A 230,686-nucleotide genomic window follows, 5' to 3' on the forward strand; every position below is an offset into this window, starting at 1 on the left:
AGGCGTTACTTAACGATTTCCATTTCTGCTAATAGATTATCGGCGTGATCAACATGCTCCATAATCCATAACATGTAGCGGCTATCAACCTGGATTGAACGGTTTTTATTGGCATCGTAGCCCCAATCACCAATAATACTTTCATACACACCATCAAATAGTAAACCGACTAATTCAGCGCGGCCATTTAGTGTTGGTGAGCCAGAGTTACCGCCAGTCGTATCTAAGGTTGATAAAAAGTTAACTGGAACAGAATCAATGGCTTTGACATAGTAATCACCATATTGTTTTTGTTTGATTAACTCGAGCTGCTTAGCGGGCGCATCAAATGGGTCCATGCCTGTATCTTTAGCTAAGATGCCTTCTAAGCGTGTAAATGGTACTGCCACCAAACCATCTTGTGGTGAATAGCCTTTCACATTACCTACGGAAACTCGTAAGCTTGAGTTGGCGTCAGCATAAACGGGTTTACCAAGCTCACGATTATAAGCAATGATAGCGTCCATAAACTGTGGACGTACTTTCATTAGGTCACCCGATAATTGCTTCTGTGCCTGCTCTAGCTTCATGCTTTCATCATAGGTACTGACGGCAAACTGAATGAAGGGGTCGTTAGACTTTTTAAAATCTGCAACCGACTTATCCATCCATGCTAAACGGGTAGCTTGATCAGCTAATTTTGTTTTAGCAAACATCTTATCTACGGTTTTATTCAGCTTCTTAGCGTCGAACTTGTTGCCAATATTGAAGGCTTTATCAAATGCTGGTAAGCGCTGTTCTACTGGTAGGTTGGCGTAACGCGTTAACATTTCTATTAACAATGCCTTGTCGACACTAGCTGCATAGCGACGATCAATACGTTCCATACTTGAGGTGAAATTGGCTATATCACGCTCTTGATAACCTGGTTCACGCTCCATGTCAGGTAGTGTTTTTTCGTTAGCTAAACGATATAAATCACGCGCTGTTGTCAGCATGGTTGTGTAGGTAATGTAGCCTAATAAGGTATCACGCTGCTGGTTTTGTTGGCTTTTAGTGACTAATTTATCTAATTCAACTAAGGTTTTACCATATTTTTCCTGGCGCGCCGAGTCAGTATTAATCCATGATGCTAGGTCGCTTTCTACCTTTTTGCGATCATCTAACATAGGCATTTTGCCGTAGAACTCAATCATGGAGGCAAAGTTTTTAGCATAGTTTGCTAGTCCAGCAATTAAGCTTTCATACTTAATGCGATCATCTGTGCCTTCTGCTGCAGTGTCTTTGATGATTTCAATCATGCGTTCACGCAGAATCTTACCTTCTGGATAAGCCCATTCGAATTGATTTTCAACCTCGTTTGCAGTGCGGTAACGATTAGTGCTACCCGGATAGCCTGCGACCATCACAAAGTCGCCATCACTAACGCCTTTAGCTGACACTTTTAAGAAACTTTTTGGCTCATACGGGACGTTGTCTGCATGGAAGTCCGCAGGCTTGCCATCTTTGCCTACATAAGCGCGATAAAATGAGAAGTCACCAGTATGACGAGGCCACATCCAGTTATCGATATCGCCACCATATTTACCGACACTACCAGCTGGGTTATAGGTTAAACGAACATCACGTATTTCGAGTTGTTTAACAAGGTAATATTCTAAGCCACCATGGAAGCTATATACCTGGCAGTGATAGCCATCTTCTTTTTCACATTCAGCCACTAAGGCCTTTTCTTGTTGTTCGATACCGGTGTAAAAGTCGTTGCCTACTTTATCCATTTGGCCTTTTTTAACTTTATCGGTTACATCGGTTACCGCTTCGGTAACATAAACGCGCGACCCTGGTGTTGCCGGTAACTCTTCTTTATATGTTTTGGCTAAGAAGCCATCTTTTAATAGATTTTTTTCTGGGGTTGAGTTGTACTGAATTGCACCATAAGCACAGTGATGGTTAGTAACAACTAAGCCTTTTGGTGACACAAAGGATGCAGTACAACCTCCTAAACTAATGACCGCATTCATAGGGAATTCAGTGAGTTTAGAAATTGATTTCGCATCTATTTCTAAGCCTTTTTCTTTGAGCATGTCAGCCATGGCGGGTAACTGGTGTGGCTGCCACATGCCTTCATCGGCTTGGGCAGTAAAACTGGCAGCAATCGCCGCCGTAAGTAACCATGTTTTCATTGTTATAAGTCCATTTTGATAAAGTAATCACATGCTCAAGTGGTTTGGCAGTATGTGAAATAAACCGAATATACATTAGTGTATTTATTATTTTAGATATTTAGCGTGATGTTTAAACGACTATATTGACCCACAAAAAAGTCAGGCCTAGGCCTGACTTTAACAAAACTTGTAACAGGTTAACAGCGTCAGAAAAAACCAGTTACAAACTAAATTTAATTCTGTTAGCTATCCATTAACCCAATGCGACCATTAACTGTGCAATCACAATTAAGACCCCAATAATACCTGCTATTATCAGTGCCGGCATGCCACCCATCACTTGATAACCACCTAAGTTCTGAGGCCGCTGCTTTAGTGCCATCACGATCGGTAAAAATATGATCATCACAACTAAAGGAATAGCCGCAAAACCTAATACTTGAAAGAAGCCATCTGGATAGAATAAAGCACATAATAATGGCGGAATAAAGGTAATTAACCAGGTTTGAATACGGCCAGCGACATCACTTCGAGCACGAGTCAGTTCAGCCACATAATCAAACAGACTCATGGTGACGCCTAAAAATGAAGTGATGAGTGCGAGGTTGGCAAAAATATCAATAAATTGGCTGACAATTTGTGACTCAACTAACCCTTGTAGTGCCATTACCAGTTTAGGCAATGAGCCCCCAAGTTGATGAACTGTGGAGCCACCTAGCGTTCCTAATGTGACCAATAACCATAAAATGTAGCAAACTAATGGAATTGTAGAGCCAATTAACAGTACTTTACGCAGTGATATTGCATCACCATCAAGATAGCGCACAATCGTGGCAATACACACATGGAAACCAAATGAGGTAAACACCACAGGAATAGCAGCTAGCCATAAGTGAGTTAACTCATTGCCTTGAGCGACTTCACTCATTGTGTTAGTCAATGCAACAGCTAAATTAACATCTGGCAGTAAAAAGGCGACCACTAATACCAATAATACCACCATGGCGGTAAACAGCACTCGAGAGACTTTATCTATCCAGCTAACACCTACAGCAATAATGCCACCAAAAATGACGGTGAATAATAGCACTGCTGCTTGATTACTTAAGTTAAGACCTAATGGGGCTAAGCGGGTTTCCAGTAGGGAGGAGCCACCCATTAAATACACCATGGTTAAGGCGAATAATAAACTTAAAAACGATCCACCTTGAATTAATTGCCCTACCTTACCTAATGTTTTACCGGTAATGGCATGGACATTATCGCCTATACCGGTACGTAAATTGATTTCTAACATGAGTAAAGAGGTGTATGCAGAGATGCCCCAAATGACAATGAGCAGCAAGATAGCTGGGACGATCCCCAGTGCCGCAGTGGCTAAAGGTAATGCAAGCATGCCACCACCAATAGCAGTACCAGCGACTATCGAAATAGATCCAAGTGTTTTAAAATTCACGAACGCGTCCATATAGTTATTGTTTTATTGCAAGCGACATTAGCAGAAGGCAAACAGCTCAAGCAAGAAACTTAGTCGTTTAAAGAATTTTTGCACTGTGTAGAAACAATTACATAACATTTAGCCCGCCAACATCAAAGCCAATATTTGTATTGTGCATTCATTAGCTGGCTTGGGAATTAGGAAATGAGAAGAAGGGCATTATGATGTTGTATGCCTTTTAAGTTTGGGTTATATTGCAGCCCTCGTTTTAGGGGAGTAGCTAGCTTTAAGTTGTTGCCATCAATAACTTTTGGCGTTTATATCAACATAATTGGCCATATTGCCATGGTATAAACAACAAAGAAGCCCTTTGTTAAGCAAGACCTAGTACGGTAACAGTAGCTTAGAGGGCTTGCTGTTGCTTGTGCTTGGTTTATATGCCCTCTAATAACGCTAGGATTTTCCCTTGGAAGCACTTCTTACTTCAACCTTTACCGTGGCTATTGCTGAAATTGGCGATAAAACTCAACTGTTAGCATTATTGTTAGCGGCGCGTTTTCGCAATAAATCAGCCATTGTTCTAGGTATTTTGTTGGCAACACTACTCAATCATTTTGTCGCGGCTTGGGTCGGACAGTTTGCTATTAGCTGGCTTGATCCTCAATGGGCTAGCTATGCCGTTGCATTGTCATTTTTTGCTATTGCCCTATGGGTTCTGATACCCGATAAAATGGATGAGGATGATAATAGCTTTTATAAACTAGGCGCGTTTATGGCTACCTTCATTTTGTTCTTTATTGCCGAGATGGGTGATAAAACTCAAATTGCCACAGTCGTATTAGCGGCTAAATATGATGCACTTGCCATGGTGGTAATAGGCACTACATTAGGGATGTTAATAGCCAATGTGCCAGTGGTATTACTGGGTCATTTTAGTGCTGATAAATTACCGATGAAAATGATCCACAGAACTTGTGCAGCTTTATTTGTGGTGCTCGGCGTAGTCACTCTATTGTATGGCGTGTGATCGCTACAAAAGCCGATTCTATTAAGTGTGCGCTAATCGGCGTTATCTATTGCTTAAAAGTGCTTAAATTATAGTCAGTCGATAATCGGGTTGGGGATTAGATTTACTTCAACCTAGATTAACCATTGAAAATAAATGTAGAGGTTGAGTTATGCAAAGACATGGGATCACAATAGGAATTGAGCGTCATCAACAACACTTTTTTATCATTATGAAGGTGGTGGGTAAGCTCACCCATGAAGACTATCAAATTATTACTCCGATACTGGATGATGCATTAGCGCAAGTTGCTAAGCCTAAGATGAACATGTTTGTGGATATAAGCGAACTTGAGGGCTGGGAGTTACAGGCCGCTTGGGATGACTTAAAGCTTGGAGTTAAACACCGTACCAGTTTTAATAAAGTGGCTATTTTTGGTGACCAAAATTGGCAAGATTTAGCTGTAAAAGTGGGGGGATGGTTTATTAACGGCGAGATGATGTCTTTCAACGACAAACCTCAAGCTTTTGAGTGGTTGCAAGATTAACCACCCTTATTTGATTACTTTAGACTGCCATGTTATCTATTTACTCGACTATTAACTTACAACTTATTGGCAGCTGATTAACTTGTTCAATCGTCGCCTGTTGTTGATGAGTCCATAGGCTAGTATTCTGCGCCTGGTATTTAGCGCCAGAAGCCGTACGGGTTAATAGTCCTAATTGGGATAAATTTGCTGGAGGCACGCTAGATGTTTTTTTCGCCTGACTGTAGCTGAATACTGCGGCTGGGATGACGGTATTATTATAAAAATAGGCTGTTAATTTGTTCTGTGGATCATGGCCACATTGATAATAAGTTGCACTTGGCACCTCTACAGCGCCTGCTAGAATTTGTAGCTCAGTTATACGAGATTGGTAATTAAGCTTAGTACATTCTTTAGGGTTATTGGCTTTCCAGCAATCATTACGGCCTTTAATCCAGCCTCTTTGCTCAGCTTTAATCTGGTTAACTTGCTGCCCATCGACTTGTGAAACTAATTGGCTGAAAAGGGGCTGTAACTGAATATCCAGTAGAGCCAACTCTTCAGATTGGCAAATAAGCTTCTCAATAGACCCGCGTGCTTTATTGCACTCAAAGCTAGGCGCTTGAGCCACAGACGTAGCGGCGTAGCTCTGCGCAATTGGAGTTAAACCAATCACAGTTAAACCAACCGCAGTTAACCCAACAGCAGCCAAAGCCGATAAATTTTTCATCAATGTATTTCTCTATCCATTATTCATGACAGACCATAATGACGTAATCACTAAGGTGTCGCAATTTAAGATAGCTAATTACACAGTAAAAATTTAGGCAGTCGTATTAATATTGTGACCTGCATTGCCAACAGGTGCTGGAGGCGCTGCTGCTTCAATAAGTTGCAGTGCCATTTGACCTTCCACTTTTTGTTGATCCTTCGCCATAACAGCGGCTTTCAAGCTATGGCCTGAATCAATATTTGCTGGCATGTTGCTTGGAGCGTTTACCGAAATTGTCATATAAACCTCACTTTTATTAAATAATGGTTTTTGTATTCTGTCTATTTGTATATCGGCAGGCGTATTGAATACTGTAGCAAAGATATCGGATTAATATGCTTCCCTAACAAAATATAATAAATTCTTGGCAAAGTATTCTCTGTTGTTGGCAAATATTATAGATTGTGCACAACTAGAATATGTTATACTTGAGCAAATTTTAAAGGGAATATTTATGCCATCAGCCAACCCATTAGCACTTGAAAATCAGGTGTGTTTTTCATTATATAGCGTCACTAATGCGATGATCCGTGCTTATCGCCCTTTGCTTGATGAGTTATCACTGACATATCCGCAGTATTTAGTCATGTTAGTGTTGTGGAAAGAGGCGGGCATAAGCGTTAAAACCTTGGGCGAGCGATTGCATTTAGACTCAGGTACGTTAACCCCCTTACTTAAGCGCTTAGAAGTAAAAAAGTTAGTAATACGAGGCCGTAGTGAAGAAGATGAGCGAGTTAGAGTATTACACCTTACCGAACAAGGCCAAATGCTACGCCAACAAGCTGAATCAGTCCCTGAAATGATGCGTTGTAAAGTGGGTGGCGATCTGGCACAACTTCAGCAGCTTAAAAGTTTATGTGATAACGCGTTAAAAGTACTTAATTCTGATAAGGCATCAAGTTGTGAAGTGTGAGTTTTTTGAAAAAGGTCATTGTTTATCCTGTCGTGATATTCAAATCCCTATGTCAGAACAGTTACAGCATAAAATGACCAAACTACAGCAGTTTTTTGGCCAATTGCCTGTTGAGCAATGGCTTGAGCCTATTGCAAGCCAAGAAAATCGTTTTCGCAATAAAGCTAAAATGGTGGTGTTAGGTGCAGCACATCAACCTATTTTAGGTATTGTCGATCCCCAGGGGCAGCCCATTAGTTTATGCGATTGCCAACTCTATCCTGAAGATATGCGGCAGCTATTACATAGATTGCAATTGTTTGTGCAACAAGCGGGAATTCCGCCGTATCGAGTCGATAAAAGTAAAGGTGAGCTTAAATTTATTCTGCTCACCAGAAGTTATATCTCTGGTGAATTTATGCTGCGCTTTGTGCTGAACAGTGAACAGGCAATTTCACGAATTAAGCGAGAACTACCTCAGTTACAGGCTGAATTTCCTAAAATCAGTTTAGTGTCGGTTAATATTCAACCTGTTCATATGGCGATTTTAGAGGGCGATCAAGAAATATTTTTAACCGATCAAACCCGTCTTGCTGATCGCTTTAATGATGTGCCTTTATATATTCGTCCTAAAAGTTTTTTTCAAACCAATCCACAGGTAGCTGAGCAACTTTATCAAACTGCTCGAGAGTGGGTCGCTGCATTTAATCCACAACATATTTGGGATTTATTTTGTGGGGTGGGTGGATTCGGACTGCATTGTGCAAGTGGCAAAATTCGGTTAACTGGGATTGAAATTGAGGCCGAAGCGATCGAGTGTGCCAAGATGTCTGCCGCAGAAATGGGTCTAGAGGACATCAGCTTTAGGGCGTTGGATTCAACCGACTTTGCTAATGGGATCGCAGCAAATGATAAACCTGATTTGATTATTGTTAATCCGCCAAGGCGCGGAATAGGCGAGTCGCTTTGTCAGTCATTAAGCGCATTTTCACCTAAAGCGATAGTTTATTCGAGTTGTAACCCAATCAGTTTAGTGAAAGATTTGGCTATGATATCAGGATATAAAATTACCAAGGTGCAGTTGTTTGATATGTTTCCACATACCGACCACTATGAAGTGCTGGTGATGTTAGAAAAGAACTCTCTTTGTCATTAAGTATTCATAATAGTGTCATAAACTAAATCGATATAAGAATATTAGGGACTCAGCATGTGGCAAATTTTTAGTCGTTTTTTAGCATTAGGATTAATTAGTTTCGGTGGCCCAGCTGCACATATTGGTTATTTTAGAAAAACCTTTGTACAAGATTTAAATTGGCTGGATGATAAGCAATACGCCAGTTTTGTCGCATTGAGCCAGTTTATGCCAGGGCCTGGTTCAAGCCAAGTTGGCTTTGCGATTGGTTATCATAAAGGTGGATTGCCCGGGGCATTTGCAGCATTTTTAGGTTTTACACTTCCTTCATTTTTACTGCTATTTCTATTTGCTATATCCACTGCCAGTTGGTTGCAATTGGACATGGTTGCAGGTGCTATTCACGGTTTAAAATTACTTGCTGTTGTTGTAGTCGCTGATGCTACTCTGGGTATGTTTAAGCAATTTTGCCAACGTAAAACGGCGCAATGTTTAATGGTAGCCACTGTCGCGTGTATTTTATTATTTCCGGCATTATTAACACAAATCGTGGTATTAATTGTTGCGGCTATTATTGGTGCCTTAGTTCTGACTCGCGGTGAAAATACCTCCCCTGATACACCTGAAATAAAGTTGAATTTACTGTGGTTAGCTATTTTTGTTTTAGGGTTAATTGCTTCTTACTTTTTAGCATCTCAGCCCGATAGTCTTGGGCAAATTTTTGGACAGTTTTATCAAGTTGGCAGTTTAGTGTTTGGTGGCGGCCATGTTGTACTGCCGCTACTTGAGGCTAATGTTGGCGATCTTGTTACCCAAGATAGGTTTTTAACCGGCTATGCGCTAGCACAGGCTGTACCTGGGCCTATGTTTACTCTGGCGACGTTTCTTGGGGCTGATATTTGGCAAGAATCACCCATTTTAGGTGCACTTTTCGCCACCATCGCTATTTTCATCCCCGGATTTTTATTGATGTTAGTGGCATTAAATAGCTGGGGAGCCATTAGTCAACGTCCGGTTATCGCTGGTGGACTAGCTGGAGTGAATGCCGCAGTGGTAGGGTTACTGTTTGCCGCCTTGTATCAGCCTGTTTTTAGTAGTGGTGTGGCGAGTTCACTCGATATGGCATTGGTGGTAATTGGCTTTGGAGTATTAAAAATATTTAAGCCTAATATCGTGTTGCTTGTTGCCGGCTTTGCAGCTTTTGGCGCACTGTTAAGCTTGTTGTGAGCTAGCATTAATATCCGTTGTATCACGCTTTTATTACCACAGTAGAACCTGGTTCAGTGTTTGTCATGGCAAGCGTGTTGGGAAAGTTAGCCTTAAGCCTGCCAATGATTAACGATTCATTTTTTTTACAAATACCACGACGAATAATGCAATCGTAAAGCTACCCGTAAAGGCCTCGATTGCCGCAACCAATTTGGAGTAGCCAATGGGTGTAAAGTCGCCATAACCTAAGGTGGTAAAGGTAACAACTGAATAGTAAATGCAGTTTAGAAGCAGCTTAATGTTTTGGCTAATGCTATTGTCGAAGTTGAATTGATGGATTTGTTCACCATAGCTAAGACCGGTGAAAAAGAAACAGATTGCAATCAGTGCCATAGAAAACCCTATCACTCGAAGAGGGGCTTCACCATAACCACACAATAGATCAATTGACTTAGATATCATGCGTTTTGATGACCACTTAGGCATCTGATGTCGTCGCATTATGAGCTCGTTACGCATAAAATGTCCGGCCATGGCAAATAAGCCTTCACGATCGGCAGCTTTACGTAAGTCACGATATATCTCTTCAGACTGTTGGTAATAATCCAAGGCAATTTCTATTTCTCCCAACCTATCTGCTTTACGAGCCATACGTTCTTGCTTGATTTTCGTTCCCGTATAAATGTTTTCAATTTTGGCACCTTTCCATTTTACGCCTAATAGATTGGTGTTGGTTAGGTTGGCGCAATGCATATTGGCATCACGTAAATCGGCCTTCATTAAGCTAGCTTGTTCAAGGTTGACATTGAACATATGTGCGCCTTGAAGGTTAGCTCGATATAGCTCTGCATGACTCATATCAAAACCTGTTTTTGCATGATGTTTAACTAAGTCAACACCCGTTAAATTTGCCCGCTTTAAACTAATGCCGCGAAGCATTCCTCCGCTACGAGCAAAAGCTTCAAGCCTAGCTTTGTCGTCAGGCTTGTTTTTAATACTGCGTGGGTCATGCCAGTAACAAAGACCTGAAGGCTCTGCAGCTTCATGGCAGGAAAATCCTTCATCTTCGTGGTAGCAACAAGTTGGGTTATCTGAGTTCATTATTACAGTATAGCTAAGCTATAAAATCTTGATAAATTCAGTTGAAATATATTCGACTTAATTAACCCCACTTCGGTCTAGGTTTAGTGCCGCGCATGGGGTAAAATACGCCGTTAAACCTTTTGTTAACCGCTATTTTTTAAGTTGAAAATTCATGTTTGAAGTTAATCCGGTAAAATTCAAAATTAAGGAGCTGGCCGAGCGCACAGAACTTCTTAGGGGGTACCTTTGACTACGCTGCTAAAAGTGAGCGTTTAGAAGAGGTTAGCCAAGAGCTTGCAAGTTCAGAAGTATGGAGTGAACCTGAGCGTGCCCAGGCGTTAGGGAAAGAGCGTTCAGCCCTTGAAGCGGTTGTAAAAACCATTGATGATATGGATTCTGGCCTTGAAGATGTCGCTGGGTTATTGGAATTAGCCATTGAAGAAGACGATGAAGAAACCTTTAATGATGCCAGTAACGAAATTGCCGAACTTGAAAAGCGTCTAGCAGATCTAGAGTTTCGCCGTATGTTTGCTGGCAAAAATGATGCTGCAAGCTGTTATCTTGATATTCAATCAGGTTCAGGTGGAACAGAAGCACAAGATTGGGCCAATATGGTACTGCGTATGTATTTACGCTGGGGCGAAGCGCATAACTTTAGCCCAGAATTGATTGAAGTTACCGCTGGGGATGTGGCCGGTATTAAAGGCGCTACCATTAAGTTTACCGGGGAATATGCGTTTGGCTGGATGCGAACTGAAACGGGTGTACACCGTTTGGTGCGTAAGTCGCCTTTTGATTCATCAGGTAAGCGTCATACTTCTTTTTGCTCGGTATTTGTGTACCCTGAAATTGAAGATGATATTGAAATTGATATTAATCCTTCTGATTTACGTATTGATACTTACCGCGCATCAGGTGCGGGTGGTCAGCACGTTAACAAAACGGATTCTGCAGTACGTATTACCCATATTCCAACCAATACTGTGGTGCAGTGTCAAAATGACCGCTCACAGCATAAAAACCGTGATTCCGCTTTTAAACAATTAAAAGCTAAGTTGTACGAGTTGGAAATGTATAAGCAAAATGCTGATAAGCAAGCCGCTGAAGACGCTAAGTCTGATATTGGTTGGGGCAGTCAAATTCGTTCATACGTTTTAGATGACTCCCGCATTAAAGATTTACGTACCGGTGTTGAAAACCGAAATACCCAAACCGTTTTAGATGGCGATTTGGACAAGTTTATTGAAGCTAGCCTTAAATCTGGCCTTTAACGAGAGAAGAAGATGACTGAACACACTCAAGATGAAAATAAGTTAATTGCAGAACGTCGTGCAAAATTGGATCACATCCGCACGAATTGCCCAGCAAATGGTCACCCAAACAACTTCGATCGAAAACATAAGGCTGCCGATATTGAAGCTGAGTTCGGTCACCACACCAAAGAAGAACTAGAAGGCATGGGCATTCAACGCTCTATCGCTGGTCGTGTTATGGCTAAGCGCGGTCCTTTTTTAGTGATTCAAGATGTGAGCGGTCGTATCCAGGCTTATGCGGGTAAAGATGTTCAAAAAGATTTGAAAGAGACGTTTCAGGGGTTAGATATTGGTGACATTATTGGTGTTACCGGTCAACTTCACCTGTCAGGTAAAGGCGACTTATATGTCAACATGGAACAGTATCAGTTACTGACTAAAGCATTGCGTCCATTACCTGAAAAATTCCACGGTTTAACGGATCAAGAAACACGTTATCGTCAACGTTACGTTGATTTGATTGTCAATGAAGATTCACGTAATGCTTTTATTATGCGTTCTAAAGTGGTTTCAGCTATTCGTAACTTCATGATCAAAAAAGAGTTCATGGAAGTTGAAACACCAATGATGCATAGCATTCCAGGCGGTGCTTCAGCACGTCCTTTTGCCACGCACCATAATGCATTAGATATGGCGATGTACTTGCGTATCGCGCCTGAGCTTTACCTTAAGCGTTTAGTCGTAGGTGGTTTTGAGCGAGTATTCGAAATTAACCGCAACTTCCGTAACGAAGGTTTATCACCACGTCATAACCCAGAATTCACTATGATGGAATTCTATATGGCATACGCTGATTTTAATGACCTTATGGACTTAACCGAAGAAATGCTAAGCTCTATCGCGACTGAACTTTGTGGTTCTCCACAACTTCCATACGGCGAGCATACTGTTGATTTTGGTGGCCCTTACGCACGTTTAAGCATGTTAGATGCGATTAAGAAATACAATCCAGACAATGCTACCATTCAGTCAATGACCTATGAAGAAGTTAAAGACGTTGAATTTATGCGTACCCTTGCCAAAAGCATTGGAATGAAAATTGAGAAGTTCTGGACTTGTGGTCAATTGTTAGAAGAAATCTTTGGCGAAACCGCCGAAACTCAGCTAATGCAACCTACGTTCATTACTGGTTATCCAGCGGACATTTCACCGTTAGCGCGTCGTAATGATGACAATCATTTTATTACTGACCGTTTCGAGTTCTTTATTGGCGGTCGTGAAGTCGCTAACGGTTTCTCTGAGCTTAACGATGCAGAAGACCAGGACAGTCGCTTTAAAGCGCAGGTTGATGCTAAAGATGCCGGTGATGATGAAGCAATGTTTTATGATGCAGATTACATTACAGCACTAGAGCACGGCTTACCGCCTACAGCGGGTCAGGGTATTGGTATCGACCGTTTGGTGATGTTATTTACTAACACCCATACCATTCGTGATGTGATTTTATTCCCAGCGATGCGCCCACAGGGCTAATCTCTGTAATAAGTGTTCAAAGCTTACATAGAAAAACCAGCCAATAGGCTGGTTTTTTATGTTTAGTAAGATCACCTAATCAAATTATGAATAATAAAAATGGCCCTTGATGGGCCATTTTTATTAAGCGAACGATATTACGATTATTGGCTAATTAAGCCGTTGTTAATCGCAATAACATCATCTTCATTCAATGTGCCTGCAGCTTGCTTTAGTGCTACGATTGAATTGATGTAACCATAGCGTGCATCAGACAATTTACGCTTTGAATCGTACAAGTCACGGGTACGATTTAATACATCAACAATAGTACGGGTACCGACTTCAAAACCGGCTTGAGTTGCTTTTAGTGCACTTTCAGACGAGACCACTGATTGCTCATATGCTCTGATCGAACTAATAGAAGCATTGACGTTGTTAAAGTTGTTACGCACATCTTTAACGACACCACGATGAGTTTGTTCTAGTTTTTCACTGGCTTCAACATATTGATATTGTGCTTTCTTAACCTGTGAAGAAACTTTGAAGCCTTCGAAGATAGGTACACGTAAAGTAATACCAATATTAGCGTTGTCATAGTCAGGTGTAGGTTGTTGATCAAGTCCTTTGGTGTAACCCGCATCAAAATTTAGGGTCGGCATATGGCCAGCTTGATAAAGCTTAATTGTCTCACTAGCAATGTCTTTACCAATACGCTGTGCAAGTAATGATAAGCTGCTTGTTTCTGCCATTTTTAACCAGTCGCTAGAGCTAGCAGGTGCTGGAGTGCCCGCTGAAAAGCGGTTGGTGTCGAGAATGTTAATTGATTTATGGTCGATACCAGTGATTTCACGCAGAGCTTCATAACTATTGGCTAACGTGTTCTCAGCTAAAATCTCTTGTGCAGAAGCTAAATCGTATTGTGCCTGAGCTTCGTGTACGTCAGTAATCGCAGTTAACCCCACAGCAAAGCGCTGCTTAGTCTGTTCAAGTTGGCGTTCGATAGCCGCTTTTTCAGCGCCTTGGAATTCAAAGTTATCTTTAGCTGTTAATACGTTGAAATAAGCATTAGTCACGCGAATGATAAGCGACTGAAGAGCAGATGCATAAGACGCATCGGCTTGCGATGCAGCCATTTCAGCAAGGTCTAAACCAACCCATGCACTGTGATCGTATATTAACTGGCTTAGTTTTACACCACCGGTAAGTCCAGCCGGTTCAACTCTTGGTTCACCTTCATACTTATTCCATGCTTTGGAATAACCGACAGTTGCGCTGATTGTTGGCAGTAAAGGAGCGCGGTTTTCTTCAATGCTCTCGTATAATGCATCACGCTGAGCTTGTGCTTGCAATACAACTGGATCGCTGGTGAGAGCCTGTTGATAAATTTGCATTAAATCGTCAGCTTGTACAGTTGGCGCGAACACTGCAAACGATAACGCTGCGTATAGAGTACCCATTTTGAATTTCATTTTCTGCCCTTTTAGACAATGCTTAAATATTGTAGTTAAAGATATAACGAACTAATTATTAAACCTATCTATTATTGATGGCATTAGCCTGGATAGGTCGATTTCAGTACACTTAATCAAATGATTAAAGTGGCAAATACTGGCAGCCTTATCGCCATTTTAAACGCGATTGCGATAAAGCTTAAATTTTGTAAACACTATTAGTTTAGAAAAAGCATAACAAATGACGGTATCTTAACGTATTTGCATTTGTGCAATATCACTTACAAAAAGTGATTTTTTTCTAAGCTTAAGTATCTTATAGTTGGCCAAAGTGAGCTTTTATTCAATAGACGTAAAATGCTACTTATTCGACTATTAAAAACTTATCGATTTAAGTCAACTTTGAAGTGTAACAGATTTTATTTCACACTAGGCAACCTCAACAATAATTCAATTCATTTCATCTTATTATGCGGTGAATACTTTCTTAACCATATATCCATTTAACATTGGGTTTTTTATGAAAAATACAATACCGACAGTAAATTTTGATGCCGACAATGACTTTGAACTCTTGTCTAAGCGAGTGCTCTACCAAGGTTTTTTTCGGTTAGACGAATATCGCTTTAAACATAAGTTGTTTGCAGGTGGCTGGAGTGGTGAAGTCACTCGAGAAGTATTTGAGCGCGGCAATGCCGTTGTGGTATTGCCATATGATCCAATTCGAGATCAAGTCGTATTAATCGAACAGTTACGCGTGCCTGCATTAGCAACGACTAAATCAATCTGGCTTCTTGAGCTTGTGGCAGGTATGATCGAGCCCGGCGAAAAACCAGAGCAAGTTGCGACAAGAGAGTTATTTGAAGAGTCAGGCTTGGTCGCTAGTCATATTGATTATATCAATAGTTATCTTGTTAGCCCCGGCGGTACAAGCGAGCGTTTTTACATGTACCTTGGGCGAGTCGATGCTAGCCAAGCAAATGGCATTCATGGACTTGATAGCGAAAATGAAGACATTAAAGTTCATGTGGTTAGCCGTGAGCAAGCTTATGATTGGGTGAAGTCCGGTCGAATAGATAATGCATCAACGGTTCTGGGTATACAGTGGTTAATGTTGAATTATCAGCAATATCTGAATCAAGTGGATTAGGTTAAAACAACTGGTTACATATTTGAGGTGAAGTGAATCAATTGGCACAGCTAAGTTCGCAAGATAAGAGTAGATATCAACCCAATGTCAGTGCTTTTTTAGCATTGTGCGGGCGAAATTATGCGCTGATTTTAAAATGGTTGCCAGACGTGATTGAAACCGATACATCTTGGGTAGTTGAAGGTGAGTTTGGTTCACTGGCTATTACATTGATTGAAAACACTCGATATACCCAATTAGTTGAGATCTCGCGAAGTTTACCCCATAGCTTATTTGTATCATCCCCGAAAGTGGTGGTGAGAATATATCATGATGCTCAATTAGCAGAAGTGTTAACTAGCCAACAGATTTTTAGTTTTAAACCGGTATATGATTATCCTAATATACACATGCATCAGGCAGATGAAAAATTTCAAGTGAATGCATTTTTAGAAGAACTACTTAAGATAGGTTGTCACAGCATTACTTTTTAGTGACTTGCTTGAAAACTATATATTTGGGAATTGTACGTGCTGAAACCAGCTGTTAAATACACTTTTGAGGAAAATCAATCGGTGCGATTGGTCCAGGTTACGGATCCGCATCTTTTTGCCGATCCTGAATCTCAGCTTTTAGGTGTAAACACAGCTAATAGCCTGCAAGCGGTTATTGATACTTTCATGGCTTCTTCTGCAACAGCTGACTTAGTGATCGCCTCTGGTGATATTAGCCAGGATTACTCAGCCACTTCTTATCATAATTTTGTTCGCCAAATATCATCCACCAAATTACCATGCCACTACTTACCTGGTAATCATGACGATCCTCGTATGATGGCGTTACATATGCAGGGGGACAATATTTTTGGTCAGCAACGGATTATTGCTGGCAAATGGCAAATCCTCATGTTGGATTCCACGGTGCGTGGTAAGCCTGGCGGATTTATGGGGGAAGAGCAGTTTTCGATCATTGATGCCGCAATTAATGCTGAGCCAGATAAACACGTATTACTGGCCATGCATCATAATCCTATTTTGATGCAATGCGGCTGGTTAGATCAACACTGTATGGCGAATGGCAGCGACTTTATCCAAAGAGTCAGTCAATATCCACAAGTCAAAGGTTTACTCTGGGGGCATGTTCATCAGCAAGTAAACCAGCACCACCAAGGCCCACATGGGGCAATCGCATTAATGGCGACCCCTTCTACCTGTATACAATTTAAGCCTTTATCCGATCATTTTGCTTTAGATGGCGTTCAACCGGGTTATCGTTTGCTGGAGCTGCTTTGCGATGGTAGCATTCACACTGAGGTTCATCGTGTTGCGGGCGATCATTTCACACCAGACAATGAAGCCAGCGGTTATTAACTTCTTTCGACACACTATTCAATAAGTTTTGTGAATGCGCGTTAATGTTAATTAACCGTTGCGTGAGGATATATGCTGCTTTATATACATGGTTTCAATAGTTCAAATCAGTCAGATAAAGCGCTGAAAACAGCAAAGTATATCAAGCAATATTATCCCGATTTAGTATTTTTTCAGCCACAAGTGCCAACATCAATCCATGAAGCGATGGCATTATTAACTAAGATAACCGAACAAGCATTTGCCAATGGCCAGCCACTTCGATTTATCGGCTCATCCCTTGGTGGCTATTTCGCCAGTTTTTTAGCCGAAAAGTATGGTGGGAAAGCGGTATTAGTAAACCCTGCAGTAAAACCGTATGATTTATTTGAAGAGTTTTTAGGACCCCAATATAATCCCTATATTGACGAGCATTATCAGGTACTACCTGAAGATCGTATAGCCGTAGCGCAATATGATACAAATGTCATTAACCACCCCGATAGATTCTTGGTTTTGTTGCAAACTGGTGACGAAGTGTTAGATTATCGTCAGGCTGTGCACAAGTATCATTGCTGTGAATTACATCTAGAACCTAATGGCGACCACAGTTTTGTGGGATACGAGCAACAGCTTGATAAAATTTGTCGATTTCTTCAGCTGCCTTAATAATCAACACTCTGCTTTATAGCTGAGTGAATAACAACAATGTGTGGAATATGACTAATCAATATACATCAGATGCAATTGAAGTCCTTAATGGACTTGATCCGGTTAAACGCCGCCCAGGCATGTATACCGATACAACTCGTCCTAATCATTTAGGTCAAGAAGTCATCGATAACAGTGTCGATGAAGCACTTGCTGGACATGCATCAAAAATTGAAGTGACATTACACACTGATAACTCATTAGAAGTGACCGATGATGGCCGCGGTATGCCAGTCGATATTCACCCTGAAGAGGGTATTCCCGGGGTTGAGCTTATTCTCACCAAGCTGCATGCGGGTGGTAAATTTTCCAATAAGAACTATCAATTCTCGGGCGGTTTACACGGAGTGGGTATTTCTGTTGTTAATGCTCTTTCTACGCGGGTTCAGATAACCGTTCGTCGTGACGCTCAAATCTATGAAATGGCCTTTGAAAATGGCTTCAAAGTCGAAGAGTTAACGGTAACAGGGACTTGTGGTCGTCGTAATACTGGCACCAGCGTTCATTTCTGGCCAGATAGTAGCTATTTTGATTCTGCCAACTTTTCAACCACTAAGCTTATTTATATTCTACGAGCCAAAGCAGTATTGTGCCCAGGGCTTAGAATTAAATTCACTAATAAACACAACGGTGAAGTCCACGAATGGTTTTATGAAAGTGGCTTAACAGATTATTTAAAAGAAGCCGTTAAAGATTCGGTTTTATTGCCAGAAGAGCCTTTTGTCGGCAGTTTTAAGGGCGATTTAGAAGCCGCAGAATGGGCTATTACCTGGCTACCTGAAGGTGGCGAAAGCTTAACAGAAAGTTATGTAAACTTAATTCCTACCCCATTAGGGGGCACCCATGTTAACGGCTTTAGACAAGGTCTATTAGAGTCGATGCGTGAGTTCTGTGAGTTTCGCAATTTAGTTCCCCGTGGTATTAAGCTGTCACCTGAAGATATTTGGGATAAAGCTGCGTTTATTGTATCAATCAAAATGCAAGACCCTCAGTTTGCCGGGCAAACGAAAGAGAAACTTTCTAGCCGTCAAAGTTCAGCATTTGTATCGGGCATTGTGCGTGATGCATTTTCATTATGGCTGAATTCTAATACCGATCTTGCTGAACAATTAGCTGAATTATGTATTAGCAACGCCCAGCGTCGCCTTAAAGCCGCTAAAAAAGTGGCCCGTAAAAAAGTCACTTCAGGGCCGGCGTTACCGGGCAAGTTAACCGACTGTTCGGGTCAAGACCCTATGCGCGGCGAGCTATTTTTAGTGGAAGGTGATTCTGCTGGTGGCAGTGCCAAACAGGCGCGAGACCGTGAGTTTCAAGCGATTATGCCGCTGCGGGGTAAAATTTTAAATACCTGGGAAGTGGATTCAGCTCAAGTATTGGCTTCTCAAGAAGTACATGATATTTCTGTCGCGATAGGTTGCGATCCTGATAGCGCTAATATCGATGAATTGCGCTATGGTAAAATTTGTATTCTAGCCGATGCTGACTCGGATGGTTTACATATTGCCACCTTACTTTGCGCATTATTTTTAAAGCATTACCGAGTATTAGTCGAAAAAGGCCACGTGTATATTGCCATGCCGCCTCTATTTCGTATCGATTTAGGTAAAGAAGTTTTTTATGCCTTAGATGAAGCAGAAAAAACCGGTATTTTAGATCGTATTATCGCTGAAAAGAAAAAAGGTAAAGTTCAAGTCACTCGATTTAAAGGTCTAGGTGAAATGAACCCATTACAATTACGCGAAACAACCATGGACCCTAATACCCGTCGCTTAGTGCAGCTCACCATAGGTGATGATGATGGCACTGATGCATTAATGGATATGCTGCTTGCCAAAAAACGTTCATCTGATAGAAAGAGTTGGTTAGAAACCAAAGGTGACTTAGCTCAGGTTTAAGCTGATGCTTTATTGAGAAAGTTTACTGAGACCATTGATTAAATGGGTTTTTGACCGCCAATAATAAAAATTTGAGGCAAATGAATAATTACATGTTGTATATCAAATCGAAATCATTCGAGCTCAATTGGCAATGGGCGGCAAAAGCTTGTGCATTATTTGGTTTTAGCACAATGCTTGTTAGCCAAGTTCATGCCGCTCAATCTGTAATGATTACTGTGACTAAAGGTTTCGGCCTTTCCTTGTATGCCTCTGATTTAGGCGATATTAAACAAATGGCATTAGGTGAACATGGCACCTTATTTGTTGGTTCGCAAAAAAATGGCACCATTTACGCGTTAGTTGATAATGATCAGGATGGTCAGGTAGATAAACGTTATGTTATCGCCAGAGGGCTTGAAAACCCTGACGCTCTAGCATTTTATAAAGGCGATCTCTATGTTAGTGAAGAAGACAGAATTATCAAATATGAAGAGATTGAAGATCGTTTACGTCGCCCATCACGTGCTAAAGAAGTCTACTCAAATCTGCCTGACCTAGAGAAGCGCTATAGCCGCGCGATGCGTTTTGGCCCAGATGGACGATTATATGTTGCCTTGGGCATGCCCTGTAATGTGTGTGAAGCACCGGCTCCTTATGGCAGTGTGCTAGCCATTAATGTGCAAACCGGTGCTAGTGAGCAAGTTGCCTTAGGTATTCGCAGTGTAACGGGTTTTGATTGGGAACCTGGCACTAACCAAATGTGGTTTGCGGATTTAGGCCGCAACTGGATGGGCGACAATTTACCCGCCGATGAGATTAATCGACTGGACATAAAAGGCACTCATTTTGGCTTTCCCTACATACATGCAAGTGATATCAAAGAACCCGCATATGATAAGCCAACCAATTTAAAAATTACTCCACCTGTTTTTGAATTACCGGCTCATGTAGCCCCAACCGGATTACATTTTTATACCGGCACTCAGTTTCCAGAGCGTTATCAACAGCAGTTATTTGTGGCTGAAAATGGTTCATGGAACCGTTCAAGTAAAGTGGGCTATCAAATAGTGATGCTGGCACTAGATAACAGCCAGCCGAAAACAACTATTGCACACCGGGAAACCGTAGTGAGCTTTTTAGACGGAGAGTTTCCCGTCGCCCGACCATTTGATTTGCTAACCGCACCAGATGGCGCAATTTATATTTCAGATGACTTAAAGGGCAATATATACCGTTTGTTCTATAAAGCTACTGATCCAATACAGGAAAGCACAGATGAGTGATGCGATTGAATTAAGCCTAGATGGCGTTGAGCAAATGCCATTACGCCGATTCACCGAAGAGGCTTATTTAAATTATTCAATGTACGTGATCATGGATCGTGCATTGCCGCATATTGGTGATGGTTTAAAGCCAGTACAGCGTCGTATCATCTATGCCATGAGCGAACTTGGCCTTAATGCGCAATCTAAGCCTAAAAAGTCAGCTCGTACTGTCGGTGATGTGTTAGGTAAATATCATCCCCATGGTGACAGCGCGTGTTATGAAGCTATGGTATTAATGGCACAGCCTTTCTCATATCGTTATCCGCTAGTAAAAGGTCAAGGTAACTGGGGGGCCCCAGATGATCCCAAATCGTTTGCGGCGATGCGTTATACCGAAGCGACTCTGTCTAAGTTTTCAGAAGTATTATTGTCAGAGTTAGCCCAAGGCACGGTAGAGTGGGGCGTTAACTTTGACGGCACCATGAAAGAGCCTAAAACATTACCTGCTCGACTACCGCATATTTTATTAAACGGCATCACCGGTATTGCAGTCGGTATGGCAACCGATATTCCGCCGCATAATGTGCGTGAATTAGTCTCTGCCTGTGTCGAGTTATTAGACAACCCTAAAACCGATTTAGCACGTTTAATGGAACTGGTCCCTGGGCCAGATTATCCAACCGAAGCAGAAATTATTACCCCAAGTGCTGATATTGCCAAAATTTACGAAACCGGTCGTGGCTCAATTAAAATGCGCGCGGTATACAGTATTGATAATCATGAAATTATCATCACATCACTGCCACATCAGGCGGGTAGTGGCAAAATTCTAGAGCAAATTGCCTTGCAAATGCAGGCCAAAAAGCTGCCAATGGTAAGTGATTTACGTGATGAATCTGATCATGAAAATCCTGTGAGGTTAGTCGTTGTTCCGCGCTCAAATCGAGTTGATTGCGACCAATTAATGACCCATTTATTTGCTACAACGGATTTAGAGAAAAGCTTTCGCATCAACTTAAACGTGCTTGGACTTGATGGTCGCCCGCAGGTGAAAGGCCTGCTGACCATGTTAACTGAATGGCTAGAGTACCGCGTGTCTACGGTGACCCGTCGTTTACAATTCCGTTTAGACAAAGTGATTGCACGTCTGCATATTCTTGAAGCCTTAATGGTCGCGTTTTTAAACATCGATGAAGTGATTGAAATTATTCGCTTTCATGATGACCCTAAAGCGGAGTTAATGGCTCGTTTTAACTTAAGTGACAAACAAGCTGAATCCATTTTAGAGCTAAAACTACGTCACCTTGGCAAGCTAGAAGAATTTAAAATCAAAGCTGAGCAAGATGAGCTAATGGCCGAGCGTGACAAGCTAGAACTGATTTTAAGTTCAGATCGCCGCTTAAAAACCTTAGTGAAAAAAGAGCTAATTCAAGATGGTGAAACATTTGGTGACGATCGTCGCTCGCCAATTATTCAACGCAAAGAATCAAAGGCATTAACCGAACAAGAACTTATTCCTACAGAAGCTGTTACGGTTGTATTATCTGATAAAGGTTGGGTACGTTGTGCTAAAGGCCATGATGTTGACCCACAAAGCTTAAGCTATAAAGCGGGTGACAGTTATTTGTGCAGCGCCATAGGCAAAAGTAATCAAGCGGCAGTATTTGTCGACTCATCAGGTCGTGCATTTGCCACCGACAGCCATACTTTACCATCGGCTAGAAGCCAGGGTGAACCGATCACGACTCGCTTTAATATGGCGCCTGGCGCTGTGATGCGACATGTCATTATGGGTGAGGACGAACAATGTTACCTATTAGCCAGTGACGCAGGTTATGGCTTTATTGGTGCTTACTCAGACATGGTCAGCCGTAATAAAGCGGGTAAAGCTTTGTTATCTTTACCAGCTAATGCGCAGGTGCTAACACCTAAGCTTATTACTAAAGGTGCTGATGATGCTTTATTAGCCATCACCAGTGAAGGACGCATGCTAATGTTCAGTTTAGATGCCTTGCCACAATTATCTAAAGGTAAGGGCAATAAAATTATTGGTATTCCAACCGAGCGTGCCAAAAATCGTGAAGAATTATTGATGCACTTAAACGTAGTACCAAGTGGGGCAGCGGTGACCCTGTGGGCCGGTAAGCGTAAACTCACCCTTAAAGCCAGTGATTTAGAGCATTATCGCGGCGAGCGTGGCCGACGTGGCGCTAAACTGCCAAGAGGCTTGCAGCGAGTAGACAGCGTTGAAATTGAAGCTATGGGTACTGCCAGTGATAATAACGTAATTGATAAGCTGGACAGTGAAGAGTAATTGATCAAATCAAAGTCAGCAGTTAAATACTGACTCGCTATACAATGCTTAATGCAAAAAAAGCTCACGTTGTTAACGTGAGCTTTTTTGTTAATTTATAATGATGATTTTCAGTGAGAGGGAGTAAAAATTCAGCCAAAATGCTTGTTATAGATAAGTATAGATATCAGGCGATTTTAACTATTTTTTCCGCACTACCGTGGTGGCCATCACGCTTCCAATCTACATCTAATAGCTCTGCGCCTGACAAACTAAATGCCTGACCAAACCCTTTAACATATAAACCCTGATGTGGATTGAGCTTAAATAGATTGAAGTCGGTTAGCACTGCTAAATTATCAACCATCTCGCCAAAACGTGCCTCAGTGACGTTTTCTTTCAAGGTATTTGAAGTGGTACAAATGGGGCTATATCCACTAACATTGAGCCTGCAGTAAGGTAATCTTCTAGTCGTTCAACAATTAGATAAAGTGGCGTTATCAGCACTTAAATGAGTGATTTTGAATCAAGGGATTGTTGTTGGAGATGGCAGCCCTAGTGAAGTATTAACGGCAGATATAATTAATCAGGTCTGGCAGTATGAGCCGTTAATGATAAAAGTGTCTGAAGATTCAACATCGCCGTTTTTTTTAATAGTATTAAAATATTGCGCTGATAAATTATAAGTAACCTCAGCTCGGGATAATAAATGCTACTCAAACCCATAAACAAAAATGCAGCCATCTGGCTGCATTTTTATTGAATTAGGGGCTTTAAATAATCTTGTGGTTTAGGCTACTTCGTAGAAGTTTGGCTCGAACTCTAATTGAGTGCTAATAATCTGGCTTGCCATTCTGGCACATTTGCCACATTGATCGGCTACACCTAAACGCTTTCTGACATCAGCTAACGAGCAATCGCCTTGGCGAACTGCTTCTTTAATTTGCTTATCTGTAATTGCATGACAAAGACAAACGTACATATTAGCCTCTAGAACTCAGATGAAAAAGGGATATCAATATAGTCATTCCCTTGGATGAATCTAATTCTAAATGAAAACGGTTATCATTGGCAATAACTTTTTGGATAAAAATACGACATTTATTGTTTTTATACTGTCTGCAATATAAGGAGTTAAATTAAGCTACTGATCTTTAATAGCCTTTATCAAAATCGACAATAAAATTTAATGGTTGTTGATTTTGCCATAACTGATAATTGCTGCTAAATAGCGCAACAATTTGCTCGGGGAAACTCGGTGCAGCGATATGAGGAGTAATAATAGCATTAGCACATGACCAAATTGGATGCGTTTTAGGCAAGGGTTCTTGACTAAATACGTCCAAAATAGCCTGTTGATTTGGTGTTTGATTTAATTGACCTGTGAGTGCATCTAAATCGAGCACATTGCCACGTCCTAAATTGCAAATGATGGCTTCTGGTTTTAGTAAGCTTAAGTTTTGCTGGTTGAGAATATTATCGGTGTCGGGGGTATTAGGTAAAATACTGGCCACTACATCGGCTTGACTGAGGTGTTGAGCTAAGTTATCAATACTATCGACCCGATCAAATCCATAGGTTGCAGTACCTAATCGATTTATCCCTGTTACTGTCATCCCAAAATGCTTCGCTGTTGCTGCAATATGTTGTGCTATTGAGCCTGTGCCAAGTAGCAGTATATTTTGACCCTGCAGCGTTCTATAACCTCCTGGTAACCAATTTTTTTGCTGCTGTTGCTGTTTATACTTAAGGTGCTCACGCTGGTGAGCAAGTAAATAACCAAATAGATACTCACTCATTAATGGGCCAAAAATACCTTTAATATTAGTCAGTAGATAATCACGTCTCAGTGTTGGCATGACGAGTTTATCTACGCCAGCGAAGGTTGATTGCAGCCAACGTAAATTTTTAGCCTGACTAATTAATGGTGCAGCAAGAGCGGGTTCGGCAAACCAAATATCGGCTTCAATAATACTGTCTGACTCGTTATTTAAGATGACTAAATTGGGTAAGTTAGATTGGGTTATTAACTCTCGATAAATTTCATTTTTACGCGTCAGTAACAGTAACTTATTGGCCATGATGGATTAATCCATTTAATGTTCGTTAACGGTAGATAGCAGTATATTAGGCATGGGGCATAACGGAATCAAATTATATAAACTTTAAATCATCAGAATAGGAGGATAAATCAACCCGTTTAATTCATACCATAAAAATAACCTCAGACATAAAAAAACCGAGTATAGGCTCGGTTTTATTTTATCGTACCCATATGTGATGGTCGATAATTAATCTTCTAAGTGACCACAAAAACGATAGCCTTCACCGTGGATGGTCGCGATGATTTCAGGCGTATCAGCTAAGCTTTCAAAGTGCTTACGAATACGACGAATGGTGACATCAACAGTACGATCATGTGGCTTAAGCTCACGGCCAGTCATTTTCATTAGTAGATCTGCACGGGTTAGTATTTTGCCCGGGTTTTCTACAAAGTGAAGCATGGCACGGAATTCACTGCGTGGTAACTTGTAAGATTCACCCTGTGGATTTACTAATGAGCGGCTATTAATCTCTAAGCTCCAGTCATTGAAACGGTAGTATTCAACAGACCCTTTCTCTTCGCTCTCAGTGACGGCACTGTTTACACGAGTTAATAAGTTACGCGCACGAATGGTTAATTCGCGTGGGTTAAATGGCTTAGTGATGTAATCATCAGCACCAATTTCTAGTCCTAAAATTTTATCAACTTCGTTATCACGACCGGTTAGGAAAATTAAGCCGATATTGTTGATTTCACGAAGTTCGCGCGCTAATAACAAACCATTTTTACCTGGTAGGTTGATGTCCATCACCACGAGGTTAATTTTATTTTCAAGCATGGCTTTGTGCATTTCAGCGCCATCATTAGCTTCAGTAACAACATAACCTTCAGCTTCAAATATGCTACGTAGGGTATTACGGGTTACAGCTTCGTCTTCAACAATTAAAATATGTGGATTTTGCATAATAAAATTACCTAAAAATTAATAAAATTTGTTATCTAGCATTGGGCTAGTGTTTACGTACGCTTAACTGCATACGTTAGAAATTCTGGATTATTGGTGTTTAACATTGTCTGCCTTGAATTTAAACACTCTCTTATTCTCTAATGTTTTTAATTGCTATTTTAAGCAATAGCTTAGAGTGAGTTTTACTAAGACTTAAAAAACCTTTCATCATGGCAACAATACGTACCGCTGTAGACTGTGAACCTAAAGATAGTTAAAAGTTCCTATTTAGACATAACTAAAATGAAATTTTTAAACAGACACCTAACAATATGACAGTAATTTTACGGCGGTAAAGTCTTAGCTTAATAGTATTAATCGTAAAAATTTGCCTTAAAAGCTGCTTTTTGTGACGATCAATCAGTAACTGGTGGCTATTGTACCCTTTATCTGCATTTGTTAACAAATAAAATGTTAAAAAAAATAATTTATTGAGTATAAAAAATGAGTGTGATTATGTTTAGTTAATTGATTTAAAACGGTTAAGTGTATATTTTTTTGCTGTGAAATTTACATTTCTTTCGCTATTAAATTCTTTCTGCTACACTCTTTTGGGCTTATTTAGTGGGATTTATTATGCAAAATGTTATCGATACTGTGTGGCAGGACTATCAAAAAACGTATTTTTTGCTAACCCAGTCATTATCACCTGATTTTTCGTTCGCTATTATTACTGCTTATAACCCATTAGGGTGCTTACTAACCCCAAGTCAAAACCGCCTGCTAGATCGTGAACTGCAACTAAAAATCCTTCAATATCAAAGCCCTTACCGTTGCTTAATGGGGGTAGCACCTGATTTGTCACATGTTGAAAAAAGTTGGGCTGTATTTATTGATAAAAATCAAGCTGTTGAGTTAGGTCGAGAGTTTAAGCAACATGCAATTTACTATGTTAATCAAGGCTTATTATCGCTTGTAGCCTGCTTTGATCAGCACAAAAGTGAGGTGCAAATGGGGGCCTTTAATCAACGTTTACGTTTAGTCAGTGATTTCCCTGAATGTTGTTAAATCGCTTTATTTTCATTTGTTAATTTTTAATTGGGACAATAAATTTAACAAATGAGTGTGATGAGCTAATACCAACGACTGATTTTATATTAAAGCTCTGTTTACCTCACTATTTGCATTCTGCATTTACAATGTCATCTTTATCCTGACCATAATTTACCCCAAACCACATCTAATCGCTTTTTTACTGCCAAATCCTCATTGTACGTTACTGCAAATAATGCATTTGTTTATTTTTACTCAACTTGCAATCTTGCGCATTGACTTAACCCTAGGTTTATTGTTATTTTGCTGGTCCCTCCTTAGGGAGGCACAGAAGAGGAGCGTTAACTAGGTAGTAAGCTTGAGGAAGACCAATTCCCATGACAGCTTACGAGGGAGATTAACGCCGAGATACAATAAGATTTGGTTAACTTATTTATCGGTCGATTAGGTTGAATCCTAGCGATTGTCACCTGTTATTTGGTGGAGAGCTTCTGGTGGTGATTGCTGTTTCCCTTCTTTAAGGGTGCGTTATCTTTGCACCAGGCTCTTCGAACGAAGTTTAGTTCGGAGTGTATTATATGTCGTTAAATCAATTAGTTGTGGCCAAGTTTGGCGGAACCTCTGTTGCTGATTTCTCAGCGATGAGCCGTTGTGCTGATATCGTTTTATCCAATCCTAATACCCGTTTAGTGGTGGTCAGTGCATCTAGCGGTGTAACCAACTTATTAGTTGAACTTACCAGTGCTAATGTCAACGACGAACGTCGTCTAAGCTTGCTTAAACAAGTTGCCCAAATTCAATATCGTATTATTGATGAATTGAGCCAGCCACAGGACATAGCTGCGCAAATTGATAAGCTTTTAAGCCGTATGTCTGTGTTAAGTGAATCATTAATTCTTGATCGCAGTAAAGCAGCGATGGATGAGCTGCTGTCTATGGGAGAGCATTGTTCGTCGGTATTGTTCTCAGCTGTTATCCGTGAAAAAGGCACATCTTCCCAGGCTTTTGATGTACGCCAAGTGCTGCGAACCGATAGTCATTTTGGTCGTGCCGAACCTCAAATTGAACAAATTGCTCATTTATCGGGTGATTTTTTACAACCACTATTAAGCACCAGTATTATTGTTACTCAGGGATTTATTGGGGCCGATGAGCAGGGGCGCACTACAACATTAGGTCGTGGTGGCAGTGATTATTCAGCCGCTTTATTAGCTGAAGCTTTATCTGCCCATGCGGTTGAAATTTGGACCGATGTTGCTGGCATTTACACCACAGACCCACGTTTAGCCCCAAATGCCCGCCCGATTGCTGAAATCAGTTTTAATGAAGCCGCTGAAATGGCCACTTTTGGTGCAAAAGTATTGCATCCAGCAACGATACTTCCAGCTGTTCGCCAGAAAATTCAGGTGTTTGTCGGTTCAAGTAAAGACCCTGAAGCGGGTGGAACCTGGATCCGCCATCAAGTAGAAGATACGCCAGTTTACCGCGCGGTGGCATTACGCCGTGACCAAACCTTATTAAATCTGCATAGCTTACAAATGCTTCACGCCCAGGGGTTTTTAGCTGAAACCTTTGCTACATTAGCGCGCCATAAAATTTCTGTAGATTTGATCACCACCTCAGAGGTGAACGTGGCGCTAACATTAGATAAAACAGGCTCAGACTCAAGCGGTCAGGGCTTATTAAGTGAATCGTTATTGCAAGAGTTATCACAACATTGTCGGGTAAGAGTGGAAGATAACTTAGCCTTAGTGGCGATTATTGGTAACAGAATTGCTTCTACAGCCGGTATTTGTAGCCGAGTATTTCAAGTATTAGAAAAATACAATGTCCGTATGATATGCCAGGGTGCTAGCCCGCATAACTTATGTGTATTAATTGATGAAACTCAAGCGGCAGACGTTGTTAAAGCATTACATCAAAATCTTTTCGAGTAACCTATGACAAAGCAAATGATGACTAAAGCATTGCGTACATCACTGAATGTAGGTGAACTCGCTGCAGGGCAATCCCTTGATGTGCCTTTATTTACTTTTAAAGGCACCGACAGCAACGCACCGACCGTATACGTTCAAGCCAACGTGCACGGTGCTGAAGTACAAGGTAATGCGGTAATTTATCAACTAATGACCTTGTTAGAAGAGCTTGAGGTTTTAGGGGATATTGTGCTTGCCCCTTTAGCCAACCCGCTTGGTATTAATCAAAAAAGTGGTGAGTTTACCCTAGGCCGATTTGACCCAATAACCGGTGTTAATTGGAACCGTGAGTACTTAGATCATAAAATCGACATAGCTGCCTGGTATGAACAGCATCAAGATTTACCTAATGATGAGCTGATTAAATCGTTTAAGGCAACACTAATAGAGGCTTGTTACACCAAGCTACAACAGCCTTGGGGCATCACTACAGGTCATAGATTAGCGGTGAGTTTGCAGTCATTTGCTCATCAAGCCGATATCGTGCTTGATTTACATACAGGGCCAAAATCTTGTAAGCATCTGTATTGTCCTGAATATGATCTCAACTCAGCTAAGTTTTTCTCTATTCCCTACAGTTTGATCATTCCGAATAGTTTTGGCGGCGCCATGGATGAGGCTGCATTTTGTCCCTGGTGGCAACTAACCGATTATGCCGCGAGTAAAGGCCGTCATTTTGATGTGCCAGTGGCAGCGTTTACCCTTGAGCTTGCTAGCCAAGAGCGGATTGATATGGCAGATGCTTTAATCGATGCCAATGGTATTTTGGCTTATTTAAGCCATCGAGGAGTGATTAAACAAGCTATTGAACCTGCAAAACTGCCGCGTTATGGCTGTTACCTAAAAGATTATAAAAAATTTCATGCACCGCAATCTGGCATGGTTGAGTATTGCGCAACAGTAGGTCAACCTTTGGTTGCGGGGCAAACCTTAGTCAATATGCTGAGGTTGGATTTATACGGTTCAGACAAAGCGGTTACACCGCTGAGTTTAGATAAAGACTGCGTGCCTATTTTGCACTTTGCTTCGGCGTCTGTGCATCAAGGGACTGAGTTGTATAAAGTGATGACTAATGTATTCGAGCTTTAAGTTTGGTTTTGTTTTGCGGCCTAAACGGCTGAGGTAAGTCGTGGTATTTGATTTGATTCTATAAAAAGAGAGAAGCAACATCGCAGGATTCCATCCTGCACCGTTCAAAAGGAAATCAACAGCAATCCCCTCTTGGATCACCCAGCGCCCCAAACGAAAAATGCTGAAAAGCGCATATTCTCAATGGGGACCGATCCAGCTTTGAACCGCGTTTTTAGTCTGCTTCGGCCATTATCAAAAATCTCTATCGCTTCCGATTGGCTATCCTTGGCCAAACGAAAGCTAGCGTGGCATCAATGCCAAGCTCACGGGTTCTCGGAGTAAAGAGTCTCGATGTCCTCAATTCAAATGAATCATTCAAAGATTCACTAAATTTATCTTCATATTTTGCTTTTGGTAGTCGTTGCGAGTGAAGCTAAATCGAAGAGATGAAATTTCAGGTGCAGATGAGCCAGCGAGTATCCAAAACAGGGATGTTTTGGTTAAGCCCACAGGGACGCTGATTTTAAAATCAAGAACTGGCGTCTCGCTGGATTATCTGCACTAAGGCCTGCGGCAGGCAATTAGTAAACATGAGACATTAGTCTGAATTAACCGACTAAGTAATACCCCAATTAACTCTTAAGTATCTCTAGTGGCATCCGCAACATATCATCACCTGTAGCCGCAATAACCCAAATAATGCCGATTAGCGCGCTAACGGTTAGCAAATACCAAATAGCTGAAAAGATCTGTCCATAACTGTCTAGCGGTAACAAATGGCTTTGATGACGACCGCGCCATTCAAAAACAATCTCTAAACTACCAATTAATAATAAAAAACCTAACAAGGCTAAGCCTAAGCTGTAACTGATAAAGACCCCAATAGCGGCTCCGGCAACACAGGCGATTAACCCTGTGACGCTATTCATCGAAAAGCTGATACTTTTTAAAATATGGCCACCATCTAATGGCAGAATAGGCAATAGATTAAACAGGTTGAGTAACGCGTTAAAGGCGGCTAAGCCGGCAAAAAAAACATTGCCCGTGACCCAGTAAGCTACCAAGCAAGCGATAGACAAAAACAAGCCAAATGTGGGCCCCATGATGGAGATGACCACATCTTGCCAGCGAGTGTTAATGCGCTCATCGCTTAAGGCTAGACCGCCCATAAAGGGGATTAAATAGATGCCCTTGGTTTTCATGCCAAAGTGCTTCATAGCTCTAATGTGGCCATATTCATGGAATACTAGACAGGCAATTAAGGCGAGGGCGAATTCAATAGAGAATAACCAAGAATAGGCTGCGACACTGGCTCCTGCTAACAAGGCTTTGACCACTTTAGCGCTTTTTAAAAGCTTAAACCCTAGTGACGCTAAACCGACCATACTGATTTTATTAGCTTTAGGTACGGCTATTTCGGGGACTTGTTGTTCAATGTCTTTAGTTGTTCGTTGGCCTTGGCTGATTTGCTCTTCGTCAACTAACACGCAGTATTCAAGATAAAAAGGCTGCCATTTAACATCGACTTCAAGCCTTACTGGAATCGCATTGGTCTGAATGTTATCAATTATGACATCATCTAGCGCACTATTTTCTAAACTGTCGGAGTTTTGCTTAGCCGATGGAGTTGAGAGTGGGCGGGTTGATTGTGAGGTCAATTCAAACTGATGAATGTGAAACGCTTGGTTATTGGGGGAAGCTGATTTTTGTGACACCAACTGGTTGTCCCAATATAGCTGTTGCCAACCGGCCATTGAGCCTTCTAAACGTAGCCGTTTACCAAGACACTCAATATTTAATAACTCCATGCACACTCTCAAACTTACTCAGTAAAATTGTCACTATTTTGCCAGAGGCCTGACAATAGCTCAATCAATTGCTCAATCAATCTAGCTTAATCAATCTAATTGCTCAATGATTGCAAAGCCCTGTTGAAAGTTTGAGAAGATTAATTTACTGCTGCAACACTGTCCTTGTAATTGTGCGAATCGCTGCACTATGGTAATAAATTGCTCAAGGCTGATTGGCGTGCTGGATGTTAATGTGTGCTGCTTAATAGATTCAGTCATTAGCCAGCATTGTCCTGTGCTATCAATGAGTTTATCTTCAGCAACTAGATTAGCTGCCTCATGATCAAGATATTCTTGCCAGGCAGATTGATCGGCAATATAGGCGAGGTCATCGTGTTGATGCAGCAACACGATGGCAGGCCAATTTATAATGGTGCTGATAGGCTTATCAGTTGGTTGCATTAGCGACTGTAATCAAAGCTGATTTCTGCATTAATATTTTTGACCGTGCTCGGTCCATGTTCACGCTGGGTGCGGTTTTGAGCATTACCAATATGCAATTCAACATTGGCAAATATGTGTTTCTCGGCGCGAATAAAATATCTGTCGTAATAACCATCTACTTCATTCTTAACTTGTTCAAATTCAATTTCTTCTTTCAAACGTTCTGCAGCAATAAGATTTTTTTGATCTAGCATCATTTTGACTTGTTCAATCATGCCTGCATCGTTTTGCCAGTCTTTCTTTGGCGGAAGCTTGCGTAGTCTTGCTTCAATATCAAGACCTGCTACCACAAGCTGCTTGACACTTTCATCAAATACTTTTAACTCTTGCTTCAACTCTTGTTGCTGCATGGCGCAGAATAGTTCAGTTTTCGTCCCGGCGGTAGCCCCAAAAGCCACCGCACGTATCCCTTTCGATGCTGTGGCTTTGCCGCCAACAAGATCTCCACGTCGACCTTGGGCATCACTTACTGTAATAGTACTACCTGAGTGAGAATGACTATGTAAAAGTTGCTTGGTCACCAGGATTTCGCCTTCGGCGATGAGATTTGAATATTGAACGAATTGGGCACAAATTTGCCCTTGGGCATGAATTTTAGTACTGAACTCGTGCTCTTTAATTAAGCGACCAATAACCCCTTTGCTGACGATAACATCACCCTCAGCCTCAAGGCTGGCGGAGTCAACAAAACCCATTACAGTAATGTCGCCACTGGATTTTACCTGCATACCTTCATGTACATCACCGGTAATTAATATGCTGCCTTTAAAGTTTACATGGCCGTATTTTACATCGACATTTGTGATCTGTAATACGTCATCAACCTGCATGCCTTTTTTATTTTCGACCGGTTGACCAGATACCGTTGCTATTAGTTTATTGGAGTCACTAGGATGTAGGGCCGTACCATTACCAGGCATCATTAACTTATCTTTACCCGGTGTTTGGTTTAATGTATCACCATGCACATTATAGCCAGCCGTACCAGAGGTTGCCGGTTGCTTTACCATCAATACGTCATTGGGTTTTACAGTAACTAATGCACCTAAGTTGCGCATGTCTACGGTCCCATCTTCGCGTTCTTGCGGCTGTAATAAGCGTTCCCTAGCGAGCGGTACTTTACGGGTTAAAATGGCATGTTCGCCGTTTATTGGGGCTTTACCGATGGCAATTTCGCCTTCGCAAAATTCACCCGGTGGTAAAATATCTAATCTTTGTAGTAATGCCATAATTTTAGGCTTACTTAAGCCCATCTTTATTTTATGGTTTTTAAGATTATTGAGTACATCGGCTAATACAATATCTTTACCACCCCATGCGGAAGTGATTTTCATTGTTGCCTGCATTTTATCGTCACTAATGCTGATGCTAATACTGCCATCTTTACGCTCAGCAATAGTGAAAAATAGCTCGTGATTCCCCGGTTTTTGGCCACATAGGGCATTCACTTCTTTAACCGCTTTATCTATCGCAGGCGTGACAGGAAACAGCATGGCAAAATCAGGCTGTTTAAGAAGCTGATTAACATCATCGGTAGAAATAGGGCCGTGAGTATTGGGGATAAGCCGTAATTCTACTTTAGATTTTTCAGCATTAAATGCTGCAACAGAAGGCTCTAACATAATGTCCTTTATTTATTATTTTTATTGGAGTGTTAAAACGAGTTTATATAAAAATCACTATACCTCGAATTTAGCGGAATTTAGCTAAATTATCCAGCATCAAAGTCACAGCTTAATAGTCATTGACTTGCTAATGTTGATTTAATGACATGTTATTAAACATCTGTTCGGTAGATTATCGTTTACCGAGCAGATGCTTACTTTGTTAACTGGGTTACATTAACGTGCAATAGACCGACTATTGAGCGAATATTTTAATCCGAGTTGAGGCTATTTACTTTTATTACAGTACAGTTTGTACTTATTGTTTTCGGCTGGGACGTTAACTGAGCCAAATGTGTTGGCTATGTTGTCGGCATAGGGTAAATGTCGATTAGCCACAATTTGCCACACTCCTTTAGCACTCAATCGTGTGGCACTTTGGGTGACAAAAGCATGTGCTATGGCAAATGTTCTATCTAAGCCATCGTGGAACGGGGGTTAGAAATAATCCCGTCGAACTTACCTTCAATTTGGTTAAAACCATCGGAAGGGTAAACCTTAGCTTGCATGTGGTTTGCCGCTAAGGTGAGCTCACATGATGCTAAAGCCATTGCATTGATATCGATACATTCAATATTAAGTTCAGGATATTGCTTGAGTAGCCCGACCGATATTACCCCTGCACCACAACCAAAATCTAATACTCGACCACTCAGTTTAGGTAAGTTAGACAGTAATAATTCAGTACCTAGGTCCAGTTTTTTCTCGCTAAAAACACCGACTAAATTACAAATGGTAATTTCACCCTGGGGGGTGTCGACTGTGTATTGTGTCATCCAGTCAGTTAATTTTAAAGCTGCTACGTCTTGTGTTAGATATGCACGGTATAGCAAGCTGTGACGGGCATTGTCTATTTTAATTGCTGAACTAAAAGCGTCGGGTAATAGTTTATCTACCGATTTTATGCCGCCCTTGTTTTCACCCACAACCAGCAGCAATCCTTCTTCGACAAGATGGCTGGCTGCTAAGGCAAATAAGTATTCCGCTAATGGCTTAGCTTTAGGGAAATAGACAATCACACAATCAAACTTTTCCAACTGCTGCGCGTCTGGCAACTTAGGGGCAAAGTAACAGCGTAAACGGTCATTTTCATAAGGTGATAGGGTTAAGTGGTGATTATAATCCAAGGCCAATGCAGTCACGTTTTTGGCGTTCTCAATACATTGATGCGCTAAGGTATCGGACTCATAATTGAGGATAAGAATATTAAGGCCTGCAAATTCGTGATGGTTTCTTAATAATAATTGAGATGGATTAGTTAACACATTGACCTACTATCATTTGTATAATTAAAAAATTAAAGCGACTAATGTCGCTTTAATATATTGAGCTAGCCAAGGTTGAAATATCGGCTTAGCTAATCGTTAATAGTGCTTTACTGAGCTGAGCTTGGTAATAAGCTGAATATTTTATTGGCTATATCAGTATTGTCCTGATGGCCTGAAAAGAGCTTAGCACCAGGGCCTGAAGCAAAAACTTGCACGTCATCACCAGTGTGGCCCAGAGTTGTCCAACCGGTATTTGAATAAACATCAATTAACTTACGCAGTGATATTGCCATGGCTTCATTGCCTTGCATGCGTGCGTTGTTGAGTAATGTAAATTCTTGACTATTTGGCTCAAAACCTAATTGCTTAGTGACAATCGCTTGCCATGCTTGTGCTGCAATAGCCTTTGCAGCAATTACATCAGGGCTGGCTTTTACTTTATGTAGCACCGCCGGTTTCCAAACATATTCATCATTAGCGCCAACTGACAGTCCGCCGGTATTATGATCGGCGGTGATTATCATTAAGGTATCTTTTTGCTGACGAACAAACTGTTCAACAATTTCAATGCTGTGGGCAAAACCATCCATTTCGGCCATCGCGGTTGCGATATCGTTGCTGTGTCCAGCCCAATCAATCAAACTGCCTTCGATTAACAGCACAAAACCATTTGGGTTTTGCGACAGTAATTCAAGTGACTTTTGGGTTAGCGCGCCTAAATGGTGTGCTTGCTTAGTATCAATAACCCAAGGTAATTGAACATCTGCAAATAAGCCTAATACTTTAGGTGAGCTGAGTGTATCTAACTGACTAAAATCAGTAATATGCTGATAACCTTTGGCCGTAAACTGGCTAAGTAGCTCGGCTGAAAAGTAGCGTTGTCCGCCACCCAAAATGACATCCGCGTCAGTATCAAGGTAGCTTTGTGCTATTTCAATATAGTTTTTACGGTTTTCATTATGGGTTAAAAACGCCGCGGGAGTCGCGTGGTTAACTTGTGAGCTAACGGCTATACCAGTAGATAAGCCCAGTGTTTTAGCTTTCTCAAGCAAGGTGGTTAAGGGTCTTTTCTCGACATCAACACTAATAGCACCGTTATAGCTTTTTATGCCGGTTGATAAGGCGGTTGCTGACGCTGCTGAATCAGTGACATAGCCACTTACGGTAGCGGGGTAAGTACTTGCCATACCCACTAATAGTCTATCGAATACCGTTTGCTCAACTTCTTCTGTTTCAGGGTTATCTTTATAATAGCGGTAGGCTGATGTGTAAGCAGGTCCCATGCCATCACCAATCATCACAATAATATTTTTAGGACGTGATTGTGAAATGTTTTGGCTGCTATTTGCCATCGCTATCGCTGCTGGCGTGCTCACTTGAGCTTGGGGATCGCTAACGATATTGGCTTCATTGGCTAATGCGCTTGTGGCGACAAGGTTAGTCAAAGCAAACAAAAATACGCTAGCAAATCCACGATAAGTGTTTAAAAACAGCATGAAATTTCCTGATTATTGAGCTGGGTTAACACGTGCCTCGATGGCATCCATCAACATACCTGTAATATCAACGTCAAATGCCGCTTCAATTTCACGGATACACGTTGGGCTAGTGACATTAATTTCGGTGAGTTTATCACCAATTACATCTAAACCGACAAAAATTAAGCCACGTTTTTTTAACTCAGGGCCGATAGAACGGGCAATTTTCCAATCACTTTCAGATAAAGGTTGAGCCACACCGCGTCCACCTGCCGCTAAATTGCCACGGGTTTCGCCTTTCATCGGAATGCGGGCTAATGAATAGGGTACTGGCTCGCCATCGACAACTAAAATACGTTTGTCGCCTAAGGTGATCTCTGGAATAAACGCCTGTGCCATCGCATATTGCTGACCGTAGTTGGTTAAGGTTTCAATAATTACGCCTACGTTAGGGTCATCTTTTTTGATCCTAAAAATAGAGCTGCCACCCATACCGTCTAACGGTTTGATAATGATATCTGACTTTTGCTGGTGGAACGCACGAATACGTTGCGCGTCACGGGTAACTACCGTTTCAGGGGTAAATTCAGAAAACCAGGCGGTAAATAGCTTTTCATTAGCATCACGTAAACTTTGCGGCTTATTGACGATTAATGTGCCTTCTTCTTCAGCACGTTCAAGCATATAAGTGGCGTAAATAAACTCGGTATCAAATGGCGGGTCCTTACGCATTAAAATGACGTCTAAATCAGCTAACGGTGTATCAATCGCCTCACCTAGCTCAAACCATTTAGCGGCATCATTGATCACGGTTAGTGATCGCATATTGCCCATAGCTCGACCATTTACCATAGCGAGATCTTTCATTTCTAAATAAAACAGCTGATAGCCACGAGCTTGCGCCGCAAGTAGCATAGCAAAGCTTGAGTCTTTTTTGATATTAATGTCGCTAATGGGGTCCATCACGATGCCGAGTTTAATCATGTTGATATCCTTAAAGTGTCAATATGTGATAGCCGTTTGCAGTATATTGCATTAACCGATATCACCAAATTTGAGTTGTAATGCTGTTATCGCCGTCAGTGCAGCCGTTTCAGTGCGGAGCACGCGTGGGCCTAGCAATACGTCGGTAAAAGTAAATTGTTCAGTCATGGTGATTTCTTGATCTGACAAGCCACCTTCAGGGCCAATTAGCAAGCGTACTTTATTCTTTTGGCCTAATTGAGTTAAGCCATTAATGCCGTGAGCCGCCCGCGGATGTAAATTCAGTTTTAATGCTTGGGTTTGCTCCTGGCACCAATCCATTAATTCCATAGCAGGCCTAATTTTAGGTACCACACTGCGGCCTGATTGCTCGCACGCACTGATGACAATTTTTTGCCATTGTTGAATTTTTTTATCTAATCTTTCGCCATTAAGCTTAACACCACAACGCTCAGAAAATAGCGGTGTAATGGTAGTGACACCCAGTTCTACTGATTTCTGAATGGTAAACTCCATGCGATCGCCGCGCGATATCACCTGGCCTAAATGCAAATCCAAAGGTGATTCAGATTGATTCTCTGTAGCAGATAAGACCTTAACAGAGACGTTTTTCTTACTCGATTGAGTTATTTCGGCTAAATAGTCATTGCCATCACCACAAAAAAGACTGATTTGATCGCCTTCACCCATGCGCAATACTTTGCCAATGTGGGCTGCACCATCTTCATCTAAAGCAACGATTTGATCGACATTAAGTGAATCAATCGCTTGGTAAATCCTTGGGATTCTCATGGGTAGTAATATCCGAGCTTGTATTATTGGCTTAACCCTAGATTCTGACATTGTTTGTGTACAAAATCATTATGATTACCTTGGGAACGGGCAATTAACTTATCACGTTTGCATTCTGTTTTATCTACCGGATAACTTTTATCCCAAGCTTGAAATAATTGCCGCTGACTAGATGATATTTGTAATGCATAGGTTTGCTGCATATAAAAGTAAGTTCTGGCTATGGCGCCACGGCTGCGGGCAGGCGGTTGAGCTTTGCGACCTTTAAAATCGACAATCATTTCACATTGACCGTATTGATCCGCTTTGCCATTCCACTGGCTAAAACGGAAGTTACTGCGATCGCCATTCACCTCGCCAATTGCTGGGGTGAGGTTATGTAAGTCTGATTCCATTTTTTTAAACTGTGGGCTAGTTTTACCGCAGTTTTTACGGCCACCTTGCTGCCAACATTGTAGCTGGTGACCAAACTCCCAAGCCGGAACTACATGCTCCCACTCAATCCGGTTGGCGCGAATTTGCTGTTTACGGACTTGATAACCACAACTTTGATGTTCAGGCTGCCAAACTTTACCTGCGATGGCGATGTCACAACCACAATAAAAGCTCTTAAGCGGCAAGTTGTCCTGATAAATAGTGCGAATAATACGTTTAGCTTGACTGAAGTTAGTCGGGTGCTCCGCCGCAGTAGCCGTTAAAGGCAGTAAAGATGAACACAACAAAGTGCAAAGTGCGAATAATCGCATTCTGAGGGGGGTATAAAACATGATAGCGCGGACCTTAATATGTCAATATTGCAGACTAAAGCTGTTATGAAAACTGGCCTTGCCTGTCATTTTGGCGAAATGGTAAGGGATACTTTCGACTGATGCAATGATAGGGGGATGAAATCTGTTTGATGCTGTGGTTCTTGTTTACTACCTTGGCGCTTGTTAGTTATAGGTGAGGTAAGCAGTAAGTTTGCATTACGCTTGTGAGAGCGGTGCATTTTGCAAGGTATGCTGACAGGATTTACAGCGGTACTGCGTTTTGCCCTTTACCACATTGTTATGGCGTCTCACACTCAGTTGCACGCTGCCACAACCGCAAAAATACTCGAATTGTTTGCCTCGTACTGACTGTGTATCAAGCTGGTGAGTGGTTTTTGGGACGCGGTTAAAAACCTTTCGCATAATAGTTTGCCATTCAGCCCCGTGGGGTTTAACTCGGCCAAATAGTTGAAAACTGAGTAAGTGGCTGATTTCATGGGGTACCACATCGTCAATAAATATAGCTGTGTTCTCATCAAGTAATATTGGATTAAAGCGCAGTTTATTGAGTTGCAAGTGAGCTGTACCAGCGCTTTTACCCCTTAAGGTAAATTGAACCAATGGACGCGGAAACGTTTGCTTAAAATAGTGCTCAGCCAATTGATAATCAATTTCAATTTTATCGATAACACTTTGCTGAATCTGGCTAATATTCTTAGGATGAACAATGTGGGTGTGAGTGAAAGCTTGCTGGTTTGAACAAGCTAAGCTCACTTTGGGTTTTGCAGTAAGCGAATTAACGCTAAGGCCCAGTTTTTGAGCCATAGTGTGTAAATGCTGGTACAAACGTTGTGACAAGGTAATACCTTTAAATAAGTGGGCTGAACAAGCTGAGTTAAATTATATTCGTTTTAACGTTAAGTAAAAAAGTTATAGGCTTGCTGCCGCAGCCGTAATCATCACTTTAATTTGCTCGACAATGTCATGCTCAGCCTGTGAATCATAACCTTTTACCTTAGGTGTGTGTATATGACCAACAGGAATGTTACGACCAAATTGTTGCATCAATAAGATGCTACGATAAGAGATTTCATTAGAAAGGTAGCCACCACCAGATCCTTCTACAGACGTTTCATTTTGTAGTTCATTAAGCGACTTTGCTTCAAACTGGCCACGGTCAATGGTGCTAACCTGGTGATTGTCATTCACTTGCCAATGACCTTTTTCTTTTTGCATCGCCGCTATCGGCAGTGAAAACTCGACAAACTCAGGGCCAGTTAAAGGTTGGTTATTTAGCATTGGTGGCAATGGGTTAGTTTTAGAGGCGCCAGTTAAGACATTAAGGTTATCAGGTGCGTCGGCGCTGCGATTTCGAGCCGGAAAACGTTCGATATCAAATTGTTCACGGCCCATGCTAACAGTGAAAATCATATCAACACTGTTATCGCGATAAATAGGTGTGAGTAAAGATTCAATTATCCCCTTGTCAAAATCAGCAAAACGTACCGGGATCATGACTGTTTCTATTTGAGCTATTTTACCGTCGATATTGAATTGATAACCATCTAAGGCTAACGCGGTGACTCCTGAAGGATTACTTTGACCAATATCTTTATCGAGGAAGAAAGGGTCGAAGCCTGTCAGTAAAATTTTAATACGTGTATCAGTTTTAAAATGAATATCACTAAAACCACGTGACGTTTTTTCAATCGCGCTGACCAAAATTTCACGCTGCCAAGGCGCAATGTTATAACCGACTCTTTGTGTTTTAAGGCTTTCACGCATCATCAGTCGGCTCCAATATAAAGCGCGATCATCCGTATGGCCTGATTGTAAGTCTTTTACAGCCTGCAGCCATAAACGATGCCCTTCGTTAGCGACCATTTGAGTAATAGCTAGTTCATCGGTTGCACTGGACAGTTTATTGTTAAGGCCTTCGGTGACGTCCTGATAGCGGTCGACAATACGTGGCATGGTTTTACTGGCCAAAGGTAAGCGCAGCTCTTCTACATCTTTAGTTAACGTGTTTGCTTGAGCCATAGTAGCAGCGGCCATTAAAGCCAAACTAGAAAGCATAAGTAGGCGTGTTGATAGCATCTTGGCAGTCCTCGAGAAGCTGATAGCGACGAATATTATTGATAATCTCGTCATTAATGACTTGGTTATACCATAAAAACTGCCCTTATTGGCAAAGGGGTTTATGGATTAACTCCAGCTTATATAACTTATGCTTTATTTCATTATTGCGCTTAATGATTCTTGATTGCTGTAACGCTTAGCAATAAAGTCCAAAAAGGCACTGATATTTGAGGCTAATTGTCGCCTGCTTGAATATACGCCATACACTTTAATAGAATCCATTGGCCATTCTTGCAATATAGGCACTAAATTGCCTGAGGCGATTTCTTGCTTGCAACTGGTATTGGATAATAAGGCAATGCCAAAATCATCTAAGGCAAAGCGTTTAACCATTTTTGCACTGTTAACCCGTACTTTACGTTGAAAGGTGGCCATAAACTTACGGTTGCCTTTGCCTACCGACCAAATCGGCGCTGATAAACTCGTGCCTAATAATATGCCCTGGTGCTGATTGAGTTCTTGCGGTGAAGCGGGGACGCCATGTTTTTTAATATAATTTGGGCTGGCGACTAAAATCGGTTGTCTTTCAAATAATAATCTGGCAACTAAATCAGAAGACTGTAAAGGACCGTACTTAATGGCAATATCATAACCTTCACCCACTAGGCCAATGTCGCTGTCGGTAAACTGAATATCTAACTCTATATTGGGGTAAAGTCGCATAAAACTAGAGCATAAGTGACCAATTACTTCTTGTGAGAAAGACACTGGAATGGCAATTCTTAATGAACCAGAAATATCATTATGGGTGTTTTCTATGATGGCATTGGCGGCTTCAATTTCTTGGCTAATGGTTTCACAATGCTGAAAATATAGCGCGCCAACTTGGGTTAAGCTGATATTTCGGGTGTTACGTTGCAGTAAACGCACCCCTAATTCTTCCTCAAGTTGAGCAACTTTACGGCTAATTGTTGATTTAGCTTGTCCGATGTCTCGTGCAGCTTGAGAGAATCCGTTAGCCCTTACTACCGCTGCAAACAGCATCATACCGTTCAAATCCGGCATATTACCCTCACTGTCTCATTTATGGAACAAAGCGTCCAAGGTAGTTTATATGGTAATTAGCCTATTAACAAAGTTATATTTACGGGCTAAAAATTTCAGAGGCTAACGACGCAGAGGATCTAAGGATGACCAGCAAAAAGCAGCCCGCTAACAAGACTAAAGTACTATCAGCGGATCCATTATTTTTACAAGCTGAACACCTGGCTAAAGATTTTTCGTTATTTCCTGCCCATAGTAAGCAGAGTTTATCGGAAGAAGTTAAAGGGTTATTAACTGAAGATGCGATTCAAGCAAACTTAAAAGGTTTGGCGTCTTTGGATGTTGACGGCTACGTCAATAAAGTTATTTTACCGTCGCAAGACAAAAATCGCCCTGGCGCGAAACGCATGATTGCCGATTTAAAAGGTAAAATCATAGCAGAAAGCCATCTAGGATCATTCTACCGTGCTGAAGTTGAGTTAAACTTCGGCACTCGAACTCGCCGAATTGGTTTTGTTGCCCAAGAGCGCAGCACTGCTAACGGTGCTTGGATGCCTGAGCACCATTTAGCAGCCTGCAAAGCGATCCGTCACTTTGCTGAATTATCAATGCCTATTATTTACCTTATCGACACACCAGGTGCCGATGCGGGTGAAATCGCCAATAGTCAAAACCAGGCACATACTATTTCTAAAGCCATTGCAGAAAGCGCCAACGTTGACGTACCTACAGTGGGTATTGTGATTGGTGCAGGTTACTCTGGTGGTGCTATTCCACTGGCTGCAGCTAACATTTTGTTGTCTATCCGTGATGGTATTTTTAATACTATCCAACCGCAAGGTTTACAAAGCATTGCACGTAAGTACAACTTGTCTTGGCAGGAATGTGCTAAGTCTGTGGGGGTATCGCCTGAAGAGCTTTATACCGCAGGTTGTATCGACGGTATTATCGATTTCACCCCAAGCGATAAAGATGAGCGCCAACATAACTTACGTCGTGCCATTATTAGTTCAATTGAAGCGGTTGAGCGTGCGGCAGTGAACTTTGTGCGTGAGTCTGACGATTTAAAAGAACATTATGATCGCAGTTTACAGCGTTTCTTAGCACCGTCTAAGAATCTCGTTACCCTTGAAAATAATACCGGTTTGGCTGTGGCAAGCAACCCGACCATGCACCACAATATTTTTGGTAGTGCATACCGATATTTACGTTACCTGACCTTGCGCAGCCGTATCCATTCTATCTCGCTTGAGCAGTATGGTCGTTTATCAAAAGTGAGCGTACCAGAAGGTGATTTGCTTGAACGTATCAAGCAAGAGCAAGAGCGTGTGTTCCAAGCTTGGTTAACAAACCCTGATAAGCTGGTTTACGATGAAGACCTTAATAAGTTATGGGGCAATTTCTCGACTAAACGCAGTGAGGTGTCTACTGAGCGTAACGTCATTACTCGCTTTATTTTGGGTGAGCCGAAAGAGAACTATAAAAAAGCACGTAAGGCATTAATTTTTAACCTCGCATGGTCTTTATTCCACCGTTGGAAAGGTAACGCAGCTAACAACTTTAAAGGCTTAATTCAGCATTTAGAGTCATTACCAAAATCAGCAACGCAAGCCGCATGGCCTGAGCTAAATCAACTGACCGTATTAGATGTAGTGGTTAATGATGAACTTCGTGAAGATTTTATTTGGCACTGTCACAATATTCTGATCTTTAACGCTTTGTATGACAATGTTGTAGGCAGCTTAGCGTCTATTTCGAAAGAAGCGATGATGTCGAAAAGCTTGGCGCGTGCATCAGTTGATAAATTACTGCATAAATCAATTGATAATGCACTTTCAACTAATGATGAAGCCAATGACAAAGCCAAGTTCTACAAATGGCTTAAATACTTTATGGCACAATCAAACCGTGCTGAATTGTTAACCCGTGTAGAACAATGGAAAAGTGTCGGTTTCCCACAACTTAACGATTCATTATTCGTTATCTTGACTTATTTCTTTGAGCGTTTATTACCAGAATACTTCGATAGTGAAGATGAGCACGATAAATACACAGGGACAATCAACCCTGTACGTATTGGTCGTCGTAAAGATTTCTGGAACCGTTTGACCATGGGTTATCAAGATTTGTTAATCCAGAAGGTCCTTCGTGAAGAGAAGCAAAAAGGCAAAATGGGTTGGGAGAATGTGGTTGCCAAATTCTTTACTCAGTTTGACGAAATTAATGCAGACAAAATGTCGGCTAACTTGCTTAACTTCCCTGGGTTCCGTTTATCTATTGAAGATGCCATTGATAAGAAAATTCGCCCATGTGGTTTGATAACAGGTCTTGCTGATTTTAAGCACGAAGGTAAAAAATTACGCGTGGGTGTGGCAGTATCAAATATCGCCTTCCAAGCGGGTGCATTTGATATGGCCAGCGCTGAGAAGTTCAGTGCGCTATTAATTGAATGTGCTAAGCGTAAACTTCCGGTTATCTGTTTTATTAGCTCTGGTGGTATGCAAACCAAAGAAGGCGCAGCGGCGCTATTCTCAATGGCTGTAGTAAACGACCGTATCACTCGTTTTATTCGTGATAACGAATTACCGGTACTGATGTTTGGTTTTGGTGACTGTACCGGTGGCGCACAGGCGAGTTTTGTAACGCATCCTTTAGTGCAAACTTACTATTTGTCTGGCACAAATATGCCATTTGCAGGCCAAATGGTGGTACCAGCATATTTGCCGTCTACCGCGACACTGTCGAATTACTTGTCGAAAGTGCCAGGTGCAATGACGGGCTTAGTGTACAACCCATTTAGCGACACATTAGACGGTTTGTTGACGGGTATTGATCCATTAATGCCACTGCCAACAGCACGTATTGAAGACGTTATTGGTCAAGCCTTATCAACATTAGTGCCTGAGGTGGTTGAGGTTGAAGAAGTTATTCTTCAAAATGATCCCCGTGCATTAATGAAGCCTATCAACACAGTGCTTATTCATGCCCGTGGTTGTACAGCGGTTAAGTTAATTCGCAAAGCCCATGATAATAATATCAACGTCGTATTAGTTGCATCCGATCCAGATATGACTTCTGTACCAGCGGATATGCTAAAAGAGACCGATAAACTGGTTTGTATTGGTGGTAATACCTCTGATGAAAGTTACTTAAACGCTTATTCAGTGTTAAGAGTGGCTGACTACGAAGATGTTGATGCGCTTCACCCAGGTATTGGTTTCTTATCAGAAAGCCCGCAATTTGCTGCATTGTGTGTGAATAATGGTGTCAACTTTGTTGGCCCAAGTGTGCATTCCATGACCACTATGGGTAATAAGTCTAACGCGATTCATACCTCTCAAGCACAAAATGTCCCAGTTGTTCCTGGTAGCCACGGTATTTTGACTAATGCTGAGCAAGCCGTAAATGTGGCAATTGAAATTGGTTATCCTGTACTACTTAAAGCAGTACAAGGTGGTGGTGGTAAAGGTATTCAGGTGGTTAAACGCGCCGAGGATATGATTGGTTTATTCCAAAAAACGGCTACAGAAGCCGCAGCTGCATTTGGTAATGGCGACTTGTATTTAGAGAAGTATGTCACCTCGTTACGTCATATCGAAGTCCAATTGCTACGTGATAAATTCGGTAATACCAAGGTATTAGGTATTCGCGATTGTTCTGTGCAACGTAATAACCAGAAAGTGATTGAAGAATCTGGTTCAACTATGTTGCCAGAAGAGCTTAAGCAACGCGTGATGGAATATACTCGTGCATTGGGTGTCGCAACTGATTATATGGGCGCCGGTACTGTTGAGTTTATTTATAACTTAGATGCCAATGAAGTGTACTTCATGGAAATGAATACACGTCTGCAAGTTGAACATCCTGTTACTGAAGCCACTTCAGGTATTGATATCGTTAGTGCACAGTTTGATATCGCCGCAGGTCGTTCAATTGAAAACCTTCAGCCTGTTGATCAAGGCTATGCGATGGAAGTACGTGTGACGGCCGAGAAAGCCGCCTTAGACAGTCATGGTATTCTGCAGCTATTGCCTAACCCAGGTATGATCACTGAATGTATGATGCCAAAGCGTGATGATGTGGAGCTGATTTCGATTGCTGAAGCCGGTAAAGAAATATCACCATACTATGACAGTTTAATCGCGCAGATCATTATTCGTGGTATCGATCGTGAAGATGTTATCAAGAAAATGTATGAGTATTTAGATACAGTAGTGATTAAAGGTATTGCGACCAACATTCCGTTGTTGAAGCGTATTCTTAAAGATCGCACTTTCAATGAAGGCGTATACGACACTAACTACTTACCACGCTTAATGGCTGAGCTAGATATTCCAGAGCTTATTGCGGAAATGGAAGCTGCGGCAGAAAACATTAAAGTAGATACTGAGTCGTTACGTGTTGGTGAAAGTAATGAGCTGAAAGTATTGGCACAGGGCGCAGGTATTTTCTACACTTCACCAGCACCGGGTGAAGCTGATTTTGTTAAAGAAGGCGACATAGTGACTGTGGATCAAACATTAGCATTAACAGAAGCTATGAAGATGTTCTCGCAAGTGACATTAGCAGGCTTTAACCGTCAAGATGCAGTTTTATATCCTGAAGATCAGACATACCGTATAGAGCGTATTTTAAACAGTAACGGTCAACAAGTTTCACAAAATGACCTATTGTTTGTTATCTCACCGGTTGACGCATAACGGCTTAGCTAACTGATATAAGTTAATCTTGTAAGCCAGATAAAAATACCCGCCAAGTGCGGGTATTTTTTTGTTTAAATCAACTCTATTTTTCAATAAAAAATATCTTAATTGAGTTTAAGGTAGGTGAATTGCAATATTTTGACCAAATGGTAGTTTTTTTCTTGTTTGGTTAAAAAATATTCAATTATTTTTATTTTGCTGTTTTGTATAGATTAATTGCCTTTTTTTGCATTTTTTTTGATGAAAAGTCATAAATATTGCAACTCCTATTTGCGCCCAGCATGGTTCCAATTTACAATATGCGCCTAAAATAACCTGATGTGCGGTGTGTCGGTACTTTTCGCATGCTCCGTCTACTTCTTAAACTAATCATTAAAGTTGAATCATGACCGAATTATCCAAATACAGAAACATTGGTATCTTCGCTCACGTTGACGCGGGTAAAACCACGACCACCGAGCGTATCCTTAAGCTAACCGGTAAGATCCACAAAATCGGCGAAGTACATGACGGCGAATCTACAACTGACTTCATGGAACAGGAAGCTGAGCGCGGTATTACCATTCAGTCAGCAGCAGTAAGCTGTTTCTGGAATGATCACCGTTTCAACGTTATTGATACTCCAGGCCACGTTGACTTCACTGTTGAAGTATATCGTTCGCTTAAAGTACTTGACGGCGGTATCGGCGTATTCTGTGGTTCAGGCGGTGTTGAGCCTCAATCAGAAACCAACTGGCGTTATGCTAACGATTCAGAAGTTGCGCGTATCATCTTCGTAAACAAGTTAGACCGTATGGGTGCTGACTTCTTACGTGTTGTTAAGCAAACTAAAGACGTTTTAGCGGCTAACCCATTAGTGATGGTTTTACCAATCGGTATTGAAGACGAGTTCACAGGTGTTGTTGATCTATTGACTCGTAAAGCACACATTTGGGATGATTCTGGTCTACCAGAAAACTTCGTAATTACTGATGTGCCAGCTGACATGGTTGACTTAGTTGAAGAATACCGTGAAATGCTAATCGAAACTGCTCTTGAGCAAGACGATGACCTATTAGAAGCTTATATGGAAGGTGTTCAACCATCTATAGAAGACGTTAAGCGTTGTATCCGTGCGGGTACTCGTACAATGGCTGTGTTCCCAACATACTGTGGTTCAGCATTCAAAAACAAAGGTATGCAGTTATTGCTTGATGCCGTTGTTGACTACCTTCCAGATCCAGTTGAAGTTGATCCACAACCGCTAACTGACGAAGAAGGTAACGAAAATGGCGAATTCGCAATCGTTGACGTTGATGCTCCGTTTAAAGCATTAGCATTCAAGATTATGGATGACCGTTTTGGTGCATTAACATTCGTACGTGTTTATTCTGGTCGTTTGAAGAAGGGTGACACCATCCTTAACTCATTCACTGGCAAATCTGAGCGTGTTGGCCGTATGGTTGAAATGTATGCTAACGAACGTATAGAAATTGATTCAGCGCAAGCTGGTGACATTATTGCGATCGTTGGTATGAAGAACGTGCAAACTGGTCACACTCTATGTGATCCTAAGCACCCTTGTACACTAGAAGCTATGGTATTCCCAGAGCCAGTTATCTCTATCTCTGTAACGCCAAAAGATAAAGGCGGCAGTGAGAAAATGGGTATCGCTATCGGTAAAATGATTGCAGAAGATCCATCTTTCCGTGTTGAAACTGACATAGATTCTGGTGAAACCATCCTTAAAGGTATGGGCGAGCTTCACTTAGACATTAAAGTAGACATCCTTAAGCGTACTTACGGTGTTGAACTAATTGTTGGTGAGCCACAGGTTGCTTACCGTGAAACTATCACAGCAGAAGTTGAAGATAGCTACACGCACAAGAAACAGTCTGGTGGTTCTGGTCAGTTTGGTAAAATTGACTATAAAATCCGTCCAGGTGCTGCAAACACAGGTTTTGTGTTTAAGTCTTCTGTTGTTGGTGGTAACGTTCCAAAAGAATTCTGGCCTGCGGTTCAGAAAGGTTTTGGTAGCATGATGAACACAGGTACTATCGCTGGCTTCCCAGTGTTAGACGTTGAATTTGAATTAACTGATGGTGCATTCCACGCAGTTGACTCTTCAGCTATCGCGTTCGAAATCGCTGCTAAAGGCGCGTTCCGTCAGTCTATCGCTAAAGCTAAGCCACAACTTCTTGAGCCTATCATGAACGTTGACGTGTTCAGCCCAGATGACAACGTGGGTGACGTAATTGGTGACCTTAACCGTCGTCGCGGTATGATCAAAGATCAAAACGCTGGTATGACTGGTGTTCGTATTAAAGCTGAAGTACCGTTATCAGAAATGTTCGGTTATATCGGTTCTTTACGTACTATGACTTCAGGTCGTGGCCAATTCTCTATGGAATTCGCTCACTACTCACAATGTCCTAACAGCGTTTCTGAGAAAGTTGTTGCTCAAGTTAAAGAGCGTAAAGCTGCAGAAGCTAAGAAGTAATTCTTAACTTATCGCTGAAAAAAACCGTTGCCTAGGCAGCGGTTTTTTTATGCTTTAAATTTGGCTTGGTATGATGAAAATAAGATAAAAGTGCATCAGAAGAATATTATTATTAATATTTTCTTGGCACTTAAGTTAAAGACTTATGCGAGCTTACATAGCAAGCCATTGACAAGCTAATCTCAATAACCTCTTTCAGTTGGGCTTTATTAGGTTCATACTGTTTGCTCTACTGATTGACATCACAAACTTACATTGATGCCAAAAGCTAGGAACTGTCCTCAAGTTGACTCAAGCTGACTTTAGGTAATGCATTTGTTATTAAAGGAAAATATTATGAGCAAAGGACAAGACAGTAAAAAAGATGTGAAAAAGCAACCACTGCTAACCGCAAAGGAAAAGAAGGCTGCGAAAAAATCAAAGAAAGATGTATTAGGTAGATAGTCCGCGAGTGTTACCCATTCTACGGGGGCAGTCAAAAGGACATTGCTTGCGCGTTTTGATTTCACCCTGAAGATTAGCCTCTATGACTTCATCACCAAGATTTAACCCAGATGTTGTCGCATTTGGTTAGGCTTAATTAAATCAACGTACTCATCAAGGAGTGTTTGTGCTGTTGGTCTAACAATATGAGCTTCGGTATTAATACCCGGTTAATTCCATATAGCCCACACCTGAGTGCGTGCCTTCGATTTGTATAGGGCCTTCCCAATACGTTGTCGACAACAACATTTCACTATTGGGATTAAGTGCTTGGGTGGTGATATGAATGTTTTCGCTTTCAATATCAATTTTCCAGCCCGTGGGGTAGCGCGTATTTTTGCTGGTATGCCAAGTGATAGGTTGCATACTGATGTCATTGGGATGACTTGCACTGGTAATGTTACGGCCACTGCCATCAGCCAGCATAAGTCTAGCGCTGTAAAAACTATCCTGTGGTTGTTCACCTCTTAATCTAAACATCATTAAAGTCTGTTTTTTATCAAGTCGAATAGAAAACCAGTCCCAACCTTGCTGACTATCTGTTAATAGCTGTGAGCTCCACTCTCTGTCTAACCAGGCTTGGCCGCTGACCATGTCAGTTTTACCGTTACGGTTAATTGTGCCTGATACGTTTATATAAGGTTGGCTGTAATAGTGGGAGGCGACTTTACCGTCAGCACTTTTAATGCTCAACCCTTGTTCACCCTGTAATTGCCATGGGCTTTGACTGTCTAAACTCAATTGGTAACTAAACTGCTCACTTTCAACATTTAAGCTGGCGGGAAATGGGCTGTTGTTATGACTTTGCCAACGCCAATTATCTAAGTAAATTGCAAACGGATTGGCGGATACCTGTGCAAATTGTGGATGACTGCGGGAGAACTTCTCTGCGCTGTAATGCTCACTTTTACTGGTTAGCGCAGCATGGGCCATAAACATTTGATTGGTCGCCCAAGGAGACTGTTTAGGTGATATATTGTTATGTAGATCAGTAGATTGAGCCTTAGGTGGAGTCGGTGGGCTTAATGCGCTGCGAAATTGAGTCCATTGAATACCAATGGCTTCGCCATTTTGAGTGGTTAAGTTGGCCGTAATATACCACCACTCAATCCTGTAACCTTCATGGGGTTGATGATCCTGTGGAAATTCAAGTGTATTGGCGGGACTCACCTGGCTGTATTGCAGTAAGGTTTCATCGGCGGCCAAAAGCTTACCCATCGATATCCCCGTAGCGGGTTTACTGGTACCTTCTGATGATTCAGTACTAGGCTGACATCCCAGTAACATAAGCGTAAAAGTGGTTAGCAGCATTTTTGTTAACTTGCTATTTGAGCAACGCATTATAATGTCTCCTGCTGCAAGCTGCTGATCAGCGGTTTACGGGTTTGCCAATATAGCGGCAATGCTACTGAAACTAAGCAGCTTAGCATCGCAATCATCACCACTCTGCCGTAAGCTTGCCAATCCCATATCATGGCAATCGTCCAACCAAAAGCTTGCAAGGTGACTTTATTAATCAATAAGTAGCCTAATATTGCCCCCATTGGCAGGGCGAGTAAGCAGGTTAGTAATACAATTAACATCATTTGTGATGTCACCATGATTCTGAGCTGTTTGCGACTCACCCCCAAAGCATACAAACGCGCTAATGGCGCTAGCCTTGCCTGAGTTAGCATCATGCAAGCACTGAACAATCCAATGGCTGCGACCAGCAATGTCAGACTATTAAGCACTACTGTGATTGAGAAGGTTTTGGTGAACATTTTAATCGCTTCATCTTTGATACGTTGTTGACTATACATACTGGCCGATGAAAGTCCTTGTTGACTGATCAATGCTTGCTGAAGTAGCTCATTATCGGCTTGGTAATCCACAGCCAAACTTATGGGGTTGGGCGGTAAATGATAGTGTTGCCATAAATAGGGTGAAATGATCAGCTCGCCCATGGGGTTGCCATAATCAAAATAAATGCCGCCAATAGTGAACATCTCGCTATTGGTCTGTGCAACGGGTGTTGATAATAAGTTATTAGTAGTCTTGCTCAGTTTATCAATATTGATTTTATCACCGATATTAAGTTGATATTTTATCGATAATGGCTCGCTGATGAAGACGTTTTTACCCTGCTCAAATTCGCTCCAAAATGACTCATCTAAATTGTCTGGCGATTTAAATACAGTGGTGTTTTTAATCGAGTAAAAATCGCGACTGACCAGATTAATTGGAATTATGTTGCTAAGGTTAGATTGATTGCGTTGCAATTTAGCTTCTGTCTGCCATTGTTTATAAACAGCAGTCACCTTGGGCTCGGCATCCAGAAAAGCATTAACATCCAGTAGCGCATTCGGATTAGGCCGGATATATAAATCGGCATGAAGTCGGGCATCTAGCCATTGTTTTAAGGTGACTTCAAAACTGCCGACTAAGGTGTTCATTGAAATATTGGCGCAAAGGGCCAGCAATATAGCCATCATCGCCAATGATAATGGCGCGATAATCTCTTTTGTTTCTGCTACCACATATTGCCATATACCTTTTGGCATTAAAGGTAATAGTAATCTCACGCCAATGCTGATTGTCATGGGTAACAATAACGGAATGGCAATGGTAACAATACCGAGCAATATCAAACTGTGCTTATATTGAGAGGTAAAATTAAACAGTATCGCGCTACTTGCTAATAATATACAGGCGGTTAACGCCTGTTGTTTAAACAGTTTTTCATAAGGTATTAACTGTGCTTGGCGTAGTGCACCCTGCGCCAAGGACATACGTGACAATTGTAATAACAATGGCCAACATGCTCCAAGCGAGGCAACTAAAGTTAACCCTAATCCTTGTGCAAACCATTGCCATTGCCATAAACCGGGCAGTAATTTTGCGCCATATATTTGTTCTAATGTCATCGCGACCATAGGTTGTAACCACTGGGATAATTGCAGTCCAATGATAAAACCGATAATACTGCCGACAATCACCAAACAGATAATTTCAATAATCAGCGCGATGAGTAAGTTATGACGACCTACACCCATTTGCAGTAACTGAATAAACAGCCTTTGCCGTTTCATTAGGCTGTAGCGCACGCCGTTGTAAGCAATAAATAACCCGACAACAAATGCCAACATACTCATAGCGTCTAAATTTAAATGAAAGCTTGCTGTGAGTGCACTAAGAGACTCTCCATCATCTTGATTGTCTATGAGTACCTGGCGACTATCAAATCCAGCCTGTTCTAAAGCGGCAATGATTTGAGTTCGCTGCGAGTCGATAACCGATGGTGATTTATCAAGCGGAAAAAAGATGGCGATATAACTTAACTTACCGGGCATATCTAATAATTGTTGCGCAAAAGAAATATCCGCCAACATGCTATTACCCAAACCGAGACTGGCTTCTATTGGAATAATCTCTACTGGAATATCATTTAAAATGAGCTGCTCTTGGGTCAGTGCATTTATTCTTTCGATAAGATTGTCAGATATTACTACGCTAGGATTACCGGCTAATAAGCGCTGTAATGGAATTGCGGGTGTTGTTTGCTTGGCCTTTGATGACTGGTCATCTTGGTGAGGTTGCATTGACACAGCCGCCATAATGTCACTGCCATTGACCTTCCATGATCGCCCTTGTGGATCACTTGCTATGCCTTCAATGACCGCTAGTGCCGGAATGCCAGCTTGGCGTAAGGCAAAGTAAGCGGCTTCATCGATCCCAGTTTGATCTTTATCGGTAAGGTAAAAACTGGCCCGTTGGCTCAATAATTCGGTTGTTTCACCATAGCTTTGTTTAGCATTCTCATTAGTGGCTTTAACGCCTATCAGTAAGGTTACCGCCAGCATAATACCGAGTAAAATAGCGCTGGCTTGAATAGGGGTCTGGCGATAATGGCGGCTGAAAACCACTAGGCAGCGCTTAATAAGGGACAATGAAAGTGTCATAAGCAATTATACCGTGAGGCTTTGAGTTGCATGGGTTTCAACAATATGGCCTTGCTGTAAATGCCAACGGGTTTGCATAAATTGAGCGCATTGTTCGCTGTGGGTCACCATTAATATACAAGTATTAGCTTGCTTTGCCAGTTCAGTTAATAATGACATGACCTGCATGCCAGCCTGTTCATCAAGGTTTCCGGTGGGTTCGTCAGCGAGCAAAAGTGGTGGTTTATGTGCCAATGCCCTAGCTATAGCGACACGTTGTTGTTGACCGCCGGATAAGGTTTCAACCGGTCTGGAGAGTAATTCAGTGAGCCCAAGCTGCTGGCATAATTCATCACACCAATCATTCCAAGATTGATTATTTAACGCTAATGCAAAACTAATATTATCTTTGACATTCAAGGGTGTGAGTAAATTAAATTGCTGAAATACCACACCTAAACATTGTCTACGGTATAGGCTCCAGTGTGCATCTTGCCAGTTTGTCGTGTCATTAAGATTTTGTGCGCTAAGGATATCCGGTGATGATGCTAATGATAAATGACCTGAGTCTAGGGTTTCAAAACCGGCAATAATGTTTAGCAGAGTGCTTTTACCACTGCCACTAGGGCCGGTTAATGCCACTGTTTGCCCTTGGCTTAACGTCAGGCTGACGTCATCAAGTACTTGATGAAATGTGCCGCCGTCTTTAAAACCTTTGTTGATATTTTTAAGTGCAACAATAATGCTCATTTTTATCCCTGTGCTGTAGCGCTTTAGGTGCGATATCAGTCTAAAGCAATACGTCCTTTTTGGTGCTGACGATCAGCGTATCAATTTAGTCTTGATGGCCTTTTTCATTAGCAGTTGTTATTTTTATAAAGAACACTATTCAAACCAACCTGCATAATTGCCATTGGGTTCAGCCAGTGCGGCTTTGGCCTTGTCTGGGTAATTACTGAATACTCCGTCAACGCCAATCGATTTTAAGGCACGAATGTCATCAGGGTTATCCACCGTATAAACATACACTTTAGCGCCACGCTGGTGGGCGTCATCGATTAATGCTTGGCTGATAAAACTCAAATCTATATGCGCAGAGTATGCTTGTAAATCTGTGACGATTTTGGCTAAATCGAGCGGGATCCCACCCAATAGCGGTGCCACGTAAGCCGTGGGTAATGCTTGTTTGATTTGGGCAAGGTAGGGATGATTGAATGAGCTCATTAATAGCTGTTCGGGTTTGAAGCCTAATAGTGAAATAGCCTGAGGGTATAAAGCCAGCAGTGGCGGTACAGTATTATCGCCTTTTAGCTCAATATTGACGATGCAGCGGCCTTTAATCAGTTCAAGCACCTGCCATAAAGTGGGTATAGGTTGGTGTTTAACATTAAGCTTAGCTAATTGATTTAATGACGATTGGCGGATAAGACCGTGACCGTTAGACTTACCTTCTAAGCGACGATCATGAAACACCACCAATTGCCCTTCAACATTATGGACATCGAGTTCTATCGCTTCTGCACCTAAATCCAATGCTGCTTGCATTGCAACCAAAGTGTTTTCGGGATGATAACCACTGGCCCCACGGTGGGCAAATATAAGCATGGTACGTTCTCTGGTTGGTGGTAAGCACAATACAATGGTGTTAATTTGCCCCAATTACAAAGATATGGCTAGTATTGAAAGGTTAAAGTTTGTTTTTCTTATGGCTTTGTTGAGTTTCAAATAATGCCGTTGCCACAATAATAGCCCCGCCGATTAAGGTTTGAGTGCTTAACTGCTCACCCAAAACGATTAATGCCAATATCGCGCCATAAAATGGTTGTAAACAGGATACTAATCCGACCGTTTTAGCACTTAAATACCGCAGCGCAGTAGTGAATAAAGCATGCGGCGCAGCGGTAAATACCACTCCTAACAGAATAACCAATCCTACAGTGTGCTGATTAAGATCTGCCATACTGACATCTTGCCATGGGCTTAAAAACATCACTGCAACTAAAGTTTGATAAAACATCGCATGCGGGCCACTGTAGCCTGTGAGGTAACGTTTATGTAGCAGGTTACGGGCGGTGAATAACGCCGCAGACAACACGCCGACTAAAATGCCTAAGGTTATGTCATTATCAAGATTAGGTTCGGGGATTAATAAAATGACCCCAATCAATACGGCTAGGCCGGAAACTACATCGACCCATTTAAGTTGGGTACGGTTGATTAAAGGTTCGACTAACACTGTCATCACAGGATAAGTGAAGAAGGCAATCATACCAATGGCAACAGATGATAATTGCATCGCGGCAAAATACGTTACCCAATGACAACTCACGAGAACACCGAGTAAAATGGCAATAAGGTAATCTTTGCTATGACGTAATTTGAGGGTTTGCTTGCTGGCCTTTACTAGTAAAGCCAGAACAAAGGCTGCGACGATACAGCGTAAAAAGGTAATGTTAAGCGCACTTAGCGGAATAAGCTTAGAAAAAAGCGCCGTACCACCAAACAGTAATACGGCTAGATGTACTTCAACTAACCCCGAGCGAGGTTGAGTGGTAGGCACTTTTAATCGCTATTTAAGGTTAATGTTTGCAAACGCTTGACCTAAACGAGTCACTTCGCCAGGTTCTACGCCATCAGCGAAGGTATCAATGGCATCTTGGGCAAATAACATCACCACAGTACTGCCTAACTTAAAGCGGCCCATTTCAGCGCCTTTCTCTAATGTTAATGCTTTAGGGCCTGTGGTTGGATAATCCCAACTAAAGACCTGCTTGCCACCGGGCGGTGTTACTGTGCCAGCCCAAATGGTTTCAATGCTAGCTACAATCGTTGCGCCAACTAATACCATGGCTAATGGGCCTATTTCAGTTTCAAAAATAGCGACTACACGTTCATTGCGGGCAAAAAGCCCTGGCACATTTTGCGCGGTGAGTGGGTTAACTGAAAACAAGTCGCCTGGTACATAAGTCATTTTAGACAAGGTGCCGGTAATCGGCATATGAATACGGTGATAGTCTTTTGGTGCAAGGTAAATAGTGGCAAAATCACCGCCGTCAAAACGGTCGGCATCGGCTTTATCACCACCGAGTAAAGCTTGCGAAGTGTAACTATGCCCCTTGGCCTGGAATATGTTGCCAGATTCAATTGGGCCACATTGGCTAACCGCACCATCAACTGGGTGCGCCATGATGGTTGCGTCTTGGTTTATTGGGCGTAAACCTTGTTTTAATTCACGGGTAAAAAAGGCATTAAAGGTGTTGTAAGCTTCAGGCTCACTTTTAGCTGCTTCTGACATGTCAATTTTGTATTGATTAATGAACCACTTAATAAATACGGTAGTCAGTACCCCAGCTTCTGCTGCGGCAAACTTACCGACTAAGCGTGATAAAAAATGTTTTGGCATGATGTATTGCAAAGCAATTTTTAATGAGTCCAATTTTATTTCCTTACTTTTTTATTAGTTTTGTACGATGAATATGTGTTGGTAAATTAAGTGACTTAAACATGTTTCGCTAAATTAACGTCGACATTCATTATTTCGAAATATCATCAATGGCACGAAAGTGTCGTGCATGTCGCTGTTCATCAAGGCTAGCAATAATACGGTTATAGTTATAAAACCTGTCTTGGGTAATTTTGCCTTCTTTTAAAGCCGTTTGTAGCGCACATCCGGGGTCATCCCCATGTTTGCAGTCTCTAAACTTACAAGTGCCTAAAAACTCTCTAAATTCAATAAAACACCATCCCACTCGTTGAGCATCTAAATGCCACAGAGCAAACTCACGCACACCCGGAGAGTCAATTAAATCGCCGCCACTGGCAAAGTGTAATAGTTTTGCGGTTGTAGTGGTGTGTTGACCTAAACCAGAATTACCAGACACATCGCCGATAAGTAAGTCAGCTTCAGGCATTAATGCATTAATGACCGATGATTTACCGACGCCAGATTGTCCTGCAAACACACTGACTTTATCTTTTAGTAAGTCTTTAAGATCTGCAATGCCTTCACCTGTATGGCTACTCAGTTGGTAAACTTGATAACCAATGTCGCGATAGCGGGCTAAGGCTTGTTCAATTTCAGGGCGGTTTTCATCGTTCAATAAATCGATTTTGTTTAACACAATAACCGGTGCAATGTCAGTGTCTTCACAGGCCACCAGGTAACGGTCAATAATTTGGGTCGTAAAGCTAGGCAATACCGATGACACGATAAGAATTTGATCAATATTGGCGGCAATAATTTTCACGCCATCATATAAATCAGGGCGAGTGAGGGACGATTTTCGCGGATGAACAGCCTCAACAATACCGCCAATGTTGGCGTTTGATTGCACTTCAGTGGCTAAACGTACAATAACCTTGTCACCTGTAACTAAACTGGTGACCGCGCGGCGAATATTGCAGCGGGTGATAATGCCGTCTTGGGTTTCAATATCAGCATGTTGACCAAAACGAGATATCACCACACCGGCTTGTTCAGGTGTTAATAAATGATCTTGAATATCAGCACTGTCGCTGGCTGAATCGGTGCGATTTAATCGTTTTGATTGATTTGCACGCATGCGCCTTAATTGGCCTTGGCTTAGGGGTTTCTTTTTACTCACAGAGAGATCTTCATCAATTAAAGGTATTTTTTTGTGTCTTAAAAGGATTATGATACACGCAATGAAATAAAAATGCCTGAAATTAGGGCAATAGATAGAATAAGGCGAACGATATGGCTGCAGATGCGAAAAATTTGATTTGGGTTGATCTTGAAATGACAGGGCTTGAGCCTGAAGTCGATAGAATTATTGAAATTGCCACTTTAGTGACGGATCAAGATTTAAATATCATTGCCCAAGGACCTGTTTTAGCCATATATCAAACCGATGAAGTGCTAGCGGGAATGGATGATTGGAATCAAAAACATCATGGTGAGTCAGGTCTAATTGATCGGGTTAAAGCCAGTAAACACAGTGAGCAAGATGCGATTGATCAAACGATTGAGTTTTTATCACACTATGTTCCTAAGGGCGCATCACCTATGTGTGGTAATAGCATTGGCCAAGATCGCCGTTTTTTGAACAAGTATATGTTAGAGCTTGAAGATTATTTCCATTACCGCAATGTCGATGTCAGCACCATTAAAGAATTAGTCCGTCGTTGGAGCCCTGAAACTATGAATGGCTTTACAAAAAAGAATACCCATCAAGCATTAGAAGACATCAAAGAATCTATTGCTGAATTGCAGTATTATCGTGGTCAGGTATTTAAAATTTAACCAAACGATTCAGTTTTTGCAAAAAGAGTGCAAAAAGGGGTTGCAGCATATTAAATATTACCTATAATGCGGCCTCAACTTTCTACAGAGTGTTAAGCTTTGGATTATAGAAAGTAGGAATTTGAAATTAAGCGACATTAGCTCAGTTGGTTCAGGTAGAAAGACGATACCTTGCTGATTGTTACAAATGAAGCAAATAGTAAGCGACATTAGCTCAGTTGGTAGAGCGATACCTTGCCAAGGTATAGGTCATCAGTTCGAACCTGATATGTCGCTCCAAATTCCAAGATGATTTTGAAATGCGACATTAGCTCAGTTGGTAGAGCGATACCTTGCCAAGGTATAGGTCATCAGTTCGAACCTGATATGTCGCTCCAAAATCTAAATTTACAAAATGATTTTTGATATGCGACATTAGCTCAGTTGGTAGAGCGATACCTTGCCAAGGTATAGGTCATCAGTTCGAACCTGATATGTCGCTCCAAAATCACATACCTCCATAAAAACTTTCCCACTTTACATCATCAAAATAGCAATAAAAATTAGCTCAGTTGCGATTTTAAAAATTGCGATACCTTTTTGTTTGCCAAGTTATAGGTCATCAGTTCGAACCACTCCTTATGAAGAGAGAGTCGCGCCAAAATCACATACCTCCTTAAAAAATTTCCCACTTTACATCATCAAAATAGCAATAAAGATTAGCTCAGTTGCGATTTATAAAATTACGATACCTTTTCGTTTGCCAAGGTATAGGTCATCAGTTCGAACCACTCCTTATGAAGAGAGGGTCGCTCCAAAATCACTTACCTCCTTAAAAAATTTCCCACTTTACATCATCAAAATAGCAATAAAGATTAGCTCAGTTGCGATTTATAAAATTACGATACCTTTTCGTTTGCCAAGGTATAGGTCATCAGTTCGAACCACTCCTTATGAAGAGAGGGTCGCTCCAAAATCACTTACCTCCTTAAAAACTTTCCCACTTTACATCATCAAAATAGCTAATAAAAATTAGCTCAGTTGCGATTTTAAAAATTGCGATACCTTTTTGTTTGCCAAGGTATAGGTTATCAGTTCGAAGCACTCCTTATGAAGAGAGGGTCGCTCCAAAATCACATACCTCCTTAAAAACTTTCCCACTTTACATCATCAAAATAGCAATAAAAATTAGCTCAGTTGCGATTTTAAAAATTGCGATATCTTTTTGTTTGCCAAGGTATAGGTCATCAGTTCGACCCATTCCTTATGAAGAGAGGGTCGCTGCAAAATCACTTTCTCAGTTTGAATATCTAATTTGAAATGCGATATTAGCTCAGTTGACTGAGTGAAAGGGCAAGTATCTTTTCACATCACTCGGGCTAAAAAAGTAGTCGTTTATACGAATAACTTCCAATAAATACAAGAAGGGGCCAACTCTTCTATCCAACTCCTGTTAAAGGCCTAGTCAAATAAATATAATAATGCTACTCATAGAAGTATGGGTGTTGTTCGATTGAATGTGTGTATTCTATTTATGCAAATATTGCGTATGTTTTCATGGCATACTAATCTTAAACTAATTAAAAAAATAAAAAGGTTGTCTAATGAATATAGAGTCGATCAACACTGAGCGATCGCTATGTACTAATTGTGCGAAGGAAAATAATTTAGACTTTGATTTTACTATGGCCTTTCAACCAATTATTGACTGTAGCACTCAAAGCATTTATGGCTATGAAGCATTAGTTAGAGGGATTAATAATGAGTCAGCATATGCCATTTTGTCTCAGGTTACTGCTGACAACCGGTATGTTTTCGATCAGCTTTGTCGTATTAAAGCGATCGCTTTAGCGTCGGAGTTAAACATAAGCTCGATGCTAAGCATCAATTTTTTACCTAATGCGATTTATAACCCAGAGCGCTGCATTCGAACGACCTTAGACGCCGCTAAAAAGTATAATTTTCCAACAGAAAACATTATGTTTGAATTCACAGAAGTTGAAAAAGTTGAAGATAGCAAACATTTAAAGGAAATTGTTGAATACTACCAAAAGCTTGGTTTTAAAACCGCCACAGACGATTTTGGCTCTGGCTACTCAGGTCTTAATTTATTGGCAGATTTTCAGACTGATATTGTAAAACTAGATATGGCATTAATTCGAAATATAGACAAAGATAAAGTGCGTCAGTCAATTGTGATAAATACTTTAAATTTACTTACTGAACTAAACATTACGCCTTTAGCTGAAGGTATTGAAACGAAGGAAGAATATCTGTTTCTTAAAGAGGCGGGTGTTAAACTAATGCAAGGCTACCTGTTTGCGCAACCTGGATTCAAGTGTTTACCTGAAGTGAACTTCGACATGCTTTGAAGGTTGAATATAGACATTTTCAACGGTTAATATAAGCGCTTTTTTTATAGCGCTGAGTTCCAAATATACACTAGCCCTATTATAAATTATGCCTTATTTTTGATATCGCTAAATTTTGATATCGCCAAAAACAGTATCCACGATCGATGGGGCCCATAGATATCCCAATCACTCCATGTTGAGTAAGGCATCAATACTCCTAAAATCTTCCTCAATTCCGTTAAGTGATCCAGCACGCATTTCTTCATTAATCCCTAATATAAAAACATCAAACAATCAAAAATATGACTTTGCTCAAATACTTGTTAAGTGAAATTTCTAATAATGAAGTTAATTAAGTTATCCCTGATAATCTCAGGCTGTAAAGTGAGGTAGTGATATATGCGTATTCAACAATTAAGTGAATTACTTGAGTATGTTGCCAAATGTCGATTAAACATGGGCAAGTTGTACAAACGATTACACCGTAACGCAGACTCTTCTCGCGTGAAGTTAATGTTGGAATACTTTCAGCAGCATGAGAAGCATATCCACGATACGCTAGAAAGCTATATTGAAGATGCGCCAGCTAAAATTCTTGATACCTGGTATCAAGATGTTGTTTTTGAGGATTTTATTAAGCGTTGTGATGAAGCTGTTTTACCAGCTAATATGGATGAAGAGCAAGTGTTAGAGTTACATCTTGATCTTGAAAATCGTTTAATTGAGTTTCTCGAAAAAACTGCAGAATTAACCTCTTGTAATGATGCGAAAAGTGCACTGCTTGATGTGATCCATGTTGCGAAAACACAACAGAAGCGTTTAGTACACAGTGTACTTCGTATGGATGATATTTAGGCTTTAGCCAGCATTTAACTTTTGATTGACTCAAAAATGCCAGCAATGATATTGCTGGCATTTTTATTTGTTGAAAAAAGCCACATGCAGCTGTAGGAGATAAATATAGAACTCTGGTATATTGTGGCTTTGAACCTCTTTTATAATGCTTTTGGCTGTTTGATATGACTTCTATTGTTAAAAATCTTGAAAATGAACAAGCTACAGTGGCAATTGGACAATTTATTGCTCAAGGACTAATGCCGCCATTAACGATTTTTTTAACTGGAGACTTAGGCGCAGGTAAAACTACCTTGAGCCGCGGAATTATTCAATCTTTAGGTCATAAAGGTGCGGTTAAAAGTCCAACGTATACCTTAGTTGAGCCCTATGAGTTTGATGGCTTTGATGTATTTCATTTTGACTTATATCGTGTCGCTGACCCAGAAGAGCTCGAATTTATGGGAATTCGTGATTATTTTAATAAAACCAGTATTTGTTTGGTTGAGTGGCCTGAGCATGGGCAGGGTATGTTGCCTGATGCCGATCTTCATTTGCATTTACGCTATAAAAATAATCAACGAGAAATTGAAATTAACGCTTTGTCTGCTTCTGGGCAAACAATTTTGAAAAAATTAAAATAATAATGACTCTACATAAAGCCATTCTTCATCTTACCTGCTGGGTAATAATAAGTACCTCGTTTACAGCACACAGTGCTAACGAGCTCGATAGTGTGCGCATTTGGGCTGCACCAGAATCAACTCGTGTGGTATTTGACTTATCGCAAGCGCCTCAGTATGAATCGTTTACGCTAACCAATCCTGAACGACTCGTTGTGGATATTAAAAATGCCAGCAATAAAGTCCAATTAGACAGATTAAGCAATAATAGTAAATTAATTAAACGTATTAGGGTGAGTCAATCGCCTGGAAAAGGTATTTTACGGCTAGTTTTGGACCTCAATAAACCAATAAAATCTAACTTGTTTACGCTATCTCCAACAGCTCCATACGGTAATCGTTTGGTGGTGGATTTAGATGATTCCTTTAGCGCAGAAACAAAAGCTAAAGTCACTACCCACTCTTCGGGTACGAACCGTAATATCGTTATTGCCATTGATGCTGGGCACGGTGGCGAAGATCCAGGCTCTATTGGTCCTACAGGTATTTATGAAAAGCGCGTTGTACTCGATATTTCAAAACGCCTTGCGGATAAAATTAATGCGACTCCTGGTATGCAAGCTGTGATGACGCGTACCGGAGATTACTTCGTTGACTTAAACCGTCGCTCAGAGTTAGCCCGCCGCAGTAAAGCGGATTTATTATTATCTATTCATGCTGACGCATTTACATCGCCTCAGCCTAGAGGAGCATCGGCGTGGGTGTTATCAATGCGCCGAGCTGACAGTGAATTAGGTCGATTACTTGAGCAAACAGAAAAGCATTCAGAGTTGCTAGGGGGTGTGGGTGATATTATTCAAAATTCTGATGTTGAAAAATATTTAGTGCAAACGCTTATCGACATGCAGAAAAATAATTCGATGGTAATGGGTAATGATATTGCCAAAGATATTTTGCGTGATCTTGGTAGCGTTACCCACCTTCATAAAAAAGAGCCAGAAGCGGCGAGTTTGGCGGTATTAAAAGCGGCGGATATTCCGTCTATTTTGATTGAGACGGGGTTTATCTCAAACCCAGGTGAAGAGAAACTACTCGTTAATTATAATCACCAACAAAAGCTGGCTAATGCTATTCATAAAGGTGTCGTGCGATATTTTGAAACCAATCCACCTTCAGGCACATTACTGTCTCAGAGTGCCAATACTAAGCATAAAGTTCAATCCGGTGAGTCTTTGTCGGTTATCGCGAAACGCTATGGTGTGAGTGTTAATAATCTTAAAAAGGCAAATAATTTAAGTTCAGATGTTGTGCGTATCGGCCAACACTTGGTGATCCCAAGGGCATAATGATGGCTATCCAACTCCTTCCCCCTCAACTTGCAAACCAAATCGCCGCTGGCGAAGTGGTTGAGCGCCCAGCTTCGGTAGTAAAAGAACTGGTCGAGAATAGTCTAGATGCAGGGGCTACAAGGGTTGATATCGAAATCGATAAAGGCGGCAGTAAGCTGATTCGCATCCGTGATAATGGGTGCGGTATTCCCCAGGCTGAACTTGCATTAGCCTTGTCGCGTCATGCCACTTCTAAAGTGCACACATTAGATGATTTAGAAGCCATCATGAGTTTTGGTTTTCGCGGTGAAGCACTGGCGAGTATTAGCTCAGTTGCACGCTTGACGTTAACCTCAAAAACCGCAGAACAAACTGAAGCTTGGCAGGCCTTTGCTGAAGGTTCACAAATGGATGTTAAAGTGACGCCGGCGGCGCACCCTCAAGGTTCGACGATTGATGTTGTCGACTTGTTTTTTAACACTCCAGCAAGAAGACGTTTTTTAAAAAGTGATAAAACAGAGTTTACCCATATTGATGAATGGTTAAAACGTATTGCTATCGCGAGATGTGATATTCATTTCACCTTGACCCATAATGGCAAATTAGTCCGTCAATATCGTCCTGCTAACACCGAAATTCAGCACCAACAACGCTTGGGTCAGATATGTGGCCGTCAATTTGCTGAAAACGCGCTAACTGTGTCATGTGAGCATGCAGGCCTATCATTACAAGGTTATTTACAGTCGCCGTTTGATAATGTCATCAGTGATAGTAGCTATTTTTATGTTAATGGCCGTTTAGTGCGCGATCGTCTAGTGAATCATGCAGTAAAACAAGCATTTGCAGAGCAAGGAGTTGAGCATCAACCTGGTTATGTGTTGATGTTAGATTTAGACCCACATCAAGTAGATGTCAATGTGCATCCTGCAAAACATGAAGTACGGTTTCATCAATCACGTTACGTACATGATTTTATATTACAAGCTTTGCAGTCTGCTTTAGTGCAAGCGCTCGATTTTATTTCTGTATCTGACTCAGTAAACTCAGCAACCCTGATCAATAGTGATGAGGCTGTTACGGCGAATACTTATCCGCAAACGCAGTTTACTGCTGGTCACTTTTCACTTTCAGAGTCGGTAGAATCTGAATTATCTCATAATCATGCTTCAAGTGATGTCGCAGGCCGTCCTAATAGCATTAGTCAATTCGGTAGTATGCATATTCCGGGGCAAGCAAGTCGCTCATTTGGCGGATATTCATCTGACCTTAAACCTCGTTATGATGTGAATTCTAACGAGAAAGCTCCAGCATCTAAGCCCTATACACAAGTCCCTAATAAACATATCAGTCAAACAACGATTGAGAGTTATGGACAACTTCTACAAGTATCCGATGACGTTAGCCAAAATACAGATACTAGTCACTATTCTGCCGGTATGCTGCCAAATACTTCAATAGTAAAACCTATGCCGAATGTGTTAAATAACCAATTTTGGGTCATAGTGTCTGAAAGTGAATTAAAATTAATGCCAATTATTGAAGTGCAAAAAACAGTTGTTCAACAGGAAATTTTGCACAAATTAGCGATAGGGTTAATCGGCCAGCCTCTATTAATGCCTGTATCGATAAAAGCCGATCCTGACTGGCAATTAATACTTGAACAGGGTGAACCTTTTTTGCGTCAACTCGGTATTGAGTTAACAATTCGCTACGGGCAGTTGATTATCAAAAAAGTGCCCCCATATTTGAGAGATAGCCAGTTGGCCACCGTGATACCAGAGCTATTACAATGGATGGCAGCAGTAAAGCCAAATAATGAAGCATTAGCACTTTGGATTGCACAGCAATCAAACGATAAGTTTGTTGCCCCGCAAACGATTTGGCAAAAGTTTTGTCTACTTACAGAGGCAACTCAGCAAACAATATTAGCCAATGCCAAAGCATTACCTTGGCAAGCATGGATTAAAGAAAACGCGTGAATAAAGTCGAACGGCCAAAAATCATCTTTTTGATGGGGCCCACAGCTTCAGGAAAGACTGCATTGGCCATACAAATGGCTCAGCAGCATAACTGTGAGTTAATTTCAGTCGATTCTGCGTTGATTTACCGTCAAATGGATATTGGTACCGCAAAGCCAACAGCAGAAGAGTTGGCGCAGGCACCACATCGTTTGATTGATATTTTAGACCCTAGTGAGAGTTATTCCGCGGCTGACTTTCGTCGTGATGCACTAGAACAGATTGAGCAAATTGTTGCCCATGGTAAAACGCCTTTGTTAGTTGGCGGTACTATGATGTATTTCAAAGCATTGTTAGACGGTTTATCGCCTTTGCCCGCAGCAGATGAGACGATACGAGCACAAATTTTAACTGAGGCAGAAAGCCTAGGTTGGGAGACATTACATCGACAACTGTGTGAAGTTGACCCAGTTGCGGGTGAGCGAATTCATCAAAATGATCCACAAAGATTGTCGCGTGCATTAGAAGTTTTTCGTATCACAGGTAAGACGATAACAGAGTTAACTCAGATTAAGTCTGCCGAACTACCGTATGATGTAATACAATTTGCGATAGCACCTAGCGATAGAAAGGTATTACATGGGTTGATTGCAAAACGCTTTCTGCTTATGTTAGACCAAGGTTTTATCAATGAAGTGGCTCAATTAAAGGCCCGTGGCGACTTGCATTTAGATATGCCATCTATGCGTTGTGTCGGTTATAGGCAGTGTTGGGAGTACCTTGATAATGAGGTTGATCATGCGACTATGGTCGAAAAAGCTACCGCTGCCACTAGGCAATTAGCCAAACGTCAATTAACATGGTTGAGAAGTTGGCCTGATTTGCAATGGCTAGAAAGTGGCGATGAAATGAATTTAGTTACACTTATGCGACAATGCTGCTAGCTAATTAGCTGTTACTGTATAATACTCAAACTAAAGAATAAAACTTGAATTACATATTTTAAAAAGAAAAAGGAAATTACAAAATGGCTAAGGGGCAATCTTTACAAGACCCATTTTTAAACGCTCTGCGTCGTGAGCGTGTACCCGTTTCGATCTACTTAGTAAACGGTATTAAGCTTCAGGGACAGGTTGAGTCTTTCGACCAATTCGTGATCTTGTTGAAAAACACAGTGAGTCAAATGGTGTACAAACATGCCATTTCGACAGTCGTTCCAGCCCGTCCATTTAATGTGACAAGTCATCAAGGCACAAATGCTTCTGATGAGGATGATACGGAATAAATAACTTAAAAAGGATACTGCTTCTTGTTTGATCGTTATGAAGCTGGAGAAACAGCCGTACTTGTTCATATCGAATTTTCTGACGAAGAACGTCGTGAAGATTTATTGGAGTTACAACTATTAGTTGAGTCTGCAGGTGCACGCTCGGTAGGAGTAATAACAGGCAATCGTCGTTCGCCAGACCGAAAGTTTTTCATCGGTTCAGGTAAGGCAGAAGAGTTAGCAGCCATGGTAGCTGCAACAGAAGCTAATGTAGTGATTTTCAATCATGCATTGAGCCCAGCTCAAGAGCGTAACCTCGAAGTGGTTTGCCAATGTCGAGTGTTAGATCGCACTACATTAATATTAGATATTTTTGCTCAACGTGCTCGAACTCACGAAGGTAAGATGCAGGTGGAGCTAGCGCAACTGCGCCACATGTCAACGCGCCTGATCCGAGGTTGGACTCACCTTGAGCGACAAAAAGGCGGTATCGGTATGCGCGGGCCTGGGGAAACTCAGCTTGAAACCGATAGACGTTTACTGCGAGGCCGCATTAAGAATATTAATAAACGCCTAGATAAAGTAGATAAACAACGTGAGCAAAGTCGCCGAGCTCGCAAACGTAGTGATATGGCTACCGTTGCATTAGTAGGTTATACCAATGCGGGTAAGTCGACATTGTTTAATTCGTTAACATTATCTGATGTTTATGCAGCAGATCAATTGTTTGCGACACTTGATCCAACACTACGTAAATTAGATTTACCAGATGGTTCAGTGATATTAGCTGATACCGTTGGATTTATTCGTCATTTACCCCATGACCTAGTGGCGGCTTTTAAAGCCACGCTACAGGAAACACGCCAGGCAGATTTACTATTACATATAGTGGATTGTGCTGATGAAAATATGACCGAAAATTTCGACCAGGTACAAAGCGTACTTGAGGAAATTGAAGCTGATGAAATCACACAATTAGTCGTATGCAATAAGATCGATTTACTTGAAGACTTTGCTCCTCGTATAGATTATGACGATGAAGGCAAACCTGAGCGCGTTTGGGTATCTGCACAAAAACAGATTGGATTTGATCTGCTTTTACAGGCTATTACCGAGTTGATCGGGACAGTGATTTATGAGCAGACTTTGAAAATACCAGCTTCTGCTGGACATTATCTTGGCCAGTTTTATCGACTGGATGCAATACAGCAGAAAGAGTATGACGATCTGGGGAACTGTATTTTATCTGTTCGCGTGTCGGAAGCCGATTGGCGCCGATTACTGAAACAGAGTCAGGGGGAATTAGAGACATTTATTTTTGAAGCTTCAGAAGTAGACGTTTCTTGTTAATCTCATTTATTTCATCCAATTATGGAGTGCTAAATGGCTTGGAATGAGCCCGGTAACAAGGGAAGTAAAGACCCTTGGGGAAATAAGGGTGGTAACGATAAAGGACCACCAGATCTAGACGAAGTATTTCGTAACTTATCAAAACGTTTTGGTGGCAAGGGCGGTAATAGCGCTCCAGGTCAGCCATTTAACTCATCTATATTGATTGTGTTTGCCTTGATTGCCCTGATTATTTGGGCATTGTCTGGTCTATACACAGTTAAAGAAGCTGAGCGTGGTGTATTACTCCGTTTTGGTCAACACATTGGTGAAGTGAGCTCAGGTTTACACTGGAAGGCAACCTTTATTGATGAAGTGACAACCGTTGATGTGGAAACGTTCCGTTCGGTTCCTGCATCGGGCAGTATGCTGACATCCGATGAAAACGTCGTGAAAGTTGAGCTTGTGGTTCAATATAGCGTGTCAGATGCATATGAATATTTGTTCAGTGCTGTTGATGCCAACGCAAGTTTGCGTGAAGCCACCGACAGCGCGCTGCGTTATGTCATTGGTCACAACCGAATGGATGACATTTTAACCACTGGGCGTGACGCAATTCGTCGTGATACCTGGAAAGAGTTAGAGCGCATTATTGAACCTTATAAAATAGGCTTACAAATTCGTGACGTTAACTTTTTACCAGCACGTCCTCCTGAAGAAGTGAAAGATGCATTTGATGATGCCATTTCTGCGCAGGAAGATGAGCAACGCTTTATTCGTGAAGCAGAAGCTTATTCGCGTGAAATTGAGCCAAAAGCTCGTGGCCAAGTTGAACGTATGTCACAGCAAGCCAATGCTTACAAACAACGTGTTGTACTTGAAGCTGAAGGTAAAGTCGCTCGATTTGAGAAGTTATTACCTGAATATAAAGCTGCACCAAGTGTAACTCGTACGCGTTTGTATTTAGACGCAATGCAAGAAGTGATGTCTGGTACCAACAAAGTATTAATTGATGCTAAAAACAACGGTAATCTAATGTATTTACCATTAGATAAGCTGATGAACAACAATAAAGCTGACGGTAAAGCCGCTGAGCCAGAAGTTGAGCGTCATATTAATTCAGTATCAGGTAGTGCCAATATCCCGATGACAAGTGTTCCTACGGATGGACGCTTATCTCGTGAAGAACGCACTCGTCAAGGGAGGGGATAACTCATGGGTAGATTAGGTTTAATTCTTCTTGTTGTTATCTTAGGTCTTGGTTTTTCATCTGTCATGGTTGTCAATGAAGGCGAGCGTGCGATAGTTTCTCGTTTTGGTAAAGTTGTTAAAGACAATATCGATGGCGAGGACGTTACGCGTGTCTTCATTCCAGGATTACACTTTAAGTGGCCTGTTATTGATAAACCTAGATACATGGATGCTCGCATTCAAACTCTAGATGGCGCTGCAGATCGTTTTGTGACTTCTGAAAAGAAAGATCTAATGGTTGATTCATACGTTAAATGGCGTATTAGTGATTTTGAAAAGTATTATCTTTCAACAAACGCAGGTATTAAAGCCAACGCGGAAAAGCTATTACAAGCAAAAATCAGTAACGACTTACGTACTGAGTTTGGTCGCCGTACAATTAAAGAAATTGTCTCTGGAAAGCGCGATGAACTGCAAATTGATGCGTTAACTAATGCTTCTGAAAGTGCTGCAAATTTGGGTATTGAAGTGGTTGATGTACGTGTTAAGCAAATCAACTTACCTGCAAACGTGAGTAATAGTATTTACCAACGTATGCGTGCTGAGCGTCAAGCTGTGGCAAAAGAGCATCGTGCTCAAGGTAAAGAGCAAGCTGAAATCATCCGTGCAACGACCGATGCCGGTGTGACAGTTAAGGTCGCAGGCGCAGAACGTAATGCATTAACCATTCGTGGTGAAGGTGATGCGCTAGCGGCTAAGATTTACGCTGATGCTTATAACAAAGATGCTGAGTTTTACGGCTTTTTACGTAGTTTAGAAGCTTACAAAGAAAGTTTTTCCGGTAATTCAGATATTATGGTGTTAGAACCTGAAAGTGATTTTTTCAAGTACATGAAGTCAATGGACGGAAAATAAAGCTAACTTGTTAGTTTGCGTGTAAAAGCCCGATGAATATCGGGCTTTTTTGTGTCCGCAGTGCGGTAGGGTTATTGATCGTTTTATATAAAAATAATTATTTTTTTCATCCTACTACCTTTAACTGAATTAGTTAAACTTTGTTAACTATATAGTGATTTAAACCAATATGTTAGCTAGTTTTTACCTTGTCTTTTTGACACAAAAAAAACATCTTCAAAGCAAAAAAAATAACATTTTTAAGCCAAAGAGGCTTAATCCGCAATTTAGTTGTGTGTTTTCTCTATGATCTGCTTCTAATTTTTCGCTATAATGAGCCCTGCCTCAAACTATGATAGTTTAACACTACCTTTTTTAGAGGTTAAACTATTGAAATATAAAAATTCCAACACCCTCTGGGAGATAAGTGGATGAGCAATGCGCCAGTCGATACCGGACGTCGCAGATTCCTGACAGCCGCAACCGCCGTAGTTGGTGGTGCAGGAGCCGTTGCTGTAGCGGTTCCTTTCATAAAGTCATGGAATCCGAGTGCCAAAGCGAAAGCTGCAGGTGCGCCGGTCGAAGTAAATATTAGTAAAGTAGAGCCAGGTCAGTTAATTCGTGTTGAATGGCGCGGAAAACCGGTTTGGGTAGTTCGTCGTACAGAAGCTGTACTAAATACTCTTCAAACTTTAGACAGCCAACTACGTGACCCAGCATCTGAAGAAATGCAGCAGCCAGAATATGCAACTAACCCTGCACGTTCTATCAAGCCTGAATTTTTTATTGCTGTTGGTATTTGTACCCATTTAGGATGTTCTCCAACTTATTTGCCTGATTCATTTGGTGAGCAGGTTGAGGGTGTTACATCTGGTTTCTTTTGTCCATGTCATGGTTCTAAGTTTGACATGGCTGGTCGCGTGTTTTCGGGTGTTCCTGCTCCATTGAACCTCGTAGTCCCGCCGCATAAATATATCGATGATGCCAACGTAATTATCGGTGAAGATACGGGAGCTGCGTAATGGTTAAGAACATTATTGATTGGATCGATGCCCGCATTCCAATGACGGCTACCTATAACCGTCATATAGGGCAGTATGCGACACCAAAGAACTTTAACTTTTGGTACTTTTTTGGTTCATTAGCATTATTAGTTCTAGTTAACCAGTTGCTTACGGGTATTTGGTTAACGATGAATTACGTACCAACAGCTGAAGGTGCTTTTGCTTCAGTTGAATACATCATGCGTGATGTTGAGTACGGTTGGTTGTTACGTTATATGCACTCTACGGGTGCATCGGCGTTCTTCTTTGTTATCTATATGCACATGTTCCGCGGATTAATCTACGGTTCATATCAAAAACCAAGAGAGCTATTATGGCTGTTTGGTATGTTGATTTTCCTTGTGCTGATGGCTGAAGCTTTCATGGGTTACTTATTACCTTGGGGACAAATGTCTTACTGGGGTGCGCAGGTAATTATTTCATTGTTTGGTGCTATTCCCTTTATTGGTGATGACCTGACACTTTGGATCCGTGGTGATTATGTTATTTCGGGTGCAACACTAAACCGTTTCTTCGCGTTACACGTTATTGCGCTTCCACTTGTATTGGTTGTATTAGTGTTCTTACACTTAATAGCCTTGCATGAGGTCGGCTCAAATAACCCTGATGGCGTTGAAATTAAAAAGAACAAAGATGAGAACGGATGGCCTATTGATGGTATTCCATTCCACCCTTACTACACTGTAAAAGATATTATGGGTGTAGCAGGTTTCTTAATCGTGTTCTGTTATGTGTTGTTCTTCATGCCTGAAGGCGGCGGATACTTCCTTGAAAAGCCAAACTTTGAAGCGGCTAACCCAATGAAAACTCCTGCTCATATAGCACCTGTTTGGTACTTCACACCATTCTATGCAATTTTACGTGCAGTTCCTGATAAGTTATTGGGTGTTGTCGCTATGGGACTGTCTATTGCAGTATTATTTATTCTGCCTTGGATTGACCGTTGTAGAGTGAAGTCTATTCGCTATCGCAGCATGATCCACAAGATTAACATTGCTCAGTTTACTGTGTCGTTCATCATATTAGGTTATTTAGGTGTGGTTCCTGCAACTCCTGAGCTAACTATTGCGGCACGTATATTCACTTTCACTTACTTTGGTTTCTTCGTAGCCCTATGGGTCTACAGTAAGAATGAGAAAACAAAGCCAGTACCTACGAGGGTGACTCACTAATGAAAAAGTTATTAATAGCATTAGTTACATTGTTGCCATCGCTCGCAATGGCAGCAGGTGGACATGAAGTTGATTTAGAAAGTGCTAACGTTGACCTGCATGACAAAGCATCATTAGAGCGTGGTTTGGATTTATTCCAACATTATTGCTCTGGTTGTCACAGTACTCAGTACCAACGTTATGACCGTGTTGCTACCGATTTAGGTATTTCAACAGACGATATGCGTAACAAGTACATGTTCACCGATGCTAAAACGGGTGAATTAATGGAAAACGCCATTCCTACGGTTGATGCGGCTAAATGGTTTGGTGCAGCGCCACCAGACTTGACCTTAGTTGCTCGCGTACGTGGTGCCGATTGGGTTTATACTTACCTAAAAGGTTTCTACGCTGATGAAAGCCGTCCATTTGGTGTTAATAACACAGTATTTCCACTAGTCGGTATGCCGCATGTTTTACAAGAACTTCAAGGTCTTAGTGTAAAAGATGAACATGGTAATCTAGTGACTACAGGTGGTTCAATGTCTGCTGAAGAGTACGACCAAGCTGTACGTGACTTAACCGGTTTCCTCGTTTATTCAGGCGACCCTGTTAAGTTAGAGCGTGAAGCATTAGGTTGGTGGGTACTCGGATTCCTGTTTATTTTCTTCATCATTGCTTACTTGTTGAAGAAAGAATACTGGAAAGATGTGCACTAGCATCAAATAACGGGTAAAATGTATTATCCGCGTAATGTAAACGAGGGGCTTAGCCCCTCGTTTGTTTTGTTTTTTTAGATTTCTGGAGAGTATAAATGGCTGTAGCTGCCAACAAACGCTCTATCATGACACTGTTTTCAGGTGCCGATGATTTATATAGCCATCAAGTGCGTATCGTATTGGCTGAGAAAGGGGTTACCGTTGATGTTTTACAGGTAGACCCAAGTGAAATGCCAGAAGATTTACTTGAAGTAAATCCATATAACTCTGTGCCAACGTTAGTTGACCGCGAATTAGTGTTATATGAATCTCGTATCATCATGGAATATTTGGACGAGCGTTTCCCGCATCCACCACTTATGCCTGTTTACCCTGTATCACGTGGTCAAAGCCGCTTGATGATGCATCGCATCGATACCGATTGGTATGTACTTGTTGATCGTATTCGCAATGGTGATAAAGCTGATGCTGCTCGTAAAGAGTTAACTGAAAGTTTAGTTGCTTTGGCACCAGTATTTGCTGAAATGCCTTACTTCATGAACGAAGACTTTGGTTTAGCTGACTGTTATTTAGGCCCACTATTGTGGCGTCTGCCTGTATTAGGTATCAATTTAGATCCTCGTACTGCCAAAGAAATTAATGCTTATATGACCCGTATTTTTGAGCGTGAATCATTTAAAGCATCATTAACAGAGGCTGAGCGCGAAATGCGCATGGGTATGTAATGAAAAGCATTACTCCAAATCGTCCTTATTTATTGCGGGCTTATTATGAGTGGTTGATGGATAACCACTTTACGCCGCATGTTGTGGTTGATGCATTTGTAAAAGATACTCAAGTACCTCAGCAATTTGTTAAAGATGGGCAAATTGTATTAAATATCGCCACAGGTGCTGTGGTTAATTTACAAATGAATAATGACGCAGTTGAATTCAGTGCCCGTTTTGGCGGCGTACCTCAGCAAGTTTACTTGCCTATGGCATCTATTATTGCTATCTACGCGCGTGAAAATGGTTCTGGTACCGTATTTGATATAGAAGATGCTTATATTATTGATGATGAGACTAAAGTGACATCACCAGGTTTAACTTCTGTTGATACTACGATAGATAAATCAGTACCAGAAAAAACTGATGAAAAACCTAAGCGTAAAAGCCACCTCACTGTTGTAAAATAACAACATAAGGTCTACTAAAAACCAGCCCTTTGGCTGGTTTTTTTAATGGTGTTATATCCACTCAGTTGGACAGTTACATGTTGCTAATGATAGATAATTACGATTCTTTTACCTTTAATTTAGTGCAATACTTTCAAGCACTAGGTGAAGATATTGTGGTTAAGCGAAATGACGAAATTACACTTGCTGATATAGAGAGTATATCACCGACGCACATTGTGATATCACCCGGCCCTTGTTCCCCTAATGAGGCTGGAGTTTCACTCGATGTTGTTCGCCATTTTGCCGGCAAGTTACCTATTCTTGGTGTGTGTTTAGGCCATCAAGTTATTGCGCAGGTTTTCGGTGCTAATGTGGTACGCGCAAAACGGGTTATGCATGGAAAAACTAGTGCAATAAAGCATACGGGAAAAGGTTTATTTCAAGGGTTAAATCAGCCGTTAACCGTTGCTCGTTATCATTCATTACTTGTTGATGCATTGCCTGAAGGTTTTGTCCTTGATGCTTGGTTTGATGACCCCATTCATGGCTGTGAAATAATGGGCATGAGTCATCTTAATATGCCGCTTTACAGTGTTCAATTTCATCCAGAGGCAATATTGACCGAACAGGGTCATGAATTGTTGGCTAATTTTCTGCGTCAATGATGTAAAAGTAGCTTTATAATGTGATTTATAAAGTCATTCTGTTACAACTTTCCCCATAAATCTGCGCGAAATATCGTATACACTTGTGCTATAAAGTATCCCTAAAATAATAACATCATCATTATAGGGATAATTATGTCTGGTTTTGCGATCACTTCGCCTTTCATTCGTCGTTTTGCTTTTAGTGCGTTAACACTGGCACTTGTGAGTGGATGCAGTACTACAGCACAAGCTCCTGCTCAAATTAATACCCTGAACAATAACGTATCTGTTCAAGTAGCCTTAGAGCAGCCTCCAAAAGCCGAACAGCCATTAACGTTAAACCAAATCATGGCTAACCCAGATTGGATGGGCATTTTTGCCCAAGATGCTTATTGGTCAGACGATAGCCAGTCCGTTTATTATAAACGCCAAGCCCACCAAGCGCCTGTAGCAGATTATTACCTACAAGGTGTAGCTCAAAAAACGGCTAGTAAACTAAATTTAGATCAACTGCATTTAGCCGATCAAAAAAACGCGGTACTTAATTTAGCTGGCACTAAAAAAGCCTACCTTTACCAAGGCAACCTTTTTGTTAAAGATTTAACTGATGGTGAAATTAAGCAAGTGACTAAACAAAATGCTGCCATCAGCGGTGTGCGTTTTCTTTCTAATGGTGATTTAGCTTATTGGCAGGGAAATAATATTTTTCGTTTACATCAGTCATCAGGATTGATTGAACAGATCGCTAATATCCAAATGGCAAATGAGCCTAAACTAATCCAGGATCCAAGCTCTTATATTGCTAAGCAGCAACATCGTTTAATCGAATACGTTGCACTGCAGCATGATAACGCCAAAGCACAACAACAATACCAACAACAGTTAGCGGATGCCGATCCTAGCTTTGCTGCCAAGACCTGGTATTTAGGTGATTCTGAAGTGGTTTCTGATATCAGTTTGTCGGCTGATGGACGCTATGCCATTTTGGCCTTAACTGACAAAAATTATTCCTGGCGAGCCGAGCACGACATTATGCCCAATTATCTTGGGCAAGATGGCTATGTTGATCCTGTGCCAGCGAGATCTAGGGTTGCCGAAGATAAATTCCCTGGTCAACGTTTAGTATTATTAGATTTAAATGAGCATGTTAAAAAAGATATTACCATCGAAGGGCTAACGGGTTTTGATGAAGATGTGCTTGCTGACGTTAAACAAGAAAATGCAGTGGCTAAGGGTGAGAAATATGAAAGCAAAAAGTCACCACGTTTAATTCAATTAATGCAAGATTGGGAGTGGAGCCAAAGCGCGATCCAATGGCACCCAACAAAAAATAAACTGCTTGTTATGATTGAAGCCGTAGACAATAAAGATCGCTGGATAGCTTCAGTTGATTTAGATAAAGGATCCTTAACAACTGAGCATCGTTTACATGACGATGCATGGGTTAACTATAATTTTAATCAATATGGTTGGTTGTCTAACTCTGATAACTTTTACTTTTTATCAGAAGAAACGGGTTATTCACATTTATATGTAAAAACAGTAGGCCAAAAAGCACGAGCACTGACTCAAGGTAAGTTTGTGGTTGATGATGTGACATTATCGCCAGACGCTAAGCATATTGTTTATCGGGCTAATGCCGATCATCCTGGTAGTTATAACGTTTACCGTGTAGAAATTGAATCGGGAAAAATTGAACAGCTGACTAACTGGTTTGGTACTTTATCGTATGTATTAAGTCCGGATGGACAATCGTTATTGCTCGATGCTTCGTCACTCATTAAACCTAACGAGTTGTACCTTCAGCCTATTGGTGGAAAACTTTCTCAATTAACCGATTACACAAGTGATGCGTTCAAAGCATATGCTTGGCAAGCCCCTAAAGTGGTTGCTGTGCCTTCTAATCATGGTGCGGGTGAAGTTTATGCCAGAGTGTATTTGCCTCAAGGGTTCGAGGCTCAGGGCGCAGACAAATACCCCGCCGTAATTTTTAATCATGGTGCGGGTTACCTTCAAAATGCCCATTATGGCTTTTCAGGATACTTCCGTGAATTTATGTTCCACAATATGTTAGCGCAACAGGGCTATGTTGTGATGGACATGGATTTTCGTGGTTCGAAAGGTTATGGCCGCGACTGGCGCACAGCTGTTTACCGTAATATGGGTACCCCTGAAGTTGAAGACTTAAAAGATGGTGTATCTTGGATGACAAATAACGCCAATGTTAATGCGGCTAAAGTCGGTACTTATGGCGGTTCATACGGTGGCTTCTTAACCTTTATGGCACTATTTAATGAACCAGAGTTATTTCAGGCAGGGGCTGCATTACGTCCTGTAACGGATTGGGCACATTACAATGCGCCGTATACCTCTAATATCCTCAATACACCGGATATCGACCCTATTGCCTATGAGCGTAGTTCGCCAATAGAACATGCTGATGGATTGCAAAAACCGTTATTGATTATGACAGGTGTATTGGATGATAACGTTTTCTTCCAAGATAGCGTGCGCTTGGTGCAACGTTTAATTGAACTTGAAAAACCGATGTTTGAAACGGCAATTTATCCTGTCGAACCCCATGGTTTTAAACAGCCATCAAGCTGGTTAGATGAATATCGTCGAATTTATAAACTATTTGAACAAGAGTTAAAGAAATAACCTTGGTTAATCAAATTAAGGCTTCCTTTAGGAAGCCTTAATTTTTATTATGTTACCTATGATTAATTACAGGATTTATTTGAGTGACAGTATCGACAGCAGGTGGCGTTCGTCCTGGTAAATTGATTGAAATTGAACGACGTCTATATCAACACCTTATTGTTGGCAAGCATACAGCGGCCGCCATGGAGGATGATGCTAATGAAAAACTGGAACAAGATGCCAATAAATTGGAAATCGAGCGTAAAGCTATTCAGCTTAGGTTAGATAAGCAGGCAGAAGCTAAAGCTATTTATAAGGCTATTTCTGCTCAACTTGTCGATACAGTGAATAATGCCGTCGAACATAAGCTAACCAACCTTGACAGCTTGTTAGCCAGCTCAGGTATACAAGATAGTCAAATTTTATTGCTCGATTTACTGCTAGAAAAAGATCCTAATATTAATCGTATCCGGCCTATTATAGCTAGCCTTCCTTGGTTAACGAGGGATCTTGTTACCTTAATAAATAGTCCTGCATCCACACATAGACGTCCTAAAAACTCAGATGTACAGGTCACGGATATTAAATTGATATTGAATTATATCGGTTTAGAAAACTTACGTTTATTGATCCCCTATTTTTGTATCAGAAATTGGCTACCAAGTGGCCATGCCAATCTACTTTGGACAACCCGAAAGTTATGGCGATACAGCATGATTACTGCTATTGCTGCGCAAGCGTTAGCGATATTGCATAACCGTCCAACACATATCAGCTACACCTGTGCACTTTTGTATCAATTAGGCACCTCAGTTATTTTATCTAATAGCGCGCGTTTATTTGAAAAGTATTGGGGTACCTGGCTGAGAGAGGCTAGTGGTAGTCGCGATAAAGAAGTTTATGATGCTGTGATGGCGACAGAGTTTCCTGCGCAGCAAGTTTTTAACCAAGTTATTGATCATGGGCATCACTTAAACTGGCAATTACTTGAACAGCTAGATTTTGAACAAAGCTCGATTACCAAGGTCTTAAAAGAATTAGATCAAGATTATCATTTTAATGAGTTATCGATTGATGCATCTATCGTAGCCAAAGCAAGTTGCTTTGCTAAAATAATATTATTAGAAGAACATCAATTACTCGCACCACAAGAGCGAAAAGTGATGCTTGATTATTATGAATTTAGTCAACAAGAAGTGATCCGTCTAAAAGCGCAAAACTACCGTAAGTTAGATCTAACTTAATTCGCTTCGTCTACCCAAGCGCAATGCATATAACAATGTTAATAGTGTGTAATTATGCACAATTGACCAATTGTGCAGTTAAAAACAGTCAAATAACTTTTTTTATGACTACTTATGCTGTAAAGCCCCTATTAAAGCGCTTCGTTTAGTCATTTTTATCAATCTTTATTCAGTTTTAGACGCGTCTTAACAGAAGTTAATTGTTGATAACTGGTATTTTGATCACATTTTCGTTAATAATAACTAATACTGTATACAAGCAGTCGTCGTTTCAAGACTATATAACAAAGAAAACGACGATATATAGCGGCTTTGCGGCCGTTTACACAAAATGAAGGATGAAATGGAATGACTGTTGAAATGAATCTTAACCGCGCCCAATTTGATGAAGTCATGGTGCCTAATTATGCGCCTGCAGCGGTAATTCCCGTTAAAGGTGAAGGTAGCCGTGTTTGGGATCAAAACGGTAATGAATTTATCGATTTTGCTGGTGGTATAGCCGTTAACTGTTTAGGACATTGTCATCCTGCATTAGTGTCAGCGTTAAAAGAGCAGGGCGAGAAACTGTGGCATTTATCGAACGTGATGACGAACGAACCAGCTTTAGCGTTAGCTACAAAATTAGTTAACGCTACGTTTGCTGAACGTGTTTATTTTGCAAACTCTGGTGCAGAAGCAAACGAAGCGGCTTTAAAATTAGCACGTCGTTATGCTTTAGATAACCACGGGCCACAAAAAGATCAAATTATTGCCTTTGATAAAGCTTTCCATGGTCGTACTTTTTTCACCGTCACTGTCGGTGGTCAAGCGGCTTATTCAGATGGTTTTGGTCCTAAGCCACAAAGTATCACTCATGTACCATTCAATGATATCGCAGCATTAGAAGCCGTTGTTTCTGACAATACCTGCGCCATCATGCTTGAACCTTTACAAGGCGAGGGCGGTATTATCAATGGCGATCCTGAATTCTTAAAAGCGGTTCGCGCACTAGCTGACAAGCACGATGCATTGGTCATTTTTGATGAAGTGCAAACAGGTGTAGGTCGTACTGGTGAATTATTTGCTTATATGGGTACTGATATAGTGCCTGATATTTTAACCAGTGCTAAAGCATTAGGTGGCGGGTTCCCAATCGCAGCTATGCTAACAACAGCTAAAATTGCCGCACACCTTAAAATAGGTACCCACGGTTCAACATACGGTGGTAATCCATTGGCTTGTGCTATAGGTAATGCGGTAATGGATGTCGTTAATACCAAAGAAGTCTTAGACGGTGTAAAACATCGTGAACAGTTATTCCGTGATGGTTTAGCGGTAATTAATGAAAAGTATCAAGTATTTAGTGAAGTCCGTGGTAAAGGTATGTTGTTAGGTGCTGTGCTAAACGAAAAATATGAAGGTCGTAGCCGTGATTTCTTAGTCGCGTCAGTTGCAGAGGGGGTTATGACCCTTATGGCTGGTGCCAATGTGGTTCGTTTTGCTCCATCACTGGTTATCCCAGAAGCTGATATCGCTGAAGGTTTAGCGCGTTTTGAACGTGCTGTAGCCAAAGTGGTTGCAGGTTAATACAAAAGGAGTGCAGCTTGCTGCGCTCCTTTTGTTTGGGTAAGTGTTAGATAGAGGCGTTTACTTTAGTTGTTAACGCCTTATCCATCTTGCACCATGAGGAGATTTAGATGTTAATCATACGTCCGATCCGTGCCAACGATTATCAAGCGCTCTACGATATTGCTGTAGAGTCTGGACACGGATTTACTTCTTTACCAGTAAATGAAGAATTACTGCGTTCGAAGATTGCAAGGGCTGAATCATCTTTTTCCAAAGACGTTAATAAGCCTTTTGATGAAAGCTATTTAATGGTTCTTGAGGACACAAGCACACAACAAGTTGTAGGTACTTGCGGTATTGAAGCCGCAGTGGGTATGGAAGATGCATTCTATCATTACCGACTAGGTACAGAGGTCTATCATTCACAACAAATTGCTGTGCGTAACGAAGTTGAAACCCTGACGTTATGCCACGATTACACTGGTGCGGCAGAATTATGTACTTTGTTTTTAAAGGATGCATACCGCAAAGGCAATAATGGTCGCATGCTATCGCGTTCACGATTTTTACTGTTGGCGCAGCATAAACACCGCTTCGGTGAGACTGTGATTGCTGAAATGCGTGGGGTCAGCGATGACAAAGGTGACTCGCCTTTTTATCAGTGGCTACAGAAGCATTTTCTTGGCATTGATTTTGTTGAAGCTGATTACTTATCAGGTTTAGGTAAAAAAGCCTTTATGGCCGAAATGATGCCGCGCAACCCAGTTTATGTGTGCTTACTGCCTAAAAAAGCCCAGAAAGTGATTGGTGAAGTACATCACAACACCAAGCCAGCTTTGCGTTTACTGCAAGCTGAAGGCTTTAAGTTTAGGAACTATGTCGATATTTTTGATGGTGGCCCAACGGTTGAATGTGGATTAAACGATATTAAGTCGGTTAAACGCAGTCGTTTATTAACTGTTGAAATTGGCAAAGCGCATCATACCGACACCCAATTCATAATTTCAAATACTAAACTAGCAGATTATCGCGCAACTGCGGCAAAGCTAAAAGTATCTGATGAGCACGATAATGTTGTTCTATCACCAGAACTTGCCCAAGGGCTAATGGTGGAAGACGGTCAACAAATTCGCGTGCTTTCATTATAGGAATATACGATGACTCAATTTATTCAAGGTAAATGGTTAGCTGGCGAAGGCCATGATGTGCAATCAATTAACCCAGCCAACGGCGAGGTTATTTGGCACGGCAAAACAGCCACTGCAGCTCAAGTAGACAGCGCGGTTGACGCCGCACGTGCTGCACAGTTTGATTGGTTTATGCTAGGCTATCAAGGCCGTTTAGCGATTGTTGAAGCTTACCGTGATCAGTTAGAAGCCCATAAAGCTGAAATGGCTGAAACTATTGCCCAAGAAACGGGTAAACCACAGTGGGAAACCGCGACAGAAGCAGCCGCTATGATTGGCAAAATTGGTTTGTCAGCTAAAGCCCATGACAAGCGCACTGGCACTGAGACCAATGATTTACCCGCAGGTCGTGCAGTATTACGTCATAAGCCTCACGGTGTTGTTGCTGTGTTTGGCCCGTATAATTTTCCTGGGCACTTACCTAATGGTCATATCGTACCGGCCTTATTAGCGGGTAATACTGTTGTATTTAAGCCATCTGAATTAACGCCTAAAGTCGCTGAGTTAATGCTAAAGTGCTGGGAAAAAGCAGGCTTACCAAAAGGGATTATTAACCTGGTTCAAGGTGAAGTTGATACCGGTAAAGCACTTGCTTCTCACCCTCAAATTGATGGTTTATTCTTTACAGGTAGTTCACGAACTGGTCATATATTGCATCAACAATATGCCGGTCATCCAGGTAAAATATTAGCCTTAGAAATGGGCGGTAATAATCCGTTAATCATTAAAGGCGTTAGCGACACTAAAGCGGCAGTTCACGATATTATTCAGTCAGCCTATATTTCATCAGGCCAGCGTTGTACTTGTGCTCGTCGTTTATATGTTGAAACAGGTGCTCAAGGCGATGCGTTAATTGCTGCACTTATCGCTGCTGTGAAACAAATTAAAGTCGGTGCCTGGAATGCTCAGCCACAGCCATTTATGGGATCAATGATCTCTGAAACGGCAGCGCGTGGCATGGTTGCTGCGCAAGCGACATTGCAATCTTTAGGTGGCGTGTCCTTGATTGAACTGAAACAAGTTGAAGCAGGTACGGGCATTGTCTCTCCTGGTTTGATTGACGTATCGGCGATAGCCAAACTGCCAGATGATGAGTATTTTGGACCTTTACTGCAGTTAGTTCGCTACAGTGATTTTGATGAAGCAATTCGTCTTGCAAATGATACTCGTTATGGTTTGTCAGCTGGTTTATTAGCTGACAGCAGAGAAGATTACGATTACTTCTTAGCGCGTATTCGTGCAGGCATTGTTAACTGGAACAAACAAATTACTGGTGCTTCTGGTGCTGCACCGTTTGGTGGCGTAGGTGCTTCAGGTAATCACCGAGCTAGCGCATTCTATGCTGCTGATTACTGTGCTTACCCTGTGGCTTCGATGGAAGCTGATAGTGTCAGTTTTCCAGCGAGTTTAAGCCCTGGTTTATCGATTTAACTTTAGTCAGATTTTTAGACAAAGTTCCAGCGCGCTTTAAGCAAATACTTGAAGCGCAATTAGCGTGATTTAACAGATTCTTATTGCCCGACCTCAATTAAGATCTGCTTTTTAGAAGGATTTTACCATGCATACTGACGTCAATTCGTTATTTGCGGCTATCTGGCAAGACTATATAAAAATGACCCCATCAGCAGCCAAAATTCACCAATTGCTGAGTAAAGGTGCGCCGATCATTAATGATCATATCGCTCTGCGTACGTTTAACATTGATAAAGTGAATCTTAGTGTACTGGCCAAGCATTTTACCTCTATTGGTTATGTTGATTGCGGTGACTACAAGTTTGAGCAGAAAAAGCTGATAGCGAAGCATTTTGAACATCCAGATCCAAGCCAACCTAAAGTGTTTATTTCTGAATTGTTAGTGGAAGAGTTTAGCCCTGCGCTGCAACAAACCATTAAAGGCTTTATTAAGCAGATTGATGTTGCTGCAACCGTTGCAGATAACTTCATCTATTCAGGCCGTCACTGGCAGCTTGATAAAGCCACTTATCAAGCATTACTGGCTGAAAGTGAATATGCTGCCTGGGTTGCTGCTATTGGTTATAGAGCAAACCATTTCACAGTATCAATAAATGATTTACCAGAGTTTGAGCGCATCGAAGATGTGAACCAAGCTTTGAAAGACGCAGGCTTTTTACTTAATGCTTCTGGTGGTGAAATCAAAGGCACACCTGAAGTGTTATTAGAGCAATCTTCTACCATGGCAGATAAAGTGGTTGTTAGCTTTACCGATGGTGATGCAGAAATTCCAAGTTGTTTTTATGAATTTGCCCGCCGTTATCCAATGGACAATGGTAAGCTATATACTGGATTTGTTGCGGCGTCTGCTGATAAGATTTTTGAAAGTACTAATGCGATGATGTAATCGATATTCGGTTTACTAAAAGCCTCACTTTGTGAGGCTTTTTTATGTCCAGCGTTTGTGCGCTTATTGGGTTTTAGATTGCAGGCTTATTGAGTGGAATAACAATGGATACCGCCAAGCCGCTTAAATGTTCACTGGCGTTAAATTGCAGCTGAAAGCCATACTGCTCGCAAATTTCCTTCACTATAGATAAACCTAAGCCATGGCCCATAACATCCTCGTCTAAGCGTTTTCCTCTGGCGGTTAACAAAGCTAATTGATCTTGTTGTACGCCTGAACCGTCGTCTTCTACTGTGATAGTAATTGAATGATTGTGCTGTTTTTTTAATGATAATCGCACACAGGAATCTGTCCATTTAAACGCATTATCAAGTAAATTACCAAACAGCTCCATCCCATCTTCGCGGTGAATAGGAATACGTGATAACTGTTGTGGGTTGTGGATATGCTCGGTCACAGCTTTATGTCGATAAACTTTTTTAAGGGTATTTAATAAACTGGTAAAATCCTTTTCGACAGTCATTTGAGCGGCAGGAAGCATATCACCGGTTACTCTAGCAGCAGCGAGCTTTCTTTCAATCATTTTTCTGATTTGATCTAGCTGCTGTTGCATTGCTATTGCCGCATCTGGATCTGTTAATCCTAAGGCTTCTACTTGCTGCTGCATAATAGCTAAGGGGGTCTTTAACCCGTGGCTTAAGTTACCTAGATTGTTACGGCTACGTTCAATCTGTTTGGCGGTATAGTCGAGTAGCTGGTTATAGGTTTCTGCTAAGGGTTTTATTTCTGAAGGTATATGTTGAGTCTCTAGGGCGCTGATTTCCCCTTGGCGTAATTTGGCTAACGACTGCTGTATCTTTTTTAGCGGTTTAAAAGACTGACGTAGAATAATAAAAATACCCGCTATCATTGCCAATAGCATACCAATATTAATTGCCAGTTTAGTGCCAAAAACCTCACTAAATACCCGCCTACCTATGCTTAAATCCTGGGCCACGGTTAATGTGGCCGTATTAGGGGTGTCATCAGATCCAATGCCAATAGATAGCAACTGCATATCGTTATTTTTCGGGCCTTTTGCCTGCCAGACACGTTTTTGTGAATCGGCTAATGGTTCTATTTCTAACTCAACGTCCCACAGTGAGCGAGACCTAATCACCTGGTTTGGTAAATTAAGTTGGAAATAACGGCCTGAATAGGCTGGTTTGTAAAAACTGAGACAGTTGTTGATGATCGATCTCTATTTGACCATCTTGTAATCGAGTGGCCAGAATGACATGTTCAAGATCTTCTTCTAAGCGGTTAATAATAGAATCGTGAAATGCTTCTCTAAGCATAGATTCAAACAATATTAATCCAATAATCGTGCTTAATATGATTAACCCGGTTAACCATAGGCTGAGCTTAGAGCGAATCGAGATCATTGTTCGATTATGCCATGGAAGATATATCCCTGTCCTCGGCGTGTTTCAATCGCTGTTTTACCCAGTTTTTTGCGCAAGTGAGTCACATAGACTTCTACCACATTACTTTCTTTTTCATCGTCAAATTGATACAACTTATCGGTTAGCTGTGTTTTTGATAGTAATTTTTTGGGTGACATCAGAAATATTTTAAGCAGCCTGAATTCCATTGCTGTTAGTTCAAACTCTTGATCCGCGACAATCACTTTTTGCTCGTTTTCATCTAATGTAACACCTGCGTAGCAAAGCTGTTTTGAGGCAGTATTTGCTCGGCCATGGGCACGGTTTATCAGTGCTTGTATGCGAGCAAGTAATTCTTGAGTATGGAATGGCTTGCCAAGGTAATCGTCAGCACCAGCATTAAACCCTTCTACTTTCTCGTGCCACTGTGAGCGTGCTGTGAGCATTATCACAGGGGTGACTATGCCTTTTTCACGCCAACTAGTGATAAGGTTTAACCCATTTCCATCGGGTAAACCAATATCGAGTATCACACAATCATATTGAGTTTCTTTGATAAGATAGTCAGCTTCAACCGCTTTATCTGTTACATCGGTAACATAGCCGGCTTGTTTAAGTTGCTTTTCTAATTCAGCCACTAAAAGTGGATTATCTTCAACGAGTAGCAGTTTCATGTTGCGTGCATTCACTAGGTAATTGAGTTAACGAATTTAGAGTACCACTTTGTGCATCAAATTGCAGATTTACAGTGTGGCCTTGTTTTAATTTTAGCTGTAAATTATACCGCCACTTATCTTTTTCTTGAAATAATTGTGCATCTACTAGCTGAACATCACAATATTGAGCTAGCCAGTTAAGGCATTCATCTAAAGAACGTATATGGCCTGCACTCACCAGTTTTTGAACATGATTATGGTCTGCCTCATACAAGGTTTGAGTATTATTGAAGTTAGCGTTTAATGTGCTAAGGCTGAATAAGCCAATAGTGATAAACATGGACATACTCTCTCCAAGGCATAAAAAAAGTGGTGTGCAGATAATCTGACACCACTTTAATAATCTTGGCTTAAATCAAGCTGAAGCTTATCTTAACGCGTACCGTAAACCACTATCGTTTTACCGTGTGCTTGAATTAGATTTTGCTCTTCAAGCATTTTCAAAATACGCCCAACGGTTTCACGTGAACAACCTACAATTTGACCAATCTCTTGACGAGTAATCTTAATTTGCATGCCATCAGGGTGAGTCATTGCATCTGGCAGTTTGGCAAGATGTAATAATGTTTGCGCAATACGACCAGCCACATCCAAGAAGGCTAGATCACCTACTTTTTGGCTAGTACTTTGTAAGCGCAACGCCATTTGTGCTGATAGTTTCATCAGAATTTCAGGGTTTACTTGAATCAATTGCTTGAATTTCTTGTAAGAGATTTCGGCAATTTCACATGCTTGTTTAGCACGGACCCATGCGGTACGTTCGGCTTGTTCCTCAAACAGACCTAGCTCGCCGATAAAGTCACCTTGGTTAAGATAAGAAAGGATCATTTCTTTGCCTTCTTCATCTTTAATCAATACGGCAACCGCACCTTTAACGATATAGTATAAAGTATCAGAATCTTCGCCAGCATGAATTAGCGTGCTTTTAGCTGGATATTTATGAATGTGACAATGTGACAGAAACCATTCCAAAGTTGGATCCGGTTTTGGCTTACCAATCAGAGCCATATTGATGTTCCTCGATTGATTGAAAAATAAGTAATCTCTAATTAAGTACTTTACGCTATTTAAATAGATAAAACTTTGATGGAGATCTAGTTTAACGACTCGGCATTTTATATTAACTTTTTACAATGTAGGTTTATTTGATCAAATTTGGGAGTTAAGTCAATAAAACTGCCAGATTCTAACCTAAGTCACAATTGTTTTTTAGCGCCGCTAAACTATTTCGTATGATTAACGTTTATTCATGAGTTGGAGTATCGTTAGTTGTGGTGAATATTCTATTATGGTTTATTGTAATGCCAACTTAAGTTGGTTTATGTTTATGATGTTATTGCTGTGGTTTATGAGGTGGATGTGAAGAAGTTATTCCAGATTAGTGTGGGCTGTATTATTTTTTGCTGTTTATTATTGTCTAAGGTACAGGCATTTTCACAGCCGCAAACTATGCAGTCGAACGAGCAATCAAGAGTGGTGCATATTCAATTAAAAGCCGCTCAAGGTGATGCAGATGCCCAATTTTTACTAGGACTGATGTATTTATCTGGACGATTTGTTGATAAAAATATTACAGAAGGTTTTATGTGGGTTGAGCTAGCGGCAAATCAACAGCATATTAAGGCGCAACAGACTATTGCTGATTTAGCGTTTGAAGGTAAATTAATTCCCCGTAATTTACTTAAAGCTGAAAAATGGTACTTAGACATGAGCCAGCAAGGTGATAAGTGGGCGCATTTTCGTTTAGGTTTTATTTATTCTGCCGGTGGTGATGGCGTAGAGCGCAATTGTGGTAAAGCGCTAACTCAGTTTGGTGCAGCCGGTGATGATGTCTCTTTAGGCAATATCGCCTGGATTTTGGCAACATGTCCTGAGCCTGAATATCGTGATGGCTCAAAAGCGGTGAGTTTGTCACTTAAGCTGCTTGAAACTAATCAAGGCGACCCGACTATTTTGGATAACTTAGCGGCAGGTTATGCTGAATTAGGTGATTTTACTCAGGCCATTAGTGTGCAGAAAAAAGCCATTGATGCATTAAAGTTGTACCCTGAAATAGCTAAAAGTGATGAGTTTTTACAGCGTTTAAAAAGCTATCAAAATAATCAAGCCTACAGAGAAATTATCCCACTTATGGATTAATGTATATCCATAAGTTTGTAGATGCTAATGCTGGAAAAGATATGAATAAGAGGGGATATAATTAAGTTGAGTGTCACATTATAAAGTTTTGAATGATAAACAGGCTTTGAGCGCTGACATACTCAAGATGCTAACAGATCGAGATGGGGGGAATTAACATCTGAGCATATCAACTATCGTTCTTTCGCCTGAAGTCCCGATAGTTGTAGCCTAATATATCTAGCTTAATGCAAACTTAAGTATCTATTAATTCAGTATGTTTTGAGTTATTTGCAGGAATGAGATGCTAAATTAATCTAACTTTTGTAACTCTAAGCGTTTATCCATCAAATCACGAATTAACGGTGTTAAAATTAGCTCCATCGCTAGAGACATTTTGCCACCAGGTACCACTAAAGTGTTGACCCTAGACATAAATGCACCCTGTATCATGTTCAAGAAATAGGGGAAGTCGACATTATTCATACCGCGAAAGCGAATAACCACAAAGCTTTCATCTAAACTTGGAATATCTTTTGCGCTGAATGGATTAGAGGTATCAACCGTAGGTACACGTTGAAAGTTAATATGAGTACGAGAAAACTGTGGCGTCATGTGGTTGATGTAATCATCCATACTGCGCACGATTGACCCCATGACTTTTTCACGACTATGGCCACGGTCATTGGTATCGCGAATAATTTTTTGAATCCACTCTAGGTTAACAATAGGTACCATTCCGATCAGTAAGTCGACATGTTTAGCCACATCGGCATCATCAGTGACCACTCCGCCATGTAAACCTTCGTAATACAACATATCAGTTTTAGGGGGTAAGTCTCGCCACTGAGTAAACGTACCGGGCATTTGGTTAAAGGGCACTGCCTCATCAAATGTATGCAAATAGCTGCGGGTTTTACCCATACCTTTAGTGCCATAACTTTCGAAGCATTCTTCGAGTTTGATGAAGTTATTGGCTTCTGGGCCAAAATAACTGATGTTACGATTTTCAGCTTGAGATTTACGGATTAACACTTCCATCTCAGCACGGGTAAAATTATGAAAGCTGTCACCCTCTACAAAGGCGGCATTAATTCCCAATTGACGAAAAATATGGGTAAAAGCCGTTGTAGTCGTTGTTGTTCCGGCACCAGATGAGCCCGTCACAGCAATAATAGGATGTTTAGCTGACATTGTTCCTGCCTAGAAATTATCACGTTGAACATGGGGTAACAAAGCGAAATGCTTAGGCTTTGTAATCGTTGGAATAACATTTATACGGTAGTTAAGACCTTCTGGTCAATGCTCACAGGCTTTATTATTTTGAGAGAATAATATTTTTGATATGACGAATGGCTACTGACTCATCCTCTTCACTGTATTCAACCACCAACTCACCTTGCTTTAAAGCCTGCTTACATTGCTTAATCATATTTAAAAGTTGTTGGCTATCGAGTTCACTAAAACTGCCATCTTCTACCTGAGTGAACAAGTACTCTTTGATTAAATTGTTTAGAGTATCACCTTCTAAACCGTGTAATGCGCTGTAGGGAATAATCATGCAGTATTACCTTTGCTACTGGATATTTGTGGATCTGCAAGCAAAAAGTCAATGATGCGTTTTTCAAGATAAAACTTAGGCTTCCAAGGCCAACCGCCATCGATAAAGCCGACATGACCACCGGATAAATGCAGCTCGTAGTGTATCGCTGCTGACAGCTCATCTTGTGTGGGAATAACCGCTTCAGTCATAAAGGGATCATCTTTAGCGTGAATGATAAGTGTGGGGTTACTAATGTGTTTTAGTAAGTTCAGCGCACTTGAACGGGAATAATAATCATCAACACCGGCAAAACCATGCAAAGGTGCGGTAACTTTGTCATCAAATTGATAAAATGTACTCAGCTGCTGTAGTTCAGCCTTATTCAAAGGCATTTGTGCGACTAAGTTATGATTATCGAGTTTCTCGAGCATTTTTTTCTGTAAACGCTTAATCAAATGTGATTGATAAACTTTTGAAAAGCCACTCTCTAATTTTTTAGCGCAAGCACTGAGGGTTAGCGGTGCTGAAACGATAACCGCCCGATCGAGTAAACTTTGATTTCGCTTACTGCCTTGGTATTTGGCTAACACATTGCCACCCAGGCTATAACCTACGGCATATAAAGCTGAATCAGGGTAATAGATTTTAAGTTGTTTCAGAGTGAAAGCTAGGTCATCAAAGTCACCACTGTGATAACTTCTTGCCAAGCGATTCGGTTCGCCAGAACAGCCGCGATGATGGTGGACTACTGAGCATAATTTAGCTTTATTTGCTTCTACTAGCATTCTACGAACATAGTGTGACTCTGTGCTACCTTCTAATCCATGGGCAATCACGAGAATAGGGTCACCATTTTGTGGCTGACCTAACCAGTCTAAATCAATAAAATCGCCATCAGGAAGCTCTTGTCTTTGGCGAAAGGTGTCTGGTTTGGCCACTTTGAACATGAAGGGCAAAATAGTCTGTATATGTGGGTTAGCGGCCCACCAGGGTGGAGTAAAAGGGTTTTTTATCGACATGAGTCATTCAACGAGTGTTTGTGAAAGTTTAAACGTGTGTTTAAATATGATTAGTGTCACTGTAACACAGATAAAATTATCACAACAAAAATAATAGGGGGAAGAAAATGAAACGTCGTACCTTTCTTACCGGTGCTTTTGCTGGTACTGCTGTACTCGCTTTAGGCATTAATTTATACCCATCAGACCCTATTGCTATTGGTGGTGATACTCAGTATCGGGTGTTATTCAGTGTGCTTATTCCTGTGTTGTTAGATGGTGCTTTACCGGAAGTCGCCAGCCAAAGAAAATTGGCTATTGATACGACTATTGATGCTATTCAGGCTTCTATTGAGGTGCTGCCGACAGAGCAGCAAGCTGAGTTAAGAGAGCTGTTAGCGTTGCTTGAAAGCCGTTTAGGCCTGTTAATATTGACTGGCAGCATGACGCCATTAATGATGCGTTCGCCAGTCGACTTAACCAATATGCTTGAAGCATGGCGCTTCCATTACTTAGACATGGTACAGACAGCCTATCTTGGATTACGCGAATTAATTTTAGCCAGTTACTATGCTACCCCAGCTCATTGGGGAAAACTAGGTTATGCAAAGCCCACTTTTTTGCTTAATGCCTAATTAACCTAGCTTTTTTCCAAAGGAGATACTTGAATTGGCTATTATTGATCCTATTACCACAGGTTTAGATTCAGGTTGGCAGCACATTGATGCCAGCACCTTGCAGCACAATCGTCATTTTGAAGCCGATGTTATTATTGTCGGAACCGGCGCTGGTGGTGGAACTGCCGCTGAAGTACTCACTGAGGCAGGCTTAACGGTTATAATGATTGAAGGTGGTCCGCTTAAATCTTCTAAAGACTTTGATATGGAAGAGCGCCACGCATATCCTAACTTATATCAACAAGCCGCTGCGTTGAAAACAGCGGATAAAGGCATCGGCATATTTCAAGGCCGAGCAGTCGGTGGCTCAACAACTATTAACTGGACAACTTCAATTCGTACACCGAAACAAACACTCGATTTTTGGGCATCGGAGCGTTCAGTTATCAACACCTCAGCAGAAGAGATGCTACCGTGGTTTGAGAAAATGGAACAACGGCTGAATATTACCGAGTGGCAGCATGAACCTAATCGTAATAATGGGGTGCTGCGCGAAGGCTGCGAGAAACTTGGCTGGGAACATACGGTTATTAAACGAAATGTAACTGGGTGTTGGAATACGGGGTATTGCGGCATGGGCTGCCCGGTTAACGCCAAGCAATCTATGTTAGTGACAACCATTCCTGCGGCATTAAATAAAGGTGCGACCTTAATTTCACGCGCTAAAGTGACTAAACTTGAGCACAGTGGCGATAAAGTTAATGGGTTAACGGCAACGGCATTAAACGAAGGCTTAAAGCCCAGCGGTGTTGAGTTAACATTTAGTGCTAAGCACTATATTTTAAGTGCTGGCGCTATTCATACCCCGACCATTTTAATGCGCTCTAATGTGCCTGACCCACATAAGTTATTGGGCAAAACCTTCCTTCACCCTTCATTACTTTCTGGCGGCTTGTTTGATGAGCAAATTAATGGCCATAGCGGTGCACCCCAGTCTATCTATTCAGATCAGTTTGTTTGGCGAGATGGTGCTGCGGGAGACTTAGGTTATAAGCTAGAAGTTGCACCTATTCACCCTGTGTTGATCGCCTCTAAAACCATTGGTTTTGGTCAAAGTCATGCGCAATTGATGGCTAACTTCAACAAAATGCAGGTGATGATTGCTTTGATTCGCGATGGATTCAATGAGCAGTGTATGGGAGGGCAGGTGCGTTTGACCGATAATGGTTTTGCATTAGATTACCCGTTATCAAATGATTTTTGGGCTGCTGCTAGAAAGGCTTTTTTATCCATGGCGGAGCTCCAATTTGCCGCAGGGGCAAAAAAAGTATTGCCGATGAATGATGGATTAGACTTCTTAACCTCCTGGAAGCAAGCGCAGGAAGTGATTGGTTCAATGGACTTACGTTTGCTAAAAACTATTGTGGCCTCTGCGCACGTGATGGGCGGCTGCCCAATGGGAGAGGACACCACAAAAGCGATGGTGGATAGTTTTGGTCAATCGCATTATTTTACTAATTTGTCTGTGTTTGATGGCTCAATGTTCCAAACCAGTTTAGGGGCCAATCCGCAGTTATCTATTTATGGCATGGTGGCTAGAAATGCTACTATGTTGGCTGAAAAGTTGAAAGCCAGTTAACCGTTATTGCTAGTATATAAACCAACATAAGTTAGTAGTTTTGTTGCTAAAATTTTGTTGAGAATGTTTTACTGCTAACTCGGAAGATGTGACAGTGTTAGACCAAATAGGCTTAAATAGTGATAGCTGTTTTGGCTAGCTGTATTAAGTGCGCCATTGATAGTGGTATTGATCGGAGCGTCTTTACCCGTTTTGTTAGATGCTATTGAATCAGCATGAATGAGATTGATATGTTGTAGCAACATTTTTTGTGATTTACGCTCTAACATCAATTCAACCTGTAACATTTTTTGATATTCATCTTTGGTCAAATGCGCTTTAGCCAACCGCCGCAACTGGCGGTAAGATTTTAATACGCCAGCTTCCCATGGCTCTATTACACGGGATAATTGTTGCCAATCATTAATACCAAGCGGATAAGATTGCTGATCTAGCTGCTGTGCTAGTAGTAGCAGATTGACATTCACCTGGTAATTGTCTTGTAGCGCAATATAAGCCTGTGGGTCACACAGGTACTTTTGCTCGCATTGTTGCCAGATGTCATTATGAAATGTTGTCATCGAAGGTTGCCTGTCAGCCATATATCAATCTCTGAATATTCTGTTAACAATTAGCATAGCGCATTGAATACTGTGAAATGGTACACAATGCGCATAAGCTGTTGAGATTATTTAACCCATTAATCAGCTTTGAATGACAGCTCTATTGCTTCAATTTGCTCTTGTATTTCTAACCAAGCCATTTCACTTTCATCCATCGCCTGAGTCAATTTAGTGCGATCATTGAGCACCTGCGTCATTTTGGCTTTGTTTTCAGCTTCATACAGGCTTCCATCGGCTAATGCGACTTCAAGCTCTGCTAAACGGTCAGTGAATTTTTGCTGTTCAGTTTCTAGTTTTGTTTGCTGTTTTCTTAACGGTGATACCTTTTGACGTAATTCTGCTTCAATTCTTTTTAGCTGTTTTTTGTCAATCTGTGGTGTATCAGTATTGGTGTTTTCTGACTTTTGATTTGCTTGGGCTGCTTTTGCTGCATCTAATAACCATTGATGATAATCATCTAGATCACCATCGAAAGGCTTTACCACACCCTGGTCAACAAGGTAGTAATCACTGCAGCTGAGGCGTAATAAGTGACGGTCGTGCGACACGATAACCATTGCCCCTTCAAAGGTTTGCAGTGCCATGGTTAAGGCATGGCGCATTTCTAAGTCAAGGTGGTTAGTGGGTTCATCTAATAGCAGCAGGTTAGGACGCTGCCATACTAGTAATGCCAGTACTAAGCGGGCCTTTTCACCACCGGAAAAAGGTCTTACAGGTGATAAAGCCATATCACCATTAAACCCAAATCCACCTAAAAAGTTACGTAATTCTTGTTCGCGAACACTGGGCGCAGCTAAGCGAGAAAGATGTTGCAGCGGTGTATCATCTAATTGTAAAAATTCAATTTGGTGTTGAGCAAAGTAGCCAATGTTAAGGCCTGGATTGGGTTCATACTTGCCTGATAACGCTTGAAGCTGACCAGAAAGTAACTTAATTAGGGTTGATTTACCGGCACCATTACGGCCCAACAAACCAATTCGAGCACCAGGCACCAAGTTGAGTTGTACCTTACTTAAAATCGTTTTATCACCATAACCCACAGCAACCTGTTCCATTTTTATCAATGGGTTCGGCAGGGCTTCTGGTTCACGGAACGCCATTTGAAATGGATTGTCAGCTTGGGATGGCAGAAGCTCAGCCATGCGCTCTAACGCTTTGAGGCGGCTTTGAGCTTGCTTGGCTTTACTGGCTTTATAGCGAAAACGGTCAACAAAAGACTGCATATGTGCACGTTCTTTTTGCTGACGTTCAAAGGCTACTTGCTGCTGTGATAAACGTTCAGCTCGTACATGCTCAAATGCGCTGTAGCCGCCTTTATAGAAGTTGAGTTTGTGATGTTCAACATGAATAATTTCATCCACGATGGCATCAATAAAGTCGCGGTCATGGGAAATCAAAATCAAGGTGCCTTGATAAGACTTAATCCAACCTTCTAACCAATACATGGTATCTAAATCTAAGTGGTTGGTAGGTTCATCGAGTAATAATAAGTCTGAGCGGCATAATAGCGCTTGCGCAAGGTTTAAACGCATCCGCCAGCCACCTGAGAAGCTTTTAACTGGGTTGGTTTGTTCAGCATCGCCAAAACCTAAACCGGCTAATAGTGCACCTGCTCGGGCGCGGATAGCGTAGCCTCCAATTGCATCAATTTTACCATGAATAAGGGCGATGGCATTGCCATCATTTTCATCTTGCGCGGTGATGAGTTGAGCTTCAAGCTGGCGGAACTCAGTATCGCCATCTAAAACATATTCTAATGCAGATACATCAAGCGCCGGGGTTTCTTGGGCTACAGAGGATATTTGCCAATTTGCGGGTAGTGAGAACTCGCCTTTATCTAGGTGTAAATGACCTAAAATCAATGCCAATAATGACGTTTTTCCGGTACCATTTGCGCCGACTAAACCCACTTTGTGACCAGGGTAAATCGTCACAGAGGTTTCGTCGAGTAAGGTTTTACTGCCTCGAATTAATTGTGCTTGGCTAATACTGATCATGAACGCAACTTGAAGCTGTAAAATAAAGTGGGTGGATAATACCGTATTCGCGATTTATTTCCCACAATGACAGGACGTATACGACGCTTCCATGGCAAAATAGCCACTGTGATCTAATTAACCCGAATTGAGAGTGTCTAATGACAAAAATAAAAAAACGTTTTGTAGCGGGTGCTAAATGCCCTAAATGTGGCGCGAAAGACAGTATTTTATTATTTAAAGAAAATAACATTGAAACGATTGAGTGCACCGATTGTGATTATCGTGAGCAGCAAACTGATATCGAAGTGCCTAAAAAATCAACCGGTAATATGATCGGAGTATTTAAGCCTGAGTAAGGGGGAAGAGTGTTTTATTATGTTGTGAGGATGGGGCTAATACGTTTTTGCCCCCTAATGCCAGTCATACATTAGGGGAGGTAAACGCATCGTTTATGTTAGGCTTATTAGCAATAAACGCCTTGCGACAAACATAAAGAGTGTTGCCTGAATACCGCAAGGTCATTATTAATGAACTAACGGATGGAACGAAAATCCATAGATTTGATTTATGTTTAACAGGCAGATGACAATACAGATCTTACTGGCTCATTAACTCATCTGGTGACGCTTCAGCTTCAATTTTTGATTTATGCTGATTTAATACTTTAATCACATTGTTATTACTGAGTATGAGTTCGTCGAAGCGTTGGTTAATCTCTTGTAATTCTACCCCATAGCTAGGGTCATCTTTGGCTTTAGTTTGCCAAAAACGTTTACGATCCAATTTTTGCACTTCACTTGCTCGCAGAATTTCAAAGTAGCTATTTTCCTGCTTAAGACGATAGATCTCTCCCTCAAGTAATTGGAGTAATTTTTCTTTTGAAATGGTTTGCTTGTTCAGTAGTGCTTTGAGGGGATCAATTTTGATTTCACGTTTATCTGAGTCGATTTCAGTAGTGATACCGTTTTCGTATTCAATTTTATGTTGGCGGAATGCTTCCGGACAAACGCTATGGCTGAATTCGACTTTGTCATCTTTCATACATTTATAGATGGCATTAGTGTTCCCCTGCACCATAAAAGGACTGAGTAAAAGCACCAATAAATATATAGTTCTTGCCATGCGGCCACATATCCTTCTGTAAATCCATCATATACCGGTAGTGAGTATAGAACCATCGCAGCTTTATCACATAAATATGTTAGATAAATTTATGTTAAATAAACATCGCAAGTGTAACGATAAAACCAGTTTATTGACAATTGATTTTTTTTTGACGCATGTAATATCTACTACAGAAGTGTTTTTTACTATTTATGCCGCTCAAAATCACTCCTTTCTTAGCGAAAAATGGCCAAGAAAGGTGTGATAGTGTTTTTCTAGGGCTTAATATGAGCTTGCTAGCGGGTGTTCGGTTTGAGTCAGAAGTACTAATTTTTATTCAGTATCAAGAATACGAGTAATCGTCGTTATCGATCAAATGTTAAATTATCGATAAGACGCGCTTTGCCTAAATATGCTGCCGCGACAATGACTAAACTTTTATCTTCAGCGTTAACGGGTTGCAAATTGCTGCTGTTGCGGACTTCAAGATAATCTGGCGTAAAGCCCGCTTCAATAAGTGATGCCGTGGCGTGTTGGCTGGCCTCGATAATACTTTCACCTTGTTGAATACTTAGTGCCATTTGATCTAATGCTTGTTTAAGTGCAGCGGCATTAATTTTTTCTTCAGCGGTTAAATAACCATTACGTGAGCTCATCGCTAAACCTGATGGCTCACGAATCGTTTCCACACCAATAATATTAATGGGGAGTGACAGGTCAGCGACCATGGTTTTAATGACTAACAATTGTTGAAAGTCTTTATTACCAAAAAAGGCCATGTCTGGCTGAACTATGTTAAATAACTTATTCACGACAGTGGCAACGCCACGGAAATGGCCTGGACGACTTGCGCCGCAAAGCTCATCACCGATTTCTGGTACTTCTATAAAAGTTTGTTTATCTAAGCCTTTAGGATAAATAGTCTCTGGTGTTGGAGTAAATAATAACGCAGCACCAGCGTCAACTAAGGCTTGTTTATCTGCCGCTAAGGTGCGTGGATAAGCGCCTAAGTCTTCATTTTTACCAAATTGAAGTGGGTTAACAAAAATAGACACAACAACATGGTCAGCTTGTTTCAGTGCTCGATTAACAAGGGTAATATGACCCTGGTGTAAATTACCCATGGTTGGGACAAATGCAACTGTTTCGCCTTTAATGCGCCAAGCATTAACTTGATCGCGAATGTCAGAGATGGCGGCAGTGGTGATCATGATGAATTAAACCTGCGAAATAATTAGTTAAAGATGTGTTCTTCAGCTGGGAATGAACCGTCAGCCACTTCGTCAATATAAGCGCGAATTGCGCTGCGGATTTCACCCGTTTGTTTAAGATAGTTTTTGGAAAAGCGAGGAATGTAACCACTCGATATGCCTAAAACATCATGCATAACTAAGATTTGACCGTCAGTATCTGCTCCAGCGCCAATACCAATAACTGGAATTGAAAGTGCCTCAGTGATTGTTTTAGCTAAAGTTGCCGGAATACATTCAAGGACTAATAATTGAGCACCAGCTGCCTGTAAAGCTTTGGCTTCATCTAAAATACGTTGGGCATTATCTGCATCGCGTCCTTGTACTTTGAAACCACCAAATACATGAACCGATTGAGGTGTTAATCCTAAATGAGCACAAACAGGAATGCCGCGTTCAGTGAGCATTTTAACACTTTCAAGTAACCAGTGACCGCCTTCAACTTTGACCATGTTAGCGCCGGCCTGCATTAAGATGGCAGCATTTTGCATGGTTTGTTCTGCGGTTGAATAGCTCATAAAAGGCATGTCAGCGATCAGTAAAGCACGGTTTATGCCGCGACGTACGCAGGCTGTGTGATAGGCAATATCAGCAACGGTAACAGGTAAGGTGTCATCATGACCCTGTAACACCATTCCCATAGAGTCACCAACTAATAAAACATCAATCCCTTCGCTGTCAAAGGCACCTGCAAAACTGGCATCATATGCGGTTAGTGCAGTGAATTTTTTACCTTCTTTTTTGAACTTCAATAGGGTAGAACTAGTGACTTTTGACATAGTGGACTCTTAATACAATTCAAATTTATACGCTGTGGAGCATATACTCTAAAGTGGTGAAATCAACTTTTATTCGGTATTTTGTGCAAAGACTGCTGCATTTCTGGTGTCAGTAACGATTTAAGTGCCTGATGACAGGGCAAGATTAAGTCTTCAGCAATTTCAGCCAGCGGGATTAACACAAAGCTGCGCTCTTTCATACCGTAATGCGGGACCTGTAATCTTGGTATATCAATGATGTGTAATCCATATAATAATAGGTCAAGATCTAAGGTTCTTGGCCCCCAACGTTCATTACGCACCCGGCCTTGTTGTTGTTCAATATCTTGCAGGCTATTGAGTAATGCAATCGGTTCAAGGTGAGTATTAAAGCAGGCTACCGCATTAACATAATCAGGCTGAACAACATCACCCATGGGCGTTGAGCGATAATAACTCGACACTGTAACATCACCATTGACAGCAATCTTTTTTAACGCGGCAACAGCTTGGTTTAGCTGTTGCTCTGGCTCTGCAAGATTAGCTCCTAATGCGACATAAACTAAAGTCATTATTCTGCTGCTGAGTCCGATTTAACAGCAGGTTTGCGCTTTCTTTTACGCTGTGCTGTATTGCGATTACGGTTTGAGCTTGTTTTGCCTGAGCCTTTAGCAATATCACTACGTTGTGTTTCATCAGCTTCAACAAATGATTTCCACCAGGTAGCTTGCTTGGCCACACTGCCACCTTCAGCTTCACCGCGAAGTAATAATAAATCATATGCTGCACGGAATTTAGGGTGCTCTAATAATTTAAATGCCCGTGAACCTTGGCTACGCTCAAATCTAAGTTGTAGTTGCCAAATATCTTTTGCAGGCGTACTGAAACGGCGTGGAATGCTAATCGTGCGGCATTGTTCTTCCATCACATCACCCATAGCTGCCACTTGCGCATCATACAATGTCAAACCACTTTCAAGGGCGATATCATCAGCTCGTTGCTTTAGCGGATACCAGAGTATTGCCGCATAAAAGAATGCTGGCGTAACCGGTTTATCTTGGTTAACTCGATCGTCAGTGCTGCGCATAACAGTATTGAGCATTTTAGCCGCATAGCCCTTAGGGTCATCAGTGATAATGCCTTGTATTTGTGGGAATAGCGGGCCAAATAAATCGAAATCTTGCATCATTTGATAATTAGCTTGAGCTTTACCTGCAAAGAAAAGCTTTAACACTTCTTCGTACATACGGGCAGCTGGAATATCGGCCAATAGTGGCGCTAATAATTTAATCGGGGCGGCAGAAATAGGATCGATTTCCATCGATAATTTTGTGGCAAATCTTACCGCGCGTAACATCCGAACAGGGTCTTCACGATAACGGGTTTCAGGATCACCTATTAGCTTGATTTTACGGGCGTGTAAGTCTTCAATGCCACCGCCATAACTGCGGATAGAAAAGTCACTAATATCATAATATAAGGCGTTAACCGTAAAGTCGCGACGCTCAGCATCCTCATCAATTTCACCGTATACGTTGTCACGTAACAGACGACCTTCGGCATTTGATTTTGAAATGGTGTCGCTGTTTTCGCCATGATGTCCACGAAATGTTGCTACTTCAATGACATCACGTCCAAAAACAATATGTGCTAAGCGAAAACGACGTCCGACTAAGCGGCAATTACGGAATAATTTTTTGATTTCATCTGGAGTGGCATTAGTCACAACGTCAAAGTCTTTAGGCTCAAGCCCTAATAGAATATCGCGCACTCCGCCACCGACTAAATAGGCTTTAAAACCTGATTTGTGCAGTCGATAAAGCACTTTTAATGCATTTTCGCTGATCTGGCGGCGCGAAATATCGTGGCTATCACGTGAAATGATATCCAAACGTAGGCCGTTTTGTTCTTCTAACGGCTGGTCGAGCTCGGGCGCTGCTTTATTATCAAATAAATTCTTGCAGAACTGACTAATACGGCGAAAAATAATACACCTCGTTGACACTAAATTAATTGATTAAAAATCTGGCGGGTATGATATACCAATTGTGCGCGAATGAGTAGATAACTGTGTGATAAGTGATGTTGACAAATTTCCAACAGTTGTTTAGTGCTAATCTACCGCGCCAGTTGGTTTTGCTAAGATAATTTCACTGTGTTTTGGCACATTGGCTAAGGAAAACTGCGCTACTGCTTGAGCGAGCATTTTATCTACATGGTCGATATCAACTTTAGGTTGACCTAAAAATTCTAGGGCGGCATTCAGGCTTTGTTGTGGAGCTTGTATATTGATTGCTGGAGCATGGTTTTGCTTGGAAAGTTTAAATCCTGGTTTTGCACAAGCGAGTGGTAGGTGCAACCAATTAGGTGTTGGTAAATCTAATAGGTGAAATAAACTGATTTGTCGACAACTGGCTTCTAATAAATCGCTGCCTCTGACGACTTCAGTTATTCCCTGAAAAGCATCATCAATGACGACGGCAAGTTGATATGCAAAAAGGCCATCACTGCGTTTGATAATGAAGTCTTCACCCGCAAAACCACTTTCAACATTAATGTGGCCGCGATTGATATCATCAAAAAAACTGACTTTAGCGCTATTACGAATACGGATAGCACCGGTAGTGCGTGCATTGACGATATTGACTAAACCACAGCGGCTATCGTAAACGCCTCCCATAGTTTGAATCATTTTACGGGAGCATTGGCAATAATATGCTTGGTTTTGAGCAACAAGTTTCTCTATGGTGTTTTGATAGACTTGAGTTCGCTGACTTTGATATAACACAGTGCCATGCCAATGTAGGCCATAGGCATCAAGCGTTCGCAGTATGCTATCACTGGCACCGCTAACTTCCCGCGGAGGATCGATATCTTCCATTCTGACTAACCATTGGCCATTTAAACTGTGGGCACGTAAATAGCTACCGAGTGCGGCAATTAATGATCCAAAATGAAGGGAGCCTGATGGCGATGGCGCAAAGCGTCCGATATATGACATATCTTAAGCCGTTTTGAAGTCAGGACAAATTAAATAGAAAGGGCGAGAGTGATCTCGCCCTAAACGTATTTAACCAGCCATTTGCTTTTCTTTGATTTCTGCTAACGTTTTGCAGTCAATACATTGATCAGCGGTAGGTCTTGCTTCAAGTCTGCGGATACCAATTTCGATACCACATGAGAAACAATAACCAAAATCGTCTTCTTCGATTAATTGTAGTGTTTTCTCAATTTTCTTGATCAACTTACGTTCTCTATCACGAGCACGAAGCTCTAAACTGAACTCTTCTTCTTGAGCTGCGCGGTCAACAGGATCTGGAAAATTTGCAGCTTCATCTTGCATATGAGTCAGTGTACGGTCAACTTCTTCACGCAATTGGTTACGCCATGCTTCGAGTATCACTTTAAAGTGACGACGTTGCGTGGGATTCATATATTCTTCACCAGCTTTTTCCTGGTAAGGATCTACACCTGCGATAGCGAGTACGCCAAGTTTCTTAGTGCCTTCAGGCATAACGCATCTCCTGTAATCGTTTGCGTTTAATTGCGGCTTATTTTTTACGGCGCTATCTATACCAGAATCTGTATAGCGTGGCAAATTTTTTACGGTATAAATCTTTTTTATTTAATTCATACCATCACTTTGCATGGACCGATAATTCTATTGGCTTGGGGTGACAATAGGGTTTGATATGCCAGTACTTCAACGCCTTGGTTAATCGCTTTGTTGAGTAAGTCTGCGTACTGAGGATCGATATGTGCGGCGGGTTTCACTGTTGATATTCCACTGTGCTGCACCACAAACAATAATACGGCACGATGACCCTGTTGTACCATTTCGATTAATTCTCTTAGATGCTTTTGTCCCCGCGTAGTAACGGCATCAGGAAAATAACCTTCACCTTGCTCTAACAAGGTACAACTCTTGATTTCAATATAGCACTTAGGCCGGTCTTTGCGCGTTAAAAGAATGTCGATGCGGCTATTTTCTTCACCGTATTTCACTTCACGCTGTAAAGTGGAGTAACCAGTTAGTTCGGTAATAACGCCACTATTGATAGCTTCCTCGGCAAGGGCATTGGCTCTAGCACTGTTTACGCCGATTAAATGATCTTGATCCGATTGCATTATTTCAAATGTGTGGCGATATTTTCGTTTCGGGTTATCTGATTCAGAGAACCAGACACTTTGACCAGGATATAAGCAGTTTTTCATTGAACCGGTATTAGGGCAATGAATGGTCATTTCGCTGCCATCATCTAAAATGATATCGGTCAGAAAACGCTTATAACGTTTAATGAGTCGGCCATATTGTAGCGGGGGAGTGAAGTCCATATAAATTGATTTCGTGGCAAATAATAGTAACCATACATCATTAGATAAAAGAATGTGACAGCTGATATACTATTGTCAATTTCGTTATTCGGCTGAATACATTATTATTCTATGGTGACGTACCGCGAAAATGCTGCAAACAAGGAATTTATCATGCAATTTATGACTGTCATTTTAACTCAAGAAGCTCCCGCAACTCATTGGGGTAAGTCCGATGTCACTTTTGAAGGCCAAAATAGCTTCATTCATTTAAGTGGGAATGCACCGCTTCGCCAAGTGCAAATGGCTGCCCGTAAAATTCGCAATCAAGGCATTAACCAAGTTCAGCTTCAAGGTGAACTATGGACTGTTGATTTACAGTGGGTGTTCGCCCAAGGCTTTGCCACCGCCAAACCTGGCTATGAAGTGGTTTGGTGTGGTGATGACCAACAACAGCAAATACTAACAGATCGTGCGCAGTCCGCTGCGTTTGCCCGTAAGTTAATTAACGATACCCCTGAAGACCTTTCGCCAGTGTCACTGGCTACCCAAGCGGCAAATTGGCTAAAAGGCATTGGCGGCGATAAAGTGACCTTTAATATTGTTGAAGGTCAAGACTTATTAGCTAAAAAATGGGTTGGTATTCATGCCGTTGGTCGTGGCAGTGAGCGTCCACCGGCATTATTAGAATTAGATTTTAATCCGCTTGCGGCTGATGCTCCCGTTGATGTTGCGCTTGTGGGTAAAGGCATCACATTTGACTCTGGCGGTTATAGCTTAAAGTCGTCGGTAGGTATGTTGGCGATGAAGTGCGATATGGGCGGCGCTGCAACTGTGACTGCTGCTTTAGGTTTAGCCATCAAGTCTGGTTTGAACAAACGAGTCAAACTGTATTTATGTTGCGCGGAAAACCTAGTCAGTGGCCGTGCATTTAAATTAGGCGATATTTTAACCTATAAAAATGGCACCACAGTAGAAATTGTTAATACCGATGCAGAAGGCCGTTTGGTATTAGCTGATGGTTTACAGGCTGCTTCAGAGTCAGGCGCTAAATTAATTATCGATGCCGCGACCTTAACCGGCGCTGCAGTTATGGCGGTCAGTAACGAATATAACGCAATATTTTCACCACAAACCGAAACGATAAAAATGGCGCAACAATGTGCAGCCGCAGTGGGTGAAAATGTGTGGCCATTACCGTTAGATCCTTGGCACCGCGACACTTGCCCATCTGCTTACGCTGATACGGCCAATAGTCGTCCAGTTAAAGGTGGCGGCGCAGGCGGAGCATCAAATGCAGCAGGTTTCCTATGGCGCTTTGTAACACCTGAGGCAAACTGGCTGCATATTGATTTAGCGGCGGCATTTGAGTCCTCTGCTACAGGGTTATTTAGCGCAGGCGCAACAACCCATGGTGTACTGACAGTGGCTGAAATTCTGAAGCGATAACAGCTGACCTTAATACCTTAAGCTAAACGGTATTTAAGTTATCAGATAAATGTTTGAACTCAAGCCATCGAAAGATGGCTTTTTTTATCGCTGACAATCAATCGTTTTGTAATGGCCAACTGTGCAATATGTTATATTGCTCGCCTTGTTTGGTTCTAACTGAACGATACAAGTGTAAATGTGTTGGAGAGACTGTGATGGGTAACTTATGATCCAGATTAATTAATCTTTGTTGCGCATAATCTAGTCTGTCAGCTTTTTTAAACAAGGTGATATGTGGTCGATAGTGCCATTGGCTTTGTTGAAGATCTAAGTGCAAGCAAACTTGTTGAGCGGCATCAGCCATGTTAAGCAGTATGTCGTCGGCAATGCCCTGGGCACATATTATGCCTGGCTGAATCCATAGGCAAAGTGTGTCTAACGTTAAATGAAATACAGGTTTTATTAGCTTATCTAAAGCATCCAATAGTCTTGGTGTGGATGAATGACTCACTTGGCCAAGAAAAGCTAAAGTAATATGCATATTTGATTGTGTTACGGGCAAAGCTTCTGTATTAATACATGTTGTAAGCTTTTGCTGTATATCAAAAAATTGACACTTATCTGTTTTGTTGACGCTAAATCCAATAAATAATCTTTGTGCAGCTATTGGGTGACTTGATTTCATTATTTATCCCACTATCTTTAGAAATAGATTAATTAGCATAACGTGGTACTGACGAAAACAAGGTTTTCGACTATTGTTAATCTTGACCGTGTTAATCATGGTGAAGCTATACGGAAAGTATGTAACATGTGTAAATAGAACAAAATACTTTGGGCAGTCAAGGAAGATGGCATTATGTCTATATGAACAATATATCGGCTATACCCTCTGACCAATGGCTGTAAAGAATATATCTCGCGAACTTTATTATTGAGTTAATTAATGGCTGAAAGCACCCAGAATTTATTGAAACAGGCTTTGACCTATGAGTCTTTAGAAATGGATAGCCCGATGTCAATGTTAATGATTGATAGTGTGCTAGCGCTAATATGCAAACAACTTAGTTGCGATATCGTGTTCGCGATTAAAAGTAGTCATAGCAATAACACATTTTCACCCAGTCTTGATATCGTCGATACTTCAACATATAAGGTTGCTAGTCATTCTACCAAACACTTCCCACAGCAAAACTTATTAACTCAAGCGATTGAACAAAACAAAGACTTGATTGATCTGGTACTCAATTTATCAAAGCCATTACATATTGATCAGCAACATTCTTCAGCTACAACAGAACAAGAACAATTCATTTGTCAATTTTTTGCACAGTCAATTGATAAAAATTTAGCAATATCACATTTAGAAATAACTCCAGCGGCCAATGTGGGTAATGTCGGTGTGGTGCTTATTGCAATGTCATTACAACAAACCACGGTAACAATTGATTCTAAACCGCAAAGCTGTGAAAGTTTTTGGCAATCTGTGTTAGATGAACACTGCTTTCATTTAGCAGCCGCTTTTGAGCTAAAACGATTATCCGTTTTATTGGTTAATAAAGAAAAACAATACCAAGAGCTATTCAGCCATTTGCCGATGGCGTGTGCATTAATTGATGTTAAAAATTTAGTAGTACTACAAAACCAAGTGTCGCAAAACATGCTGAAGTTTGAAGTTGGCCAGAGTTTGTTTGATTGTCTTCGACATGATGATCACGCGCTATTACAAGATACATTACATATTGTTAGGCAAGGTGTGCTTCGACAAGCTTGGTGTGAGGTGCCGCTAAAATTAGGTATATCAACCCATTGGTATAAAATGAGTTTTTGCCACGCATTAAATTCACAGCAACAACTATTATTAATGGTTGAAGATGTCACTGAACGTTATCGTTTAGCTGACGAACTGACATTTCACTCAAATCATGATGCGTTAACCGGGTTACCTAATCGGGTGCAATTTGAAGGTATGTTAGATGAGTTACTTGCCAGCGATGAAGCTATTCCTGCTTGCGTAGCCTTTCTTGATTTAGACCAGTTTCAAGTTGTTAATGATTTAAGTGGTCACCAGGCTGGCGATGAATTATTGCAGCAAGTCTCTAAACGCCTTAAGCAGTTAGTGCGCAAAGGAGATGTGGTTGCTAGATTAGGTGGTGATGAGTTCGGTATTTTAATGTATCACTCAGATGAAGTGTCTTCTCAACAAGTTGCTAAGCGAATATGCCAACAGCTTTGTGAACATGAGTTTAAATGGAAAAAGGTGAAACATAATGTCAGCATGAGCATTGGAATTGCGACATTTGATCCTAAAGCTAAAGATATTTATGAAGTCATGAGTCAGGCCGACGCAGCATGTCGGCTTGCTAAACAAGAAGGTCGGAATCGTTGGCATTATTTTAGTTCAGACGATCCGCAAGTCCATATTCTTTATACTCAAATGGTTGCTTCTGTCGACATTACCGGTGCTCTAGCACTTAACCAGTTTGAGTTGTTTTACCAGTTAATCGAGCCCCTTAATCATAATGAAGTGGGTTTGCATATGGAAATTTTGCTGCGCATGGTGCTAGAGGATGGCAGCTTTGTTTCTCCAGCGATTTTCTTACCTGCGGCAGAACGATATAACTTAGCATCAAGAGTCGATCGTTGGGTAATTGATAATTTGCTTAAATGGGGAAGCGAAAACCTCAATATTTGGCGAGAATTATCCATGGTCTCAGTTAACTTGTCAGCCATGTCGCTGGCGGACCAAAAGTTTATGAGCTGGCTTGAAATGCGTTTAATGGTTGAGCCTGAGTTGGTTGATAAACTGTGTTTCGAAATTACAGAAACCGCAGCGGTTAGCCAGTTAGAACAAGCAACTGCATTAATTGATTTGTTGCGTCCGTTAGGCTGTAAATTGGCATTAGATGATTTTGGATCAGGTTTTTCAAGTTTTGCTTACTTAAAAACCTTGGATGTAGACTTTGTTAAAATTGATGGACAGTTTGTGGTAAACGTGTGTACCGATCGCAGAGATAAAGCCATTGTTTCAGCGATTTGCCAACTCGGTAAAGATATGGATTTCGAAGTGATTGGTGAGTTTGTCGAAACCGCTGAAATCGGCGTAAAACTAAAAAAATTGGGTGTTGATTATGCCCAGGGATATGCAATTAATAAACCTTGCCCATTATCCAGCCTTAAGTCCGGTATTCGTTCACCTTGGCTGGCGGTTCGTGGACTTGATAATATGATTTACGATATTTAATCCTTTGCGAGTTTGCAATAGTGCACAGGGACAGTAAAATGACGCAATATAAAATATTGATGGCAATATGAATCATGGCTTTAAATTGACTAATGGATTTGACCGTACCCCATTATTGTGAACATATATGTTCGATGTAAGCATAAATAAAAGCACGCATTAAAACATTAACTCTAGCTCCTTAGGCCCCCTTAAATCATTTACACTTTGTTAAATAATTTGACTTCAACTAGCCCTATGGCTGATGTAACCAACATGACTCCTGCTGTTTTAAATGTGCCTATTACCGCTGTATTGCCTGATATTTTGCATGCGGTTTCATCTCATAATCAAATTATTTTACAAGCTCCCACAGGTGCAGGTAAATCAACTGCACTGCCTTTAGCTCTACTTCAATCGGGTAAAATTAAGGGCAAAATATTAATGCTGGAACCTCGTCGAGTAGCAACGCGTAATGTGGCGCGCTTTATTGCACAGCAACTCAATCAACCCCTTGGTCAGCAAGTGGGTTATCGAGTGCGGGGTGATAGCCAGGTTACCGCTAAGACTCAACTTGAGGTGGTCACCGAAGGTATTTTAACGCGGATGATCCAAGATGATCCTGAGTTAAATGGCATTGAGATGATTATTTTCGATGAAATTCATGAACGCCATTTACCCACTGATATTGGTTTAGCGTTAGCGTTAGAAGTGCAATCATCATTGCGTGAAGATCTGATTATTCTGGCAATGTCAGCAACCCTAGAAGCGCTGCCACTGCAAACTTTAATGCCTGAGGCGCAGGTTATATACAGCGAAGGAAGAAGCTTTCCTGTTGATGTGAAATACTCCCCTATAGGGTCTTCACCAGATTGGCTTAGCCATATGGCTAAAATTATTGCCGAGTTAATGCTTGAGTCAAAAAGTGATAGTGCACAGCAAAATGGTTCTTTGCTGGCTTTTTTGCCTGGCAGAGGCGAAATAAATCGCTTAGCGAGTTTATTGCAGCCAAAGTTAAGCCAAGATATTTTATTGTGTCCTTTATACGGTGACTTAACCGCAGCTGAGCAAGATAAAGCGATTCAAATAGCCCCTAAAGGTTTTCGTAAAATAGTGCTTGCCACTAACGTTGCCGAGTCCAGTTTAACGATTGAAGGTATTACTATGGTGGTCGACAGTGGCTATCAGCGCAGTGCTAACTTTAACCCTAAAACCGGTGTGTCACGTCTGAGTTTAACCCGTATCAGTCAAGCGTCTGCTGTGCAGCGCAGTGGCCGAGCAGGGCGCTTATCAGCCGGAACAGCGGTTAGACTGTGGAGCCAGGAAGAACAAGGGCGTTTATTAAAGGCAACATCACCTGAAATCGTGTTGTCTGAGCTGACCAGCGTAGCATTAGATTGTGCCTGTTGGGGCGCTAAGCAATTTAGCGATTTAGCGCTATTAACTCCAGCCCCTAAAGTGAACGAGCAATTAGCTTGGCAATTATTACATCAGCTTGAGCTGGTGGATAGCGAGCATAAAATTACCGCATTAGGCCGAGAGGCGCACCAATTAGGGTGTCATCCACGTCTGGCGCATATGTTACTTAGCGCCAAAGCATTAGCACAACTTAATGGTACACCTGAGTTTGCATTATTAGCCTGCTTAATTGCAGGCATAATAGAAGCCAGAGGTTTACCCGCAAAAGGCGCTGATATTAGTGGCTATTTGTCGATGGCTTGTCAGGGGCAAATAGGCCAACAAGCCAAGCAGTGGCAAAAGAAATTGTCACTACAGGGAGATATTAAGCAGTCTGTTCACCTAGCGAGTGATTATGATATTGCCCATCTTTTGGGGTTAGCGTATCCAGACCGCATAGCCAAAGCACGAGGCCAGTTAGGTTTTGTGTTAAGTAATGGTACCGGCGTTACCCTTGACCCCCAAGATCCACTCGTTCATGCACAATGGTTAGTGGTGGCTGATTTTCAAGAAACCCAAGGTAGAAATGCAGGCAGAGTGTATCTAGCTTGTGCGTTAGATGAGCGTTTATTAAATGATGAACTTGCGCATTTAGTGACCCAGCAAAGGGTGAGCGGCTGGGATGAAGCTAAAGGACGTTTCTTTGCGCAAACCCAAACACAGTTGGGCAGTATTGTGCTTAAATCTGTGGCTGACACCAGTATCAGTTCAACCGATATTCGAGCTGCATTAATGGCATTGGTGCAACAAAAAGGCCTAGCCATTTTAAATATAGATGAAAGTGTTAAGCAGTTGCAATTAAGGGTGATAACGGCCGCGCATTTATTGCCAGATTTGTCAGCCAAACACCCTTGGCCCGATTATACCGATGCCGGTTTAATGGCCAGTACAACTCAGTGGTTGATGCCTTACTTAACCGATGTACGCAGCTTAGCGCAACTGACTAAGCTAGATTGCGGCAAACTGTTAATTAATCACCTTACCTGGGAGCAACAGCAAACTTTAAACAGTTTAGCTCCTACGAGCTGGCTGATGTCTACCGGAACGCATGCGCCTATTCGATATCAGCTGCCTGTGGATGAATATGGCCAGGCGTATTTTGAGCATGAACAATTAAGGGCTTTACTGAGTGTTAGGCTACAAGAAGTGTTCGGCATGGGTCAAAGCCCGGTATTATTTAATGGTAAACTTGCCGTAACCATGGAATTATTGTCACCCGCGCGGCGACCGCTTGCGACAACGGCCGATTTAGCCAGCTTTTGGCAAGGGCCTTATGTCGAGGTGAAAAAAGAAATGCGCGGCAGATACCCTAAGCATTTGTGGCCAGATGACCCTGCCAATACAAAGGCAACCAAATTTACCAAAAAGAAAACTCCAGGCTTATAAGCCATTGAAGCAATTTTTATCTTATTAATAACCTTGTAGAGCAACATGGCAAAAAATAAAGCAACAAAGACATCAACAACAAAATCCTCAAAGCACAAAAAAGGCTGGTTGCTAAGTCTATTTTCATTGGCGTGGAAACTGTCACTTGTCGGTCTTGCATTGGTGACCTTTTACGCTATTTATCTTGATCAAATTATTGGCCAAAAATTTGAAGGTCAAAAATGGCATTTACCTGCACAAGTCTTCAGTCGTTCTATGGCACTTTATCCTGGGGCTGCTATTAATCATCCACAACTTATGGCTGAGCTTAAATTACTGGGTTATCGCAAAGTGGCCAATCCCCGCCAAGTAGGTGAATTTTCTGCATCGAGCACGCGTATAGAGTTGTGGCGTAGGCCGTTTTTACACCCTGAGGGAAATCAAGCTGAACAGCGCGTGATGATAAGTTTTGATAGCTTAGGAGTTAATTCTGTTGAGCGGATGAGTGACAAGCGTGAATTAGCAGTATTCCACTTAGAACCTGTTTTATTAGACCGTATTATTGCCAGCGATGGCGAAGACCGTTTATTTGTGCCAACACCAGAAATGCCTAAATTAGTGGTAGATTCATTATTGCTAGTGGAAGACCGCAGTTTTTATGATCACCATGGTGTTAACCCCTTGGCCATTGCTCGTGCTGTGGTGGTTAACATTACCGCAGGCCGCACCGTACAAGGTGGCTCGACGTTAACTCAGCAATTGGCTAAAAACTTTTTTCTAAGCAGTGAACGCTCAATTATTCGTAAAGCTCGTGAAGCATTAATGGCAATTATTATTGATTTTCGTTACAGCAAAGATGAAATCCTTGAAGCCTATTTAAATGAAGTTTACATGGGGCAAGATAAAGCCCGTGGTGTACATGGAATAGGTTTGGCATCACAGTTCTATTTTGGTCGCCCAGTGGCTGAGCTAACCGTGGCGCAGCAAGCATTTTTAGTGGCGGTGATTAAAGGGCCATCTTATTACAACCCTTGGCGATATCCAGCACGTGCACAAGAAAGACGTGATTTAGTGTTACGTATTTTAATGGAGCATAACAAGCTAACCGTCGCGCAGTACAAAGCCGCGGCAGAATCTCCTTTAGGTTTAAGGGATGGGAAAAAATCTGTCCACCAAAAACTGCCCGCATTCTTTGCAGTGGTAAAAAATGAATTAAGTCAGCGCTATGGCGATAGCTTATTAAGCCAGTCAGGCATAAAGGTCTACACTACACTTGATCCTATGGCTCAAGATGCGGCTGAAAAAGCTGTTGTGTCGACGTTAAAGTCATTAGATAAGCGAGCTAAAAACGTCCAAGTTGGCATGGTAGTGACAGACAAATACACCGGTGGTATTGCTGCAATGGTTGGGGACAAACAGCCTAGCTATGACGGTTTTAACCGTGCGGTTGAAATTCGCCGACCTATTGGCTCGCTCATTAAGCCGTTCGTATATGCTGCAGCGTTAGCTCAAGCGGATAAGTTTACTTTAGCCAGCCCATTAGCCGACAAACCACTCACCTTGAAAAATGAACAAGGTAAAACCTGGTCACCCAATAATGTGGATAAAAAATTCAGTGGTGAAGTGTCTTTATTAGAGGCATTCACCCACTCAATGAACGTACCAACAGTTAACGCGGGTTTAGCTGTTGGGGTTGATAACGTCGCAACAACCATTCAAAAAGCTGGTTGGAATGAGGCTATACCGCATTATCCTTCTATGTTATTGGGCGCGGTGAACGGTTCGCCGTTAATGGTCGCACAGGTTTATCAAACCATTGCTGATGAAGGGCGCTATCGCAAACTGACTTCGATCACTGCGGTGTTAGACAGTCAAAATGCGCCGCTTGAGGTCAACCGTTTAGCAAATGAAATAGCCATCGATCCCGCAACTGACTATTTAGTGCAGTATGCGATGCATAATGTTGTACAAAAGGGCACAGCTAAACGCTTAGGTGCAGCATTTCCAGGTGTTAGATTGGCCGGAAAAACGGGCACCAGTAACGACAGCCGAGACTCATGGTTTGCGGGTTTTGACGAGCGAAATGTCGCCGCTATTTGGGTAGGACAGGACGATAACAGTAAAACGGGTTTATATGGCAGCAGTGGTGCTATGGCGGTTTACCAGGCATTTTTACACCAACGTCCGCCGTTAAGTTTACGTATGCCACCGGTGAACGGCATTGTGAATGGTTATTTTGACCAGACTAATGGTGCAGCTATGCAACCTAAGTGTCATAACGTGGTTAACTTACCCGCCCATCAGGTCAGTTACAAACCCGCAGCAAATTGTGGTGAATCATTATCTTGGTGGCAAAAGTTGCTTGGCGAGTAACGACTACTTTTGTTAAGGCATTCATGCTGCAAGTTGCAGCGTGAGTGCAACATGAGTGAAGCATAAACATCACGGCATTAACGTATGGCTTATTTTAGCTGCTTGCTTATATGCTCATCGTTTCGTGACGCTGGTATAAAACAATCAATAATATGCTTAATAAAATGAAGACGGGTCAATATCTAAACTACTCGGAGAGACTCCTCGCTCTATATAAACCTCAGATTTTAATAAATCAATCATAGTGACTTCGCTGTAGCGTTTATTTTTTTGCGAATAAAAACATTTCACTATTGGGTGTAATGCATCGCGTCCTTTAGCTTGCCAAACTATCCCGACTTGCTCATTAGACAGCAGTACTAGTGAGCCTACCGGGTATATTCCAATGCAGCGGATAAACTCATAAACTAATTTTTGGTCTAAATGAAATGGGGTTAAACTGATCAAAATTTTGAATGCTGCAGCCGGGCTCATGGCCTCTTTATAGCAACGTGTTGCAGTAAGGGCATCAAAAATGTCAACAATGCAACTCATGCGTCCATGCAGAGGAATATCATCTCCCTCTAAACCCTTAGGATAACCACGACCATCAATTTTCTCATGGTGCATGAGGCAAACATCTTTACTTATTTGTGACAAGCCTTGGGTATCATCCATGATGGCCATCGCATAGACTTGATGCAACTTCATATGCTCAAATTCATCCGGAGTAAGTTTGCCGGGTTTGTGTAAAATGTTATTATCGAGTTGAATTTTGCCTACGTCGTGGACAATACCTCCGACAGCCATTTGCCTAAGTAAGTCGGTATCAAGGTTTAAATGATGGCCAAAAGTCACCAGTAAAAACGCAACATTAATAGAATGTTCCATCAAATAAGCATCTTTAGTGCGCAGTGCTGAGATACATTTAAAGGCGTCGGCATCATCTAATATCAACTCAATCATCTGGTCGGCAACAGCCTCGAATGGACCGACTTCAATCGCTTTGCCTTCATAGGTTTCAGATAGCACCTTTTGAATTAAGCTTTTTGCTTCAGTGAGGAGTTTTTTTGCATAGATTCGCTTATCTTCTCGTGAGGAAATGGCTTTTCGTACTAGAGGGTTTAGGCCAGTTGATTTTGTTGCTTTTAGCCCACAAGAGTCCGATGAGCGTTCGATATCGACCCATACTGTGGTGATATTATTTTTTATCAGTTTGACGATGGCATCACTGTGTTTTATTTGGCCTGGATTAAGCACGTCTACTTTGTCTTGTTGGCGATCAATTGCCACAATGAACATCCCTAGTACAAGCTTATCAATTGGGATTTTAATGACATTGTTTGATCCAACAGAATCGTTCATGCACATATTACTCCAAAAAAGGGGACTGAAAACGAGTAGAGTCAAGATAACATTTGATTAACATTGTTAATCAATTTAGCATATTCAGCGAGAGATTACCTATTTAAGCATGAGGTTATGACGATATTTATTAACCTTCATAATAGTCATTTTACCCAAGGGGTTAGCTCAGTTACTATTTTGATCCTGCAGGCTTGATTCGTTTATAAGCTGACTTATATGGATTAATAGTATGAAGTAAGTCGATTTTGAAACTCGAGTTAATTTGTTTAATACTGATCTACCCAGTGATTATTACCTGTCGTTTAGTGATTACTTATTGCTTAAATCAGTTTTTAATTTAGCGATTTCATTTAGCATGGTTATTTGGTTTTGTTCCATCTTAGCTTGATTTGCTTCCATACGTAATAATGCATTTTCTAACTCATTTTTAATCGCTTCTTGATGTGCTTCATTGCGCTCAGACGATTCATCGGGGGAGACAAAAACTGAAGCCATATAACCTGAAATTACCCCAAAAAAGCTTACGCCACTGATAATTACAATACCGCCAATGACGTGCCCTAAAGTACTCACTGGATAAAAATCACCATAGCCTACGGTTGAAATGGTGACTAATGCCCACCAAATAGCTTGTTCTGCGGTATGAATGTTTGCGCCATCAACACCCGACTCAACGATAAGTATCAGTACTGAAGCGTTGGCTAAAATCAGAACCATCGCTAGCAGCAAACTTGCCAATGTGGCTTGCTTTTTTTGCTTCAACAAAGGTAAAAAAATCGAGCGGCTGGTGCGGATCAGTCGAATAACGCGCAGTATTTGAAATACGCGAGCAATTCTTAATGCTTCTATAGCGGGAATGCTGGCAACAAAATCTATCCAATGATGGCGCCAGTAGTAAGCTTTATTGCGTGCTTTAAACAAGCCCCAAAAAAAACGACTCATAAAAACAAAACAAATACCGCCGTCGATATACAATAAAATACGATAGGTCTCGGGTTCGAGCTTGCCAAAGGTCAATGCTAAAACAATGATCACCGAGAAAAATGATAAAATCATCATCGCAAAATCAAAAGGATTGAGCGAGTTAATATTTTTAGTAGCCCATCGCTTAGATTTGATCATCAAAAAAGTCCGTTTAGTAAAAGTAGATCTTGGATTCGTTAAGTGGCATTTTTGACATAAAAAAACGCGCTAGGCAAAAGTCTAACGCGTTTTAAGTATTTATTCATTATCGGTAAAACAATGAGTCATTATTTCTTATCGATAAAATGAACCAGATCATCCAAGACTCGCTTTTTGATTTCAAGCTGAGCATCTGATGGTAAGGCATATTTTTCTGCTAACAATACATAATCATCAGCGCTTAGCGATACCGTCAGTCTAGGTCGCTTAGGGCGTTTAGATACCGACAAACCCAGAATGGTGCGAATTTGATCAGAAGGACTAACACCGCGATCTAGCGCGGCCTTACGGATAGAATATTGAAATTGCTCATCAATATCAAAAGCCACTTGAGTGGCTTTGGCTGCTTTTTGATTATTTAACCATTTCTCTGGTAATGGTTTACCTTTGCTCATAGCGTCGACTCTCCTAGATTAGCTTGCAGGCCAGTATTCGCGGATATCCGTTAACGGGCGATATAAGGTCAACATGACCTCAGTGTCGCCACCTTCATAAACTTCAATATCAAGCGCGTGAGTGTCTTGGTTATTAATGAGTGAGTAACTTTCAAATGCTTCGCCGCGGGCACCATTTTCATCCTGTGGAGGCTTTTGACCACGGTAATCTTCACGGTGAAAATAACCAAAACCGGCAAATTCCACTTGATGATAATCGTCGGACAGCCACTGACCAAACTCTTCAGCTGTGTCAGCTGATAGCGTTTGTAAGGTTAGAGTCGCTTTGCCTGGTTCTTCAAAAATTTCAGCAAAAGCATCTAAGTCAAAAAGCTTATCAACTGTGTCGCGATTCACTTTAATAGAAAAACTTAAATAGGCTTCGTCTTCCACCACGTATGACATAAAAATTGGGCTGCCACTGTGACCACGTAATAAGTATTCACATTGCTGCGATCGTTCATATTCGTAAGTGTGGATAGCTTCAACCTTTAGCTGCTGTCCGCGCAATTGCGCGGGCAACGCAAAGCTGTCATCAAGGGTTAACATATCACCCTTGAGCAGCTTATTGGGATGGTCAAGCTGGCGCTTAGGGGCTTCTTTTTTGCCGAATAGGCCGCTTAAAAATCCCATAATCAATTAGCCTTTACGTGCTTTAATACGATCAAGTACTGCATTAGCACTCGACTTTTGCTCACCAATGCCAGCTTCTGCTAGTTTGGCGTGTAATGACTTGTCGCTGTTTTCTTCCGCTAATGTTTCAGACGCTTTTAGGCGGTCATCAAACTGTTGTTGACGAGCTTTGATGCGCTCTAAAGAATCTTTAGCGTTAAGCAGTTTTGAATTGCTTGAGGCGAATGAGTCAGTAATGGTCGCAGTGGCTTTTTGCACGCTTTCAGTGGTCTTTACCATGCTTAATTGACGTTGGTAATCAGATAACTGGCGTTCAGTTTTCTTAACCAAATCTTTAAGGCGAACAGCATGCGAGCTAAAGCTATCATTGGCAGTCTGTTGCTCAGATAACTCTTGGTCAAGTTGAGCAATTTTTTCTGCAATTTCAATTGCTAAAGCTTCATTACCTTTCTCAAGCGCTTGAGTCACATAACCTTCATGCTCAGCAACACTGCGCTTCAAACGATCAACCTCACGATTGGCTTGCATTTCTTTCGCCATCACGTCAGTTAATTCACGCTTGGCGTTAGTTAAATGTTTTTCTGCATCACGAATTTCTTGTTCAAAAATACGTGTTGAGTTAGCGTCAACAATGCTTTGACCAACTTCTGTCGCGCCGCCACGAAATGCGGTTAGGATTTTATTTAAAATGCCCATAATTGACTCCTTAATTCAAAAACTCTGAGAGTTCATCGATCACTTCCAAACAGTTGTCTGAAAGTACTGCTAATTCTTGCTCAATCTCTTCCATACTGGACTCGACTGATAATGCACCGTAAACCACATATTTATCATCGATTTTTGCGAATGAAGATAGTGGCATTGGAATGTTGAGCTCTAACATGGTCTCAAACATTTCTGCGCGGCGTGATTGATTGACTTCATCTTCGCCCCATAAGTAACTGATGCACAATATTTGGTTGTCAGTCACTGAGACAAAAACCGGAATTTCTTCTCGGCCAACAACGTTGACTTGAAGCACTTCTACTTCCCCGTCAATTGGGTAACAATCAAATTGAAAACCGGTACGGCTTTTGTCACAAAGACCATTTAAGTGGTTAGCAATAGTGTGGATGTTCATAGTTGTCCTTATATGACATATTATGTCTGTGTTAAAGATAGCATCAAGACATAATATGTCAAGTGCTATCGTGTCCATTAAAAAAGATTCATCACTTCATTTTCAGACCATGCTGCTAAATGATAATGGTAAAGCTGTAATGAGCCAATGTGGTTGATTTTGACATCTTGTTGTTCAGCATAGTAATTGCCAGGAAATTCGAATGCTCCGTTGACTAAGCCTAAGGTGAGCCAGTCGCTTTGAATAGGCAGTTGAGGAAGTGCCGCCAACCTATGTTTAGGTGATAAACCTTGTTTACTGCCAATGCTCCAGCCCCATTCGCCAAAGCTGGGGACATTATGGTGGAACTGGTCGACCTTAAAGCCAGCAGACGCTAGGGTTTTGCCAATAGAGATAAAGGCTTTAGGGGCATGATAAGGTGAGGTTGATTGTACGGTGATAATACCATCGGCACTGAGTAGCTCATTTAGCTTACGATAGAATAAATCGGAATAAAGTTTATTTAAATCAGGGTGACTAGGGTCTGGTAAGTCTACAATGATGGCATCAAAGTGTTGACCTTGCGCAATTAAGCTATCTACCCCATTAAAGGCATCATCATTGATAAGTGTCAATCTGGGGTCATTTAAACTATTGCCGTTCAATTCCAGCATTGCTTTGCTTAAAAAAGCTGGCATGTCATCGGGAGGTGACTTAAATAAGCTGACTAAGTCTTTATCTAAATCTATTAGGGTGACTGTTTTAGGTTCCCAAGCAAGTACTTGCTTTAAACCTAGGCCATCGCCGCCACCAATAATTAACACATTGTCATGGCGAGCACTGGCTGCCAAGGTCGGGTGAACCAAGAAGTTATGGTAAATATGCTCATCACTACTGGAAAACTGTAATCGGCCGTTGATATACAAATTATAAACTGGGGCTAATCCATTACCTCGTAACCGCTCGGTAAAAGTGAGCTGTTGAAAACGGGTTGATTTTGCATATACGACTTTATCTTTGTATAACAAATTATTGAAGTGTTGTTCCCACTGTGGCCCTTTGGTTGCCAATAGTCCAATGCAGACGCTAGCAATGATATGCCCGACAAGTAGCCATTTTGCATGGTTGATATTATGCCAGAAGCGCCAAATGAAAATAGCACCAGCAATCAGGTTTACACTGGCGGTGAGTGCGGCTGCAAGTTGGATATCTATCGATAACATAAAGAATACCCAAATAGCAGCACCAATCCCTGCACCTACGTAATCCGCACCGTAAATCGTCCCCGCGTTATGGAGTAAATGCGCTTCCGAAAGCGACTGCCTGACTCTGGCGATCAGCGGAATTTCCATACCAATCATCAGGCCTAATATTACTCCCCAAACATAGGGAAGGTATTCACTTAGCGACTGTAATGTGGCAATAAAGCCACCGTTAGGCAGTTGATCTGGTGGCAAACCTAAGTTACTGGCAATAGCCAATGGCAGTTGTTGCCCAAAGCCAATAACTGCCGCGGTAATGATGATGGCGAACGAGCCACACAAGGCGACACTTAATTCTAAGATGGCAAAACCGGTGAAAGCACATTTGATTTTACGTGCGGCAAATGCGCCAACTCCCATAGAGACAATCATTAAGCCGATCATGGTGTAAATAGCGGCTTCTAACGCACCTAATATTCTTCCAGCATAGTGTGAAAGTAGGTACTCATAGATTAAACCACAACCGGCAAGCAGTGCCATAATGCCCAGCAGTAAGGCATCATCAAACCAGGTGATACGTTTATTTATAGGTAAAGCTGGAGAGGCAGCATCACTTTGCTTGAAATCCTCCGCTGTTGATTGAGGTGTTTGTGTTTCAAGCAAAGTGTTAGACATAGTTGTTAAGCCATTAATGCCGTTAAGATTAGGGCAACAGCAATGCTGATTGCCATTTCAACCGCGGCAATACCGATGTTGTGTTGTTTTTCGACTTCTTCGGCTAAGTTAATACCAGCAAGGACTAACTTTTTGACTAGCATGATGACCAAACTCATCAGCACTAGCATCACAAAAGAGAAAATTAACCAGCCGATAAGATTACCCACATAGGCGGTTGGAATGTATAGAATAAAGTGGCTGGCGGCATTAAAGCTAAGTGCCATCGCAATCATATAACCGCTGTGACGTATGGAGAGAGCTGTTTGTCCTTGTTTTAACGCTTGTTGCATTGAGGCATCTTGATTACGTTTGGCATAACGGCTTTCACGCAAGCGAGTTAAAATAACTAAGATTAATTGTGACACTAAAAATGCACTGAAAATGGCAATAAAAGTGTCGATAGTGATGTCTTCTACCCACATTAATACGGCGCGAATTATAATCGCCGTTGCGATAGCTGCTGCAGCATCTACTATAGCAACTGATACATTACCCTTAAGTATTTCATCACTTTTATTAAATTCATTTAAGGCAATTTTGTCATGTAGATAACGCCCTAGCTTAATCAGTACTAGCCCGAAAAAACCGTAGGCGGTCATGCCGATGGCTTCTGTGGTATATGATATTGCCGCTTCTCCGGTTATTGCGCCTGTTAGCACAATACCTAAAGCAGCGACTGCGCCAGCAGTGCTAATACCAAAGGCAAAATTATCGCGTACTGCCAGTTCTTGGGTGCTATTGACCTTAATGGACCAGCCCTGCAAATAACGCATTAAGGCTAATAAGATAACTGCGATAGTTAAATCAATCGCAAGAATAATGAGTAGTGGCTCTGTGATGCCATATTGTTGAAGAAATGTCATTGTCAGTCCTACCTATTTGCCACGACTAATGCCGCGAGTGGTGCGGCTACTTGAATTACGGAAACTACTCGTTTTTGAATAGTTTGAACGAAACTTATTGCTTGCTGTACGGGTTGTACTACTGGCTTTAGGGGCACTAGTACTTTGACGAGATAAGCTGGTTGATCCTGTACGAGGTTTAGCGTACGGGCTATCAAACTTTTTACCTTGGCTGGCGAAGCTTTTTTTGGTTTGCTCATAGGTTTTAGCCTGCGAGGTTGCTTGCTGAGGTGAGGTGTAGCGATAGCGGCCGACATCATTGTAGTAGCTATAGCCACGGCGGCTTGACCAATTGTCATAACGAATAGGGCGTTGGAAGACATTAGAGAACATCGCATACATGCCATACCAAGCCCAAAACGATGTACCGCTTGAGTTCGATTGCCAACTGCCATAAGAGGGATTACCTACCAATTGACTGCCTGGACCAAAATCTTCACTGCCATTGGCTAACGCTGCCGCTTCACGGCTAATAGAATTTACTCGAGCTAATTTACCTTGAGATAAATCGGCAACCACGTTAACCGGGTCTGACAACATATCGTTATACAAGCTGGTGTCAGTGGCTTGGTAGACGTTTTCCGCTTCAGCCAGTTGCTGGTCTAAGTCAATAAAATTAGCCGCATTCGCCAAGTCAGCATTGCGACGCAGCAAAGATTGGTACATAGGCCCAAGGGTGGTGGCATCTAATGCCAGCTCACTGATTAATGGCGCAAGATCAGGACTTTGTCTAGTGAGCAATTCACTGTATTGCTTTAACAAGGTTGCATTGCGTAATTGACCACTTTCAAGACCGCTTTTTAGTTGCGCTAAACGCTGTGTGGTTAATTGTTGATATTTTGCGATTTGCTCAGGTCGATCATCACCGCAGCCCGTAAGATTTAGGCCGATAAAAAGCATGATAAAAAACGTGAATACACGGGGAAACTTGCCAGCCATGTTTTCTCCAAGTGTTATAAAATTCATGTGCATAGGGCACAATTTTTAATGTGCGTATAGTACAGGGTATAGTATCTTGAGTATATTAACCTTAACTCCAAATACTAAAAGCACTTAAAGCGTTATTTGTTCTGCTCACAGTACAGAATTCAGTCGTAATTGGCTCGTTGTTGGTGCCCAAATTACCTTTGAAAACAAAATTACGTAAATGCTTAAGATGACAGTTTATATTCTAAGTCATATTAACTCGGTCACTCATCGCTTGTTTTTGAGTTAAAAATAAAAAAACTTCAGGTTCAAGATATAACATTCTTGACATATTATGTCTAACAGAGAATTTGAACAAAGGATAATTATCGCCATGCCATCTCAAAGTAACAAGGTATTATCTGCACAAATACAGCAAGTAGCAGAAAGTTACTGGTTAAGATTAGTCGACCTCTGGCCTGAGGCTAATGCGCTGACTAATGTTCAGCAAACCGAGCTGCGCACTGTATTAGGACTAAGTGATTATATTGCTGATCAGTTATGCCGTAATCCTCAATGGATACCTCAGCTTTTTAACGGTTTGCTCGATGAAGTGGTGCGGGCTGACTTTGGTAAAGAACTGGATCAAATCCTGACAGCGCTCACTACTGAAGAGCAAGTTAAGTCGGCGTTGCGTCTATTTCGTAATAAGCAAATGGTACGACTGGCATGGCGAGATTTTGCTAATTACGCAAAACTAGAAGACTCTTTAGTTGATTTGTCTGCGTTAGCCGAAGCATTAGTGATTGCGGCAAGAGACTGGCTTTATAGAGATACTTGCCAACAACTGGGCACACCTACCGATGCTGAGGGTAAACCGCAGCCTTTATTGATTCTCGGTATGGGTAAATTAGGTGGCCGAGAGCTTAATTTCTCTTCTGATATCGATTTAATATTCACCTTTCCTGAACATGGCGAAACAGTGGGCGGCCGCCGTGCGATAGCTAATCAGCAGTTTTTTATTCGTATGGGACAGAAGCTAGTTAACCTGCTTGATCAAGTCACCGCCGATGGTTTTGTGTTCCGAGTTGATATGCGTCTGCGTCCCTATGGCGAAAGCGGGCCTTTAGTGGTCAGCTTTGCCGGCCTTGAAGATTATTACCAGGAACAAGGACGCGACTGGGAACGTTACGCCATGGTAAAAGCCAGAGTACTTGGCCCCTGGACCGCTTACTGTGACGAGTTACATGGCTTATTACGTCCGTTTGTATATCGCCGTTATATTGATTTTTCTGCGATTGAGTCATTGCGAAAAATGAAGCAAATGATTGCCCAGGAAGTGCGTCGCCGCCAATTAACCGACAACATTAAGCTCGGCGCTGGTGGCATTCGTGAAGTGGAGTTCGTGGTGCAAAGTTTTCAGTTAATTCGGGGAGGACGTGAACCTGCACTGCGTCAGCAAAGCTTATTTGGCGCGATTGATATTTTATACAGTTTAGGGCAACTGGAATACTTAGCTGTTGATGAGTTAAAACATGCTTATATTTTATTGCGCAGAGTTGAAAACTTGCTGCAAGCCATTGATGACAAACAAACCCAGACATTACCGAATAATTCATTGGACTGGGAACGTTTATGTTACAGCATGGGGTTAACCAACGAAACGGATTTACGTACTCATATTGAAGCGGCTATGGCAAAAATTCATGGTCATTTTAATGCCACAGTAGGTGGCAGTGATTCACATGAACATAGCGATCATTGGACAAGTTTGTTTTGGAATATTCAGCAAGATGATCATGCTGACAATTTATTGCAAGAACAACAAATTGAAGACCCTGAATTATGGCCACTTCTGAGTGACTGGCGTAATACCGTTTCTAAGCGATCAATTGGCCCCCGAGGTCGAGAAACCCTAGACCGGTTAATGCCAAAACTGCTAGAAGAGTTAACGGTTCAAACTAAACCCAGTTTGGCATTTAAGCCAGTATCTAAGGTGTTGGATAAAATATTAACCCGCACCACTTATCTTGAATTGTTATGTGAAAATCCAGGCGCCCGTCAACAATTGGTCAGTTTATGTTGTGCCAGTCCGTGGATTGCTAAAGAGTTAGCCAACTTTCCAATGCTGTTAGATGAGCTAATCGATCCCGCTCAACTATATGATATCACCTCGATTGATGACTATCCAAGCGAGCTGCGACAATATCTGCTGCGTGTGCCAGAAGATGATATGGAGCAGCAAATGGAAGCTTTGCGCCAGTTTAAGTTATCGCAACAGCTAAAGATTGCCGCGGCAGATGTCACCGGAGTATTACCTGTTATGCAAGTGAGCGACCACCTCACTTATTTGGCTGAAGCTATTATTGAGCAAGTTGTATTGCATGCTTGGCATCAAATTGCTGCACGTCACGGTGTGCCTCAAGGAACCTCTCCAAATGAGATGGGTTTTGCGGTTATTGGATACGGTAAATTAGGCGGCATTGAGCTGGGCTATGGTTCAGATTTAGATTTAGTCTTCTTACACGGTAATAACATAGCGGGGACGACTGATGGCGAACGGCCAATAGACAACAGTCATTTTTATTTAAAATTAGCTCAACGCATAGTACATTTATTTGCGACCCGTACCACCTCAGGTGAATTGTATGAAGTTGACATGCGCCTACGTCCATCGGGATCCTCAGGATTGTTAGTGAGTGAAATTGAACGCTTTGGTGAGTATCAAATGCAAGATGCATGGACTTGGGAGCATCAAGCCTTAGTGCGTTCGAGATTTGTATTTGGCGACCATGAGTTAGCCCATCGTTTTAGCTTACTAAGGGCGCAAGTATTACAAATTCAGCGCGATAAAAATGAACTGGCCACCGCTGTAAGGGATATGCGTATCAAAATGCGAGATCACTTGTTGCAGGCAAGCGCTGGCATGTTTAACTTAAAACAAAGTGAGGGTGGAATTGCTGATATCGAATTTATCGCCCAGTTTATGGTGTTGGCTTATGCACATCAATACCAAGAGCTAACCATATGGTCAGACAATGTGCGTATCTTTGAAGTGTTGGCCGATTTAGAACTGATGCCAGTAATGCAAGCGCAGCATTTAACTCAAACCTATTGCTGGCTAAGAGATCACAATCATGAGCTCACGTTACAACAAATGGGTAGCCAAATTGATAACGATTTAGTTAAAAATAGAACGGAAACAGTGATTGAAATTTATCGTCATATTCTTGAAATGAAATATTAGTTAGGCCACATTCATAGGGAAGAATACTCCTTAATTAATGTGTTTATACTGTATTGGTTATGGCTAAAACTAAAACAGGTTAACTTTAGATAAAGTTAACCTGTTTTGTTATATAGCTTTTAACTGTTGTTGACAGTAATTAACTCACGACTAATTTTTCAATCCAAATTTGATACAAAGGTAAGCCGATAAGCACGTTAACAGGGAAGGTTATTCCCAATGATGCCAGCATAGCTAAACCAATATTGGCATCGGGTATTGCCGCTTTAATTGCAGCAGGTGCGGCTATATATGAAGCACTGGCGCTTAACCCTGCCAACACTAGAATACTGCCTGAAGGTAAATCTAGCATCAAGCCTAAGCCAATGCCTACCCAGGCTAAAACAAAAGGAGCTATTGCTGCAAAAGCCAGTAAGCGCCATTGTTTATAAGGCAGTGGAAAGCACACTTTTGCTGTGCTAATCCCCATTTCTAATAAGAACAATGCTAAAAGTGTTTTAAAACCACCCATTAAAATGGGGGTTAATGGCGCCATACCTTCAGTGCCATAAAGCCAGCCGATAACCACACCACCACACAGTAACACCACTCCGCGACTAGTCAGCGCTTCATGCAGAACACTGCCATGGGAAGCGGTTGTTATTTGAGGGTTATTTTTAGCCTCTAAATGACGGTGCAGCCATAACATAATAATAATGGCGGGTAATTCTAATAGCACTAAGTAAAGTGTGGTTTCAGGGCGTAAAGGTAAATCAGAATAATCTACCATAGCTAATACCACCGCAAATGTACCAGCGCTAACCGAGCCGTAGTGAGCAGCAATACTGATGGCTTCTTTTTGTTCGAGTTGTATCGCTTTACGTAAAATGGGGTATAGAGTGAGAGGGATAATAAAACCCAGCGCAATAATGGCAACCAGTTCACTTATTTGTAGGTTATGCGTCTCACCATGTAATGCCATGCCGCCTTTTAAGCCAAGGGTTAACATCAGTAAAATGGTCAGGGTTTCGTAGGTGGCTTTAGGGACTTTAAGATCGGATTTAATTAATCCTGCAAGCAGACCTAAGGCAAAAAAAGCAATGACAATATCAGGCATAGTAACTTATGTTCTCGTTATGGATGAAATTTCATTCGATAATTTTATGGGCTGATTGTGCCTTGTATTCGTATTTGATAGCAATGTTTTATCAATGAAATTGCGATATGGTGTTTACGATCAATGAAGTGCTATATTCAATGGCTAAACTGACTTAGATAACGTGAAGAGAGTGCTATGAAAAACGAAATTGATATCCATAGGGCTTTACGGGTCTTTAATAAAGTGACCCAATATGGTGAGAAAACATCAGATACTGCAGAATCGGTCTATCACTTATGCGGCATTAACGCATTAACAGGTTTTGATGGTTACACCATTACCTTAAGCGATGTGCAGGTCAAGTTAGATATTTTCTTTCATAATAAATATCAGTTTGATTACCCTAATAACGAAGCGTTAGATAATTTTTTAAAGCGCTTTAGTGATGTAGAAAAATTTACCCGCGATTAGTTTACAACCAGCGGCGCATTTCAATTAATCTGCTATAGGTACGTTTAAACTCAAATGATAATGCACCGCCTTGGTATAGATTTTCAAGCGGGATATGTGAATGTATTATAAGGCAGACTTTTTGATCATATAGTTCATCCACCAGGCTGATAAAGCGGCGAGTCGGATCATCTTGTATTGAATAGGCGAGTTGTCTTTCTCCGGTGCTGGTGGCGATAACACCATCTTCAGTGCCTCGTGCTTTAATCCAGCTTCGAATTTCACCGCCTAATGCTGGCACCTCACTGAGTAAAATTGCCTTAAATTGTCCTGCTAACTCGATATAGTCCAGCGCACTTCTAGGGCCATTGCATAGTGCATCAAATTCAAACCAAGCAAGAGTGTCTATGGCATTTTTGATCGGAATAGGTCGCTGGCAAATAGAGATAATGTTTGCCTTAAATGGCTTGTTTTTATCAATTGCTAAAGCGGCATTGTGCTTTAATAGGTGAAAAACACTGAGTGCATCGAGCTTGGACGGCAAAGTAAATAAAGGATTATGTAATGCAGTACCTGACTGTAGATGATGTTGCTGGTCGCAAGCTGAATAGGCACTCAAGCGATGATCGACGCTACCGTTAAGGTGGATCTCTTGGGTATGGTGTTTCAGTAACTCAATAGTGGGTAAAAAGCGATCCAGTTGTAAGCCGCCTTTATACAACTCACTAATGGTAATGTTAGAGGTGGCGACTAATATTACCCCCTCGGCAAATAATGTCTCAAATAGGCGTGCTAGTAAAATCGCATCGCCAATATCGGCAACAAAAAACTCATCGAAGCAAATCAAACGATATTGTTGTGCAATATCTTTGGCGATGTGGGTGAGCGGATCTCTAATGCCAGTGGTTTGATTTAGACGCTGGTGCAGCATGGCCATAAATCGATGAAAATGCAGACGTAACTTGGGTGTATTAGTGATGCTTTGATAAAATAAATCCATCAAAAACGTTTTTCCGCGGCCGACATCCCCCCACAAATAAATCCCTTTTATATCATGGTCATTACCTGAAGATCGTAATTGGTAGTACAGCGAGTCTAATGCTTGCAAGGCCACAGATTGCGCGGCATCAGGCTGTAAGCTTATTTGGCTTAGGGCCTGGTACTGTGAAAGGGGCGATAATGTCATAATGGGATTCAAAGGAATAAACGGCATTAGTATAACTCAGTTCAATTTTATCATGGGTCGCGTTTATGCTCAGTTTGATGTAAATTTGCAACACCCCTAATCTGTAAAGGATAAAATAATGAACAATAAAAGCAAGGGTGTAACTTACATTGGGGCGGATATGTCGCTCAAGGGTGAGATCGACATTCAAGGTCCTGCATTGATAGCGGGCAAAATTACCGGCGTAGTTCGTTCTAGTGATGAAGTTAAAATAGAGCCCTGTGGGGTAATAGATGGCGAGGTATATTGCCAAGAGTTACGTGTAAGCGGCACGCTAAAAGGCAAATTGTTTTGTAATAAACTGGTGATTATTAGCACAGGTGTTGTTGAGGCCGATGTGTCGAGTCACGATATGGAAATATATGATGGTGGCCAATTTATTGGTATGCGGACAAAAGGTCCTGATGCCGGTGTGTTACCTGTATCAAGTGATAGTGACACTAGTCAGATTTCTCAGCCAGCAAACTCTAGCGATAATTGTCAAACTGAAATAGTGGCCCCCAACTCACTCAAAACAACAACTAGCGCGTCCTTAAATAAAGATCAAAAAACCAAGGCATCTTCCAATAAAGTCTTACTCGGTTTTGGTGCTGTTGCTGTCGCAGCTTTGTTAGGCTGGCAATCTGGCGCATTAACTCAGTTTGCACAAACGCCAAAGGTAAGTTCTGAACCTGCACTTTTTACCCCATCATCTGAACCGGCACAATCAATAACCGAGCGTAATGCCGTTAAGTTATTGAATGATGTTCAAACTGAACAATTTTTTGTTGAACAGAAGGAAGAACTTATCAATGCTGGGTTAGCGGATCCTAATGTGGCAATGGAGGATTTACAGGCAATGGAAACATCCAATGCACTAATGTCAGGCAATATAGATACATTATCTAAAGAGTCAATGGCGGCAAGCGAGCAAGTAGCCGATAACATAAAAAGCTCAGATGTAGTGAAAGCCGTTGCAGATTCAAAAAGCACTGAAGACAAAGAAGACAAGATAGCCGCTAAGGTTAGCGCGATTACTGATGCGGTGAATAAGACACAAGCAGATGACTAATTGACTAGCGGCAAAGTGGCTGGGTGCAATTATGTTGTAGCGAAAATCTCATTAAAGTAAAAAAAGACCCATATAATATGGGTCTTTTTTATACAAACTTTCTATGATTAAGCACAAGCTTTGCTATATAACGCAGTTTAGTCGCACAGATATTTAAGGATTGATACGTGTTGGAATACCAGTACGTTGCTCTAATAAGCGTTTTAGTACAAAAGAATCTGTTTCAGCGTGTGCAATAAAGCGAGTCGTTTCTTTATTGAAAGTTAATGCCACAGGCTCGTTAGATTCAAATTCATTTTGTGTTTTAGACAGTGGTTGATGTACTTCTAAATAACGATTGCCATCAGGTTCAGCTGTGTATTTAACCGGTTGATTAACAAACTCGACTCGGGTGCCCACAGGAACTGTGTTAAATAAATGCTCTATATCATCATGACGTAAGCGGATACAGCCTTGGCTTATCCGTAAGCCGATACCAAAAGTAGCATTGGTGCCATGAATAGCGAAAAGGTTACCGATATAAAGGGCGTATAAACCCATAGGATTATCAGGGCCTGCTGGCCATACAGCCGGTAAGGTTATACCTTTGGCTTCATAGATTTTACGGGTTGTAGCGGTAGGCGTCCAGGTTGGATTTGCGCGCTTACGTTGTACCGTTGTTACCCAGCTTTCTGGCGTGTCTCTACCAATTTGGCCAATACCAATAGGTAATACTTCAACGGTATTAGTCCCTTTAGGATAGTAATACAAACGCATTTCAGCCACGTTGATGACTATGCCTTCCTGCTTGGTATTAGGTAAAATCAATTGATGTGGGATCACCAAAGTGCTACCTGGAGTTGGTAGAAATGGGTCAACACCAGGGTTTGCTTCTAACACATTGGTTAACCCTAATTGAAATTGTGATGCAATATCTTCCAGTGTCAGTTTACCTTCGGGCACCACATAATGTTGATTTTCACCTACTAATAAACTGCCTTTGGCAGGTAAACGATATTCTAATGCAATACTATTGAAGCTAACTATTGCCATAGTTGCAGTAAAAACGGCATATTTTACAAGGTTTAACATAATGCTGTGGTATTCCTATTTAATAGGGTTATTTTATGTGGCAGCTGATACGCTGTAACAGGGCGCATCGTCACTTATTCAGGTTAAAATATCAACCCATTTTTAGGTTCATATATTATATTTAACCGATAGAAATCTGATTTCTAAATATACTGGATTAGCTAGCAGACGACTTAGTGGATCTTTATTAGTCGTAAAGCGATGGACTATTTTCATCTGGGCGTGTTTTAAAGCGTCGATGAAGCCACATATACTGGACACGTCTTCTATTAATTATTTGTTCAATCATTTTATTACCGCGTATCGCATCATCAAGTTCATTGTCGCCAGGAAAGTTATCTAGAGGTGGCAATATCTCAATTTTATAGCCTTTATCGTCACTTGTGCGTTCAACAACAAAAGGTAATACGTTTGCCTTACCTAATTTAGCCAACGAGGTTGCCCCAGTTATTGTAGCTGCATCAGGTACTGCAAAAAATGGAATAAACACCGCACTTGAACGGCCAAAATCTTGATCCGCCGTGTACCAAATAACATCCGGTGCGCGTAAGCTGCGGATCATCTGACGTACATCACGTTTAGGCACTAGTCCTTTGTTAGAGCGTAGTCGGCCTTTTACCTGTAAATATTCCATCACTGGATTGTTATGCGGGCGATATACTCCAATACCAGGTTGGAATTGACCAAAAACACGAGCGCCCATTTCTAACGGTAAGCAATGAACCGCAAATAAAATAACGCCTTTACCATTTTGCAAACTGTTTTCAACATGCTCCTGGCCTGTCATAGTCATGTGAGCTTGTACTTTTTCATCCGACCACCACCAAGCATTAATGGTATCAAATAGTGCTTTACCCGTTTCTTCAAAGTTACTTTTTAGCAATGCCTGTTGCTCATTTTCAGGCATGTCGGGGAAACACAGCTTAATATTACGTTTAGCGGTGTGAGTTCTACTTCCCGCCACAATCATTACTAAACGGCCTAATCCGGCGCCTATTTTCATTTGCATTGAAATAGGTATAAGTTGGGTTATGCGCATGATTGCTACGCCTAACCAGAGTAACCAATACTTAGGGTGATAGAGTTTTGAGGTGAATTGGGCTTTTTCGATCACAAATGACTCGTTTATCGATGAATTTTTTTAATATTCTAACTCATTTCTCTGTGAAAATTAGGTACAATCAAGGGAATTTTTTACAACAAACAGTGATTACACTATGAAGGTTTCTCTTCCTGCTTTTGAAAATGCCCGTGTTTTAGTGATTGGCGATGTGATGCTTGACCGTTATTGGGTTGGCCCAACGGCACGTATTTCGCCAGAAGCCCCTGTTCCTGTTGTGAAAATAAATCAAATTGAAGATCGTCCGGGCGGAGCGGCTAACGTGGCATTAAACGTTGCTGCTTTAGGTGGCAAAGTGCAACTAGCCGGATTAGTTGGTAAAGATGAAACTGCTGAAGCGCTGACTTTAGGGGTAAGAACCCTTGGGGTTGAACCACAATGGCTGGCAGTTGAAGGCAAACCGACTATTACTAAGTTACGCGTATTATCGCGTAACCAGCAGTTAATTCGTCTTGATTTTGAAGAGCCCTTTGAACTTAGCCACAGTGAACAGCTATTTCAGCAAGCTGAAGCCTTGTTAGATGATATCGATGTATTAGTGTTATCTGACTATGCTAAAGGCGCCATTATCGAACCTAAGGCGTTTATTGCCAAAGCCCGTGCTAAAGGGGTAAGTGTATTGGTTGATCCAAAGGGAAGTGATTTTGGTCGCTACCATGGTGCTTCATTAATTACCCCTAACATGAGTGAATTTGAAGCTGTTGTAGGTACTGTTACCTGTGAAGATGATCTTATTGCAAAAGCAAAAAATTTATTAACTCAACATGATTTTAAAGCCATTTTAGTGACTCGCTCTGAAAAAGGCATGACGTTAATTACCCAGGATGAACCTGAATTACATATTCCTACCGTTGCGCGCGAAGTACACGATGTTACTGGAGCCGGTGATACGGTTATTTCTGCATTGGCGACTTCTATTGCCGCAGGTGCGACGCTTGCACAAGCCTGTGCCATTGCCAATACCGCAGCGGGTATTGTTGTCGGTAAATTAGGTACCTCTACAGTAAGCCGTATTGAACTGATTAGCGCTCTAAAAATTAATCAAGGTGAGTCGGGCTTTGGTGTCATGAGTGAAGACCAGTTAGCCTATGCTATGGATCAAGCGCGTTTACGTGGCGAAAAAATTGTCATGACCAATGGCTGTTTTGATATTTTACATGCGGGACATGTCAGCTATTTACAACAGGCTCGTGCCCTTGGTGACAGATTAATTATTGCCGTGAATGATGATGCATCGGTTAAACGTTTAAAAGGCAATGGCCGTCCAGTTAACCCGGTTGATCGCCGTATGGCGGTTTTAGCTGGTTTAGCGTCAGTTGATTGGGTTGTCGCTTTTGCTGAAGACACACCACAGCGAGTTATTGCGCGTTTACTGCCTGACTCGTTAGTAAAAGGTGGGGATTATAAAATTGAAGATATTGCTGGCGGAGCAGAAGTCATCGCTAATGGCGGTAAAGTAGAAGTACTTGGTTTTGAGGAAGGGGTGTCAACGACAGCAATTATTCAAAACATTATGGCTAATAAATAGTGTGACGCTTTTTTCAAGGCTGAAATTGCCCTTCACTGATATCTTTTTTATTCATATGGTTAAATGCTATCGATGCATTTACTCTTGTGTCGATGTGAAGGGCAAGTCAGGTCAATTAATCAAATTAGTTGGCCTGCTGTTTTGTATTGTTCAGTCAGTTAATCTGCATGCCGAGCAGTTAGATCATATTACTCACCAGCAACAAATATCTTCAGTAGATACCCCGTCAGAATGGGTTAATATTTTCAACAAGCAGGCATTAATTTGTCCGCTGGCCAATATTGACTTCTGCCTCAAAGAATTACCACACTCTCTAGAGAAACAAATAGGATTATCAGCACTGAATGTTCGCCAATCTATGGGCTATAAAAGTGCGATGGTGTTAGCTGTTAACCATCCAACTATTGCGGGAGTTATAGTAATACAAGCTGACCGAGAGCCCAAGCAACAGACCGGCTCATTAGGGCTTGAAACCTTTAGTATTGAGCTTATTAACCAAGCTCAATTAAGCTTATGGCATGAGATAGGACACTTGCATAATATTGCATTGCAGGGCCTGGAATTACCGTCAAACTTAACTGATTACCAGCATGAGTGGTTAGCTGATGTTTATTTATTTTGGCATTTAGCGCAAACACAACAGCTACATTTTGCCTTGCAACAACTGCATCGTCGTAACTTAGCTATTATTCATGATAGTGATAACTTATCTCACTGGAGTGCCCCTCAATTGCAGTATTTGTTACAAATGAATGCACAGAAACCATACGTAAAAGATATTCCTTATCGTGAATTTATAGCGCAAATTTATCCCCAGCTACCCAATTATTCCACCAGAGACATTAGCGAATTTTCAAGTTTAATCCAACGTACATTTGGTGCCGGTGTGGTGCAACCATTACCCAACTATATGTTTTGGCGCCAACCCGATTTAGCCAAAATTCTTCAACCGACATTAGATTTTTTGATGGGAAAGCCAGCCGCACAAAAATGGCGCAGTCAATATTTAGAGTCATCGCAAAATTTGTAAGCGCTATCTACTGATTTATATGATTTATTTAAAGTGAAATTTTTTGTTGTATTTTTGCTAATTGGTTAGGGGCTGCTTAGTAGAGAATTAGATTAATACTCTTTGAATTTTAAAGGTAAATTATTAACAGGTGTATCAAAATGGCTGAATTTTGATACATTTTGTCGTGTAAATGTTGGCAAGTCTGTTGTTTCTGGGGTTATTTTTAGCGGTACTTTCTAATGCTGTCTGGTAAGATTTTCTCCCAAATTATTAGCGAGACACAGTTGCATGGCCAAGCGTTCAAGAGTTGAAACCGAACAAACCGTAAATCAAATTTTAGATGAAGCCCTTAAACAAATCCTTACCATAGGTTTTCAGGCTATGTCATATACAACCTTGTCAAATGCAACTGGCATTAGTCGAACTGGTATTAGTCATCACTTTCCAAAAAAGACCGAGTTTTTAGTGCGTTTAGATCATAGGATCGGGCAGCTATTTGTTGATACACTCGATTTTAGTTCTATTGCATCGTTAGAGTTATCATGGAAAAAAGCAGTGCAGGGTGAAGAGCATAAGGCAGTACTGAAACTGTTTTTTAGCCTTTGTGGTACCAGCGATGATAACGTGACATATTTTAAAGCAGTCAATATTGCACAAGAAATAGCGTCAACTGAGTTAGGTGAGGATGGCGTAAAATGCGTAAATCATTTAATAGGTTACAGTGCTATTTTATTGCTAGAAAGTACGCCTCAACAAAAAGCGGCTTAATTGATAAATTGTCTGAGTGGGCTTCCCTTACGTCCACTAAGACCATTTGAATGCTTATATAAAATCGCTGCGACCAATTCAAATAGTATGCTAAATCTACCTATCCTTATGTTCTACAAGTTATGTTTGCTTTACAGCGAGCATGATTGTGTATCCCCACCATGCCCCCAAAAACGCTAGCAACATATATTGCTTATTTAGTCTGCTGCAGTCACATCTACTGATCCTGATATTGACGACATAATCTATATAACTAGGTGTTATTTTAGGGGGAGTAATATTTTAGTGGTGGCAAGGCTGTTAGGGTTACCAGCACTTATCTCATGGTTTATCGACAGTGTTTTATTGGCAGTTTTTGATAGGGAATACTGGCTTGATAAAGTAGTAAGGAAATCATTGGGTGTTATTTAAATAACAATCGTTTAGCGTATTTTTATTGGTAGTGAAATTGAAGGATAATCGCGCTTATTTATCATCAAGTAAGCGCGTTTTTTAAGCCAAGCGGAAGGATTATAAAGTGTCTTTACGGGATTGGTAGTTTTGACACATTTGTTGTGCTTTTTCTTCGTCGTATTCACGCAGTCCACTTAGCACTAAGGTTTTTTTCCCAGTACCAATAACACGTTTTTCATGACGCAATTCAAAGGTCAAGGTGACATCACCACGTTTGCCATTAATTAATAACTGTTGATCAATTAAATGTAGGCTAATGTCATCAAAGTCAAAGTGGTCAAGATGAAATGACATACTTTCGTAAATCACCAAAGGGCGATCAGGGTTAATCATTACCTGGTGTTGCTTCATCATAGGAACCAATACGTGGATAAAGTTTAATCCAGAAAACGCGACATAACTTTTGATGAATGCGGCTGTTTGTATATCACATTGACATACTTGCCCCTGGCGAGTGACGTGCATGTACTCTTTATTTTTCGCATCAATGATAGTGAACTTATCTTCGCCAGCATTGGGTAAGCACAATTCAACACCATCACCGACCATACCAGCAAACTGGAATGTCATGTTTTGGCTTAAGCCATATTCGGTTAAGACCAGTGCAAATAATAAGTCACCCGGCACACAAAAACGTTTTGCGCCGACATCATGGATAGGGTTGAAATCTCCAGCAACCCGTTTAGCAAAATCACTGGCTTGTTGTGCCGCGATAAAAACACTTTGATCTTGCTTAGAATAATAAGGTGATAAAAACATGATGGAATGAGTCTTATAATTAATGGTTAATTTTTTCACCGTAGTTTACTGCACATTTAGCAATATACTCACCCGATGACTCGTTATCTTTTGATACAAAGTCAAATCTGAATGTTTTTTGTACTGACTGGCGGTGATCTAATTCACATATGTGAAATTGGTCGCCACAAGACTACCTTATTTGTAAATAAAGCGTACCTATTTGTTGATTTTAAGGCTCGCTTAAGTAAAATTACGCACAATCACTAATGTTAATAAGAATTGTTTTTATTTGTATTTTGGTAGTTAGTAGTATTTGGGAGAGTTAACATGAGCCAGTCAAACACCTTACGTTTGAGTGTTTTAGCAAGTGCATTATTGATGAGCATGGGTGCAACAGCCGCAGATAAAGCTGCCGTCACAAAGCAAGTAACTAAACAAGCCAACATTGAACAAATAACCATATTCGGTAGTCGCAATCCTATTAAAACTGCACCGGGCAGTGCGCATGTTATCTCTGCAGCTGATATTGAGCAGTTTAAGTATACCGATATTATGCGTACATTGGCTTCCATTCCAGGTGTGTATATTCAAGAAGAAGACGGCTATGGCTTACGCCCAAATATCGGGATGCGCGGTACAGGTCAAAACCGTACTGAAAAAATTACTATTATGGAAGATGGCGTATTAGCCGCTCCAGCGCCTTATTCTTCACCAGCAGCTTATTATTTCCCTACTTCTGGTCGTATGCAAAGTGTAGAGATTTTAAAAGGTAGCTCTACGGTTAAATATGGTCCACGTACTACAGGTGGCCTAATTAACATGCTATCGCGTCAAATTCCAGATGCAGATTTAGCGGGTAAAGTGGATGTTGCCGCTGGTCAAGATGGCTTTGGCAAAGTACATGCTTATGCCGGTGGTCAAGGTGATCGCGTCGGTACGGTCGCTGAAATCTATCGCTACCAAGCTGACGGTTTCCGTGACATCAATGGTGTTGGCGGTGACACTGGTTTTGTTAAAAATGATGCGCTTGCTAAAGTCAGCATCAAAACGGATGAAACCGCTAAGTATCAACAAATTGTTGAGTTAAAACTGAAGTACGCCGATGAGGTTTCTAACGAAACTTATATGGGGTTAACTGATGCTGATTATGCTGCAACGCCATTTACGCGTTATTCTGCGTCACAAAAAGATCAAATGACCACTGAGCACAAGCAAATACAGTTAAATCATGTGATTGAGCTTAATGATGCACTTTCACTTAATACTACGGCTTACTATAACGACTTTCACCGTAACTGGTATAAAGCGGATAAAGTGGGTGGTTCAAGTTTAAGCAGTGGCGGTGTACAAAATGCAGCTGATTTTGACAATGGCTTAGTTACCGCAACTATTGACGTGAGTGTTAAAGCGAACAATCGTAGTTATTTATCTCAGGGTTTACAAACTGAATTGAATTACTTTGTCGGTAACCATGAGCTTGCATTTGGTGCGCGTTACCATGAAGATGAAATGGACCGTTATCAGTGGGCTGATACCTATCAATTAGACACTTCTCAAGTAATGAACCGCACTAAAAGCGGTATTCCGGGCACAGATTCTAATCGTATCGATAGTGCAGAAGCCTGGTCATTGTTTGTTCAAGATCGTATGACCATTGGTTATTTTGCTATTACCGCGGGTGTTCGCTACGAAGACGTTACTACTAATCGCGTAGATTGGGGTAAAGCAAACCCAGGCCGTGATGGTGAAGCGAGTAAAGATGTTGATAACAGTTTCAGCGCTATCATGCCTTCTTTATCAGCGACTTATCAAGTGAATGACGCGCTTATCGTATTAGCAGGCGTGCAAAAAGGTTTCTCTCCTGCTGCACCTGGTAACGCTGACGGTCAAGAAGAAGAAAGCTGGAACTATGAAGCAGGACTTCGTTATAACCAAGATGCGTTAACATCAGAAGCTATCGTATTCTATGGTGACTACAGCAATATGCATGGTAACTGTACAGCGGCTCAAGGTTGTGATGATAACAACATTGATAACCAGTACAACGCCGGTGAAGTTGATGTAACGGGTTTAGAGTTGAGCTTAGGATATGAGTTTAACCAAAAAGGTGAATTAAGCTTCCCAGTGAAGATGGCCTACACCTACACCAGTGCAGAGTTTGGCTCTGATTTTACCTCTGACTTTGAAAGCTGGGATAGCGTAAGTAAAGGTGACTCGCTAACTTATCTGCCAGAAAATCAGTTATATCTATCAGCAGGTGTTGCAGCAGAAAGCTGGCAAGTGACATTGGCGGGTCGTTATACCGACGATATGCGCACTAAAGCGGGTCAGGGTGATATTCCTGCTGATCAGTTAATTGCTTCTAAAACAGTATTTGATTTATCAGCGCGTTACTTTATTAACGACGCGTCAGAAGTATACTTAAATGTAGATAACTTATTTGACGAAACCTACATGACCACGCGTGTTCATGGCTCAGTTTTCTCTGGTAAGCCACAATCTGCAACATTAGGTTATAGCTATAAGTTTTAAGCTTGGCGTAATAGTGAACGAGTAAAATCAGGAGGGCTAACCATGTTAGCCCTCCTTTTTTTATAATATTTTTTGGTACCTAATTAGCTATATTGAGTCAATGAATCATTAAGATTAGGTAAGTTGATTCATTTTGTTATGGATAACAGTTATTTGCGGAGTAAATAAAATGAGTTTAAAAGCAGACAGAGATATCGAAAAAACATACACAACGGCTGAATTTGTTGCAAAACTAAGGCGATTAGCTGACTCACTTGAAAGTGGAACTAAATTTGAGATCCAGATAGCCGGTGAAAGAATTTATGTGCCAGTGCGTGCCACTTACAATATAGAGCATGAAAGAATTGATTCAGAACAAGAAATAGAATTCCAGATTAAATGGTCAAACGATTAAATTATTACTCTTAATTATTGTATATGGGCGATAAATAGCTGAACCTTGATTAAGGCTAGTCTATATAAAACAGTATTGTTGCTGGTTATAAACATAAAAAAATACCAGCCTGTTGGCTGGTATTTTTATGTTGCAAAGCTCAGTAATTAAAGCGCTTTTAGAATCGCTTCTACGCTGTCTTTAGCATCACCAAATAGCATTTGAGTATTGTCTTTAAAGAACAGCGGATTTTGCACTCCCGCATAACCTGTGTTCATTGAACGCTTAAAGCCAATCACGTTTTGCGCTTTCCACACTTCCAGTACTGGCATGCCAGCAATTGGACTGTTTGGATCTTCCATCGCAGCAGGATTAACTGTGTCATTGGCACCGATCACTAAGACGGTATCAGTACTGCTGAAATCTTCATTGATTTCATCCATTTCTAATACAATATCGTATGGCACTTTTGCTTCGGCTAACAATACGTTCATGTGACCAGGTAAACGCCCTGCAACGGGGTGAATACCAAAGCGCACCTTGATGCCTAAATCACGTAGTTTACGGGTAATTTCTGCAACCGGGTATTGTGCTTGCGCAACCGCCATACCATAACCTGGGGTGATGATGACTGATTGAGAGTTTCTCAGCATATCAGCAACATCTTCGGCATTGGTTTCGCGGTACTCGCCCACTTCTTCATCGCCACTTGTGGCGACAGCATCGTTACCAAATCCGCCGGCAATGACCGAGATAAACGAGCGATTCATCGCTTTACACATGATGTAAGACAGAATTGCGCCCGATGAACCAACCAATGCACCGACAATGATCAGTAGGTCGTTTGATAGCATAAAACCCGCAGCGGCTGCAGCCCAACCTGAGTATGAGTTAAGCATCGAAACCACAACTGGCATATCCGCGCCGCCAATCGAGGCCACTAAATGCCAACCAAACGCAAAGGCGATTAGCGTCATAATCAAGATTGGGGTAACCGCACCGCCTGTTTGCACAAATTGCACCATTAACACTAACGATACAATCACCGCGGCTAAGTTCATCTTATGACGATGTGGCAAGGTCAGTGCTTTTGATGGCAGTAATCCGCGCAGTTTGGCAAATGCCACTACAGAACCGGTAAAGGTTACTGCACCAATAAATACCCCTAAGAAGACTTCTACAAGGTGAATATTAAGCATTGCCCCAGTTAAATGTTTACTTTGCTGCTGTACTTGGCTTGCCTCAGCAAATGCCGCTTCAGCCGTTGCAAGCGTCGTGTCTAAGTCATTACCGATTGCCACCACAATTTCGTTAATTGCCTGTGGGTGTAAATCGATAAAGCTGTTGTAACCCACTAATACCGCAGCCATGCCCACAAAACTGTGAAGAATAGCAACTAACTCAGGCATTTCGGTCATTTCAACTTTCAGTGCTAAGCGAACGCCAATTGCGCCGCCAATCACCATAGCTAAAATAATCCATACAACGCCTGTGGTACTTGGGTTTAAAATAGTTGCACCAAGGGCAATAACCATCCCTATGATGCCAAATAAATTGCCGTTTTTAGCCGTTTCTTGTTTTGAAAGCCCCGCAAGGCTTAAAATAAAGAATACCGCCGCGACAATATACGATGCTGTTACCAGTCCTTCTGACACGATAATTCCCCTTAATCTTTACGGAACATTTTCAGCATGCGCTGAGTGACGGTAAAACCACCAAAAATGTTAATACTTGCAATTAACACTGCGATAAATGACAGCACTGTGACCAGTGTTGAACCCTGTCCAATTTGCAGCAAAGCCCCGACAACAATGATGCCTGAAATGGCATTGGTGACTGACATAAGCGGTGTATGCAATGAGTGAGACACGTTCCATACCACGTAGTAACCGACCACACATGACAATATAAATACCGTAAAGTGCGACAAAAACTCCGATGGTGCAACTGTGGCTATTGCGCCAAATGCCACAATACCAGCAAGGCCTAAAATATACTTAAGCTTAGAAGGGGCTTTGGGTTGAGCATTTTTGGCCGCAGGCGCAGCGGCTGGTTTGGCTGGTGCTGCAGACACTGAAATGGCCGGAGGCGGGAAGGTAATTTCACCATCACGCGTTACCGTCATATTACGCATAACAACATCGTCAAAGTTAAGCAGCGCGTTACCGTCTTTTTCCTTGCACATTAACTTCATCAAGTTAACAAGGTTAGTGCCATAAAGTTGCGATGATTGCGCCGGTAGTCGACCAGGTAGGTCAGTGTAACCAAGGACTTTTACACCGTTGTCGGTGATAAATTTTTCGCCCGTCACGGTATATTCACAGTTACCGCCAGTGGCCGCCGCTAAATCGACAATCACAGAACCTGACTTCATGCTATCAACCATGTCTTTGGTGATCAGCTTAGGCGCAGGGCGGCCAGGAATCAGTGCGGTGGTAATGATAATATCAACATCTTTTGCCTGCTCGGCAAATAACGCCATTTCAGCAGCAATAAACTCTTCTGACATCACCTTAGCGTAACCGTCAGATGAACCGCCTTCGGTGTTCTCAAATTCAAGCTTTAAGAATGTGCCCCCCATAGATTCAATTTGCTCGGCTACTTCTAAGCGAGTATCGAAGGCACGGACGATTGCGCCCAGTGATCCCGCAGCACCAATAGCGGCAAGGCCAGCTACACCCGCACCAATAACCAGTACTTTAGCCGGTGGCACTTTACCTGCGGCAGTGATTTGGCCGGTAAAGAAACGGCCAAATTCATGGGCGGCTTCAATAACTGCACGATAACCACCAATGTTAGCCATAGATGATAGGGCATCTAGTGACTGAGCGCGTGAAATACGTGGCACCATGTCCATCGCCATCACGGTAATTTTTTTCTGAGCTAATTTGTCAACTAAGTCAGGATTTTGAGCTGGCCAAATAAAACTAACAAGGGTAGTGCCAGGTTTCATTTTGTCGATTTCATCGTCTGTAGGTGCATTAACTTTGAAAACAAAGTCAGCTTGATAAGCATCTGCGACAATTTCAGCCCCTGCGTGTTCAAATGCGGCATCATCAAAACTTGATAATTTACCTACATCCGCCTCTATGGCCACACTAAAGCCGAGCTTTTTAAGTTGTACCACTGTGGCTGGCGTCGCAGCAGCGCGCGTTTCACCTGCAATACTTTCTCTCGGTATTCCAATCTGCATGACTGTTCCCTGATGGTTAATGAGTAAAATGCGATAAGGCTCCCCCGCCAAATAGCATAATATTTTCACATGATCATTCGTTGACGGTCGTGATCAACAAATCGATCGTATTTGGCTGGCATTGATATCAGTTGATGAACATCAATAGGTCTCTGTTGACGGTACCTTTTGGGCATCGTTTTGTTGTTTTATGCAGAGAACAATTAACTTGATAGATAACCAATTGTTAATCCAGCTTCTTAGCTTGCTGTAGACACTGCAATCAAACAAGTGCTGCAGGGTTAATTAATGCTGTTTTAATTAAGGGAAATTAAAAACTTTTAACTAACCCACACTTTTGTAGCCTAAAAAAACGACTTTGCATATTCCTAAATGGAATAAAAAATTATCTTTTATTCTTTTTTGCTTTTAGCGGACAGGAGTAAGCTTACAAACATTACACTGTTATAAGGCCGTCTTATGTTGTTAAACGAACTATCTTCATTAGCTTCACCTTTGTCACCAGGGCAAGTCGATAAGCTAAAACAACTCACTTCTGAGTTATCTGCTGTGCAATTAGCTTGGGTAAGTGGCTACTTAGCTGCCAGTGCTAACGCTAATGACAGCCAAAGCCTACTGGCTGGAGCTACACAAGCAAGTGCTAGCCAAACAGTGACTATTCTTTATGGTAGTCAAACCGGCAATGGTCGAGGCGTAGCAACAGAATTAGCGGCTAAAGCACAGGCACAAGGTTATGCAGTTAATTTAGCCTCAATGGGCGAATATAATGTGCGCCAATTGAAGCAAGAAACCCTATTGCTAGCAGTAGTGAGTACCCATGGTGAAGGCGAAGCGCCAGATGACGCGATGGAATTGCATAAGTTTTTAGCTTCAAAGCGTGCCCCTAAGCTGGATAATCTTCATTACTCAGTGCTCGCGCTAGGTGATTCAAGCTATGAATTATACTGCCAAACAGGTAAAGATTTCGATGCTCGTTTTGCTGCATTAGGTGCAAAACAATTACTGCCATTGGCTGAATGTGATGTTGATTACGAGCAGGCTGCGTCAGATTGGCAAGACAGTGTATTAGAAGCCGTTAAACCTCATATTCAAAGCGTGGGTGCAGGCATAGTTTCTGTACCACAAACACAAGCTGGCAGCAGTGCGTTTACTAAGCAACAACCGTATACCGCTGAAGTATTAGTCAGTCAAAAGTTAACCGGACGCGATTCAGACCGTGATGTACGCCATGTAGAAATTGACCTTGGTGAATCAGGTATTTCGTATCAAGTCGGTGATGCATTAGGCATTTGGTTTAGCAATAACACTTTACTTGTGCATGAAATTATTTCAGGTTTAGGTTTATCTGCAGATGATCAAGTCATCGTAGGTAAAGAAACCTTAAGCCTTGTTGACGCCTTAACAGATAAAAAAGAGCTAACCCAGTTATATCCTGGTTTAGTAAAAGCATGGGCTGAATTTAGCGGCAGTGCAGAGCTATTGGCATTAAGCGAAGATAAAGAGCAAACACGTCAGTTTGTACTCGCCAACCAGCTGGCTGATTTAGTGGTCGCATACCCAGCTAACGTTACCGCAAGCCAATTAGTTGAAGTATTACGCCCATTAACACCGCGTTTATATTCAATTGCTTCTAGCCAGGCTGAAGTAGAAACTGAAGTTCACTTAACGGTTGCATTGGTTGAGGATGAGCGTCAGGGTCAAGCCCGATTTGGTGGTGCTTCTCATTTCTTAGCATCAGCAGAAGAAGGTCAAGCGGTTAAGGTTTATGTTGAACCGAATAAGCATTTCCGTTTACCTGAAAACCCAGAAACCCCAGTGATCATGGTAGGCCCTGGAACCGGTGTAGCACCATTCCGTGCCTTTATGCAGCAACGTGCCGCAGACGGCGTAACGGGTGACAGCTGGTTATTCTTCGGTAACCCACACTTTGAACAAGATTTCTTATATCAAGTTGAGTGGCAGCAGTATTTAAAAAGTGGCGATTTAAGCCGTTTAGATGTAGCGTTTTCACGTGATCAAGCTGATAAAGTTTATGTGCAGCATCGTATTACCCAGCAAGCTGAGCATGTATGGCAATGGTTACAGAATGGTGCCCATGTTTACATCTGTGGTGATGCTGAGCGTATGGCTAAAGATGTACATCAAGCATTAGTTGGCGTTGTAGTATCACAAGGCGGGCTAACTGCTGATGCAGCTGAAGCTTACTTAGAAGATTTACGCAGTAATAAGCGTTATCAGAAAGACGTGTACTAACCTTATAACATTAGCATTAGTATCAGTAACAGAATTAGGCTTAGCTGCAAAGAGGTATTGCGACCCGATGAGTCAATAGCAATGCCGCAGCTAAGCGATTAAGCAAGATTATTGTCGTACCAGGTTATTAATCGTTAAGTCATTAAGATTAAACGATCAACGCCTTAGCGAATATAGAATTAAGAGGCTGTCTCCATGAGTGATGAGCAAAAATTAGCAGTAAACGAATACCTAAAAATCGACAGTGATTATTTACGCGGTACTATTCAAGAGGGTTTAGATACCCAAGTGACCGGATCGTTTAGTGATGGCGATCAGCAGTTAATTAAATTCCACGGTTTTTACCAACAAGACGACCGTGATTTACGTAACGAACGTAAAGAGCAAAAGCTAGAACCTTTATATAGCTTCATGCTACGAGCTCGCGTGCCAGGCGGTATTTGTTCGCCAGCACAATGGTTAGATGTGGATAAAATCTCATCAACGCTAACCACTTCAAACAGTATTCGTTTAACTACGCGTCAAACGTTTCAGTATCACGGCATTCCAAAGCGTAATCTAAAGACCTTGATCCAAGGCTTAGACAGAGCTGCACTTGACTCTATTGCGGCATGTGGTGACGTAAACCGTAACGTAATGTGTAACCCAAACCCGGTTCAGTCTAAGCTGCATCAGCAAGCTTATGCCGTGGCTAAAGAGCTATCTGATCATTTACTACCACACACTCGTGCCTATGCCGAGATCTGGTTAGATGAAGAAAAGCTATTAGACACTGAAACCCATGAACCTGTTTATGGACAAACCTACTTACCGCGTAAGTTTAAAATGGCTGTGTCTGTGCCGCCAGATAACGATGTTGATGTTTACACCAATGACCTAGGCTTTATTGCCATTGAAGAAAATGGTCAGCTAATTGGCTTTAACTTAGTCGCTGGTGGCGGTATGGGTTCAACCCATGGAGAAGTTGAAACCTTCCCGCGTTTAGCCGATGACTTTGGCTATATCAAAACCGCTGATGTGATTAAATTTGCTGAAGCCGTGATGACAGTGCAACGTGACTGGGGCAACCGAGTTAACCGCAAACGTTCACGTCTTAAATACACCATAGTTGATCACGGCTACGATGCATTTAAAGCTGAAGTTGAAAAGCGTACAGGCATTAAATTCGAACCTAAACGTGATGTTGTTATCGGTGATCGTGGCGATCGTTACGGCTGGGTTGAAGGCATTGATAACAAGTGGCACTTAACCTTGTTTATCGAAAGTGGCCGCATTAAAGATGTACCGGGTAAAACACTGCAAACCGGTTTACGTGAAATCGCTAAGATCCATAAAGGCGACTTCCGTATGACTTCTAATCAAAATATGATTATTGCCAGTGTCGCAGCTGAAGATAAGGCCGAAATTGAAGGCTTAGCGCGTAAGCATGGTCTATTGGGTGAAGTGTTATCGGCAACCCGTGGTCACTCTATTGCCTGTGTGGCATTACCTACGTGTGCATTGGCGATGGCCGAAGCTGAGCGCTATTTCCCTGAATTTATCGATCACATCGATGCATTACAGCAAAAACATGGCATTGGCGAACAAGCTATTGTGGTGCGTATGACAGGCTGTCCAAACGGCTGTGCGCGTCCTTTTGCGGCTGAAATTGGCTTAGTGGGTAAAGCGCCTGGGCGTTATAACTTGTATTTAGGCGCCAGTTTTGAAGGGACTCGTTTAAATAAAATGCACAAAGAAAACATTCAAGAAGCTGAAATTTTAGCTGAATTGGATGGTTTGTTTGGCCGTTACGCTACTGAGCGTGATGCGGGCGAGACCTTTGGTAACTTTACGGTACGTATTGGTGTCGTAAAGGCGGTACTAGACGCCGCTAAGGATTTTCATGGGTAATTTCTCTATAGGACCTGAGCAGTTAGTGGCATTGCTCAGTCAACCTAAAGAGGTTCAGCAAGCTGAACTGGCAAAGATAAATCAGTTTTTATCTGCTTTAACCGCAGCTGAGCGTGTGGCATGGGGTCTGGCATTTTTGCCAGGCGAGCATGCTTTATCCTCAAGTTTTGGTATTCAGGCTGCGGTAATGTTGCATCTAGTCAGTCAGGTTCAAGCCGATATTCCGGTCATTTTAACTGATACCGGTTACTTGTTCCCTGAGACTTATCAGTTTATTGATCAGTTAACCGAGCGTTTAGACTTAAATTTGCAAGTATATCGCGCTGATCAGACTGCTGCATGGCAAGAGGCGCGTTTTGGTAAGTTGTGGGAGCAAGATTTAGCCGGACTTGAGCAATATAATCGCATCAATAAAGTTGAGCCTATGCAACGTGCCTTGGCTGAACTTAACGTGGGCACTTGGTTTGCGGGTTTACGCCGCACACAAGCAGGTACGCGTGAAGCATTGCCTATTCTAGCGATTCACGGTAATCGTTATAAATTACTGCCGATTATTGAATGGTCTAACAAAGATGTGCATGAGTATTTAACCGCCCACGCTTTACCGTATCACCCATTATGGGAACAAGGGTATGTGTCGGTTGGTGATACCCATTCAAGTAAGCCATTAGAGCTTGGGATGACTGAAGAAGAAACCCGTTTTAATGGTATGAAGCGTGAATGTGGATTGCATTACGAGATATAGCTTTTCGATTATGTTACTGTGACCGTTTTTAGGTTGAGTAAGTTGTCGTGAGTAAATTGAGTAAGTATTTGAATTTTAAAATACTCCCTAAAAAGAGTTAAATTTTGTTTAAAAAGTTAGGCAGAGTACGCAATACTCGTCTACATTTACTCATTCCCGTAGATAGTTTTTTGTAGACACTTTTTAGGACTGTTTTTGCAGTCCAAGTACCTCCAAAAGCTTCGCTCGCATCCTCGAGCACATTGATTGACTTGTTAGCGTAATAAGCAATCAAATTTAAGCCCCAACAAGCATTGCTTGTTGGGGCTTTATATTATTAACCCTAGCTGTTTTTTTGTTCCTATATCACACAAGAGTTACTTCAATTCTGGGCGAAAAGTGCGCTTGGCTTAAATTATTTTTACAGGCTTACCATGGCATTGACTTACCGACACGCGCAGCTTTTGATTTAAACAAGAGCGCTCCCTATAGATCTTCCGCCCTGTCCATGGGGCGGACGGTCGTTTCGCAAACACTCATGGTTCACCTTTATAGTCTTTACGTAACCTTTGAGCTTTAAAAAAACAACCCCATATTTTGCATCCGAGACTTAATTGAGATCACCAACCTTATATTTGGACAAAGGCAGGTTGGAAGATTTGTTTTTATAAAAGTTTGCCCTAACCAAACTAAATTTTAAAACTCAGTTAAATTTTCATTGGCGTCAAAAGTTGACTACAAGTGCAGATGATCCAGCGAGACGGCGATTCTTGATTTTAAAATCAGCATCCATGTGGGCTTAGCCAAAACATCCTTGTTTTGGATACTCGCTGGCTCATCAGCACCTGAATTTTTGTTTCTTCGATTTAGCCTCATTGATGGCTGCGGGAACTCAAGAGCTAACTCGGAACTGGACAGAAGTGCGTTAGAGTTAAATACCTAAAAATAGCTGCAGACATTAGGTAAAGTATTATGAGAACTAGTAATAAACGCTCTGTTAAGTTGGAAAAAAGGCAACAATGAACAATCAGCAACGCACTAAATGGGACTAAAAATGCTTAGTGCAGACTATAATTATTAATCATTACTAGTTGATGTAATGCCTTTAAATGATTTAAACGTACAATTACCGTCAGTTTCGTAGGCAAGACCTAGCCTGTCTTTGGGTTCAAGTTTGATTGCTACCCCAACTAAATCTAAAGTACTTCGGGGGCATTTACCTATTTTATCTTTGTATAATATGGCGGCATTATCTAAAGCAATAACATGTGCTATTTCCAATTGAACAGCCATTTCATCCTGCTTTTCTTTGTGATCAGCCTGTTTAATATGATCGATAACAAATGGACTAGCTACTACTGACGCACCAATAATTAGTGCCCCGAATACAATCGATTTATTCATGATTTACCTTCGGTTGGAAAATTTATGATGACACACAACTGGATAGTGGATAAAAATATGTAACCATTATAACTATGGTTAATGTGTTTCCTTCTTTAAAGGACTTCTTTAGCTCATCAACTTATTTGTCTAAATTTAACACAAAAATTCTCTGATTAAGCATTAAGCATTAAGCATTAAGCATTAAGCGGACTATAGTAGTGCATTAAAATATGTAGCGAAACTTAACATAACAAACTGTTTATATTTAGTTTAAACGCATTGTTATATAGTTTTATTAATTTTATCTATGATTTTTGTTGGGTATTCTAAAGAGGCTGCATCAAAGTTGTAAAAAACTAAGGTATCTTTAATAGACAGCGCAACTAGATTAATAGCTTGATCGAAATATTGTAAAGACTTCTCGTCGTCATATGCCGAACCAAGTAAAATTTGCTGTCCGACGGAGTTTTCAATTAAAGCACCGACATTTCCATGAGAGTGCATAGAAAGAACTGAATAATACCCATTGTATAATTCAACCAATTCCGATTTCTTAAAGCGATCCCAAACAGATAATTTTTTTCCACGTCTTTTGTATTCTTCAGCAGTCTCACTCTTAACATGTTTATGGAGCTCATAAAGTCGCCAGTATTGTGCTTTAGTCATAGCCTCAGGGTGACTAACATCTCTTATACAGCATTGAAGATCGACATAAGATTCTAAAGCCGAACGAAGGACTACAGGAACCGAAGACATTCTACGATTGTTTAAAAGTATCACTGCATCCAAACATAATTCAGTAACCCTTATGCTCAGAGCAAGAATGTATTTTTCTTGCAAGACACTATGGCTTAATGACTTGAATGTCTCATCACGAAACTTTAGTAAACCGACCCAATCATCTACCGTACCAGAACTCATTTCTACCTTGCTTTATAAATTTGCAAAGTTCGCATGCACATATAATAAACCTATTATTTAAGCAGCACTTTAGCAAAGATGTTGATTAATAAGCACTCTACCAGAGTCCTGTTGATTAAACGAGCATGAAAAATTGTAAAGTGAGCATTGATATTGAAGTATTATCGAAAGTAATTCGTAACGTCATTTATCGATTAGTAAAAGTAGGTCAACTGGCTTATTCCTTATCAGTGCTGCTTATCGCCTTTAACAAACTTTGGGGCAAAAGTGAGTTAGTGTTTTTGAAATAATCTTATGTACTCACTCTTTTAAACTTGCACATTAAGTCAATACTCGAAAGGTTCATTATGGTGAATAAATGCCATGCTGAAGCTGTATAGATAAACTTCATGATACATTCTTTACAACGAGCGAAGCTCCTTGTTCATAGTGGCCGCAGGCCAAACACCTAATCTAACAGTAGGGCAAAAAGTTAGTGTTTTTGAAAAATCTTATGCCACTCACTCTTTAAAACTTGCCGATTAAGCAAATACTCGAAAGGTTCATTATAGTGATTTGCGAGCCGACCATCCGACCCATGGATGGGGCGGTTGAGCTACAAGGACTTTTTTATTTCGAAAGAATGCTGCGTGTCGGTGAGTCAATGCCATGCTGAACCTATAAAGATAAACTACGTGACACATTCTTTAATATGGCAAAGTTCTATGTTCATAGTGGCCATTGACCATATACATAATCTAACTTTGGGGCATAAATAATTTACAGGCTTACGATCCTAGGCACATTTCTGGACAAAAATGTTCTAATGTACCTTCGGATTAGTTACAAATTCAAATATCTTCCATAAATGTTACGAATGAAAAATGGATATATAGCCCTATCCTTAAATTACAAACGTTTATCAGCATCTTTGTAAGCTTCAGCGCCTTCTCTTTTTCCAACTGCTACGACAAAAACAGTGATCCGCTCATCTTGCACTTGGTATATCAATCGATAACCCGCGCTACGCAACTTGATTTTGTAACAATCTGGTAATTCTCGTAACTGATTGGCTTCGACACGAGGGTTAACCTGCACCTCAGCCAACTTCTTCTTAAACTGCTGGCGAATGGTATCACCCAACTTGTGCCATTCCTTCAAAGCACGGGGATCAAACTCCAATTCATAGGTCATCCAAAGTAACCTTCACGCCAGGTTGTGGATCGGCCAAGCGAGCCTTTGCTAATTCTAAAAGGGCTTGGTCCTCATCGGTTAACAGTACCGGCTTAAATGGCAGCACCCCTCTTTGCGCTACATATTCCAATGTTTGGCGTAGCAACTCTGATGGCGTCACACCGAGTTTTTCCAAAGCCGCATAAGAGCGTGTTTTTAGCTCATCATCGACACGAATATTAATGGTTCCCATAATCAGACTCTGTAGTTACAAATGTAATTACATGTTATGAGTTTGCTGTACAAATAGCAAGCACCAAATGTTGTCAGATAGCGCCCCTAGGTCGAAGCGCCAAAAAATATCAAACTATTATATAAATGCAGAGTAGTGTCGAAAAGATTTTATGATGTTAATAGTAGATAGATTTACCTCAAAATGGTGCTTTCATAAACTAGTGATAACGATGTTCGAGCAAAGTTTAAATTGGATGTTCTCTAACAAGGAGCAAGGGCAAAACCAAGTTAGTGTTCTTGAAATCATCTTTTTCCACTCAATCTTTAATTCCTGCAGGTTAAGCTAAAGGTGTCAAATTTAGCTTATTGATTACACCTTTCAACTCGAGTTGAGGCCTCTATTTAAAATGATAATCATAGTTAAATACAGGCCTAAGCTAATGCGTTAAGGTCGAATTAATGTTAAATTATTGAATCGTTTACCTATGTCTTTGAAAGTTGGAAATAGGTACTTTTGACCAACAGATAATCCTCGTGACTCTCATGGAAGAGTTAAATAGTGAATAAATTGGAGTTTATAAATGAATAAAATGGCTGTTGCAGTTGCTGTATTAGCGGTTGGTGCGGGTGGATATTATTTTAGCCAACAATCTAACTCAGTAGTGGCAAATCCTATGCTGGATTATATTCCAGCAGATACGTTAGCGTTTTCAGGGCAATTAAGCCCTTTTCCCTTTAAAGATTATCTGTATAGCTCTGCGGGAAGTGCTCAAGGTTATTCAGTTGAGCAGCTTGGTGAGTTGAGCGATTTTTCTGAGCCGCACGAGAAGTTTTTCTTAAGTCTTTATAAGCAATATCTGACATTGATGACCGAGCCTGACAAGCTGATAGCGCATTATGGTTTACCTGATGAGATGCAAAGTTATTTTTATACTCTAGGTGCTTTGCCAGTGATGAAGCTTCAATTGGCTGATGCGAAAGCGTTTTGGGCTGAATTAGATCGCGCTGAGCAAGAAAGTGGCTTAACGCACACTGTCGGCACCACCGCAGAGCTTGAATACCGTGCTTATCGATTAACCGGTGAAGATTCTGATGAGACAGTGGATATTATCTTTGCTGAAGATAAAGGTTGGTTAACCGTTACATTAAACACTTCATTTAACCAAGTTGAATTGTTGCAAACTGCGTTAGGTGCCAAAAAAGTTGATAACCCAATTTCTGCCACCACTATGCTACAAGATATCGCCAAGCAACACGGCTTTATGCAAGACAGTATTAGCTTTATCAACCATGTTGAGTTAGTGAAAGGCATCACCTCTACCGATGGCAACATGTTGGCTAAGCAAATTACTAAATTGGCTGCGCTTCAGGATGAAGATCCATTTGCCGAACTTCACAGCGAACAGTGTCAAACTGAGCTAATGGGCATTGCTAATAACTGGCCTCGTTCGGTAATGGGATTTAAGTCTTATTCTGTATCGCGTGAACAAAGTACATTTGATGCGCGTTTTGTGATTGAAAGCAAAAATGCAGTGATACTGGATGCATTATCTAAAATGCGTGGTTTTATTCCTGATTTTGGTGCTGATGCTGCCGACCATATTATGTCATTTGGTTTAGGGATTGATGTGGCTCAGTTAGCACCATCTTTAAACACGGTTTGGAAAGATTTAAAAACACCAAGCTACCAATGTCAGCCTTTAGCTGAAAGCCAATATGCATTAGAAGAGTTCAACCCAGCCATGATTGGTATGATGACCGGCATGGCTAATGGCGTTAAAGGGTTAAGCCTAACGGTAATCGATTACCAGTTAAAAGATGCTAATGGTTCACCTGCTTTTGACAAGTTAGATGCGTTAGTGACTATGTCTGCTGAAAACCCAACCCTGTTACTTGATATGGTTAAACCTATGTACCCACCTTTAGCCCAGGTTGATTTAAAGGCTGACGGTGAAGCGGTGGATGTGACTTCACTGTTAATGTTGCCACCTGAGTTTGGTGTACAAGCAAAAATGGCTGTTAAAGGTCAGCATTTAGTCTTGTTTGCCGGTGATGAAGCGCAAAAGTTAGCGGATAGCTTAGGTAAGCAAGCATTAACTTCAAATGGTTTGCTTAACTTAGCGGTTGATTACGAGAAAATGTTATCGCCAATGATGACCATGATAGAGCAAAGCGGCGAAGAAGTGCCGGAAGAGTTGTCTATGATGAAAGATTACAATATGAGTATGCAAATGACGATTGATATCAATGCTAAAGGCATTGAGATTGGCTCGAAAGTGAATACTAAAGCCGCTAAGTAATTTGTAGCAAGTGCTTGAAAATAGACAAGCCGTTCGCTTAATTGCGAGCGGCTTTTTATTGGCCGAAGCGCTAAAGCTAAACCTAAAGCGAGTGTATGCCAGCCTTAAGTCGTCGGGCATTCAGATATAAAAAATCGACCTCAGATATCATTCCGAGGTCGATTATTAAGGTTACTGATTGTATACGTTAGTTGTTTAACCCAGAGGTTAGTTAACTAAACCACGACGCTTTAATAGCGCGTCAGTTGAAGGTTTTTTACCGGCAAAGTCGATATAGCTTTGCATTAGATCCTGGCTATTACCTTTTGACAACACAGCATCACGATATTTCTGGCCATTTTCTAGGGTTAAACCACCTTGTGACATCATGTGCGAGAACGCGTCTGCGGCAAACACTTCAGTCCATAAGTAAGCGTAGTAACCCGCTGAATAACCGCCGCCGAAACTGTGGCTAAAGTAGGTGGTTTTATAGCGTGGTGCTACAGGCGTGTAATCTAAACCGTGTTTTGCTAGTGCTTGTTTTTCAAAAGCGGCAACATCACTAATTTCAGTACCTGCAGCAATTGAGTGCCATTCCATATCAAGCAGCGCTGCAGCTAAGTACTCAACCGTACCAAAACCTTGGTTAAAGGTATGTGACTTTAATACTTTAGCAAGAAGTTCAGCCGGAATAGGCTCGCCAGTTTGATAGTGCTTGGCGTAGTTTGCTAGCACTTGTGGCTCTATGCTCCAGTCTTCGTTGGCTTGTGATGGAAACTCAACAAAGTCACGTGCGGTTAAAGTGCCCGCTAAACTTGGATATTTAACCTGTGAGTATAAGCCATGAATAGCATGTCCAAATTCATGGAACATGGTGCTCACTTCGTCAAATGTCATCAGTGTAGGCTGACCTTCGGCAGGCTTAGGAATATTCAGCACGTTATAGACCACTGGCTTAGTATTTTTTAAGAATGATTGGCTAACCAATTCATCCATCCAGGCTCCACCACGCTTACCTTGGCGTGCATATGGGTCTAAATAGAACAGGCCAATTGAGCTACCGTCTTGGTTAAATATTTCATATGCGGTCACATCTTTATGCCACACAGGTAAATCAGCGCGCGGTTTAACTGTGATGCCATAAAGCTTATTCATCGCAAAGAACAAGCCGTCATTTAGTACAGTGTTCATTTCAAAATAAGGCTTAACCTGGCCGTCGTCTAGGTCATATTTAGCGGTACGTACTTTCTCTGCATAGTAAGCCCAATCCCATGGTTCAAGGGTAAAGTCTTTACCATCTTTAACAATTTCAGCTTGAATATCAGCAGCTTCAATTTTTGCTTTAACCAGTGCTTTTGGTGCTAGGTCGTCAAGTATGCCGTAAACCGCTTCTGGGTTTTTGGCCATTTGATCGCCTAGTGAGTAAGCCGCCCATGTTGGGTAACCTAATAGTTGCGCTTTTTGTGCACGTAACTGAGCTATTTTAATGTTTAACGGCGCGTTAGTTTCCATGGCGCGATAAGCAGAGGTTTGCCACAGTTTTTTACGTAAATCGCGGTTTTTAAGGCTAGATAAAAGTGGTTGAGTGGTGGTGTTCACTAAGGTGATCATATAGCCCGTTTTGCCGGCAGCTTTTGCCGCAGAGGCTAGTGATGCGATGTCGTTATCGGATAAACCGTCAAGTTGCGCTTTATCTTCAACCAAGATCACGTCATCTGTGAATGATTTCAACACGTTTTGTGAGAAGCTGGTTTCAAACTTGGCTAATTCACCGTTTAACTGACGCATTGTGCTTTTGTCTGCATCAGACAATTCAGCGCCTGAACGTACAAAACGCTCGTAGTAAACTTCTACTAAGCGTAAATCTTCACCGGTTAATGTCGCTTTGTTTTTATAAATAGTTTGAATGCGGGCAAAAAGCTTTTCATCAAGATAAATATTGTCCTGGTGCGCCGTTAACTTAGGAACAATTTGTTCTTCAACGCTGATGAAATTGTCGTCAGAAATTAACCCGGTAAGATTGAAAAAGGCGCGTTGAGTACGGTCTAAAATAGCACCGGTTTTTTCTAACGCGACAATGGTGTTGTCAAACGTGGCGGCTTCAGTGTTATTAGTAATCGCGGCAATTTCTGCTTTGTGTTCTGACATGCCCTGTTCAAATGCAGGTAAGTAGTCACTCGCTTTTAGTTTATCAAATTGCGGCGCCATATATTGTAAAGGGCTTGGCGTTAATAGCACGTTGTCGGCAGCGGCAGGCGTTTTTGTCATTGTTGATGCCTCTGCGGTCGTTTTGCTGGTCATTGAAGTGTCTGCTGATTGCTCTGAACAGGCGCTAAGCATCAGTGCAGCACTGACTGCTGTTGTTATAAGGGTTTTACGCATTGAAATATCCTTGGGTCTTTGCCCGATTGAGGTGTTTTACGCCTATTCAAAATATGATCGTAGCGTTGAATAGTGGCCGTAAAAACATAAAATAATAACCTCAATACAATACCAAGCCTTCGCCTTGCCGCATAGGGTTATGATATTAACTAAGATTAATTTTCAAAATCTATGCCACCAATAGTGATATTTGTGAGGTATTTAGGCATCTAAGTCATAAATTTTAGTGGTATTTTATGGATATTCGCGTAGCTTAATAATGATGCATACGCACGATAAGGGCGATAGATGAAAGCGGGTAAACACGATACAAAACTGCTAAAACTTGCAATGGAAATAGGCATGGGCTACGCGCAAAAACGGGGTTTTGCTGATTTTGGTAAAGGCATTTCACCCAAAGATAAAGTGGAATGTATTTATCGATTATTGGTTGAAGATAACCTGATTCAAGCCTTGGCCGAAGATAAAGATGATGGTCCGAATCGCAAGCATAAATTAATATTATGGATTAGTAAGCAACTGCCTAAAGAGCACGAATTACTCAACTGATCTTTACTCTTAATGATAGCGTTAACGGTATTAATGGCCTTTGGCATTGCTTTATTCAAGCGATTACTACATTCCAGCGTCTGTTACTTTTCAGTAATGGTTACATTTTAGAGATTGTTAAATGTTAGAAAAAAAGCGAACTTTAAAGAGTTCGCTTTTTTGTTGGGCTATTTTCGGCTATGTCACTCATCTTATGGTGACAACGCTATATATGCAAAATAGTCCTGTAGCTTACTGCCTGATCACTAAGCATAGCCTTTACTCAAATCATACAGACGATTTGACAACTCTGATGACGAGCTACTGACATTGGCTAATTCAAGCGCATCCTTGGCATTTAAGTCATTACTGACTCTAATGTTTTCGGCAAGCTGGTTAATTTCGCCCGACACGTTTGACTGCTCACTGGCTGCTACTGCTATTTGCGAAGTGCTGCGACTTATGCCGCTAAACACTTCGATAATTTCATTAAATCCTGCAATAACTTTCTCTGATCGAGTCAAAGACTCACTCGATAAAGACTGTGAACTGACAATAATATTCACGCCCTGGCTAGCCGATGTTTGTAACTGAGCTATCATAGCTTCTATCTTGCTGGCTGACTCTTGAGAGCGGCCTGCTAGGGTTCTTACTTCATCTGCAACAACCGCAAACCCGCGCCCCTGTTCGCCCGCTCTAGCGGCTTCAATGGCGGCATTTAATGCCAACAAATTCGTTTGCTCTGAAATATTTTTAATCACATCTAACATAGTACCCATTTGTTGAGAGTCCGACGCAAGACGATTAATAATATTGGCAGTTTGTTGAAGTACTTCTGACAATGCCTGGTTGGCTTTACTATTTTCTTTAACATCATCCATACGTCGTTGAACCAGACCTTGGGATTCGTCGACGGTTTCTGAGGTTGATTTGGTGTTTCGTGCTACCTCGGCTGCGCTGGCTGACATTTCTGTGATGGCAGCGGCAAGCATGTGGTTTTCTGTTAGTTGTGACTCAGCGCGCTGCTTTAGCATAGAGGACATATCATTTAGCTGTTTGGCTCGGGCTTTGGCCTCCACAGCTTCGTTTGCTATCTGTCCAAGTAAGCCCTTAAGATGTTCGCTGTATTGGTTAACGGCTTGTTTTAAATTACCTATTTCATCATGCCTGTCAATCTTGAGTGTTGCAGCAGAACCACCACTGATTAACATGCGAATTTGCGCCGTGGTCTCATTCACCCATTGCATCACTTTGTTGGCATTCAAAATCAGAATACCAACAAAAAAAAGCAGCATTGGAATAAGCGTAGCGTATAAGCTTAAGCTTAAATCACTGATAGGTTTTTGGATGATAGGGTCAGGTAGCACTATGCCAATCTTCATGCCTTCTTCTGCCATATCCATTATAGCCAACATAGAGCCACTGCCTTCAACAACGCCCTCTGGCAGTTGAATGATAGTTTGGCCGCTGTTGATTGCGCTTAATAGCGGTTGTAAGCTGCTATCTTGGGCGACAACATCATTGAGTTTTTTCATATCAAGGGATGTTGAGCGAATACTTGGAAAGCTAATAATTTGATTGTCTTGACCAAGTACAAAGTTGAACCCGCCCGATTCTTGGTTTTGGCGCTTAAACAGCTTATCTAAACCCGCTAGCATTAAATCAACGGTTGCCACTCCCCAAAACTGACCTGCTCGATTAATTGCGACAGTGCAGGTGACCATGGCGGTGCCACTGACCGGATCTTCATAAGCTTCAGACCAACCGCATTGTCCAGTATTAAGTGAACGGCCCGCAATATACCAGGCTTCATTATGATAGCCAGGACCACTGGGTTTATTGTAATCATCAATTTTGTCTAATTGCCCTGAAGCATTTCGTGCCCAAAAAAAAGATTTTAATGCCACACCTGAGCTAAAAGCGTTAGGTTCTGGCCAAATGCCCCCGCCAGCGACATTGGCATTGCCAAACTGGTCAATTATTTGGGGGAATAGCAGCGAAAATTGTTGTTCATCTAAGGGTAAAGTTGCTGCTAACGAGGCTAAGCTTTGGGTCAACACCGCGCCTTTACTGAGTTCAATTCTTACTTCATTAACACTGGCCGAAATACGTAATAGCTCTTTCTTCTCAACCTCTTTTTGAATAACCGGTAATGCTAATGTCTGCATTACCACATAAATAAGTACAATTGCTGTGACTAATAAACCCACACTAAGGTAGGTCGCTTTTTGTGAAATTAATAACGTTTGCTTTTCCATTAGGAATACCCTTTACGAGCTCACTGAACCGGATGTTACTTTCGCTTTAGCATCACGAATTAACGCTAGTAATATTATAGTCACTATCTTTTTATTCGGTTGTTTATATCGTCAGCTATACCGTTACTTGTAATGTAACTCTGCCAGGGTAACTTTTACTTTTAGCCCAAGATGATTTTAATTCATGTTGGTTAGCTGTAGAATCCGCCCCTTCTTTTGCTGCTGACCTAATATTTGTGCCGTTATGATGATTGACCTAGCTTTACTGCCTGTTTATTTAACCACTGTTATCGCTCTTCTATTAATACCGGGTCCTGACATGCTATTAATCGCCAGCTCTAGCCTCAGCTATGGCCGCAAAGTGGGTGTATATGCCAGCTTAGGCAATGCAACTTCTGGGCTTATTTTAACCTTGCTTGCGGCCATGGGTGTGTCTGCATTGGTTGCTATGAATCCAATGGCATTAGAGTTATTGCGTTTACTGGGTGGTGCTTATTTGCTTAAAATGGGCTGGGACTGTATGCGCAGTCTCGCAACAGAGGCCCCTGAAATAGAGCAGCAAAATAACTTAGCTAAATTGCTTTATCGCCGCGCAGTTACCAGTAACCTTCTTAATCCTAAAGCACTGCTGTTTTTTGTTTTGTTTTTACCGCAGTTTGTCTCTACTCAGCTTAGTGCCAGTTCAGGCGAGCAAATGCTGGCATTAGGGCTATTGCTTAATGTGATGGGATTGTTGTTTAATTTGTTGCTGGTGGCTTTAGTGGGAAGTTTAGGTAAACCCTTGCTGAATAATGAAAAGTTTCGTACATATCAGAACAAGTTTATGGGCGTGATATTTTTTGCTTTGGCGATTTGGTTACTGTCTTCTCAAATATAGAATGTTAGTTAACGCATTGAATAAATGTGTTATTAGAAACTAAACAATAAAAAGCCACGGTTATAAACCGTGGCTTTTTATTATCTATTTACGCTACAGATATTAATCTATTGCCGAGTTAGATTCACTTTAGGCTAGTTAATTGCTCACTATTTAATTGCAGCGATTTCTTTTTCAACCGCAGCAACCACAGCGTGAGGACTGCTTAGATATTGTGAGTGGTCGATAAAAATAGCGTTGTCATTGACGGTCATGACCATAACAGGGAAGCCTGCAGTACCGATGACTTGTTGAATTTCTTCAATACCTTCTAGCACGTGTTCTGCCTCTATACTCAGCTCATCTTTAAACACTTTATTTGATGGTGATAGTTTAAATTTTTCGACAATGGCATTGAAATCGTGTTTGTTATCTAACGGGTTGCCTTCAATGAAGTGTGCCCTTTGTATAGCATTTAACACATCTAATTGTTTGCTGGCTTGTTTGCTTTGTACCCATCCCATTAGGTTTGCGGTTTTCACTGAGTTCTTAGGGCTATTTACATAGCGGATATGATCTCTGCCAAACTTAAGTCCACTGATCCGTGCAGCGGCTTCCATCTGTTCTTCGCCAGCACTGTCTTGGCCTATGTAATGCGCACTGTGTAATAAGTGAACAATCATTTCAGGGTAGGCTGCTTGCAATGCATTGACCAAAGGTGTGGCTGCGTAGCTCCAAGGGCAGTGCGAGTCGTAGATAAAATAAAGCTCGGTGGTCATTAAGGTCATTCTTGTTGGCGGTTGATAAGTTGATCCTAAATAGTTTGTTGGCATTATTCAATCATTGAATCAGTGTTTATTGTCCAATGATAAACTCTGTTGATAAGACTAATGGATATCTTGTGATTATTCATGCTGGTTTAACGTCTGACCTATACAGTCATGGCATTAACCTTAATAAATCATACTTGATTGCAGGAGTGAGAATGTCGCAGGCTTTTTTATCGAAAACACGTGTTTTAGTCATAGGCAGTTGTTTGACTACGGGAGTTGTATTGTCTGGTTGTGGCTTTTTCGGTGCTGATGAAAAACAACAAGCAGAAGCGCTTTGGTTAGCGAAAGATGAACAGCTAAAATCCGCCATAGAGGCTGTTCGAAGCGAAGGCATTGATGCGGTGATTAAGAGCGCTGAAACGGGTAGCGTGTCAGCATGTGTTGCTGCCAAATTAAGTCAAGATCCGCTTGGTGAGTTAGTCAGTGTGGAAGGTGCTTTGGCTGAGTCAGCTCAGGTTGCTGAATTAATAGGTTCAGTACAAAAGTTACTGGAGCAAGATGTCAGCTTTGAACAAGTGGCTAGTTTGCTTCAAAAGGGGGCTGATGCCGCGTCTTACGCTAAGGCATTAATTGAGCAGCAAGGGGTAACGGGCGCGATAGCCAGTATGCAGCAAATGGCAATGGCTAGTGAGCAATTTGCTACCCAAGATTTAGGTGGCCATTTTCAGCAACTTCTACTTGAGTGTCAGACTAAATAATCTCTGATCGGGTTAAATAAAAAATGGGGTTCAGATTTTGTCTCAACCCCATCAATATAATCTGCTTATTTTATCTAAACGGCGATCAGTTGGTTATCGTAATCAAGGCCGCAGGAATAATAAAGAAGACGGTAGCAATATAAGCCACTACCGTTAACTTATTCTGTTGGGCTTTTTCAGCTAACCATTCGGCACAATATATCGGCCAGTTGCGGAATAAAGGGATACCGTAAAGCACTAATACACCTAATACGTTAAAACACAAATGCACAAGTGCGATTTGTAATCCCAATATTGCGTGATCGCCAGAAACAGCCATTGCCGCCAGTAATGCGGTAATACAGGTGCCAATATTCGCGCCTAAGGTGAAGGGATAAGCTTCTTTTAGGGTAATAATATTGTTGCCTATAAGCGGCACTATCAAACTTGTCGTGGTGGATGAAGATTGCACCAGCACCGTAACAGCTGTACCTGCTGCAATGCCATGACCAGGTCCGCGACCCAATGCCGTTTTTAAGATTGTTTCTGCGCGTCCAACCATTAAGGTTTTCAGTTGCTGCCCCATAAATAACACCGCAAAAAACAAAATGAATATACCCAATCCAATGACAATCGTGCCATTAATGATTGGGTTTTCAAACTGTAGTTGGCTGGAAATAAATTCGGTTACAGGCTTTGTCATCGGTTTGATAAAATCGAAACCAATGCTGCCAGAACTGCCCATTGCGGCAAAGGGGGCGACTATCCAGCCGCTTAACTTTTCCAGTAAGCCAAACATAATTTCTAATGGTAAGAAGATACACACCGCGAGTAAATTGAAAAAGTCATGCACGGTTGCGCCTGCAAAGGCACGACGAAATTCATGCTGACAACGTAAGTGTCCTAAGCTAACTAAGGTATTGGTTAAGGTGGTGCCTATATTTGCTCCCATGATCATGGGAATAGCGATTTGTAGAGGTAAACCGCCAGCGACTAAGCCGACAATAATACTGGTAGTAGTACTTGATGATTGGATTAACGCGGTGGCAATTAAACCGACCATTAATCCGGTTACAGGGTGTGAAGCAAACTCAAACAATGCCATTGCTTGTTCACCGCTTGCTAATTTAAAACCAGTACTTATCATTGCGACAGCAAGCAATAGTAAATACAGTGATGCTATTAAACTGAACCAACGCAATGTATTGCCAATTGGTAAGGGAGAAACGCTCATGCAACAACTCCAAAATGACACTTATGTGACGCGGCGCATTCTATCAGAAGGCAAAAAAAGTAATCAGTTTGGCAGAGCAAATTGAAAATATATTTCTAACAAAAAGCGTGATCTTTTTCATGTAAAATTCAGAGTGTGGTTTTTAATATAAGCTTTTGAAGATATTGATTTATATTTTTAGGCGCGGCGACTTGTTACGGTGTTCCTCTGTATTCAGTTAACGATAAACATTATCTTGGTAAAAATATCAATGGATGAACCGATCACTATTTCACTGCCTTCACTTATTCATCGAATAGAGGGAAACAATGTTAAGCATGCTAAAGCTATAGCCTTGCAATCTGGTTGTGAGCTTAAACGTGTGCGTCGTTCGAGGAACTGGCTGATAATAGGTTCGGCGATTCAGGTGCAATCATTTTCAATGCGATTAAAAACAGAGCAGGCTGAGGCGTTTGGTTATTTAATCCAAAAAATTGATACAGGCTTACTAGGTCATGCTGACAAGTTAGAATCGTTAGAAAACAAGCTTAAACGTTTAATCATCCAAAGCCCCAATATCACCTTAAGTGAATTAATGCAGATCACCGATTGCACTGTAGCTGAAGCAAGAGTTGCCCGTTTTAATGCTGATTTATATTAAGTTTTCTCTGAAAACACATAATCTAACGCTAACTTTGTTATTCTAAAGTAATAACTTCAGCGCGATTAAGGGGAAAACGCTAGCCTAAAGCTGCAGTGTTAGTCATCAATCACTAACGGCTTAGCTGCCCTTGGCCCGTATAATTGAAAGCACCATGATTGTCTATAACAGCAGGTGCTTGGATTGGTTCTTCAGTAGATGTTTTTGGGGTTTGTGCGACAGAAATATTCTGCCATTTGTTAACCACCTTTGCTAATGCCCCGCGGTTTGATAGGGTTGAGATGGCATTGTTTATTTCCTGTAATAAGCCAGAGCTTTTTGTTTGTTTACTTAACATGAAATGAATTTTATTGCTGTCTACAAGAAGAGGTAATGGTTCTAGTGCAAGATTCTCTGATTGATTCGCTATGTAAGGTAAAGAAATGGAGTCGCCGATCAGAATATCGCCTCTTTTATAGGCGAGCATCCTTACCGATTGTGCCGCATCCTGGCTAATAACTAATAAGCCCTGATTTTGTAATTCTGCTTTTGACTGTAAATAGTCTTTCCCATACCAGCCATAGGTAGGCACTAACAGCGTTAACTTCTGACTAAAAATATCCTGCCATTTTTCTATACTAATTTGAGGTAAGGTATCTGCCTTGGTAAACAATCTTATTTCTTCATCTCTGTATGATTGGCTAAAAAAGGCATACTTCTCTCGCTCTTTTGTGTAGCTGGCTCCCATCATCATGTCTAAGGTGCCAGCCTTTAACATTTGGTGAGCACGCTTAATCGGCATGTGGATAAAGTTTACTTGGCAGCCAAGATTATTAGCAACAAGAGTAAGCATGTCGATATCGAGTCCGACAGCATTACCTGAGGCATCAACCCAAGAGTAGGGTGCCCAATCATTAAAGCCGACTTTTATCGGTTCAGAACAAATTGATTCTGCATTTTGCCCCCAAACAATGTAAGACTGGCAACAGAATAGCAGAGTAAATAACAATGTATTTTTCAATATCATATTGGCCACTGTTTTGCTTTGGTATTGAGCGTGGAATGAATTCTCTTACGTAGAAATTAATATTTTACTAAACTTACTTCATCCTAGCCTGCTATCCCGCTCATCGCTAGCGCCAAAGATGATTAAATTAGAATAATATTGATTTGCTGAGAAATTATTTTTAAGAGTTAGCTCACGTCAAAAAATAGAGAGAAGTTAAGTCATCATATGCGGCTAAGGCTAAATTAAGTGGAGTAGAACAACTCCACTAGTGAACAGTAAAGCACCATGAACATTTTATATCATCGATTCTACAAACTAGTCTTGATCAGAATTTGCGTCTACAATTCGCTGTAAACGTTCTTGTTCTTCTTCCCTAGCAGCATTAATTTCCTCAAGAATGGCACCCACATCGGCAATATGCTCACTTTCTTGGAATTCGCCGGTCAGTTTCGAAAGAGGAGTTAACTCTCCCGCTTCAAATAATGCCCACATTTCTTTGGCATACTTAGTCACGGCAAGCTCTGGAGCGAATTGACTATAGTAGTTGGTCATGTTGTTTACATCGCGGGCAAACATCCATTCTGCATTGTTATTGGCGGCCGCATCAACAGCTTGAGGTAAGTCAATAATGACAGGTCCGTTACTATCTACCAGTACATTAAATTCAGATAAATCACCATGAACTAAACCAGCACATAACATTAACTTAGTATATTCAATCATGCTGGCATGATCACGAATAGCATCCTCGGTTGTCATTTCAACGTCGTTTAGGCGCGGTGCTACCATACCGTCATCATCTGTGACCAATTCCATCAACAATACGCCTGAATAGCAGCCATAAGGTTTAGGCACACGTACGCCTGCATCCGCTAGCTTATACAGTGCATCGACCTCGGCATTCTGCCAGGCTTCTTCTTGTTGGTCGCGGCCAAATTTCGATCCCTTTTCCATCGCTCTAGCGCGGCGACTATTGCGAACTTTACGGCCTTCTTGATATTGCACCGCTTGTTTAAAGCTTCGCTTGTCTACATCTTTATAAACTTTGGCGCAGCGAATATCCTCGCCGCAACGCACGACATAAACAGTAGCTTCTTTGCCACTCATTAATTGACTGAGGACTTCGTCCACCAAGCCTTCTTCAACCAGAGGTTGGATTCTTTTTGGGATTTTCATTGCGTCCTTATACCGTAAATATGCGTAGGATGGAATGCCCAAACGAGGGTTTTTCTACATCAAAGTAAATGTGACGTTTATTTATACTAAAAGATATGTTTATGATGTACCTCAAATGCCATGTTTTTTGTCCTATTTAGATATTATATTTATCCTTGCTGTCATTTGTACATTTTTAATCTAAGATTGCATAAATGCCGTCATCACTAAAGAGTTGGACTGAAGTATGAAAGAAGTTGATTTTCGTAGTATTGATAAAATATTTATTAAAATGTCTATTAATGACAAATTTTGGGTCATATTTGGTGTCTTTGCACTTGCAATAATCAGCCTAGCGACTTTTCGTTATCAAGACAATATCAACCTAATAGAGCAGCAGTCACAATTTATGCTTGAAAGCCAATTAAAAGGTATTTTGCAAGCGACTGATGGTGCTGAACAAACAGATAAGTTAGATAAATTAAATATTCAAACTACAGGCTTATCTCAGTCAAGCCGTAACCGAGACTCCATCACTGCTGTTATGCGTGCAACATCTGGTGAGAATTACGCTTTGACTGAAGCTTTTGCCAATCAAGAAGCCGCCGCTAAAAGTGATGCGTTAACGAGTGCGTTTTTAACCCTGTTATGGCTATTGCCTTTCGGGTTAATTACTTACTGGAATGCTACCTTTATTGGCGGGGCGCTGTGGGTGCTTTGGAATACGACCGAAAACATTGGCAAGGGTAATCTTACCTCTCGATTAGGTTTCCATCCTGGCCGGGATGAGTTTGGTACCATTGGTTGTGCACTTGATAAAGCCATGGATACATTAAGTGAACTGGTCACTACAGTTAAAGCGAATGCTAAAACATTAAACAGTACTTCAAATTCGTTTGCCAATGTAAACCATGAAAGCGAATTGCAAATTGATCACCAGTATTCATCTCTTGATTCGGTTGCTACGGCAATGGAGGAAATGACAGCTTCTGCTGCCGAGGTGTCTAGCATCTCGCAGAAATCAGTCAGTCAAGTTGAGCAAAACTCAAAATCTATTAGTCAAAGCTTTGAGCGAGTCCAAAAAGCGATTAGTGAGATTGAGCAATTATCAGTGCTTATTGAGCAAACCTCTGAGTCAGTTAATACGCTAAAAACAAACGCGGTTAATATTAATGATGTCATCACTACTATTAATGCTATTTCCCAGCAAACTAATTTATTGGCGTTAAATGCTGCTATTGAAGCTGCGCGCGCAGGCGAAATGGGGCGTGGTTTTGCGGTAGTGGCCGATGAAGTCCGTACCCTAGCCAGTAGAACTCAGGCTGCAACGGTAGAAATTCATACTATGATTGAAAACTTACAATCAGAAACCAACAATATGGACCGTATTACTCAGAATACTGTTAAGCAAGCACAGACCAGTAGCGAGCTTGTGAGTCTTATTGGTACCGATGTCAGTTCAATTAACGAGTCTTCTCAAGTCGTCATCGATATGAGCTTCCAGATTGCAGCATCATCGCAGCAGCAAAGTGCAGTCGCAAATGATATTGCATCGGAGCTAAGCGATATCCGTCAAAAAGCCAATACAATTAAAGACCTGGCAAAGCAGTCGTCAAATAGTGTTAAAGATTTATCTAAAGCATCAGAAAGTTTAGGTAAAATTTTAGAGCATTACCACACAGCATAGGCCTCTTTTGGGCCGCTTAATATGGGGGGTACTCTGATAAGGGTTTTACTCATATGATTGCAATAGCTTAGATTTTATATCTAAGCTATTTTTATATTAGCGGTTCGCTGAGATAAGGATGATGGCTGAGTGATATGATTATTTGCTATCATAGGCGTATTCGGCGGCTCATATTGAATAGATTGATATTGATACCGTTGTCGTTTTTGCTACAAAAAAACCGAAAATTCGGTTATTGGAACTCTTTATGATTGAATTACAACAGAATAACCCACTACATGGTTTAAAATTAGAAACCATGGTGACAGAGCTAGTTGACTTTTACGATTGGAAAATCCTTTACGCAGCACTGCGTTTAGAGTGTTTTCATACTAACCCAAGTATGGAAGCCGCTGTGAAGTTTTTAAAAAAGACTGAATGGGCTAGGGAACGCGTAGAAAACTTTTACCTTTATCGTTTTAAACGTATGCCTAAAGGCAGTGCGGCGCAGTTTGAGTTAAAACCTCGAGAACGCGGATTTTTTGATGGCATTATGCCGCGTAAACCTCAAGAGCTAACTGTGGAATTAGTTGCTGAGATGCGTGACAAAGCGACATCGGATTATCAAGAGATGAAGCGAAATAATAGTCGCCCTAAATATGGTAAAGATAAGCCAAGAACCCAAGACGCTTATGCACAGAACAAACGTTCTAGTAGCAATCGACCAGCGCCATCGCAAGACCCTAAAAATCCTTGGGGTAATTAGTTTTTAGCTAACAGGCCTTTTAATTTAGCAACTGATTTGTCTAGTTGGTTGCTAAACTTGCGCAGGTTTAATCAACCTAGTTAATTAATATAAACAAAAAGTAGCGTTTTTTTATTCGCTACTTTTCTATGACCTACTTTTTTATCCGCTATTTTTGTATTCCTATAATAAGTATCCGTAATGGATAGCTATATCTGCACTCTAGTAAGACAAATTTCACCAATTCCATGAATTATATGGCTAATCAGAGCTTCTTCAGTTTTTCAGTTTGAGGCACATTGTTAAAACAAGGGTTGTTCCCTTAAAAATAGTGCAACAAAGAAATGGAAAGACCGAATTCTCTGTACTAGAATGTTTAGGCGAGAGAGCTTGTTATCATTGTATTGCAGCAGTTTGATTGTATTGCCTTAAAATAAAGACGGTGTATTTATAAATTTGCACTAATTAAGTCTTTACAATAATCAAAACTGAGGTATTATGTAGCCTGCTCTGGCAAACAGAGTTATTAATGAATATTAAGTAAAAGAAAAGCTTTAGATCTCTTCGTTTTATCGTTGTTATCCACAGTGTTTCCCTTAGCTTTATAGTCACATTCAATAATTCAAGCTTCAGTGCATCGCATTTTCGCGATAGATTTATTAATTATTATATAAGGGACACAAAATGTCTAAAACAACTGGTTTAGTAAAATGGTTTAACGAAGATAAAGGTTTTGGCTTTATTACTCCTGATAACGGCGGCGCGGACGTTTTCGTTCATTTCCGTTCAATCACTTCAGATGGTTTCAAAACTTTAGCTGAAGGCCAAAAAGTATCTTTCGAAGTAGAACAAGGCCAAAAAGGTCCTCAAGCAGCTAACGTTACTGCTGAGTAAGTTCTTACTTTAGTAAGATAGCGCAAATAGTCTAGCGGCTGTTTGCGCTTTTTTTTGCCTAAAATTTGACATTAAGTAAGACTTTCTCCGGCAAATCTACTGCCAGTACATCCTATTTTAAGCCCATTTATTGTTAACTGTTCTATTTCAGCAAGTCTATTTTAAACCTATTAATACTCCCCCCACATTATTACCACTGTTTAATTACGACGTTTCCTTAAGTTATCGCTTGTTGTGATGGCATAAATCATTTGATGCCCCTATGTAGCTCACATATACCGGTTACTTTTAGGGCGAATAGCCTCAGGTATTTGTTGCAACTTCAATTTCCTCATTATTGTGTATTCAGGCTTATGCAAGGCATCTAAAAATTGATAAACTCAGCATCGACGTTAAGCCTTGTATTGATCCTTATATTGATACCTCTGTAATGTTGATTTTTACTGTGTTGACATCATGAGCATATAACGGCATTGATTGACAAATTTTACCCATAGGAATTCTAAAGTGACAGATTCAGCTATCCGCCTAAATAAATACATCAGCGAAAGTGGCATTTGCTCAAGACGTGATGCCGACCGTTATATTGAGCAAGGTAATGTATTTATTAACGGTAAGCGTGCCCAGGTAGGCGATCATGTTAACGCTGGCGATAAAGTTAAGGTTAATGGTCACGATATCGAACCTAAGGATGCTGAAGACCTGGTATTTATTGCGCTGAATAAACCAGTGGGCATTGTTAGTACTACAGAAGGAACTGAACGCGACAATATTGTTGATTTTGTTAATCATTCAACACGTATTTTTCCTATTGGTCGGTTAGATAAAGACTCGCAAGGGTTAATCTTTTTGACGAATAACGGTGACTTGGTTAATAAAATCCTTCGGGCAGGTAATAATCACGACAAAGAGTATGTGGTTACGGTTAATAAACCGATTACCGATAGCTTTATTAAAGGTATGGCTGCAGGTGTACCTATTCTTGGTGTAGTAACGAAAAAGTGTAAAGTTGAACAAGTTGCACCTTATGCTTTTAAAATTGTACTTGTACAGGGATTAAACCGTCAAATTCGACGTATGTGTGAGCATTTTGGTTTTGAAGTGACTAAGCTTGAACGCCAACAAATCATGAATGTTAGCCTTAAGGGATTACCTATTGGTGAGTGGCGCGATTTAGATAAGCAAGAACTCGATGTGTTGTTTGAGATGATAAAAGACTCATCATCAGAAGATAAAAAGTCTGTGGCCAAGAAAAAGCCAAAACCTAAGCCTAAAACCGAATCATTGCGCGATAAAATTGAAGGGCCAGAACACTTCATGCAGCATAATCGCAGCACAAAACATAAAGGTCAGGCAAAAGGAGCGCCAAGGGGGCAAACTAAAGGTCAGGCACAAAACGGCAAAGGTAAACCTAGCCCGTCTAGGAAGCCTAAGCGTTAATCGCTCAAATTGAATACTTTAAAGGCCATCAACTAAAATTGATGGCCTTTTTTAATGAGCGGATTAACGCAGCCTTGGATAGATAATAATTTTCAGCACATTAATCAATAGAAACTGACACCATATAGACTCACAAGACTAAACTTTTTTTTAATTTAGCTCGTACAACAATTATGTTTCACTGACATTGTGAGTATGACTTGTCTTCATATCGCGGCTTGTTTTGTTTTACCAACGACTTAAGATTAAAAGATAACCTTGCTTTGAGTGCCTTGACCCGTCAAAGCACTGAAATCGCTTTTGTGTATGTGTTTGACCCTATGTTATTGAAAGCGAATAACTACCAGCAAACTTCTATCGGCCAGCATCGACTTGATTTTATACTGCAGTCGCTTGACGATCTCCGCAGTCAACTTAGCCTTTTGGGTCACCAACTGCATGTTTGTTATGGCAAACATGATGTGGTGATTTCTCATATTGTGCAATCAAACAAAATTAACTTAGTCGGTTATTCAGATAATGTCGGTTGGAATGAAATCAAACTTTGGCAGCGACTAAAGCAAAAGCTAACACAAGTGAAGTTTGTGTCAGAGTGGAGTGATAGCTTATTCAGTTATGAGCAAATGAATGAATTCGATACTGAGTTTTCGAGTTTCTCGCAGTTCAGGCGCAAGGTGGAAAAATACCGTCTTGAAGTGTCTCAATGTTGCCAAACCTGGTTAGATACACTGCCTAATCCATTCATTATTGACACAGCTTTGTTTGATCAACACCAAATGGGATTGCCTTTAGTTTTGGCAAGTCAGCATCAACAAAAGTCATTGATGTTAGGTGGCGAGCTAAGTGCGCTCAAGCATTTACATCACTACTTCAGTAGCGATTTACCCAGCACATATAAGGTGACGCGTAATGAGCTGGATGGTTTTGATAACTCGACTAAATTTAGCCCTTTTTTAGCCCATGGTAATCTTTCTGCTCGCCAAATTTGGACTGCTGTCCGTCAATATGAAGATCAACATGGTGCTAATGATTCTACCTATTGGATAGGCTTTGAATTACTTTGGCGAGAATATTTCCATTGGTTAGCCTTGAGGCTAGAAACGCAATTATTTAACTTCAAAGGAGGCAAACAAACCGCGCCTTTAACCAGTTACTTTCCTGAACGTTTTCAAAAGTGGTGCCATGGCACAACACCGTATCCGTTAGTTAATGCCTGTATGAAGCAACTCAATGCCACTGGATATATGTCCAACCGGGGCAGGCAAATTGTCGCCAGTTGTCTGGTCAACGAGTTAGGCGTTGATTGGCGCTATGGCGCGGCATATTTTGAAAAACAGCTTATCGATTATGATGTCGCTTCAAACTGGGGTAATTGGCAATACATTGCAGGTGTGGGTGCAGATCCAAGAGGTGGTCGTCATTTTAATATCGCCAAACAAAGTAAAACATATGATCCGGACAATGTATTTATTCAAAAATGGCAGGGCGAGCAGGGAGTGTGTCATTTAGATTCAGTTGATGCTGCAGATTGGCCAATGTCTGCTGAAATGTCTTCAGAGGAAAGTTAATGTCTATAGCCGTTGTATGGTTAAAACGAGATTTAAGACTATCTGATCATCAGCCTTTAGTTAATGCAATTAATAGCGGCTTACCGGTGCTGCTGGTTTATTGCTTTGAGCCAATTTTAGTTAATGACCCACATTATTCGGCAAGGCACTGGCAATTTATTATTGAATCTCTGACTGATATGCAAACTAAGTTGCCCCAAGGCAGTTTACTGTGCAGTGCAGATCCAGCCATACAAACTTTGTCTGATTTGCACCATAAGTATGGTATTACGCAGTTATTTTCCCATCAAGAAGTGGGTCTAAAGGTGACCTTTGATCGTGATATTGATATTAAACATTGGTGCGATATAGAAGATATTGCTTGGTATGAAACGCCCTATGCGGCGGTTATTCGCGGTTTACCTAATCGTCAACATTGGGATAAGTACTGGCAACAGGTGATGCGTTATCAATTTGAGTCGATAAACTTAGCCACAGTAAAATGGCTAATAGAGCCGCTTGCTTGCCATTCGCTGGCTGATGTTGCGCAACACTTTAACCAGGACAAAGGTGACTTTCAACTTGGGGGCGAAAACATGGCATGGCAAACGCTTGAATCATTTTTTCAAGGTCGTGGTCAGTCTTATGCCTATAGTTTGTCTAGCCCAGAACTGAGCCAGCAGCATTGCTCACGTTTATCCAGTTATCTTGCCTGGGGTAATATCAGTCTGCGTCAAGTTTATCAGCATCTGCTTAGTCATTGGCATACCAAAGGCTGGCGGCGAAGCTTAGTGGCACTGAGTTCGAGATTACATTGGCATTGTCATTTTATTCAGAAGTTTGAAAGTGAATCTGAGATGGAATTTCGTCCAGTAAATCGAGGTTATACCAACCTACCACGTGCTCACGGTGATGATGCTGATAATAAGCTGCTTGCATGGGAGCAAGGTCAAACTGGCGTGCCTATGGTTGATGCTTGTATGCGCTGCTTGCATCATACCGGTTATATTAATTTTAGAATGCGCGCCATGTTAGTTAGTTTTTTAACTCATCATCTGCAAATAGATTGGCGTTTAGGGGTTAAACATTTAGCGCGGTTATTCTTAGATTTTGAGCCAGGTATACATTACAGCCAATTTCAGATGCAAGCTGGGGTGACCGGTATTAATACTATTCGGATTTATAGTCCTGTTAAGCAAGGGCTGGAAAAAGATCCTCAAGGTGAATTTGTTAAACGTTGGGTGCCAGAACTTGCCGAAATACCTGCACCTTTAATTCATTCACCTTGGCAGTTATCTGCCATGGAGCAAATGATGTATCAAGTTAACATAGGTACAGATTATCCTGCACCGATAGTCGACTTAGGTGAAACCTATAAATCGGCCCAAAGTTTACTTTGGCAGTGGCGCACTAAGCCTGAGGTTAAGCGGGAAGCTTATCGACTTTTGCAACGTCATGTGAGGCCAGATTAGATGAAAAAATCCCAGCTTCCGTCTAAGATATGTTTGGTGTGTTTACGTCCATTTAACTGGCGTAAAAAATGGCAAAAGGATTGGCAAAACGTTAAATATTGTTCTAAACGCTGCGCTGGTGAACGTAAAGCTATACTCCCAAACCTAACTGAGGGTAGCGATGTTGAACATGCTAATTTGCGCCCCGATAAGCCCAGTAGTATTAACACCAGAATAGATGAAATAATGCCCATTCAGACAGTGAACCGGAGTGAGAGATGAAGTCAGCAAAAAGGTTGCGGTTAATTTTAGGCGACCAACTTAATGCCTCGCATTCTTGGTTTCGTGAAAAAGATCAACATACTTTATATGTTATTGCCGAGCTGCACCAAGAAGCCAGTTATACCCAGCATCATGCCCAAAAAATATCAGCCTTTTTTGCTGCTATGTCACAATTTGCCAGCGCACTTGAACAGGTGGGCCATCGTGTATTGCACCTAACCTTAGATGACACTGCGCAATATCAAGACTTACCAGCATTACTGACGGCCTTATTTCAGCGTTACAGTGTTACAGAATTTGAATATCAACTTGCTGATGAATACCGCTTACGCAAGCAACTTGATACTTTTACTCAAGGGTTAACTATCACAGCAACCTCTTATGAGACCGAGCATTTTTATTTAACGGATGCTGAGTTGTCTGACTATTTTCAGCAGGATAAAAAACATCGGCTAGAACACTTTTACCGTAAAATGCGACTACGATTTAATGTGATGATGCAAGGGACTGAACCTACTGGAGGCCAATGGAATTTCGATCAGCAAAATCGTCAAAAATTAAAACCCAAAGACTTTGTTTCTGTACCTGAACCCTTGTTATTTAGTAATGATGTCACATCAATATGGGAACGAATTCAACGGCATAACATCCATACCCTAGGTGAAGTGAATACCACCTTGTTGTGGCCAGTCAACCGGCAACAAGCATTATCACTTTTAGATCATTTTTGCCGCTTTTGTTTAGTCAGATTCGGACAGTTTCAAGATGCAATGACGGCTAAATTAGATACTTTGGGTGAATCTAAGCAGTGGAGCCTTTATCATTCAAGGTTGTCCTTCGCCCTTAATACTAAAATGATCAGTCCCCAATGCGTTGTTAATACCGCTATTGCACATTTTGAGTCGTCTAATGGCGAAATAACCCTAGCGCAAATAGAAGGCTTTGTGAGGCAAATAATCGGTTGGCGCGAGTTTGTGAGGGGGATTTACTGGACCAATATGCCGAACTATTCGACGTTAAATGCACTTGGCGCATCAAGGTCGCTACCCGATTGGTTTTGGACCGGCAATACTAAAATGAATTGCCAGCACCATGCAATCAAGCAATCGCTTGAATATGCCCATGCACATCATATTCAACGCCTGATGGTCACAGGCAACTTTTGTTTAATCGCCGGCATTCAACCCGATGAGGTCGATGCTTGGTATTTAGGCATTTATATCGATGCTATTGAGTGGGTTGAAATGCCCAATACCAGAGGCATGAGTCAATTTGCTGATGGCGGTATTGTAGGATCGAAAGCCTATGCGGCCAGTGGTAACTACATTAATAAAATGAGTGATTACTGCGGTGACTGTGTCTATCAAGTCACTAAGGCGCACGGCGCCAATGCTTGTCCGCTGAACTCATTATATTGGCACTTTATGAGCCGGCATCAAAATGACTTTAGCGCAAATCCACGCACTAAAATGGTTTACGGCAATTGGTTAAAAAAACCAGCGGAAGATCGCCAGATTATTTTAGACCATGCGGAACACTTATTGGCTAATTTATCAGCGCTATAAGACATAATAGATACTATCTGCCTGTTAATTTAGGATAAACCATTAATGAAACACTTAACTTCTGAAGATATAACCGCGCTAGAACCACGTTTTAGAGCACGTTTTATTAACAGCTTATCGGGCTTTAAGAGTGCCAATTTAGTAGGCACTCAAGACGCAAAGGGCATAACTAATTTATCTATGATTAGCTCAGCGTTTCATATTGGTGCAGATCCCGCATTAATGGGAATGATTATCCGCCCCGATGGTGTGCCTAGAGATACCTTAGACAACATTAAACAAACTGGGGTTTATACTATTAATCAGGTTTCGGCACAGATTTATAAGCAGGCTCATCAAACTTCCGCCCGTTATGATGTTGGTGTGTCTGAATTTGAACAAGTGGGCTTAACCGCTGAATACATTGACGGTGTTGCTGCGCCATTTGTGGCACAAAGTCGGCTGAAGTTTTCTTTGCAAGTGCGTGAGATTATCCCGCTCGCCATTAATAACACCATTTTAGTGATTGGTGAAATCAGCCACGTTTTATTTGTTGAACAAGCGTTAAAAGCCGATGGCTATCTTGATATAGAGTCACTGGAAACCGTTGCGGTATCCGGGCTTGATGGCTATCACACTACCAAGCGATTAAGTCGTTTAAGTTATGCTAAACCCGATCAAGATTTATCCCTGTTATCCGTTGATGGTGATTAACCATCCATCAAATACAAAGTTTAAGTCAAGTTATTAAGCTAAGTTAGAAAGTTACTGGCATGATCTGAATCACGGTGGCATTGGTCATTTAAGGGCACTATATTAGTTATACGTAATCCTTAAAATTAAGAGATAAAAGTGACTGATGCTAGGCTTATCTTGTTACTAAAAACCAGTATAACGATAGGAATTAGCTTAATTCTGACGGGTATTTATCTGCACAACTTCAGTGAAACCGTTGAAGCCATGGGCGTAAAAGGCATTATTATCAGCGCCATGTGCGTTGCCTTTGGCATGGTGCTGTCATTGCCCACTAAAATGTACCTTACGTTTCTTTTGGTGATGAGAGAGTCAGAAAAGCAAAAATAAAAGTATTAATGTCCCATAGTATGTTGCAGCTCTATTTTGATCTTTCCCATTATGCTTTGCTGTTATCAGCTTAATTCAAACTTTTTGTTGAATAAACCCAAGACTATTGGGCCAAAAACACCGATAATTCATCTTAATTAGATAATTTGGCCGTTTGGCCGTGAATGACTGTAGGCGTATTCAATGGAAATCAAAGTAAATTTTCTCGACAATTTAAGACTAGAAGCCAAGTTCGATGACTTTACCGTCACGGCTGATCAACCTATTCGCTATAAGGGTGATGGTTCTGCGCCGAGTCCTTTTGATTACTTCCTAGCTTCGTCTGCATTATGTGCCGCCTATTTTATTAAGGTGTACTGTAAAGCGCGTGATATATCGACTGAAAATATCAGATTGTCGCAAAACAATATTGTTGATCCTGAAGATCGCTATAACCAAATTTTCCAAATTCAAGTAGAGCTGCCTGCTGATATTTCTGATAAAGATCGCGAAGGGATCTTGCGTTCAATCGATCGCTGTACCGTGAAGAAAGTGGTGCAAACAGGTCCAGAATTTAAAATTGAAACCGTTGAAAATCTCGATGCCGATGCCAACGCAATGTTGATGGGGCAAGTTGAAGGCGATTCCAGTACCTTTATTTTAGGTAAAGACTTACCCCTTGAACAAACTATTCAAAACATGACCACCATGTTAGCTGACCTTGGGATGAAAATTGAGATTTCATCGTGGCGTAACATAGTGCCAAATGTGTGGTCTTTGCATATTCGTGATGCTGCATCACCTATGTGTTTTACCAATGGTAAAGGCGCCACCAAAGAAAGCGCACTGTGTTCAGCCTTGGGCGAGTTTATTGAGCGTTTAAACAATAACTTTTTCTACAATGATCAATTCTATGGTGTTGAGATCGCCAATAGCGAATTTGTCCATTATCCGAATGAGAAATGGTTTGCTTTAGAAGAGGATGACTCACTACCAACCGGCCTATTAGATGAGTATTGTTTAGATATTTATAATCCAGATGAAGAGCTAAATGGCTCGCACCTAATTGATACTAACTCAGGCAATATTGCTCGCGGTATTTGTGCTATTCCTTATACGCGTCAGTCTGATGGTGAAACGGTATATTTCCCGTCTAATCTAATCGAAAATTTGTTTTTAAGTAATGGCATGAGCGCGGGTAATAACCTACAAGAAGCCCATGTGCAGTGTTTATCTGAAATTTTTGAACGCGCAGTAAAGCGTCAAATCATTGAGCAAGAAATAGTGCTACCAGATGTGCCAATGTCGGTACTTGAAAAGTACCCTAGCATTCTAGCGGGCATTAAAGGCTTGGAAGAACAAGGCTTCCCTATTGTGGTGAAAGATGCGTCATTAGGAGGCCAATTCCCGGTGATGTGTGTGACCTTAATGAATCCAAGAACCGGTGGTGTATTCGCCTCGTTTGGAGCACACCCAAGCTTTGAAGTGGCGCTAGAACGTAGCTTAACTGAGCTGTTACAAGGGCGCAGTTTTGAAGGCTTAAACGATGTGCCAAAACCAACATTTAATAGTATGGCAGTGACTGAACCTGAAAACTTTGTTGAGCACTTTATTGATTCAACAGGGGTAATATCTTGGCGCTTCTTTAGCAGCAAGTATGACTATGAGTTCTGTGAATGGGATTTCTCCGGCACCAGTGAAGAAGAAGCGAGTGGACTGTTCGGTATTTTAGACGCTATGGGTAAAGAAGTGTATATCGCTGAATTTACTGAATTAGGCGCTTCAGCTTGCCGTATATTAGTGCCGGAATATTCCGAAGTTTACCCAGTGGATGACTTAATATGGGACAACACCAATAAGTCGCTTGCTTATCGTGAGGATATTTTAAACCTGCACTCGTTAAGCACTAAAGCCCTAGGCAAGTTAGTTAATCGTTTAGAAGAAAGCCAGCTTGATAACCAGACAGATATTGGTACCTTAATTGGTATCGTTTTTGATGAGAATACGGTTTGGGGGCAGCTAACCATTATTGAACTCAAAATAATGATTTACTTGGCACTAGGACAGCATGAAGATGCCCTGGAATTAGTCGAGGAGTTTTTGCAGTTTAATGACAATACTGTACAACGCCGCTTATTCTATCAAGCAGTCAATGCCGTGCTTGAAGTGACCTTAGATGAAGACTTAGCGCTAGAACACTTTATCGGTAACTTTAATAGAATGTTTGGTGCTGAGGTAATGGAGAATGTGGTTGGGTCTGTCTCGGGCAAGGTACGTTTTTATGGTTTAACTAAAACCAGTATCAATTTAGAAGGGATCGAGCCGCATTTAAGGCTGATTGAAAGCTACAAGAAGCTTCATCAAGCGCGTCAGCAAAAGTTATAAGCATGAAAAAATAATTAAACATAATAAAAAATGCCAGCGATAACGTTTAAGTTACCGCTGGCATTTTTTTCGCTTATCTTAACCGTGTAAATATCGCCGCCTGACCCTAAAATATTGATAGGCCTAAAACTCGGCAACCACTTTTACTGTGTCATTCACTGAGCCGCTGTCTATATAACCAATCATACTTGGGTTTGAAGAGATCAATTTGATCATGTCCTCGGTACTGGATACTTCTTTGGGTGGTGTCCCTTTACCAGTAAACATTTTCTTCGACCAATAAGCTTTTAGCTGACTTGCTGACTTACTTAATACAGCAGAGTCAAATGTCTCTTTAGCCGCCTGTGACGCATCCATATTAATTGGGACAACTTGCTCTCCACTGGGGAACGACTTTACTTTACCAAGATAGATGTTTTCGATATATTTTTGATCGATACTGTCAGCGTTACTCGGGTGAACAATAACCGCAATTGCCGCGGATGCTTGCAGTGATATTAAGCTCAACAGGATTGAGCATAGTAATTTATTCATATCTCTCTCCTAGAATACTAAGTCAATACCAACAGAAACCGCTTTAGCATCACCGGCAACTTTCAAGCCCGGCCCGCCATTATCTTCTACGTCATCATATTGCACTTTAAGGGCAGCAGAAGGATGAAAATCCCAACGAACGCCAAATGATGTCGTATTATGAACTTCGCCACCAACACCGTCATTAAAGTCAGAATAAGAAACGTAAGGGGTAAAATCGCTAATTCTGTAACCAAGGGTGATTAAGTAAGTATCTAGATCGTCACCCTGTAAAGACAGACGATTTAATTCAGTTAATAAGATAAAGTTTTCATAATCGATATTGACCGATAACCCATAAAACTTACCTTTTCGCTCTGTGCTGCCATCCCACTCTTGTTGCACATCATCAATATAGCGTTCATTAGTGTATTGCATATGGGTTAAGCGAATATCTAACCAATCGCGATTAAATTGAACAACGATACCGCCAATATCTTTCCAAATTTCACGGGTACTTTCTAAAAAGAAAAACTCAGATAACAGTTTATTTGGGTCACTTTCCTCTTTACCGTAATAAACTTGACCAGACACGGTCCAATCACCAACTAAATAGTTGTAAAGTGCACTAACCCCATTGTAGTTAAATATTTGCCAAGTATAGTTGTCTGCAGGCGGTCTAATCCAAGTATACGCATAACCGACATCAAAAAAATCACTGTAATAATAGAGGGGAAGACGCTTTTTACCCCCTTGTAATGTCCAGTTATCGTTTACATCATACGATACATAAGCCCATTCAAAATCGGCAGAAAAATCATTAGCGCCTCTTGATACTACTTGAGCTGTTGCTGATAAGCCTTCCATCAAATCGGCACTGAATTGAATACCAATTAATGTATCTGGGTTAAAACTGATTTCTTCTTCATAGACGCCCACTAAAGGGTAATCTGCTAGAAATGAGGGGCCTAAATCAAACTCTTCAACGCCGGAGCCTTCGAGCACTTGACCACCGACGACCGAAGCAAAGCCTGAAATATTCACTTCAGCTACAGCTGGCGATGCCAGAAATAGTGAACTGATGACAATTGCTATCTTCTTTTTCATAGAAAAACCTTAACAGTGAGGTTATATTCACTATTAAGGTTAGGACAGTTTTTTATTAGTGCAACTTTAGTTTAACTTTTCTGCAACTTATTTAATGTGTTATGGTCTAAAGCTTTTTTTTGCTTGTAAGCACTGTTTTTAATAAGCATTACTTAGATATTGTTAAGGATGCTGAAATATATTTCTCTAAGCTCCCATTCTATATTTGTCGACTCGTTTAATGGCAAACAACATCCATATCGTCAGTACCACGCTGCAACTCGCGAGTGAAATCCATACACCGAAAACACCGAATGCCCATGCAAAAAGGTAAATTACCGCGGCAATTAATATTAATTTTAACCCCGTTAAAATAGCAGACTCTTTGGTAGCACCGATAGCTTGGAAAAAACTCGCTCCAACAAGTAATAATCCTTCCATAGGCAGTCCCCAAAAATACCATCGTAACCCTTCAATCGCCACAGGGGTTAATTCAGGGTTATTCCCGGCAAAAAGATACACCATCCACTGTGGGCGAGTGTAAATTAAAATAAGCCCAATAACGGCGACCAGTAAAGTCATACTAAATGCAATGTGGCGAGCCTCTTTGACCCTGTCGTAGCGACCTGCGCCAGCATTAAAGCTAAAGATAGGCTGGGTGCCAAAAGCAATCCCTTCAAAAACCAAATAGAAGATTGCCTCGGTATAACTAATGACGCCATAAACCGCAACATGTAAAGGGGCGCCTACCCAGAGTAAGGCGGTATTGTGAAGAGTAAGTACTATCGATAAGTACAAATTCATTAAAAAGCTCGGAAAACCCGTCTTAGTAATATCGATGCAATGCTCTGCTCGAAGCCGCATTTGCGACCAATTGATTTTTAATTGCGTTTTAGTGCCCAAAAAATGCTGTAAGCACAATAAGCCAGTTACGGCTTGACTTAACATGGTGGCTATCGCCGCACCTGCTAGGCCAAAGGGATATACCACTATAAATAACCAATCTAAAAAGGTATTTAATATGCCACCAGTAATAAGTACACAGGTGACAAAATGCGGCCTACCATCGTTACGTAATAGTGCTGTAAAAGCTAAAGACATAATAGGAAAATGGCTCAGGGCAAAGTACCAGAATAAATAGTCATGGGCACTGTGTAATACCTCACCTTCGGCTCCTAGTGCAATCAAGATGTCTTTGGCAAACAGGCTCCCACAAACGGCAAAAAATAATCCAGCCAGTAAACATAAACTGAATGCATTACCCAAAATATGCCGAGCCTTGATAATATTACCCTTACCAAGGTTCATTGATACAAGGGCTGCGCTGCCCATTCCTATTAAGGCCCCTACAGCATATAAAATGGCACCGACAGGGTAAGCTAACATCATCCCTGCTAATCCTGTCTCACCCAAATAGTGGCCAACAAACATACCATCGATGGCAACATAAATACCGGTAATTAACATTGACGCTATAGTCGGTATTGAATAGCGCCAAAAAAGTTTTGCAACAGGCTGCTCTAACAAGCTTAAATCTTGTTGAGCTGGCTGTAATGATGTACCTGTTGACGACATAGACATGACTCAAATAATAAAAAATGATGTTAACCAAAGTGTTTATCTGAAAACACTGAAGTGATATGCAAATTGATGTGTTAGCTGAAAGTATGATCTATGACACATATCAATGCTGGTCATACTGTTTTATGCCTGTAAAAAATAGAGTTTAACGGGGTCTCTTCACCGATGACTATTCTATTATTAACCGCTACGATAGAATACGTCATTGCTATTATATTTTAAGTGTTTTTTCAGGGGTTTTGTATGACGAATACTATGAATCAAGCCTATTTCTGGGCTTGCGACATATACAATTGTCAGAGTAATGATGTTGATCTATTGAGTGCTAAACTCGCAACTGAAATAACGCGTTTACGCTTTAATCAAATGACTTTAGGATCGGTAGATGATTTGCCTATTTGTCTGTATCAATCAAGTACGCCAAAGAATGATTTACCTTCAGTGTTAATTTGCGCAGGCTTTCATGGCGAAGAGGCAGCTGGTCCATGGGGAATGCTCCACTTTTTACAACAACTTCCTGATGACATCTTAGAGCATCTTAACTTGAGTTTGTTACCCTTAGTTAATCCAAGCGGGTTTAGTCACGGACAAAGGTTCAATCTATTTGGTGAAAATCCCAACAGAGGATTTGTGCTTGAACAGCAGCAACCTAGGTCGAATCAATATACCTCTGTAGAAGGTAAATTATTACTCCAGCATGCTGGTTTATTAGCAAAGTTAAGTCGAGACGGTGTGCTGACATGTCACGAAGATGTGTTGCTCAGTGATACTTATTTATATTCATTTGAATCAAATTGCTCGCCTGGAACTTTCAGTTTTAGTTTACGAGATGCGCTAGCACAATATTTTACGCTAGCTCAAGATGGTTATATTGATGATTGTCCAGTAACAAGTGGGGTGATATTTAATCATTTTGACTCATCATTTGAGTCTTTTTTAGTCAAGCTTGGGGCTAAATTTGGTGCATGTACTGAAACACCAGGTCAGCAAAATTTTGATCAAAGAATATTAGCTAACAGCGCCGCAATGAAGGCTTTTATTGGATTATATAAAGCAGATTATTAATGTTTTTGGTAGTAGTTTTATTGTTGCTTGCTGGTGTAGTCGCTAGCTAACTGCTGTAATCGTTGCAAATTTCAGGTTCGGCCCATTCTTGATTAAGTAATTCGACGATATCTCTACTTCAATTCAAATTAGGGTTAAACGCAAGGTAAAACGGAGAATCACTTAAGGTGCCAGCAAAGCGAATGTGAGTAGATTTTTTATACATGTATTGCTGTAAATTAAAAACTTATTTTTATCTGAATTCAAGTGATGCTTATTTTATATTTGTTGGTTTTGGAACGTCACCAACGAAATTGAATTTAAAACACAATTATTTAGGTTATTCTGAAAGCTGAAGTTGCCAAATGTTACTTTGACTTAACTCTATTTGGTCACATGCAAAAAAATTGTGCTTATAAGCCATATTGCAGTTATTAGGCATGCGTCCTGTAAATTCAAAAAGTATTTGTGTCTCTGAATTTTTCAGATTTAATTCCTTATACTTTTTATCTAGCAAATAATAAATTTTACTATCACGTAATTGCCAATGTCTCCACCCAGCAATCGGAAAGTCATTAATTAATAGTGTTTCACTACCTGTGTGTAAATCTAATTGATATAACCCTGAATGATTGAATTTAGTGAAGTACAACTGCTGCCCATTACTTTGGGCGCTATAACCTCCTTTTGTCGTGAGTTGAGAAATTTCACCCGTTTCAGACGAAAGCTGCCAGATATTCCATTGGTTATTAACTTCAGCACTAAATAATATTGATTGCTGTGAATAGGCTACGTGGTGTACCTGTGAAAATTGCTTAGCGAGTTGTTGCCAATTTCGGTTTTTTACAGAATAGCGATATAAGTGATTATTGATACTGGCAATCAGGTCCTGATCATCAGCTGACCAAGACATTGCGCTAATATGTCCTATATCGCCATCAAACTCGGCAGTATAAGCCGCTTGGTTTTCCGATTGAATATAGACTTTTTCTTTACCGGTACGATTAGATTTAAATGCTAGGATGTTACTTTTATTACCTAAAGTAGGCTGCTGACTGATCCATGAGCTTGCGGTTAGTGCAACGGATGACGAGTCTTGCAGTGAATGTCTGAAGATGTTCATCGTTGTCTGGCTTCTTTCTGTAATAATTGAACTTAAATCATCTCCGGCAGCCAGCCTTCCAAATTGATCACTTTTTTCTACCGTGGTTAATATTGATGTGTTGATATCAAACTCAAACAACCCTTCACTATTAGATGCCAGCAAATGATGGTCTGATCGCCAAACTAAGCCATATATACTATTGATAAAGGGAACCTTGGCAATAGTACTATTATCGTTAAGATCTATTAACTTAAGATTATCGGTACCATTATCGCTGTACTCAACTACCGCTAAAATTTGATTTTTTGTAGACAAGGAGAACAAATAGTCTCCTAAATTATTGCCTATTTGTTTTGGGTGGGTTAATTGTTGCTTTCTGCCTGTATCTAATTGATATGCATAAATGGCATAAGGCTCAGATATGCTTGGGCGATATTGATAAATTAGTCTTTTGCTATGTTGATCAAAAGCTAATTGAGTGACGACTCTTTGACCACAATTTAATACTAAATCTAACTGTTTGGTGGCTGGGTCCAATTTAACAATTTCACATTCCCTTTGTTGTAAATTATTTAACCGGGATGCATAGATAAAACCATCGGCAGCATAGATTACATCAGTGTAGTAATAGCTATCATGGGTCATTGCTAGCGGTGGGCTGTCGGCTTGTTGCATAAACAGTTGGGCATAATCGTCAGCACTGGCTCTATAAAGAAAAACCAAACCTTGAGTGTGCGGATCAAATGATGGATTAAAGGCGCTGCCCTGAAGGGCTGTTTTCGGCTGCCTATCTAGAATTTGAAGTAATGGTTGTTGGATGCTTGATTGACTAGATTGATAAAAACTTACTCCTACGATGACAAGTAAGATGATAATGCCTAATGCCGTTGAATTGAATGCAGTAAATAATGCGGCAAATTTATTAATTTTAATGTCAGTTGCTTTAGGCTGAGGGAGTATTTGAGCCTGATTACTGGAGTCTGTTTTGGTATTTACTGCGTCACTTAAATTATGAGGTGTTAATAAGGTAGGGCTCGCGGTGAATATATAACCGACTTTACTGACCGTTTTTATCCATATTGGAGATGAAGGAGTGTCTTCGATGAGCTTTCGAAGTTCACCAATCGCACGATTTACCGCTGCATCACTGACAACTCTTCCGCCCCAAACCTGTGTAATTAGTTGTTCTCTGGATATGGCTTCTTGAGGATGGTTGCAAAAAAATACTAGCAATTCAAAAATGCGTGGTTCGCAAACTAAGTGATCGTTATTTTTCTGTATTTCTACTTTTTCAAGGTCAACGGTAATACTACCAAATGCATAATGCATCTATATCCTTATTATTTAGCTGATCATTATCATTTCATTATCAAACCATTCTTACTTCTTTATTGTTCCTAATCAAGGTAGTGGCACACTTAAACCACAAAAACGATGAAAGGATTATCATGAAGAATATATCGAATAGCATTAAGTATCATACCCCCAAAATGAGTTTTTCACGACATTTGGCCCAATCAATAATGACGTTACCTGCAGCGTGCTTAGCAATATTGAGTTTATTAGTAGGATGTGGAGGCGGCAGTGACAGCCCTGATATTCCAGAAGTTAAGCCACCACAAGCAACTACTTGTGCCGGTACATCATTACCAATCGATGCTAGTTGTATGACGGTCAATAATCGTGATGTCGTTATTTATAAACCTAATGCTGAAATAAAAGGTATCGCCTTATTCCTACATGGTGCGCCGGGAACACCACAGAAAGTGGTGGGCATTTTTGATGCAAAGAGTTTAACAAATGAAAGGCAATTATTATCAGTATCTCCCCAAGGTAGTTATAACTTTTGGGGGTGGGATAGCGAAAACAGTGACAATGGCGGAGCTATAGATACAGATTTTATCAGTAGCTTACTTGTCCAACTTCGAGCAGAGAATAATATCACAAGCGATAAAGTGTATATTTTTGGTTATTCGGCAGGTGGGTTTATGGCTTATAAGCTTGCATGTGCAATACCTGAGCAAATTACTGCGGTTGTTTCGCTGGCAGGTCAATTTAGGGGAGACTTTGACCAATGTACAACATCTACAGCAGTTACGCTGCATCACTTTCATAGCCCGCAGGATTCTGACGTACCCATTTCGGGGCGAACTAATGGTGATATTCAATCTGTAACGGATACATTAGCCCATTGGCGACAAATAAATGGTTGCAATTATGTCGTTACTTCAATCGAACATCCAGCAGTTAATAATACGAGCAGTGGCACCGAAACTTCTGTTTGGCAAGCCTGTTTAAAACCTGTTAGTTTTTCGCAAATCAATAATGTACCGCATGAAGCCGTTTATGATTCTGAAGTGTTAAAGCAAATTTACGCCCCAATATTTAATTAACTATTTATATAGTTAATAACATATTTGATTTTTACGGAGACACTATGTACTCAAAAACTGTTTTTCCTATATACATTGCGATTATTTTATTTATAAGTTTATCTGCATGTGATGGCGCATCGTCTTATATTGCTAATGTCTCGGACAATAATCAGCAAAAGGGTGATCTTGGGTCACCAAATAGTAATTTACCTGTCCCTGATAATCGTTTTTCAAATGAATATAACATCCTATTATTTGGCAATAGTCATGTGTCAAATCAAGCGGATTTGATCAACAAAATTATCAAGGCTGGCAATAACAAAGCACAAGTTACAGTTGTTAATGCTGGGGGAGGTTTTTTAGATGATAAGGGAAGCCAACTGAGGCGCAATGACTTATTAACAACGCAACGGTGGACGCACCTTATTTTACAGGGGCAAAAATACTCACAATCAGGAACGGTGAGTTACTCAACTTTAGAAACTCAGATTTGGATTGAAAAAGCAAAAAATGAATCAATTACCCCAATTCTTTTTCCTGAACATCCGCAACTAGGAAGGAGCAAAGAAGGTAAACAGGTTCACCAGCTTCATTCCAGCATAGCCGCAGTACAAAAATCTTGTGTTGCCCCTATAGGACTAGCTTGGGATAGAGTATTGATGATATCGCCAAGCCTTAGATTACATAGTTCAGATGGTAACCACGCGTCATTAATGGGCAATTTATTTACAGCGTTAGTTTTCTATGAGGTGATAACTGGAAACTCAGCAGACCTATTGCCTTACATTGCTGATATAGACGTTGATGAACCGACTCAACAATTACTCGGCCAAATCGCATCTGAAACCATTCAAGCTAATACACCTTGCTTTTTTGGCTGATAATTAGAAACCATGTTCAGTTTTGACGTACTTCATAATAGTAGAGTAGGTATCAACCCATAGCCTATCTTTGTTTTCTGCTAAATATTGCAGTAATTCATTATGGGCTTTATCACTTACCGTTAAATAGTCGCCTTCAATACCATGAAACACAATGTTAGCTAGCCCACCTTGGGATTGGACTTCATTAACAAATGCGATCAGGGTTTCACCACTGACATTTTCTGGCATCAGTAATAGATCAAACTTGGGGTCGTATTGAGGGTTATATCCTTTAATCGCGATAAAAGAGTCTCTAATCGCGTTAATATAATTGCCATCAGATACATTAAAATCACCACATGGTGGAGTGAAAGTGCGACTGTTTTTATTATCGATAGCGTGAAGCAGCGTATTGGCTAACAGCACTTCTTGACGTATGTGACTGATTACCTTGGTATCTAAATCATGATATGGCATCACCCAATCTCGCCCTGATATGGATTTACGACAAGGATGGTACAGGGTGTGATTGCCCAGTTCATGACCATTGGTAGCGACTTGACGCCATTGTTCGATGTTGGTGGTCAAGTTTGGGTTTGAAAGAGTAAGGTAGAATGACGCTTTAAAGCCATATTTATCTAGCGCAGGGACTGCATTTATTAACTGGCTATTCAACGCATCATCATATGAAAGGCTCACGGCAGCTTTATATTGTTTCGGCCATTTAAAAACGGCTACTGCTTCATCGGCAAAAACATCAGTAATGACCGTAAGTGTCACTAATCCATAAATAACAAATTTAATGTTCACGCATTAGGTCCTTTATAACAGGATTAAACCACGCCATATTTCAATGGATTTTCATATTATGTTATGTTTTTTTAACATTGATATTTTATGTGATTATCTATAAATTTGTTCTTTAACATTAATAAAAATTTTTACTAATATTTCAAATGTTTAATCGTTATCGATATTTAAACGTACTACATATTAGGTCTAATTTTAGTAAAAGGTCATACTTTAAAATGAAATAGTTGATCTAAAAACACTCTCAAGGATGATTTATGTTTAAACCACTACGCTATGCAATTTTGTCCACATGCCTGTCTAATATCGCGTTCGCAAGCGAGCTGCCTGTTATTCTTGATTACTTACCCAAGTGTGAACCGATCATTTTAAGTGAATATCATCTGCAGTTAACTTTTATAAATGATGAAAATGATGATGTAACTACTAAGCTAAATGCTGATGATTTTAGAGAGCAATCAATAAAAAATGCATTGTTAGTGGCTCAGCAAAATGGTAAAAAATCAGGTGCTGAAGCCATTATTATTGAGCAACTATTCACCTTAGATTTTGTTAAAAAAGTGGCCGGTAATAGTGATGAAGATAAATACGACAATTATAAAATCAACGTCAATATAGAAGCAAAAAACATTACACTTTGTGATAACAAGGAGCTTACGACTAAGCGGACTCCCTTTGGTAGTAATGGTATGAGAGTTCTATTATCCGATACGTCAGTAGTGTTGGCTGTACCAAATAGTAAATCTTTAATGATCAGTGCCGATAAACATAAGCCGCCTAGCGCAAGCGTGTCTGTCAATGGTGCTTATGGCGTTATGTTAGGCGATCCGCTATCAATATTAAAAGCTCAAATGGGGCCTGAAAGTATTAGATTATTAGACCATGATGGTACCCAAATATTGGGTTATGGCAGAAGTCTATGGTTTTATGTAAAGAGTAATAAAGTGATAGGTATTGCTAAAAATGAGGCTATTCTAAATAGCCATGGCACAAATCTCATCGCGTTTAGTGAAAACTATGATATTGATAATTGGTTTATTAACGATGTCAATTATAGAGACACATATCAAAGTGTTAACCAAAATCTCGATTTGGTTCAGCACGGTGATGAGACCCTTGTGTATAGCGACACATCCCAACTATTTTTAAACTTTGAAAGTTTTAAAGTCGATCTCTATAAGGACGCTGAGCTTCTATTGAATGGTTTTACAATATTGCCATCAGGTGATAAAAAAAAGTCTGCAAATATTAATTTTACCGCGACAGACTCTATTGAAGTGAGCCATTTTTTTACTATGAATACCGAAGATATGTACCAGCTAGACGATCAACAGCGGAGTAACCAAGTTAACTTAAATGCTGACGGTGTTTGGGTTATTGCTAATGAAAATCTACTTTTGGGTGTCAATGATAAGGGGATTGTTAACAGAATCAGAGTGACGGAATCTATTATTAAAGAGCAAAGTAAACAGGATTTTAACCTTGTGCTTGCACGTTATAACATTCCAGTTTTGAAGTCTGATTTGTTAAAGTTGTATCCAAATGCAGAAGATAATTTTGACAGTGTGATGGTAACTAAAGGCACAAAATTGCTATTTGCGACCTTTGACTCGGATGAAGATAATGCACAATTAATCGATATTATGATTGAGCTTTAGATCAGAGAGTTGACCGCGAAGAGACTAAATATTTTTCAGTATGGTTTCAAGCCTATAATGCATAAAGTCACTTTTGCGACGATTGCTATAAATACAGGCAATAAGATTTTTAATTAACAGTCACTAAGTTGGTCTGAAGATTTCAATATTTGCCATTTAGACTATATTTTACTGACATAGAGTGTATTTTAGACTAAATATCAAGGATGTAATATGCGTGACAATCAACCCGTAACACAAAAGCTGCACGTTTTTAAGCCTCATTTCAGATTGATTTCTGGTACAGATGCCCGCGGCCATATTACCTATTGTAATGATGAATTTGTTGAAGTAAGCGGTTTTACACGTGAAGAGTTGATTGGAAAACCGCACAATCTCATTCGACACCCCGATATGCCTAGCGCAGTGTTTAAAGAAATGTGGTCCTGCATTTCTAGTGGAAAAGTGTGGATGGGACTGGTAAAAAATAGACGCAAGAATGGTGATCATTATTGGGTCAGTGCGTTTGTAACCCCAGTGTTCGAGAACAATAAAGTCGTTGGGTATGAATCAGTCAGAGTGAGTGCTCTTCCATCTGAAATTGCACGCGCAGAGACCATGTATGCCAGATTAAGAAATAATTTACCTCCTAGAAAGATAATTGCCAATGCGTTTCAACTGATTAAGTCTTTAACACCTGTTTGGTTACCATTAATGCTATTGAGTGTTGTAGCGGCTGTCATGGGAGGTGGAATTGAATGTATTTTAATTCTAGTGACTATGCTGATATCGTGTATTTGGACTTATTATCGTAATGAGTCCGATTGGCGTGAACTGTATACCTTAAGTCCTGATTCATTTAACGACTTACTTGTCGCGATGACTTTTTTTGATGACCTAGGGGGAAAGGCAAGAGCAAAGCTTGCGTTAGGTTCTGAAATCGCCCGTTGTAGAACCGCACTCACTCGAATTGAAGATTCGGCTCGTTCTTTAGATGTTATTGCAGATAAAACACAAGCGCAGGCTAAAACCACCGCAAAAGCCGTGGCGTTACAAAGTCATTCAACTCAACAAATTGCTTCGGCAATTACTCAAATGTCTACCGCAATTCAAGAGGTTGCGGGGAATGTCGAGCGCAATGCATCAAGTGCAAAACAAGCTCAGGTCACGGTTCAAGAAGGGGCTGAGTTAGCCAACTCCGCTAAAGCATCGATAGATAATTTAAATATATCCGTTACAGACATTGCTAAAACGGTTAAAGAGCTTGTTGATTCAACTAATGAAATTAGCCAAGCCGCGAGCTTAATTTCTAATATTGCTGATCAAACTAATTTACTTGCCTTAAACGCAGCGATTGAAGCGGCTAGAGCTGGAGAACAAGGCCGAGGGTTCAGTGTAGTAGCTGATGAAGTACGCGCATTAGCTTCAAAAACCCGTGAATCTACAGATAAAATTCACGATATTGTAAAAATACTTTCTCAACGAGCTGAAAATGCACTTGAAGTTTCAGGTAAAGGTGAACAAGCCGCTGTCCAAGGCGTTGAAATTGTTGAAAAAACAAGATTGAAGCTGATTTCCACCAGTGATTCTGTTGAGCTAATTACTCAATTATCAATGGATATGTCTGCAGCAGTTGAGGAGCAAAGTGCGGTGGCGGAGCATATTAATCAGCAAATTATTGAAATAGCTGATGCTTCAGAAGCGACCAAGGAGTCATCGGAAACATCTTTACAAATGAGTCATGATTTACATGATTCCGTTACAGCAGTTCGTTCAATTATCAGGCGCTTTGCTGTAAATACTTTAGGTGACAAATAAGGCACTACATTCCAATTTCAGATGCGATTTCGTACTAGTTTTCAAGTGATATGGACATTTTATTAAGGTATAAATTGTCCATTAATATTGGATTTAACGGTACTAATAAACCAGTGTTAAATCCTTTATTATTCTCCTCATTGACCTAGCACTATGAGGAAATCATCCATGTCTCACCCAATTATTCAAGATTTAGAACGTCGTTATACCGTAAAAAAATACGATTCAAATAAACGTATCTCTGCTGAAAATATTGCAGTGCTACAACAAGCTATGCGTTTATCCGCGTCTTCAATTAACTCGCAGCCTTGGAAGTTCATTATTATTGAAAGTGATGCGGCAAAGCAGCGTTTGCATAATACTTTTGCAAACAAGTATCAATTCAATCAGCCGCATGCAACTGAAGCTTCACATATTATTCTATTTGCACATAATCCTGCTTATACCAAAGATGATTACCGCAAGGTTGTTGATGTTGAAGTGTCCTCAGGTCATTTGCCGGCAGACATGTATGACAATATGCTTAATGGTGCCTTTGCCTTTGCTGAAGCTAATACTAATGACGCTGGCTTTAATGGCGAATGGACTAAGGCTCAAACCTATATTGCCTTAGGCAATACTCTGCATGTATTAGGGCGTTTAGGGATAGATTCAACTCCTATGGAGGGTGTTGACTCTGAGCTTATTGGTGAAGAGTTTAAGCAAGAATTAAACGGTTATGTGGTTGAGGTGGCATTAGCCATTGGATATCACAAAGAGGGCGAGGATTATAATCATGGTCTGCCTAAATCACGTTTACCGATAAAAGATATCTTTACCGTATTGTAATTAGCATAACCTGACACGGACTAAAAAAGCTTATTTAGTCCGTGTTTTATTGTGGTGGGTCAGATGCGCTAAGTTGGTGAGTGGTGTTGAGTCATTAAATCTGCTATCAAATTGTTGACCTTAAGCGAGGAATTGTATTGCTAATCACATTCAGAATATTTATATCTGGTATTTAATGAGACGATCGGTCTATTATTGGTGATGAACTTAGAAACAGTAAAGCCTCGTCGTGGTCGCCCTCCAAAAGCCAGCCGTGACAACCAAGATACTAAAGCGGCATTAATCCGCAGCGGCCTAGAGCAATTAACTGAAACTGGTTTTGCTGGCTCGGGTATTGATCTTATTTTAAAAAGAGTGGGCGTGCCCAAGGGGTCGTTCTATCACTATTTTTCCAGCAAAGAAGTTTTCGGCCAAATTGTGATTGAAAACTACGCCGCCTATTTTATGTATCAGTTAGATAAGTGTTTGTCCGATGAGTCTTTACCCGCACTTCACCGGCTCAGTTTATTTGTTGATAAAGCTAAGCTTGGTATGGAAAAGTACCATTTTAAGCGTGGGTGTTTGATTGGCAATTTAGGTCAAGAAGTCGATTTACTACCAGAGAGCTATCGTCAGCAATTGATTACTGTTTTTGCGAGTTGGCAGCAGCGATTGTCCCTGTGTTTTACCCTCGCACAAGTTAATAATGAGATTAGTCAGTCTATTAATTGCGACAAGTCAGCTGAAATTTTTTGGGTCGGTTGGGAAGGGGCTGTCAGCCGAGCAAAGCTAGTCCAAAATACACAACCTTTACAAGATTATTATGATTTTTTTATGAAAAGTTTCCATTAAATACACTTATCTAGACTTGCTTGTCATGAGGCGTAAATAGGTAGTATTAATAGAAACATGAATTGGTTTTATAAAATTTTTTACATTTAAATAGACGATCGGTCTAATTGGAGGTTTTATGTTTCGTGGCATGTTAATTGAGAAAGACGAGCAAGGTTATCGCGCAGCAGTAAAAGATATTGATGAGTCAGTTTTACCAGAAGGTGATGTTACGGTTAACGTCCAATACAGCACATTGAACTACAAAGATGGCTTAGCGATTACCGGTAAAGGCCCAGTTGTAAGACAGTTTCCTATGGTGCCAGGGATTGATTTAGTCGGCGTAGTGGCACAATCTGATAGTAATAAGTTTGTCGTCGGCGATACCGTTTTATTAAATGGTTTTGGTGTGGGCGAAGTACATTGCGGTGGACTTGCCCAAAAAGCGCGATTAAAAAGTGACTGGCTTATTCACCTGCCTAAAGCGTTTTCTGCTCGCCAAACAATGGCCATTGGCACAGCGGGATATACCGCCATGCTATGTGTCATAGCATTAGAAAAAAATGGTGTGACTCCTGATAAAGGTGAAATATTAGTTACCGGCGCTAATGGCGGCGTCGGCAGTTTTGCCATCGCTATTTTAGCTAAGCTAGGTTACCAGGTCGTTGCGTCCACAGGGCGTGCTGATCAAGTTGATTATCTAAAAGGCTTAGGGGCCAAAGAGGTTATTGATCGTCAATTACTGTCTGAACCAGGGCGTCCCTTAACCAAAGAGCGTTGGGCGGGAGCGGTTGATTCTGTTGGTAGTCACACTCTGGCCAATATTTGCGCGAGTATAAAATACGGTGGCACTGTTGCTGCCTGTGGTTTAGCTCAAGGTATGGATCTGCCCGCAACCGTTATGCCATTTATTCTACGGGGGGTGACATTGGCTGGTATTGACAGTGTTATGCGCCCTATTAGTGATAGAGAAGAAGCCTGGCAGCGTTTAGGTGAGATTTTCGCTAATTCGAGTGAACAGGCTATGTTTGATAATATTTCAACAGAGATCAATCTGAACGGAGTAATACAAGCAGCCGAAGATTTAATGGCGGGTAAAATCAGAGGTCGAATTGTGGTTGACGTCAATGGATAACATCTAAAGTTTAATTTTTCCCTTAGAAGCTGAGGTTAAATAAAAAAATGCCAGTCAACTCGCTGACTGGCATTTTAATTATGTTGCTACTGATTAGTTGAACACTTTAACAAGCGGGCACGAAACTATGCCAACCTATACCCATATCTACTACCAAATACGTACGCGTTGATCTTCAGGTAAATATAGCTTGTCGCCAGGTTTAACATCAAACGCTTTGTACCAAGCATCGTGGTTACGAGGCGCTAATGCACGGTAATGACCCGGTGCATGGGTGCCAGCTTTCAGTTGGCTTAACATACTTTGTTCGGTACGCTTTTCTTTCCACACTTGTGCCCATGCAAGGAAGAAACGTTGATCGCCCGTGACGCCATTAATAACCGGAGCTTCTTTACCATTTAAGCTTAACTGGTAAGCGTGGTAAGCCATAGATAAGCCACCTACATCGCCAATGTTTTCACCTAGGCTATTGCGACCATTGACAAAATGACCCGTAATTGGCTCGTATAGACTGTATTGTGCGGCGAGTTGATCAGCTTTTGCTTCAAATGCAGCGCGATCAGAATCTGTCCACCAGTTACGTTGAATACCATTGGCATCTGATTTAGAGCCTTGGTCATCAAACCCGTGGCCCATCTCATGACCTATCACCGCACCAATACTGCCATAGTTAACTGCTGGGTCTGCATTAGGGTCAAAAAATGGCGGTTGTAAAATAGCGGCAGGGAACACAATTTCATTAAATGAACTGTTGTAGTAAGCATTAACATATTGCGGTGTCATACCCCAACGATTGCGATCTGTTTTTTCAAGTTCGGTCGCTACGCTGTCAGCATGAAAATATTGACGTAGTTTATGGATATTGCCTACTAAATCTTGGTTTGAAAGGGTTAAACCATCAAATGTTTGCCATACATCCGGATAGCCAATTTTAGGCTTAAATGCCGCCAGTTTAGCGTGGGCATTGACTTTTGTGTCGCCACTCATCCAATCTAAACCATCAATACGTTGCCCTAGCGCTGTACGAAGGTTTTCAACTAAATCGGCCATCTTTGCTTTTGATGATTCAGGGAAATACCGTTCAACATACACTTTACCAATAGCGAACCCCAGTGATTCAGTGGCTGACATTTCATCAACGGCACGTTTCCAGCGTGGACGAGGCTCTTCTTGGCCATCTAGTTCTTTGCCATAAAAAGCAAAGTTAGCGTTAAACACCTCTTCTGCGAGCAAACCGGCGTTATTGCTTAGGGTATGGTAGGTTAAATAATCCTGCCACACATTAATTGGCTGTTGATTGATTAAGGCAATCATAGCCTTAATCGGTTCTGGCTGAGCCACATTTAGTTGTGGAATACTGTAACCCGTTTGTTCAAAGAAAAGATCCCAATTAAAGTCTGGATACTCTTTTGCTAGATCAGCACGTTTGATTTGATTAAGTGTCAGGTCACGATCGCGACGTTTTTCACGCGGCCACTGACCTTGTGCAATTTGGATTTCAAGCGCCAAAATAGCTTCAGCACGGGCCTGGCCATCTTTGATACCTGCAAATGCAAGCATTTCAGCAATATGACTCACATAAGCACTGCGAATGTGACTAAAGCGCTCAGTGTCTTCTAAATAATATGAGCGGTCGGGAAGTCCTAAACCGCTTGCGCCAATAGTGAATTCATATTGATCAGGGTCAAGTCTGTTAAACCACATGCCGCCAGATATTGGCGAGTCAGCATAGGTAAGCCAAGCATTACCAAACACTTTTGTTAAATCATCAGTGTTTTTAATGGCATTAATTTTATCAAGTGTTGCCTGAATAGGCGATACGCCAAGTTTATTGATGGTGTCTGTATCCATGTAAGCATGGTAAAAATTGGCAATTAATTGCTCTTCAGGGGTTAAATTTTGGCGACTGGTAATGTCATCGATAATCGCTTTAACCTGATCTTCACTGCGTTCTGCCAATAGGCTGAATGCGCCATAGCGGGTTTTATCTGCTGGCATTTCGAAGTTGTCATACCAAGTGCCACTGGCATACATAAAAAAGTCATCGCCTGGCTTAATCGCTTCGTTACGGGCGGTTAAATCAATACCAAATTCACCTAACTCAGCCTTTGCTGCAGGTGTGGCTTTTACAATAGCGCTGTTAGTTTGCTTAGGGTCTGATGTGCCACATGCAGTTAAAAATGTACCTGCTAATGCGATGGCAATTAAGGATTTTCTCATTGTTATCGTCTTCCTTTCTGGGCTTTTTATTATAGAATTGTCGTTATAAAGTCTGCTTGATTTTCTAAGACTGACCCAAAATGTCAACTTATCAATTGTTAGCAAAGTTTATAATGTAGACCTTGTCTATTAATTTGAGCTTAAGAATACTGCAAGAGGGAAAATGAGGGGGCATAAGGTTGGCAATATATTATTAACTTACCATTGATAAACTAATATTGAATATTAAAACGCGCAAAACGTGTCAGGGCACGGATCATCGGTGCTTTACTTCGCTGGTCAATAAAAAACTGTTTTTGAGTAGAAAACTTTTTGAAGTGGCGAATATCATCGACAATATGTACCGGACGGCATTCAAACTGACTTGATAGGTTAAGTAATGTTTCAGCATTAAAAGAGAATGACTGTAGCATTTTATTTGAAATATCGTTTTTTCTAGCAACGGTGAGCGCTGATCTGCGATTAATTTGACCGTTAACTCTGTCTTTCAAACGTTTTTTATGTTGTTTCCAGGTGTCTTTGTCAGTTAAAGAATGTATATCTTCAATAATTTGGTTGGGATCACAATCAAACTTCCTCGCAATATTTGCGATTATCTCCATAGAAGTAACATTGACTCCTTTAATAGTGAGATAAACAATATAGTCGCGACGATCATTGGCTTTTTCAATTTCTTCATGGGTTGGATTTAATGCGTCGTTGGCAAGGTTTTCAGTTTGTTCTACAGATGCAAGCAAGCTCTCGAGTGAAAGCGTTTCAGCTTCTGCATCAGCTTGTGAATGTTGATATTCATTTTGTTTCTTCATCTTTAGTCGCTACTTTTGGTTACTCAGTTTGGGTATTTGCTTTGTTTGTTGCTAATGCTATTCAGTATGCAATCAAGTAACTTTGGCTATTAGGCAAATACTACGTGAAGTCCCTTGTTGTGGAAATATAAAATCGATAATAGTTTATGTTTTTCAATTTTGAATATTCAGTTACGTTATTTTTGCTATTTTTGTTATCGAGTTGGTTTTAGATTGTTTTGAGTCTTGTTGGTTTGTTATTGATAGTCGGTTAAGTCAATTATAGCGATATAACACTCTGTTACTTTTTAAATGACATAAATTGCATAAAATCCAGCAAGCTAACTTATTGCGTGTTAACTTATTGTTAACATTTTGGCTGTCATTATAAGTGTAATGATAACCATAATAAATTTGGTATGTGATATTTCAAAAGGCAGGGATATGATTAAAAAGTCATTAAAATGGATTGGTGTAGGGACCTTAGGTCTGGTGACATTGGGCGGAGGATTTGCTGCACATGAATGGTATGCAGAAAAACCGTTTTTGTTTAGAGCCTATTTAGACCGTGCAATGGTTAAAATGGCCTTTGAAGACCCTGAAACATTAACCTCCTTAGGCTTTCTCGAATCCGTTGGTATAACAGGTCATAACGCTCATTTAGATAATGTCGACCCTGCTAAAGATCAAGCCATGTTTGATGAGTTAGCCGAATTTCGTAAAGGATTAATGCAATACCAAGATGCTGATTTAGATGAGAATCAACAGATATCTAAACAAGTGGCTTTATATTTACTGGATATGTTGGATGAGTTTGAACAGTATCAATATCATAATTACCCAGCTAACCAGATGTTTGGTATTCAAAGTGGTTTCCCCAGTTTTATGGAGTCGACTCATCAAGTTAATACCCTAGAAGATGCGCAAAATTACTTATCGCGATTAGGCGAAGTTAATCGTAAATTTGGCCAGTATTTAATTGGCCTGAAAAAACGTGAACAAATGGGAATTATTCCACCCAGATTTGTGATTGACCGCGTGTTAGATGAGATGCGTGGTTTTGTTGCAACGCCTGCGACAGAGAATATTTTGTATACCTCATTACAAACTAAAATGGATAAAGCTGAGGCGTTTAGCGATCAAGACAAACAAACTATTCTAACGCAAACTGATGTTGCTATTCGTGATTCAGTTTACCCAGCCTATGGCTTGTTTATTGATTACTTTGATGACTTAAAAACTAAAGCGGGCACTGATGATGGTTACTGGCGCTTACCGGATGGAGATAAAGCCTATAATTTGGCCTTGCGATTTTTTACCACAACAGACTACAGCGCCGACTATATCCATGACTTAGGTTTGTCTGAAGTGGCGCGCATTCATCTCGAAATGATGACTATTTTTGAAGGCGAAGGCGTTGATGTTTCCAATGGCTATTTGGCCGCAATGAATGAGTTTTCTGCCCGACCTGAGTTTTATTATGAAGACTCAGATGAAGGCCGTGCGCAAATTCTAAAAGACTATCAAACCATTTTAGATGAAATTGACCAGGGGCTAGGCGATACATTTAACATTCGTCCTAAAGCGGGTATGGAAGTAGTGCGTATTCCTGAATTTAAAGAGAAAACAGCACCAGGTGCGTATTATCAAGGTCCATCTTTAGATGGGTCTCGCCCAGGACGCTTCTTCGCTAACTTGTATGATGTCAAAACGACACCTAAATACGGGATGAGAACTTTGGCTTACCATGAAGGTATCCCGGGGCATCATTTTCAAGTAGCGATAGCGATGGAACTGGAAGGTATGCCGCTTATTCGCCGCTTTGCTCCTTTTACCGCCTATATTGAAGGTTGGGCACTGTATGCTGAACGTTTAGCCTATGAGCAAGGTTTTCAAAAAACACCTGCGGATAATATTGGCCGTTTAACCGATGAGTTACTGCGAGCGGTAAGGTTAGTTGTCGATACCGGATTACACGCTAAAAAGTGGACCCGTGAGCAGGCTATTGAATATATGGCTAATAATACCGGCCGCGCCGAACGCGATGTGGTGTCTGAAATTGAGCGCTATATTGTCATGCCGGGGCAGGCGACGTCTTACAAAGTGGGTATGATGAAAATTCTCGAGCTGCGTCAAAAGTCGAAAGACAGCTTAGGGGATAAGTTTGATTTGCGTGAGTTTCATGATGCAGTGTTAAAGAATGGTGCTATGCCACTGGACTTACTTGAGCGAGTCATTGACACTTATATTGCCGCCAAGCTAGCGGAAACTAAGTAGGTGAAACTAAGTAGGTGAAACTAAGTAGGTGAAACTAAGTAGGTGAATTTAGCGATAGCTTAGCTAGAATAATCAATTAACGATAATTATCACAATAGTGACTTGCTTAGCATGTTAAAAACCAGTTGAATAACAACTGGTTTTTTTATGTTTTTATTTGCGTGATGGTAGATTTTTTCATCCCTTAATCTCACCCACTTATTATTGTAGGCGGTTCAATGGCTTCATTAACTAAAAGGCTTGGGTTATTTTTAGATGTAGTGCAGCAAGGCTCATTTAGTAAGGCTGCATCGCTTCATGATATGGACAATTCGTTACTGTCTAAACAAATCAAAAAGCTGGAAGCGGACTTAGGGGTACAGTTACTTAATCGCTCAACTCGGTCTTTTTCATTAACATCGGCAGGGGAAGATATACTTGAACAAGCTCAGGTACTCATGGAGACTTTAACTCAAATTCAAAATATTGCCGACTCCTATCAATCTGAACCTAGGGGCAATATTCGTATTACCTCGTCGATTAACTTTGGTCAGCAATATCTGCAACCTGTTATCAGTCAATTTATGAAGCAATATCCAAACGTAAAAGTGACTTTGTCGTTAGATGACAAACGAGCCGATATTATTTCTGAACACTTCGATGTGGCATTTCGGTTAGGCAAGTTAACCGATTCTAATCTGGTTGCTAAAAAAATCGCTAAAACGCACTTTGCCATTGTGGCCTCAGAAGCTTTTATTGCAGAGCACGGACAACCAGCAACACCAGAGGCTTTAATTCGCTTGCCTGCGGTTATTTATAACAATGGTAATGTGTGCTTGGATCAAATGTTACTTAGCACACCGCCAGATAGCGATAGCTATAAGGTGTATACGATGCAAGGTAATTACCATGTCAGTGATGTACGCACATTAATTAATGCCGTCACTGATGGATTAGGGTATGCGATGATTGATTTATTTAATTTAGATAAACCAATAATTGAATCTAAATTGGTGCCACTTCTTACAGAATATGGCTTATCTACAGTAGATACTGGCATTTATGCTATATATCCACATCGTAAACCGACTATGCTAATTAGTGAGTTTATTAAGGCGGTACAAGAGCATATAGGTACGCCGCCATTTTGGCTCGAATACATGCCTAATTATCAGAAAATGTATAAAGGCAATTGATAAAATCAGGATGTTAGTGTGTATTTTGCATAGGGCATTTAGCATTGTGCATGGGTTAAATTTTACTTAACTTGAGTCGATTATAATCACTCACTTGGAAACAATATGTGGAACACGCTTCGTGCTTATCAATCTTCAATAATATTATTAACCGCTTTGATGATGGGTGGCGCACTAGGGTTATGGCTGCCTGACTTTGCCATAAAGTTAAAACCTATAGGGCAAATTTTTCTTAATTTACTATTTATGATCATAGTGCCGCTGGTGGCGGTAAGTGTGATGTCTTCTATTGCGCGCATGACGGATTTAAAAAAGTTAGGCGCAATTCTGATTTCTATTATGGCTGTTTCCATTGTGATGGCGATGATCCCCGCAATCGGTATCATTCTACTTGCCTCTGCATTTGATCCCGCACAAGGGGTGACATTAGCATTAGCTGAAACAGTAGATAATACTGGCGGCAGTATGGACTTTGTCAGCCTATTAACAACCAATGACTTTGTTGGCTTGTTGTCTAAATCCAATATATTGGCGCTCATCATTATGTCGGTTATCAGTGGTATTGCCATAGGGCAGTCAGGCGAGGATGGCCGTAAAGTGGCAGATTTATTAGATAGCCTTAATACGGTTATCATGAAGATTATTGCGATCATAATGTACGCGGCCCCGATAGGGTTAGGGGCGTACTTTGCGGCAACGATGGCAAGCCAAGATGCAGCATTAATGGGCACATTTGCACGTGCTGTAGGGCTGTTTTTTATTGCGACAGCTTTCTATTTAACCGTGGGCTCGACATTTTATGCATGGCTGGGTGGCGGTGTTGAAGGCATAAGGCGCTTTTGGCAGAACATGTTAGAACCCGCAGTCACTGCGTTAGGTACCAGTTCATCGTTAGCGACCTTGCCTGTGACGATTCGCAATGCAAATAAGATGGGTTTGAATGAGCAGATAGCTGAAATTAGTTTGCCTTTATTAGTTAATTTAAATAAAGGCGGTGCAGCTATGATCACCGCATTAAAGATAGTGTTTATTTATTCATTGTTGGGCTTAGATTTCAGTGCCGATGTCTTTATGATTACCGTTTTGATTGCTGTTTTGTCGGCATTTATTATTGGTGGCGTACCTGGTGGAGCATTTTTAGGTGAAATTTTTATTGTGACCACTTTAGGCCTACCACTTGAAGTTATCCCTATTTTAGTGGTGCTTGGGGCGATTACCGATGCCGCGTCGACGGTGATTAATGTGGTACATGATTTAACGGCAACCCAAATTATTGAGCGACTTAACGGTAAGCATTACCAAACGAAAGCATAATAGGTTGCATGAGTATAAAACCTAATATTGCCGAACCTATCGCCACACATACACAGACCAGTATTACACGGCTGAGCGCTGTATTGGCGGCGTTAAGGATATTGATGTGAAAAGCGCGGGATCTAGCAAGGTAAAGTCTGACAGTCATTGGCCTGCCATTATTGTGGTTGTTATATTATTTATTGCAGCTTCAGTGGCTGTGGTGAGTATTAACCAAAGCCATCAGCAAACAAGCCCTGAAACTTGGACCGCTTTTATCTATAAAAATGGATACCAATCGGCTAAATATCAAATGGAGGATGGCTTTGATGATTATCAAATGTGTAAAGACTATGCTGTACAGCAATCTGAAAAGTTTGATAATGCACCTTGGCAGTGTGGACTTCGTTGCCGTTTTGACTCTATGCGTCAAGGATATCAATGTGACAGTATGGAGAATCATTAGCAGATTACTTGCCTTAGTGAGCCGCAATGTACCGAGAAGCGAGTATGTTTTGGTCTTTTAAAATACCAATAATGCAGCCTAACTTTAGCGCATAAACTAAAAAGCATAAGCGCGAGCTTATGCTTTTTATGTGTAAACTTACTTGTCGTTTAAAGCTTGGTATTAGACGCGGGTGCAGCGGCGCTTTTGGTTAAGCTACAAGGTGATTCACCAGGGCCGACCAACAATGATGGATCGATATTGGCATTACACTTCCAGTTAATCAATCCACCATCATTATTGCCAATGCTAGGAGTAAAAGTCAGTTGTGAGTCTTCGCCATAATATTTCGCCAGTTTTACAACAACATCGCTTTGCTCTGATAGAAAAATATCACTTATTAACGGGTGTGCTTTAAGGTCATTAATAGGTAAATCAATCTTATCTGATGGTTTTGGTAGTCTTGATTTGTCGCTATAAAACTGTGATACCGACATTTTAGCCAGCTGGCTTAAATCAACAATAGAGTTTAGCTGTAGCTTAAGGTTAAGGCCATTATAGTTACTTTGTGCGTCCTGCTTAGTTGCCACAAACCTAGCATCTGTATTTATCGCAGGTGCTGCTATAGGTGCTTTAGTTATAGGTGCTTTAGTAACAGTTGATACCGTCTGTACCACTATTTCATCAGGTTTTGATGCGGCTTGCTCAGATACCACTGATTTAGATTGTGCCGTTATGGCCGCTATCTCGGCGTCATTTGCCTTAGGTTGAGATATCTGCGTAACCGCTTGCTTGGCTGTCGCATTTATATTTGAAGGCGCTTGTTGAGCTGCAATTAATTTTTGTGTCACTTCATCTATTGCATCATCGGCACCTAATGTTACCCGCAACACCTGTGATGCCTTATTTGATGGCGTGTTTTGGGCTATTTCAGTTGCAGCATTGTCATCGACTGATTCTATATCTGCGTCTGCTAGGGCTAGTTGAGTAACCTCTGGCTCTGTTGATATAGGTTTTTCGTTCAAAGTTGATATCGCAGGGCTTGGATTAATTGATGTTAGGGCAAGGTCTGTGTGAGATTCTTCAACGAGCTGTTTTTTGTCGGAAGCAACCTTGGTTGGCACTGGTTTTTTTGCTTCTACGACAAGCTCAACTGGCACCGCTGAGGTCACTTGTGAGTCATTCATTGCTTGAGTATCTCTTTCCTTCGAATCTAAAGCCTTAGTATCTATCGCCTTAGTATCTATAGCTTTTATGTCTTTAGGTTGCTCAATAAGCGCTGCTGTCTCTTGGGGGATTAATTGGGTCTCACTCGGTAATATACGATTAGCTACTTGTGACTGTGTTGTTGCTTTTTCTGATTCTGTAGCTACCTGCTCGTCAGCAACAGTTGTCCGCTCGTCTATGGTAGAGATGTTAGCTGCTGCAATATTAACTTTGTCAGTGGCGACACTATTTGTATCGGCGATATCAAGACTTTCAGCATCAACAGTTGTAGGATCAGTAGGCGCTTCAATGTTTGTTGCTTTGATGGCGAGTTCAGGCCGAGGTGGCGCCTTAATGTTGCTAAGTTGATTAAACGCCTGATCTAATGCTTTCATTAGCCTTGTGTCAGCCATTACCATCGGCATAGTTGCCATGGTTTCTGTTGCTAATGTCTCTATATCTTCAGCTTCGACATTTGTTGCATCAATACTGCTGTCATTCTGTGCTATTTCAGTTGCATCGGTAACTGTGGTTTTAGCAGTCGATTCTATAGTCTTGGCTGCTACTCTCTGCTCTTTGCTTATAGTTTCTACTTTATCACCACTTTCAACTTTTGAGGCTAAAGCGAGTGCTTCATCTGCTTTGTCTGATGTGTCTGTAATATTAGCAATAACCTCAACTTCAGTGTTATTGCCGTTAGCGGTACTGCTTTTGGCTATAGAATTATCTACAGGAGGCTTTTCTTCAATAGATTGTTCTATAATAGGCTGTTGTATCACTGGTTTTTCGGTTGCTATTACACTGGCTATTTCCGCAGTGAACGGCGCATTAGTAACGTCTTCTATGGCTGTTGTTATTTGTGTAACAGCGCCAGTATTAGTACTAGCATTGATGCTGTCGATATTCGATAAAGCCGCTTTTTCTAGCTCTTCTTCAACAGTTGTTCCCTTGGTCATAGCATTTTCAATGACTTTATTAGTCACTTTTAACGCTGCTAGCGCTTCGGCCTGTTCCTTTTTTATAGCTGCTTCAGCTATAGCTGCTTGTGCTATCGCAAGAGTGGCTTTACTTGACGTTATAGATGTTGAATCTGAGTCTGATTTTGTATCAGATGTCGCATCAATACTATTGTTAGCGACAAGGTTTTCTGGTGTTTCTGATTCTTTTGTTTCTGAAGCTCTTGTTTCTGTGACTCCTGTTTCTGAAACAGGGGCCGCTTCAGTAAGGTTTTGCTCTGCAATAATTATTTCATCGTCAGCTTGTACGACTTTATCGTTATTTGCTGTTTGAATATCTTCTTGGGGTAATAAATCCTTTGCTGATTGTAAAATAGAAGAAAATGTTTGTGATGCTGACTCTTCAATTGCAGCTAAGTCGATATCTTCAATACTGAAAGGGAGATCAGGTAAGTCTTCTGCACTAGGAAGTAATGCTTGCGCTGAATCAATCATGCTACTAAAGGTGTTTGTCGCATCTTGTTGTAAGGCAGTAAAATCAGTAGAAGCTATTGTGGTGGCAAAGGTTTTTTCACTAGGATCTTTTGGGCTGCCATCATTTAAAAACACCACTTTCACTGTGACACTGATGATGAGTAATAGCGAAATATTAATTAACCATTGATTAAGATCACGCTGTTTATTTTTCTGCCTTTTTTGAGGCTGTACACGGGTGATATTTTTATGCTTGGCGATGACATCACGAGCGATATCTTCAATTTCCTCACGATCGATTGACGTCACCTCATCCAAGGCTTCAATATAATCGAGTGGTAATTCGATATTATCAGGGTGTTGTGTCCCATGACGAAGTGCGTCTACTTCTAGAACGCGATTTTTAATTTCTTCGATTAGGGGGTTCTGTTGGCTAGGTTGACTAGCTTCGTTCATGGGTCTTTATCCTTGCAAATCTTCAATCGATAATGATAGTTTTTTTATTGTTATTCTAATTATCGTTATATTCGTTAACATATATTGCTATTTTATTTGTCGGTAACAAAGATGCCAGCAATAGTGTTTTTAGAAGTGTATTTTGCACATAAGGAAAAAGAAAAATAAGTATAAATTATTTAATTACAATGAATTACTGTATTAATATCTTCCGTGACATTTTTATGTAGACACTTTTTCCAAATGCTTGAGGCAAAATGAGCGCATGCACACTTCTTTCGCAGCGCACAAGATAACCTAACTAGGCTCATTAATTCAAATTTTTTAACAAATTATTATCATTTGTTGCAGTTGAAGTGTCATAAAGACGTCTATAGCTATTTATGACCATTGAATTATCAATAAAGACAGTGGTTTAATTGTGAGCAGTTGAGCGTCATTATTTTGTTCGATTAACTAAGCTCTGTTCAAATTATCACTCATTTAGTGTCTGTAATAGGTTGATTTAAGGCGTTTAACAATCCTCACCATGGCAGGTGTTCAATTTGTCCTGCTGCTGTTTATCTTTAGCCAGCACTTGACGTAAATCTTCGCTGCGTTGTTTCACCGCCACGCCATAGCTGTGGTCATCACCCCATAAGTCAGCGAGTAGGGTTAATGATTCATTATCGTGTTTAGAAAATAACTGCCCAGCGCGTTCTGAATCAGCCTGGCTGTGACCTAGCAGTGTTAACGCATCGACACCTAGATTGAGTGCCGAGTCAAAGGTTTCCCGTTTAAAGTGACTAACACCGATACGAATGAGCTCATAGGCGTGGCGCCTATCAACTGCGCGGGCGACAATTTTTAAATGGGGATAATGTTTACGGGCTAATGTGGCTATTTCAATAATTTTATCGGCATTATCGACTGCGATAACGAGCATTTTGGCATTTTTGGCCCCAGAGGCTTCAAGTAAGTCTTGTCTTGCGGCATCACCATAAAATACCTTGTTGCCAAAGCGTCTTAACACTTCTATTTGGCTTGGGCTGTGGTCTAGTACGGAAATATGGTAACCCTGTGCTGACAATAAACGTCCGACAATTTGACCAAAACGACCATAGCCTGCGATGATCACCTGTTGGGTCGCTTCTATATCGGCTGGTTTATCAAAATCAGCTTGAGTTGTAGTGGTGTGCTTGTTGATGACTTTGTCATAAAAAATCAATAATAAAGGGGCCATCAGCATAGAGATAGCAACGACTAAGGTGGTCATTTCACTTTGCTCAGGCGTCAGTATTTGTAGTGAGTTTGTCAGTGATAACAATACAAAGGCAAACTCGCCACCTTGAGCTAAGGCTAAGGCAAATAACCACTTTTGCTTGGTTTGCATCTTAAACAGTTTGGCTAACATAAATAGCACACTGGCTTTAATGGTTATCAAACCTATGACTAACATCAATACTAAAGCCAACTGTTCAAACAACAATGGGAAGTTTATTGATGCGCCCACCGTAATAAAAAATAACCCCAGTAATAAGCCTTTAAAGGGTTCTATATCCGCTTCTAATTCATGTCTAAACTCGCTTTCCGCTAATACCACTCCCGCCAAAAATGTACCCAGTGCCGGTGAAAGGCCAATACTTTGCATAATAAAGGCAATTGAGATAACCAGAAATAGTGCAAATACTGTGAATAACTCCCGTAATCGGGTGTCTGCAATGTATCTAAACAATGGCGCAGATATGTACTTACCCGCCAAAATAATCCCGATAATTACGGTAATGGATACCGCCACTTGCAGATAAGCAGGCAGGTTGGCAGTGATATTATTATGTGCTGTTGTGGTGGGAAAGTCGGTAAACGCCAGTAAGGGTAATAGCGCAAGAATAGGGATAACCGCGATATCTTGAAACAGTAATACAGAGAAACTATTTTGGCCTGCTTCCTGCTGTATCCAGCCTTTTTCAGATAAGGTTTGCAATACAATTGCGGTAGAAGATAGCGCTAGCATTAAGCCGATTGCCAATGCGCTTTGCCAGGGTAATTCAAAGACAAACAAGCAGCCGCTAAAAATAATCACAGTGGTGATGCTGACCTGTAAGCCCCCTAGACCCAATATTGAGTGTCTTAATTTCCAAAGCCTTGATGGCTGTAATTCTAAGCCGACTAAAAATAGCATCATCACTACACCAAACTCAGCAAAGTGCATAACGTCTGTTTGGTCACCGACTAAGCCGAGTAAATAAGGTCCGATAAGCATTCCAGCAATAAGGTAACCCAGCACAGAACCTAACCCGACCCGCTTAGCGATAGTGACTGAAAACAAAGCTGCAGCTAAATAAATTAAGGCAATCTCTAACATATGAATCTCCATATTACTCGACGTACTACTATAGACTTTATTTTATAGTAATTGGCCAGTTTCTCGTTAAGCGCAATAAATAGCAGATGATTGATTGCATTTAACGAGGCGAGTAACAGTTTCTTAATTAAATTGACGTACAATAGCACTCTATTTGTTGTTGGAGATGTGTGTGTTCATCAAAATCATTATTACGTTACTGATTATTATAGGAGCGTCTTTTTATCTGCGCCGCGGGAAATCATCTATCAGTAAAACCACCCAGGCAGTAACGGAGCATTCACCGCACCCTATATTTAATAAAATGGTTATGTACGTTTTGATCACGGCTTGTATGTTGTCGACTGCGGCATTCTGGGGCTGGGGTTGGTATGACGATAATCAAATTGTAACGGTACAAATATCTTCACCTATTGAGGCAATGTCCACCCAGTACCAAGTGCGCAAAAAAGACATTCATGCCCGTAAAATTACCACGATAGAAGGGATAGAAGTACGGTTGTCTAATCAAGAAAGAGTTACGATTTCAACATCAACATCAACATCAACATCAACATCTAAATCTACAGATAAATAATGAGTTGTGGCTAAACGGCAGATATAAAAATGGAGGCCAATAAGCCTCCATTTTCATATCGATTTTTCACTGATAGCTAATCAATAGCTCTTTAACTGCTCATCAAGTGCGTTAACTCAGTATCAATCTTTTGTTTGGAACTTAATCTTTGCATTAGCATAAGGATCAACTTTACTGGTTGATGCAGGGCTAGATTTAGGTTCGCTAGGCTTAGTTTGTCTAGGCTGCGATTGCGGCTTAGGTTGACTTGCTTTAGCTGGCGCTTTGCGCTCGCCTGAGTCATTGTCACTTGGTTTAGGTGTTTGTGCTCGGTTAGCAAATTTAGCCCCTAAATCAACTAATGGCTTTTGGCGTCTAGGCGGACGATTCTTTGCAGCTGCGCCGTTTGCAGAAGTACCATCAGAACTTTTCTTCTGCTCATTATTACCCTGACGTCTTTGGTGGATTTTTTTATCCTGTCCTGAACTCGAGGTTTTAGTGCGACTCGCGCTAGATTTTTGCCCTGTTGAAGAACCCGTTAATTGGGTTTCAGGTAAGGTAAAATTCGCCTCAAAGCCGATTAACACCTTACGGGGAAGTTGGCGTTGAATCAGTTTTTCGATATCACGTAATAATTTACCTTCCTCATCACTGACCAAAGACACAGCTTCACCTGATGCACCAGCACGGCCGGTACGACCAATACGGTGAACATAGTCTTCAGGCACTTGCGGTAAGTCAAAATTCACTACAAAAGGCAGTTGGTCGATATCAATACCACGGGCAGCAATGTCAGTTGCAACCATAACTTGGGCAGCACCACGCTTAAAGTCCGCTAAGGCTTTAGTACGTGCGGTTTGGCTTTTATTACCGTGAATCGCCACAGCTGAAATATTCGCTGACTCTAAGCTTTTCGCTAAACGGTTCGCGCCGTGCTTAGTGCGAGAAAATACCAATACCTGATTCCAGTTATTGATTTTGATCAGTTCGATTAACGCTGCTGACTTACGCGTTTTATCGACAGTGTAAATGCTTTGCTCAACGCTATTCGCAGTACTGTTACGTGGGGTAACAGAAATTTCAACAGGGTTGTTTACTAAGCCTTTTGCTAGCTCGCGGATCTCGACAGAGAATGTCGCTGAAAACATTAAGTTTTGTCTTTTAGCTGGCAAGAATGACAAAATTTTACGAATGTCACGAATAAAGCCCATGTCTAACATGCGATCGGCTTCATCAAGGACTAAAATCTCAAGGTGATCAAAGTTGATCGCGCGTTGCTGATATAAGTCTAATAAACGCCCTGGTGTTGCTACTAGAATATCAACACCATTTTTAAGTGATGCCAGTTGTGGCTGAATAGACACGCCACCAAACACTACAGCCGATTTAAGTGGTAAATGTTTACCATAGGTCGCGACACTGTCTTGAACCTGCGCAGCAAGTTCACGGGTAGGCGTTAATATTAAAGTACGCACATGACCGCGTTTAACTGGCGTGCCTTGGGATAATAATTCTAGAATAGGAAGAGTAAATCCCGCTGTTTTACCTGTACCTGTTTGCGCTGCTGCCATAACATCTAGACCGTTTAATACTGCAGGAATGGCTTGGGCTTGAATAGGGGATGGGGTGTCATAACCTTGTTTGGCAACCGCTTTTAAAATAGCAGCACTTAGTCCTAGGTTTTCAAAACTCATAGATTACATCTCAGTTAACAGCCGAGGCGGTTAAATATATTAAGGTAGCCAATATCGGCGGGCGTGCATCTTACCTGAAAAGCAATATAAGTGCTATCTAAACACGTCTAGCGGAATCGTGAAAAAGTCTTAATCTTCAGTGCCAAACAAAGAAATATTGCATACAATGAATTGCTTGGTGCATTGTATAACTGTTATTAGCTATATCACTATCACCCTTGATTTAGCTTTTATGCTAATCTGTCGTTAGTTTACTACCTACTTTTCGTCTTCATTTTTGTCTTATAAGGCAGTTCATGACCCCAAAACAGGCCGCATTATCACACATTGAAAAGATTGCCTTAGTGTTACGCGATCCCGCCCATGCGTTGATCAAAAATGTACTGTTGATGTCAAATATCTCTATGGTTTCACTGCAACTTGCAATGCGAAAACTAAATCAGCATGGCCGAGTTGCGTTGCATTTTCACCCTGATAGAGTCGATAGCCGTGGCTTAAGAGTGGTTGAAGGCCTGATAAAAGACGGTGTTTATAAAAGCCAGTTTGAAACCCATATCTCTAATGGTCAATTATCGCCAGAGTTAGGTGGGCCACGTGATTATTGGGAAAACCAGTTATTTGGTCAATGTTATTCAGGCATCAAACATCGGCCTAAGTATGGCGCACTAGACTTAGGCTTGTGCTCATTGGGGCCTGCACCACGCTTTGGTAGTTGCTACTTTCTGACCACCCCACAAGTGTTAACACGCAGTACATTTAGCTATATGGACTCTTATCGATTACCAAAAGAGAAGGGCACCATAAATTGTTTCGATGGCGTGTTAGCGGCATTATTAAGTGAAAGTTTTGAGCGCCATTACGCGTTAGGTATTCAAGGGCTTAAGCCCGCTAAATTGATTGACTATTTAACCACTGATTTAGCTCATGCCATCCAAGGGCGATTTACACGCACGCCAAGTTGTAATCTTGATCATTACATTGAGGCACAAATCCACGGTGATGTATCTCTAGATAATGATATCGAGATTTTAGTCGCCGACCCCAGTTTTAAAGATTCACACGTGGGTGATTTGCTACAAACCTTATGTGATGGGCATGATATTCAACTGTTATGGCATGGCGGATATCAGTTATCGGTAGAAGAGGTACCCAGTGACTTTCGCGGAGCGAATATGCCTATGTTAGCGCAAAGCATTGCTCAGAATAATATGATAAATGCCGCTATTTTGGGACAAGCCGCCTATACATTATGTAAGCAACCTACAAGCTGGAGTGAGCGTTCAAGCCACGCAAAAAAAGTGCAAGAATTGAAACTGCTTTGGCATGTGTTGGTCAGGTATGGCGCCATTGATCCTCAATAGTGAAGCCATTTACCTAGCCTGATCCCGCTCATCAATCACTAAACTGTGCAGCAGTTAACATTATCAGCCGGTTCATTGTATTAGGTAGGTGACAGCTGCGATACTGCACTTTAAAACCATTCTCTATTTTTATTATTCTATGTTCTTAATGTTGTGCCTTTTATCTTGCTTATAGGGCATCAAGAATTGTTGTTGGAGTGTCATGGATAAGTCGTTAGAAAAGTCATTGGCCAAATGGCTTAAAAGTCAGCAATCTGCCTGCGGTATTTACCTTAAGTTAGCGACCTTACTCGGACTGTTAAATGGCGTAGCCATCATAGGCCAAGCTTATTGTATTGCTAAAATTTTACATGGGGTGATTATGACTGAGTTAACTGTCAGTCAATTACGGCCATTTTTTATCGGTTTAGCCATATTATTACTCACCCGCGCCGCTTTAGTTTACTGGCGCGAACGATTCAGCTTTGAGGCAGGAAGATTACTCCGCCAAGATATCAGGCAAGCAGTATTGAACAAACTGGTTGCCCTAGGGCCGGCATTTATTAAAGGTAAGCCAGCCGGTGCATGGGCAAGTATTGTGCTTGAGCAAGTGGAAGATTTACATGATTTTTATAGTAAATATGTGCCACAAATGCTGTTGGCAGGGTTTATTCCTGTGTTTATTTTAGTGCTGGTATTTCCCTTAAACTGGGCCGCAGGTGTGGTGTTTTTGACCACAGCGCCACTTATTCCAATGTTTATGATTTTAGTCGGCATGGGGGCTGCGGATGCCAATCGCAAAAACTTCAGCGCCTTAAGTCGATTAAGTGGTCATTTTATGGATCGCTTACAAGGTTTGAGTACCTTGAAATTGTTTCACCGCGGTGAAGCCGAAATTAAGCAAATCCATCAAGCATCGGAAGACTTTAGAAGTCGTACCATGTCGGTGTTGCGACTGGCATTTTTAAGCTCGGCGGTGTTAGAGTTTTTTGCAGCATTATCTATCGCAGTATTGGCGGTGTATTTTGGTTTTAGTTATTTAGGCCATTTAAATTTTGGTCATTATGGCTTAGGGATCAGCTTATTCACCGGCATGTTTGTGCTTATGTTAGCACCTGAATTTTTTCAACCACTGCGCGACTTAGGTACCCATTATCACGCTAAAGCGCAAGCTATTGGCGCAGCAGAATCCTTAGTTGAGTTATTAGATTATCCCCTTTCTCATGTTCACACTGATGGCAATCAAACGCCTGCTCTTAATCAGGTTAGCATCAGAGCGACAGATCTAAGGGTAATGAGCATGGATGGTCAATGTTTACTTGGGCCTGTTTCATTCAATGTTATCGCAGGACAACACGTGGCTATTGTGGGGGTTAGCGGCGCGGGTAAAACCAGTTTGCTGCAAGCCTTGTTAGGCTTTTTACCCTATGAAGGCGAGTTACTGATTAATGACCAAGCCTTTGACGCTATCAGCCTTGCCCATTGGCGAAAACACCTTGCCTGGTTAGGGCAAGACCCGCTGTTATTTCACGGCACAATTGCTGAAAACGTCGCATTAGGCAGTCCCGAGCTAAGTGACCAAGACATTATGCTATTACTTGAACAAGCTCAAATTGCTGATTTTGTCACTCAGCATCCCCAAGGTCTGCATACGGTAATAAGCGATCAATCATCTGGCGTATCAGTAGGGCAAGCCCAGCGAATCGCCTTGGCCAGAGCGCTGAGCCAACAAGCCAGTGTGTTTATACTTGATGAGCCGACAGCCAGCTTAGATGAACAAAGTGCTGAAGCGGTAATGGCCGCTTTATCTCAAGCGACAAAGGCAAAAACCACCTTAATGGTGACGCATAAGTTAAATGACTTAACTCAAGTCGATAACATTATCGTCATCGATAAAGGCCAGCTGGTGGAACAGGGGGACTATCAAACATTAATGGCAGCCCAAGGTAGCTTTTATCAATTACTGCAACAGGAGGTCAGTTAATGAAAGTGCTACTGCCTTTTGTACACTTATTTAAGCGCCAATGGTTAATGATGCTAGTGGGCTTATTACTCAGTTTTATTACCTTGTTAGCGGGTGTGGGTTTATTGTCATTGTCGGGGTGGTTTTTATCCGCCACCGCAGTCGCAGGACTCACCGTTGCCACAGCGCAGGTTTTTAACTTTTTCACCCCAGCAGGCGGCGTGCGATTTTTTTCTATCGCCCGCACCGCAAGCCGATATGGTGAGCGCTTAGCCACCCATGAAGCCACCTTTAAGTTATTAACTGAACTGAGAGTGTGGGCGTGGCAAAAGCTGTTACCTCTTAGCGCCGCTAATTTAACAGGTCTACGCCGAGGCGATTTATTAAATCGACTAGTGGCTGATATCGATACCTTAGATCACCTTTATTTGCGCCTTATTACACCGATTAGCGCATCATTATTGATGATAGCTGCCCTGTATGCGTTTATCGCCTGGTTTGATGCTAGTTTAGCGTTAGCGCTGTGCGGCTTTTTGCTTTTAGTATTATTGATATTGCCGAGTATTTTTTATCAATTAGGCAAAGTGCCAGGCCAGCAGTTAATCGAAACTAAACAAAGCTTTAGAGTACAGCTACTGGATGTGATTCAAGGTCAGGCTGAATTAAGCTTATTTGCGGCTAATTCACGTTATTTAACCAAAGTGTATCAACAGCAACAGATCTTTTTTAACAGCCAAATTGCGATGGCAAAAATCACTGGGTTAAGTCAGGCGATATTAATTTTAACCAACGGTTTCGCGGTATTGTTGATGCTGTATTTAGCCGCGAATGGCGTGGGCGATGCCGTGCCACCAGGGCCAATATTTGCCTTGATCATATTTGCCACTATGGCCTGTTTAGAAATGATGATGCCAATAGCAGGCGCGTTTCAGCATTTATCTAGCACTGTGTTAGCAGCCACAAGGGTCACGGCAATAACTGAGCAAGTTCCAGCTATTCAATTTGGCAGCAATGATGCCATTAATGAAGCAATTAAGGCTAAAACAGGCGCATTGGTTATCAGCAACTTACATTTTGCTTATCACGCTAATCAAGCGGTTTTAAAAGGGCTGAATATACATATTCCAGCTGGACACAAAGTGGCTATTGTCGGTAAAACCGGCTGCGGTAAATCCAGTTTATTGCATATGATCACCCGCGAATGGCAAGCAGACTCCGGCAGTATTACTTTAGATGGTCAGCCGCTTGAAGATTACAGCGAAGCCAATTTACGCGCATCAATGTCGGTCGTCAGTCAGCGGGTGCATTTGTTTAGCGGCACACTACGTGACAACTTAGTGTTGGCATTACCTTATGTTGCTGGTGAAAAACGTAAAGCCCACGATGGCAAGTTAACTCATGTGTTGTCACAAGTGGGCTTAAGTCATTTATTACAGGGTGATAACCCGTTAGACATGTGGATGGGCGAAGGCGGCAGGCAATTATCTGGCGGCGAGCAACGCCGAATCGGTGTCGCCCGCGCGTTACTGCGTGATGCACCACTTCTGTTGTTAGATGAACCCACAGAAGGATTAGATAAGCGCACCGAGCGAGAAATACTCGCAACTTTATTTGCCTTTGCTGAGCATAAAACCGTGTTGATGATAAGCCACAGAACCACGGCGTTAAGTCAAATGGATGCTTGTTATCAGCTTATAGATGGACAATTGTCGAGCCTGACGGGTGTTGATGTTAACGGCTGAACATTGCTAAAGAGGGCTGAAGCCTTAACAGCTTTGTGAGTTAAAGTGGGATTATGCATATGGTCTCTATGATCATGGAGCTATACCATAGTAAAGAATGCATCGTGAAGTTTATCTATGTAGGTTCAGCATGGCATTCACTCACCGACACGCAGCATTCTTTTGAAATAAAAAGTTCTGTAGCTCAACCGACCCATCCCTGGGTCGAATGGTCGGCTCGCAAACTACCATAATGAACCTTTCAAGCATTTACCTAATTAACAAGTTTTAAAGAGTGAGTGACATAAAGTTATTTCAAAACACTGACTTGATTTACCCCCATGTCAGCTTATGTGTATGGCCAGCAGCCACTATGAACATGGCGCTTTGGTTATAGCAAAGCATGTATCGTGAAGTTTATCTATGTAGGTTCAGCATGATATTAACTCACCGACACGCAGCATTCTTTCGAAATAAAAAAGTCCTTGTAGCTCAACCGACCCATCCCTGGGTCGGATGGTCGGCTTGCAAACCACCATGATGAACCTTTCGAGCATTGACTTAATCGGCAAGTTTTAAAGAGCGAGTGGCATAAGATTATTTCAAAACACTAACTCACTTTTGCCCCAAAGCTTGTTAGAGAACATCCAATTTAAACTTTGCTCGAACATAGTTATCGCTAGTTTATGAAAGCACCATTTTGATATAAATTTATCTACGATTAACATCATAAAATCTTTGCGACAGTATACTGTGTTTTCATACAGTTATAATTCCTTTGTGTTAAAACAACAGTGTTGTTTCTCGTTATGTAATTGCGAAAATTCTCGGTTTTACCTAAAGGATAATTCTATCTAATTGAATTAGCTGATTTTTGTTAACATATCTGCTCTGCATAACGAGTTTGTATTATTCTCGATTATCTAAATTCTCGCTTTTGCCTAGACTAAAAGGTGATTGATTTGGGTTATTTAAGCTGATAAGTTACTAAAATTATTAATAATTAAAGCGATTTGGATGTTGTGTTTTGGTGAGCTTCTCAGGATGTTTATCGGAATTCTCGCTAATACGCTGTTATATGGCAATTCCATTATGAGTGTATCTAGTCGTTTTGAGTTATTGATCCCAGAATGTTTAATTAAACTTGAGCATAACGAGTGGGCTTTCACTCAAGCTAGAGAAGCGCTCATTCAAGGCTTAGAACCGCATGAGGCTTTTGGGGCAATTACTGACGTTATGCTATTATCGCTTAAGCAAAAAGAGGCCTACGTGTTCGCTAATTGTTGCTGGTTAGTTATGCAATTGGCTCGTTTATCGCAAACAACTGAAATGCCCGATGACTTAGATTTGGCATTAGATAAATCATATGCTTATGCGTTAGAGTTAACTGATGGTTTGGCTAATGAAGTTCAAACCGTTGCTAATTGGTATCGGTATACCGTTGCCATATAACAAGAAATTCAACAGGACTAAAAACAGCGGGCTATTCGCTTCGCTCAAGTTTAGCCCACAATTTTTAGCCCGTTAATTGGGCGTTGAGGCTGTAGAATTTCTCCCAAATAGACATTTTCAACGTCTTTTTACAAATAAAGTTAATTGGTTGTTTTTTGAGCTTGTAGCGTGTCGGTGTCTGTGATCTAATAGATATTATTCACCTACAGTAAATTGTTATGGCCAACTATAAGCCTGACTTATCCTGCCAAAGTAAATTCATTCCCATCAATTTTTCAGAGCAAATTCTGCCTGGTACATTTGAGTATGCCCTTTGTTATATTATCGAAAACAAACTCGACTTATCAGGGTTTGATGCTTGGTATCACAATGATAAAACGGGTGCGGCAGCGTATTCACCGGCAGTTATGCTCAAAATTATTTTACTCGGGTATGCGCATGGTTTAATTAGCAGTCGACGTATTGCTAAGGCGTGTGAAAACAATATTTTGTTCATGAGCGTGTCGGGTGATGTACAGCCACATTACACATCGATAGCGGGTTTCGTGGCTAAAATGCATGAACAAATAGAACCCTTATTTACTCAAGTGCTGCTGATTTGTGATGAAGAAGGGCTCATCGGCCGCAACATGTTTGCCATCGATGGTTGTAAGTTAAAGTCAAATGCGAGCAAAGAGTGGAGCGGTACGTTCGATGAACTCGACCGTAAAAAAGCAAAATTATCACGGGCAAGCAAACGGATTATTGAACGTCATCAAGCGCAAGATGGCCTAAGTGAAGAGTTAGTCACACAAGACTTAAAACAAAAAGAAAAGTTGGATAAAAGTGCGGACAAAATAACGGCATTCCTCGCGACACACCAAGAAAAAATAGGCAGTCAAGGCAAGCCTGTAAAAAGCAATATAACCGACCCTGACAGCGCAAAGATGACCACATCCAAAGGCACCATTCAAGGTTACAATGGTATTGCGATAAACGATGATAAACATCAAATTATTTTACAAGCACAAACGTGGGGTTCGGTCGGTGAACAACAAACGCTTCAGCCCGCGGTCACGCAATTAAAACAACAACTCGAAAAGCTCAATACCGATAAATCCTCAAACGAACACACTATAAAATTCACCGCAGACAGTGGGTTCAACAGTGAAGCTAATCTGGCATTTATGGCGCAAAGTGGCTTTGATACCTACATCGCAGATAACCAATTTAGAAAACGAAACCCGTTGTTTAAAGAAAGTGAAACTTACGAAACCGAGCAAGAAAAGCGCAGATTAAAACGACGTAACGGCAAGCCAAGATTGTTTACCTGTGATGACTTTCATTATGATGAAGCAACACAAACCTGCCGATGTCCCGCAGGCAATGAGATGTGGCGAAGCGGCATCAATGTCAAAAGCTATAACCAAGAATACACCCGATTCTGTGGTTATTTAAAAGATTGCAAAATCTGTCCGCTGCAACAGCAATGCATGCGAAAACCGCCGATAAAAACGGGGCGGCAAGTGCAGTTTAAAAATGATGCCTCACGGAAAAAGCTGAGTTACACCGACAAGATGAAAGTGAAAATAGACAGCCCGATGGGGCGGCGGCAATATAGCAAACGACTGGGTTGCATTGAGCCTGTGTTTGGCAATATTACGGTCAACAAAGGGATGAATAAATTGACCTTACGCGGCCAAGTCAAAGTTAATGCCCAGTGGCAACTGTATTGCCTTGTTCACAACATAGAAAAGCTGCAACACGTGATGCACTAAGAAGGGTAAGCCCTTTTCACCTCAAAAACTCACCAAACCTGCCTTATACTCCCTCTAAAAACAACAATACATCAGCATGTTAAATAGTAATCTAAACACCACTAAATAATTGAATCAAAATAGAAACTCAGATATTGTTTGTTCATTAATCAAAATGAATTTAAAAACGAGTAATTCTACAGGCTCGTTAAATTTAGTCGGGTCAGAGTTAAATTTTGTAAAAATAAGCTCTAACTCGCTTCAGTTCGGAAACGAGTTAACTCTTGTCCTGATTTAGCTTTTCCCAAAGCCATCCATGAAGCTAAATCGAAGAGATAATAATTCGGGTGCAGATGAGCCAGCGAGTATCCAAAACATGGATGTTTTGGTTAAGCCCACATGGAGGTGCTTGCGGCGTCTCGCTGGATCATCTGCACTTGTAGTCAACCTTTGACGCCAATGAAAATTTAATTGAGTTTTAAAATTTAGTCTGATCAGGGCAAACTTTTATAAAAACAAATCTTCCAACCCTGCTTTTGTCCAGAAAATGAGTTAACTTTTGTTCTGATTTAGCTTTTGCCACAGCCATCAATGAAGCTAAATCGAAGAAACAAAAATTTGGGTGCAGATGAGCCAGCGAGTATCCAAAACATGGATGTTTTGGTTAAGCCCACATGGATGCTGATTTTAAAATCAAGAGCTGGCGTCTCGCTGGATTATCTGCACATAAGGTCGCTCTTTCACATCCATGTGATCAGGACATTCCTTTCATCCTGAACATTCATGCAGCAGGCAATAAGTCCCCATGAAGTATTGGTCTAGCTACACTCACCAGAGTGATAGCAGCTTAGAAATTTAGTGGGGCTAGATTATCTGCAATGATTACAATCCCGTAATCTTGGTACATGTATCAGCGTTCTCTGGTGTGCAAACAGTGATAGGTGTGTAAATGGTTTTCTGATATTTTTGTTCTGTTACAATCTTATAAAGTGTCAAAATGACTTGTCTTCCCATTTCATATGGTTTTTGACCAATATTGATATGAACAAGATGATCTTCCAACATAGTTAATTGTTCAGAGGATGTATCAGTTATAACAATGATGACCTTGTTGTTATTAATTTTTTCCAGGTACGGGGCAATCATTTTACGATAAAGTGCTTGGTCATTTTGAGGCCAACCACCAACAGCAATAAAAGAGTCTGCTTTTACAGGCTTACCTTTCATTACAGACTCCATTTGATTAACAGATTGATCCAATTGATCAAAATTAAAGAAAGGCTCTCTAACTTCTGTCCATCCCGAATCGTTATTAAGCAATTCTCCAGGAGGTGCATCGTATTTTTTTCCCGATAATGCGGAACGGACACCCATCAGTCTTAAATTCAGATTAGGAGAATCGGGTCGCCCAGATTGCATTATTAGCGTTCCCCCATTGGGGCGAAGTTTTTTTAACTCTTCACCTAATGACTTACCCAATTCAAAATTGTCAGTGCCTATATACGCTAGGCGTAAACTATTAGTGTCCTCGTTGACTGAAACATCAATATCAGAGTCATAGGTAATAACCGGAATACCTGCTTCTTTAGCTCTCTTAAGGCTGTTTTTAACGAGATATTTAGATTGTGTAACGGCGACAGCAATACCGTCTATACCTTCATCAATCAGTTGATTTATTACCTGATCTTGCATCCTAACATTACTTATCTCTGGTCCCCGATATATACATTTCACACCTTTTATTTGAGCCGCAGCATCTATACAGCCAGCTTTGCTTTGATCAAAAAAAACACTATGAAATTTAGGCACCACGGCAAGTTTCAATTCTTTTCCATAGACAGAAAATATGGGTATTAGACTAAAGGCAACAAATAATACAAATGATCTCCCCACACTCCCTCCTGAAATAAATCATGGTGTCACTTAGCTTACACCAATATATATCAAATAAATTCATTTAAAGATACGAGCTGAAACGGTATTACTGAACCTATCCGTGTGGGCTAATCGATATTGTTGTCGATATTGTTGTGTTTTGAACTCTATGCGTCAGCATGGCAATAGCTGCATTAGACGTTTATTAAGGTTAGATGAAATAACGCATTATCTCATCTAACCTCATCTCACTCCGCAAATAATTTACGCTTGCTGATGCCTTGGCAGTTTGACTGAAATAAGCGCGGCTAGTGCAATAAAAACAGCGGATATCCACAGACAAGCGGCCATACCATATAGTTGATAAACCCAACCAGACAGCACGGTGCCGATTAAACGTCCCATCGCATTGGCCATATAATAAAAGCCGACATCTAAAGACACGCCATCTTCGCTGGCATAGCTGACAATCAAATAACTGTGCAGCGAGGAGTTGATGGCAAATAATGCGCCAAAAAGCATTAATCCGCCCACAAGTATATTGGCAGCATGAAAGTCATAACTTATTGCTAGTGCAATACACGCTGGCACCACACTGAGCAAAACCGCCCAACCTAAGGCGCTGCGTCCATCGGGGACTTTGCCTTGGTTTTTACCGGTTAATCGGGGCGCAAAAGCTTGTACTACACCATAAGCTATGACCCAAAGAGCGAGAAAGCCGCCGACGTACCAGTGATCCCAGCCGAAGGTTGACGCTAGGTAAACGGGTAAGGCGACCACAAACCAAACATCGCGAGCACCAAATAAAAACAGTCGCGCCGCTGAAAGGGTATTTACCGCCTGACTTTTTGAGAATATTTCAGTGAACTTAGGCTTGTTTTTGGCTTTACCTAAGTCACGCTTCAAGTTAAATAGACTGAAAATCCACACCAGCAATAACCCAACAGCCATGCAAAGAATCGCATACTGAAAACCCAATAATGTCAGTAAGGCGCCGCCTAAAAAGAAGCCCGCTCCCTTTAAGGCATTTTTCGATCCGGTCAATATGGCAACCCATTTATACAGTTGCCCTTGCGCATCGGCAGGTACCAATAATTTGATGCTACTTTTCGCGCTCATTTTATTGAGATCTTTGGCTATGCCAGACAAAGCTTGTGCCGCCATGACCCAGGGGATGGTTAGCGCTGCAGCGGGAACTAATAGCATGCCAAGGGCAACTATTTGCATAAAAAGACCAATATTCATGGTTTTATTAAGGCCTAAGCGTGCACCTAACCAGCCGCCAATTAAGTTAGTGACTACCCCAAAAATTTCATAAAAAAGGAACAGCATCGCAATATTTAGCGGGCTATAACCCAAACCATGAAAATACAGCACCACTAACATACGAAGGGCGCCATCGGTCAACGTGAATGCCCAATAGTTGCCAGTAACGACCAAGTATTGGCGAATTTCTGGCGACAGTCCTGTCAAAAGTCCCATTATGTTCTCTTTATATAAGCTTAAGCTTTATCCATTTGGCCAACCATACGGGCGATTTCAGCGGCACGATTCAGTCAAAAGTCCCATTGAGTTCTCTCTATTTAAGCTGATGCTTTATCCATTTGGCCGACCATACGAGCGAGTTCAGCGGCGCGATTTGCATAACCCCATTCGTTATCATACCAGGCATAAAGTTTAACCTGAGTGCCATTAATGATCATGGTTGATAGCGCGTCAATGATGCTCGAACGTGGATCGGTTTTATAATCGACCGACACTAAAGGGCGTTCTTCATAGCCTAGAATATCTTTTAAAGGCCCTTCGGCTGCGGCTTTAAATAAGCTATTCACTTCTGCTTCTGTGGTTGGGCGACTGACCTCAAACACACAATCGGTTAATGAGGCATTGGCTAGCGGAATACGCACAGCATGACCGTTAAGCTTGCCCTTTAGTTCAGGGAAAATATGGGTAATCGCAGTTGCTGAACCTGTGGTGGTAGGAATAAGACTTAAGCCACAGGCTCGTGCACGGCGAAGATCTTTATGCGGTGCATCGAGAATGGTTTGGGTGTTGGTAATGTCGTGAATCGTTGTCATAGACCCGTGCACTATACCTATGTTTTCATGAATGACTTTGACAATGGGCGCTAAGCAGTTAGTGGTGCAAGAAGCGGCAGTGACAATTGAATGAATTGCCTTGTCATAAAGCTGATGATTTACGCCCATTACGATGTTTAATACACCGTCTTCTTTAACTGGGGCGGTGACTACAACGCGCTTTACACCTTGATCTAAATAAGCTTGCAGTACTTCTTTGGTTTTCATTTGTCCTGAGGCTTCAATGACGACATCACATTTTGACCAATCGGTTTCGCTGATGGTTTTGTTGCGGGTGCAGGCAATGCGTTTACCGTTTATCACCATATCATCTGCTTCGGCATTGGCCTCGTGTTGCCAACGACCGTGAACTGAGTCAAATGTGAGTAAATGGGCTAAGGTGGCAGTGTCTCCGGCGGGATCATTGATTTGGACAAATTCAACATCATCCCAGTTCCAAGCGGCTCTAAGCGCTAAACGTCCCATGCGGCCAAAGCCATTAATTCCGATTTTAATTGTCATGTGAGTATCCTTTAAACTTACTATTTTAATGAGGTATTGGCGGTTTGTATTAGGGTTAGTTGATCTTTGTATGGTGAACGTTTGTTTGGGTCAATTCATTTTATTGAGCGATTAACAGCAAGCTTTTAGACGTTCAGGGCGTCCGCCCATTCGGCATAGATTACTGAGGTTTTCTTCTAGAAACAGTGCATTGTGGTGAGTTGTTTCGCTTAATACTAACTGGCTCCATGTGGGTAAATCAGCATTAATACGGTAGAACACCCATTGACCTTGACGGCGATCGATTAGGAGACCACATTTACGTAGTTGAGCTAGATTTCGTGAAATTTTGGGTTGAATTTCTTGTAATGCTTCGGTCAACTCGCAAACACATAATTCCCCTTCATGTTGAATAAGCATTAGGCAACGCAGTCGCGTCTCGTCGGCTAAACATTTAAAAAATTGAGTTGGGTTAATCATTGTTAGCCTGAGTTTTTATTCATATAAAGAGATTGATATTTTCAGTTGCTCGACTCAAGTATTGGTAAGTCATTGAATATCTGATTTGGTTCTAAAGTGTCTTATGGAATATTATCTTACATACAGAATTTGATATATATAAATTTATATATGTTTTGTTGCAGTATGTGTGTTTAGTATTTTTTAAGCATTCTAGTTAACTTGAATATAGACTTTTTATGCCATTTTAGTCATGTCTAGTTTCAAGCGCTTACTAAAGCTCTTACTAAAGCTCTTACTTAAGCTCTTACTTAAGCTCTTACTTAAGCGCTAACATCAAATATTATTTTTGTAGTAAAAATAACATTTGTTTGTGCTTAGCCCTCCTTGTAGTGATCTGCTTCACAATAGCTACCGGATATCATGTTTTAAAATTACCGAATACCTCATTAGTGTGATCTTGCTTCATACATTAGCGTTTACAAAGATTTAAAATTGCTCATCGAATTTTTATTGATGGTGATGATAATGGCAGGGGTTTCAAACCAGATAATAACCATTAAACGCGGCTTGGATGTACCTATTATGGGTCTGCCTATTCAACAAGTGTTTGACGGTGAAAAAGTCACAACAGTGGCTTTATTAGGTGAAGAATATGTCGGCTTAAAACCGACCATGTTAGTTGAGGTGGGTGACAGTGTTATTAAAGGGCAAGCGCTGTTTGAAGACAAGAAAACCCCTGGGCTAAAATTTACAGCTCCTGCTAGCGGCAAGGTTAGCGCAATTCATCGTGGCGAAAAACGCGTTTTACAGGCGGTTGTGATTGAGTGTGATGAACAGCAACAAGCTAAAAGCTTTGCGCGTTATGATGACTTTAATCAGCTAAATCGCCAACTTGTGGTTGATAACCTTGTCGATAGTGGCCTGTGGACCGCATTACGTACCCGGCCATTTTCGCGGGTACCGCAATTAGACAGCCAACCAGCGGGTATTTTTGTTACGGCAATAGACAGTAATCCGCTTGCCGCTGACCCTCGCATTATTATTGCTGAGCAAACAGAGGCTTTTGTTGCAGGTTTGCAAGTGCTTACCTATTTAACCGAAGGCAAAGTGTACCTGTGCCAGGATGATAACGCGCCCTTATTGAAGCACGATATCACCACTAAATTGTCTAAGGTGTCTATTCATCAATTTAATGGTGTTCACCCTACTGGGTTAGTGGGTACTCACATTCATTTTATTCTGCCAGCAAGCATAGAGCGCCCTGTGTGGCATTTGGGCTATCAAGACGTTATTGCCTTCGGTAAGTTATTTTTAAATGGTGAACTGTATACCGACCGAGTGGTGGCTTTTTCGGGCCCTAATGTGCTTGAACCGCGTTTGGTTCGCACCCAATTAGGTGCTCAATTAAGTCCGATTGTGGCGGGTAAAATTAAGGATGTTCGTTCACGCATAGTGTCTGGCAGCGTGCTAAATGGCCACACTGCTGAGGGTAGCTACGATTACCTAGGTCGTTTTCATAACCAGATTTGTGTGCTGTCTGAAGATGACAAACATGAATTACTGCCCTGGGTGCGAAACGATCAAGACAAATTCAGTCTCACCGGCATCATGATGTCGGGCTTTAGCCGCACCAAAAAATTGTTCGATTTTACCACCCATGCTGGTGGTTCAGCCCGCGCTATGATGGCGTTTGGCCAGCTTGCCCGTGTGATGCCTTTAGATATTCTCCCCACCTTACTTATTCGTGATTTAGTGGTACGTGATACCGATGAAGCACAGCTTTTAGGTGCGTTGGAATTAGATGAAGAAGATCTCGCGTTATGTACCTTTGTTTGTCCTGGAAAGTATGACTTTGGTAAAGAATTACGTGCTTGCCTAGATATTATCGAGAGGGAAGGTTAATGAGTAAGCCTATTAAGAAACCGTCGACCCAAGACAAGTATTATGAGCACGGCGATTCGATGCGCAAGTACTTACGGTCTTTATGGATTGCCCACGGTCGTAGCACCAAGGGGCAGGTTCATGTGCGTGACGCCATTGATGTAAAACGTACCATGCATATTGTTGGCATGTGTTTATTGCCAGCATTATTTTTTGGTATGTACAACATTGGCCTACAAGCCCAACTGGCTATTATTGAAGGCGCTAGTGTACCTGATACTTGGCATTTAGCCATTTTCAATATGCTATTTTCAGGCTTAACCGCTGAGTCTGGCATATTAAGTTTATTTGCCTATGGCGCGAGTTTTTACGTGCCTTTTTATCTTACTGCATTGACCGTTAACCTGTTCTGGGAAGTCATATTCTCCAGAATGCGTGGTCAAGAGCTGCATGAAGGCTTCTTTATTACCGCGTTACTATTTTCACTTATCCTGCCTGTTTCTACCCCGCTGTGGATTATGGCGATAGGCATCAGTTTTGGGGTTATTGTCGCCAAAGAGATGTTTGGTGGCATGGGATATAACTTCTTAAACCCTGCCTTAGCAGGTTATGCGTTTATTTATTTCGCCTATCCAACAGAAGTAGCTGCAATAAGCCAGTTTGTTGCGGTAGATGGCTATTCAGGGGCGACAACCTTAGGGCTTGCCGCGGCCAATAAACTCAGCTTTGCTGATGTAAGTTGGATTGGGGCATTAAGTGATCCGCTATGGTGGGATGCTTTCTTTGGCTTCACTGTGGGATCGATTGGTGAAACCAGTGCCTTAGCGATATTACTGGGTGGCGGCATTTTGCTGATGACCCGAGTGGCTGACTGGCGAGTGGTTGCTGGGGTGATGTTGGGTATGATTGCCACCGCAATTATATTTAACCTCTTTGGCCCGGCTAAAAATGCCATGGCTACTATGCCGTGGACATGGCATCTGGTCACTGGCGGTTTTGCTATGGGGATGATGTTTATGGCTACCGACCCAGTAACGGCCTCTTATACCCGCAATGCCAAATATGCTTATGGTGCTCTGATTGGCTTTATGACGGTATTGATCCGAGTGCTCAACGTCAAGTTACCAGAGGGCATTATGTTAGCCATTTTATTTGCCAACTTATGGGCACCGTTATTCGATTATCTGGTGGCGAGAGCCAACATCAAACGGAGACTAAAACGCCATGGCCTTTAAAAAAGATTCGGTGCTGGGAACCATGGTTTTCATCGTCAGCTTGAGTCTAGTGTGTTCTTTTATGATCACCGGTACTGCCGAAATTCTAAAAGAAAGAAAGCTAGTTAAAAAACGTGATGAAGTGCAGCAGTTTGTATTAAACGCGGCTGGTATTGCCAATAGTTCTGCCGACTTTAGAGAGTTGTTTACAACACGTGTGCAGCCTAAATTGGTCGACTTAGAAAGCGGTGAGTATATCGAACAGGAGAATCTGTTAGATTTTGATAGCCGTATGGCGGCGATTAATCCAGAAACCTCTAGTAAGCCGAAAAAAGATACCGCCAAAATTAAAAGCCGTGCCGATCAAATACGTATTTTTGAGGTGTTCGATGCCCAAGGCGAGTTAACCAGCATTGTGATGCCTATTTACGGTAAAGGTTTGTGGTCGATGATGTATGGCTATTTGGCGGTCGAACCTGATCTTAATACCATTAAGAATATTGTGTTTTATGAACACGGTGAAACACCCGGTATTGCCGATTTTGTGACTGATCCAGATTGGACATCGCTATGGCAAGGTAAGAAGCTGTTTGACGCCAAAGGTAAGATAGCGATTAAGGTTGTCAAAGGCGGCGCCAAAGCCGGTGATGTACATGGTGTTGATGGTGTTTCTGGTGCAACACGTACTGGTGTTGGCATACAAAAAGCGGTTGAGTTTTGGTTTGGCGTTGAAGGATACCAAACATTTCTTCACCGTTTTGCTAAAGCGGAGGAGAAGTAAATGAGTCGGTCAACTTCAACAAAAGACATATTAACTTCGCCGATTTTTGCCAATAACCCAGTAGCCATGCAGGTGTTAGGGGTATGTTCAGCGTTGGCGGTCAGTAATTCAATGCAAACTGCATTGGTGATGACTTTAGCGGTAACGTTTGTGTTGGTTTTTTCCAATGTGATTATTTCAACCATTCGCAACTTTATTCCCAACAGTGTGCGAATTATCGCTCAAATGACCGTTATCGCGTCATTAGTGATCATCGTTGATATGGTGCTGCAAGATGTCGCCTATGAACTGTCGAAACAGTTATCGGTATTTGTCAGCTTAATCATTACCAACTGTATCATTATGGGCCGTGCTGAAGCATTTGCGATGAAGTACCCACCGCATCTTGCGTTTGTCGATGCGGTAGGCAATGCCATTGGCTACGGCGTTATTCTGCTTGGTGTTGCCTTTGTGCGTGAATTGTTAGGGCGTGGTTCATTGTTTGGTCATGAAATATTGACCACAGTAGCGAACGGTGGTTGGTATTTACCTAACGAAATGTTCACTTTACCGCCCAGTGCATTTTTCTTAATTGGCGTGATGATTTGGGCGATTAATGTTGTTCAAAGTAAGCGAGGATAATCATGGAACATTATATTAATTTATTTATCCAAGCAGCCTTTATCGACAATATGGCGCTGTCATTCTTCTTGGGTATGTGTACGTTTTTAGCGGTATCGAAGAAAGTGTCCACATCATTTGGCCTAGGTATCGCAGTCATTGTGGTAATGATGCTAGCAGTGCCGATTAATCAACTGATTTATGTCAATGTACTGGCCCCTGGCGCGTTAGCTTGGGCTGGAATGGCTGACTTAGATATCAGCTATTTACAGCTCATTACCTTTATTGGTGTGATAGCCGCATTGGTGCAAATTTTGGAAATGTTCTTAGAAAGATACATTCCCACCCTGTATCAAAGCCTAGGGATTTTCTTGCCTTTGCTAACGGTCAACTGTGCCATTTTTGCCGGGGTTATCTTTATGGCTAACCGTGATTACAACTTAACTGAATCAATCGTGTTTGCCGCGGGCAGCTCGGTGGGTTGGGCGGTGGCAATTGTGCTATTAGCTGGGCTGCGTGAGCGGATGAAGTTCAACGCTATTCCTGAAGGTCTGCAAGGTATTGGGATTACCTTTATTACCACAGGTTTGATGGCATTAGGTTTTATGTCTTTCGCTGGCATTACGCTGTAAGGCATTGGGAAGCAGAGTATGAATTCCTCACAGCAGAATGACAGATTAATAAGAAGGTGCATTTAATGGAAATGGCAATTGGTATTGGCATGTTTACCATAGTAGTAAGCCTGTTAGTTATGGTGATTTTAGTCGCCAAAAGTAAGTTAGTGAATACCGGCGCAGTAACCATCAGTATTAATGATGATGCGTCTAAAACCGTGCGCACGCCTGCGGGTGATAAATTACTTGCCGCATTAGCAGGTAATCAGATTTTTATTCCATCAGCATGCGGCGGTGGTGGAACATGTGGTCAATGTCGGGTAAAAGTGAAGTCGGGGGGCGGTGATATTCTGGCCACCGAACTTGACCATATTACTAAAAAAGAAGCCAAAGAAGGCTGTCGTTTAGCCTGCCAAGTTGCTGTGCGCAGTGATATGGAACTTGAGGTCGATGAAGAAATCTTTGGTGTTAAAAAATGGCAATGTGAGGTTATCTCTAACAATAACCAAGCGACCTTTATTAAAGAGCTATTACTTAAAATACCTGACGGCGAGGAAGTCCTATTTAAAGCGGGCGGTTATATTCAAATTGAAGCGCCAGCGCATGAAGTTCGCTATGCCGATTTTGATATTCCTGCCGAATACCGTGATGACTGGGAAAAATACGAATTATTTAAGCTAGTGTCAAAGGTTGATGAAGAGGTATTACGCGCTTATTCAATGGCGAATTACCCCGATGAGAAAGGTCGTATAATGCTCAATGTGCGTATTGCTACGCCACCGTCTGAAGGTTTACCACCGGGTAAAATGTCATCGTATATTTTTAATTTAAAAGCCGGTGACAAGGTGATTATTTCTGGCCCATTTGGTGAGTTTTTCGTTAAAGAAACCGATGCTGAAATGGTATTTGTCGGTGGTGGTGCGGGTATGGCGCCAGTGCGATCGCATATTTTTAATCAATTAAAACGGGTTAAAACCGATCGTAAAATGACTTTTTGGTACGGCGCTCGCTCTAAACGTGAAATTTTCTACCAGGAAGATTTTGATATGTTAGCGGCTGAAAATGATAATTTTGAATGGCATGTGGCGTTATCTGATCCACTACCTGCCGATAATTGGACCGGTTACACTGGCTTTATTCATAATGTGTTATTTGAAAATTATCTTAAAAATCACAAAGCACCGGAAGATTGTGAGTTCTATATGTGCGGCCCGCCAATTATGAACTCTTCTGTCATTGGTATGCTTGAAAGTTTAGGGGTTGAAGCTGAAAATATTTTACTGGATGACTTTGGTGATTAAGTTAACTCAGTTTAGATAACAAAAAAGGGAAAGCATTGCTTTCCCTTTTTTAGTGATTGGTTATCTCTTTGCCTGATATTTAGCGTGATAGTGAGTCTAACCGTTAGGGTAAAAACTAGCCTAGGCGTTTTGAGAAGTCTAAATAACGCATCACTTCTCCCTCTGGAAACGTCAGTTCATCACCATCTTGATGACTCGATAACAAATTCTCTCTGGCATAGCGCTTAATCGTGGCTGGGCTTTTATCTAAAATTTTACAGACTTCTTCAAGGGTGAGTAATTTATCGCTCATTGCTATCTCCAAAGTTATTGAGTGTTCATTTTTGCTTTTGTATTTTTTGCTTTCGTAACAGTATAGACAATCTTGAGTAAATTATTCGTTTTCACTGTTTATTATGTACAGCTTCAATTTATTATAGATAGCTTCAATATTCATCATAGCCGGCCTTAATGGTGATTATGCATAGCATAGTTATCAATAATGCTAACCGATTTAGAGGCCTGTTGTGCTGAATCGAACATGGCCTGTGCAACCTGTAGTCCATCGATAGGTTTGTACTTTTTAAGTGATCCGATAAACAGAAAACCGGTTAATCTGAAAAACCACTGACCAAGTTGTTCTAATGTACGACTGTCTGCTCGTTCGCCAATGAGTAAACTAGGTTGAAAAATTTGTACATGTGGCAACTGTAATTGACATAACTCCTGTTCCATTTCACCTTTGACACGATTATAGAACACACTAGAGTGAAGATTTGCCCCTAAGGCGCTGATGACCTGAAGTACTAACCTTGAGTGTGATTGGCGCTTAAGTAGTTTAGCAAAAGCCAATACACCTAATTTATCCACTTCAATAAACGCCTGTTGGCTTCCCGCCTGTTTAATCGTGGTGCCTAAACAGCAAAAACCATGATCGATAGGTTCAGGTAAACTCAGTTCATGTAATTCATCTAATTCGCAGGCGATATAGTGTAGCTTTTCTTCACCAAAGTGGTGCGCGGTTATGTGCGGTTGTGAACGCCCTAAAACATATACTTTTTGATATTTATCGCTATCTAATAACAACTCTAGTAAAGACTTTCCGACCAGTCCGGTTGCACCTATGATGGCTGCTATCATTATGTTACATCCTTATAAAAATCATTACAGCACTGTATCCAGCTAATGGATGAGTTGCAATACATGGATTGCTATGACAATAACAATTTTCTTTTTAGGTGAGTATTGATGTGGCATAGTATTTTTTAATAACGCGATTTTTATCATTACTCAAGGAACGACAATGTCAGACGAGCATTTGCCACTGAGCGACTTTATAGAATATCCGCAGGATGAGATGCTTCATCGGGCTCAAGCAAATTATGGTGAGGTTAAGCGTAGACATTCTATTCGAAAGTTTTCAAACCGTGCGGTGCCCCAAGCAATCATTGAACAATGTATTTTAGCCGCAGGCACAGCGCCTAACGGCGCTAATCATCAGCCTTGGCATTTTGTAGCAATTCAAAGCCCCGATATAAAAGCGCAAATTCGCCAGCAGGCAGAAGCACTAGAGCAAGCCTTTTATGCTGGTCGCGCAGGTGAGGAATGGTTAGATGCATTAAAGCCTTTGGGGACCAATGCCAATAAGCCTTACTTAGAACATGCGCCTTGGTTGATTGCCATTTTTAGCCAAAAACGTAAGCAAGAAGAAAATGAGCAAAAGAGTAATTACTATGTGCATGAATCTGTAGGTATTGCGACAGGTTTTTTAATTCAAGCGTTACATCATGCAGGGCTTGGTACATTAACCCACACCCCTAAGCCGATGAGTTTTCTCTCTAAAATATGTGGTCGCGATAATGATAATGAACGACCTTACATGTTAATTGTTGCTGGTTATCCTGCAGAAGATGCGACAGTGCCGACCCATGCTTTAGATAAAAAATCGTTAGCTGAAATATGTGATTTTATCTAATTAACTATGGATAAATTGCGCACCTGTTAAGGCGCTTTCTTTAAGCTATATTGTTTGATGATGGTTAATAGCTCATCGAGACTTTGAACGATAATATCGGATAAATGTTGATAATGTGTCTCAATACCGTGATTAATAAAGCAGGCAATCATACCGGCATTATTGGCGGCCTGGATATCATATAAATAATCACCGACATACATAATATGTTTGGGCTCAATTTGCCATTGTGTCGCAATAGCGATAAGTGCATCAGGTGCGGGTTTGGCGGGATAGCATTCGCGAGTCAGTACTGTGCCAATATTAATCTTGTTTTGGGTGAGCTTTAG

The 230,686-nt window shown here is 41.2% G+C and carries 190 protein-coding genes, 3 tRNA genes, 4 pseudogenes and 2 riboswitches (2 of these 199 cut by a window edge); of the genes and pseudogenes, 108 read left to right on the plus strand and 89 right to left on the minus strand.

Features of this window, described 5'->3' with window-relative positions; all coding sequences use genetic code 11:
• Positions 1-13 carry the 3' portion of an RNA pseudouridine synthase gene (locus ACRWP9_RS05000; RefSeq protein ID WP_434928191.1) on the plus strand. The gene continues 710 nt to the left of window position 1, outside the view, so only the last 13 of its 723 coding nucleotides appear in the window; the start codon falls outside the window, past its left edge; its stop codon occupies positions 11-13.
• On the opposite strand, the gene ACRWP9_RS05005 is transcribed toward ACRWP9_RS05000, so the two are convergent.
• On the minus strand, positions 6-2,162 hold the full coding sequence (locus tag ACRWP9_RS05005; protein ID WP_434928193.1) for a S46 family peptidase: 2,157 nt from the start codon (positions 2,160-2,162) through the stop codon (positions 6-8). The two genes, ACRWP9_RS05000 and ACRWP9_RS05005, sit on opposite strands and share 8 nt — an antisense overlap.
• A gap of 235 nt (positions 2,163-2,397) precedes the next feature.
• Entirely contained in the window at positions 2,398-3,600 is a 1,203-nt protein-coding gene (locus tag ACRWP9_RS05010; protein ID WP_434928195.1) for an aromatic amino acid transport family protein, read from the minus strand.
• A gap of 241 nt (positions 3,601-3,841) precedes the next feature.
• A riboswitch (yybP-ykoY riboswitch) is annotated at positions 3,842-3,957 on the plus strand.
• Positions 3,958-4,048: 91 nt separating this feature from the next.
• On the opposite strand from ACRWP9_RS05010, the gene ACRWP9_RS05015 reads away from it, so the two are divergent.
• Both ACRWP9_RS05015 and ACRWP9_RS05020 read left to right on the plus strand, forming a co-directional pair.
• Positions 4,049-4,609, plus strand: coding sequence for a TMEM165/GDT1 family protein (locus ACRWP9_RS05015; protein WP_226411318.1), 561 nt, complete (start codon positions 4,049-4,051; stop codon positions 4,607-4,609).
• A gap of 151 nt (positions 4,610-4,760) precedes the next feature.
• Positions 4,761-5,135 carry an STAS/SEC14 domain-containing protein gene (locus tag ACRWP9_RS05020; RefSeq protein ID WP_226411316.1) on the plus strand — a complete coding sequence of 125 codons (375 nt, stop codon included), beginning with the start codon at positions 4,761-4,763 and terminating at the stop codon, positions 5,133-5,135.
• Positions 5,136-5,175: 40 nt separating this feature from the next.
• Here the strand turns inward: ACRWP9_RS05020 and ACRWP9_RS05025 are convergent, their stop codons facing one another.
• A complete protein-coding gene (locus ACRWP9_RS05025; RefSeq protein WP_226411314.1) occupies positions 5,176-5,844 on the minus strand; it encodes an MliC family protein in 669 nt (222 codons plus the stop codon).
• A 93-nt stretch (positions 5,845-5,937) separates the two neighbouring features.
• The gene (locus ACRWP9_RS05030; protein ID WP_226411312.1) at positions 5,938-6,126 is read right to left on the minus strand and encodes a cytoplasmic protein; all 189 of its coding nucleotides are present in this window, start codon (positions 6,124-6,126) and stop codon (positions 5,938-5,940) included.
• 214 nt (positions 6,127-6,340) lie between these two features.
• Here ACRWP9_RS05030 and ACRWP9_RS05035 point away from each other — a divergent pair, with 214 nt between their 5' ends.
• From ACRWP9_RS05035 to chrA, 3 genes are read left to right on the plus strand one after another with little or no spacing between them, the layout of a single operon-like run.
• The gene (locus ACRWP9_RS05035) at positions 6,341-6,799 is read left to right on the plus strand and encodes a MarR family winged helix-turn-helix transcriptional regulator (RefSeq protein WP_434928196.1); all 459 of its coding nucleotides are present in this window, start codon (positions 6,341-6,343) and stop codon (positions 6,797-6,799) included.
• Positions 6,789-7,934, plus strand: coding sequence for a 23S rRNA (uracil(747)-C(5))-methyltransferase RlmC (gene rlmC / locus ACRWP9_RS05040; protein WP_434928198.1), 1,146 nt, complete (start codon positions 6,789-6,791; stop codon positions 7,932-7,934). The genes ACRWP9_RS05035 and rlmC overlap by 11 nt, the downstream gene beginning before the upstream one ends.
• A gap of 54 nt (positions 7,935-7,988) precedes the next feature.
• Positions 7,989-9,140, plus strand: a complete 1,152-nt coding sequence (chrA, locus tag ACRWP9_RS05045) for a chromate efflux transporter (RefSeq protein ID WP_434928200.1) — start codon at positions 7,989-7,991, stop codon at positions 9,138-9,140.
• A 108-nt stretch (positions 9,141-9,248) separates the two neighbouring features.
• On the opposite strand, the gene ACRWP9_RS05050 is transcribed toward chrA, so the two are convergent.
• Positions 9,249-10,223 carry a pentapeptide repeat-containing protein gene (locus tag ACRWP9_RS05050; protein WP_434928201.1) on the minus strand — a complete coding sequence of 325 codons (975 nt, stop codon included), beginning with the start codon at positions 10,221-10,223 and terminating at the stop codon, positions 9,249-9,251.
• A 154-nt stretch (positions 10,224-10,377) separates the two neighbouring features.
• On the opposite strand from ACRWP9_RS05050, the gene prfB reads away from it, so the two are divergent.
• Positions 10,378-11,476, plus strand: a protein-coding gene (prfB, locus tag ACRWP9_RS05055; protein WP_434928203.1) for a peptide chain release factor 2 whose coding sequence is annotated in 2 segments (ribosomal slippage) — positions 10,378-10,452 and positions 10,454-11,476 — 1,098 coding nt in all. Because the reading frame shifts where the segments join, the coding sequence is not laid out codon by codon here.
• 12 nt (positions 11,477-11,488) lie between these two features.
• Positions 11,489-12,991, plus strand: a complete 1,503-nt coding sequence (gene lysS, locus ACRWP9_RS05060; protein WP_235086544.1) for a lysine--tRNA ligase — start codon at positions 11,489-11,491, stop codon at positions 12,989-12,991.
• A 143-nt stretch (positions 12,992-13,134) separates the two neighbouring features.
• Here lysS and tolC read toward each other — a convergent pair whose 3' ends face one another.
• Positions 13,135-14,442: an outer membrane channel protein TolC gene (gene tolC / locus ACRWP9_RS05065; protein ID WP_434928205.1), complete on the minus strand. Its 1,308-nt coding sequence runs from the start codon at positions 14,440-14,442 to the stop codon at positions 13,135-13,137.
• Positions 14,443-14,944: 502 nt separating this feature from the next.
• Between tolC and nudF the strand changes: the two genes are divergently transcribed.
• From nudF to parC, 7 genes are all read left to right on the plus strand, one after another.
• Positions 14,945-15,574, plus strand: a complete 630-nt coding sequence (nudF, locus tag ACRWP9_RS05070) for an ADP-ribose diphosphatase (protein ID WP_434928206.1) — start codon at positions 14,945-14,947, stop codon at positions 15,572-15,574.
• Between the two features lie 41 nt (positions 15,575-15,615).
• The gene (locus ACRWP9_RS05075; RefSeq protein WP_434928933.1) at positions 15,616-16,047 is read left to right on the plus strand and encodes a DUF1249 domain-containing protein; all 432 of its coding nucleotides are present in this window, start codon (positions 15,616-15,618) and stop codon (positions 16,045-16,047) included.
• 36 nt (positions 16,048-16,083) lie between these two features.
• Positions 16,084-16,923, plus strand: coding sequence for a 3',5'-cyclic-AMP phosphodiesterase (gene cpdA / locus ACRWP9_RS05080; RefSeq protein ID WP_226411296.1), 840 nt, complete (start codon positions 16,084-16,086; stop codon positions 16,921-16,923).
• Between the two features lie 72 nt (positions 16,924-16,995).
• The gene (locus tag ACRWP9_RS05085) at positions 16,996-17,571 is read left to right on the plus strand and encodes a YqiA/YcfP family alpha/beta fold hydrolase (protein ID WP_434928207.1); all 576 of its coding nucleotides are present in this window, start codon (positions 16,996-16,998) and stop codon (positions 17,569-17,571) included.
• Between the two features lie 50 nt (positions 17,572-17,621).
• A complete protein-coding gene (gene parE / locus ACRWP9_RS05090; RefSeq protein WP_434928208.1) occupies positions 17,622-19,508 on the plus strand; it encodes a DNA topoisomerase IV subunit B in 1,887 nt (628 codons plus the stop codon).
• Between the two features lie 92 nt (positions 19,509-19,600).
• Complete coding sequence (locus tag ACRWP9_RS05095; protein WP_434928210.1) at positions 19,601-20,773, plus strand: PQQ-dependent sugar dehydrogenase; 1,173 nt, start codon at positions 19,601-19,603, stop codon at positions 20,771-20,773.
• Positions 20,766-23,069, plus strand: a complete 2,304-nt coding sequence (gene parC, locus ACRWP9_RS05100; protein ID WP_434928211.1) for a DNA topoisomerase IV subunit A — start codon at positions 20,766-20,768, stop codon at positions 23,067-23,069. The genes ACRWP9_RS05095 and parC overlap by 8 nt, the downstream gene beginning before the upstream one ends.
• A 166-nt stretch (positions 23,070-23,235) precedes the next feature.
• Here parC and ACRWP9_RS05105 read toward each other — a convergent pair.
• Positions 23,236-23,439: pseudogene (locus ACRWP9_RS05105) on the minus strand (hypothetical protein); the annotation flags it as partial.
• A 130-nt stretch (positions 23,440-23,569) separates the two neighbouring features.
• On the opposite strand from ACRWP9_RS05105, the gene ACRWP9_RS05110 reads away from it, so the two are divergent.
• The gene (locus tag ACRWP9_RS05110; RefSeq protein WP_434928212.1) at positions 23,570-23,734 is read left to right on the plus strand and encodes a hypothetical protein; all 165 of its coding nucleotides are present in this window, start codon (positions 23,570-23,572) and stop codon (positions 23,732-23,734) included.
• A 104-nt stretch (positions 23,735-23,838) separates the two neighbouring features.
• Here the strand turns inward: ACRWP9_RS05110 and ACRWP9_RS05115 are convergent, their stop codons facing one another.
• From ACRWP9_RS05115 to arcA, 3 genes are all read right to left on the minus strand, one after another.
• Complete coding sequence (locus tag ACRWP9_RS05115) at positions 23,839-24,030, minus strand: bacterioferritin-associated ferredoxin (RefSeq protein ID WP_226411272.1); 192 nt, start codon at positions 24,028-24,030, stop codon at positions 23,839-23,841.
• A gap of 172 nt (positions 24,031-24,202) precedes the next feature.
• Positions 24,203-25,129, minus strand: a complete 927-nt coding sequence (locus tag ACRWP9_RS05120) for a D-2-hydroxyacid dehydrogenase (RefSeq protein ID WP_434928215.1) — start codon at positions 25,127-25,129, stop codon at positions 24,203-24,205.
• A 210-nt stretch (positions 25,130-25,339) separates the two neighbouring features.
• On the minus strand, positions 25,340-26,056 hold the full coding sequence (gene arcA / locus ACRWP9_RS05125) for a two-component system response regulator ArcA (RefSeq protein WP_434928217.1): 717 nt from the start codon (positions 26,054-26,056) through the stop codon (positions 25,340-25,342).
• 618 nt (positions 26,057-26,674) lie between these two features.
• Between arcA and ACRWP9_RS05130 the strand changes: the two genes are divergently transcribed.
• The 3 genes from ACRWP9_RS05130 (at position 26,675) to ACRWP9_RS05140 (ending at position 30,156) form a co-directional block, all read left to right on the plus strand.
• Positions 26,675-27,106, plus strand: a complete 432-nt coding sequence (locus tag ACRWP9_RS05130; RefSeq protein ID WP_434928219.1) for a DUF3293 domain-containing protein — start codon at positions 26,675-26,677, stop codon at positions 27,104-27,106.
• Between the two features lie 308 nt (positions 27,107-27,414).
• Positions 27,415-27,590, plus strand: a riboswitch (Lysine riboswitch).
• Between the two features lie 79 nt (positions 27,591-27,669).
• Positions 27,670-29,028: a lysine-sensitive aspartokinase 3 gene (gene lysC, locus ACRWP9_RS05135; protein WP_434928220.1), complete on the plus strand. Its 1,359-nt coding sequence runs from the start codon at positions 27,670-27,672 to the stop codon at positions 29,026-29,028.
• A gap of 3 nt (positions 29,029-29,031) precedes the next feature.
• Positions 29,032-30,156, plus strand: coding sequence for a succinylglutamate desuccinylase/aspartoacylase family protein (locus ACRWP9_RS05140; protein ID WP_434928222.1), 1,125 nt, complete (start codon positions 29,032-29,034; stop codon positions 30,154-30,156).
• 614 nt (positions 30,157-30,770) lie between these two features.
• Here ACRWP9_RS05140 and ACRWP9_RS05145 read toward each other — a convergent pair.
• The 11 genes and pseudogenes from ACRWP9_RS05145 to ACRWP9_RS05195 form a co-directional block, all read right to left on the minus strand.
• The gene (locus tag ACRWP9_RS05145; protein ID WP_434928223.1) at positions 30,771-31,946 is read right to left on the minus strand and encodes a site-2 protease family protein; all 1,176 of its coding nucleotides are present in this window, start codon (positions 31,944-31,946) and stop codon (positions 30,771-30,773) included.
• A gap of 90 nt (positions 31,947-32,036) precedes the next feature.
• Entirely contained in the window at positions 32,037-32,390 is a 354-nt protein-coding gene (locus ACRWP9_RS05150; RefSeq protein ID WP_434928225.1) for a DUF4144 family protein, read from the minus strand.
• Complete coding sequence (locus tag ACRWP9_RS05155) at positions 32,390-34,054, minus strand: DUF342 domain-containing protein (protein ID WP_434928227.1); 1,665 nt, start codon at positions 34,052-34,054, stop codon at positions 32,390-32,392. Before ACRWP9_RS05155 ends, ACRWP9_RS05150 begins: the two co-directional genes overlap by 1 nt.
• A 270-nt stretch (positions 34,055-34,324) precedes the next feature.
• Positions 34,325-35,361, minus strand: a pseudogene (locus ACRWP9_RS05160) (methyltransferase).
• Positions 35,362-35,471: 110 nt separating this feature from the next.
• The gene (locus ACRWP9_RS05165) at positions 35,472-36,716 is read right to left on the minus strand and encodes an alkaline phosphatase (RefSeq protein ID WP_434928935.1); all 1,245 of its coding nucleotides are present in this window, start codon (positions 36,714-36,716) and stop codon (positions 35,472-35,474) included.
• Positions 36,717-36,872: 156 nt separating this feature from the next.
• Positions 36,873-37,826, minus strand: coding sequence for a glutathione synthase (gshB, locus tag ACRWP9_RS05170; protein WP_434928229.1), 954 nt, complete (start codon positions 37,824-37,826; stop codon positions 36,873-36,875).
• Between the two features lie 51 nt (positions 37,827-37,877).
• Positions 37,878-38,618: a 16S rRNA (uracil(1498)-N(3))-methyltransferase gene (gene rsmE, locus ACRWP9_RS05175; protein WP_434928231.1), complete on the minus strand. Its 741-nt coding sequence runs from the start codon at positions 38,616-38,618 to the stop codon at positions 37,878-37,880.
• Between the two features lie 23 nt (positions 38,619-38,641).
• Entirely contained in the window at positions 38,642-39,385 is a 744-nt protein-coding gene (locus ACRWP9_RS05180; protein ID WP_434928233.1) for an endonuclease, read from the minus strand.
• A 198-nt stretch (positions 39,386-39,583) separates the two neighbouring features.
• Positions 39,584-40,225, minus strand: a complete 642-nt coding sequence (locus ACRWP9_RS05185; protein WP_434928235.1) for a SprT family zinc-dependent metalloprotease — start codon at positions 40,223-40,225, stop codon at positions 39,584-39,586.
• Positions 40,226-40,297: 72 nt separating this feature from the next.
• Positions 40,298-41,464 carry a hypothetical protein gene (locus ACRWP9_RS05190; RefSeq protein WP_434928237.1) on the minus strand — a complete coding sequence of 389 codons (1,167 nt, stop codon included), beginning with the start codon at positions 41,462-41,464 and terminating at the stop codon, positions 40,298-40,300.
• 135 nt (positions 41,465-41,599) lie between these two features.
• Complete coding sequence (locus tag ACRWP9_RS05195; RefSeq protein WP_434928239.1) at positions 41,600-42,511, minus strand: LysR family transcriptional regulator; 912 nt, start codon at positions 42,509-42,511, stop codon at positions 41,600-41,602.
• Between the two features lie 125 nt (positions 42,512-42,636).
• Here ACRWP9_RS05195 and ACRWP9_RS05200 point away from each other — a divergent pair, with 125 nt between their 5' ends.
• Both ACRWP9_RS05200 and fusA read left to right on the plus strand, forming a co-directional pair.
• Positions 42,637-47,190 (plus strand): biotin carboxylase N-terminal domain-containing protein, encoded by a 4,554-nt coding sequence (locus tag ACRWP9_RS05200; RefSeq protein ID WP_434928241.1) that lies wholly within the window; start codon positions 42,637-42,639, stop codon positions 47,188-47,190.
• A gap of 388 nt (positions 47,191-47,578) precedes the next feature.
• On the plus strand, positions 47,579-49,672 hold the full coding sequence (fusA, locus tag ACRWP9_RS05205; protein WP_434928243.1) for an elongation factor G: 2,094 nt from the start codon (positions 47,579-47,581) through the stop codon (positions 49,670-49,672).
• 642 nt (positions 49,673-50,314) lie between these two features.
• Here fusA and ACRWP9_RS05210 read toward each other — a convergent pair.
• From ACRWP9_RS05210 to rsgA, 7 genes are all read right to left on the minus strand, one after another.
• On the minus strand, positions 50,315-51,496 hold the full coding sequence (locus tag ACRWP9_RS05210) for a lipocalin-like domain-containing protein (RefSeq protein ID WP_434928245.1): 1,182 nt from the start codon (positions 51,494-51,496) through the stop codon (positions 50,315-50,317).
• The gene (locus tag ACRWP9_RS05215) at positions 51,496-54,096 is read right to left on the minus strand and encodes an FtsX-like permease family protein (RefSeq protein ID WP_434928247.1); all 2,601 of its coding nucleotides are present in this window, start codon (positions 54,094-54,096) and stop codon (positions 51,496-51,498) included. The genes ACRWP9_RS05210 and ACRWP9_RS05215 overlap by 1 nt, the downstream gene beginning before the upstream one ends.
• 6 nt (positions 54,097-54,102) lie before the next feature.
• Positions 54,103-54,825 carry an ABC transporter ATP-binding protein gene (locus ACRWP9_RS05220; RefSeq protein ID WP_434928248.1) on the minus strand — a complete coding sequence of 241 codons (723 nt, stop codon included), beginning with the start codon at positions 54,823-54,825 and terminating at the stop codon, positions 54,103-54,105.
• Between the two features lie 135 nt (positions 54,826-54,960).
• Positions 54,961-55,680 carry a glycerophosphodiester phosphodiesterase gene (locus ACRWP9_RS05225; protein WP_434928249.1) on the minus strand — a complete coding sequence of 240 codons (720 nt, stop codon included), beginning with the start codon at positions 55,678-55,680 and terminating at the stop codon, positions 54,961-54,963.
• Positions 55,681-55,762: 82 nt separating this feature from the next.
• On the minus strand, positions 55,763-56,635 hold the full coding sequence (locus ACRWP9_RS05230; RefSeq protein ID WP_434928250.1) for a DMT family transporter: 873 nt from the start codon (positions 56,633-56,635) through the stop codon (positions 55,763-55,765).
• A gap of 9 nt (positions 56,636-56,644) precedes the next feature.
• A complete protein-coding gene (gene asd, locus ACRWP9_RS05235; RefSeq protein ID WP_226411233.1) occupies positions 56,645-57,511 on the minus strand; it encodes an archaetidylserine decarboxylase in 867 nt (288 codons plus the stop codon).
• Between the two features lie 97 nt (positions 57,512-57,608).
• Positions 57,609-58,679 carry a small ribosomal subunit biogenesis GTPase RsgA gene (gene rsgA, locus ACRWP9_RS05240; RefSeq protein ID WP_226411232.1) on the minus strand — a complete coding sequence of 357 codons (1,071 nt, stop codon included), beginning with the start codon at positions 58,677-58,679 and terminating at the stop codon, positions 57,609-57,611.
• A gap of 113 nt (positions 58,680-58,792) precedes the next feature.
• On the opposite strand from rsgA, the gene orn reads away from it, so the two are divergent.
• From orn to ACRWP9_RS05370, 26 genes are all read left to right on the plus strand, one after another.
• Positions 58,793-59,338 carry an oligoribonuclease gene (orn, locus tag ACRWP9_RS05245; protein WP_226411230.1) on the plus strand — a complete coding sequence of 182 codons (546 nt, stop codon included), beginning with the start codon at positions 58,793-58,795 and terminating at the stop codon, positions 59,336-59,338.
• Between the two features lie 203 nt (positions 59,339-59,541).
• Positions 59,542-59,617, plus strand: a tRNA-Gly gene (locus tag ACRWP9_RS05250).
• A gap of 22 nt (positions 59,618-59,639) precedes the next feature.
• Positions 59,640-59,715, plus strand: a tRNA-Gly gene (locus tag ACRWP9_RS05255).
• 31 nt (positions 59,716-59,746) lie between these two features.
• Positions 59,747-59,822 (plus strand) — tRNA-Gly (locus ACRWP9_RS05260).
• Between the two features lie 1,099 nt (positions 59,823-60,921).
• Complete coding sequence (locus tag ACRWP9_RS05265) at positions 60,922-61,689, plus strand: EAL domain-containing protein (RefSeq protein WP_434928251.1); 768 nt, start codon at positions 60,922-60,924, stop codon at positions 61,687-61,689.
• Positions 61,690-62,070: 381 nt separating this feature from the next.
• Positions 62,071-62,526, plus strand: coding sequence for a hypothetical protein (locus ACRWP9_RS05270; protein WP_434928252.1), 456 nt, complete (start codon positions 62,071-62,073; stop codon positions 62,524-62,526).
• 164 nt (positions 62,527-62,690) lie between these two features.
• Complete coding sequence (gene tsaE / locus ACRWP9_RS05275) at positions 62,691-63,149, plus strand: tRNA (adenosine(37)-N6)-threonylcarbamoyltransferase complex ATPase subunit type 1 TsaE (protein WP_226411225.1); 459 nt, start codon at positions 62,691-62,693, stop codon at positions 63,147-63,149.
• A gap of 2 nt (positions 63,150-63,151) precedes the next feature.
• Entirely contained in the window at positions 63,152-64,474 is a 1,323-nt protein-coding gene (locus ACRWP9_RS05280; RefSeq protein WP_434928253.1) for an N-acetylmuramoyl-L-alanine amidase, read from the plus strand.
• Between the two features lie 2 nt (positions 64,475-64,476).
• Entirely contained in the window at positions 64,477-66,435 is a 1,959-nt protein-coding gene (gene mutL / locus ACRWP9_RS05285) for a DNA mismatch repair endonuclease MutL (protein ID WP_434928254.1), read from the plus strand.
• A complete protein-coding gene (gene miaA, locus ACRWP9_RS05290; protein ID WP_434928255.1) occupies positions 66,432-67,358 on the plus strand; it encodes a tRNA (adenosine(37)-N6)-dimethylallyltransferase MiaA in 927 nt (308 codons plus the stop codon). Before mutL ends, miaA begins: the two co-directional genes overlap by 4 nt.
• 83 nt (positions 67,359-67,441) lie before the next feature.
• Entirely contained in the window at positions 67,442-67,699 is a 258-nt protein-coding gene (hfq, locus tag ACRWP9_RS05295; RefSeq protein ID WP_434928256.1) for an RNA chaperone Hfq, read from the plus strand.
• A gap of 24 nt (positions 67,700-67,723) precedes the next feature.
• Positions 67,724-69,031: a ribosome rescue GTPase HflX gene (gene hflX, locus ACRWP9_RS05300; RefSeq protein ID WP_434928257.1), complete on the plus strand. Its 1,308-nt coding sequence runs from the start codon at positions 67,724-67,726 to the stop codon at positions 69,029-69,031.
• 33 nt (positions 69,032-69,064) lie between these two features.
• On the plus strand, positions 69,065-70,222 hold the full coding sequence (gene hflK, locus ACRWP9_RS05305; RefSeq protein WP_434928258.1) for an FtsH protease activity modulator HflK: 1,158 nt from the start codon (positions 69,065-69,067) through the stop codon (positions 70,220-70,222).
• A gap of 3 nt (positions 70,223-70,225) precedes the next feature.
• Positions 70,226-71,116, plus strand: a complete 891-nt coding sequence (gene hflC, locus ACRWP9_RS05310; protein WP_434928259.1) for a protease modulator HflC — start codon at positions 70,226-70,228, stop codon at positions 71,114-71,116.
• A 410-nt stretch (positions 71,117-71,526) separates the two neighbouring features.
• Complete coding sequence (gene petA / locus ACRWP9_RS05315) at positions 71,527-72,117, plus strand: ubiquinol-cytochrome c reductase iron-sulfur subunit (RefSeq protein WP_226411210.1); 591 nt, start codon at positions 71,527-71,529, stop codon at positions 72,115-72,117.
• On the plus strand, positions 72,117-73,331 hold the full coding sequence (locus tag ACRWP9_RS05320) for a cytochrome b (RefSeq protein ID WP_434928260.1): 1,215 nt from the start codon (positions 72,117-72,119) through the stop codon (positions 73,329-73,331). Before petA ends, ACRWP9_RS05320 begins: the two co-directional genes overlap by 1 nt.
• Positions 73,331-74,029, plus strand: a complete 699-nt coding sequence (locus ACRWP9_RS05325; RefSeq protein ID WP_434928261.1) for a cytochrome c1 — start codon at positions 73,331-73,333, stop codon at positions 74,027-74,029. The genes ACRWP9_RS05320 and ACRWP9_RS05325 overlap by 1 nt, the downstream gene beginning before the upstream one ends.
• Before the next feature lie 95 nt (positions 74,030-74,124).
• The gene (gene sspA / locus ACRWP9_RS05330; protein ID WP_226411205.1) at positions 74,125-74,754 is read left to right on the plus strand and encodes a stringent starvation protein SspA; all 630 of its coding nucleotides are present in this window, start codon (positions 74,125-74,127) and stop codon (positions 74,752-74,754) included.
• A complete protein-coding gene (locus tag ACRWP9_RS05335) occupies positions 74,754-75,206 on the plus strand; it encodes a ClpXP protease specificity-enhancing factor (protein WP_434928262.1) in 453 nt (150 codons plus the stop codon). Before sspA ends, ACRWP9_RS05335 begins: the two co-directional genes overlap by 1 nt.
• A 77-nt stretch (positions 75,207-75,283) precedes the next feature.
• Positions 75,284-75,853, plus strand: a complete 570-nt coding sequence (locus ACRWP9_RS05340) for an anthranilate synthase component II (RefSeq protein WP_434928263.1) — start codon at positions 75,284-75,286, stop codon at positions 75,851-75,853.
• Between the two features lie 135 nt (positions 75,854-75,988).
• Positions 75,989-78,496: a prolyl oligopeptidase family serine peptidase gene (locus tag ACRWP9_RS05345; protein ID WP_434928264.1), complete on the plus strand. Its 2,508-nt coding sequence runs from the start codon at positions 75,989-75,991 to the stop codon at positions 78,494-78,496.
• Between the two features lie 83 nt (positions 78,497-78,579).
• Positions 78,580-79,722, plus strand: coding sequence for an HDOD domain-containing protein (locus ACRWP9_RS05350; RefSeq protein WP_434928265.1), 1,143 nt, complete (start codon positions 78,580-78,582; stop codon positions 79,720-79,722).
• Positions 79,723-80,070: 348 nt separating this feature from the next.
• Positions 80,071-81,288 carry an aspartate aminotransferase family protein gene (locus tag ACRWP9_RS05355; protein WP_434928266.1) on the plus strand — a complete coding sequence of 406 codons (1,218 nt, stop codon included), beginning with the start codon at positions 80,071-80,073 and terminating at the stop codon, positions 81,286-81,288.
• 110 nt (positions 81,289-81,398) lie between these two features.
• Positions 81,399-82,418, plus strand: coding sequence for an arginine N-succinyltransferase (gene astA / locus ACRWP9_RS05360; RefSeq protein WP_434928267.1), 1,020 nt, complete (start codon positions 81,399-81,401; stop codon positions 82,416-82,418).
• 9 nt (positions 82,419-82,427) lie between these two features.
• Positions 82,428-83,888, plus strand: coding sequence for a succinylglutamate-semialdehyde dehydrogenase (gene astD / locus ACRWP9_RS05365; protein WP_434928268.1), 1,461 nt, complete (start codon positions 82,428-82,430; stop codon positions 83,886-83,888).
• Positions 83,889-84,015: 127 nt separating this feature from the next.
• A complete protein-coding gene (locus ACRWP9_RS05370) occupies positions 84,016-84,816 on the plus strand; it encodes a DUF1338 domain-containing protein (RefSeq protein ID WP_434928269.1) in 801 nt (266 codons plus the stop codon).
• A 73-nt stretch (positions 84,817-84,889) separates the two neighbouring features.
• On the opposite strand, the pseudogene ACRWP9_RS05375 reads toward ACRWP9_RS05370, so the two are convergent.
• The 4 genes and pseudogenes from ACRWP9_RS05375 to crp all read right to left on the minus strand — a co-directional run bounded on the left by ACRWP9_RS05375 (position 84,890) and on the right by crp (position 87,964).
• Positions 84,890-86,240: pseudogene (locus tag ACRWP9_RS05375) on the minus strand (ATP-binding protein).
• On the minus strand, positions 86,237-86,914 hold the full coding sequence (locus ACRWP9_RS05380) for a response regulator transcription factor (RefSeq protein WP_434928270.1): 678 nt from the start codon (positions 86,912-86,914) through the stop codon (positions 86,237-86,239). Before ACRWP9_RS05380 ends, ACRWP9_RS05375 begins: the two are co-directional and overlap by 4 nt.
• Positions 86,895-87,242 (minus strand): PepSY domain-containing protein, encoded by a 348-nt coding sequence (locus tag ACRWP9_RS05385; RefSeq protein WP_226411183.1) that lies wholly within the window; start codon positions 87,240-87,242, stop codon positions 86,895-86,897. Before ACRWP9_RS05385 ends, ACRWP9_RS05380 begins: the two co-directional genes overlap by 20 nt.
• A gap of 86 nt (positions 87,243-87,328) precedes the next feature.
• Complete coding sequence (gene crp / locus ACRWP9_RS05390) at positions 87,329-87,964, minus strand: cAMP-activated global transcriptional regulator CRP (protein ID WP_226411181.1); 636 nt, start codon at positions 87,962-87,964, stop codon at positions 87,329-87,331.
• A gap of 441 nt (positions 87,965-88,405) precedes the next feature.
• Here crp and ACRWP9_RS05395 point away from each other — a divergent pair, with 441 nt between their 5' ends.
• Entirely contained in the window at positions 88,406-89,095 is a 690-nt protein-coding gene (locus tag ACRWP9_RS05395) for a sel1 repeat family protein (protein ID WP_434928937.1), read from the plus strand.
• 291 nt (positions 89,096-89,386) lie between these two features.
• Here ACRWP9_RS05395 and ACRWP9_RS05400 read toward each other — a convergent pair whose 3' ends face one another.
• From ACRWP9_RS05400 to ACRWP9_RS05410, 3 genes are all read right to left on the minus strand, one after another.
• Positions 89,387-90,268: a phosphoribulokinase gene (locus tag ACRWP9_RS05400; protein WP_434928271.1), complete on the minus strand. Its 882-nt coding sequence runs from the start codon at positions 90,266-90,268 to the stop codon at positions 89,387-89,389.
• Between the two features lie 124 nt (positions 90,269-90,392).
• Positions 90,393-90,635 (minus strand): YheU family protein, encoded by a 243-nt coding sequence (locus tag ACRWP9_RS05405; RefSeq protein WP_434928272.1) that lies wholly within the window; start codon positions 90,633-90,635, stop codon positions 90,393-90,395.
• On the minus strand, positions 90,632-91,630 hold the full coding sequence (locus tag ACRWP9_RS05410; RefSeq protein WP_434928939.1) for a hydrolase: 999 nt from the start codon (positions 91,628-91,630) through the stop codon (positions 90,632-90,634). The genes ACRWP9_RS05405 and ACRWP9_RS05410 overlap by 4 nt, the downstream gene beginning before the upstream one ends.
• A gap of 113 nt (positions 91,631-91,743) precedes the next feature.
• Here ACRWP9_RS05410 and ACRWP9_RS05415 point away from each other — a divergent pair, with 113 nt between their 5' ends.
• Positions 91,744-92,250, plus strand: a complete 507-nt coding sequence (locus ACRWP9_RS05415) for a TAT leader-containing periplasmic protein (protein WP_434928273.1) — start codon at positions 91,744-91,746, stop codon at positions 92,248-92,250.
• A gap of 34 nt (positions 92,251-92,284) precedes the next feature.
• Positions 92,285-93,871 (plus strand): GMC family oxidoreductase N-terminal domain-containing protein, encoded by a 1,587-nt coding sequence (locus ACRWP9_RS05420; RefSeq protein WP_434928274.1) that lies wholly within the window; start codon positions 92,285-92,287, stop codon positions 93,869-93,871.
• A gap of 74 nt (positions 93,872-93,945) precedes the next feature.
• Here ACRWP9_RS05420 and ACRWP9_RS05425 read toward each other — a convergent pair whose 3' ends face one another.
• The gene (locus ACRWP9_RS05425; RefSeq protein WP_434928275.1) at positions 93,946-94,431 is read right to left on the minus strand and encodes a TIGR02444 family protein; all 486 of its coding nucleotides are present in this window, start codon (positions 94,429-94,431) and stop codon (positions 93,946-93,948) included.
• Positions 94,432-94,550: 119 nt separating this feature from the next.
• Positions 94,551-96,470: an ABC transporter ATP-binding protein gene (locus ACRWP9_RS05430; RefSeq protein WP_434928276.1), complete on the minus strand. Its 1,920-nt coding sequence runs from the start codon at positions 96,468-96,470 to the stop codon at positions 94,551-94,553.
• A 140-nt stretch (positions 96,471-96,610) separates the two neighbouring features.
• Here ACRWP9_RS05430 and ACRWP9_RS05435 point away from each other — a divergent pair, with 140 nt between their 5' ends.
• Positions 96,611-96,808 (plus strand): YheV family putative zinc ribbon protein, encoded by a 198-nt coding sequence (locus ACRWP9_RS05435; RefSeq protein WP_226411167.1) that lies wholly within the window; start codon positions 96,611-96,613, stop codon positions 96,806-96,808.
• Between the two features lie 241 nt (positions 96,809-97,049).
• Here the strand turns inward: ACRWP9_RS05435 and ACRWP9_RS05440 are convergent, their stop codons facing one another.
• From ACRWP9_RS05440 to sfsA, 8 genes are all read right to left on the minus strand, one after another.
• Positions 97,050-97,574, minus strand: a complete 525-nt coding sequence (locus tag ACRWP9_RS05440) for a DUF4124 domain-containing protein (RefSeq protein ID WP_434928277.1) — start codon at positions 97,572-97,574, stop codon at positions 97,050-97,052.
• A gap of 347 nt (positions 97,575-97,921) precedes the next feature.
• Positions 97,922-98,767 (minus strand): pantoate--beta-alanine ligase, encoded by an 846-nt coding sequence (panC, locus tag ACRWP9_RS05445; RefSeq protein WP_434928278.1) that lies wholly within the window; start codon positions 98,765-98,767, stop codon positions 97,922-97,924.
• Positions 98,768-98,790: 23 nt separating this feature from the next.
• Positions 98,791-99,585, minus strand: a complete 795-nt coding sequence (gene panB / locus ACRWP9_RS05450; RefSeq protein ID WP_434928279.1) for a 3-methyl-2-oxobutanoate hydroxymethyltransferase — start codon at positions 99,583-99,585, stop codon at positions 98,791-98,793.
• A 62-nt stretch (positions 99,586-99,647) separates the two neighbouring features.
• Entirely contained in the window at positions 99,648-100,136 is a 489-nt protein-coding gene (gene folK / locus ACRWP9_RS05455) for a 2-amino-4-hydroxy-6-hydroxymethyldihydropteridine diphosphokinase (protein ID WP_434928280.1), read from the minus strand.
• Positions 100,136-101,446 (minus strand): polynucleotide adenylyltransferase PcnB, encoded by a 1,311-nt coding sequence (locus ACRWP9_RS05460; RefSeq protein ID WP_434928941.1) that lies wholly within the window; start codon positions 101,444-101,446, stop codon positions 100,136-100,138. The genes folK and ACRWP9_RS05460 overlap by 1 nt, the downstream gene beginning before the upstream one ends.
• Positions 101,447-101,677: 231 nt before the next feature.
• Complete coding sequence (gene gluQRS, locus ACRWP9_RS05465; RefSeq protein ID WP_434928281.1) at positions 101,678-102,565, minus strand: tRNA glutamyl-Q(34) synthetase GluQRS; 888 nt, start codon at positions 102,563-102,565, stop codon at positions 101,678-101,680.
• Between the two features lie 69 nt (positions 102,566-102,634).
• The gene (dksA, locus tag ACRWP9_RS05470) at positions 102,635-103,078 is read right to left on the minus strand and encodes an RNA polymerase-binding protein DksA (protein ID WP_226411155.1); all 444 of its coding nucleotides are present in this window, start codon (positions 103,076-103,078) and stop codon (positions 102,635-102,637) included.
• Positions 103,079-103,194: 116 nt separating this feature from the next.
• Complete coding sequence (gene sfsA / locus ACRWP9_RS05475) at positions 103,195-103,899, minus strand: DNA/RNA nuclease SfsA (RefSeq protein ID WP_434928282.1); 705 nt, start codon at positions 103,897-103,899, stop codon at positions 103,195-103,197.
• Positions 103,900-104,052: 153 nt separating this feature from the next.
• Between sfsA and pepB the strand changes: the two genes are divergently transcribed.
• Positions 104,053-105,327, plus strand: coding sequence for an aminopeptidase PepB (gene pepB, locus ACRWP9_RS05480; protein ID WP_434928283.1), 1,275 nt, complete (start codon positions 104,053-104,055; stop codon positions 105,325-105,327).
• Between the two features lie 97 nt (positions 105,328-105,424).
• Here the strand turns inward: pepB and thpR are convergent, their stop codons facing one another.
• Positions 105,425-105,994 (minus strand): RNA 2',3'-cyclic phosphodiesterase, encoded by a 570-nt coding sequence (thpR, locus tag ACRWP9_RS05485; RefSeq protein WP_434928284.1) that lies wholly within the window; start codon positions 105,992-105,994, stop codon positions 105,425-105,427.
• Positions 105,995-106,255: 261 nt separating this feature from the next.
• Between thpR and ACRWP9_RS05490 the strand changes: the two genes are divergently transcribed.
• From ACRWP9_RS05490 to mrcB, 3 genes are all read left to right on the plus strand, one after another.
• Complete coding sequence (locus tag ACRWP9_RS05490; RefSeq protein ID WP_434928285.1) at positions 106,256-108,553, plus strand: putative bifunctional diguanylate cyclase/phosphodiesterase; 2,298 nt, start codon at positions 106,256-106,258, stop codon at positions 108,551-108,553.
• Positions 108,554-108,808: 255 nt separating this feature from the next.
• Complete coding sequence (gene hrpB / locus ACRWP9_RS05495; protein WP_434928286.1) at positions 108,809-111,376, plus strand: ATP-dependent helicase HrpB; 2,568 nt, start codon at positions 108,809-108,811, stop codon at positions 111,374-111,376.
• Positions 111,377-111,421: 45 nt separating this feature from the next.
• Positions 111,422-113,728 (plus strand): penicillin-binding protein 1B, encoded by a 2,307-nt coding sequence (gene mrcB, locus ACRWP9_RS05500; protein WP_434928287.1) that lies wholly within the window; start codon positions 111,422-111,424, stop codon positions 113,726-113,728.
• A gap of 156 nt (positions 113,729-113,884) precedes the next feature.
• Here mrcB and ACRWP9_RS05505 read toward each other — a convergent pair whose 3' ends face one another.
• The 9 genes from ACRWP9_RS05505 to ACRWP9_RS05545 form a co-directional block, all read right to left on the minus strand.
• A complete protein-coding gene (locus ACRWP9_RS05505) occupies positions 113,885-115,072 on the minus strand; it encodes an HD-GYP domain-containing protein (RefSeq protein WP_434928288.1) in 1,188 nt (395 codons plus the stop codon).
• Between the two features lie 312 nt (positions 115,073-115,384).
• The gene (locus tag ACRWP9_RS05510) at positions 115,385-116,197 is read right to left on the minus strand and encodes an ion transporter (protein WP_434928289.1); all 813 of its coding nucleotides are present in this window, start codon (positions 116,195-116,197) and stop codon (positions 115,385-115,387) included.
• A 128-nt stretch (positions 116,198-116,325) separates the two neighbouring features.
• Positions 116,326-116,652 (minus strand): hypothetical protein, encoded by a 327-nt coding sequence (locus ACRWP9_RS05515; RefSeq protein WP_226411137.1) that lies wholly within the window; start codon positions 116,650-116,652, stop codon positions 116,326-116,328.
• 18 nt (positions 116,653-116,670) lie between these two features.
• The gene (locus ACRWP9_RS05520; protein ID WP_226411135.1) at positions 116,671-117,324 is read right to left on the minus strand and encodes a hypothetical protein; all 654 of its coding nucleotides are present in this window, start codon (positions 117,322-117,324) and stop codon (positions 116,671-116,673) included.
• 6 nt (positions 117,325-117,330) lie between these two features.
• Entirely contained in the window at positions 117,331-118,020 is a 690-nt protein-coding gene (locus ACRWP9_RS05525; RefSeq protein WP_434928290.1) for a PspA/IM30 family protein, read from the minus strand.
• A 10-nt stretch (positions 118,021-118,030) separates the two neighbouring features.
• Positions 118,031-118,444 carry a YjfI family protein gene (locus ACRWP9_RS05530; protein WP_226411131.1) on the minus strand — a complete coding sequence of 138 codons (414 nt, stop codon included), beginning with the start codon at positions 118,442-118,444 and terminating at the stop codon, positions 118,031-118,033.
• 77 nt (positions 118,445-118,521) lie between these two features.
• Positions 118,522-120,300, minus strand: coding sequence for a polyamine aminopropyltransferase (locus ACRWP9_RS05535; RefSeq protein WP_434928291.1), 1,779 nt, complete (start codon positions 120,298-120,300; stop codon positions 118,522-118,524).
• 5 nt (positions 120,301-120,305) lie between these two features.
• Positions 120,306-121,205 carry a DUF350 domain-containing protein gene (locus ACRWP9_RS05540; protein WP_434928292.1) on the minus strand — a complete coding sequence of 300 codons (900 nt, stop codon included), beginning with the start codon at positions 121,203-121,205 and terminating at the stop codon, positions 120,306-120,308.
• Positions 121,206-121,217: 12 nt separating this feature from the next.
• A complete protein-coding gene (locus ACRWP9_RS05545; protein ID WP_434928293.1) occupies positions 121,218-122,183 on the minus strand; it encodes a hypothetical protein in 966 nt (321 codons plus the stop codon).
• Between the two features lie 361 nt (positions 122,184-122,544).
• Here ACRWP9_RS05545 and glnE point away from each other — a divergent pair, with 361 nt between their 5' ends.
• Positions 122,545-125,397: a bifunctional [glutamate--ammonia ligase]-adenylyl-L-tyrosine phosphorylase/[glutamate--ammonia-ligase] adenylyltransferase gene (glnE, locus tag ACRWP9_RS05550; RefSeq protein WP_434928294.1), complete on the plus strand. Its 2,853-nt coding sequence runs from the start codon at positions 122,545-122,547 to the stop codon at positions 125,395-125,397.
• Positions 125,398-125,536: 139 nt separating this feature from the next.
• Here the strand turns inward: glnE and ACRWP9_RS05555 are convergent, their stop codons facing one another.
• A complete protein-coding gene (locus tag ACRWP9_RS05555; protein ID WP_434928295.1) occupies positions 125,537-126,493 on the minus strand; it encodes a sodium-dependent bicarbonate transport family permease in 957 nt (318 codons plus the stop codon).
• A gap of 177 nt (positions 126,494-126,670) precedes the next feature.
• Here ACRWP9_RS05555 and ACRWP9_RS05560 point away from each other — a divergent pair, with 177 nt between their 5' ends.
• Positions 126,671-126,946, plus strand: coding sequence for a DUF3081 family protein (locus ACRWP9_RS05560; protein WP_434928296.1), 276 nt, complete (start codon positions 126,671-126,673; stop codon positions 126,944-126,946).
• 1 nt (position 126,947) lies between these two features.
• On the opposite strand, the gene zapE is transcribed toward ACRWP9_RS05560, so the two are convergent.
• Complete coding sequence (gene zapE, locus ACRWP9_RS05565; RefSeq protein WP_434928297.1) at positions 126,948-128,138, minus strand: cell division protein ZapE; 1,191 nt, start codon at positions 128,136-128,138, stop codon at positions 126,948-126,950.
• Positions 128,139-128,229: 91 nt separating this feature from the next.
• Here zapE and ACRWP9_RS05570 point away from each other — a divergent pair, with 91 nt between their 5' ends.
• Positions 128,230-129,201 (plus strand): bactofilin family protein, encoded by a 972-nt coding sequence (locus ACRWP9_RS05570; protein ID WP_434928298.1) that lies wholly within the window; start codon positions 128,230-128,232, stop codon positions 129,199-129,201.
• 153 nt (positions 129,202-129,354) lie between these two features.
• On the opposite strand, the gene ACRWP9_RS05575 is transcribed toward ACRWP9_RS05570, so the two are convergent.
• On the minus strand, positions 129,355-130,233 hold the full coding sequence (locus ACRWP9_RS05575) for a L,D-transpeptidase family protein (RefSeq protein ID WP_404830064.1): 879 nt from the start codon (positions 130,231-130,233) through the stop codon (positions 129,355-129,357).
• A 226-nt stretch (positions 130,234-130,459) separates the two neighbouring features.
• The gene (locus tag ACRWP9_RS05580; RefSeq protein WP_434928299.1) at positions 130,460-131,386 is read right to left on the minus strand and encodes an LpxL/LpxP family Kdo(2)-lipid IV(A) lauroyl/palmitoleoyl acyltransferase; all 927 of its coding nucleotides are present in this window, start codon (positions 131,384-131,386) and stop codon (positions 130,460-130,462) included.
• Between the two features lie 103 nt (positions 131,387-131,489).
• Here ACRWP9_RS05580 and hldE point away from each other — a divergent pair, with 103 nt between their 5' ends.
• From hldE to ACRWP9_RS05595, 3 genes are all read left to right on the plus strand, one after another.
• Positions 131,490-132,920 carry a bifunctional D-glycero-beta-D-manno-heptose-7-phosphate kinase/D-glycero-beta-D-manno-heptose 1-phosphate adenylyltransferase HldE gene (gene hldE, locus ACRWP9_RS05585; protein ID WP_434928300.1) on the plus strand — a complete coding sequence of 477 codons (1,431 nt, stop codon included), beginning with the start codon at positions 131,490-131,492 and terminating at the stop codon, positions 132,918-132,920.
• 94 nt (positions 132,921-133,014) lie between these two features.
• Complete coding sequence (locus tag ACRWP9_RS05590; RefSeq protein WP_434928301.1) at positions 133,015-133,950, plus strand: hypothetical protein; 936 nt, start codon at positions 133,015-133,017, stop codon at positions 133,948-133,950.
• 270 nt (positions 133,951-134,220) lie between these two features.
• Positions 134,221-134,700, plus strand: coding sequence for a TetR family transcriptional regulator (locus ACRWP9_RS05595; protein WP_226411105.1), 480 nt, complete (start codon positions 134,221-134,223; stop codon positions 134,698-134,700).
• 510 nt (positions 134,701-135,210) lie between these two features.
• Here the strand turns inward: ACRWP9_RS05595 and ACRWP9_RS05600 are convergent.
• Positions 135,211-135,912, minus strand: a complete 702-nt coding sequence (locus ACRWP9_RS05600; protein ID WP_226411103.1) for a DUF3581 domain-containing protein — start codon at positions 135,910-135,912, stop codon at positions 135,211-135,213.
• A 309-nt stretch (positions 135,913-136,221) separates the two neighbouring features.
• Here ACRWP9_RS05600 and ACRWP9_RS05605 point away from each other — a divergent pair, with 309 nt between their 5' ends.
• Both ACRWP9_RS05605 and ACRWP9_RS05610 read left to right on the plus strand, forming a co-directional pair.
• Positions 136,222-138,426, plus strand: coding sequence for a TonB-dependent receptor family protein (locus tag ACRWP9_RS05605; protein WP_434928302.1), 2,205 nt, complete (start codon positions 136,222-136,224; stop codon positions 138,424-138,426).
• Between the two features lie 169 nt (positions 138,427-138,595).
• A complete protein-coding gene (locus ACRWP9_RS05610; protein WP_226411099.1) occupies positions 138,596-138,820 on the plus strand; it encodes an amphi-Trp domain-containing protein in 225 nt (74 codons plus the stop codon).
• Positions 138,821-138,966: 146 nt separating this feature from the next.
• Here ACRWP9_RS05610 and pntB read toward each other — a convergent pair whose 3' ends face one another.
• Positions 138,967-140,454 (minus strand): Re/Si-specific NAD(P)(+) transhydrogenase subunit beta, encoded by a 1,488-nt coding sequence (gene pntB, locus ACRWP9_RS05615; protein ID WP_226411097.1) that lies wholly within the window; start codon positions 140,452-140,454, stop codon positions 138,967-138,969.
• 11 nt (positions 140,455-140,465) lie between these two features.
• Entirely contained in the window at positions 140,466-141,992 is a 1,527-nt protein-coding gene (locus ACRWP9_RS05620; RefSeq protein ID WP_434928303.1) for a Re/Si-specific NAD(P)(+) transhydrogenase subunit alpha, read from the minus strand.
• Between the two features lie 459 nt (positions 141,993-142,451).
• Here ACRWP9_RS05620 and ACRWP9_RS05625 point away from each other — a divergent pair, with 459 nt between their 5' ends.
• From ACRWP9_RS05625 to ACRWP9_RS05635, 3 genes are all read left to right on the plus strand, one after another.
• On the plus strand, positions 142,452-144,245 hold the full coding sequence (locus ACRWP9_RS05625; protein ID WP_434928304.1) for an assimilatory sulfite reductase (NADPH) flavoprotein subunit: 1,794 nt from the start codon (positions 142,452-142,454) through the stop codon (positions 144,243-144,245).
• Positions 144,246-144,440: 195 nt separating this feature from the next.
• Positions 144,441-146,135 carry an assimilatory sulfite reductase (NADPH) hemoprotein subunit gene (gene cysI, locus ACRWP9_RS05630; protein ID WP_226411091.1) on the plus strand — a complete coding sequence of 565 codons (1,695 nt, stop codon included), beginning with the start codon at positions 144,441-144,443 and terminating at the stop codon, positions 146,133-146,135.
• Complete coding sequence (locus tag ACRWP9_RS05635; RefSeq protein WP_434928305.1) at positions 146,128-146,880, plus strand: phosphoadenylyl-sulfate reductase; 753 nt, start codon at positions 146,128-146,130, stop codon at positions 146,878-146,880. Before cysI ends, ACRWP9_RS05635 begins: the two co-directional genes overlap by 8 nt.
• Before the next feature lie 1,056 nt (positions 146,881-147,936).
• On the opposite strand, the gene ACRWP9_RS05640 is transcribed toward ACRWP9_RS05635, so the two are convergent.
• Positions 147,937-148,263 carry a hypothetical protein gene (locus ACRWP9_RS05640; protein ID WP_434928306.1) on the minus strand — a complete coding sequence of 109 codons (327 nt, stop codon included), beginning with the start codon at positions 148,261-148,263 and terminating at the stop codon, positions 147,937-147,939.
• Between the two features lie 264 nt (positions 148,264-148,527).
• Entirely contained in the window at positions 148,528-149,166 is a 639-nt protein-coding gene (locus tag ACRWP9_RS05645) for a DUF5677 domain-containing protein (RefSeq protein WP_434928307.1), read from the minus strand.
• A 125-nt stretch (positions 149,167-149,291) separates the two neighbouring features.
• On the opposite strand from ACRWP9_RS05645, the gene ACRWP9_RS05650 reads away from it, so the two are divergent.
• Complete coding sequence (locus ACRWP9_RS05650) at positions 149,292-149,456, plus strand: hypothetical protein (protein WP_434928308.1); 165 nt, start codon at positions 149,292-149,294, stop codon at positions 149,454-149,456.
• 598 nt (positions 149,457-150,054) lie between these two features.
• Here ACRWP9_RS05650 and ACRWP9_RS05655 read toward each other — a convergent pair.
• Together ACRWP9_RS05655 and ACRWP9_RS05660 are read right to left on the minus strand one after the other, a co-directional pair.
• On the minus strand, positions 150,055-150,339 hold the full coding sequence (locus ACRWP9_RS05655) for a type II toxin-antitoxin system RelE family toxin (RefSeq protein ID WP_226411085.1): 285 nt from the start codon (positions 150,337-150,339) through the stop codon (positions 150,055-150,057).
• Entirely contained in the window at positions 150,329-150,571 is a 243-nt protein-coding gene (locus tag ACRWP9_RS05660; RefSeq protein WP_226411083.1) for a type II toxin-antitoxin system RelB/DinJ family antitoxin, read from the minus strand. The genes ACRWP9_RS05655 and ACRWP9_RS05660 overlap by 11 nt, the downstream gene beginning before the upstream one ends.
• Positions 150,572-151,133: 562 nt before the next feature.
• On the opposite strand from ACRWP9_RS05660, the gene ACRWP9_RS05665 reads away from it, so the two are divergent.
• A complete protein-coding gene (locus ACRWP9_RS05665) occupies positions 151,134-152,852 on the plus strand; it encodes a hypothetical protein (protein ID WP_434928309.1) in 1,719 nt (572 codons plus the stop codon).
• A 207-nt stretch (positions 152,853-153,059) separates the two neighbouring features.
• Here the strand turns inward: ACRWP9_RS05665 and ACRWP9_RS05670 are convergent, their stop codons facing one another.
• On the minus strand, positions 153,060-155,213 hold the full coding sequence (locus ACRWP9_RS05670; protein ID WP_434928310.1) for a M3 family metallopeptidase: 2,154 nt from the start codon (positions 155,211-155,213) through the stop codon (positions 153,060-153,062).
• A gap of 288 nt (positions 155,214-155,501) precedes the next feature.
• Here ACRWP9_RS05670 and ACRWP9_RS05675 point away from each other — a divergent pair, with 288 nt between their 5' ends.
• On the plus strand, positions 155,502-155,762 hold the full coding sequence (locus ACRWP9_RS05675; RefSeq protein WP_226411077.1) for a DUF5062 family protein: 261 nt from the start codon (positions 155,502-155,504) through the stop codon (positions 155,760-155,762).
• Positions 155,763-156,007: 245 nt separating this feature from the next.
• Here ACRWP9_RS05675 and ACRWP9_RS05680 read toward each other — a convergent pair whose 3' ends face one another.
• The gene (locus tag ACRWP9_RS05680; RefSeq protein WP_434928311.1) at positions 156,008-157,999 is read right to left on the minus strand and encodes a methyl-accepting chemotaxis protein; all 1,992 of its coding nucleotides are present in this window, start codon (positions 157,997-157,999) and stop codon (positions 156,008-156,010) included.
• A gap of 244 nt (positions 158,000-158,243) precedes the next feature.
• On the opposite strand from ACRWP9_RS05680, the gene ACRWP9_RS05685 reads away from it, so the two are divergent.
• Positions 158,244-158,876, plus strand: coding sequence for a LysE family translocator (locus ACRWP9_RS05685; protein ID WP_434928312.1), 633 nt, complete (start codon positions 158,244-158,246; stop codon positions 158,874-158,876).
• A 149-nt stretch (positions 158,877-159,025) separates the two neighbouring features.
• On the opposite strand, the gene ACRWP9_RS05690 is transcribed toward ACRWP9_RS05685, so the two are convergent.
• Positions 159,026-159,634 (minus strand): protein-disulfide isomerase, encoded by a 609-nt coding sequence (locus tag ACRWP9_RS05690; protein WP_226416022.1) that lies wholly within the window; start codon positions 159,632-159,634, stop codon positions 159,026-159,028.
• 206 nt (positions 159,635-159,840) lie between these two features.
• On the opposite strand from ACRWP9_RS05690, the gene ACRWP9_RS05695 reads away from it, so the two are divergent.
• The gene (locus tag ACRWP9_RS05695; protein WP_434928313.1) at positions 159,841-160,386 is read left to right on the plus strand and encodes a hypothetical protein; all 546 of its coding nucleotides are present in this window, start codon (positions 159,841-159,843) and stop codon (positions 160,384-160,386) included.
• An 85-nt stretch (positions 160,387-160,471) separates the two neighbouring features.
• Here ACRWP9_RS05695 and ACRWP9_RS05700 read toward each other — a convergent pair whose 3' ends face one another.
• The gene (locus ACRWP9_RS05700; RefSeq protein WP_434928314.1) at positions 160,472-161,599 is read right to left on the minus strand and encodes a Na/Pi symporter; all 1,128 of its coding nucleotides are present in this window, start codon (positions 161,597-161,599) and stop codon (positions 160,472-160,474) included.
• 250 nt (positions 161,600-161,849) lie between these two features.
• On the opposite strand from ACRWP9_RS05700, the gene ACRWP9_RS05705 reads away from it, so the two are divergent.
• On the plus strand, positions 161,850-162,239 hold the full coding sequence (locus ACRWP9_RS05705; RefSeq protein WP_226411061.1) for a ribosome recycling factor family protein: 390 nt from the start codon (positions 161,850-161,852) through the stop codon (positions 162,237-162,239).
• Between the two features lie 112 nt (positions 162,240-162,351).
• On the opposite strand, the gene ACRWP9_RS05710 is transcribed toward ACRWP9_RS05705, so the two are convergent.
• Together ACRWP9_RS05710 and ACRWP9_RS05715 are read right to left on the minus strand one after the other, a co-directional pair.
• The gene (locus ACRWP9_RS05710; RefSeq protein WP_226411059.1) at positions 162,352-163,245 is read right to left on the minus strand and encodes a substrate-binding periplasmic protein; all 894 of its coding nucleotides are present in this window, start codon (positions 163,243-163,245) and stop codon (positions 162,352-162,354) included.
• Between the two features lie 297 nt (positions 163,246-163,542).
• Positions 163,543-164,403, minus strand: a complete 861-nt coding sequence (locus ACRWP9_RS05715; RefSeq protein WP_226411057.1) for a PA4780 family RIO1-like protein kinase — start codon at positions 164,401-164,403, stop codon at positions 163,543-163,545.
• A 226-nt stretch (positions 164,404-164,629) separates the two neighbouring features.
• Here ACRWP9_RS05715 and ACRWP9_RS05720 point away from each other — a divergent pair, with 226 nt between their 5' ends.
• The 11 genes and pseudogenes from ACRWP9_RS05720 to ACRWP9_RS05770 all read left to right on the plus strand — a co-directional run bounded on the left by ACRWP9_RS05720 (position 164,630) and on the right by ACRWP9_RS05770 (position 177,398).
• Entirely contained in the window at positions 164,630-166,069 is a 1,440-nt protein-coding gene (locus ACRWP9_RS05720; RefSeq protein WP_434928315.1) for a methyl-accepting chemotaxis protein, read from the plus strand.
• A gap of 247 nt (positions 166,070-166,316) precedes the next feature.
• Positions 166,317-166,814 (plus strand): VF530 family DNA-binding protein, encoded by a 498-nt coding sequence (locus ACRWP9_RS05725; protein WP_434928316.1) that lies wholly within the window; start codon positions 166,317-166,319, stop codon positions 166,812-166,814.
• Between the two features lie 663 nt (positions 166,815-167,477).
• Positions 167,478-167,687 (plus strand): transcription antiterminator/RNA stability regulator CspE, encoded by a 210-nt coding sequence (gene cspE / locus ACRWP9_RS05730; RefSeq protein WP_226411051.1) that lies wholly within the window; start codon positions 167,478-167,480, stop codon positions 167,685-167,687.
• Between the two features lie 507 nt (positions 167,688-168,194).
• Positions 168,195-169,127, plus strand: a complete 933-nt coding sequence (gene rluF, locus ACRWP9_RS05735; protein WP_434928317.1) for a 23S rRNA pseudouridine(2604) synthase RluF — start codon at positions 168,195-168,197, stop codon at positions 169,125-169,127.
• A gap of 200 nt (positions 169,128-169,327) precedes the next feature.
• Positions 169,328-170,695: a DASH family cryptochrome gene (locus ACRWP9_RS05740; protein ID WP_434928318.1), complete on the plus strand. Its 1,368-nt coding sequence runs from the start codon at positions 169,328-169,330 to the stop codon at positions 170,693-170,695.
• The gene (locus ACRWP9_RS05745) at positions 170,695-172,146 is read left to right on the plus strand and encodes a deoxyribodipyrimidine photo-lyase/cryptochrome family protein (RefSeq protein WP_434928319.1); all 1,452 of its coding nucleotides are present in this window, start codon (positions 170,695-170,697) and stop codon (positions 172,144-172,146) included. The genes ACRWP9_RS05740 and ACRWP9_RS05745 overlap by 1 nt, the downstream gene beginning before the upstream one ends.
• Positions 172,147-172,278 (plus strand): annotated as a pseudogene (locus tag ACRWP9_RS05750) (DUF2256 domain-containing protein); the annotation flags it as partial.
• Between the two features lie 125 nt (positions 172,279-172,403).
• Entirely contained in the window at positions 172,404-173,972 is a 1,569-nt protein-coding gene (locus ACRWP9_RS05755; RefSeq protein ID WP_434928320.1) for a cryptochrome/photolyase family protein, read from the plus strand.
• 45 nt (positions 173,973-174,017) lie between these two features.
• On the plus strand, positions 174,018-174,665 hold the full coding sequence (locus ACRWP9_RS05760) for a flavin reductase family protein (RefSeq protein WP_434928321.1): 648 nt from the start codon (positions 174,018-174,020) through the stop codon (positions 174,663-174,665).
• A gap of 138 nt (positions 174,666-174,803) precedes the next feature.
• Positions 174,804-175,034 (plus strand): hypothetical protein, encoded by a 231-nt coding sequence (locus ACRWP9_RS05765; RefSeq protein ID WP_434928322.1) that lies wholly within the window; start codon positions 174,804-174,806, stop codon positions 175,032-175,034.
• A 183-nt stretch (positions 175,035-175,217) separates the two neighbouring features.
• Positions 175,218-177,398 carry an OsmC domain/YcaO domain-containing protein gene (locus tag ACRWP9_RS05770; RefSeq protein ID WP_434928323.1) on the plus strand — a complete coding sequence of 727 codons (2,181 nt, stop codon included), beginning with the start codon at positions 175,218-175,220 and terminating at the stop codon, positions 177,396-177,398.
• A gap of 123 nt (positions 177,399-177,521) precedes the next feature.
• Here ACRWP9_RS05770 and ACRWP9_RS05775 read toward each other — a convergent pair whose 3' ends face one another.
• The 3 genes from ACRWP9_RS05775 to ACRWP9_RS05785 all read right to left on the minus strand — a co-directional run bounded on the left by ACRWP9_RS05775 (position 177,522) and on the right by ACRWP9_RS05785 (position 180,572).
• Complete coding sequence (locus tag ACRWP9_RS05775; protein WP_434928324.1) at positions 177,522-177,932, minus strand: phosphate ABC transporter substrate-binding protein; 411 nt, start codon at positions 177,930-177,932, stop codon at positions 177,522-177,524.
• A 9-nt stretch (positions 177,933-177,941) separates the two neighbouring features.
• Complete coding sequence (locus ACRWP9_RS05780; protein WP_434928325.1) at positions 177,942-179,018, minus strand: porin; 1,077 nt, start codon at positions 179,016-179,018, stop codon at positions 177,942-177,944.
• 186 nt (positions 179,019-179,204) lie between these two features.
• Positions 179,205-180,572 carry an MATE family efflux transporter gene (locus tag ACRWP9_RS05785; protein WP_434928326.1) on the minus strand — a complete coding sequence of 456 codons (1,368 nt, stop codon included), beginning with the start codon at positions 180,570-180,572 and terminating at the stop codon, positions 179,205-179,207.
• Between the two features lie 249 nt (positions 180,573-180,821).
• Between ACRWP9_RS05785 and ACRWP9_RS05790 the strand changes: the two genes are divergently transcribed.
• The gene (locus ACRWP9_RS05790) at positions 180,822-181,643 is read left to right on the plus strand and encodes a M14 family metallopeptidase (protein WP_434928327.1); all 822 of its coding nucleotides are present in this window, start codon (positions 180,822-180,824) and stop codon (positions 181,641-181,643) included.
• A 319-nt stretch (positions 181,644-181,962) separates the two neighbouring features.
• Here the strand turns inward: ACRWP9_RS05790 and ACRWP9_RS05795 are convergent, their stop codons facing one another.
• On the minus strand, positions 181,963-184,056 hold the full coding sequence (locus ACRWP9_RS05795; protein WP_434928328.1) for a winged helix-turn-helix domain-containing protein: 2,094 nt from the start codon (positions 184,054-184,056) through the stop codon (positions 181,963-181,965).
• A 119-nt stretch (positions 184,057-184,175) separates the two neighbouring features.
• Here ACRWP9_RS05795 and ACRWP9_RS05800 point away from each other — a divergent pair, with 119 nt between their 5' ends.
• Both ACRWP9_RS05800 and ACRWP9_RS05805 read left to right on the plus strand, forming a co-directional pair.
• Positions 184,176-185,120 carry an alpha/beta hydrolase family esterase gene (locus tag ACRWP9_RS05800; protein WP_434928329.1) on the plus strand — a complete coding sequence of 315 codons (945 nt, stop codon included), beginning with the start codon at positions 184,176-184,178 and terminating at the stop codon, positions 185,118-185,120.
• 44 nt (positions 185,121-185,164) lie between these two features.
• Positions 185,165-185,983, plus strand: coding sequence for a hypothetical protein (locus ACRWP9_RS05805; RefSeq protein ID WP_434928330.1), 819 nt, complete (start codon positions 185,165-185,167; stop codon positions 185,981-185,983).
• A 3-nt stretch (positions 185,984-185,986) separates the two neighbouring features.
• Here ACRWP9_RS05805 and ACRWP9_RS05810 read toward each other — a convergent pair whose 3' ends face one another.
• Complete coding sequence (locus ACRWP9_RS05810) at positions 185,987-186,775, minus strand: polysaccharide deacetylase family protein (protein ID WP_434928331.1); 789 nt, start codon at positions 186,773-186,775, stop codon at positions 185,987-185,989.
• Positions 186,776-187,032: 257 nt separating this feature from the next.
• Here ACRWP9_RS05810 and ACRWP9_RS05815 point away from each other — a divergent pair, with 257 nt between their 5' ends.
• The 5 genes from ACRWP9_RS05815 to acuI all read left to right on the plus strand — a co-directional run bounded on the left by ACRWP9_RS05815 (position 187,033) and on the right by acuI (position 193,003).
• Positions 187,033-188,433 carry a hypothetical protein gene (locus tag ACRWP9_RS05815; RefSeq protein WP_434928332.1) on the plus strand — a complete coding sequence of 467 codons (1,401 nt, stop codon included), beginning with the start codon at positions 187,033-187,035 and terminating at the stop codon, positions 188,431-188,433.
• Between the two features lie 213 nt (positions 188,434-188,646).
• Positions 188,647-190,230, plus strand: coding sequence for a methyl-accepting chemotaxis protein (locus ACRWP9_RS05820; RefSeq protein ID WP_434928333.1), 1,584 nt, complete (start codon positions 188,647-188,649; stop codon positions 190,228-190,230).
• 168 nt (positions 190,231-190,398) lie between these two features.
• A complete protein-coding gene (locus tag ACRWP9_RS05825; protein WP_226411016.1) occupies positions 190,399-191,058 on the plus strand; it encodes a nitroreductase family protein in 660 nt (219 codons plus the stop codon).
• A gap of 201 nt (positions 191,059-191,259) precedes the next feature.
• On the plus strand, positions 191,260-191,889 hold the full coding sequence (acuR, locus tag ACRWP9_RS05830; RefSeq protein ID WP_434928334.1) for an acrylate utilization transcriptional regulator AcuR: 630 nt from the start codon (positions 191,260-191,262) through the stop codon (positions 191,887-191,889).
• Positions 191,890-192,007: 118 nt separating this feature from the next.
• The gene (gene acuI, locus ACRWP9_RS05835) at positions 192,008-193,003 is read left to right on the plus strand and encodes an acrylyl-CoA reductase (NADPH) (protein WP_434928335.1); all 996 of its coding nucleotides are present in this window, start codon (positions 192,008-192,010) and stop codon (positions 193,001-193,003) included.
• Between the two features lie 150 nt (positions 193,004-193,153).
• On the opposite strand, the gene ACRWP9_RS05840 is transcribed toward acuI, so the two are convergent.
• Positions 193,154-195,223, minus strand: a complete 2,070-nt coding sequence (locus ACRWP9_RS05840; RefSeq protein WP_434928336.1) for a M13 family metallopeptidase — start codon at positions 195,221-195,223, stop codon at positions 193,154-193,156.
• Positions 195,224-195,435: 212 nt separating this feature from the next.
• Positions 195,436-196,029 (minus strand): hypothetical protein, encoded by a 594-nt coding sequence (locus tag ACRWP9_RS05845; RefSeq protein WP_434928337.1) that lies wholly within the window; start codon positions 196,027-196,029, stop codon positions 195,436-195,438.
• Positions 196,030-196,452: 423 nt separating this feature from the next.
• Between ACRWP9_RS05845 and ACRWP9_RS05850 the strand changes: the two genes are divergently transcribed.
• The 4 genes from ACRWP9_RS05850 (at position 196,453) to ACRWP9_RS05865 (ending at position 201,219) form a co-directional block, all read left to right on the plus strand.
• On the plus strand, positions 196,453-198,285 hold the full coding sequence (locus tag ACRWP9_RS05850) for a DUF885 domain-containing protein (RefSeq protein ID WP_434928338.1): 1,833 nt from the start codon (positions 196,453-196,455) through the stop codon (positions 198,283-198,285).
• A 218-nt stretch (positions 198,286-198,503) separates the two neighbouring features.
• A complete protein-coding gene (locus tag ACRWP9_RS05855; protein ID WP_434928339.1) occupies positions 198,504-199,460 on the plus strand; it encodes a LysR substrate-binding domain-containing protein in 957 nt (318 codons plus the stop codon).
• Positions 199,461-199,565: 105 nt separating this feature from the next.
• A complete protein-coding gene (locus tag ACRWP9_RS05860; RefSeq protein ID WP_434928340.1) occupies positions 199,566-200,774 on the plus strand; it encodes a dicarboxylate/amino acid:cation symporter in 1,209 nt (402 codons plus the stop codon).
• Positions 200,775-200,880: 106 nt separating this feature from the next.
• A complete protein-coding gene (locus ACRWP9_RS05865) occupies positions 200,881-201,219 on the plus strand; it encodes a hypothetical protein (RefSeq protein WP_434928341.1) in 339 nt (112 codons plus the stop codon).
• Positions 201,220-201,368: 149 nt separating this feature from the next.
• Here the strand turns inward: ACRWP9_RS05865 and ACRWP9_RS05870 are convergent, their stop codons facing one another.
• Together ACRWP9_RS05870 and ACRWP9_RS05875 are read right to left on the minus strand one after the other, a co-directional pair.
• Positions 201,369-204,290, minus strand: a complete 2,922-nt coding sequence (locus ACRWP9_RS05870; RefSeq protein WP_434928342.1) for a hypothetical protein — start codon at positions 204,288-204,290, stop codon at positions 201,369-201,371.
• Positions 204,291-204,804: 514 nt separating this feature from the next.
• Positions 204,805-206,634 carry a monovalent cation:proton antiporter-2 (CPA2) family protein gene (locus tag ACRWP9_RS05875; protein WP_434928343.1) on the minus strand — a complete coding sequence of 610 codons (1,830 nt, stop codon included), beginning with the start codon at positions 206,632-206,634 and terminating at the stop codon, positions 204,805-204,807.
• 310 nt (positions 206,635-206,944) lie between these two features.
• Between ACRWP9_RS05875 and ACRWP9_RS05880 the strand changes: the two genes are divergently transcribed.
• Entirely contained in the window at positions 206,945-207,211 is a 267-nt protein-coding gene (locus ACRWP9_RS05880; RefSeq protein ID WP_434928344.1) for a hypothetical protein, read from the plus strand.
• 122 nt (positions 207,212-207,333) lie between these two features.
• Here the strand turns inward: ACRWP9_RS05880 and ACRWP9_RS05885 are convergent, their stop codons facing one another.
• Positions 207,334-208,884 (minus strand): DEAD/DEAH box helicase, encoded by a 1,551-nt coding sequence (locus ACRWP9_RS05885; protein ID WP_434928345.1) that lies wholly within the window; start codon positions 208,882-208,884, stop codon positions 207,334-207,336.
• A 296-nt stretch (positions 208,885-209,180) separates the two neighbouring features.
• Here ACRWP9_RS05885 and ACRWP9_RS05890 point away from each other — a divergent pair, with 296 nt between their 5' ends.
• The 5 genes from ACRWP9_RS05890 to ACRWP9_RS05910 all read left to right on the plus strand — a co-directional run bounded on the left by ACRWP9_RS05890 (position 209,181) and on the right by ACRWP9_RS05910 (position 217,117).
• Positions 209,181-210,245: a DUF3626 domain-containing protein gene (locus tag ACRWP9_RS05890; protein ID WP_434928346.1), complete on the plus strand. Its 1,065-nt coding sequence runs from the start codon at positions 209,181-209,183 to the stop codon at positions 210,243-210,245.
• Positions 210,246-210,447: 202 nt separating this feature from the next.
• A complete protein-coding gene (gene cydD, locus ACRWP9_RS05895; RefSeq protein WP_434928347.1) occupies positions 210,448-212,208 on the plus strand; it encodes a heme ABC transporter permease/ATP-binding protein CydD in 1,761 nt (586 codons plus the stop codon).
• Positions 212,208-213,929: a heme ABC transporter ATP-binding protein/permease CydC gene (gene cydC / locus ACRWP9_RS05900; protein ID WP_434928348.1), complete on the plus strand. Its 1,722-nt coding sequence runs from the start codon at positions 212,208-212,210 to the stop codon at positions 213,927-213,929. Before cydD ends, cydC begins: the two co-directional genes overlap by 1 nt.
• 1,071 nt (positions 213,930-215,000) lie before the next feature.
• Positions 215,001-215,360: a hypothetical protein gene (locus tag ACRWP9_RS05905; RefSeq protein ID WP_434928349.1), complete on the plus strand. Its 360-nt coding sequence runs from the start codon at positions 215,001-215,003 to the stop codon at positions 215,358-215,360.
• Between the two features lie 218 nt (positions 215,361-215,578).
• Positions 215,579-217,117 carry a transposase gene (locus ACRWP9_RS05910; RefSeq protein WP_434928350.1) on the plus strand — a complete coding sequence of 513 codons (1,539 nt, stop codon included), beginning with the start codon at positions 215,579-215,581 and terminating at the stop codon, positions 217,115-217,117.
• An 861-nt stretch (positions 217,118-217,978) separates the two neighbouring features.
• Here the strand turns inward: ACRWP9_RS05910 and ACRWP9_RS05915 are convergent.
• The 4 genes from ACRWP9_RS05915 to ACRWP9_RS05930 all read right to left on the minus strand — a co-directional run bounded on the left by ACRWP9_RS05915 (position 217,979) and on the right by ACRWP9_RS05930 (position 222,030).
• A complete protein-coding gene (locus ACRWP9_RS05915; RefSeq protein WP_434928351.1) occupies positions 217,979-218,989 on the minus strand; it encodes a substrate-binding domain-containing protein in 1,011 nt (336 codons plus the stop codon).
• 246 nt (positions 218,990-219,235) lie between these two features.
• On the minus strand, positions 219,236-220,453 hold the full coding sequence (gene arsJ / locus ACRWP9_RS05920) for an organoarsenical effux MFS transporter ArsJ (RefSeq protein WP_434928352.1): 1,218 nt from the start codon (positions 220,451-220,453) through the stop codon (positions 219,236-219,238).
• Positions 220,454-220,554: 101 nt separating this feature from the next.
• On the minus strand, positions 220,555-221,571 hold the full coding sequence (locus tag ACRWP9_RS05925) for an ArsJ-associated glyceraldehyde-3-phosphate dehydrogenase (protein ID WP_434928353.1): 1,017 nt from the start codon (positions 221,569-221,571) through the stop codon (positions 220,555-220,557).
• A gap of 111 nt (positions 221,572-221,682) precedes the next feature.
• Positions 221,683-222,030, minus strand: a complete 348-nt coding sequence (locus ACRWP9_RS05930; RefSeq protein ID WP_226410984.1) for a metalloregulator ArsR/SmtB family transcription factor — start codon at positions 222,028-222,030, stop codon at positions 221,683-221,685.
• Positions 222,031-222,537: 507 nt separating this feature from the next.
• Between ACRWP9_RS05930 and ACRWP9_RS05935 the strand changes: the two genes are divergently transcribed.
• The 6 genes from ACRWP9_RS05935 (at position 222,538) to nqrF (ending at position 228,403) form a co-directional block, all read left to right on the plus strand.
• Positions 222,538-223,914: a Na(+)-translocating NADH-quinone reductase subunit A gene (locus ACRWP9_RS05935; protein ID WP_434928354.1), complete on the plus strand. Its 1,377-nt coding sequence runs from the start codon at positions 222,538-222,540 to the stop codon at positions 223,912-223,914.
• On the plus strand, positions 223,914-225,128 hold the full coding sequence (locus ACRWP9_RS05940) for an NADH:ubiquinone reductase (Na(+)-transporting) subunit B (RefSeq protein WP_434928355.1): 1,215 nt from the start codon (positions 223,914-223,916) through the stop codon (positions 225,126-225,128). The genes ACRWP9_RS05935 and ACRWP9_RS05940 overlap by 1 nt, the downstream gene beginning before the upstream one ends.
• Complete coding sequence (locus ACRWP9_RS05945; RefSeq protein WP_434928356.1) at positions 225,118-225,888, plus strand: Na(+)-translocating NADH-quinone reductase subunit C; 771 nt, start codon at positions 225,118-225,120, stop codon at positions 225,886-225,888. The genes ACRWP9_RS05940 and ACRWP9_RS05945 overlap by 11 nt, the downstream gene beginning before the upstream one ends.
• Positions 225,889-226,509, plus strand: a complete 621-nt coding sequence (locus tag ACRWP9_RS05950) for an NADH:ubiquinone reductase (Na(+)-transporting) subunit D (protein WP_226410981.1) — start codon at positions 225,889-225,891, stop codon at positions 226,507-226,509.
• Positions 226,510-226,511: 2 nt separating this feature from the next.
• Positions 226,512-227,120, plus strand: coding sequence for an NADH:ubiquinone reductase (Na(+)-transporting) subunit E (gene nqrE / locus ACRWP9_RS05955; RefSeq protein ID WP_226410980.1), 609 nt, complete (start codon positions 226,512-226,514; stop codon positions 227,118-227,120).
• A gap of 65 nt (positions 227,121-227,185) precedes the next feature.
• Positions 227,186-228,403: an NADH:ubiquinone reductase (Na(+)-transporting) subunit F gene (gene nqrF, locus ACRWP9_RS05960; protein WP_434928357.1), complete on the plus strand. Its 1,218-nt coding sequence runs from the start codon at positions 227,186-227,188 to the stop codon at positions 228,401-228,403.
• A 115-nt stretch (positions 228,404-228,518) separates the two neighbouring features.
• Here the strand turns inward: nqrF and ACRWP9_RS05965 are convergent, their stop codons facing one another.
• Both ACRWP9_RS05965 and ACRWP9_RS05970 read right to left on the minus strand, forming a co-directional pair.
• Complete coding sequence (locus ACRWP9_RS05965) at positions 228,519-228,695, minus strand: helix-turn-helix domain-containing protein (protein ID WP_188840795.1); 177 nt, start codon at positions 228,693-228,695, stop codon at positions 228,519-228,521.
• A gap of 155 nt (positions 228,696-228,850) precedes the next feature.
• The gene (locus ACRWP9_RS05970) at positions 228,851-229,522 is read right to left on the minus strand and encodes a nucleoside-diphosphate sugar epimerase (protein WP_434928358.1); all 672 of its coding nucleotides are present in this window, start codon (positions 229,520-229,522) and stop codon (positions 228,851-228,853) included.
• Between the two features lie 163 nt (positions 229,523-229,685).
• On the opposite strand from ACRWP9_RS05970, the gene ACRWP9_RS05975 reads away from it, so the two are divergent.
• Positions 229,686-230,357, plus strand: a complete 672-nt coding sequence (locus ACRWP9_RS05975; protein WP_434928359.1) for a nitroreductase family protein — start codon at positions 229,686-229,688, stop codon at positions 230,355-230,357.
• A gap of 26 nt (positions 230,358-230,383) precedes the next feature.
• On the opposite strand, the gene ACRWP9_RS05980 is transcribed toward ACRWP9_RS05975, so the two are convergent.
• Positions 230,384-230,686, minus strand: the 3' portion of a protein-coding gene (locus ACRWP9_RS05980; RefSeq protein WP_226410975.1) for an HAD family hydrolase. Its footprint extends 294 nt past the window's final position; the window shows 303 of its 597 coding nt (coding positions 295-597); its start codon lies beyond the right edge, outside the window; it ends in the stop codon at positions 230,384-230,386.

It is taken from the genome of Shewanella sp. HL-SH2, assembly GCF_051164935.1.
GTDB lineage: Bacteria > Pseudomonadota > Gammaproteobacteria > Enterobacterales > Shewanellaceae > Shewanella > Shewanella glacialimarina.

What these genes read in the sequence shown, in the direction of transcription:
- lysC (WP_434928220.1), top strand. Translation starts at nt 27,670, where the DNA reads ATGTCGTTAAATCAATTAGTTGTGGCCAAGTTTGGCGGAACCTCTGTT.
- ACRWP9_RS05270 (WP_434928252.1), top strand. Translation starts at nt 62,071, where the DNA reads ATGCGTATTCAACAATTAAGTGAATTACTTGAGTATGTTGCCAAATGT.
- ACRWP9_RS05770 (WP_434928323.1), top strand. Translation starts at nt 175,218, where the DNA reads ATGGAAATCAAAGTAAATTTTCTCGACAATTTAAGACTAGAAGCCAAG.
- ACRWP9_RS05425 (WP_434928275.1), bottom strand. Translation starts at nt 94,431, where the DNA reads ATGACAACATTTCATAATGACATCTGGCAACAATGCGAGCAAAAGTAC.
- lysS (WP_235086544.1), top strand. Translation starts at nt 11,489, where the DNA reads ATGACTGAACACACTCAAGATGAAAATAAGTTAATTGCAGAACGTCGT.
- mutL (WP_434928254.1), top strand. Translation starts at nt 64,477, where the DNA reads ATGGCTATCCAACTCCTTCCCCCTCAACTTGCAAACCAAATCGCCGCT.
- ACRWP9_RS05680 (WP_434928311.1), bottom strand. Translation starts at nt 157,999, where the DNA reads ATGGAAAAGCAAACGTTATTAATTTCACAAAAAGCGACCTACCTTAGT.
- hldE (WP_434928300.1), top strand. Translation starts at nt 131,490, where the DNA reads ATGAAGGTTTCTCTTCCTGCTTTTGAAAATGCCCGTGTTTTAGTGATT.
- ACRWP9_RS05355 (WP_434928266.1), top strand. Translation starts at nt 80,071, where the DNA reads ATGACTGTTGAAATGAATCTTAACCGCGCCCAATTTGATGAAGTCATG.
- ACRWP9_RS05880 (WP_434928344.1), top strand. Translation starts at nt 206,945, where the DNA reads ATGTACGTTTTGATCACGGCTTGTATGTTGTCGACTGCGGCATTCTGG.
- panB (WP_434928279.1), bottom strand. Translation starts at nt 99,585, where the DNA reads ATGTCAAAAGTCACTAGTTCTACCCTATTGAAGTTCAAAAAAGAAGGT.
- ACRWP9_RS05795 (WP_434928328.1), bottom strand. Translation starts at nt 184,056, where the DNA reads ATGCATTATGCATTTGGTAGTATTACCGTTGACCTTGAAAAAGTAGAA.
- ACRWP9_RS05505 (WP_434928288.1), bottom strand. Translation starts at nt 115,072, where the DNA reads ATGAACGATTCTGTTGGATCAAACAATGTCATTAAAATCCCAATTGAT.
- ACRWP9_RS05525 (WP_434928290.1), bottom strand. Translation starts at nt 118,020, where the DNA reads ATGGGCATTTTAAATAAAATCCTAACCGCATTTCGTGGCGGCGCGACA.
- ACRWP9_RS05340 (WP_434928263.1), top strand. Translation starts at nt 75,284, where the DNA reads ATGTTGCTAATGATAGATAATTACGATTCTTTTACCTTTAATTTAGTG.
- ACRWP9_RS05845 (WP_434928337.1), bottom strand. Translation starts at nt 196,029, where the DNA reads ATGAAGAAACAAAATGAATATCAACATTCACAAGCTGATGCAGAAGCT.
- ACRWP9_RS05825 (WP_226411016.1), top strand. Translation starts at nt 190,399, where the DNA reads ATGTCTCACCCAATTATTCAAGATTTAGAACGTCGTTATACCGTAAAA.
- tsaE (WP_226411225.1), top strand. Translation starts at nt 62,691, where the DNA reads ATGACTTCTATTGTTAAAAATCTTGAAAATGAACAAGCTACAGTGGCA.
- ACRWP9_RS05050 (WP_434928201.1), bottom strand. Translation starts at nt 10,223, where the DNA reads ATGAACTCAGATAACCCAACTTGTTGCTACCACGAAGATGAAGGATTT.
- ACRWP9_RS05335 (WP_434928262.1), top strand. Translation starts at nt 74,754, where the DNA reads ATGAAAAGCATTACTCCAAATCGTCCTTATTTATTGCGGGCTTATTAT.
- ACRWP9_RS05220 (WP_434928248.1), bottom strand. Translation starts at nt 54,825, where the DNA reads ATGAGCATTATTGTTGCACTTAAAAATATCAACAAAGGTTTTAAAGAC.
- panC (WP_434928278.1), bottom strand. Translation starts at nt 98,767, where the DNA reads ATGATCACCACTGCCGCCATCTCTGACATTCGCGATCAAGTTAATGCT.
- ACRWP9_RS05805 (WP_434928330.1), top strand. Translation starts at nt 185,165, where the DNA reads ATGTACTCAAAAACTGTTTTTCCTATATACATTGCGATTATTTTATTT.
- astD (WP_434928268.1), top strand. Translation starts at nt 82,428, where the DNA reads ATGACTCAATTTATTCAAGGTAAATGGTTAGCTGGCGAAGGCCATGAT.
- ACRWP9_RS05625 (WP_434928304.1), top strand. Translation starts at nt 142,452, where the DNA reads ATGTTGTTAAACGAACTATCTTCATTAGCTTCACCTTTGTCACCAGGG.
- gluQRS (WP_434928281.1), bottom strand. Translation starts at nt 102,565, where the DNA reads ATGTCATATATCGGACGCTTTGCGCCATCGCCATCAGGCTCCCTTCAT.
- ACRWP9_RS05570 (WP_434928298.1), top strand. Translation starts at nt 128,230, where the DNA reads ATGAACAATAAAAGCAAGGGTGTAACTTACATTGGGGCGGATATGTCG.
- ACRWP9_RS05265 (WP_434928251.1), top strand. Translation starts at nt 60,922, where the DNA reads ATGAATATAGAGTCGATCAACACTGAGCGATCGCTATGTACTAATTGT.
- ACRWP9_RS05325 (WP_434928261.1), top strand. Translation starts at nt 73,331, where the DNA reads ATGAAAAAGTTATTAATAGCATTAGTTACATTGTTGCCATCGCTCGCA.
- ACRWP9_RS05890 (WP_434928346.1), top strand. Translation starts at nt 209,181, where the DNA reads ATGACCCCAAAACAGGCCGCATTATCACACATTGAAAAGATTGCCTTA.
- ACRWP9_RS05515 (WP_226411137.1), bottom strand. Translation starts at nt 116,652, where the DNA reads ATGAGCAAAGGTAAACCATTACCAGAGAAATGGTTAAATAATCAAAAA.
- ACRWP9_RS05665 (WP_434928309.1), top strand. Translation starts at nt 151,134, where the DNA reads ATGAATAAAATGGCTGTTGCAGTTGCTGTATTAGCGGTTGGTGCGGGT.
- ACRWP9_RS05685 (WP_434928312.1), top strand. Translation starts at nt 158,244, where the DNA reads ATGATGATTGACCTAGCTTTACTGCCTGTTTATTTAACCACTGTTATC.
- acuR (WP_434928334.1), top strand. Translation starts at nt 191,260, where the DNA reads ATGAACTTAGAAACAGTAAAGCCTCGTCGTGGTCGCCCTCCAAAAGCC.
- ACRWP9_RS05030 (WP_226411312.1), bottom strand. Translation starts at nt 6,126, where the DNA reads ATGACAATTTCGGTAAACGCTCCAAGCAACATGCCAGCAAATATTGAT.
- ACRWP9_RS05370 (WP_434928269.1), top strand. Translation starts at nt 84,016, where the DNA reads ATGCATACTGACGTCAATTCGTTATTTGCGGCTATCTGGCAAGACTAT.
- ACRWP9_RS05855 (WP_434928339.1), top strand. Translation starts at nt 198,504, where the DNA reads ATGGCTTCATTAACTAAAAGGCTTGGGTTATTTTTAGATGTAGTGCAG.
- nqrF (WP_434928357.1), top strand. Translation starts at nt 227,186, where the DNA reads ATGGAAATGGCAATTGGTATTGGCATGTTTACCATAGTAGTAAGCCTG.
- ACRWP9_RS05760 (WP_434928321.1), top strand. Translation starts at nt 174,018, where the DNA reads ATGAAACACTTAACTTCTGAAGATATAACCGCGCTAGAACCACGTTTT.
- ACRWP9_RS05650 (WP_434928308.1), top strand. Translation starts at nt 149,292, where the DNA reads ATGAAAAATTGTAAAGTGAGCATTGATATTGAAGTATTATCGAAAGTA.
- nqrE (WP_226410980.1), top strand. Translation starts at nt 226,512, where the DNA reads ATGGAACATTATATTAATTTATTTATCCAAGCAGCCTTTATCGACAAT.
- ACRWP9_RS05195 (WP_434928239.1), bottom strand. Translation starts at nt 42,511, where the DNA reads ATGCCGGATTTGAACGGTATGATGCTGTTTGCAGCGGTAGTAAGGGCT.
- ACRWP9_RS05520 (WP_226411135.1), bottom strand. Translation starts at nt 117,324, where the DNA reads ATGGGATTTTTAAGCGGCCTATTCGGCAAAAAAGAAGCCCCTAAGCGC.
- ACRWP9_RS05910 (WP_434928350.1), top strand. Translation starts at nt 215,579, where the DNA reads ATGGCCAACTATAAGCCTGACTTATCCTGCCAAAGTAAATTCATTCCC.
- ACRWP9_RS05935 (WP_434928354.1), top strand. Translation starts at nt 222,538, where the DNA reads ATGGCAGGGGTTTCAAACCAGATAATAACCATTAAACGCGGCTTGGAT.
- cspE (WP_226411051.1), top strand. Translation starts at nt 167,478, where the DNA reads ATGTCTAAAACAACTGGTTTAGTAAAATGGTTTAACGAAGATAAAGGT.
- ACRWP9_RS05850 (WP_434928338.1), top strand. Translation starts at nt 196,453, where the DNA reads ATGATTAAAAAGTCATTAAAATGGATTGGTGTAGGGACCTTAGGTCTG.
- ACRWP9_RS05970 (WP_434928358.1), bottom strand. Translation starts at nt 229,522, where the DNA reads ATGATAGCAGCCATCATAGGTGCAACCGGACTGGTCGGAAAGTCTTTA.
- astA (WP_434928267.1), top strand. Translation starts at nt 81,399, where the DNA reads ATGTTAATCATACGTCCGATCCGTGCCAACGATTATCAAGCGCTCTAC.
- ACRWP9_RS05815 (WP_434928332.1), top strand. Translation starts at nt 187,033, where the DNA reads ATGTTTAAACCACTACGCTATGCAATTTTGTCCACATGCCTGTCTAAT.
- ACRWP9_RS05095 (WP_434928210.1), top strand. Translation starts at nt 19,601, where the DNA reads ATGTTGTATATCAAATCGAAATCATTCGAGCTCAATTGGCAATGGGCG.
- ACRWP9_RS05645 (WP_434928307.1), bottom strand. Translation starts at nt 149,166, where the DNA reads ATGAGTTCTGGTACGGTAGATGATTGGGTCGGTTTACTAAAGTTTCGT.
- ACRWP9_RS05535 (WP_434928291.1), bottom strand. Translation starts at nt 120,300, where the DNA reads ATGTCTAACACTTTGCTTGAAACACAAACACCTCAATCAACAGCGGAG.
- folK (WP_434928280.1), bottom strand. Translation starts at nt 100,136, where the DNA reads ATGACTTTAGTTTATGTCGCATTAGGAGCTAATCTTGCAGAGCCAGAG.
- ACRWP9_RS05385 (WP_226411183.1), bottom strand. Translation starts at nt 87,242, where the DNA reads ATGTCCATGTTTATCACTATTGGCTTATTCAGCCTTAGCACATTAAAC.
- ACRWP9_RS05025 (WP_226411314.1), bottom strand. Translation starts at nt 5,844, where the DNA reads ATGAAAAATTTATCGGCTTTGGCTGCTGTTGGGTTAACTGCGGTTGGT.
- ACRWP9_RS05605 (WP_434928302.1), top strand. Translation starts at nt 136,222, where the DNA reads ATGAGCCAGTCAAACACCTTACGTTTGAGTGTTTTAGCAAGTGCATTA.
- cysI (WP_226411091.1), top strand. Translation starts at nt 144,441, where the DNA reads ATGAGTGATGAGCAAAAATTAGCAGTAAACGAATACCTAAAAATCGAC.
- ACRWP9_RS05130 (WP_434928219.1), top strand. Translation starts at nt 26,675, where the DNA reads ATGCAAAATGTTATCGATACTGTGTGGCAGGACTATCAAAAAACGTAT.
- petA (WP_226411210.1), top strand. Translation starts at nt 71,527, where the DNA reads ATGAGCAATGCGCCAGTCGATACCGGACGTCGCAGATTCCTGACAGCC.
- ACRWP9_RS05610 (WP_226411099.1), top strand. Translation starts at nt 138,596, where the DNA reads ATGAGTTTAAAAGCAGACAGAGATATCGAAAAAACATACACAACGGCT.
- ACRWP9_RS05940 (WP_434928355.1), top strand. Translation starts at nt 223,914, where the DNA reads ATGAGTAAGCCTATTAAGAAACCGTCGACCCAAGACAAGTATTATGAG.
- ACRWP9_RS05320 (WP_434928260.1), top strand. Translation starts at nt 72,117, where the DNA reads ATGGTTAAGAACATTATTGATTGGATCGATGCCCGCATTCCAATGACG.
- ACRWP9_RS05875 (WP_434928343.1), bottom strand. Translation starts at nt 206,634, where the DNA reads ATGTTAGAGATTGCCTTAATTTATTTAGCTGCAGCTTTGTTTTCAGTC.
- gshB (WP_434928229.1), bottom strand. Translation starts at nt 37,826, where the DNA reads ATGATTAAACTCGGCATCGTGATGGACCCCATTAGCGACATTAATATC.
- ACRWP9_RS05700 (WP_434928314.1), bottom strand. Translation starts at nt 161,599, where the DNA reads ATGAGCGTTTCTCCCTTACCAATTGGCAATACATTGCGTTGGTTCAGT.
- ACRWP9_RS05140 (WP_434928222.1), top strand. Translation starts at nt 29,032, where the DNA reads ATGACAAAGCAAATGATGACTAAAGCATTGCGTACATCACTGAATGTA.
- ACRWP9_RS05120 (WP_434928215.1), bottom strand. Translation starts at nt 25,129, where the DNA reads ATGGCCAATAAGTTACTGTTACTGACGCGTAAAAATGAAATTTATCGA.
- ACRWP9_RS05620 (WP_434928303.1), bottom strand. Translation starts at nt 141,992, where the DNA reads ATGCAGATTGGAATACCGAGAGAAAGTATTGCAGGTGAAACGCGCGCT.
- parE (WP_434928208.1), top strand. Translation starts at nt 17,622, where the DNA reads ATGACTAATCAATATACATCAGATGCAATTGAAGTCCTTAATGGACTT.
- ACRWP9_RS05670 (WP_434928310.1), bottom strand. Translation starts at nt 155,213, where the DNA reads ATGCGTAAAACCCTTATAACAACAGCAGTCAGTGCTGCACTGATGCTT.
- ACRWP9_RS05430 (WP_434928276.1), bottom strand. Translation starts at nt 96,470, where the DNA reads ATGATCAGTATTAGCCAAGCACAATTAATTCGAGGCAGTAAAACCTTA.
- ACRWP9_RS05655 (WP_226411085.1), bottom strand. Translation starts at nt 150,339, where the DNA reads ATGACCTATGAATTGGAGTTTGATCCCCGTGCTTTGAAGGAATGGCAC.
- ACRWP9_RS05165 (WP_434928935.1), bottom strand. Translation starts at nt 36,716, where the DNA reads ATGGCAAATAGCAGCCAAAACATTTCACAATCACGTCCTAAAAATATT.
- ACRWP9_RS05820 (WP_434928333.1), top strand. Translation starts at nt 188,647, where the DNA reads ATGCGTGACAATCAACCCGTAACACAAAAGCTGCACGTTTTTAAGCCT.
- ACRWP9_RS05690 (WP_226416022.1), bottom strand. Translation starts at nt 159,634, where the DNA reads ATGACCACCGAGCTTTATTTTATCTACGACTCGCACTGCCCTTGGAGC.
- tolC (WP_434928205.1), bottom strand. Translation starts at nt 14,442, where the DNA reads ATGAAATTCAAAATGGGTACTCTATACGCAGCGTTATCGTTTGCAGTG.
- ACRWP9_RS05020 (WP_226411316.1), top strand. Translation starts at nt 4,761, where the DNA reads ATGCAAAGACATGGGATCACAATAGGAATTGAGCGTCATCAACAACAC.
- zapE (WP_434928297.1), bottom strand. Translation starts at nt 128,138, where the DNA reads ATGCCGTTTATTCCTTTGAATCCCATTATGACATTATCGCCCCTTTCA.
- ACRWP9_RS05405 (WP_434928272.1), bottom strand. Translation starts at nt 90,635, where the DNA reads ATGATTATTCCCTACAGCGCATTACACGGTTTAGAAGGTGATACTCTA.
- ACRWP9_RS05400 (WP_434928271.1), bottom strand. Translation starts at nt 90,268, where the DNA reads ATGTCAGCTAAACATCCTATTATTGCTGTGACGGGCTCATCTGGTGCC.
- ACRWP9_RS05660 (WP_226411083.1), bottom strand. Translation starts at nt 150,571, where the DNA reads ATGGGAACCATTAATATTCGTGTCGATGATGAGCTAAAAACACGCTCT.
- arsJ (WP_434928352.1), bottom strand. Translation starts at nt 220,453, where the DNA reads ATGGGACTTTTGACAGGACTGTCGCCAGAAATTCGCCAATACTTGGTC.
- ACRWP9_RS05560 (WP_434928296.1), top strand. Translation starts at nt 126,671, where the DNA reads ATGAAAAACGAAATTGATATCCATAGGGCTTTACGGGTCTTTAATAAA.
- ACRWP9_RS05885 (WP_434928345.1), bottom strand. Translation starts at nt 208,884, where the DNA reads ATGAGTTTTGAAAACCTAGGACTAAGTGCTGCTATTTTAAAAGCGGTT.
- ACRWP9_RS05545 (WP_434928293.1), bottom strand. Translation starts at nt 122,183, where the DNA reads ATGGCTGGCAAGTTTCCCCGTGTATTCACGTTTTTTATCATGCTTTTT.
- ACRWP9_RS05640 (WP_434928306.1), bottom strand. Translation starts at nt 148,263, where the DNA reads ATGAATAAATCGATTGTATTCGGGGCACTAATTATTGGTGCGTCAGTA.
- ACRWP9_RS05575 (WP_404830064.1), bottom strand. Translation starts at nt 130,233, where the DNA reads ATGGCAATAGTTAGCTTCAATAGTATTGCATTAGAATATCGTTTACCT.
- ACRWP9_RS05085 (WP_434928207.1), top strand. Translation starts at nt 16,996, where the DNA reads ATGCTGCTTTATATACATGGTTTCAATAGTTCAAATCAGTCAGATAAA.
- ACRWP9_RS05380 (WP_434928270.1), bottom strand. Translation starts at nt 86,914, where the DNA reads ATGAAACTGCTACTCGTTGAAGATAATCCACTTTTAGTGGCTGAATTA.
- ACRWP9_RS05180 (WP_434928233.1), bottom strand. Translation starts at nt 39,385, where the DNA reads ATGTTTTATACCCCCCTCAGAATGCGATTATTCGCACTTTGCACTTTG.
- ACRWP9_RS05945 (WP_434928356.1), top strand. Translation starts at nt 225,118, where the DNA reads ATGGCCTTTAAAAAAGATTCGGTGCTGGGAACCATGGTTTTCATCGTC.
- pepB (WP_434928283.1), top strand. Translation starts at nt 104,053, where the DNA reads ATGCAATTTATGACTGTCATTTTAACTCAAGAAGCTCCCGCAACTCAT.
- ACRWP9_RS05440 (WP_434928277.1), bottom strand. Translation starts at nt 97,574, where the DNA reads ATGGCAAGAACTATATATTTATTGGTGCTTTTACTCAGTCCTTTTATG.
- ACRWP9_RS05800 (WP_434928329.1), top strand. Translation starts at nt 184,176, where the DNA reads ATGAAGAATATATCGAATAGCATTAAGTATCATACCCCCAAAATGAGT.
- ACRWP9_RS05435 (WP_226411167.1), top strand. Translation starts at nt 96,611, where the DNA reads ATGACAAAAATAAAAAAACGTTTTGTAGCGGGTGCTAAATGCCCTAAA.
- ACRWP9_RS05280 (WP_434928253.1), top strand. Translation starts at nt 63,152, where the DNA reads ATGACTCTACATAAAGCCATTCTTCATCTTACCTGCTGGGTAATAATA.
- ACRWP9_RS05415 (WP_434928273.1), top strand. Translation starts at nt 91,744, where the DNA reads ATGAAACGTCGTACCTTTCTTACCGGTGCTTTTGCTGGTACTGCTGTA.
- ACRWP9_RS05745 (WP_434928319.1), top strand. Translation starts at nt 170,695, where the DNA reads ATGTCTATAGCCGTTGTATGGTTAAAACGAGATTTAAGACTATCTGAT.
- ACRWP9_RS05530 (WP_226411131.1), bottom strand. Translation starts at nt 118,444, where the DNA reads ATGAACATCCACACTATTGCTAACCACTTAAATGGTCTTTGTGACAAA.
- ACRWP9_RS05950 (WP_226410981.1), top strand. Translation starts at nt 225,889, where the DNA reads ATGAGTCGGTCAACTTCAACAAAAGACATATTAACTTCGCCGATTTTT.
- ACRWP9_RS05190 (WP_434928237.1), bottom strand. Translation starts at nt 41,464, where the DNA reads ATGCTATCAACACGCCTACTTATGCTTTCTAGTTTGGCTTTAATGGCC.
- ACRWP9_RS05715 (WP_226411057.1), bottom strand. Translation starts at nt 164,403, where the DNA reads ATGAAAATCCCAAAAAGAATCCAACCTCTGGTTGAAGAAGGCTTGGTG.
- ACRWP9_RS05675 (WP_226411077.1), top strand. Translation starts at nt 155,502, where the DNA reads ATGAAAGCGGGTAAACACGATACAAAACTGCTAAAACTTGCAATGGAA.
- ACRWP9_RS05555 (WP_434928295.1), bottom strand. Translation starts at nt 126,493, where the DNA reads ATGCCTGATATTGTCATTGCTTTTTTTGCCTTAGGTCTGCTTGCAGGA.
- ACRWP9_RS05200 (WP_434928241.1), top strand. Translation starts at nt 42,637, where the DNA reads ATGACCAGCAAAAAGCAGCCCGCTAACAAGACTAAAGTACTATCAGCG.
- hfq (WP_434928256.1), top strand. Translation starts at nt 67,442, where the DNA reads ATGGCTAAGGGGCAATCTTTACAAGACCCATTTTTAAACGCTCTGCGT.
- acuI (WP_434928335.1), top strand. Translation starts at nt 192,008, where the DNA reads ATGTTTCGTGGCATGTTAATTGAGAAAGACGAGCAAGGTTATCGCGCA.
- mrcB (WP_434928287.1), top strand. Translation starts at nt 111,422, where the DNA reads ATGGCAAAAAATAAAGCAACAAAGACATCAACAACAAAATCCTCAAAG.
- chrA (WP_434928200.1), top strand. Translation starts at nt 7,989, where the DNA reads ATGTGGCAAATTTTTAGTCGTTTTTTAGCATTAGGATTAATTAGTTTC.
- ACRWP9_RS05860 (WP_434928340.1), top strand. Translation starts at nt 199,566, where the DNA reads ATGTGGAACACGCTTCGTGCTTATCAATCTTCAATAATATTATTAACC.
- sspA (WP_226411205.1), top strand. Translation starts at nt 74,125, where the DNA reads ATGGCTGTAGCTGCCAACAAACGCTCTATCATGACACTGTTTTCAGGT.
- ACRWP9_RS05595 (WP_226411105.1), top strand. Translation starts at nt 134,221, where the DNA reads ATGGCCAAGCGTTCAAGAGTTGAAACCGAACAAACCGTAAATCAAATT.
- ACRWP9_RS05215 (WP_434928247.1), bottom strand. Translation starts at nt 54,096, where the DNA reads ATGACACTTTCATTGTCCCTTATTAAGCGCTGCCTAGTGGTTTTCAGC.
- ACRWP9_RS05775 (WP_434928324.1), bottom strand. Translation starts at nt 177,932, where the DNA reads ATGAATAAATTACTATGCTCAATCCTGTTGAGCTTAATATCACTGCAA.
- ACRWP9_RS05035 (WP_434928196.1), top strand. Translation starts at nt 6,341, where the DNA reads ATGCCATCAGCCAACCCATTAGCACTTGAAAATCAGGTGTGTTTTTCA.
- ACRWP9_RS05725 (WP_434928316.1), top strand. Translation starts at nt 166,317, where the DNA reads ATGATTGAATTACAACAGAATAACCCACTACATGGTTTAAAATTAGAA.
- ACRWP9_RS05840 (WP_434928336.1), bottom strand. Translation starts at nt 195,223, where the DNA reads ATGAGAAAATCCTTAATTGCCATCGCATTAGCAGGTACATTTTTAACT.
- ACRWP9_RS05600 (WP_226411103.1), bottom strand. Translation starts at nt 135,912, where the DNA reads ATGTTTTTATCACCTTATTATTCTAAGCAAGATCAAAGTGTTTTTATC.
- ACRWP9_RS05225 (WP_434928249.1), bottom strand. Translation starts at nt 55,680, where the DNA reads ATGCTTATATTTGCCCACCGTGGGGCCAGTGGTTATCATCCCGAAAAC.
- ACRWP9_RS05635 (WP_434928305.1), top strand. Translation starts at nt 146,128, where the DNA reads ATGGGTAATTTCTCTATAGGACCTGAGCAGTTAGTGGCATTGCTCAGT.
- hrpB (WP_434928286.1), top strand. Translation starts at nt 108,809, where the DNA reads ATGACTCCTGCTGTTTTAAATGTGCCTATTACCGCTGTATTGCCTGAT.
- ACRWP9_RS05870 (WP_434928342.1), bottom strand. Translation starts at nt 204,290, where the DNA reads ATGAACGAAGCTAGTCAACCTAGCCAACAGAACCCCCTAATCGAAGAA.
- ACRWP9_RS05150 (WP_434928225.1), bottom strand. Translation starts at nt 32,390, where the DNA reads ATGCAACCAACTGATAAGCCTATCAGCACCATTATAAATTGGCCTGCC.
- ACRWP9_RS05790 (WP_434928327.1), top strand. Translation starts at nt 180,822, where the DNA reads ATGACGAATACTATGAATCAAGCCTATTTCTGGGCTTGCGACATATAC.
- cydD (WP_434928347.1), top strand. Translation starts at nt 210,448, where the DNA reads ATGGATAAGTCGTTAGAAAAGTCATTGGCCAAATGGCTTAAAAGTCAG.
- parC (WP_434928211.1), top strand. Translation starts at nt 20,766, where the DNA reads ATGAGTGATGCGATTGAATTAAGCCTAGATGGCGTTGAGCAAATGCCA.
- fusA (WP_434928243.1), top strand. Translation starts at nt 47,579, where the DNA reads ATGACCGAATTATCCAAATACAGAAACATTGGTATCTTCGCTCACGTT.
- dksA (WP_226411155.1), bottom strand. Translation starts at nt 103,078, where the DNA reads ATGCCTGAAGGCACTAAGAAACTTGGCGTACTCGCTATCGCAGGTGTA.
- ACRWP9_RS05005 (WP_434928193.1), bottom strand. Translation starts at nt 2,162, where the DNA reads ATGAAAACATGGTTACTTACGGCGGCGATTGCTGCCAGTTTTACTGCC.
- ACRWP9_RS05720 (WP_434928315.1), top strand. Translation starts at nt 164,630, where the DNA reads ATGAAAGAAGTTGATTTTCGTAGTATTGATAAAATATTTATTAAAATG.
- hflK (WP_434928258.1), top strand. Translation starts at nt 69,065, where the DNA reads ATGGCTTGGAATGAGCCCGGTAACAAGGGAAGTAAAGACCCTTGGGGA.
- ACRWP9_RS05705 (WP_226411061.1), top strand. Translation starts at nt 161,850, where the DNA reads ATGGATGAACCGATCACTATTTCACTGCCTTCACTTATTCATCGAATA.
- ACRWP9_RS05540 (WP_434928292.1), bottom strand. Translation starts at nt 121,205, where the DNA reads ATGACATTTCTTCAACAATATGGCATCACAGAGCCACTACTCATTATT.
- arcA (WP_434928217.1), bottom strand. Translation starts at nt 26,056, where the DNA reads ATGCAAAATCCACATATTTTAATTGTTGAAGACGAAGCTGTAACCCGT.
- hflC (WP_434928259.1), top strand. Translation starts at nt 70,226, where the DNA reads ATGGGTAGATTAGGTTTAATTCTTCTTGTTGTTATCTTAGGTCTTGGT.
- rsmE (WP_434928231.1), bottom strand. Translation starts at nt 38,618, where the DNA reads ATGAGAATCCCAAGGATTTACCAAGCGATTGATTCACTTAATGTCGAT.
- thpR (WP_434928284.1), bottom strand. Translation starts at nt 105,994, where the DNA reads ATGAAATCAAGTCACCCAATAGCTGCACAAAGATTATTTATTGGATTT.
- ACRWP9_RS05395 (WP_434928937.1), top strand. Translation starts at nt 88,406, where the DNA reads ATGCAGTCGAACGAGCAATCAAGAGTGGTGCATATTCAATTAAAAGCC.
- ACRWP9_RS05345 (WP_434928264.1), top strand. Translation starts at nt 75,989, where the DNA reads ATGTCTGGTTTTGCGATCACTTCGCCTTTCATTCGTCGTTTTGCTTTT.
- ACRWP9_RS05785 (WP_434928326.1), bottom strand. Translation starts at nt 180,572, where the DNA reads ATGTCGTCAACAGGTACATCATTACAGCCAGCTCAACAAGATTTAAGC.
- ACRWP9_RS05115 (WP_226411272.1), bottom strand. Translation starts at nt 24,030, where the DNA reads ATGTACGTTTGTCTTTGTCATGCAATTACAGATAAGCAAATTAAAGAA.
- crp (WP_226411181.1), bottom strand. Translation starts at nt 87,964, where the DNA reads ATGGCTCTGATTGGTAAGCCAAAACCGGATCCAACTTTGGAATGGTTT.
- ACRWP9_RS05965 (WP_188840795.1), bottom strand. Translation starts at nt 228,695, where the DNA reads ATGAGCGATAAATTACTCACCCTTGAAGAAGTCTGTAAAATTTTAGAT.
- ACRWP9_RS05930 (WP_226410984.1), bottom strand. Translation starts at nt 222,030, where the DNA reads ATGATTAACCCAACTCAATTTTTTAAATGTTTAGCCGACGAGACGCGA.
- ACRWP9_RS05490 (WP_434928285.1), top strand. Translation starts at nt 106,256, where the DNA reads ATGGCTGAAAGCACCCAGAATTTATTGAAACAGGCTTTGACCTATGAG.
- ACRWP9_RS05155 (WP_434928227.1), bottom strand. Translation starts at nt 34,054, where the DNA reads ATGTTAGAGCCTTCTGTTGCAGCATTTAATGCTGAAAAATCTAAAGTA.
- ACRWP9_RS05710 (WP_226411059.1), bottom strand. Translation starts at nt 163,245, where the DNA reads ATGATATTGAAAAATACATTGTTATTTACTCTGCTATTCTGTTGCCAG.
- ACRWP9_RS05905 (WP_434928349.1), top strand. Translation starts at nt 215,001, where the DNA reads ATGAGTGTATCTAGTCGTTTTGAGTTATTGATCCCAGAATGTTTAATT.
- ACRWP9_RS05145 (WP_434928223.1), bottom strand. Translation starts at nt 31,946, where the DNA reads ATGGAGTTATTAAATATTGAGTGTCTTGGTAAACGGCTACGTTTAGAA.
- ACRWP9_RS05695 (WP_434928313.1), top strand. Translation starts at nt 159,841, where the DNA reads ATGTCGCAGGCTTTTTTATCGAAAACACGTGTTTTAGTCATAGGCAGT.
- nudF (WP_434928206.1), top strand. Translation starts at nt 14,945, where the DNA reads ATGAAAAATACAATACCGACAGTAAATTTTGATGCCGACAATGACTTT.
- orn (WP_226411230.1), top strand. Translation starts at nt 58,793, where the DNA reads ATGGCTGCAGATGCGAAAAATTTGATTTGGGTTGATCTTGAAATGACA.
- ACRWP9_RS05925 (WP_434928353.1), bottom strand. Translation starts at nt 221,571, where the DNA reads ATGACAATTAAAATCGGAATTAATGGCTTTGGCCGCATGGGACGTTTA.
- ACRWP9_RS05210 (WP_434928245.1), bottom strand. Translation starts at nt 51,496, where the DNA reads ATGCGTTGCTCAAATAGCAAGTTAACAAAAATGCTGCTAACCACTTTT.
- ACRWP9_RS05975 (WP_434928359.1), top strand. Translation starts at nt 229,686, where the DNA reads ATGTCAGACGAGCATTTGCCACTGAGCGACTTTATAGAATATCCGCAG.
- ACRWP9_RS05510 (WP_434928289.1), bottom strand. Translation starts at nt 116,197, where the DNA reads ATGATCAAATCTAAGCGATGGGCTACTAAAAATATTAACTCGCTCAAT.
- cydC (WP_434928348.1), top strand. Translation starts at nt 212,208, where the DNA reads ATGAAAGTGCTACTGCCTTTTGTACACTTATTTAAGCGCCAATGGTTA.
- sfsA (WP_434928282.1), bottom strand. Translation starts at nt 103,899, where the DNA reads ATGGACTTCACTCCCCCGCTACAATATGGCCGACTCATTAAACGTTAT.
- ACRWP9_RS05780 (WP_434928325.1), bottom strand. Translation starts at nt 179,018, where the DNA reads ATGAAAAAGAAGATAGCAATTGTCATCAGTTCACTATTTCTGGCATCG.
- glnE (WP_434928294.1), top strand. Translation starts at nt 122,545, where the DNA reads ATGCCATCTCAAAGTAACAAGGTATTATCTGCACAAATACAGCAAGTA.
- ACRWP9_RS05755 (WP_434928320.1), top strand. Translation starts at nt 172,404, where the DNA reads ATGAAGTCAGCAAAAAGGTTGCGGTTAATTTTAGGCGACCAACTTAAT.